221 protein-coding genes, 2 tRNA genes, 4 rRNA genes, 1 pseudogene and 1 riboswitch (1 of these 229 cut by a window edge) are annotated in these 227,762 nt (G+C 55.4%); of the genes and pseudogenes, 149 read left to right on the forward strand and 79 right to left on the reverse strand.

Annotated features, from left to right (window positions below):
* Window positions 1-105: 105 nt before the first annotated feature.
* On the reverse strand, window positions 106-1,467 hold the full coding sequence (gene envZ, locus ACE3MN_RS01285; RefSeq protein ID WP_024359787.1) for a two-component system sensor histidine kinase EnvZ: 1,362 nt from the start codon (window positions 1,465-1,467) through the stop codon (window positions 106-108).
* Window positions 1,464-2,183 (reverse strand): two-component system response regulator OmpR, encoded by a 720-nt coding sequence (gene ompR, locus ACE3MN_RS01290; protein ID WP_001157751.1) that lies wholly within the window; start codon window positions 2,181-2,183, stop codon window positions 1,464-1,466. The genes envZ and ompR overlap by 4 nt, the downstream gene beginning before the upstream one ends.
* Window positions 2,184-2,420: 237 nt before the next feature.
* On the opposite strand from ompR, the gene greB reads away from it, so the two are divergent.
* The 5 genes from greB (at window position 2,421) to feoC (ending at window position 8,557) form a co-directional block, all read left to right on the forward strand.
* Window positions 2,421-2,894 (forward strand): transcription elongation factor GreB, encoded by a 474-nt coding sequence (gene greB / locus ACE3MN_RS01295; RefSeq protein WP_004134279.1) that lies wholly within the window; start codon window positions 2,421-2,423, stop codon window positions 2,892-2,894.
* Window positions 2,895-2,995: 101 nt separating this feature from the next.
* Window positions 2,996-5,326 carry a Tex family protein gene (locus ACE3MN_RS01300; RefSeq protein ID WP_024359788.1) on the forward strand — a complete coding sequence of 777 codons (2,331 nt, stop codon included), beginning with the start codon at window positions 2,996-2,998 and terminating at the stop codon, window positions 5,324-5,326.
* Window positions 5,327-5,737: 411 nt separating this feature from the next.
* Window positions 5,738-5,965 (forward strand): ferrous iron transporter A, encoded by a 228-nt coding sequence (feoA, locus tag ACE3MN_RS01305; protein ID WP_004126281.1) that lies wholly within the window; start codon window positions 5,738-5,740, stop codon window positions 5,963-5,965.
* A gap of 27 nt (window positions 5,966-5,992) precedes the next feature.
* A complete protein-coding gene (gene feoB, locus ACE3MN_RS01310) occupies window positions 5,993-8,311 on the forward strand; it encodes a Fe(2+) transporter permease subunit FeoB (protein ID WP_082238015.1) in 2,319 nt (772 codons plus the stop codon).
* Window positions 8,312-8,320: 9 nt separating this feature from the next.
* A complete protein-coding gene (gene feoC, locus ACE3MN_RS01315) occupies window positions 8,321-8,557 on the forward strand; it encodes a [Fe-S]-dependent transcriptional repressor FeoC (protein ID WP_004134286.1) in 237 nt (78 codons plus the stop codon).
* A 221-nt stretch (window positions 8,558-8,778) separates the two neighbouring features.
* Here feoC and ACE3MN_RS01320 read toward each other — a convergent pair whose 3' ends face one another.
* Window positions 8,779-9,048 carry a YdgH/BhsA/McbA-like domain containing protein gene (locus tag ACE3MN_RS01320; RefSeq protein WP_004134288.1) on the reverse strand — a complete coding sequence of 90 codons (270 nt, stop codon included), beginning with the start codon at window positions 9,046-9,048 and terminating at the stop codon, window positions 8,779-8,781.
* Between the two features lie 110 nt (window positions 9,049-9,158).
* The gene (bioH, locus tag ACE3MN_RS01325; RefSeq protein ID WP_082237872.1) at window positions 9,159-9,941 is read right to left on the reverse strand and encodes a pimeloyl-ACP methyl ester esterase BioH; all 783 of its coding nucleotides are present in this window, start codon (window positions 9,939-9,941) and stop codon (window positions 9,159-9,161) included.
* A 37-nt stretch (window positions 9,942-9,978) separates the two neighbouring features.
* On the opposite strand from bioH, the gene gntX reads away from it, so the two are divergent.
* The 6 genes and pseudogenes from gntX to ACE3MN_RS01355 form a co-directional block, all read left to right on the forward strand.
* Window positions 9,979-10,653 (forward strand): DNA utilization protein GntX, encoded by a 675-nt coding sequence (gene gntX, locus ACE3MN_RS01330; protein WP_004134293.1) that lies wholly within the window; start codon window positions 9,979-9,981, stop codon window positions 10,651-10,653.
* Between the two features lie 58 nt (window positions 10,654-10,711).
* Window positions 10,712-11,287: a Fe-S biogenesis protein NfuA gene (gene nfuA, locus ACE3MN_RS01335; protein ID WP_004126273.1), complete on the forward strand. Its 576-nt coding sequence runs from the start codon at window positions 10,712-10,714 to the stop codon at window positions 11,285-11,287.
* A 331-nt stretch (window positions 11,288-11,618) separates the two neighbouring features.
* Window positions 11,619-12,935 (forward strand): gluconate transporter, encoded by a 1,317-nt coding sequence (gene gntT, locus ACE3MN_RS01340; protein WP_004134706.1) that lies wholly within the window; start codon window positions 11,619-11,621, stop codon window positions 12,933-12,935.
* Window positions 12,936-13,144: 209 nt separating this feature from the next.
* Window positions 13,145-15,187: an oligopeptidase A gene (gene prlC / locus ACE3MN_RS01345; protein WP_024359790.1), complete on the forward strand. Its 2,043-nt coding sequence runs from the start codon at window positions 13,145-13,147 to the stop codon at window positions 15,185-15,187.
* 7 nt (window positions 15,188-15,194) lie between these two features.
* Window positions 15,195-15,974: a 16S rRNA (guanine(1516)-N(2))-methyltransferase RsmJ gene (rsmJ, locus tag ACE3MN_RS01350; RefSeq protein WP_049130629.1), complete on the forward strand. Its 780-nt coding sequence runs from the start codon at window positions 15,195-15,197 to the stop codon at window positions 15,972-15,974.
* A gap of 206 nt (window positions 15,975-16,180) precedes the next feature.
* A pseudogene (locus tag ACE3MN_RS01355) lies at window positions 16,181-16,489 on the forward strand (hypothetical protein); the annotation flags it as partial.
* A 35-nt stretch (window positions 16,490-16,524) separates the two neighbouring features.
* On the opposite strand, the gene ACE3MN_RS01360 reads toward ACE3MN_RS01355, so the two are convergent.
* Complete coding sequence (locus ACE3MN_RS01360) at window positions 16,525-17,724, reverse strand: NAD(P)/FAD-dependent oxidoreductase (protein WP_375364237.1); 1,200 nt, start codon at window positions 17,722-17,724, stop codon at window positions 16,525-16,527.
* 231 nt (window positions 17,725-17,955) lie between these two features.
* On the opposite strand from ACE3MN_RS01360, the gene ACE3MN_RS01365 reads away from it, so the two are divergent.
* Window positions 17,956-18,459, forward strand: a complete 504-nt coding sequence (locus ACE3MN_RS01365) for an RrF2 family transcriptional regulator (RefSeq protein WP_004134715.1) — start codon at window positions 17,956-17,958, stop codon at window positions 18,457-18,459.
* Between the two features lie 87 nt (window positions 18,460-18,546).
* On the opposite strand, the gene dtpB is transcribed toward ACE3MN_RS01365, so the two are convergent.
* Together dtpB and uspA are read right to left on the reverse strand one after the other, a co-directional pair.
* The gene (gene dtpB / locus ACE3MN_RS01370; protein ID WP_236039641.1) at window positions 18,547-19,995 is read right to left on the reverse strand and encodes a dipeptide/tripeptide permease DtpB; all 1,449 of its coding nucleotides are present in this window, start codon (window positions 19,993-19,995) and stop codon (window positions 18,547-18,549) included.
* Between the two features lie 286 nt (window positions 19,996-20,281).
* Entirely contained in the window at window positions 20,282-20,719 is a 438-nt protein-coding gene (gene uspA, locus ACE3MN_RS01375; RefSeq protein WP_004106650.1) for a universal stress protein UspA, read from the reverse strand.
* A gap of 380 nt (window positions 20,720-21,099) precedes the next feature.
* Between uspA and uspB the strand changes: the two genes are divergently transcribed.
* Complete coding sequence (gene uspB / locus ACE3MN_RS01380) at window positions 21,100-21,435, forward strand: universal stress protein UspB (protein ID WP_004126267.1); 336 nt, start codon at window positions 21,100-21,102, stop codon at window positions 21,433-21,435.
* A gap of 68 nt (window positions 21,436-21,503) precedes the next feature.
* Here the strand turns inward: uspB and pitA are convergent, their stop codons facing one another.
* Entirely contained in the window at window positions 21,504-23,000 is a 1,497-nt protein-coding gene (gene pitA / locus ACE3MN_RS01385; protein WP_224232926.1) for an inorganic phosphate transporter PitA, read from the reverse strand.
* A gap of 229 nt (window positions 23,001-23,229) precedes the next feature.
* Here pitA and ACE3MN_RS01390 point away from each other — a divergent pair, with 229 nt between their 5' ends.
* A complete protein-coding gene (locus tag ACE3MN_RS01390; RefSeq protein ID WP_154975483.1) occupies window positions 23,230-24,426 on the forward strand; it encodes an NAD(P)/FAD-dependent oxidoreductase in 1,197 nt (398 codons plus the stop codon).
* Between the two features lie 33 nt (window positions 24,427-24,459).
* Here ACE3MN_RS01390 and ACE3MN_RS01395 read toward each other — a convergent pair whose 3' ends face one another.
* The 5 genes from ACE3MN_RS01395 to ACE3MN_RS01415 form a co-directional block, all read right to left on the reverse strand.
* Window positions 24,460-26,343: a sigma 54-interacting transcriptional regulator gene (locus tag ACE3MN_RS01395; protein ID WP_375364238.1), complete on the reverse strand. Its 1,884-nt coding sequence runs from the start codon at window positions 26,341-26,343 to the stop codon at window positions 24,460-24,462.
* Between the two features lie 140 nt (window positions 26,344-26,483).
* Window positions 26,484-27,647 carry a metallo-dependent hydrolase gene (locus tag ACE3MN_RS01400; protein WP_004134742.1) on the reverse strand — a complete coding sequence of 388 codons (1,164 nt, stop codon included), beginning with the start codon at window positions 27,645-27,647 and terminating at the stop codon, window positions 26,484-26,486.
* A 12-nt stretch (window positions 27,648-27,659) separates the two neighbouring features.
* Window positions 27,660-29,054 carry a DASS family sodium-coupled anion symporter gene (locus tag ACE3MN_RS01405; RefSeq protein WP_024359797.1) on the reverse strand — a complete coding sequence of 465 codons (1,395 nt, stop codon included), beginning with the start codon at window positions 29,052-29,054 and terminating at the stop codon, window positions 27,660-27,662.
* Window positions 29,055-29,120: 66 nt separating this feature from the next.
* Window positions 29,121-29,819, reverse strand: a complete 699-nt coding sequence (locus ACE3MN_RS01410) for an RraA family protein (RefSeq protein ID WP_004106638.1) — start codon at window positions 29,817-29,819, stop codon at window positions 29,121-29,123.
* A 10-nt stretch (window positions 29,820-29,829) separates the two neighbouring features.
* The gene (locus tag ACE3MN_RS01415; protein ID WP_004134748.1) at window positions 29,830-30,783 is read right to left on the reverse strand and encodes a hydroxyacid dehydrogenase; all 954 of its coding nucleotides are present in this window, start codon (window positions 30,781-30,783) and stop codon (window positions 29,830-29,832) included.
* A gap of 331 nt (window positions 30,784-31,114) precedes the next feature.
* On the opposite strand from ACE3MN_RS01415, the gene ACE3MN_RS01420 reads away from it, so the two are divergent.
* Window positions 31,115-31,447, forward strand: a complete 333-nt coding sequence (locus tag ACE3MN_RS01420; RefSeq protein WP_071830703.1) for a LysR family transcriptional regulator — start codon at window positions 31,115-31,117, stop codon at window positions 31,445-31,447.
* Here the strand turns inward: ACE3MN_RS01420 and ACE3MN_RS01425 are convergent.
* The 8 genes from ACE3MN_RS01425 to ACE3MN_RS01460 all read right to left on the reverse strand — a co-directional run bounded on the left by ACE3MN_RS01425 (window position 31,413) and on the right by ACE3MN_RS01460 (window position 39,444).
* A complete protein-coding gene (locus tag ACE3MN_RS01425; RefSeq protein WP_024359800.1) occupies window positions 31,413-32,426 on the reverse strand; it encodes a magnesium transporter in 1,014 nt (337 codons plus the stop codon). The genes ACE3MN_RS01420 and ACE3MN_RS01425 overlap by 35 nt on opposite strands.
* Before the next feature lie 56 nt (window positions 32,427-32,482).
* Window positions 32,483-32,666: riboswitch (M-box (ykoK) riboswitch) on the reverse strand.
* A gap of 164 nt (window positions 32,667-32,830) precedes the next feature.
* Window positions 32,831-33,247 carry a nickel-responsive transcriptional regulator NikR gene (gene nikR, locus ACE3MN_RS01430; RefSeq protein WP_004134751.1) on the reverse strand — a complete coding sequence of 139 codons (417 nt, stop codon included), beginning with the start codon at window positions 33,245-33,247 and terminating at the stop codon, window positions 32,831-32,833.
* A gap of 5 nt (window positions 33,248-33,252) precedes the next feature.
* Complete coding sequence (gene nikE, locus ACE3MN_RS01435; RefSeq protein WP_004134753.1) at window positions 33,253-34,023, reverse strand: nickel import ATP-binding protein NikE; 771 nt, start codon at window positions 34,021-34,023, stop codon at window positions 33,253-33,255.
* Complete coding sequence (gene nikD, locus ACE3MN_RS01440) at window positions 34,023-34,784, reverse strand: nickel import ATP-binding protein NikD (RefSeq protein WP_024359803.1); 762 nt, start codon at window positions 34,782-34,784, stop codon at window positions 34,023-34,025. Before nikD ends, nikE begins: the two co-directional genes overlap by 1 nt.
* Window positions 34,784-35,617, reverse strand: a complete 834-nt coding sequence (gene nikC / locus ACE3MN_RS01445; RefSeq protein WP_004134761.1) for a nickel ABC transporter permease subunit NikC — start codon at window positions 35,615-35,617, stop codon at window positions 34,784-34,786. Before nikC ends, nikD begins: the two co-directional genes overlap by 1 nt.
* Window positions 35,614-36,558, reverse strand: a complete 945-nt coding sequence (gene nikB, locus ACE3MN_RS01450; RefSeq protein ID WP_004134764.1) for a nickel ABC transporter permease subunit NikB — start codon at window positions 36,556-36,558, stop codon at window positions 35,614-35,616. The genes nikC and nikB overlap by 4 nt, the downstream gene beginning before the upstream one ends.
* The gene (gene nikA / locus ACE3MN_RS01455) at window positions 36,558-38,126 is read right to left on the reverse strand and encodes a nickel ABC transporter substrate-binding protein (protein WP_082237869.1); all 1,569 of its coding nucleotides are present in this window, start codon (window positions 38,124-38,126) and stop codon (window positions 36,558-36,560) included. The genes nikB and nikA overlap by 1 nt, the downstream gene beginning before the upstream one ends.
* Before the next feature lie 457 nt (window positions 38,127-38,583).
* On the reverse strand, window positions 38,584-39,444 hold the full coding sequence (locus ACE3MN_RS01460) for a LysR family transcriptional regulator (protein ID WP_024359805.1): 861 nt from the start codon (window positions 39,442-39,444) through the stop codon (window positions 38,584-38,586).
* Window positions 39,445-39,541: 97 nt separating this feature from the next.
* Here ACE3MN_RS01460 and ACE3MN_RS01465 point away from each other — a divergent pair, with 97 nt between their 5' ends.
* The 8 genes from ACE3MN_RS01465 to arnF all read left to right on the forward strand — a co-directional run bounded on the left by ACE3MN_RS01465 (window position 39,542) and on the right by arnF (window position 47,828).
* Window positions 39,542-40,048 carry a phenolic acid decarboxylase gene (locus ACE3MN_RS01465; RefSeq protein WP_024359806.1) on the forward strand — a complete coding sequence of 169 codons (507 nt, stop codon included), beginning with the start codon at window positions 39,542-39,544 and terminating at the stop codon, window positions 40,046-40,048.
* A 401-nt stretch (window positions 40,049-40,449) separates the two neighbouring features.
* Window positions 40,450-41,589 (forward strand): UDP-4-amino-4-deoxy-L-arabinose aminotransferase, encoded by a 1,140-nt coding sequence (gene arnB, locus ACE3MN_RS01470; RefSeq protein ID WP_131930662.1) that lies wholly within the window; start codon window positions 40,450-40,452, stop codon window positions 41,587-41,589.
* A gap of 1 nt (window position 41,590) precedes the next feature.
* Window positions 41,591-42,574 carry an undecaprenyl-phosphate 4-deoxy-4-formamido-L-arabinose transferase gene (gene arnC, locus ACE3MN_RS01475; protein ID WP_375364239.1) on the forward strand — a complete coding sequence of 328 codons (984 nt, stop codon included), beginning with the start codon at window positions 41,591-41,593 and terminating at the stop codon, window positions 42,572-42,574.
* A complete protein-coding gene (gene arnA / locus ACE3MN_RS01480) occupies window positions 42,571-44,556 on the forward strand; it encodes a bifunctional UDP-4-amino-4-deoxy-L-arabinose formyltransferase/UDP-glucuronic acid oxidase ArnA (protein WP_004134775.1) in 1,986 nt (661 codons plus the stop codon). Before arnC ends, arnA begins: the two co-directional genes overlap by 4 nt.
* Window positions 44,553-45,455 (forward strand): 4-deoxy-4-formamido-L-arabinose-phosphoundecaprenol deformylase, encoded by a 903-nt coding sequence (arnD, locus tag ACE3MN_RS01485; RefSeq protein WP_064410550.1) that lies wholly within the window; start codon window positions 44,553-44,555, stop codon window positions 45,453-45,455. The genes arnA and arnD overlap by 4 nt, the downstream gene beginning before the upstream one ends.
* On the forward strand, window positions 45,455-47,110 hold the full coding sequence (gene arnT / locus ACE3MN_RS01490; RefSeq protein ID WP_375364240.1) for a lipid IV(A) 4-amino-4-deoxy-L-arabinosyltransferase: 1,656 nt from the start codon (window positions 45,455-45,457) through the stop codon (window positions 47,108-47,110). The genes arnD and arnT overlap by 1 nt, the downstream gene beginning before the upstream one ends.
* The gene (gene arnE, locus ACE3MN_RS01495) at window positions 47,107-47,445 is read left to right on the forward strand and encodes a 4-amino-4-deoxy-L-arabinose-phosphoundecaprenol flippase subunit ArnE (RefSeq protein WP_004134781.1); all 339 of its coding nucleotides are present in this window, start codon (window positions 47,107-47,109) and stop codon (window positions 47,443-47,445) included. Before arnT ends, arnE begins: the two co-directional genes overlap by 4 nt.
* Window positions 47,445-47,828 (forward strand): 4-amino-4-deoxy-L-arabinose-phosphoundecaprenol flippase subunit ArnF, encoded by a 384-nt coding sequence (gene arnF, locus ACE3MN_RS01500; protein ID WP_004134783.1) that lies wholly within the window; start codon window positions 47,445-47,447, stop codon window positions 47,826-47,828. Before arnE ends, arnF begins: the two co-directional genes overlap by 1 nt.
* Here arnF and ACE3MN_RS01505 read toward each other — a convergent pair.
* Window positions 47,825-48,874 carry an AI-2E family transporter gene (locus tag ACE3MN_RS01505; RefSeq protein ID WP_004134785.1) on the reverse strand — a complete coding sequence of 350 codons (1,050 nt, stop codon included), beginning with the start codon at window positions 48,872-48,874 and terminating at the stop codon, window positions 47,825-47,827. The two genes, arnF and ACE3MN_RS01505, sit on opposite strands and share 4 nt — an antisense overlap.
* Window positions 48,875-49,006: 132 nt before the next feature.
* On the opposite strand from ACE3MN_RS01505, the gene ACE3MN_RS01510 reads away from it, so the two are divergent.
* Window positions 49,007-50,227 carry an MFS transporter gene (locus ACE3MN_RS01510; protein WP_224232929.1) on the forward strand — a complete coding sequence of 407 codons (1,221 nt, stop codon included), beginning with the start codon at window positions 49,007-49,009 and terminating at the stop codon, window positions 50,225-50,227.
* On the opposite strand, the gene ACE3MN_RS01515 is transcribed toward ACE3MN_RS01510, so the two are convergent.
* Window positions 50,228-50,785: a DcrB family lipoprotein gene (locus ACE3MN_RS01515; protein WP_004126200.1), complete on the reverse strand. Its 558-nt coding sequence runs from the start codon at window positions 50,783-50,785 to the stop codon at window positions 50,228-50,230.
* Between the two features lie 73 nt (window positions 50,786-50,858).
* On the reverse strand, window positions 50,859-51,524 hold the full coding sequence (locus ACE3MN_RS01520; protein WP_004126198.1) for a 7-cyano-7-deazaguanine/7-aminomethyl-7-deazaguanine transporter: 666 nt from the start codon (window positions 51,522-51,524) through the stop codon (window positions 50,859-50,861).
* 166 nt (window positions 51,525-51,690) lie between these two features.
* Here ACE3MN_RS01520 and tusA point away from each other — a divergent pair, with 166 nt between their 5' ends.
* Complete coding sequence (gene tusA / locus ACE3MN_RS01525; RefSeq protein WP_064410702.1) at window positions 51,691-51,936, forward strand: sulfurtransferase TusA; 246 nt, start codon at window positions 51,691-51,693, stop codon at window positions 51,934-51,936.
* Between the two features lie 211 nt (window positions 51,937-52,147).
* On the opposite strand, the gene zntA is transcribed toward tusA, so the two are convergent.
* Both zntA and ACE3MN_RS01535 read right to left on the reverse strand, forming a co-directional pair.
* Window positions 52,148-54,352 (reverse strand): Zn(II)/Cd(II)/Pb(II) translocating P-type ATPase ZntA, encoded by a 2,205-nt coding sequence (zntA, locus tag ACE3MN_RS01530; protein WP_102650207.1) that lies wholly within the window; start codon window positions 54,350-54,352, stop codon window positions 52,148-52,150.
* Between the two features lie 78 nt (window positions 54,353-54,430).
* Window positions 54,431-55,057: a lysoplasmalogenase gene (locus tag ACE3MN_RS01535; RefSeq protein WP_004126194.1), complete on the reverse strand. Its 627-nt coding sequence runs from the start codon at window positions 55,055-55,057 to the stop codon at window positions 54,431-54,433.
* Between the two features lie 142 nt (window positions 55,058-55,199).
* Between ACE3MN_RS01535 and ACE3MN_RS01540 the strand changes: the two genes are divergently transcribed.
* On the forward strand, window positions 55,200-55,559 hold the full coding sequence (locus tag ACE3MN_RS01540) for a DUF2500 domain-containing protein (protein WP_004133016.1): 360 nt from the start codon (window positions 55,200-55,202) through the stop codon (window positions 55,557-55,559).
* A 14-nt stretch (window positions 55,560-55,573) separates the two neighbouring features.
* Here the strand turns inward: ACE3MN_RS01540 and ACE3MN_RS01545 are convergent, their stop codons facing one another.
* Together ACE3MN_RS01545 and rsmD are read right to left on the reverse strand one after the other, a co-directional pair.
* On the reverse strand, window positions 55,574-55,852 hold the full coding sequence (locus ACE3MN_RS01545) for a DUF1145 family protein (protein WP_004126191.1): 279 nt from the start codon (window positions 55,850-55,852) through the stop codon (window positions 55,574-55,576).
* The gene (rsmD, locus tag ACE3MN_RS01550) at window positions 55,842-56,438 is read right to left on the reverse strand and encodes a 16S rRNA (guanine(966)-N(2))-methyltransferase (protein WP_004133018.1); all 597 of its coding nucleotides are present in this window, start codon (window positions 56,436-56,438) and stop codon (window positions 55,842-55,844) included. The genes ACE3MN_RS01545 and rsmD overlap by 11 nt, the downstream gene beginning before the upstream one ends.
* A gap of 192 nt (window positions 56,439-56,630) precedes the next feature.
* On the opposite strand from rsmD, the gene ftsY reads away from it, so the two are divergent.
* The 4 genes from ftsY (at window position 56,631) to rpoH (ending at window position 60,978) form a co-directional block, all read left to right on the forward strand.
* Window positions 56,631-58,145 carry a signal recognition particle-docking protein FtsY gene (ftsY, locus tag ACE3MN_RS01555; protein ID WP_049087063.1) on the forward strand — a complete coding sequence of 505 codons (1,515 nt, stop codon included), beginning with the start codon at window positions 56,631-56,633 and terminating at the stop codon, window positions 58,143-58,145.
* A 2-nt stretch (window positions 58,146-58,147) separates the two neighbouring features.
* Window positions 58,148-58,816, forward strand: coding sequence for a cell division ATP-binding protein FtsE (gene ftsE / locus ACE3MN_RS01560; RefSeq protein WP_004106557.1), 669 nt, complete (start codon window positions 58,148-58,150; stop codon window positions 58,814-58,816).
* A complete protein-coding gene (gene ftsX, locus ACE3MN_RS01565; protein ID WP_024359812.1) occupies window positions 58,809-59,867 on the forward strand; it encodes a permease-like cell division protein FtsX in 1,059 nt (352 codons plus the stop codon). Before ftsE ends, ftsX begins: the two co-directional genes overlap by 8 nt.
* 256 nt (window positions 59,868-60,123) lie before the next feature.
* Window positions 60,124-60,978, forward strand: a complete 855-nt coding sequence (gene rpoH / locus ACE3MN_RS01570; RefSeq protein WP_004133023.1) for an RNA polymerase sigma factor RpoH — start codon at window positions 60,124-60,126, stop codon at window positions 60,976-60,978.
* Between the two features lie 31 nt (window positions 60,979-61,009).
* Here rpoH and ACE3MN_RS01575 read toward each other — a convergent pair whose 3' ends face one another.
* Window positions 61,010-62,524, reverse strand: a complete 1,515-nt coding sequence (locus ACE3MN_RS01575; protein ID WP_064343292.1) for a PLP-dependent aminotransferase family protein — start codon at window positions 62,522-62,524, stop codon at window positions 61,010-61,012.
* A gap of 117 nt (window positions 62,525-62,641) precedes the next feature.
* On the opposite strand from ACE3MN_RS01575, the gene ACE3MN_RS01580 reads away from it, so the two are divergent.
* From ACE3MN_RS01580 to livJ, 3 genes are all read left to right on the forward strand, one after another.
* Window positions 62,642-63,907 carry a 4-aminobutyrate--2-oxoglutarate transaminase gene (locus ACE3MN_RS01580; RefSeq protein ID WP_224231370.1) on the forward strand — a complete coding sequence of 422 codons (1,266 nt, stop codon included), beginning with the start codon at window positions 62,642-62,644 and terminating at the stop codon, window positions 63,905-63,907.
* 150 nt (window positions 63,908-64,057) lie between these two features.
* Entirely contained in the window at window positions 64,058-65,302 is a 1,245-nt protein-coding gene (locus ACE3MN_RS01585; protein ID WP_224232932.1) for an aromatic amino acid transport family protein, read from the forward strand.
* A 256-nt stretch (window positions 65,303-65,558) separates the two neighbouring features.
* Complete coding sequence (gene livJ / locus ACE3MN_RS01590) at window positions 65,559-66,662, forward strand: branched chain amino acid ABC transporter substrate-binding protein LivJ (RefSeq protein ID WP_004133032.1); 1,104 nt, start codon at window positions 65,559-65,561, stop codon at window positions 66,660-66,662.
* 248 nt (window positions 66,663-66,910) lie between these two features.
* Here livJ and panM read toward each other — a convergent pair whose 3' ends face one another.
* Window positions 66,911-67,297: an aspartate 1-decarboxylase autocleavage activator PanM gene (panM, locus tag ACE3MN_RS01595; protein WP_024359815.1), complete on the reverse strand. Its 387-nt coding sequence runs from the start codon at window positions 67,295-67,297 to the stop codon at window positions 66,911-66,913.
* A gap of 420 nt (window positions 67,298-67,717) precedes the next feature.
* On the opposite strand from panM, the gene livK reads away from it, so the two are divergent.
* Genes livK through livF form a run of 5 tightly spaced genes read left to right on the forward strand, consistent with a single transcriptional unit; the run spans window position 67,718 to window position 72,570 of the window.
* On the forward strand, window positions 67,718-68,827 hold the full coding sequence (gene livK / locus ACE3MN_RS01600) for a high-affinity branched-chain amino acid ABC transporter substrate-binding protein LivK (RefSeq protein WP_004133035.1): 1,110 nt from the start codon (window positions 67,718-67,720) through the stop codon (window positions 68,825-68,827).
* A 60-nt stretch (window positions 68,828-68,887) separates the two neighbouring features.
* Window positions 68,888-69,814: a high-affinity branched-chain amino acid ABC transporter permease LivH gene (gene livH / locus ACE3MN_RS01605; protein ID WP_004106541.1), complete on the forward strand. Its 927-nt coding sequence runs from the start codon at window positions 68,888-68,890 to the stop codon at window positions 69,812-69,814.
* Window positions 69,811-71,091, forward strand: coding sequence for a branched chain amino acid ABC transporter permease LivM (livM, locus tag ACE3MN_RS01610; protein ID WP_004126168.1), 1,281 nt, complete (start codon window positions 69,811-69,813; stop codon window positions 71,089-71,091). The genes livH and livM overlap by 4 nt, the downstream gene beginning before the upstream one ends.
* The gene (gene livG / locus ACE3MN_RS01615; RefSeq protein WP_004126165.1) at window positions 71,088-71,855 is read left to right on the forward strand and encodes a high-affinity branched-chain amino acid ABC transporter ATP-binding protein LivG; all 768 of its coding nucleotides are present in this window, start codon (window positions 71,088-71,090) and stop codon (window positions 71,853-71,855) included. The genes livM and livG overlap by 4 nt, the downstream gene beginning before the upstream one ends.
* Window position 71,856: 1 nt before the next feature.
* Window positions 71,857-72,570 (forward strand): high-affinity branched-chain amino acid ABC transporter ATP-binding protein LivF, encoded by a 714-nt coding sequence (gene livF / locus ACE3MN_RS01620; protein WP_004126158.1) that lies wholly within the window; start codon window positions 71,857-71,859, stop codon window positions 72,568-72,570.
* Between the two features lie 44 nt (window positions 72,571-72,614).
* Here the strand turns inward: livF and ACE3MN_RS01625 are convergent, their stop codons facing one another.
* The 4 genes from ACE3MN_RS01625 to ACE3MN_RS01640 all read right to left on the reverse strand — a co-directional run bounded on the left by ACE3MN_RS01625 (window position 72,615) and on the right by ACE3MN_RS01640 (window position 77,469).
* Entirely contained in the window at window positions 72,615-74,210 is a 1,596-nt protein-coding gene (locus tag ACE3MN_RS01625) for a UxaA family hydrolase (RefSeq protein ID WP_024359816.1), read from the reverse strand.
* A gap of 33 nt (window positions 74,211-74,243) precedes the next feature.
* The gene (locus ACE3MN_RS01630) at window positions 74,244-75,554 is read right to left on the reverse strand and encodes an MFS transporter (RefSeq protein ID WP_024359817.1); all 1,311 of its coding nucleotides are present in this window, start codon (window positions 75,552-75,554) and stop codon (window positions 74,244-74,246) included.
* 18 nt (window positions 75,555-75,572) lie between these two features.
* Window positions 75,573-76,472 (reverse strand): dihydrodipicolinate synthase family protein, encoded by a 900-nt coding sequence (locus ACE3MN_RS01635; RefSeq protein ID WP_004870189.1) that lies wholly within the window; start codon window positions 76,470-76,472, stop codon window positions 75,573-75,575.
* Between the two features lie 229 nt (window positions 76,473-76,701).
* Entirely contained in the window at window positions 76,702-77,469 is a 768-nt protein-coding gene (locus tag ACE3MN_RS01640) for an IclR family transcriptional regulator (RefSeq protein ID WP_004870191.1), read from the reverse strand.
* A 271-nt stretch (window positions 77,470-77,740) separates the two neighbouring features.
* On the opposite strand from ACE3MN_RS01640, the gene ugpB reads away from it, so the two are divergent.
* The 5 genes from ugpB (at window position 77,741) to ugpQ (ending at window position 82,718) form a co-directional block, all read left to right on the forward strand.
* A complete protein-coding gene (gene ugpB, locus ACE3MN_RS01645) occupies window positions 77,741-79,057 on the forward strand; it encodes a sn-glycerol-3-phosphate ABC transporter substrate-binding protein UgpB (protein ID WP_004870193.1) in 1,317 nt (438 codons plus the stop codon).
* Between the two features lie 122 nt (window positions 79,058-79,179).
* On the forward strand, window positions 79,180-80,067 hold the full coding sequence (ugpA, locus tag ACE3MN_RS01650) for a sn-glycerol-3-phosphate ABC transporter permease UgpA (protein WP_004870196.1): 888 nt from the start codon (window positions 79,180-79,182) through the stop codon (window positions 80,065-80,067).
* Window positions 80,064-80,909 (forward strand): sn-glycerol-3-phosphate ABC transporter permease UgpE, encoded by an 846-nt coding sequence (gene ugpE, locus ACE3MN_RS01655; protein WP_004116045.1) that lies wholly within the window; start codon window positions 80,064-80,066, stop codon window positions 80,907-80,909. The genes ugpA and ugpE overlap by 4 nt, the downstream gene beginning before the upstream one ends.
* Window position 80,910: 1 nt before the next feature.
* Entirely contained in the window at window positions 80,911-81,981 is a 1,071-nt protein-coding gene (locus ACE3MN_RS01660; RefSeq protein ID WP_004126131.1) for a sn-glycerol-3-phosphate import ATP-binding protein UgpC, read from the forward strand.
* On the forward strand, window positions 81,978-82,718 hold the full coding sequence (gene ugpQ, locus ACE3MN_RS01665; RefSeq protein ID WP_375364241.1) for a glycerophosphodiester phosphodiesterase: 741 nt from the start codon (window positions 81,978-81,980) through the stop codon (window positions 82,716-82,718). Before ACE3MN_RS01660 ends, ugpQ begins: the two co-directional genes overlap by 4 nt.
* Window positions 82,719-82,741: 23 nt before the next feature.
* Here the strand turns inward: ugpQ and ACE3MN_RS01670 are convergent, their stop codons facing one another.
* Window positions 82,742-83,062 carry a DUF2756 family protein gene (locus ACE3MN_RS01670; protein ID WP_004870201.1) on the reverse strand — a complete coding sequence of 107 codons (321 nt, stop codon included), beginning with the start codon at window positions 83,060-83,062 and terminating at the stop codon, window positions 82,742-82,744.
* Window positions 83,063-83,183: 121 nt separating this feature from the next.
* On the opposite strand from ACE3MN_RS01670, the gene ggt reads away from it, so the two are divergent.
* Window positions 83,184-84,926 carry a gamma-glutamyltransferase gene (ggt, locus tag ACE3MN_RS01675; protein WP_004870203.1) on the forward strand — a complete coding sequence of 581 codons (1,743 nt, stop codon included), beginning with the start codon at window positions 83,184-83,186 and terminating at the stop codon, window positions 84,924-84,926.
* A 50-nt stretch (window positions 84,927-84,976) separates the two neighbouring features.
* On the opposite strand, the gene yhhY is transcribed toward ggt, so the two are convergent.
* Together yhhY and ACE3MN_RS01685 are read right to left on the reverse strand one after the other, a co-directional pair.
* Entirely contained in the window at window positions 84,977-85,468 is a 492-nt protein-coding gene (gene yhhY, locus ACE3MN_RS01680) for an N-acetyltransferase (protein WP_004870206.1), read from the reverse strand.
* Window positions 85,469-85,717: 249 nt separating this feature from the next.
* Window positions 85,718-86,356 carry a polymer-forming cytoskeletal protein gene (locus ACE3MN_RS01685; protein ID WP_004870209.1) on the reverse strand — a complete coding sequence of 213 codons (639 nt, stop codon included), beginning with the start codon at window positions 86,354-86,356 and terminating at the stop codon, window positions 85,718-85,720.
* A gap of 232 nt (window positions 86,357-86,588) precedes the next feature.
* On the opposite strand from ACE3MN_RS01685, the gene ACE3MN_RS01690 reads away from it, so the two are divergent.
* From ACE3MN_RS01690 to glgP, 11 genes are all read left to right on the forward strand, one after another.
* A complete protein-coding gene (locus ACE3MN_RS01690) occupies window positions 86,589-87,626 on the forward strand; it encodes an oxidoreductase (RefSeq protein ID WP_004870212.1) in 1,038 nt (345 codons plus the stop codon).
* A gap of 121 nt (window positions 87,627-87,747) precedes the next feature.
* The gene (locus ACE3MN_RS01695; protein ID WP_024359821.1) at window positions 87,748-88,443 is read left to right on the forward strand and encodes a pirin family protein; all 696 of its coding nucleotides are present in this window, start codon (window positions 87,748-87,750) and stop codon (window positions 88,441-88,443) included.
* A 114-nt stretch (window positions 88,444-88,557) separates the two neighbouring features.
* On the forward strand, window positions 88,558-89,553 hold the full coding sequence (gene gntR / locus ACE3MN_RS01700; protein ID WP_004106498.1) for a gluconate operon transcriptional repressor GntR: 996 nt from the start codon (window positions 88,558-88,560) through the stop codon (window positions 89,551-89,553).
* A gap of 180 nt (window positions 89,554-89,733) precedes the next feature.
* On the forward strand, window positions 89,734-90,264 hold the full coding sequence (gntK, locus tag ACE3MN_RS01705) for a gluconokinase (protein ID WP_004126110.1): 531 nt from the start codon (window positions 89,734-89,736) through the stop codon (window positions 90,262-90,264).
* On the forward strand, window positions 90,264-91,604 hold the full coding sequence (gene gntU / locus ACE3MN_RS01710) for a gluconate transporter (protein WP_004126107.1): 1,341 nt from the start codon (window positions 90,264-90,266) through the stop codon (window positions 91,602-91,604). The genes gntK and gntU overlap by 1 nt, the downstream gene beginning before the upstream one ends.
* A 449-nt stretch (window positions 91,605-92,053) precedes the next feature.
* Window positions 92,054-93,160: an aspartate-semialdehyde dehydrogenase gene (asd, locus tag ACE3MN_RS01715; RefSeq protein ID WP_004126104.1), complete on the forward strand. Its 1,107-nt coding sequence runs from the start codon at window positions 92,054-92,056 to the stop codon at window positions 93,158-93,160.
* Between the two features lie 247 nt (window positions 93,161-93,407).
* The gene (gene glgB, locus ACE3MN_RS01720) at window positions 93,408-95,594 is read left to right on the forward strand and encodes a 1,4-alpha-glucan branching enzyme (RefSeq protein ID WP_375364242.1); all 2,187 of its coding nucleotides are present in this window, start codon (window positions 93,408-93,410) and stop codon (window positions 95,592-95,594) included.
* Entirely contained in the window at window positions 95,591-97,567 is a 1,977-nt protein-coding gene (glgX, locus tag ACE3MN_RS01725) for a glycogen debranching protein GlgX (protein ID WP_375364243.1), read from the forward strand. Before glgB ends, glgX begins: the two co-directional genes overlap by 4 nt.
* A gap of 80 nt (window positions 97,568-97,647) precedes the next feature.
* Window positions 97,648-98,943: a glucose-1-phosphate adenylyltransferase gene (glgC, locus tag ACE3MN_RS01730; protein ID WP_004126094.1), complete on the forward strand. Its 1,296-nt coding sequence runs from the start codon at window positions 97,648-97,650 to the stop codon at window positions 98,941-98,943.
* Window positions 98,943-100,376: a glycogen synthase GlgA gene (glgA, locus tag ACE3MN_RS01735; protein ID WP_375364244.1), complete on the forward strand. Its 1,434-nt coding sequence runs from the start codon at window positions 98,943-98,945 to the stop codon at window positions 100,374-100,376. The genes glgC and glgA overlap by 1 nt, the downstream gene beginning before the upstream one ends.
* Window positions 100,377-100,391: 15 nt before the next feature.
* A complete protein-coding gene (gene glgP, locus ACE3MN_RS01740) occupies window positions 100,392-102,839 on the forward strand; it encodes a glycogen phosphorylase (RefSeq protein WP_049087561.1) in 2,448 nt (815 codons plus the stop codon).
* A 52-nt stretch (window positions 102,840-102,891) separates the two neighbouring features.
* Here glgP and glpD read toward each other — a convergent pair whose 3' ends face one another.
* Window positions 102,892-104,400: a glycerol-3-phosphate dehydrogenase gene (gene glpD, locus ACE3MN_RS01745; RefSeq protein ID WP_024359826.1), complete on the reverse strand. Its 1,509-nt coding sequence runs from the start codon at window positions 104,398-104,400 to the stop codon at window positions 102,892-102,894.
* 212 nt (window positions 104,401-104,612) lie between these two features.
* Here glpD and glpE point away from each other — a divergent pair, with 212 nt between their 5' ends.
* Genes glpE through ACE3MN_RS01760 form a run of 3 tightly spaced genes read left to right on the forward strand, consistent with a single transcriptional unit; the run spans window position 104,613 to window position 106,610 of the window.
* Complete coding sequence (gene glpE, locus ACE3MN_RS01750; RefSeq protein WP_004126086.1) at window positions 104,613-104,942, forward strand: thiosulfate sulfurtransferase GlpE; 330 nt, start codon at window positions 104,613-104,615, stop codon at window positions 104,940-104,942.
* A gap of 59 nt (window positions 104,943-105,001) precedes the next feature.
* A complete protein-coding gene (gene glpG / locus ACE3MN_RS01755; RefSeq protein ID WP_049100366.1) occupies window positions 105,002-105,832 on the forward strand; it encodes a rhomboid family intramembrane serine protease GlpG in 831 nt (276 codons plus the stop codon).
* A gap of 19 nt (window positions 105,833-105,851) precedes the next feature.
* Entirely contained in the window at window positions 105,852-106,610 is a 759-nt protein-coding gene (locus tag ACE3MN_RS01760) for a DeoR/GlpR family transcriptional regulator (protein ID WP_024359827.1), read from the forward strand.
* Between the two features lie 168 nt (window positions 106,611-106,778).
* On the opposite strand, the gene malT is transcribed toward ACE3MN_RS01760, so the two are convergent.
* Window positions 106,779-109,484, reverse strand: coding sequence for an HTH-type transcriptional regulator MalT (gene malT, locus ACE3MN_RS01765; protein WP_004870255.1), 2,706 nt, complete (start codon window positions 109,482-109,484; stop codon window positions 106,779-106,781).
* Between the two features lie 619 nt (window positions 109,485-110,103).
* Here malT and malP point away from each other — a divergent pair.
* Complete coding sequence (gene malP, locus ACE3MN_RS01770; protein WP_375364245.1) at window positions 110,104-112,494, forward strand: maltodextrin phosphorylase; 2,391 nt, start codon at window positions 110,104-110,106, stop codon at window positions 112,492-112,494.
* Between the two features lie 10 nt (window positions 112,495-112,504).
* Complete coding sequence (gene malQ, locus ACE3MN_RS01775; RefSeq protein ID WP_049087559.1) at window positions 112,505-114,598, forward strand: 4-alpha-glucanotransferase; 2,094 nt, start codon at window positions 112,505-112,507, stop codon at window positions 114,596-114,598.
* Between the two features lie 58 nt (window positions 114,599-114,656).
* Here the strand turns inward: malQ and pckA are convergent, their stop codons facing one another.
* The 5 genes from pckA to ACE3MN_RS01800 all read right to left on the reverse strand — a co-directional run bounded on the left by pckA (window position 114,657) and on the right by ACE3MN_RS01800 (window position 120,804).
* The gene (gene pckA / locus ACE3MN_RS01780) at window positions 114,657-116,279 is read right to left on the reverse strand and encodes a phosphoenolpyruvate carboxykinase (ATP) (protein ID WP_004870264.1); all 1,623 of its coding nucleotides are present in this window, start codon (window positions 116,277-116,279) and stop codon (window positions 114,657-114,659) included.
* A gap of 348 nt (window positions 116,280-116,627) precedes the next feature.
* A complete protein-coding gene (hslO, locus tag ACE3MN_RS01785) occupies window positions 116,628-117,512 on the reverse strand; it encodes an Hsp33 family molecular chaperone HslO (protein ID WP_187389372.1) in 885 nt (294 codons plus the stop codon).
* A gap of 18 nt (window positions 117,513-117,530) precedes the next feature.
* The gene (gene hslR / locus ACE3MN_RS01790; RefSeq protein ID WP_004126060.1) at window positions 117,531-117,932 is read right to left on the reverse strand and encodes a ribosome-associated heat shock protein Hsp15; all 402 of its coding nucleotides are present in this window, start codon (window positions 117,930-117,932) and stop codon (window positions 117,531-117,533) included.
* Window positions 117,929-118,612, reverse strand: a complete 684-nt coding sequence (gene yrfG / locus ACE3MN_RS01795) for a GMP/IMP nucleotidase (RefSeq protein ID WP_148855654.1) — start codon at window positions 118,610-118,612, stop codon at window positions 117,929-117,931. Before yrfG ends, hslR begins: the two co-directional genes overlap by 4 nt.
* A gap of 62 nt (window positions 118,613-118,674) precedes the next feature.
* Window positions 118,675-120,804: an intracellular growth attenuator family protein gene (locus tag ACE3MN_RS01800; RefSeq protein WP_029669896.1), complete on the reverse strand. Its 2,130-nt coding sequence runs from the start codon at window positions 120,802-120,804 to the stop codon at window positions 118,675-118,677.
* Window positions 120,805-121,135: 331 nt separating this feature from the next.
* Between ACE3MN_RS01800 and nudE the strand changes: the two genes are divergently transcribed.
* A complete protein-coding gene (nudE, locus tag ACE3MN_RS01805; RefSeq protein ID WP_004854946.1) occupies window positions 121,136-121,696 on the forward strand; it encodes an ADP compounds hydrolase NudE in 561 nt (186 codons plus the stop codon).
* A gap of 43 nt (window positions 121,697-121,739) precedes the next feature.
* Here the strand turns inward: nudE and mrcA are convergent, their stop codons facing one another.
* Window positions 121,740-124,298 carry a peptidoglycan glycosyltransferase/peptidoglycan DD-transpeptidase MrcA gene (mrcA, locus tag ACE3MN_RS01810; protein ID WP_131930652.1) on the reverse strand — a complete coding sequence of 853 codons (2,559 nt, stop codon included), beginning with the start codon at window positions 124,296-124,298 and terminating at the stop codon, window positions 121,740-121,742.
* Window positions 124,299-124,415: 117 nt separating this feature from the next.
* Here mrcA and ACE3MN_RS01815 point away from each other — a divergent pair, with 117 nt between their 5' ends.
* From ACE3MN_RS01815 to trpS, 12 genes are all read left to right on the forward strand, one after another.
* Window positions 124,416-125,207, forward strand: a complete 792-nt coding sequence (locus ACE3MN_RS01815) for a hypothetical protein (RefSeq protein ID WP_024359833.1) — start codon at window positions 124,416-124,418, stop codon at window positions 125,205-125,207.
* Complete coding sequence (locus ACE3MN_RS01820; protein ID WP_024359834.1) at window positions 125,204-125,737, forward strand: PilN domain-containing protein; 534 nt, start codon at window positions 125,204-125,206, stop codon at window positions 125,735-125,737. Before ACE3MN_RS01815 ends, ACE3MN_RS01820 begins: the two co-directional genes overlap by 4 nt.
* Entirely contained in the window at window positions 125,727-126,167 is a 441-nt protein-coding gene (locus tag ACE3MN_RS01825) for a hypothetical protein (protein WP_024359835.1), read from the forward strand. The genes ACE3MN_RS01820 and ACE3MN_RS01825 overlap by 11 nt, the downstream gene beginning before the upstream one ends.
* Window positions 126,157-126,564 carry a HofP DNA utilization family protein gene (locus ACE3MN_RS01830; protein ID WP_049286832.1) on the forward strand — a complete coding sequence of 136 codons (408 nt, stop codon included), beginning with the start codon at window positions 126,157-126,159 and terminating at the stop codon, window positions 126,562-126,564. Before ACE3MN_RS01825 ends, ACE3MN_RS01830 begins: the two co-directional genes overlap by 11 nt.
* Window positions 126,473-127,714 carry a DNA uptake porin HofQ gene (hofQ, locus tag ACE3MN_RS01835; protein ID WP_024359836.1) on the forward strand — a complete coding sequence of 414 codons (1,242 nt, stop codon included), beginning with the start codon at window positions 126,473-126,475 and terminating at the stop codon, window positions 127,712-127,714. The genes ACE3MN_RS01830 and hofQ overlap by 92 nt, the downstream gene beginning before the upstream one ends.
* Window positions 127,715-127,982: 268 nt before the next feature.
* Window positions 127,983-128,504 carry a shikimate kinase AroK gene (aroK, locus tag ACE3MN_RS01840; protein ID WP_004106441.1) on the forward strand — a complete coding sequence of 174 codons (522 nt, stop codon included), beginning with the start codon at window positions 127,983-127,985 and terminating at the stop codon, window positions 128,502-128,504.
* Between the two features lie 54 nt (window positions 128,505-128,558).
* Window positions 128,559-129,653: a 3-dehydroquinate synthase gene (aroB, locus tag ACE3MN_RS01845; protein WP_004132253.1), complete on the forward strand. Its 1,095-nt coding sequence runs from the start codon at window positions 128,559-128,561 to the stop codon at window positions 129,651-129,653.
* Between the two features lie 84 nt (window positions 129,654-129,737).
* Complete coding sequence (gene damX, locus ACE3MN_RS01850; protein ID WP_064343281.1) at window positions 129,738-131,051, forward strand: cell division protein DamX; 1,314 nt, start codon at window positions 129,738-129,740, stop codon at window positions 131,049-131,051.
* Window positions 131,052-131,129: 78 nt separating this feature from the next.
* Entirely contained in the window at window positions 131,130-131,957 is an 828-nt protein-coding gene (gene dam, locus ACE3MN_RS01855) for an adenine-specific DNA-methyltransferase (RefSeq protein ID WP_004132251.1), read from the forward strand.
* A gap of 17 nt (window positions 131,958-131,974) precedes the next feature.
* Complete coding sequence (gene rpe, locus ACE3MN_RS01860; RefSeq protein WP_064410534.1) at window positions 131,975-132,652, forward strand: ribulose-phosphate 3-epimerase; 678 nt, start codon at window positions 131,975-131,977, stop codon at window positions 132,650-132,652.
* Window positions 132,645-133,394, forward strand: coding sequence for a phosphoglycolate phosphatase (gene gph / locus ACE3MN_RS01865; protein WP_064410533.1), 750 nt, complete (start codon window positions 132,645-132,647; stop codon window positions 133,392-133,394). The genes rpe and gph overlap by 8 nt, the downstream gene beginning before the upstream one ends.
* 3 nt (window positions 133,395-133,397) lie before the next feature.
* Window positions 133,398-134,402: a tryptophan--tRNA ligase gene (gene trpS / locus ACE3MN_RS01870; protein WP_004132248.1), complete on the forward strand. Its 1,005-nt coding sequence runs from the start codon at window positions 133,398-133,400 to the stop codon at window positions 134,400-134,402.
* 89 nt (window positions 134,403-134,491) lie between these two features.
* On the opposite strand, the gene cysG is transcribed toward trpS, so the two are convergent.
* The 4 genes from cysG to nirB form a co-directional block, all read right to left on the reverse strand.
* Window positions 134,492-135,865 carry a siroheme synthase CysG gene (gene cysG, locus ACE3MN_RS01875; RefSeq protein ID WP_024359838.1) on the reverse strand — a complete coding sequence of 458 codons (1,374 nt, stop codon included), beginning with the start codon at window positions 135,863-135,865 and terminating at the stop codon, window positions 134,492-134,494.
* A gap of 11 nt (window positions 135,866-135,876) precedes the next feature.
* Window positions 135,877-136,686 (reverse strand): nitrite transporter NirC, encoded by an 810-nt coding sequence (nirC, locus tag ACE3MN_RS01880; protein WP_004132246.1) that lies wholly within the window; start codon window positions 136,684-136,686, stop codon window positions 135,877-135,879.
* Between the two features lie 67 nt (window positions 136,687-136,753).
* Window positions 136,754-137,080, reverse strand: coding sequence for a nitrite reductase small subunit NirD (gene nirD / locus ACE3MN_RS01885; RefSeq protein ID WP_004132244.1), 327 nt, complete (start codon window positions 137,078-137,080; stop codon window positions 136,754-136,756).
* Window positions 137,077-139,620, reverse strand: coding sequence for an NADPH-nitrite reductase large subunit (gene nirB, locus ACE3MN_RS01890; RefSeq protein ID WP_064343280.1), 2,544 nt, complete (start codon window positions 139,618-139,620; stop codon window positions 137,077-137,079). The genes nirD and nirB overlap by 4 nt, the downstream gene beginning before the upstream one ends.
* 240 nt (window positions 139,621-139,860) lie before the next feature.
* Here nirB and ACE3MN_RS01895 point away from each other — a divergent pair, with 240 nt between their 5' ends.
* Window positions 139,861-141,183: a cytosine deaminase gene (locus tag ACE3MN_RS01895; protein WP_049090176.1), complete on the forward strand. Its 1,323-nt coding sequence runs from the start codon at window positions 139,861-139,863 to the stop codon at window positions 141,181-141,183.
* Here the strand turns inward: ACE3MN_RS01895 and tsgA are convergent.
* Window positions 141,180-142,364 carry an MFS transporter TsgA gene (gene tsgA / locus ACE3MN_RS01900; RefSeq protein ID WP_024359841.1) on the reverse strand — a complete coding sequence of 395 codons (1,185 nt, stop codon included), beginning with the start codon at window positions 142,362-142,364 and terminating at the stop codon, window positions 141,180-141,182. The genes ACE3MN_RS01895 and tsgA overlap by 4 nt on opposite strands.
* A gap of 277 nt (window positions 142,365-142,641) precedes the next feature.
* On the opposite strand from tsgA, the gene ppiA reads away from it, so the two are divergent.
* From ppiA to ACE3MN_RS01925, 5 genes are all read left to right on the forward strand, one after another.
* Entirely contained in the window at window positions 142,642-143,211 is a 570-nt protein-coding gene (gene ppiA / locus ACE3MN_RS01905; RefSeq protein ID WP_004854889.1) for a peptidylprolyl isomerase A, read from the forward strand.
* A gap of 108 nt (window positions 143,212-143,319) precedes the next feature.
* Window positions 143,320-143,487, forward strand: a complete 168-nt coding sequence (locus tag ACE3MN_RS01910; protein ID WP_004138384.1) for a YhfG family protein — start codon at window positions 143,320-143,322, stop codon at window positions 143,485-143,487.
* Window positions 143,477-144,079: a putative adenosine monophosphate-protein transferase Fic gene (locus tag ACE3MN_RS01915; protein WP_024359842.1), complete on the forward strand. Its 603-nt coding sequence runs from the start codon at window positions 143,477-143,479 to the stop codon at window positions 144,077-144,079. The genes ACE3MN_RS01910 and ACE3MN_RS01915 overlap by 11 nt, the downstream gene beginning before the upstream one ends.
* Before the next feature lie 31 nt (window positions 144,080-144,110).
* Complete coding sequence (pabA, locus tag ACE3MN_RS01920) at window positions 144,111-144,674, forward strand: aminodeoxychorismate synthase component 2 (RefSeq protein ID WP_024359843.1); 564 nt, start codon at window positions 144,111-144,113, stop codon at window positions 144,672-144,674.
* Window positions 144,675-144,763: 89 nt separating this feature from the next.
* The gene (locus ACE3MN_RS01925; RefSeq protein WP_004138387.1) at window positions 144,764-145,984 is read left to right on the forward strand and encodes an aspartate aminotransferase family protein; all 1,221 of its coding nucleotides are present in this window, start codon (window positions 144,764-144,766) and stop codon (window positions 145,982-145,984) included.
* Here ACE3MN_RS01925 and ACE3MN_RS01930 read toward each other — a convergent pair.
* Complete coding sequence (locus ACE3MN_RS01930) at window positions 145,974-148,052, reverse strand: YccS/YhfK family putative transporter (protein ID WP_024359844.1); 2,079 nt, start codon at window positions 148,050-148,052, stop codon at window positions 145,974-145,976. The two genes, ACE3MN_RS01925 and ACE3MN_RS01930, sit on opposite strands and share 11 nt — an antisense overlap.
* Before the next feature lie 51 nt (window positions 148,053-148,103).
* A complete protein-coding gene (gene crp, locus ACE3MN_RS01935) occupies window positions 148,104-148,736 on the reverse strand; it encodes a cAMP-activated global transcriptional regulator CRP (protein ID WP_000242758.1) in 633 nt (210 codons plus the stop codon).
* 304 nt (window positions 148,737-149,040) lie between these two features.
* On the opposite strand from crp, the gene ACE3MN_RS01940 reads away from it, so the two are divergent.
* Window positions 149,041-149,445 (forward strand): OsmC family protein, encoded by a 405-nt coding sequence (locus tag ACE3MN_RS01940; protein WP_004106401.1) that lies wholly within the window; start codon window positions 149,041-149,043, stop codon window positions 149,443-149,445.
* Window positions 149,446-149,491: 46 nt separating this feature from the next.
* Here the strand turns inward: ACE3MN_RS01940 and ACE3MN_RS01945 are convergent, their stop codons facing one another.
* From ACE3MN_RS01945 to ACE3MN_RS01960, 4 genes are all read right to left on the reverse strand, one after another.
* Entirely contained in the window at window positions 149,492-150,361 is an 870-nt protein-coding gene (locus ACE3MN_RS01945) for a phosphoribulokinase (RefSeq protein ID WP_004138395.1), read from the reverse strand.
* A gap of 35 nt (window positions 150,362-150,396) precedes the next feature.
* Entirely contained in the window at window positions 150,397-150,615 is a 219-nt protein-coding gene (locus tag ACE3MN_RS01950) for a YheU family protein (RefSeq protein WP_004125965.1), read from the reverse strand.
* The gene (locus ACE3MN_RS01955; RefSeq protein ID WP_229295910.1) at window positions 150,612-151,571 is read right to left on the reverse strand and encodes a hydrolase; all 960 of its coding nucleotides are present in this window, start codon (window positions 151,569-151,571) and stop codon (window positions 150,612-150,614) included. Before ACE3MN_RS01955 ends, ACE3MN_RS01950 begins: the two co-directional genes overlap by 4 nt.
* A gap of 144 nt (window positions 151,572-151,715) precedes the next feature.
* On the reverse strand, window positions 151,716-152,435 hold the full coding sequence (locus tag ACE3MN_RS01960; RefSeq protein ID WP_102650210.1) for an NUDIX hydrolase: 720 nt from the start codon (window positions 152,433-152,435) through the stop codon (window positions 151,716-151,718).
* Between the two features lie 196 nt (window positions 152,436-152,631).
* Between ACE3MN_RS01960 and prs the strand changes: the two genes are divergently transcribed.
* A complete protein-coding gene (gene prs / locus ACE3MN_RS01965) occupies window positions 152,632-153,501 on the forward strand; it encodes a ribose-phosphate diphosphokinase (RefSeq protein WP_049087549.1) in 870 nt (289 codons plus the stop codon).
* A gap of 4 nt (window positions 153,502-153,505) precedes the next feature.
* Window positions 153,506-154,996, forward strand: coding sequence for a nicotinate phosphoribosyltransferase (locus tag ACE3MN_RS01970; RefSeq protein ID WP_004138401.1), 1,491 nt, complete (start codon window positions 153,506-153,508; stop codon window positions 154,994-154,996).
* Between the two features lie 61 nt (window positions 154,997-155,057).
* Here ACE3MN_RS01970 and ACE3MN_RS01975 read toward each other — a convergent pair whose 3' ends face one another.
* On the reverse strand, window positions 155,058-156,962 hold the full coding sequence (locus ACE3MN_RS01975) for an ABC transporter ATP-binding protein (protein WP_049087548.1): 1,905 nt from the start codon (window positions 156,960-156,962) through the stop codon (window positions 155,058-155,060).
* A gap of 175 nt (window positions 156,963-157,137) precedes the next feature.
* Between ACE3MN_RS01975 and kefG the strand changes: the two genes are divergently transcribed.
* The 4 genes from kefG (at window position 157,138) to slyD (ending at window position 160,384) form a co-directional block, all read left to right on the forward strand.
* The gene (kefG, locus tag ACE3MN_RS01980; RefSeq protein WP_004138406.1) at window positions 157,138-157,698 is read left to right on the forward strand and encodes a glutathione-regulated potassium-efflux system ancillary protein KefG; all 561 of its coding nucleotides are present in this window, start codon (window positions 157,138-157,140) and stop codon (window positions 157,696-157,698) included.
* Window positions 157,685-159,490 (forward strand): glutathione-regulated potassium-efflux system protein KefB, encoded by a 1,806-nt coding sequence (gene kefB, locus ACE3MN_RS01985; RefSeq protein WP_004125954.1) that lies wholly within the window; start codon window positions 157,685-157,687, stop codon window positions 159,488-159,490. The genes kefG and kefB overlap by 14 nt, the downstream gene beginning before the upstream one ends.
* Before the next feature lie 11 nt (window positions 159,491-159,501).
* Complete coding sequence (locus ACE3MN_RS01990) at window positions 159,502-159,702, forward strand: YheV family putative zinc ribbon protein (protein WP_004106389.1); 201 nt, start codon at window positions 159,502-159,504, stop codon at window positions 159,700-159,702.
* A gap of 94 nt (window positions 159,703-159,796) precedes the next feature.
* Entirely contained in the window at window positions 159,797-160,384 is a 588-nt protein-coding gene (slyD, locus tag ACE3MN_RS01995; RefSeq protein WP_004125951.1) for a peptidylprolyl isomerase, read from the forward strand.
* Window positions 160,385-160,443: 59 nt separating this feature from the next.
* Here the strand turns inward: slyD and ACE3MN_RS02000 are convergent, their stop codons facing one another.
* Window positions 160,444-160,662 carry a protein SlyX gene (locus ACE3MN_RS02000; protein WP_004106384.1) on the reverse strand — a complete coding sequence of 73 codons (219 nt, stop codon included), beginning with the start codon at window positions 160,660-160,662 and terminating at the stop codon, window positions 160,444-160,446.
* 222 nt (window positions 160,663-160,884) lie between these two features.
* Here ACE3MN_RS02000 and fkpA point away from each other — a divergent pair, with 222 nt between their 5' ends.
* The 11 genes from fkpA (at window position 160,885) to bfr (ending at window position 169,081) form a co-directional block, all read left to right on the forward strand.
* A complete protein-coding gene (fkpA, locus tag ACE3MN_RS02005) occupies window positions 160,885-161,703 on the forward strand; it encodes an FKBP-type peptidyl-prolyl cis-trans isomerase (protein ID WP_004125943.1) in 819 nt (272 codons plus the stop codon).
* A 166-nt stretch (window positions 161,704-161,869) separates the two neighbouring features.
* A complete protein-coding gene (locus tag ACE3MN_RS02010; RefSeq protein ID WP_004106380.1) occupies window positions 161,870-162,592 on the forward strand; it encodes a transcriptional regulator in 723 nt (240 codons plus the stop codon).
* On the forward strand, window positions 162,592-162,978 hold the full coding sequence (tusD, locus tag ACE3MN_RS02015) for a sulfurtransferase complex subunit TusD (RefSeq protein WP_004138410.1): 387 nt from the start codon (window positions 162,592-162,594) through the stop codon (window positions 162,976-162,978). Before ACE3MN_RS02010 ends, tusD begins: the two co-directional genes overlap by 1 nt.
* Window positions 162,978-163,337, forward strand: a complete 360-nt coding sequence (gene tusC / locus ACE3MN_RS02020) for a sulfurtransferase complex subunit TusC (RefSeq protein WP_049087547.1) — start codon at window positions 162,978-162,980, stop codon at window positions 163,335-163,337. The genes tusD and tusC overlap by 1 nt, the downstream gene beginning before the upstream one ends.
* 7 nt (window positions 163,338-163,344) lie before the next feature.
* The gene (tusB, locus tag ACE3MN_RS02025) at window positions 163,345-163,632 is read left to right on the forward strand and encodes a sulfurtransferase complex subunit TusB (protein ID WP_024359852.1); all 288 of its coding nucleotides are present in this window, start codon (window positions 163,345-163,347) and stop codon (window positions 163,630-163,632) included.
* 124 nt (window positions 163,633-163,756) lie between these two features.
* Entirely contained in the window at window positions 163,757-164,131 is a 375-nt protein-coding gene (rpsL, locus tag ACE3MN_RS02030; RefSeq protein ID WP_002920115.1) for a 30S ribosomal protein S12, read from the forward strand.
* A gap of 95 nt (window positions 164,132-164,226) precedes the next feature.
* On the forward strand, window positions 164,227-164,697 hold the full coding sequence (gene rpsG, locus ACE3MN_RS02035) for a 30S ribosomal protein S7 (RefSeq protein WP_004106370.1): 471 nt from the start codon (window positions 164,227-164,229) through the stop codon (window positions 164,695-164,697).
* Window positions 164,698-164,792: 95 nt separating this feature from the next.
* On the forward strand, window positions 164,793-166,907 hold the full coding sequence (gene fusA, locus ACE3MN_RS02040) for an elongation factor G (RefSeq protein ID WP_004115957.1): 2,115 nt from the start codon (window positions 164,793-164,795) through the stop codon (window positions 166,905-166,907).
* Between the two features lie 70 nt (window positions 166,908-166,977).
* The gene (gene tuf / locus ACE3MN_RS02045; RefSeq protein ID WP_004097636.1) at window positions 166,978-168,162 is read left to right on the forward strand and encodes an elongation factor Tu; all 1,185 of its coding nucleotides are present in this window, start codon (window positions 166,978-166,980) and stop codon (window positions 168,160-168,162) included.
* 173 nt (window positions 168,163-168,335) lie between these two features.
* Complete coding sequence (bfd, locus tag ACE3MN_RS02050; protein ID WP_004125913.1) at window positions 168,336-168,530, forward strand: bacterioferritin-associated ferredoxin; 195 nt, start codon at window positions 168,336-168,338, stop codon at window positions 168,528-168,530.
* A gap of 74 nt (window positions 168,531-168,604) precedes the next feature.
* Complete coding sequence (gene bfr / locus ACE3MN_RS02055; RefSeq protein WP_004125910.1) at window positions 168,605-169,081, forward strand: bacterioferritin; 477 nt, start codon at window positions 168,605-168,607, stop codon at window positions 169,079-169,081.
* Here bfr and ACE3MN_RS02060 read toward each other — a convergent pair.
* Window positions 169,065-169,541 (reverse strand): prepilin peptidase, encoded by a 477-nt coding sequence (locus ACE3MN_RS02060; protein WP_049131930.1) that lies wholly within the window; start codon window positions 169,539-169,541, stop codon window positions 169,065-169,067. The two genes, bfr and ACE3MN_RS02060, sit on opposite strands and share 17 nt — an antisense overlap.
* A gap of 380 nt (window positions 169,542-169,921) precedes the next feature.
* On the opposite strand from ACE3MN_RS02060, the gene rpsJ reads away from it, so the two are divergent.
* From rpsJ to ACE3MN_RS02215, 31 genes are all read left to right on the forward strand, one after another.
* The gene (gene rpsJ, locus ACE3MN_RS02065; RefSeq protein ID WP_001181005.1) at window positions 169,922-170,233 is read left to right on the forward strand and encodes a 30S ribosomal protein S10; all 312 of its coding nucleotides are present in this window, start codon (window positions 169,922-169,924) and stop codon (window positions 170,231-170,233) included.
* Between the two features lie 32 nt (window positions 170,234-170,265).
* The gene (rplC, locus tag ACE3MN_RS02070) at window positions 170,266-170,895 is read left to right on the forward strand and encodes a 50S ribosomal protein L3 (RefSeq protein WP_004106354.1); all 630 of its coding nucleotides are present in this window, start codon (window positions 170,266-170,268) and stop codon (window positions 170,893-170,895) included.
* A gap of 10 nt (window positions 170,896-170,905) precedes the next feature.
* The gene (gene rplD, locus ACE3MN_RS02075; RefSeq protein ID WP_003031119.1) at window positions 170,906-171,511 is read left to right on the forward strand and encodes a 50S ribosomal protein L4; all 606 of its coding nucleotides are present in this window, start codon (window positions 170,906-170,908) and stop codon (window positions 171,509-171,511) included.
* Window positions 171,508-171,810: a 50S ribosomal protein L23 gene (gene rplW, locus ACE3MN_RS02080; RefSeq protein WP_000617546.1), complete on the forward strand. Its 303-nt coding sequence runs from the start codon at window positions 171,508-171,510 to the stop codon at window positions 171,808-171,810. The genes rplD and rplW overlap by 4 nt, the downstream gene beginning before the upstream one ends.
* Window positions 171,811-171,827: 17 nt before the next feature.
* Window positions 171,828-172,649 carry a 50S ribosomal protein L2 gene (gene rplB / locus ACE3MN_RS02085; RefSeq protein ID WP_000301869.1) on the forward strand — a complete coding sequence of 274 codons (822 nt, stop codon included), beginning with the start codon at window positions 171,828-171,830 and terminating at the stop codon, window positions 172,647-172,649.
* A gap of 16 nt (window positions 172,650-172,665) precedes the next feature.
* Window positions 172,666-172,944, forward strand: coding sequence for a 30S ribosomal protein S19 (gene rpsS, locus ACE3MN_RS02090; protein WP_001138115.1), 279 nt, complete (start codon window positions 172,666-172,668; stop codon window positions 172,942-172,944).
* Window positions 172,945-172,958: 14 nt separating this feature from the next.
* Complete coding sequence (gene rplV / locus ACE3MN_RS02095; protein ID WP_002919773.1) at window positions 172,959-173,291, forward strand: 50S ribosomal protein L22; 333 nt, start codon at window positions 172,959-172,961, stop codon at window positions 173,289-173,291.
* A gap of 17 nt (window positions 173,292-173,308) precedes the next feature.
* Entirely contained in the window at window positions 173,309-174,007 is a 699-nt protein-coding gene (rpsC, locus tag ACE3MN_RS02100; RefSeq protein ID WP_004106350.1) for a 30S ribosomal protein S3, read from the forward strand.
* A gap of 12 nt (window positions 174,008-174,019) precedes the next feature.
* Entirely contained in the window at window positions 174,020-174,430 is a 411-nt protein-coding gene (gene rplP / locus ACE3MN_RS02105; protein WP_002919759.1) for a 50S ribosomal protein L16, read from the forward strand.
* Window positions 174,430-174,621, forward strand: coding sequence for a 50S ribosomal protein L29 (rpmC, locus tag ACE3MN_RS02110; protein WP_002919754.1), 192 nt, complete (start codon window positions 174,430-174,432; stop codon window positions 174,619-174,621). The genes rplP and rpmC overlap by 1 nt, the downstream gene beginning before the upstream one ends.
* Window positions 174,621-174,875, forward strand: coding sequence for a 30S ribosomal protein S17 (rpsQ, locus tag ACE3MN_RS02115; RefSeq protein ID WP_004106347.1), 255 nt, complete (start codon window positions 174,621-174,623; stop codon window positions 174,873-174,875). Before rpmC ends, rpsQ begins: the two co-directional genes overlap by 1 nt.
* A gap of 165 nt (window positions 174,876-175,040) precedes the next feature.
* Window positions 175,041-175,412: a 50S ribosomal protein L14 gene (gene rplN, locus ACE3MN_RS02120; RefSeq protein ID WP_000613954.1), complete on the forward strand. Its 372-nt coding sequence runs from the start codon at window positions 175,041-175,043 to the stop codon at window positions 175,410-175,412.
* Window positions 175,413-175,422: 10 nt separating this feature from the next.
* On the forward strand, window positions 175,423-175,737 hold the full coding sequence (gene rplX / locus ACE3MN_RS02125) for a 50S ribosomal protein L24 (protein ID WP_004106345.1): 315 nt from the start codon (window positions 175,423-175,425) through the stop codon (window positions 175,735-175,737).
* Between the two features lie 14 nt (window positions 175,738-175,751).
* Window positions 175,752-176,291 carry a 50S ribosomal protein L5 gene (rplE, locus tag ACE3MN_RS02130; protein WP_001096202.1) on the forward strand — a complete coding sequence of 180 codons (540 nt, stop codon included), beginning with the start codon at window positions 175,752-175,754 and terminating at the stop codon, window positions 176,289-176,291.
* 14 nt (window positions 176,292-176,305) lie between these two features.
* On the forward strand, window positions 176,306-176,611 hold the full coding sequence (gene rpsN / locus ACE3MN_RS02135; RefSeq protein WP_002919667.1) for a 30S ribosomal protein S14: 306 nt from the start codon (window positions 176,306-176,308) through the stop codon (window positions 176,609-176,611).
* A gap of 33 nt (window positions 176,612-176,644) precedes the next feature.
* Window positions 176,645-177,037: a 30S ribosomal protein S8 gene (rpsH, locus tag ACE3MN_RS02140; RefSeq protein WP_004106343.1), complete on the forward strand. Its 393-nt coding sequence runs from the start codon at window positions 176,645-176,647 to the stop codon at window positions 177,035-177,037.
* Window positions 177,038-177,049: 12 nt separating this feature from the next.
* Window positions 177,050-177,583 carry a 50S ribosomal protein L6 gene (gene rplF, locus ACE3MN_RS02145; protein ID WP_004106341.1) on the forward strand — a complete coding sequence of 178 codons (534 nt, stop codon included), beginning with the start codon at window positions 177,050-177,052 and terminating at the stop codon, window positions 177,581-177,583.
* A 9-nt stretch (window positions 177,584-177,592) separates the two neighbouring features.
* Window positions 177,593-177,946, forward strand: coding sequence for a 50S ribosomal protein L18 (gene rplR / locus ACE3MN_RS02150; protein ID WP_000358960.1), 354 nt, complete (start codon window positions 177,593-177,595; stop codon window positions 177,944-177,946).
* A 14-nt stretch (window positions 177,947-177,960) separates the two neighbouring features.
* Window positions 177,961-178,464, forward strand: coding sequence for a 30S ribosomal protein S5 (rpsE, locus tag ACE3MN_RS02155; RefSeq protein ID WP_004106339.1), 504 nt, complete (start codon window positions 177,961-177,963; stop codon window positions 178,462-178,464).
* 3 nt (window positions 178,465-178,467) lie between these two features.
* Window positions 178,468-178,647 (forward strand): 50S ribosomal protein L30, encoded by a 180-nt coding sequence (gene rpmD, locus ACE3MN_RS02160; RefSeq protein ID WP_001140434.1) that lies wholly within the window; start codon window positions 178,468-178,470, stop codon window positions 178,645-178,647.
* Window positions 178,648-178,650: 3 nt separating this feature from the next.
* Window positions 178,651-179,085: a 50S ribosomal protein L15 gene (gene rplO, locus ACE3MN_RS02165; RefSeq protein ID WP_004106336.1), complete on the forward strand. Its 435-nt coding sequence runs from the start codon at window positions 178,651-178,653 to the stop codon at window positions 179,083-179,085.
* Window positions 179,086-179,092: 7 nt separating this feature from the next.
* Window positions 179,093-180,424, forward strand: a complete 1,332-nt coding sequence (gene secY, locus ACE3MN_RS02170) for a preprotein translocase subunit SecY (RefSeq protein WP_004106334.1) — start codon at window positions 179,093-179,095, stop codon at window positions 180,422-180,424.
* Between the two features lie 31 nt (window positions 180,425-180,455).
* The gene (rpmJ, locus tag ACE3MN_RS02175; protein WP_000868187.1) at window positions 180,456-180,572 is read left to right on the forward strand and encodes a 50S ribosomal protein L36; all 117 of its coding nucleotides are present in this window, start codon (window positions 180,456-180,458) and stop codon (window positions 180,570-180,572) included.
* A gap of 146 nt (window positions 180,573-180,718) precedes the next feature.
* Window positions 180,719-181,075, forward strand: coding sequence for a 30S ribosomal protein S13 (rpsM, locus tag ACE3MN_RS02180; RefSeq protein WP_004106333.1), 357 nt, complete (start codon window positions 180,719-180,721; stop codon window positions 181,073-181,075).
* A 16-nt stretch (window positions 181,076-181,091) separates the two neighbouring features.
* On the forward strand, window positions 181,092-181,481 hold the full coding sequence (gene rpsK, locus ACE3MN_RS02185) for a 30S ribosomal protein S11 (RefSeq protein ID WP_004138423.1): 390 nt from the start codon (window positions 181,092-181,094) through the stop codon (window positions 181,479-181,481).
* A gap of 33 nt (window positions 181,482-181,514) precedes the next feature.
* The gene (gene rpsD / locus ACE3MN_RS02190; RefSeq protein ID WP_004125897.1) at window positions 181,515-182,135 is read left to right on the forward strand and encodes a 30S ribosomal protein S4; all 621 of its coding nucleotides are present in this window, start codon (window positions 181,515-181,517) and stop codon (window positions 182,133-182,135) included.
* Window positions 182,136-182,160: 25 nt separating this feature from the next.
* Window positions 182,161-183,150, forward strand: coding sequence for a DNA-directed RNA polymerase subunit alpha (locus ACE3MN_RS02195; RefSeq protein WP_002919219.1), 990 nt, complete (start codon window positions 182,161-182,163; stop codon window positions 183,148-183,150).
* 40 nt (window positions 183,151-183,190) lie between these two features.
* Complete coding sequence (rplQ, locus tag ACE3MN_RS02200) at window positions 183,191-183,577, forward strand: 50S ribosomal protein L17 (protein WP_001216372.1); 387 nt, start codon at window positions 183,191-183,193, stop codon at window positions 183,575-183,577.
* Window positions 183,578-183,684: 107 nt separating this feature from the next.
* Window positions 183,685-184,053 carry a DUF1992 domain-containing protein gene (locus ACE3MN_RS02205; protein WP_004138424.1) on the forward strand — a complete coding sequence of 123 codons (369 nt, stop codon included), beginning with the start codon at window positions 183,685-183,687 and terminating at the stop codon, window positions 184,051-184,053.
* A gap of 2 nt (window positions 184,054-184,055) precedes the next feature.
* On the forward strand, window positions 184,056-184,481 hold the full coding sequence (gene zntR, locus ACE3MN_RS02210) for a Zn(2+)-responsive transcriptional regulator (protein ID WP_004125893.1): 426 nt from the start codon (window positions 184,056-184,058) through the stop codon (window positions 184,479-184,481).
* A 58-nt stretch (window positions 184,482-184,539) separates the two neighbouring features.
* On the forward strand, window positions 184,540-184,800 hold the full coding sequence (locus tag ACE3MN_RS02215; protein WP_024360701.1) for an alternative ribosome-rescue factor A: 261 nt from the start codon (window positions 184,540-184,542) through the stop codon (window positions 184,798-184,800).
* Here the strand turns inward: ACE3MN_RS02215 and mscL are convergent.
* The 5 genes from mscL to def all read right to left on the reverse strand — a co-directional run bounded on the left by mscL (window position 184,754) and on the right by def (window position 189,519).
* Window positions 184,754-185,167, reverse strand: coding sequence for a large-conductance mechanosensitive channel protein MscL (gene mscL, locus ACE3MN_RS02220; protein ID WP_004138427.1), 414 nt, complete (start codon window positions 185,165-185,167; stop codon window positions 184,754-184,756). The two genes, ACE3MN_RS02215 and mscL, sit on opposite strands and share 47 nt — an antisense overlap.
* Window positions 185,168-185,307: 140 nt before the next feature.
* Window positions 185,308-186,684 carry a Trk system potassium transporter TrkA gene (gene trkA / locus ACE3MN_RS02225; protein ID WP_004125888.1) on the reverse strand — a complete coding sequence of 459 codons (1,377 nt, stop codon included), beginning with the start codon at window positions 186,682-186,684 and terminating at the stop codon, window positions 185,308-185,310.
* 21 nt (window positions 186,685-186,705) lie between these two features.
* Window positions 186,706-187,995, reverse strand: a complete 1,290-nt coding sequence (gene rsmB / locus ACE3MN_RS02230) for a 16S rRNA (cytosine(967)-C(5))-methyltransferase RsmB (protein ID WP_004138428.1) — start codon at window positions 187,993-187,995, stop codon at window positions 186,706-186,708.
* A gap of 52 nt (window positions 187,996-188,047) precedes the next feature.
* Window positions 188,048-188,995 carry a methionyl-tRNA formyltransferase gene (gene fmt / locus ACE3MN_RS02235; protein WP_049131931.1) on the reverse strand — a complete coding sequence of 316 codons (948 nt, stop codon included), beginning with the start codon at window positions 188,993-188,995 and terminating at the stop codon, window positions 188,048-188,050.
* Window positions 188,996-189,009: 14 nt separating this feature from the next.
* The gene (gene def, locus ACE3MN_RS02240) at window positions 189,010-189,519 is read right to left on the reverse strand and encodes a peptide deformylase (protein ID WP_004138433.1); all 510 of its coding nucleotides are present in this window, start codon (window positions 189,517-189,519) and stop codon (window positions 189,010-189,012) included.
* Window positions 189,520-189,648: 129 nt separating this feature from the next.
* On the opposite strand from def, the gene dprA reads away from it, so the two are divergent.
* Genes dprA through ACE3MN_RS02270 form a run of 6 tightly spaced genes read left to right on the forward strand, consistent with a single transcriptional unit; the run spans window position 189,649 to window position 193,441 of the window.
* A complete protein-coding gene (gene dprA, locus ACE3MN_RS02245; RefSeq protein WP_024360700.1) occupies window positions 189,649-190,773 on the forward strand; it encodes a DNA-protecting protein DprA in 1,125 nt (374 codons plus the stop codon).
* Window positions 190,745-191,218, forward strand: a complete 474-nt coding sequence (smg, locus tag ACE3MN_RS02250; RefSeq protein ID WP_024360699.1) for a DUF494 family protein Smg — start codon at window positions 190,745-190,747, stop codon at window positions 191,216-191,218. Before dprA ends, smg begins: the two co-directional genes overlap by 29 nt.
* 27 nt (window positions 191,219-191,245) lie before the next feature.
* Window positions 191,246-191,788, forward strand: coding sequence for a type I DNA topoisomerase (locus ACE3MN_RS02255; RefSeq protein ID WP_004138439.1), 543 nt, complete (start codon window positions 191,246-191,248; stop codon window positions 191,786-191,788).
* A gap of 4 nt (window positions 191,789-191,792) precedes the next feature.
* Window positions 191,793-192,365, forward strand: a complete 573-nt coding sequence (tsaC, locus tag ACE3MN_RS02260; RefSeq protein ID WP_049100355.1) for an L-threonylcarbamoyladenylate synthase type 1 TsaC — start codon at window positions 191,793-191,795, stop codon at window positions 192,363-192,365.
* A 3-nt stretch (window positions 192,366-192,368) separates the two neighbouring features.
* Window positions 192,369-193,187, forward strand: a complete 819-nt coding sequence (aroE, locus tag ACE3MN_RS02265) for a shikimate dehydrogenase (protein ID WP_004138442.1) — start codon at window positions 192,369-192,371, stop codon at window positions 193,185-193,187.
* On the forward strand, window positions 193,184-193,441 hold the full coding sequence (locus ACE3MN_RS02270) for a DUF1488 domain-containing protein (RefSeq protein ID WP_004138448.1): 258 nt from the start codon (window positions 193,184-193,186) through the stop codon (window positions 193,439-193,441). Before aroE ends, ACE3MN_RS02270 begins: the two co-directional genes overlap by 4 nt.
* Here the strand turns inward: ACE3MN_RS02270 and ACE3MN_RS02275 are convergent.
* Window positions 193,417-193,971, reverse strand: a complete 555-nt coding sequence (locus ACE3MN_RS02275) for a gamma carbonic anhydrase family protein (protein WP_024360698.1) — start codon at window positions 193,969-193,971, stop codon at window positions 193,417-193,419. The genes ACE3MN_RS02270 and ACE3MN_RS02275 overlap by 25 nt on opposite strands.
* A gap of 471 nt (window positions 193,972-194,442) precedes the next feature.
* On the opposite strand from ACE3MN_RS02275, the gene ACE3MN_RS02280 reads away from it, so the two are divergent.
* The 6 genes from ACE3MN_RS02280 to rrf (ACE3MN_RS02305) all read left to right on the forward strand — a co-directional run bounded on the left by ACE3MN_RS02280 (window position 194,443) and on the right by rrf (ACE3MN_RS02305) (window position 199,669).
* Window positions 194,443-195,982 (forward strand): 16S ribosomal RNA (locus ACE3MN_RS02280).
* Between the two features lie 87 nt (window positions 195,983-196,069).
* A tRNA-Glu gene (locus tag ACE3MN_RS02285) sits at window positions 196,070-196,144 on the forward strand.
* A 190-nt stretch (window positions 196,145-196,334) separates the two neighbouring features.
* Window positions 196,335-199,241, forward strand: a 23S ribosomal RNA gene (locus ACE3MN_RS02290).
* A 67-nt stretch (window positions 199,242-199,308) separates the two neighbouring features.
* Window positions 199,309-199,424: ribosomal RNA gene (gene rrf / locus ACE3MN_RS02295) — 5S ribosomal RNA — on the forward strand.
* 14 nt (window positions 199,425-199,438) lie between these two features.
* Window positions 199,439-199,514: transfer RNA gene (locus ACE3MN_RS02300), tRNA-Thr, on the forward strand.
* A 39-nt stretch (window positions 199,515-199,553) separates the two neighbouring features.
* A 5S ribosomal RNA gene (rrf, locus tag ACE3MN_RS02305) occupies window positions 199,554-199,669 on the forward strand.
* Together the 16S, 23S and 5S rRNA genes with 2 tRNA genes alongside form the textbook arrangement of a ribosomal RNA operon.
* Before the next feature lie 226 nt (window positions 199,670-199,895).
* Here rrf (ACE3MN_RS02305) and ACE3MN_RS02310 read toward each other — a convergent pair.
* From ACE3MN_RS02310 to ACE3MN_RS02320, 3 genes are all read right to left on the reverse strand, one after another.
* A complete protein-coding gene (locus ACE3MN_RS02310; RefSeq protein WP_004125860.1) occupies window positions 199,896-200,117 on the reverse strand; it encodes a membrane protein in 222 nt (73 codons plus the stop codon).
* Window positions 200,118-200,399: 282 nt separating this feature from the next.
* Window positions 200,400-203,510, reverse strand: coding sequence for an efflux RND transporter permease subunit (locus tag ACE3MN_RS02315; protein ID WP_049130440.1), 3,111 nt, complete (start codon window positions 203,508-203,510; stop codon window positions 200,400-200,402).
* Window positions 203,511-203,523: 13 nt separating this feature from the next.
* A complete protein-coding gene (locus ACE3MN_RS02320; protein WP_004139667.1) occupies window positions 203,524-204,663 on the reverse strand; it encodes an efflux RND transporter periplasmic adaptor subunit in 1,140 nt (379 codons plus the stop codon).
* Window positions 204,664-205,041: 378 nt separating this feature from the next.
* On the opposite strand from ACE3MN_RS02320, the gene envR reads away from it, so the two are divergent.
* On the forward strand, window positions 205,042-205,692 hold the full coding sequence (envR, locus tag ACE3MN_RS02325) for an acrEF/envCD operon transcriptional regulator (protein WP_049130441.1): 651 nt from the start codon (window positions 205,042-205,044) through the stop codon (window positions 205,690-205,692).
* A 64-nt stretch (window positions 205,693-205,756) separates the two neighbouring features.
* On the opposite strand, the gene fis is transcribed toward envR, so the two are convergent.
* The 11 genes from fis to ACE3MN_RS02380 form a co-directional block, all read right to left on the reverse strand.
* Window positions 205,757-206,053, reverse strand: a complete 297-nt coding sequence (gene fis / locus ACE3MN_RS02330; protein ID WP_000462905.1) for a DNA-binding transcriptional regulator Fis — start codon at window positions 206,051-206,053, stop codon at window positions 205,757-205,759.
* A 24-nt stretch (window positions 206,054-206,077) separates the two neighbouring features.
* On the reverse strand, window positions 206,078-207,043 hold the full coding sequence (gene dusB, locus ACE3MN_RS02335) for a tRNA dihydrouridine synthase DusB (RefSeq protein WP_024360647.1): 966 nt from the start codon (window positions 207,041-207,043) through the stop codon (window positions 206,078-206,080).
* 328 nt (window positions 207,044-207,371) lie between these two features.
* Window positions 207,372-208,112, reverse strand: coding sequence for a carbonic anhydrase (locus tag ACE3MN_RS02340; RefSeq protein ID WP_049086302.1), 741 nt, complete (start codon window positions 208,110-208,112; stop codon window positions 207,372-207,374).
* Between the two features lie 138 nt (window positions 208,113-208,250).
* Complete coding sequence (gene prmA, locus ACE3MN_RS02345) at window positions 208,251-209,132, reverse strand: 50S ribosomal protein L11 methyltransferase (protein ID WP_049086303.1); 882 nt, start codon at window positions 209,130-209,132, stop codon at window positions 208,251-208,253.
* Window positions 209,133-209,143: 11 nt separating this feature from the next.
* A complete protein-coding gene (gene panF, locus ACE3MN_RS02350) occupies window positions 209,144-210,595 on the reverse strand; it encodes a sodium/pantothenate symporter (protein ID WP_004139683.1) in 1,452 nt (483 codons plus the stop codon).
* On the reverse strand, window positions 210,585-210,827 hold the full coding sequence (locus tag ACE3MN_RS02355; protein ID WP_004139687.1) for a YhdT family protein: 243 nt from the start codon (window positions 210,825-210,827) through the stop codon (window positions 210,585-210,587). The genes panF and ACE3MN_RS02355 overlap by 11 nt, the downstream gene beginning before the upstream one ends.
* 110 nt (window positions 210,828-210,937) lie before the next feature.
* Window positions 210,938-212,287: an acetyl-CoA carboxylase biotin carboxylase subunit gene (gene accC / locus ACE3MN_RS02360; RefSeq protein ID WP_004125846.1), complete on the reverse strand. Its 1,350-nt coding sequence runs from the start codon at window positions 212,285-212,287 to the stop codon at window positions 210,938-210,940.
* Window positions 212,288-212,297: 10 nt separating this feature from the next.
* Window positions 212,298-212,771 (reverse strand): acetyl-CoA carboxylase biotin carboxyl carrier protein, encoded by a 474-nt coding sequence (gene accB / locus ACE3MN_RS02365; protein ID WP_004125844.1) that lies wholly within the window; start codon window positions 212,769-212,771, stop codon window positions 212,298-212,300.
* A gap of 393 nt (window positions 212,772-213,164) precedes the next feature.
* Window positions 213,165-213,764, reverse strand: a complete 600-nt coding sequence (gene msrQ / locus ACE3MN_RS02370) for a protein-methionine-sulfoxide reductase heme-binding subunit MsrQ (RefSeq protein ID WP_004139694.1) — start codon at window positions 213,762-213,764, stop codon at window positions 213,165-213,167.
* Window positions 213,764-214,765: a protein-methionine-sulfoxide reductase catalytic subunit MsrP gene (gene msrP / locus ACE3MN_RS02375; RefSeq protein WP_049090443.1), complete on the reverse strand. Its 1,002-nt coding sequence runs from the start codon at window positions 214,763-214,765 to the stop codon at window positions 213,764-213,766. Before msrP ends, msrQ begins: the two co-directional genes overlap by 1 nt.
* A gap of 77 nt (window positions 214,766-214,842) precedes the next feature.
* The gene (locus ACE3MN_RS02380) at window positions 214,843-215,817 is read right to left on the reverse strand and encodes an MDR family oxidoreductase (protein ID WP_004139700.1); all 975 of its coding nucleotides are present in this window, start codon (window positions 215,815-215,817) and stop codon (window positions 214,843-214,845) included.
* Between the two features lie 219 nt (window positions 215,818-216,036).
* Between ACE3MN_RS02380 and csrD the strand changes: the two genes are divergently transcribed.
* The 8 genes from csrD to tldD form a co-directional block, all read left to right on the forward strand.
* Complete coding sequence (gene csrD / locus ACE3MN_RS02385; RefSeq protein ID WP_004139703.1) at window positions 216,037-217,977, forward strand: RNase E specificity factor CsrD; 1,941 nt, start codon at window positions 216,037-216,039, stop codon at window positions 217,975-217,977.
* 305 nt (window positions 217,978-218,282) lie between these two features.
* A complete protein-coding gene (mreB, locus tag ACE3MN_RS02390; protein ID WP_002918653.1) occupies window positions 218,283-219,326 on the forward strand; it encodes a rod shape-determining protein MreB in 1,044 nt (347 codons plus the stop codon).
* A 70-nt stretch (window positions 219,327-219,396) separates the two neighbouring features.
* Window positions 219,397-220,383, forward strand: a complete 987-nt coding sequence (gene mreC / locus ACE3MN_RS02395; protein ID WP_004125831.1) for a rod shape-determining protein MreC — start codon at window positions 219,397-219,399, stop codon at window positions 220,381-220,383.
* The gene (gene mreD / locus ACE3MN_RS02400) at window positions 220,383-220,871 is read left to right on the forward strand and encodes a rod shape-determining protein MreD (protein WP_004125830.1); all 489 of its coding nucleotides are present in this window, start codon (window positions 220,383-220,385) and stop codon (window positions 220,869-220,871) included. Before mreC ends, mreD begins: the two co-directional genes overlap by 1 nt.
* 7 nt (window positions 220,872-220,878) lie before the next feature.
* Complete coding sequence (locus ACE3MN_RS02405) at window positions 220,879-221,460, forward strand: nucleoside triphosphate pyrophosphatase (protein WP_024360653.1); 582 nt, start codon at window positions 220,879-220,881, stop codon at window positions 221,458-221,460.
* A gap of 2 nt (window positions 221,461-221,462) precedes the next feature.
* A complete protein-coding gene (rng, locus tag ACE3MN_RS02410) occupies window positions 221,463-222,932 on the forward strand; it encodes a ribonuclease G (RefSeq protein ID WP_004125826.1) in 1,470 nt (489 codons plus the stop codon).
* Window positions 222,933-223,010: 78 nt separating this feature from the next.
* Window positions 223,011-226,808 carry an AsmA2 domain-containing protein YhdP gene (gene yhdP / locus ACE3MN_RS02415; RefSeq protein WP_049130444.1) on the forward strand — a complete coding sequence of 1,266 codons (3,798 nt, stop codon included), beginning with the start codon at window positions 223,011-223,013 and terminating at the stop codon, window positions 226,806-226,808.
* 88 nt (window positions 226,809-226,896) lie between these two features.
* Window positions 226,897-227,762 carry the 5' portion of a metalloprotease TldD gene (tldD, locus tag ACE3MN_RS02420; protein ID WP_024360655.1) on the forward strand. It continues 580 nt past the right edge of the window, so only the first 866 of its 1,446 coding nucleotides appear in the window; its start codon is at window positions 226,897-226,899; its stop codon lies beyond the right edge, outside the window.

The following is a 227,762-nucleotide window of genomic DNA, read 5'->3' on the forward strand; positions in this document are numbered from 1 at the left end:
GCTACTGGTCCGCAGACGGTGGTGAGCTCGTAGCCCCGGTAAGGCGCGAGCCGCCGCCGGGCGGTTTTATGCGGGCGTACCGGATGAGGTTGGTTTAAGGCCGATCTAGCTCTCTTTGGTGGATTTTACCGCTGGCAGAGCGCGATTCATCGGCACCGGCAGCCAGGCGCGAATTAATAATCCGCCGCGTTCGCTGGAACCAAGTTCCAGCTTGCCGTTATGGTTATCGATGATGCGCTGAACGATAGCCAGGCCGAGGCCGGTTCCGCTAATCGTACGGGCGCTATCGCCGCGCACGAACGGCTGAAACAGATGCTCGCGCTGCTCTGGTTTAATCCCCGGACCGTCATCTTCCACCTGGAACCAGGCCCGGTTTCCCTCGCTGCCGCTGCTGACTTTAATCCAGCCGTTGCCGTAGCGGGCGGCGTTAACCACCATATTCGCCAGCGCGCGCTTGATGGAGAGCGGATGCACGCGCAGCGGGATCTCGCCCGGCTGCAGATCGGTGGCGATTTCTCGCTCGTAGCCGCTCTCCGCCGCAATCACTTCCCCCAGCACCGCGTTAAGGTCCGTCAGCTCCATCGGCATCTCCTGACCGGTGCGCAGGTAGTCGATAAACTGCTCAATAATGGCGTTACACTCTTCGATATCTTTATTAATCGATTCGGCGAGATAGCCGTCCTCTTCGCCCATCATCTCCGTCGCCAGACGAATACGCGTGAGAGGGGTGCGTAAATCATGGCTGACTCCGGCCATCAGCAGCGTACGGTCGTCCGCCAATTGCTTCACGCCAGCCGCCATATGGTTAAAAGCGCGGGTTACCGACCGCACTTCCGATGCGCCGTATTCGCGCAGCGGCGGGGGAATAATGCCTCGCCCGACCTGCAGCGCCGCGTGCTCCAGGTCGACCAGCGGTCGGTTCTGAATACGAATAAAGAGCCAGGCGCCGCCAATCGCCAGCAGCATGATGGCCAGGGTGTAGCGGAACAGCGGCGAGAAGTCGCCCTGGTGGATTTCGGTCAGCGGTACGCGCACCCAGATATTGGGGGAGAGCCAGGTTTTCAGCCACACCACGGGCGAGCTTTTATTCACTTCCACCCGCACTTCGGTCGGCCCGCCGAGCTGGTGCGCCATCTGCTGACTTAAGAATTCATAATGCTGCGCCCAGCGCAGGCCTGCGTCTTCCGCCGCTTCGTTGGAATAGAGCGAAATGCCCAGCTCGCGATAAATCTCGCGGCGAAACGCCGGGGGCACCACCAGTTGGGTGCCGTCTTCCAGCTGCAGTTTATCGGTCATCAGCATACGCACTTCGTAGGCCAGAACCTTATTAAACTGCTGGAGACTGGGCAGGATCGCGAAATTCAGCACCACTAAATAGGTCGTCACCAGGCTGGCGAACAGCAGGGTGACGATCAGTAACAGGGTGCGGGCAAACGAGCTTCGCGGCGAAAAGCGCACGCGTTTCATGCCTTAGAACCGTCCGGGACGAAAACGTAGCCCAGGCCCCAAACGGTCTGGATATAGCGTGGATGCGCCGGGTCTTCTTCCACCATGCGGCGCAGACGGGAGATTTGTACGTCGATGGAACGTTCCATGGCCGAATATTCACGGCCGCGGGCGAGGTTCATCAGCTTATCGCGGGATAATGGTTCGCGCGGATGGCTCACCAGCGCTTTCAGTACCGCGAATTCACCGCTGGTCAGCGGCATGGGTTCATCTTCACGGAACATCTCGCGGGTGCCGAGGTTCAGCTTGAACTTACCAAAGGCGATCACCGCCTCTTCCTGCGAAGGCGCGCCCGGCAGTTCGTTAGCCTGGCGGCGCAGCACGGCGCGGATACGGGCCAGCAGCTCGCGCGGGTTGAACGGTTTTGGGATGTAGTCGTCGGCGCCGATTTCCAGGCCCACGATACGGTCAACTTCTTCCCCTTTCGCCGTGACCATGATGATCGGCATCGGGTTGCTCTGGCTGCGCAGGCGGCGGCAAATGGACAGGCCATCTTCGCCCGGCAGCATGAGATCCAGCACCATCAGGTGGAAGGATTCACGAGTCAGCAGGCGATCCATCTGTTCAGCGTTCGCCACGCTACGAACCTGGAAGCCCTGCTCGGTCAGATAACGTTCGAGTAGCGCGCGCAGGCGCATGTCGTCATCGACAACCAGAATCTTATAATTCTCTTGCATTGTTTATACTCCCAAAGGTTCACTGCAATTGTCAGTACGTATTCTCAAAAAAGCCCGGGTCGCCCACCAGCGAAATCTGGTATATATTCCAGGCTAAATTGTTACAAAGCATATTTAACAGCAGCTTAAGTATACATTTAAGCATAAGACACATTATTTATCCTGTTGCTATGATGACGTGCGACGAATTGTGCGCAGCATTGCACAAAGATTTGTAATCAGGAGCCGGAACCTTCGATGAAAACGCCGCTGATCACCCGTGAAGGGTATGAAAAACTGAAGAAAGAGATGGACACCCTGTGGCGCGAAGAACGTCCGGAAGTTACCAAAAAAGTGACCTGGGCGGCGAGCCTTGGCGACCGCAGCGAAAACGCCGACTATCAGTACAATAAAAAGCGCCTGCGTGAAATCGACCGCCGGGTGCGCTATCTGACCAAATGCCTTGAGCAGCTGAAAATCGTCGATTATTCGCCGCAGCAGGAGGGGAAGGTTTTTTTCGGCGCGTGGGTGGAAATTGAAAACGATGCGGGCGAGACGAAGCGCTTTCGGATTGTCGGCTACGATGAAATCTTTGGCCGCAATGACTACATCTCCATTGATTCGCCAATGGCGCGCGCGCTGCTGAAAAAAGAGGTCGGCGATTTAGCTATCGTTAACACGCCCGCGGGCGAGGCGGCCTGGTATGTTAATGAAATTGAATACGTCAAATAAGCCCGGAACATTCCGAGAGGCTTGGGTCGTGGCTGGCATTTTACCGTGTCAGTCCGTATAACTATCCCCCTGATTTTTGATCCTAAAGATGAATTAAACCGATGATGAATGATTCGCTCTGCCGCATTATTGCGGGTGAACTTCAGGCCAGGGCTGAACAGGTAGAAGCTGCCGTTCGCCTGCTTGATGAAGGGAACACCGTGCCGTTTATCGCACGCTATCGTAAAGAAGTCACCGGCGGTCTGGATGACACGCAGCTGCGTAATCTGGAAACCCGCCTGGGTTATCTGCGTGAACTCGAAGATCGCCGTCAGGCAATCCTGAAGTCCATCGGTGAACAGGGCAAACTGACCGAGGCGCTGGAAAAAGCCATCAACGGGACCTTGAGTAAGACCGAACTCGAAGACCTCTACCTGCCGTACAAACCGAAGCGCCGCACCCGCGGGCAGATCGCCATTGAGGCCGGACTGGAGCCGCTGGCCGAGCTGCTGTGGAACGAACCGTCCCACGACCCGGAAACCGAAGCCGCCAAATATATCGACGCGGATAAAGGCGTCGCGGACAGCAAGGCCGCCCTCGACGGCGCGCGCTATATCCTGATGGAGCGCTTTGCGGAAGACGCCGCCCTGCTGGCGAAAGTGCGCGACTATCTGTGGAAGAACGCCCACCTGGTGGCGACCGTCGTCAGCGGTAAGGAAGAGGAAGGGGCGAAATTTCGCGACTACTTCGATCATCACGAACCGATCGCCACCGTGCCGTCGCACCGCGCGCTGGCGATGTTCCGCGGCCGCAATGAAGGCGTGCTGCAGCTCTCTTTAAACGCCGACCCGCAGTTCGACGAGCCGCCGAAAGAGAGTCACGGCGAGCAAATCATTATCGACCATCTCGGCCTGCGCCTGAACAACGCCCCGGCGGACAGCTGGCGTAAGGGCGTGGTGAGCTGGACGTGGCGCATCAAGGTGCTGATGCACCTCGAAACCGAACTGATGGGCACCGTGCGCGAGCGGGCGGAAGACGAAGCGATTAACGTCTTTGCCCGCAACCTGCACGACCTGCTGATGGCCGCTCCGGCCGGGCTGCGCGCCACCATGGGCCTCGATCCGGGTCTGCGCACCGGCGTGAAAGTCGCCGTCGTTGACGGCACCGGCAAGCTGGTGGCTACCGATACCATCTACCCGCATACCGGGCAGGCCGCTAAAGCGGCGGTGGCGGTTGCCGCGCTGTGTGAAAAGTACAACGTTGAGCTGGTGGCGATCGGCAACGGTACCGCTTCGCGTGAAACCGAGCGTTTCTTCCTCGACGTGCAGAAGCAGTTCCCGAAAGTGACCGCGCAAAAGGTTATCGTCAGCGAAGCGGGCGCGTCCGTGTATTCCGCCTCCGAACTGGCGGCGCTGGAGTTCCCGGATCTCGATGTTTCCCTGCGCGGCGCGGTCTCTATCGCCCGTCGTCTGCAGGACCCGCTGGCCGAGCTGGTGAAGATCGATCCGAAATCCATCGGCGTCGGCCAGTATCAGCACGATGTCAGCCAGACCCAGTTGGCGCGTAAGCTGGACGCGGTGGTGGAAGACTGCGTGAACGCCGTCGGCGTCGACCTGAATACCGCTTCCGTCCCGCTGCTTACCCGCGTCGCCGGTCTGACCCGCATGATGGCGCAGAATATCGTCTCCTGGCGCGATGAGAACGGTCAGTTCCAGAACCGCCAGCAACTGCTGAAGGTGAGCCGTCTGGGGCCGAAAGCGTTTGAGCAGTGCGCGGGCTTCCTGCGCATCAACCACGGCGACAACCCGCTGGACGCCTCAACCGTGCACCCGGAAGCGTATCCGGTGGTGGAGCGCATTCTGGCGGCGACTCAGCAGGCGCTGAAAGATTTGATGGGCAACAGCAGCGAGCTGCGTAATCTGAAAGCCGTTGATTTCACTGATGATAAATTCGGCGTGCCGACGGTAACCGACATTATCAAAGAGCTGGAAAAACCGGGCCGCGACCCGCGTCCGGAGTTTAAAACCGCCCAGTTCGCCGATGGCGTAGAGACCATGAACGACCTGCTGCCGGGAATGATCCTCGAAGGCGCGGTGACCAACGTCACCAACTTCGGCGCGTTTGTCGATATCGGCGTTCACCAGGACGGCCTGGTGCATATCTCTTCCCTGTCGAATAAGTTCGTTGAAGATCCGCACACGGTGGTCAAAGCGGGCGATATCGTGAAGGTCAAAGTGATGGAAGTTGACCTGCCGAGGAAGCGTATCGCGCTGACGATGCGTCTGGACGAACAGCCTGGCGACAGCAACGCGCGCCGCGGCGGCGGAAACGATCGTCCTCAGGGCAACCGCCCGGCGGCGAAGGCCGCTAAACCTCGCGGTCGCGAGGCGCAGCCAGCGGGCAACAGCGCGATGATGGACGCGCTGGCGGCGGCAATGGGTAAAAAACGCTAATCTCTTTCCGGCCCCTTTTCTGAGGGGCCGTTTCTTCTCTGCTCTTCGCCATATTGCGCAAACAAGCATCAGTATTTTCTTATAACCTCTTAATAAGCGCGAATTACGGATAATGAGATTATTATTTTCATTTCGTTAACCAATGACACCTTTATTAAACATTCGCTAAGCAGAAATAATGATTCTCTCTACGGTCGTGACAAAATAGAGTTTGCTCAATATCAACAAATGCTCAATTTCCTGTTTAAAAAAAGAATCGAGCGCATTATATGTATTGATGATAAAAACTATTCTCATTATCATTATTTCCATTGAGTGTTTTTTATTCTTCGTTGGCTATGGTCCCTGGCACCGCGTCTGCGGCGCATAGGGGAAAACTCTCTTTCGGTTGGCGATACACAAGTAGGTCCTATGCAATTCACACCTGATAGTGCGTGGAAAATCACCGGCTTCTCCCGCGATATTAGTCCGGCATATCGGCAGAAGCTGCTGTCCCTCGGGATGCTGCCGGGTTCGTCTTTTAACGTGGTTCGCGTGGCGCCGCTCGGCGACCCTATTCATATTGAAACCCGACGCGTTAGCCTGGTATTACGTAAAAAGGATCTTGCGTTAATTGAGCTGGAAGCGGTTGCACAATAATGCCTGACCGGCACTAAGAGTATGAATATGAAAAAATTAACCCTTGGTTTAATTGGTAATCCAAATTCCGGGAAAACAACGCTGTTTAACCAGCTCACCGGCGCGCGCCAGCGTGTCGGTAACTGGGCGGGGGTGACCGTTGAGCGCAAAGAGGGCGGCTTCAACACCACCGATCATCAGGTCACGCTGGTAGACCTTCCGGGCACCTATTCCCTGACCACCATCTCCTCGCAAACCTCGCTGGATGAGCAGATTGCCTGCCACTATATTCTCAGCGGCGACGCCGACATGCTGATAAACGTGGTCGATGCGTCCAATCTGGAGCGTAACCTCTATCTGACGCTGCAGCTGCTGGAGCTCGGCATCCCCTGCGTGGTCGCGCTGAATATGCTCGATATCGCGGAAAAACAGAACATCCGCATCGATGTCGACGCGCTGGCCGCCCGCCTTGGATGCCCGGTAATCCCGCTGGTTTCCACCCGCGGGCGCGGTATCGAAGCCTTGAAAATGGCTATCGACCGCCATCAGCAAAATCAGGATATTGAACTGGTGCACTATCCGCGGCCGCTGCTGCGGGAGGCGGACAAGCTGGCGGAGATGATGGCCACGGACATTCCGCCGCGCCAGCGCCGCTGGCTGGGTTTACAGATGCTTGAAGGCGATATTTACAGCCGCGCCTTCGCCGGAGACGCCGCCCACAAGCTGGACGTAGCCCTGGCGCACCTGAGCGAAGAGCTGGATGACCCGGCGCTGCACATCGCCGATGCCCGCTACCAAAGCATTGCCGCCATTTGCGATGCGGTCAGTAATACCCTCACCGCCGAACCCAGCCGCTTTACCGCGGCGATGGATAAAGTGATCCTCAACCGCTTCCTCGGCCTGCCGGTCTTCCTGTTCGTCATGTATCTGATGTTCTTACTGGCGATTAATATTGGCGGCGCGCTGCAGCCTATTTTTGATGCCGGTTCCGTGGCTATCTTTATTCACGGTATACAGTGGATTGGCTATACCCTGCATTTCCCGGACTGGCTGACGGTATTCCTCGCCCAGGGGATTGGCGGGGGGATCAATACCGTGCTGCCGCTGGTGCCGCAGATCGGCATGATGTACCTGTTCCTCTCTTTCCTTGAAGACTCTGGCTATATGGCGCGGGCGGCGTTTGTGATGGACCGCCTGATGCAGGCGCTGGGTCTGCCGGGGAAATCCTTCGTGCCGCTCATCGTAGGTTTTGGCTGTAACGTCCCGTCGGTGATGGGCGCGCGTACGCTTGATGCGCCGCGCGAGCGTCTGATGACCATTATGATGGCGCCGTTTATGTCCTGCGGCGCGCGGCTGGCGATTTTCGCCGTCTTCGCCGCCGCCTTTTTCGGCCAGAACGGCGCGCTGGCGGTCTTCTCCCTGTACGTGCTGGGGATCGTGATGGCGATTGCGACCGGACTGATGCTGAAGCATACCATTATGCGCGGCGAAGCTTCGCCGTTCGTGATGGAGCTGCCGGTGTATCACGTTCCGCACGTGAAGAGCTTGCTTATCCAGACCTGGCAGCGCCTGAAAGGCTTCGTCCTGCGGGCGGGTAAAGTGATCGTTATCGTCAGTATCTTCCTCAGCGCGCTGAACAGCTTCTCGCTGAACGGTAAGATCGTCGATAATATCAACGACTCGGCGCTGGCGTCGGTCAGCCGGGTGATTACCCCGGTGTTTAAGCCGATTGGCGTACATGAGGATAACTGGCAGGCGACCGTCGGCCTGTTTACCGGCGCGATGGCGAAAGAAGTGGTGGTGGGGACGCTGAACACCCTCTACACCGCCGAAGATATCCAGAACGAAGCGTTTAATCCGCAGGCGTTTAGCCTCGGCGATGAGCTACTGGCCGCGGTGGATGAGACCTGGCAGAGCCTGAAAGACACGTTTAGCCTGAGCGTGCTGGCGAACCCCATCGAAGCCAGCAAGGGCGACGGCGAAATGGCAACCGGCGCGATGGGCGTCATGGGCAGCAAATTCGGCAGCGCCGCCGCGGCGTACAGCTACCTGATATTCGTTCTGCTCTATATTCCCTGCATCTCGGTGATGGGGGCGATTGCCCGCGAGTCAAGCCGCGGCTGGATGATGTTCTCGGTCCTGTGGGGGCTGAATATCGCCTATTCGCTCTCTACGCTGTACTACCAGACCGTCAGCTTTAGCCAGCATCCGCGCTATAGTCTGGTGTGCATTCTGGCGGTAGTGCTGTTCAATATCGTGGTCTTTGGCCTGCTGCGCAGAGCGCGTAGCCGGGTGGACATCTCGCTGCTGGCGACGCGCAAAACGCCGTCGTCCTGCTGCCAGAGTCCGGCTGGCGATTGTCACTAAGGAGCGATAATGGCGTCGTTAATTGATGTGCGCGATATGCTGGCCCTGCAGGGGAGGATGGACGCAAAGCAGCTCAGCGCCCGCCTGCAAGCGCCGCAGCCGTTGATCGACGCGATGCTGGGTCGTCTGGAAGCGATGGGTAAAGCGGTCAAAGTAACCGAAGATGCCGATGGCTGCCTCTCCGGCAGCTGTAAAAGCTGCCCGGAAGGCAAAGCCTGCCTGCGGGAGTGGTGGTCGCTGCGCTGATGGGTATGTAAAGGCTGGTTTCCCCGGATTGCGGCTAACGCCTTATCCGGGCTACGAGAGACAGTCTGGTAGCCCGGGTAAGGCGTTTACGCTGCGACCCCGGAGATTCGACCACAGATTGGTACGGTTTGGGGTGGGTAGCCCGGACAGGCGCAACGCGCCGTCTCCGGGAACTTGCTGCGGCATATACCGCAAGCGGGTCCCGGGACCCGCTTTCTGGCTTACTTGTAGACGTCCGCGTTAGCGTGAACCGTTTTCTCGTTCTTCTCGCCTGCAATCACCACGAAATAGGTGCCGCCCAGCTCATCCGCTTTTTTCGACAGATCGCGCTTTGCATCCATCGGAGAGGTCGTTCTTGAGGTGGTAATCGAACCGATTTTGGTCAGGTTCATCTTAGCCACTTCGTCTTTTTGAATTTCCTTGGCGGCGAACGCGCCGAAGGACAGGGAGCCAATCACCAGAGATGCAACAATTCCTGTAACAAATTTCATAGCCTCTACTCTCCATTAGGTTGTTTTTTTAGGTCACGGGTCCGGCGTGAAATAGTCAACCCCCGCAACAACCTAAGTATTGCTGCACCCTGCGTTTTTACCACGTCCCGCTATAAAAATTTATCGAACTCACGCTTCAGCTCAATCAGAGGAGCGCAAAACGCCTGCGGATGTGAAATGAACGGCGCGTGGGCGGCCTTATCGAAAATCATCGACGTGCTTTTTGGCCACAGCGCATCGAGAATCGGGATGATTTTACGCGGCACCAGGCCATCCAGGCGACCGTACAGGCGCAAAAACGGCACGTCGAGGGTGGTCAACGCCTGACGTAAATCGGCGGTCTTAAGGATCTCCAGCCCGCCGTTTAAAACCTCCGGCGACGGCATCGGTAGCGACAGCACCGTGCTCTTCAGCGCTCTCGCGTCCTGGCGCGCGCTTTCGGTACCCATGGTTTGCAGCGCCAGAAAGCGCTCGACGGTGCGCTGAAAATCTTCGCTCAGCTGCTGTTGAAATCCGCTTAGCACCTCGGGCTTGATGCCGGGCCAGCTGTCGTGAGCGCTAAAGCAGGGGGAAGAGGCGACGGTGACCAGCGCCTGCACGCGCTCGGGATGCGTTATTGCCGCCTGGCTGGCTACCAGCCCGCCGAGGCTCCAGCCAAGCCAGATCGCGCGGTCCGGCGCTTGCGCCAGCACCCGTTGCGTCATCTCCTCCAGCGACATTGCGCCAAAACCGCCGCTGCGGCCATAGCCCGGAAGGTCGACGAGGTGCAGCGTAAAATGCGAGGACAGCTGCGGCGTAATGCAATCCCACACCCCGGCATTCAGCCCCCATCCGTGCAGCAGCACAAGATGACAATTTCCTTCGCCCGTAGTCTGCCACGCCAACTCTTTCATCAGTTACTGTTCTCTTTCCACCACAATGAGGGGAAATATGCTAACAGCACACAGCTTATGCTGGCTATGCCAAATGCCGCTGGCCATTGCCCGCTGGGGGATCTGCTCGCGTTGCGCGTCTGCGCTGCTGGATTCTGAACCGCTTTGCCCGCAGTGCGGCCTGCCGGCTCGGTCAGACGCGCTGCCCTGCGGGCGCTGCCTGCAAAAACCGCCGCCGTGGCAGCGGCTGGTGGCGGTCAATGACTATCGTCCGCCGCTGAGCGGCCTGATTCACCAGCTGAAATTTACTCAGCGGCCCGAGCTGGCCCCGGCGCTGGCGCGTCTGCTGCTGCTGCGTATACGCCAACGTCGGGATCTTCCCCGACCGGACCGGATCATTAGCGTACCGCTCTGGCAGCGGCGCCAGTGGAAGCGGGGGTTTAATCAGAGCGATCTGCTGTGTCGGCCGCTATCCCGCTGGCTGGGCTGCGCCTGGCGTAGCGATGCGCTGACCCGTCGGCGCCGTACCGCCACCCAGCATCAGCTCAGCGCCAGATTGCGTAAACAGAACCTGAAAAACGCCTTTCAGCTTGAATTGTCGCTACAGGGCCACCATATCGCCATTGTGGATGATGTCGTCACCACCGGAAGCACCGTCGCCGAGATATCCCGCCTGCTTTTGCGAAACGGCGCCGCGACGGTTCAGGTATGGTGTATATGCCGTACCTTGTAGACCCCTGCTGATGGGCGTATTATAACCCAGTAAAATAGTCAACTATTAGGCCAACGCTATGATCCGTATTTCCGATGCTGCACAAGCGCACTTTGCCAAACTGCTGGCAAATCAGGAAGAAGGGACACAAATTCGCGTATTTGTGATCAATCCCGGCACCCCTAACGCCGAGTGCGGCGTGTCCTACTGCCCACCGGATGCGGTGGAAGATTCCGATACTGCGCTGAAGTTTGAACAGCTCACCGCGTATGTCGATGAACTTAGCGCGCCGTATCTGGAAGACGCTGAAATCGATTTTGTTACCGACCAACTGGGCTCCCAGCTGACGCTGAAAGCGCCAAACGCCAAGATGCGCAAAGTGTCCGACGATGCCCCGCTGATGGAGCGCGTCGAGTACCTGCTGCAGTCGCAGATTAACCCGCAGCTGGCCGGGCACGGCGGGCGCGTCACGTTGATGGAAATCACCGAAGATGGCCTGGCGATCCTGCAGTTCGGCGGCGGCTGCAACGGCTGTTCGATGGTTGACGTGACGCTGAAAGAAGGGATCGAGAAGCAGATGCTGAACGAGTTCCCGGAACTGAAAGGCGTACGCGATCTGACTGAACACCAGCGCGGCGAGCACTCCTACTACTAATTATCCGCCCGGCTGCCTTTGCGCGGCCGGGCGGCTCCCCCTATGTTACCGCGCAACATTCCCCGCTAAGCGACCCGGCAAAAACCCGGGAAAGAGTATGACTTAAGTCTCATATTTGAAATTTTCACCGCCCAGGTGATTCTCAAACTTCATATGTTACCCGTATCATTCACTTCAGGCGCCACAGATAAAAAAATAGCCAGCTATCCTTTCTCTGGGTAAGGATAAAGCCAGCTTCTACGGCGTCAGACATTTTTTGTTCCGCTCGGAACGGATGAAGTCAATGTTGAAACTATGACGTTACCCATAACAAATTAAGGCCAGGTAAATCATGCCATTAGTCATCGTTGCTATCGGGGTTGCCCTGTTATTGTTGCTGATGATCCGTTTCAAGCTGAACGGGTTTATCGCTCTGGTTCTGGTGGCACTTGCCGTCGGGCTCATGCAGGGCATGCCTCTGGATAAAGTGATCGTATCCATCAAAAACGGCGTTGGGGGAACCCTCGGCAGCCTCGCGCTGATCATGGGCTTCGGCGCGATGCTCGGTAAAATGCTGGCGGACTGCGGCGGTGCGCAGCGAATCGCCACCACGCTGATTGCCAAATTTGGTAAACAACATATTCAGTGGGCGGTTGTGCTCACCGGCTTTACCGTCGGCTTCGCCCTGTTCTATGAAGTGGGCTTCGTGCTGATGCTGCCGCTGGTCTTTACCATCGCGGCATCCGCCGGTATCCCGCTGCTCTATATCGGCGTCCCGATGGCGGCCGCGCTCTCCGTGACCCACGGCTTCCTGCCTCCGCACCCGGGCCCGACGGCGATTGCCACTATTTTCCATGCCGACATGGGCAAGACCCTGCTGTTCGGTACGATTCTGGCGATCCCGACGGTTATCCTCGCGGGCCCGGTTTATGCGCGCTTCCTGAAAGGTATCGATAAGCCGATTCCGGAAGGGCTGCATAACCCGAAAACCTTCACTGAAGAAGAGATGCCGGGCTTTGGCGTCAGCGTCTGGACCTCGCTGGTCCCGGTTATCCTGATGGCGATGCGCGCCGTGGCCGAGATGGTTCTGCCGAAAGGCCATGCCTTCCTGCCGATTGCTGAATTCTTCGGCGACCCGGTGATGGCGACGCTGATCGCGGTACTGATCGCGATGTTCACCTTCGGTCTCAACCGTGGTCGTTCAATGGAGCAGATTAACGATACGCTGACCTCCTCGATTAAAATCATCGCCATGATGCTGCTGATCATCGGCGGCGGCGGCGCCTTCAAGCAGGTGCTGGTCGATAGCGGCATGGATAAATACATTGCTTCTATCATGCATGAATCCAATATGTCCCCGCTGTTTATGGCGTGGTCGATTGCCGCGGTACTGCGTATCGCCCTGGGTTCCGCCACCGTTGCGGCTATCACCGCGGGCGGTATCGCCGCGCCGCTGATCGCCACCACCGGCGTGAGCCCGGAACTGATGGTTATCGCCGTGGGCTCCGGCAGCGTTATCTTCTCCCACGTTAACGATCCGGGCTTCTGGCTGTTTAAGGAATACTTCAACCTGACCATCGGCGAGACCATTAAGTCGTGGTCGGTACTGGAAACCATTATCTCCGTGTGCGGCCTGGTAGGCTGTCTGCTACTGGGGATGGTGGTATAAGCTGCTTGTCAGCCTAAAACGGGCCGGGTCGCCGCGATGCGAACCCGGCTTTTTTATGCGCGATGGCCACCACGGCCAGACTTATCGCAGTAATACCCGCCTGCGCGCGGCGCCTGACATTGAAATTCACCCAACTATCCCCCATTCTAGATCTCATGCTACAGCGCGGGACGCGCGCTTCATTCACCCTATTCAACAGGACTGCGCATATGACCAATCCATTACTGACGCCTTTTTCATTACCGCCATTTTCTGCAATCAAACCCGAGCACGTGGTCCCCGCGGTTACTAAAGCGCTGGATGACTGCCGGGCGGCGGTAGAGCGCGCGGTGGCGCAAGGGGCGCCGTATACCTGGGAAAATCTTTGCCAGCCGCTGGCGGAAGTGGACGATGTGCTGGGGCGTCTTTTTTCTCCGGTCAGCCACCTGAACTCGGTTAAAAACAGCCCGGAGCTGCGCGAAGCCTACGAACAAACCCTGCCGCTGCTCTCCGAGTACAGCACCTGGGTTGGGCAACATGAAGGTCTGTACAAAGCGTACCGCGACCTGCGCGACGGCGATCATTACGCCACCCTGAATACCGCGCAGAAAAAAGCGGTCGATAACGCGCTGCGTGATTTTGAACTCTCCGGTATTGGCCTGGCGAAAGAGCAGCAGAAACGCTACGGCGAAATCGCCGCCCGCCTGTCCGAGCTGGGCAATCAGTACAGCAACAACGTGCTCGACGCGACCATGGGCTGGACCAAGCTGATCGCCGATGAATCCGAGCTCTCCGGGATGCCGGAAAGCGCGCTGGCCGCCGCGAAAGCCCAGGCTGAAGCTAAAGAGCAGCAGGGGTATCTGCTGACCCTCGATATTCCGAGCTATCTGCCGGTGATGACCTACTGCGACAATCAGGCGCTGCGTGAAGAGTTGTATCGCGCGTATTCCACCCGTGCCTCCGACCAGGGGCCAAACGCTGGAAAATGGGATAACGGCCCGGTGATGGCGGAAATCCTCGCCCTGCGCCACGAACTGGCGCAGCTGCTGGGCTTTGACAGCTATGCCGATAAGTCGCTGGCGACCAAAATGGCGGAAAATCCGCAGCAGGTGCTCGACTTCCTGACCGACCTGGCCAAACGCGCCCGTCCGCAGGGTGAGAAAGAGCTGGCCCAGCTGCGCGCTTTCGCCAAAGCCGAATGCGGCGTTGATGAGCTGCAGCCGTGGGATATCGCTTACTACAGCGAAAAACAGAAGCAGCATCTTTACAGCATCAGCGATGAACAGCTGCGCCCGTACTTCCCTGAAAACAAAGCCGTTAACGGCCTGTTCGAAGTGGTTAAGCGTATTTACGGCATTACCGCGAAAGAGCGTACCGATGTTGATGTCTGGCATCCGGAAGTGCGCTTCTTCGAACTTTATGATGATAAAAATGAGCTGCGCGGCAGCTTCTACCTCGACCTCTACGCCCGCGAACATAAACGCGGCGGGGCATGGATGGATGACTGCGTCGGCCAGATGCGCAAGCTTGACGGTACGCTGCAAAAGCCGGTCGCTTATCTGACCTGCAACTTTAACCGTCCCGTCAGCGGTAAGCCGGCGCTGTTCACCCATGATGAAGTGATCACCCTGTTCCACGAATTTGGCCACGGTCTGCACCATATGCTGACCCGTATCGATACCGCCGGCGTATCCGGCATCAGCGGGGTACCGTGGGATGCGGTCGAGCTGCCGAGCCAGTTTATGGAAAACTGGTGCTGGGAGCCGGAAGCGCTGGCGTTTATCTCCGGCCACTATGAAACCGGCGAGCCGCTGCCGCAGGAGCTGTTGGAGAAGATGCTGGCAGCGAAAAACTACCAGGCGGCGATGTTTATTCTGCGCCAGCTGGAGTTTGGTCTGTTCGACTTCCGCCTGCATGCGGAGTTCAGCCCGCAGCAGGGCGCGAAAATCCTCGAAACGCTGGCGGAAATTAAGCAGCAGGTCGCGTTGATTCCCGGGCCGTCGTGGGGCCGTTTCCCGCACGCCTTCAGCCATATCTTCGCCGGAGGTTATGCGGCGGGCTACTACAGCTATCTGTGGGCCGACGTGCTGGCGGCGGATGCCTTCTCACGCTTCGAAGAGGAGGGGATCTTCAATCGCGAAACCGGCCAGTCGTTCCTCGACAACATCCTTAGCCGCGGCGGGTCGGAAGAGCCAATGGTGCTGTTCAAACGCTTCCGCGGACGTGAGCCGCAGCTGGATGCGATGCTTGAGCATTACGGTATTAAGAGTTAATCCTGTTGTGAAAATTTGTTTAATTGATGAAACGGGCGCCGGAGACGGCGCCTTATCCGTTCTGGCCGCCCGCTGGGGGCTGGAGCAGGACGAAGACAACCTGATGGCGCTGGTGATGACGCCCGAGCATCTGGAGCTTCGCAAGCGCGATGAGCCGAAGCTTGGCGGCATCTTCGTCGATTTTGTCGGCGGGGCGATGGCCCACCGTCGCAGGTTCGGCGGCGGCCGCGGCGAGGCGGTGGCGAAAGCGGTGGGTATTAAAGGCGACTACCTGCCGGATGTGGTCGATGCGACCGCCGGCCTGGGAAGGGATGCCTTTGTTCTTGCTTCCGTGGGCTGTCGCGTGCGGATGCTGGAGCGTAACCCGGTGGTCGCCGCGCTGCTCGACGATGGCCTGGCGCGCGGCTATGCCGATGCGGAAATCGGCCCGTGGTTGCAGGAGCGGTTGCAGCTGATCCACGCTTCCAGCCTGACGGCGCTGACCGATATTACCCCGCGCCCGCAGGTGGTCTATCTCGACCCGATGTTTCCGCATAAGCAGAAAAGCGCGCTGGTGAAGAAAGAGATGCGGGTCTTTCAGTCGCTGGTGGGACCGGATTTAGACGCGGACGGTCTGCTGGAACCTGCGCGTCAGTTGGCAACCAAACGCGTGGTGGTCAAGCGCCCGGACTACGCGCCGCCGCTGGCGAATGTTGCGACGCCTAACGCGGTGGTGACCAAAGGCCACCGGTTTGATATCTACGCCGGAACGGTGATTGAGCCGCAATCCGGGCATGTTTCTGACTGAAATAGCGTGCGCGCTTTCCCCGGGGGCGGCGCTCGGCGCGCCTTGCCCGGGCTACGGGTTCGTGCGGTCAGGGGGTTTTGTAGCCCGGACAGGTGCGTAGCTCCGCCTCCGGGTAAGGTTTAATACACCGCCGCGGGCCGTACAGCACGTTTGCCGCACTCCAGGAATCATTCGAGCGCGTATTGCGCTAGCTCTGTCCTTCGTTAATCACCCGCACCGCCTCTGGTGCCGACAATCTGACGCGTCTGAACGGCGGCGAGCTGATGCTGATGTCCGCCTGGGAAGAGCATCTGGCCGGGCTGCAAAAAACCGGGGCCATCACCTCCCGGCTGTTCCTTAACTGGCCGATCCTCCTCGAAACGCAACAGGCGCTGAGTAAAGCCTCCGGTTCCACGCCGAGGAACAGGCAGGTCAGCCCGGACGTGAAGCGCCCCGACACCGATGTACAGTTTTACGGTAAGGTCTACAGCGCGCAGCTCAGGAAAGAGTTCGTGCGTGAAGTGATGATGCAGTGAAAAATTCCCCTGCCGTGCTGGCAGGGGATGTTTATTTATACAAACGGGGCAAGCGGGTCGGCAGTCTCGAACGCCACCGCTTTATCGGCTTGTGGCGGATAAATCAGCTCGCTGACGATCGACATCTTGAGTTTTTTCGCTTCGGCGCGCGTCAGTTTCACCTGCTGATCCCAGCCCTCGGTGTAAACCGCGCCCCATTCGCCCAGATCCAGACAGGTGACGTACATCTCCTGACGATACGGCAACGGTTCAACGTTCAGCAGGCTTGCAGCCGCGTTATTCCCGGCAAACTTGCCCAGCAGAATCGCGTGCTGGCAGGTCATTAACGCGTGATTACCCTTATCATCGATGGCGGCATAAGCCACGTCGCCGGTGGCATAAATGTCTTCATGCCCCACAACCTGAAGATTAGCATTCACGTGCAGACGACCCTGACGGTCGCGCGGGGTGTCGATCTGTGCCGTTAAGCCGTTAGCCTGAACGCCAACGGTCCATATGACCGTCTGTGATGCAATCGTCCGACCCTCTTTCAGCGTCACACCAGAGCTATCAACGTTCTCCACTTCGGCATTGACCAGCCACTCGACGCCCAGCTCTTCTGAAGCCTGAATAATCACCTCGCGTAGCTCATCGCTGAAGCGTGAGCCTGGCTGCGGGCCTCGCTCAACTACGACAATTCTGGTCTTAGCATCGGCGCCGAGAATTGCCCGCAGACGACCCGGTAGCTCCAGCGCCATCTCAATACCGGTGAAGCCGCCGCCGCAGACCACCACGGTATTACGTGCCGTGCTCTCTGGCTGCCGGGCCAGATCTTGCAGATGCTGCTCCAGTACGGTAGCGCTTTCCAGTTGATCGAGGTCGAATGCGTACTCTGCGGCTCCGGCGACCGTACTGCGATTGACCTGGCTGCCGCTGGCCAGCACCAGGCGGTCGTAGCGATGCTGGCGCATTTCACCGTTGGCATCTTTCCAGCTTACCTCTTTGGAGGCCGTAAGGATTTTCTCAACCGTGCCGCGCAGGAAAGTCACCCCGGTGACGTCGAACAGCGGTTGCAGTGGCGCAACCAGCGTTTGAACGGCGCTTTCATAAAAACGCGGGCGCACACGCAGTTCAGGCTGTGGCGCAATCACCGTAATATCAATGTCCTGCTGATTTTTATCCGCCAGACGTGCGGCGCTCAGCGCTGCCCACATACCGGCAAAGCCAGCGCCCACGATCAGAATTTGTTTACGCATTGGAGTTTCTCACTGGTAACGATGAAATATTTACTCGGATTTTATTGGTCGTAGTTTAGAAATGCAATGTGATTTCAGCTGAACGGATTGCTTTGTGCGTTGTTTTATAATTATCTATTTGATATTTAATTAATTATATATCCAATAATCGTGGCTTGGCTCTGACTGTCTGGAATCTGTATTTTTAAAAAGCTACAATGAACTCAGATTAATTTTGGCTGAGATAAGAGTATGGCATTCTACAGTTCCGGGGTTGAATACGGCATCCATAGCCTGATGTGTATGGTGGACAGCAAGGGCGATGCCCGCGACATGAGCGTACGTGAGATTGCTGACTTGCAAAGTGTGCCCTACGATTACCTGGCCAAAATTTTCACCCGTCTGTCAAAGGCCGGTTTGGTACGCAGCATCGAGGGTAAGGGCGGCGGTTTTCAGCTGGCGAAAGCGGCTGAACACATTACGGTTCTCGACGTGGCGAACGCCATTGATGGTGATAAACGGATTTTTGAATGCCGTGAAATTCGCCAGCGTCTGGCGGTATTTGAGGAGCAGCCTCCGCAGTGGGCTTGTGAAGGCATTTGCGGCGTGCGCTCGGTGATGGATATGGCGCAGCAGCGGATGGAGGAGGCTTTAGGCCAGCACACCATCCTCGATCTGGCGCGTAAAATGTACCGCAAAGCGCCGGATACTTTTGTGGTTGAAGTGCAGGACTGGATTGCCGCGCGAAAAGCGTAGTCGCCGGAACCGCCCGATAGCGCAAGGCTCATCGGGCGCGCGCAAAGAAGGCCGGATAAGGCATTAGCCGCCATCCGGCAATGATAATTACTGTTTGGTATCCGGTGTATTAATCATCCGGTTTAGCCACGGCACCATGATCGCCATGACCACCGTTACGCCCAGGGTCACCAGACCGATTTTGCTGAAGACATCGGTATAAATCGGCAGCGTCTGTAGCGGGTCGGTAATAGTGTCCGGTACGGCGGTGAAGGTCGCGACGTAGCCGCCCAGCAGAAACGCGGCGGCCTGCGTCAGGAACCACATCCCAAGAATAAAGCCCATCAGATGCTGCGGTACCAGCGCGGCGACCATCGCCAGCCCCAGAGCGCTAATCAGCAGTTCCCCCAGGCTCTGGAACAGATAGACCAGCACGATAAACCACGGCGAGGTCAGCCCCTGGGCATCGGCAAACCACATTCCCGCCGCGGCGGCCGTCAAAAAACCCAGCGCGCACAGGAACATCCCGAGGGTGAACTTCATCGGCATGGTCAGATCTTTGCCCTTATTGCCCAAACGCGTATAGATAGCGGCGAGGATCGGGCTGGCCACCACCACCCAGAACGGGTTTAGCGCCTGGAAACTCACCGGATTAATCGCGAAGCCGAGAATTTCATGGTGGACGTTGTTGATAGCAAAGAAGTTGAGCGAGGTGGGCATCTGCGCGTACAGAATATAAAACAGCACCGCCTCCAGCATCAGGATAAAGGCGACGAACATTTTGTTGCGCCCGGTCTTATCAAGCTTGAAGGCCTCGCGGAAGAAGAAAATCGTCACCACCACCGAGAGGATAATCAGCACCAGGTTGGCAATTTTGACGTTATGCATCAGCCAGGCGCAGACAAAAATCATGACCACCGTTCCGGCCAGCACGTACAGCAGGTTGCGCAGGCTTAGCGGCCTGCGGTCCGGCTCAGAACCGATATCCTTCACCATCCCTCGACAGGCGAAGTAAACCAGCAGGGCGACGATCAGCCCCGCGCCGCACAGGTTGTAGGTCACCGCGTAGCCGAACTTATCGGCAATTACCGGCGCCAGCGAGAGCGACAGCAGCGAACCGATATTGATCGACATATAAAACAGCGTGAAGGCGCCATCCAGGCGGGCATCTTTTGGCGGATAGCACTTGGAGAGCAGGCTCGCCGGGTTGGCTTTAAATAGCCCGTTTCCCACCGCAATGGTCCCCAGTGCGATGAAAATCAGATTGGGTTGGTGCAGCGACAGACCGGTCATAAAGTAGCCTGCGGCCAGCACAATCGCGCCAAGTACCAGCGTGCGTTTAGTGCCGAGCAGGTGATCGCCGACATAGCCGCCGATGGAGATAAGGCCGTAGACCAGCGCGGCAAACGCGCCAAAGGTAATAAACGCCTGCTCCTGAGAAAAGCCAAGCTGTTTAACAAAGAATACGGCCAGGATGCCCTGAACGCCGTAATAGCCAAATCGCTCCCATAGTTCCACAAAAAAGATCATGAAGAATGGGCGAGGTTGCTGCAGCAAGCCTGTCGGTGCGGTTGAATTCATCTTTCTTCGCCTTTAAGTCCTGTCCGGAAAAGTATGAACGCGTATGCCAAAACGCGCTGAAAAAGCTTTATTTTGCGTAATGATATGATGTTTATGGCTGTTAACAAATTATTATATGGGTAAATTGCCTGTGAAATGGTTGATCAATCTGGCATTGTGGCAATTATTTGGACGTATGTGCTTTTTATGCGGCGGGTGAGGCGAGAAACAAAAACGCCCGCGTTAGCGGGCGTTGGTCATCAGCGGATTAAATAACGTCCTGTTATTCCTCTTCTTCGTCGCGCAGTGGGACAATCAGCATATCAACGTGAACGGTGTTGATAAGCTGACGCGCTGAGGACATCAGCTTGCTCCAGAAGTCCTGATGGTGACCACAAACCACCAGGTCCATATCATATTTTTTAATCGCATCAACCAGAACCTGGCCGAGATCGCCGCTGCCGCTGAGGGTTTCAGTGATCGGGTAGCCCGCGTTCGTCGACAGCTCGCTTAACGCGTGGTGAGTTTCTTCAGAGATGCGTTTCTGCATGTCGCCCAGATTGACGTCAATAAGGCCGGTGTAGAGATCGGAGTAATTCACATCCACGTGGATCAGGGAAACTTTTGCATTGTAGGGACGGGCCATAGAAACGGCTTTTTCTACCAGTACTTTGCTTTCCGGGGACAGGTCTACTGCAATAAGAATATGTTTGTAAGCCATAGTGTTACTCCTTCCATAAGTTGTCGATGACCGTTGGACCTGACAGCCAGCGCTGCCGCTTCGCCCGCGTCCTGCGTGCTACATTCGCGGGGGCTAGTCCTTAAGGACCTAATTGTAGAAGATATTTCTACCTTATAGCGCCCCTCGCGATCCGTCAATCCACCTTGTTCAGCGAATAGTTAAACAAATATATCCGACTTATGCATTGATAATGATTAACGTTGTGGTAAAAAAATTAACTGATCTCCTACACTATTTAATGAGCCGGTCGGATAAATAAACGTGATCGGAATCGCACTCTTTTACTGTACAGTCGGTTTGCTATTGGGGAGCGGTAGTCCCGGAGGGAGCCTCCGAGGACGGGTCGCCGGGGAGGAGGTATGATCAGCACTATTGCGCTGTTTTGGGCCCTGTGTATCGTATGTGTAGTGAATATGGCACGCTACTTCTCGTCGCTGCGTGCATTGCTTGTTGTGCTACGTGGTTGTGACCCTTTGCTCTATCAATATGTCGACGGCGGCGGTTTTTTTACGTCGCACGGGCAGCCCAGCAAACAGATGCGCCTGGTGTGGTATATCTACGCTCAGCGCTACCGCGATCACCATGACGATGAGTTTATCCGCCGCTGCGAGCGGGTTCGTCGGCAGTTTATCCTCACCAGCGCGCTATGCGGCTTGGTGGTGGTCAGCATGATTGCCCTGGCTATCTGGCACTAGCTTTACGGCAGGCAAAAAAAACGGGCCAGTTTCCTGACCCGTTTGTCTCTCTTCTGACTGATACCCGCTTAGATAAACTGTAGCGAGAGCCAGTACAGCGCACCGGACAGCAGAATCGCTGCGGGCAGGGTGAGCACCCAGGCCATCAGGATGCTGGTGACGGTTTTCTTCTGCAGGCCGCCGCCATCAACGAGCATCGTCCCCGCTACCGAGGAGGAGAGCACGTGGGTGGTGGAAACCGGCATCCCGGTATAGCTCGCCAGACCAATCGATACGGCTGCGGTCATCTGCGCTGACATACCCTGCGCATAGGTCATCCCTTTCTTACCGATTTTCTCGCCGATAGTGGTCGCCACGCGACGCCAGCCGATCATGGTGCCGATTCCCAGCGCCAGAGCAACCGCCATAATAATCCAGATTGGCGCATACTCGATGGTGCTCAGCATATCGGTTTTCAGCTTCTTCAGTAGACGCTTATCGTCAGCATTCACTTCCGGCAGTTTAGCCACTTTATCGGTGGTGTCGGAGATGCAGAGCATAATACGGCGCAGATGGCTACGCTGCTCAACGGAGAGCGTGTCGTAGCTTTCGGTACCGGCCAGCATCGTCTTCACGCGGTCAAGCGCGTTGATGGTGTTTGCCGGGTGGCAGTGAAACTCGCCGTTAGCGGCGGCCCCTGCGTCCGGAGACGGAACGAGCTGCTCGGCGCCGGTCGCTTTCTTCAACAGCTCAGGGCGCTGCTGGAAGAAGGTTTCCACGTTGTTGACCGCATCGCGGGTACGGGTGATTTCGTAGCCGGAAGCGTTCATATTGACCACGAAGCCCGCCGGGGCAACGCCAATCAGCACCAGCATCACCAGGCCAATGCCTTTCTGGCCATCGTTCGCGCCGTGGGAGAACGCGACGCCAATGGCGGACAGAATTAGCGCAATACGCGTCCAGAACGGCGGCTTTTTCTTGCCGTCTTTCTTTTCACGCTCGGCGGGGGTCAGGTGGATACGGGCGCGTTTTTTGGTTCCGCTCCAGTAGCGACGCAGAATGAAAATCAGGCCGCCCGCCACCACCAGACCTACGATTGGCGAGATGATCAGCGAGCCAAAAATACCCATGACTTTCGGGATGTTCAGCGCATCCACCACCGACGTGCCGGTCATCAGCGCATTGGTTAAACCAATACCGATGATCGCGCCGATCAGGGTGTGCGAGCTGGAAGCCGGAAGGCCGAAGTACCAGGTGCCGAGGTTCCAGATGATTGCCGCCAGCAGCATGGAAAAGACCATGGCGAGGCCATGCGCTGAACCCATGTTAAGCAGCAGGTCGGTCGGCAACATATGCACGATGGCATAGGCTACGCTGAGACCGCCCAACAGAACGCCGAAGAAGTTAAAAAGAGCCGCCATCGCCACAGCAAGCTGCGACCGCATTGCGCGTGTGTAGATCACCGTTGCAACAGCGTTTGCGGTATCATGAAAACCATTGATCGCTTCGTAAAAAAGCACGAAAGCCAGAGCAAGCAATAATAATAGCCCGGTATGTAAATCCAGACCGGCAAATAAATGTAGCATAGGACGTTACGCCATTTTGAGGACATGAACGCGGCGCATTATCAGTGACTTTCGCGGCGCGGGCAAAGTGAAATATAGACTTTTTTTGATTTTCTTCCTGTTTAAGTTTTACCTTGTTGGGAGTATTCCTATATCTTTCAATGAGGTACAGAAATCTGTTTTTTTCAGGCTGGTGCGACCAGAGTGAAAAATTTACAATTCCCGACAATCGGGATATGAGGAATGTTGTGTGGAAAGGTTTGATGCCATCGTAATCGGCGCCGGAGCGGCGGGAATGTTTTGTGCGGCGCAGGCGGGGCAGGCAGGTTGCCGGGTGCTGTTACTCGATAACGGCAAAAAGCCCGGGCGTAAAATCCTGATGTCTGGCGGTGGCCGTTGCAACTTTACTAACATGTATATCGAACCCGCGGCATATCTCAGTCAAAACCCGCATTTTTGCAAATCTGCGCTGGCGCGCTACACCCAGTGGGACTTTATCGATCTGGTGGGCAAATACGGTATTGCCTGGCATGAGAAAACCCTGGGCCAGCTTTTCTGCGATGATTCCGCCGAGCAAATCGTTAACCTGCTGCTGGCCGAGTGTGAAAAAGGCGGCGTGGAAATTCGCCTGCGCAGCGAAATTGTCAGCGTTGAGCGGGATGATGAGGGCTACACGCTGCAGCTTAACGGCGAGACGGTGGCGGCGAAAAAGCTGGTGGTCGCCTCCGGCGGGTTATCCATGCCCGGTCTGGGCGCTTCGCCGTTCGGCTATAAGCTTGCCGAGCAGTTTGGCCTGAAGGTGCTGCCGACCCGAGCGGGCCTGGTGCCGTTTACCTTGCATAAGCCGCTGCTTGAACAGCTGCAGGTGCTTTCCGGGGTGTCGGTACCGTCGACCATCACGGCGGAAAACGGTACCGTCTTCCGGGAAAATCTGCTCTTTACCCACCGTGGGCTGTCCGGACCGGCGGTATTGCAAATTTCCAGCTACTGGCAGCCGGGAGAATTCGTCAGCATCAATCTGCTGCCGGATTGCCATCTTGATGACTTCCTCGACGAGCAGCGCGCGGCGCATCCCAATCAAAGCCTGAAAAACACCCTCGCGATGCAGCTGCCGAAGCGGCTGGTTGAGTGCTTACAGCAGCTGGGCCAGCTTCCGGATATCACCCTGAAACAGCTTAACGTTCGTGAGCAGCAGGCGCTGGTGGAGACGTTGACCGCATGGCGCGTCCAGCCGAATGGCACCGAAGGCTATCGCACGGCGGAGGTGACCCTCGGCGGCGTCGATACGAATGAGCTCTCTTCGCGCACCATGGAAGCCCGCAGGGTGCCCGGTCTGTACTTTATCGGCGAAGTGATGGACGTTACCGGCTGGCTGGGCGGCTATAACTTCCAGTGGGCGTGGGCATCAGCCTGGGCTTGCGCGCAGGCTTTAGCGGAACAGAAATAATTCCTGCTCTGTATCAGCAGACCCGGCTCCGCCTTATCCGCTGATATTGTGCTGCTTTAATTTGCGCCATAGGGTCGTGGGGCTGATGCCGAGCATCACCGAGGCTTTGGTCCTGTCCCCGTCGGTTTTTTCTATGACATGGGTAATCAGCCGTTTCTCTTGTTTCTTTAATAAATCGGTTTCATCTGATGTCACGCCCGTGGCCGGGAGGTGAGAGCCCTCATTGTCGTCATCCGGCGATATTTGACTGACCTGCAGCAAAATCTCTTTGCTCACTCGATCAATATCCACCAGGACGATGAGTCGGTAGATCACCGCCTGGAGTTCACGAATGTTGCCAGGCCAGCGATAACCATGCAAAAAATCCACCGCATCGGGGGTAAAGGTGATTTGCTTACCCTGTTGATGAAGCAGGTGCTGAATCAACGGCATGATATCGCCCGGTCGCTGGCATAAGGCCGGTAGACTCAACTCAAGAATATTGATTCGATAGTACAGATCCTGCCTGAACTCACCGCTGGCGACGAGCGGGCGTAGATCCTTATTGCTGGCGGTGATCAGGCGAAAATCGGCGGTAATAAGCGTATCGCCGCCGAGACGAGAAAACTGCTTCTCCTGCAATACGCGCAGCAGTTTGACCTGTACCGATAGCGGCGCTTCGCTGATTTCATCGATAAACACCGTGCCGTTCATCGCCATTTCAAACACCCCCGGTTTTCCGCCCTTACGCGCGCTGGTAAATGCGCCGTCGGCATAGCCAAAGAGTTCGCTTTCCAGAATACCCTCAGGGATGGCCGCGCAGTTAATCGCGATAAAAGGGCTATGGCTTCTGGCGCTATGGTTATGAATACTCTGGGCGAAAAGCTCTTTGCCCGTGCCGGTATCGCCCAAAATATGGATGGGAAGTTCATGGCGGGCGCACAGTTTGGCTTTTTTTATGACATCGAGTATTGCTGGAGACTGACCAATAATATCATCGAAAGACCAGGTGGTGGAAAAACCGCGGAGCTTACTTTTTTTGTTGACGCTGTTTTGCCAAAGCGTACTCTCCTGGCTTAACCCCGTAATAACGGCATAAGATATTTTTCGGTTAGAAAAGTGGCGCACGGAAATATGAATCGTTACGCCGTTGATGTCTATAGCCTGCTCTTTGATGTTTAATTCATTAATAATGCTGGCGTAGATCTCTTTAAAAGCTTCTTTTTTGAATATTTTATCTCCAGCTTGACATTGGAATAATGCCACGCCGGTGGCGTTGATATTGATAATTTCACCAAGCTGATCGATGCACATAATACCTTCACGCGCCTGATTCAATGCTGAGTGGCTCATGATCAGTTTGCTGTGTTCTCGATTAATGTATTTCAATAAACTGTGAGCTTCATTGATGGCCTGCTCAATGGAAATATTATCGGTATCACCCATAATAGCATTGAGGTGATATTTTTGCGCCATTTCAGCAACGGTCAGCCCGCCGATTACGGTATGATAATTATTCTCCGAAAGATTTTTTATAACATTTTCAATATCGTGATGGTTGTAAACCTGGCAAATTTTAAACTCTTCATTAGTCATGTTTTGGTAATGGCGTAAGGCGCTACAAAACTGCGGGAAACCAACGGCGGCAATTTTTTGCGATTTGCTGTTGGCTTCCTGTAAGATGCGATAAACGCCATGGAAATCATGGGCGATTTCAATGACAGGGATAGTAATGTTGCTACGCAAAAGTGCGGCGGTACCGCCCCGGCTAATAATTATCTTAGTGCCGGATTGAATCATCTCATGGGCTTTATCGAGAACATCTGAATAACGAAATTCAAATACGGGGATATCGAGTTTCCTTTCAATAAGGACATTCATAATTCGTTGGGTTATTGTCCTGGAAACTGAAAAGATAACAATTTCATTATTATTCATGCATTATTCTCACAGACATCAGGGTAGGCAAGTCTTAGTATATGATGAGAGCGAGGAGAATCAATGAGGGAAGTCATATTATGCGTGATTCAGAATAAAAGCCTTACGCCGATGTAGACGTAAGGCTTAATAATTAGCGATTAGAAGCGCAGGCGGCGGTAGACAATTTGACCATTACACAGGGTAGCGCAGTTATCAATGTAACGGTCGCCTTCAATTTTAACGCCCTGAGTATCTTCAAAAACAATCTTCTCTTTTTGCAGTTTAACAATCGAAACGTCAGCAAAAGCGCCGGGCGCCAGGGTACCAATTTGCCCCTGCATCTTCATCAGGCGAGCGGGCGTAGCGGTTACCGCGCGAACAACATCGAAGAAGGACATTCCCATGTTGAGATATTTCGACATGACGTGGAGTAGGCTGTAAACCTTATCCGTCCGTAAGCTATTTCGCAAAGTGAGATCGGTACTGATGATATCCGGATAAAATCCTTGCTCCATGGCGGTTCTGGCAACGTGAAAATCAAAGTGGGCCACGCCGTTTGAACAGTCAAAGATAACGCCCCGGGACTGCGCCTCTTTTATCGCCGCATAGACCTCGCCCTGTTCATTAAGAATCGAGTGGCCGGTGCCGTGGAAGCAGTGCGCATAAATATCATCGGCATTAAAATAGCGGATCAGTTCATCGGCGCAGAGAAGAGAATCCGTGACGTGAACGCAAATCGTGGTATCGAGTTTACGCGCCAGGGAGACGGTAGAGAGAAGCGGGTCGCTGGCGTACTGTTTCCCTTTGGCGATATCCTGGCTGTAGCGTAGTTTCAAGCCGAGAATATTGTCTCTGTTGCCATTCAGCGTTTGCGCTATCTTCTCCTCGTTGTAATTTGCCGGATTGGTATTTTCCAGATAACCGGTCGGCCCGCCGCCGAGGGTAGAAAGCCCAACGTTGACCACGTTCAAATAGCTTTTGATTTTCACCATGGCAGGATGAATCACGCTATTGCGAAAAAGCTGATAATTTACCCAGCCGCTGCTGCCGGCATCGACCATACTGGTGACCCCATTAGGCAAGCATACGATATCAGGGTTAACGCTGATGGCGGTTCCGCCATGAAAAACATGGCCATGGAAGTCGATTAAGCCAGGCAGCACGATACAACCCGCGGCATCAATCACCGTTTCGGCCTGCAAATCATCAACGGCATTCAAGTCAACGATACGATCGCCGATGATGCCAATATTGCGATTAATATAATCGCGGCTATCAAGATCGGCGACCAGACCATTTTTAATCAGAATATCCAGTTTCATTTTATGCTCCTGTTAAATGCCAATAAACTTCCAGTAGGGTATGCCGATCAGGAAAAAGATTAATACGTTGACCACCACCATGATGGTGCCCAGCATCCAGAACGTTTTTTGTGGGACGTAGCCGCTGGAGAACGTAAATACGCCGGCGCCATTGCCATAATGCGTAAGCAATGCGCCATAGCCTGCGGAGAAGGCCAGAGATAGCGCCACGTACATAGGATGCGCCTGAGTCGTCATTCCCAGGGTAAAAAGTACCGGGTAGAATGAGACGACGAACGCGCTATTAGAGACAAAGAAATAGCGGACGGCAAGGCTGATAAAGACCAGCACGGCAATCGCGCTGATTTCATTCAGGTGTGACAGGTCGAGATAGTTTTTGATGACGTCGACCAGGAAGACATAGAACCCGCCTTTTGATAGCGCAACCGCGCACCCATAAAACGCGCCGTACCAGACGAAGGTCTGCCAGGCCGATTTTTCGCTCACCACGTCATTCCAGCTCAGTACGCCGAAAAGCAGCAGGCAGGCGAGGAAAGCCAGGCCGACGGGAATAAAGGCGATACCGGTGATGGAACCCGTCATCCAGCCGAGTACGCCCAGAATAAAGAATACGATCAGCAGCTTCTCTTCTCGTTTTACCGGACCGAGCTCACGCAGACCCTTCTCGGCAATTTCATTGACGTTATCGATAACTTTCAGTTCTGGCGCGTAGATTTTATACAGTATCCACGGCGCGAGCAGCAGCACCAGTCCGGCTGGCACTACGGCGGCTTTAAACCAGGTCATCCATTCGAGATTCACTTTCATGATCTCGTTGGCCAGCGAGACGGTAATTGAGTTGGTCGCCATCCCCGTCAGAAACAGGCTGGAGGTTCCCATTGAGACGACGTACATCAGGATGGTCAGATAGGCGCCGATTTTCCGGCTACCGTCGTCGGGCTTCGAGCCCAGCGCTTCGGCGATATTCCTGAAGATGGGATAGGTAATGCCTCCGGAACGGGACATATTTGAACCCGTTGCCGGGGCCAGTACGGTATCCGTCACCATCATCAGATAACCCAGGGTGAGGGTATTTTTACCGTAGCGTTTTAGCAACAGATAGGCGATACGTTTACCCAGACCGGTAATGACAAACGCTTTGCAAATAATAAAGGCGCTGATGATAAACCAGACCATCGGGCTACCAAAACCCGCAAACAGAGGAGCAGGGTCGAGAACCAGAGAGGCAAACCCGAGAATAATCAGCATAATGACCGCATCGGTAAACGGACGTAAAACCAGTCCGCACAGCATCGCCAGATAGATGCCAACCATGTGCCAGGTCGGTGCGGCGACGCCTTCCGGGTGCGGTATTATCCAAAATAAAACGGGAAAAAAGATAATGGGCAAGAGTTTTAAATAAAGCATTTTTATTACCTTTGCTTTAAAGCCACGGCCCGTCAGGGCACCGCGGCCTGATATTATTTAATCAAATTAACGATACATGTCGTCGATAAACTCAACGCCTGTCTCATCCAGTGATTTTTTGACCCAAAGGCGATTCGCGGTGCCGTTTTTCGCGGCCTCTACTTTGCTGGCATCGAATTTTGCATAATCTTTGGCTTTATTTAGTACGGCTTCTGCGTCACCGAGGGGGATAACAATCACGCCATCCGCATCGCCGACGATCAGGTCGCCCGGACAAACCGCGACGCCGCCAACGGCGATCGGCGTGTTCACCTCGCCCGGACCTTGTTTAAACGGGCCTGCGGGGTTGGAGCCGGTGGCGAACAGCGGAAAATCGAGAACCGACAGCGCATCGATGTCACGGATTGGCCCGTCCAGCACGATACCGGCGACTTTCTTCATGCAGTGGGCGTAGGCCACCATGATCTCGCCCATTAGCGCTCGCGAACGGTCGCCTTCGTTGGAGACCACAATCACATCGTTCTCACCCGCCATATCCAGCGCGGCGTGCAGCATCAGGTTATCGCCCGCGCGAACTTTTACGGTGATGGCGAAGCCCGCCATAATCGGTTTTTTCGGCGAAGAAATACGTTTAATCCCGTTACCCAGTACGGCAATACGATTCATGGTGTCAGCAATATTCGCCGCCGGGAGCTGTTCAAATTCTTTAAGAAGATCGACGCTGCAGGCCGGACGTTTTAAAAAAATACGGTTACCAATAGTCATGTTTTTCTCCTTAAAAACCCGGGACCGGCCAGGACGGTTTCTTACCGGATAAGACTTCATCAATGCCAATTGCGGAATGGAGCGAGGCTCTGTCGGTCGCTTCGATAGTGGCGGCGCCAATGTGCGGGGCAATCACGATATTGCTTAGCGAGAAAATCGGATCGTTGGCATCAAACGGCTCTTTCTTTAAGACGTCCACGCCCGCTCCGGCGATAGCGTGGGTGCTCAAGGCGTGATACAGCGCTTTTTCATCAACCAGCTTTCCGCGTGCGGTATTAATGAAGTAGGCGCTGGGCTTCATCATGGAAAACTGTTTCTCACCAACAAAATCGGTGGTTTCCGCGGTCGTCGGGCAGTGCAGAGAAACGAAGTCGCTCTCTGTGAAAATACGGTCAAAATCGTCGGTAAGCTCTACGCCTTCGGGGATCTGCTGCTGGGTTTTATACGGATCGTAGGCGATAACTTTCATATTAAAGCCATGCAGCGCTTTGATTGCCACGCGTGAACCGATATTTCCCACGCCAATCAGGCCCAGCGTTTTACCATCCAGTTCCACTTTTGGCGTGCGCAATTTTGCCCAGTAATAATCTTCAAGCATCTTTTCCTGTACCAGCTTGAAATTACGCGAGCAGTGCAGCATATAAAATATGGCCAGTTCGGCAACGGACATGCTATTAGCAATTGGCGCATTTAATACGACTACGCCGTGACGTTTCGCTGACTCCAGATCGACCGTATCGTAACCGGCACCGTGTCGTGCAACGACTTTCAGCTTTTTAGCCGCCTCAAATACGCGATCGGACATTTTTGAAAGGCGTACGATAATACCGTCGCAATCTCCGATGTCGCGAATGATATCTTCTTCTTCCATCCCTGAGCCGTTAATCAGTTGATAACCTCGGCTTTCCAGATATTCTCTTCCTTCCGCCATAATTTCCTGCGGGAGTAAAATTTTGTACGTCATTTAACTATCTCCAGTGTTGATTACGTGGAGGTAATTGCATGGCGTGTGCCATAAATTAATTCAGGCAGGATGTTTTTCATAATTGCCTGATAAATATGATTATTTTGTTTTTTGCTTCGCTGGCTTTTGGTGATGTCCTTCACATCCTCGCACACCGCCTCGAGGTCGTGTATTTAATAATGAAATGGCTGAAATGCATAATTAAATGCACGATCGGTCAGCTTCACACTTTATTTTATTTGTATGGCGGAGGGACCGTTTGTACCGATTGACATTGCGTGCCGGACAACTTAAAACGTAACCAAAGGTTTGATCAGGAGGAATTTTGGCAATGAATAAATCACAGGTGGAGATATTCATGCTGATGGTTCGGGAGGGGAGTATTCATATTGCATCGCAGCGGTTGGGTATTGTGCCTTCGTTGATAACAACCAGCGTATGTGCGCTTGAAAATGAACTGGGTTTTAACCTGATTACGCGCGGCAGGAATATCAGAAAAGTTACTCTAACGGAGAAAGGGCACGCTTTTTACCGGCTTGCTCCAGAATTACTGAGATTACTCAATGCGATTGCGGATATTCGCGCGGGAATAAAACGGCCCGGCGAGTCTTCACCGCCGGGCAAAATAATCAGTTCAGCCCGAGAAAATACTGGGCGATTTTAAAATAGATAATTAATCCGGTACCGTCGATGAGGGTGGCGATAAAAGGCGCTGAGACCACCGCCGGGTCGATGCCGAGGCGCTTAAGCGTCAGGGGGATCACCGACGACACCACCGCGCTCCACAGAGTGATGCATACCAGCGTCAGGCTGACAATCAGGGTGATCTCCATGCCGATACCCATCATCCAGGCGCGAAGGCAGCCCGCCAGGCCGAGCGTAATTGCGATCAGCAGCGAGGTTGAAACTTCTTTACGGATCACGCGTCCCATATCGCGCAGCCGCACTTCCCCGAGCGCCATCGAACGCACAAGCGTAGAGGTTATCTGCGTTCCGCTGTTGCCGCCGGTACCAATCAGCAGTGGAATGAAAAAGGCCAGCGCGATAGCCGATTCCAGCGCCTCTTCAAAATGCTGTAACACGCTGCTGGTGTAGGCTTCGGCGACAAAGAGCAGCAGCAGCCATACCGAACGTTTTTTCCATAGCGCCCACGGGCTGGTTTCCAGATAGGGCTTTTCCAGCGGCAGCGTCGCCCCCTGGCGCTGAGCATCCTCGGTTACGTCATCTTCCAGCAGATGCGCAATCTCTTTTTCCATCAGGCAGCCGACCAGCTCGCCCTTTTCGACTACCGGCACCAGATCGAGCCCGCGCTCGCCGAGTTCGGCGACAACCTGCGGGCGCGGATCGTCGGGCCTGACGCGAAACAGGCAGCTATCCATTAAATAACGAATGGATTGCGCGGTATCGCTCTCCTGCAGCAGCTTTTTTATCGATAAACTGCCGCGCAGTTTTTTTCCGGCGACGACAAAAACCTGGCCGGGGATCTCATCGCTGGCCAGCTGAGAAACGAACAGCTCACGGGCTTCATGCACGCTGAGATGTTCCGGCAGGGTGATGAAATCGGTACGCATGTACTGGGCGATCGCGTCGCCGTCGAAAGCTGAGGTGGCGTGGCGTGCGGCGCACAGTTGAATGGAAGACATGGTTTAATTCCCTATAAAAAATCACTCATAGGGGCGAACAAGACAGGATGAGCACAGGCAGATCCCTACGTCCTGGTTTTAGCACTGCACAACGTATCTGTCCGGCATGAACGCCGTCAGAAGTTACCTTGGCAACACCTTGATTCGATGGAAGCCTGTATTTCCCTGAGTGGTCTCTCTCGATACCAACAGGGCGGTAACTTATGTTTATGCAGGAGCCTCGCCATAACGAGATCGTTAAATGAGGCGTGATTATTAGCGAAGAGAGATAATTCACCAAGCGTATAATTCATATGGTTTATTAATGGTTGAGAAAAACCGCTACGAGGCGCATGGGCCAACGAGCCAGCATGATCGCATTAGCCCGCTCGCGAGTTAAAAAGCCGTTTATCGCCGCGCACAGTTTATGAGTGGGGGGATTCCTTCTCCGTCGGCAGGCATTGCAAATGGCCGTGGCGCACGCCGCGCTGGGCGATAACATCATCGGCAAAATGCTGAACGTCGCCCATGTCCCCCTTCAGCACGGCAATTTCCAGACAATCGTCATGATTAATATGCACATGCAGAGTGGCGACGGAGAGATCGTGATGGTGATGCTGGGTGGAGACTAAACGGCTGGCGAGATCGCGCTTTTCATGCTCGTAAACATAGGAGAGCACTGCGAAGCCCTGGATACCGTGCTCCTGAGTGGTTTCCTGGACCAGCGCGCCGCGCAGAATATCGCGGATCGCTTCGGAACGGTTGTTGTAGCCGCGGCGCTGGCTGAGGTTATCCAGCGTGTCGAGTAAATCGTCGTCGAGAGTAATGGTAATACGTTGCATCTGGCTTAAACCTTATTTCTGCGCACGGGAAAGGCGGGAAGTACCGCATTTTGTAACACGCGACCGGCGTCAGAGGAAAAAGTTAATGCGTCGCCCACGGCCTGTGTCTCAACGATTTGCCCCTCATCCATCACCATCACCCGCTGACAAAAGCGCTCTACCAGGCGTAAATCGTGGGTGATAAACAGGCAGGCGGTGCCGAATTGTTGCTGGAGATTTTTGAGCAGACGAATAACGCCCGCCTGGATCACCAGGTCGAGGTTAGAAACCGCCTCATCAAGGATCAGTAACTTCGGTTCTACCGCCAGCGCCCGCGCCAGGCAGACGCGCTGCAGCTGTCCGCCGCTCAGCTGCGGGGGGCGCTTATCCAGCACGCTATCGTCGAGATCCACCGCCTTGAGCATTGCGCTGGCACGGGCCAGCTGCTCCGCTTTGGTCAACGACAGCAGATGACGCATAGGTTCACGCAAAATCTCGCGTACGGTTTTACGCGGATTGACCGCGCTGATGGCGTCCTGAAACACCATCTGAATATCCCGCCGGAACGCCTTTTGCTTAGCGCGATTGAGCCGGCAGAGCGGTTCTCCCCGCCAGCAGACGCTGCCCTGAGTGGGCGATTCCAGGCCAACGAGCAGGCGCGCCAGGGTGCTTTTCCCGCAGCCGCTGCGTCCCAGCAGAGCCACGGTTTCGCCGCTTTTCAGCGCCAAAGAGACCTCTTTTAGTACCTTTAAATCGGTATATTGATGGCTAATCGCGGATACGCTCAGTAATGTCATCAGGCCAGCTCCAGACCATAGAGGGCGAGATGCGCCGCCACCAGACCGCGGGTGACGCTGTGCTGCGGGGCGCGAAACAGAGAGTCAACATCGCCCTGTTCTACAATGCAGCCGTTATCCATCACCGCCACATCGTCCGCCAGCCGCGCCACGACGCCCATATCATGCGTCACCAGCAGCATCCCGGGTCCGCGGTTTTGCATAATATTAACCAGCAGATCGAGAATGCGCGCCTGGGCCACCGCGTCGAGATCGGTGGTGGGTTCGTCGGCAACGATAAACGGCGCATCGCACAGCAGCGCCATGGCAATCATCATCCGCTGCAGCATGCCGCCGCTCATCTCAAATGGGTATAACTTCAGCACGCGCGGCGCGTTCTCCAGCCCGACGGCCTCCAGCGCCGCAATAAGCGTGGCGTCGTCTGCTGCTTTACCCAATGCCCGGCAGGTTTCCCGCGCGTGATCGGCCATTGTCCGCAGCGGATTAAAAGCGCTGCGCGGGTTCTGCATAATGGTGGCGATTTTGCTGCCGCGCAGCGCGCAGGGAGAAACCGGCTTGCCGTCGGCAAGAATGGTTCCCGCTGTTTGCCGCACGCCGGGAGGCAAAATGCCCAGCGCTGCGGCACAGGTCAGCGATTTGCCACTGCCGCTGCCGCCAACCAGCGCCAGCACGCGCCCACGTTTGATCGTCAATGAAACGCCGTGCACCAGCGCACGCTCAGCCTGTAAGACGATGTTTTGCAGTTCAATGTGTTGCGGCATCAGTGGGCGTGCTCCGCGATCAGGTGGGGATCCAGGCGATCGCGCAGCGCGTCGCCCACCATGTTGAAGGCCATGACGGTGATAAACAGCGCCAGCCCCGGCCAGAACATTTGCAGCGGCTGGGTCCAGATATACTGGCGGGCGTCATTAATCATCACTCCCCATTCGGCGGTGGGCGCGGTGACGCCGAGGCCGAGAAACGACATCCCGGCGACGTGCAGCATCATATGCCCGATATCCAGGGTCGCCAGCACCAGCAGCGAGGGGAGCACCGCACCGGCAAGATGGTCGATAAATACCCGAATATGGCCCGCGCCGGAAAGCCGCGCGGCGAGCACAAACTCGCGCTGGCGCAGGGAGATCGTCAGGCTGCGCACCATCCGCGCATACCACGCCCAGTGCGACAGGGCGATGGCGATAATCACGTTGGTCAGCCCGGTTCCCAGTACCCCTACCATAAAGAAAGAGAGGATTGAGGTCGGGAAGGTCATAAACATATCCGCGACGCGCATGGTGGCCTGATCGACGCGGCCGCCGATAAGCCCGGCGCTGCCGCCGACGATGAGCCCCAGCGCCAGCACCAGCAGTAGGCAGGCCATTACCGAGCCAAGCGATACGCGGGTCGCCGCCAGCAGGCGCGAGAAGATATCGCGCCCCAGATGATCGGTGCCGAGCCAATGCTGGCCGCCGGGCGGCAGCAGGCGCGAAGGCAGATCGATGGCCTGCGGATCGTACGGCAACCACCACTGACTGGTGAGGGCAACGATCGCCAGCAGGGCGATGATGAGCAAAGATATGCGGACTGACCCGCGTGAAGAGAAGAAAAAGTTCACGAGCGCGCTCCTTCATGGCGGCGAATGCGCGGGTCCAGCGCGGCGTTCAGTAGATCAACCATCAGGTTACAGACCACAAAAACGATCACCATCATCAGGGTAAAACACTGAATGACCGGGTAGTCGCGGTTAAAAATCGCCGAGACGGCGTAGCGACCCACGCCGGGCCAGGCAAAGATATTCTCGATAATCATCGTGCCGCCAATCAGCTCGCCGATATGCATTCCCACGGCGGTAATCATCGGCAGCGAGGCGTTGCGCAGAATATGGCGACGCTCGGTTTGCTTAGCGTTCAGGCCGCGCAGTCTGGCCCAGGTTACGTGACGCTGCCCGGCGACTTCCAGCATGCTGGCGCGCAGCAGACGGGCGTTGATCGCCAGCGACATAAAGGCAATCGACACCGCCGGCAGAATGATGTGCCGCCAGCCGCCATAGCCCATCGCCGGTAGCCATTGCAGGTAAACCGAAAAGAACATTACCAGCAGGAAAGCCAGCCAGAAGTTGGGCATCGACACGCCGAGAAAGGCGATGATCCGCACAATAAAATCCGGCAGGCGGTCGCGGTGGCGCGCCGCCCAGATGCCGAGCGGCACGGAGGTAAGGAGGATCAGCACCAGCGCGGCACCGGCTAGCTGCAGGGTGGCGGGCAGAAAGCTCAGCATGTCATCCAGCACCGGACGCTGGGTGGCGAACGAAACGCCAAAATCCAGCTGCAGCGCCCGCCACAGCCAGCTGCCGTACTGGATGATAAGCGGTTGATCCAGCCCCAGCATCGCGCGGGTCGAGGCTACCATCTCCGGCGTCGGCGGCAGGTTCGACAGGCGCAAATAGTCGAGCGCCGGGTCGCCGGTGCCCAGGCGGAGCATCAAAAAAATAATCACCGAAGCGGCGAAGATCATCGGTATCAGCAGCGCGACCCGCCGCAGCGCGTAGCGTAACATCAGGGTTTCACCGGCTTAATCTGTTCAAACGGAATTTCAGACGCGATCGGCGCATAGGGGATCGCGCCCAGCTCCGGCCTGGCGACCACCATCATCGAGACGTAGCTGATGGGCAGGTAGACGGCATCGTTGTGCAGACGCGTCAGAATGTCGCGATACAGCGCCTGACGCTGCGTTTCATCGCGGGTTTCCAGCACCTCGCCAATCTCTTTATCAATAACCGGTTTGTCGGCTAAACCCTGCTGCGCCTGAAAATCGGCGTGCGACGGCACGCGCATTGAACTCATAAAGGCGTGCGGATCGTACGGCGCGCCCCAGGTGCGGTTGAAAATCATGCCGAAGCGACCATCGCGCTGACGGGCATAAATACTGCTTTCTTCCTCGCCGGCCAGCGCCACGTCGACGCCAACCTGGCGCATATCGGCCTGAATGATTTCGGCCATCGATTTGCTCAGCGCGTCGGTGCCGATAAACGACAGCTCAACGCGCAGCGGCTGGCCGTTTTTCTCGCGAATATCTTTCCCTGCAGGCAGTACCCAGCCCGCTTTTTCCAGCAACGTCTTCGCCTGCTGCGGATCGTAGCGACGCGGCTTCAGGCCAATATCGGCATAGGGCACGGTGGGGGCGAACAGCGTATCGGCAACCTGCTGGGTGCCGTACAGGGCGTTATCAATCAGCGATTTTTTATTCACCGCGTAGTTCAGCGCTTCACGCACCGAGAGCTCGTTGGTGGGGGCTTTGGCGGAGTTCAGCGCCAGCATCACCGTTTCTATCGGCTGGGAAAGCTGGGTGCGGTAGGCCGGGTTGTGGCTGAAGCGGGCAAAGGTGTCGAGCGGCAGCAGCCCTTCGTTGCCGTAGAGCAGATCAATATCGCCGGTTTCAAACGCCACCGCGCGGGTGGTCGGGTCCGGGATCACCTTGACGGTAATCTTTTGAATGTGCGGCTTTTCACCCCAGTAGCGGTCGTTACGCACCAGCACGTCATACTGATTGAGTTTTGATTCCTTCAGTACCCACGGACCGGTGCCAATCGGCGCTTTAATGCCGCGCAGGGTCTCATTGTCTTTGAACTGCGACGGAGCGATAAAGCGGAAAGGACGCGGCAGCGACAGCTCCTGTAAGAACGGGTAATAGGCGCTTTTCAGGGTGATTTGCAGATGGCTTTTGTCGAGCGCTTTGACATCGACGATCTGATTGACCAGCTCCAGCCAGGCGTGGCGCTGGCGGTTATCGAGCACCACGCGAAAGTTCTCCGCCGCCGCAACGGCGTCAAACGCTTCGCCGTTGGAGAATGTTACGTCATCGCGCAGGGTGAAGGTCCAGACTTTGCCGTCCTCCGAGTGCCTCCAGCTTGTGGCCAGCCAGGGCTTCACCGAGCCATCCGCCTGATACTTCACCAGCGGTTCATACACCATGCTTTGGGCGTACATCTGATTGGGCGTGTAGAGGTGCGGGTTGAGCGGCCCCACGTTGACCGGCCATGCGGTGGTGATGTCATTCGGCGCGGCGCGGGCCAGCAAAGGAACGCAGGCGAGTAGCGCCAGCAGCGTGGTGCGGATAATAGACAAGGCTTTTTCTCAGCGACAGGAAAGTATGACGATTTTAATGATTCATCATACTTTCGGCGTAAGCTGGATCAATATAGCGCCTGAAAGTATAAGAAAACGATATCGCTCTTTTGGCTGTATGGGATGGCGAACCAGCCTGCAGCCCGGCTAAACGCAGCGCAAGCCGGGAAGCATCAGCTTCGGCACATTTCCCGGAGGCGATGCTGCGCATCTGTCCGGGCTACCGGCCCGCAGATGGCGGTGAACCTGTAGCCCGGGCAAGGCGCGCCAAGCGCCGCCCCCGAGAGCAGAGCGCAGAGAGGCAGAATGTCCCGCAGACGGCGGTGAACCTGTAGCCCGGGCAAGGCGCGCCAAGCGCCGCCCCCGGGAGCAGAGCGCAGAGAGGCAGAATGTCCCGCAGACGGCTGGGACTCTGTAGCCCGGCTAAGCGCAGCGCGAGCCGGGTAAAACAGGCCCATCAGGGCGTTCTGAACAGATCCAACAGCGTGGCGACCTGCTCATCAATAGGCGTTAAATCACGCTTCACGATCAGGTGCAGCGGCGTTGCCCGCCGCGCGCCGTGTCCCAGCGGCAGCGCTTTCAGCACCCCTTGTTGAAGCTGTGGGCGAATACGCTCTTCCGGCAGCCAGCCAAACCCAACCTGATACAGCACCGCATCGATGGCGGCATCAATAGTGGAAAACGTCCACGCGTCGCGGGCGGACTGCGGGTCGTTGCCGCGATCGGCGATGCGCACCAGCGGCCAGGGAGCCAGCGCGTTATCATCCAGCGGCCCTTCGAGGGCGGATAGCGGGTGATCGCGATGGGCGACGGCGACAAAATCAATATTCATCAGCCATTCGCCGCGGCCGGTAATATCCTGACGACGGGTCAGCACCATCACATCCGCCTCGCTGCGGGCCGGAAGCTCTTCCTCAACGTTTTCCAGCACTTCGGTCAGCCTGACCTGAGTTTGCGGGTAGCGCTGCTGAAACTGGCGCAGAATGGCGAACAGCCGTTCGCGTGGGAAAATGCTGTCGACCACCAGATCCAGCCGGGTCCGGGCGCCGTCACGCAGGGTAGCGGCATGGGTTTCGACGTAAGCGAAGGCCTGCAGCAGCGGCTTAACCTGACCGAGCAGCAGCTCGCCTGCCGGGGTCAGCACCGCGCGGCGTCCCGATGGCGTGAGCAGCGTGACGCCGAGGCGCTCCTGCAATAGGGCGAGATTATAGCTCACCGACGACTGGCTGCGGTGGGTCTCGTCCGCCGCCTTCGCGAAGCTACCCAGCTCGACCACTTTCTCCAGCAGCGCCCATTGTTCCAGCGTAGTCTTGTGCATAATCTATCTAAAAAATGAATGAGTTTAATCCAAACATAGCGTTATTCATCCATTTTTTAAAGCAGTATGCTTGTTCTCAACAAATAGAGGAGAACAGATTATGAGCACATTCGACAAACATGACCTGAGCGGTTTTATCGGCAAACATCTGGTTTATACCTACGATAATGGCTGGAACTACGAAATTTACGTTAAAAATGGCACCACCCTGGATTATCGCATTCACAGCGGTATCGTCGCGAATCGTTGGGTGAAAGATCAGCACGCTTACATCGTTCGCGTCGGCGAAAGCATCTACAAAATTTCCTGGACCGAACCGACCGGCACCGACGTGAGCCTGATCGTTAACCTCGGCGACAAACTGTTTCACGGCACCATCTTTTTCCCGCGTTGGGTAATGAATAATCCGGAGAAAACAGTCTGCTTCCAGAACGATCATATCCCGCTGATGGTCTCTTATCGTGAAGCTGGCCCGGCGTATCCGACAGAAGTGATTGATGAGTTCGCCACCATCACTTTTGTGCGCGATTGCGGCGCGGATAACGACGAAGTGATTAATTGCCCGGCTAACGAATTACCTGACAATTTTCCTGGCAACCTGTAATCATTTTGAAATAGTTTCGTGATTCGCCTGGATTTTTTATATTCCCTGAACGATGTTTAAAGATAGATTTATTAGAATCTGGTTGAGCATCCGTTTACTTTTCGCCAATGCGTTCCCGCTATTTCTCCGTCCGGCGGGAACGCTACAGCACCTTTTTTTACGATAAATTCCACTCTATCTAAATGATTTTTAACAAAATCATTATGCATATCTAATTAATATTAATTTCTTAATATTATCCTAAGCAAAGCTGACTAAATTTAATAACATCTGAATACAAAATAATGAAATGCGCCATCGGGCTGATTTCGCGTTCATTTTCATTTTGTTTAGGTCAGCAGGTGCAGGATATTTCTTATCGACCCCGTTTTTCGGCGGGTCATTGACAGAACAGGAACATGATGAGCGATTTTTTGCCGTTTTCGCGCCCGTCGATGGGCGACGCAGAGCTGGCTGCGCTGCGTGAAGTTTTGCAATCGGGCTGGATCACTACCGGACCGAAAAATCAGGCGCTGGAAGAGGCGTTCTGCACGTTAACCGGCAACCGCCACGCCATCGCCGTCAGTTCGGCGACCGGCGGCATGCACGTCACGCTGATGGCGCTGGGTATCGGTGCGGGCGATGAAGTGATCACCCCTTCCCAGACCTGGGTCTCCACGCTGAACATGATCTGCCTGCTCGGCGCGACCCCGGTGATGATCGATGTCGATCCCGACAATCTGATGATTACCCCCGAAGCGGTTGAAGCGGCAATCACCGCGCGAACCAAAGCAATTATCCCTGTGCACTATGCGGGCGCGCCGGCGGATATCGACGCCATTCGCGCGATTGGCGAGCGTCACGCTATTCCGGTGATTGAAGATGCCGCCCACGCGGCCGGGACGTACTACAAAGGCCGCCACGTCGGCTGGCGCGGTACCGCCATTTTCTCATTCCATGCGATCAAAAATATGACCTGCGCCGAAGGCGGGCTGGTGGTGACCGACGATGACGAGCTGGCCGCGCGTATTCGCAGCCTGAAGTTCCACGGCCTCGGCGTCGATGCTTATGACCGCCAGACCCTGGGCCGCGCTCCGCAGGCGGAGGTGATTTCGCCGGGCTTTAAATACAATCTCGCGGATATCAACGCCGCGCTGGCGCTGGTGCAGCTGGACAAGCTCGCCCACGCCAATCAGCGTCGCGCCGCCATCGCGCAACGCTATCTGCGAGAGCTAGCGGATACGCCCTTCAGGCCGCTGGTGGCGCCGTCGTGGGAGCATCAGCACGCCTGGCACCTGTTTATTATCCGCGTTGACGAAGCCGCCTGCGGCATCAGCCGCGATGCCCTGATGGAAAAACTGAAGGCCATGGGCATTGGCACCGGCCTGCACTTCCGCGCGGCGCATACGCAAAAGTATTACCGCGAGCGTTTCCCTGAAGTTTCATTACCGCATACGGAATGGAACAGCGCGCGCATTTGTTCCATCCCGTTGTTCCCGGATATGACCGACGACGATGTCACTCGGGTCATTTCCGCACTGCACCAGCTGTCAGGACGTTGATATGTTTAGCTATCCTCCCGTGAAAAAGGTCTCGGTCGTCATTCCTGTCTATAACGAGCAGGAGAGCCTGCCGGAGCTTATCCGCCGTACCGATACCGCCTGCGCGACGCTCGGTCGGCAGTATGAAATTCTGCTGGTCGACGATGGCAGCAGCGATGACTCGGCGCGGATGCTCACCGAAGCCGCCGAGGCCGAAGGCAGCCACGTGGTGGCGGTACTGTTGAACCGCAACTACGGCCAGCACTCGGCGATTATGGCGGGCTTCAGCCACGTTACCGGCGACCTGATCATTACCCTTGACGCCGACCTGCAAAACCCGCCGGAAGAGATCCCGCGCTTGGTCGAGAAGGCCGACGAGGGCTACGACGTGGTCGGTACCGTGCGCCAGAACCGTCAGGACTCCTTCTTCCGTAAAAGCGCCTCGAAGATGATCAACCGCCTGATCCAGCGCACCACCGGTAAAGCGATGGGCGACTATGGCTGCATGCTGCGCGCCTATCGCCGCCATATCATCGACGCGATGCTTAACTGCCATGAGCGCAGTACCTTTATCCCGATTCTGGCAAACACCTTTGCCCGCCGGGCGGTTGAGATCCCGGTGATGCACGCCGAGCGCGAATTCGGCGACTCCAAATACAGCTTTATGCGCCTGATTAACCTGATGTACGACCTGGTGACCTGCCTGACCACCACGCCGCTGCGCCTGCTGAGCCTGTTCGGCAGCGCTATCGCCCTGCTGGGCTTTGCCTTCGGCCTGATGCTGGTGGTGCTGCGTCTGGTGTTTGGTCCCCAGTGGGCGGCAGAAGGGGTGTTCATGCTGTTCGCGGTGCTGTTCATGTTTATCGGCGCCCAGTTCGTCGGGATGGGCCTGCTCGGGGAGTATATCGGCCGCATCTATAACGATGTCCGCGCCCGCCCCCGCTACTTTATTCAACGTGTTGTTCGCCAGCCGGAAACGGCATCTCAAGAGGAAGATCGTTCATGAAAGCCGTAGTCTTCGCTTATCACGATATGGGTTGTGCAGGTATTCAGTCTCTGCTGGACGCCGGTTATGACATCGCCGCTATTTTTACCCATCCGGATAACCCTGGCGAAAACCATTTCTTTGGCTCCGTGGCGCGTATCGCCGCTGAGCAAGGCATCCCGGTATGGGCGCCGGAAGATGTGAATCATCCGCTGTGGATCGAACGTATCCGCGAGATAAAACCGGACGTGCTGTTCTCGTTCTATTATCGCAACCTGCTGTGCGATGACATTTTGAATATTGCGCCGCAGGGGGCTTTTAACCTGCATGGTTCACTGCTGCCGAAATATCGCGGCCGCGCGCCGCTGAACTGGGTGCTGGTGAACGGCGAAAGCGAAACAGGCGTGACGCTGCACCGTATGGTTAACCGCGCCGATGCCGGCAATATCGTGGCGCAGAAAAGCGTAGCGATCGGCGCGGATGACGCGGCGCTGGCGCTGCACCGTAAACTCTGCGCCGCAGCGTCGGATCTGCTGGCTCAGGCGCTGCCCGCCATCCGCGACGGTAAAACCGAAGAGCGCGTCCAGGATGAAAGCCAGGCGACTTACGTCGGTCGCCGTACGCCGGAAGACGGTCGCCTCGACTGGGAACGTTCGGCCCAGACGCTGCACAACCTCGTCCGCGCGGTTTCCGATCCGTGGCCGGGCGCGTTCGGCTACGCCGGCGCAAACAAGTTTATCGTCTGGAAATCACGCGTGCGCCACGATCTGGCCGCCGCCAAAGCGGGGACGGTGCTCTCCGTTGCGCCGCTGGTCGTCGCCTGTCAGGAAGGGGCGTTAGAAATCGTTACCGGGCAGACCGAGCGCGGCGTTTATATGCAGGGTACCCAGCTGGCGCAGGCGCTGGGCCTGGTTGCCGGCGCGGTGCTGAGCAGCAAACCGGTGGTGGCGATTAAGCGCCGCACCCGCGTGTTGATCCTCGGGGTGAATGGCTTTATCGGTAACCACCTGACCGAGCGTCTGTTGCAGGACGACAACTACGAGATTTACGGCCTGGATATTGGCTCCGACGCCATCAGCCGCTTCCTCGACAACCCGCGCTTCCACTTTGTTGAAGGCGATATCAGCATCCACTCCGAGTGGATCGAGTACCACATTAAGAAGTGCGACGTGGTCCTGCCGCTGGTGGCGATTGCCACGCCAATCGAATATACCCGCAACCCGCTGCGCGTGTTTGAGCTGGATTTTGAAGAGAACCTGAAGATTATCCGCGACTGCGTGAAATACGATAAGCGCATCATCTTCCCGTCGACGTCGGAAGTGTACGGCATGTGTACCGACAACAACTTCGATGAAGACACCTCCAACCTGGTGGTCGGGCCGATTAACAAACAGCGCTGGATCTACTCGGTCTCCAAGCAGCTGCTGGACCGCGTGATCTGGGCCTACGGCGATAAGAACGGCCTGAAGTTTACCCTGTTCCGGCCGTTTAACTGGATGGGGCCGCGCCTCGATAACCTCAACGCCGCGCGCATCGGCAGCTCTCGCGCCATCACCCAGCTGATCCTCAACCTGGTCGAAGGTTCGCCGATCAAGCTGATTGAGGGCGGTAAGCAGAAGCGCTGCTTTACCGATATCAGCGACGGTATCGAAGCGCTGTTCCGCATCATTGAGAACAAGGACGGCCGCTGCGACGGGCAAATCATCAACATCGGCAACCCGGATAACGAAGCGAGTATCAAAGAGCTGGCGGAAATGCTGCTGGCCTGCTTTGAACGCCATCCGCTGCGCGACCGCTTCCCGCCTTTCGCCGGATTCCGCGAAGTGGAAAGTAGTGATTACTACGGTAAAGGCTACCAGGATGTTGAACACCGTAAGCCGAGCATTCGCAACGCGAAGCGCTGCCTGAACTGGGTGCCGACGGTGGAAATGGAAGAGACCGTGGAACATACCCTGGACTTCTTCCTGCGCACGGTTGAACTGACGGACAGCGGCAAATCATGAAACAGGTCGGCTTACGCATCGATGTCGATACCTTTCGCGGTACGCGGGACGGGGTCCCGCGACTGCTGGCTCTGCTAAGCCAGCACGGGATTCAGGCAAGCTTCTTTTTCAGCGTCGGGCCGGACAACATGGGGCGTCATATCTGGCGCCTGGTAAAGCCGAAGTTTCTGTGGAAGATGCTGCGCTCAAAGGCCGCGTCGCTGTACGGCTGGGATATCCTGCTGGCCGGCACCGCCTGGCCAGGGCGCAGGATCGGCGCGGGGAATGAAGAGGTTATCCGCGCCGCCGCGCAGGAGCATGAAGTTGGCCTGCACGCCTGGGATCACTATAGCTGGCAGGCGTGGAGTGGCGTCTGGCCGCAGGAAAGGCTGACGCTGGAGGTTGAACGCGGGCTGCTGGAGCTGGAGCGGATTATCGGTCGCCCGGTAACCTGTTCCGCCGTTGCCGGCTGGCGCGCCGATCAGCGGGTGATCAAAGCCAAAGAGGCTTTCGATTTCCTCTATAACAGCGACTGCCGGGGGACCGGGCCTTTTCTGCCGCAGCTGGGGAACAGCGCGCCGGGGACCGTGCAGATCCCGGTGACCTTACCGACCTGGGATGAAGCGGTGGGAAACGCGGTGGATATTGCAGGCTTCAACCGCTATCTGCTGGACTGCATCCACCGCGACGCGGGGACGCCGGTCTATACCATCCATGCTGAAGTGGAGGGCATTGCCTTCGCGGATCAGTTTGATGAACTGCTGACCATGGCCGCACAGGAAGAGATCCAGTTTTGCCCGCTAAGCCAGCTGCTGCCCGCCGATTTTAGCGCGCTGCCGCGAGGGAAGGTGGTTCGTGGTGAACTGGCCGGCCGGGAAGGCTGGCTTGGACGTGAACAATTACTCAATTCGGGTGTTTGATGAAAAGCATTCGCTACGGCGCCTCTCTGGTCGCCCTTTTTGTCCTCTATTATATACTGCCGCTCAACTTCCGCCTGCTCTGGCAGCCTGATGAAACCCGCTACGCGGAGATCAGCCGCGAAATGCTGGCGACCGGCGACTGGGTGGTGCCGCATTTCCTCGGGCTGCGCTACTTTGAAAAACCGATTGCCGGCTACTGGATCAACAGCATCGGCCAGTGGCTATTCGGCCACAATAATTTCGCCGTCCGCTTTGGGGTGGTATTTTCGATTACCGTTACCGCGCTGCTGGTTGCCTGGCTGGCGTGGCGTCTTTTCCGCGATAAACGCGTCGCGATTCTGTCGCCGGTTATCTTCCTGACCGCGCTGCTGGTCTACGGTATCGGCACCTACGCGGTGCTCGACCCGATGATCACCATGTGGATGGCGCTGGCGATGTGCAGCTTCTGGGGCGCGACGCAGGCTCAAAGCCACGGCGGTAAAATTTTCGGCTATGTTTTACTCGGCGTGGCCTGCGGGATGGGAGTGATGACCAAAGGCTTCCTTGCGCTGGCGGTGCCGGTGGTCGGAGTGCTGCCGTGGGTGATTGCGCGTAAGCGCTGGCGCGAAGTGCTGACTTACGGCTGGCTGGCGGTGGGCGTCTGCGCGCTGGTGGTGCTGCCGTGGGGGCTCGCCATCGCCAAACGCGAGCCGGATTTCTGGCGCTACTTCTTCTGGGTGGAGCATATCCAGCGTTTCGCGGAAAAAGATGCCCAGCATAAAGCGCCGTTCTGGTACTACATTCCGTTCCTGATTGCCGGCAGCCTGCCGTGGCTGGCGCTGCTGCCGGGGGCGCTCAAGCGCGGCTGGACCGAGCGCGATGAGGCGCGCGGTGCGCTCTATTTGCTCGGATGGGTGGCGATGCCGTTGCTGTTCTTCAGCATTGCTAAGGGTAAGCTCCCGACCTACATCCTGCCCTGTTTTGCTCCTCTGTCGATTCTGATGGCGCGCTACGCGCTGGATGCGGCGAAGGCGGGGGCGAAAGCGCTGAAAATTAACGGCGCGATCAACCTGGCCTTTGGCCTGATTGGCCTGGTCGCCGTGCTGGTGGTTTCGCCGTGGGGCTTTATGCACAAGCCGGTATGGAGCCACATTGAGCTGTATAAGTGCCTGCTGGCGGCGCTGATATTTGGCTGGTGGGCGCTGATGGGCTGGCTGGCGATGAAGGATAACGGCCGCCGCTGGATCCTCGCCGCCTGCTGCCCGCTCGGGCTGGCGCTGCTGGTGGGCTTCGCTATCCCGGATCGGGTGATCGACAGCAAGCAGCCGCAGTTTCTGGTGGATATCGTCAGCGAATCGCTGACGCCGAGCCGCTACGTGTTGACCAATAACGTCGGTATCGCCGGCGGGCTGTCGTGGGAGCTCAAGCGCAGCGATATCATTCTGTTCGACAAGCAGGGCGAGCTGAAGTACGGTCTCTCCTGGCCGGACGCGCAGCACCAGTTTGTCGATCAGGCGCATTTTGCTGACTGGCTGGCGACGCACCGCCAGCAGGGACCCGTCTCGCTGGTTCTGCTGATGGACAAAGGAGAAAGTATGGCTGATTTAGCGCTACCGAAACCGGACAGCTTCTACGAGCTGGGGCGCGTGGTGTTTATCCAGTACCTGCCGCAATGAGCGTGTGGATCTGTCTGGTTTTCGCCAGCCTGCTGAGCTGCGCCGGACAGCTGTGCCAGAAACAGGCCACCCGCCCGTCCAAATCCGGGCGGCGCGGGCGCCATATCCTCGGCTGGCTGGGTTTAGCGCTGCTCGCTCTCGGCTGCAGTATGCTGCTGTGGCTTAGCGTGCTGCAGTCAATCCCGGTCAGTATCGCCTACCCTATGCTGAGCCTGAACTTTGTCTGGGTGACGCTGGCGGCGTGGGGGATCTGGCGCGAGCCGGTCGCGCGCCGCCACTGGCTTGGCGTGGGGCTGATCGTCGTCGGGATTGTTATTCTGGGGAGCCGTATCTGATGGGCTTAATCTGGGCGTTATTCAGCGTCGGCCTGGCGAGCGGCGCGCAGCTGCTGCTGCGCAGCGCGATGGTCGAACTCCCGCCGCTGACAGAGATATTCACCTTCCTCAACCATCTGCTGCATCTGCGGGCGGGCACGTTTGGCCTGACGTTCGGGCTTATGGGTTACCTGCTATCGATGGTCTGCTGGTACTTCGCCCTGCATCAACTGCCGCTGGCGAAAGCCTACGCGCTGCTGAGCCTGAGCTATATCCTGGTCTGGGCCGCCGCCATCTGGCTCCCCGGCTGGCATGAGCCTTTCCACTGGCAATCGCTGCTGGGCGTGCTGCTGATTGTCGCCGGGGTGCTGACGATCTTCTGGCCGGTGAAGCGGCAGGGCTAGCCCGGTAGCCTGCTTTTGGGGCGTCCGGGCCCGAGCAGGATGGCTAATTTACTGCCGCCCTTGGTGGTCTCCATCCATATTTTACATACGCTGGTTAACGGTACCGACAGCAGCATTCCCACTGGGCCAAGCAGCCATCCCCAGACCAGCAACGAGAGGAAAACCACCAGCGTAGACATGCCCAGCCGATGGCCCATCATGCGGGGTTCGAGAATATTGCCGATGATCATGTGCACGACTAAAAAGAGCGCGCCGACCATCAGACACTCATAATAACCGTTAAAAAGTAACGCCTGGACCATAGGCGGAACGGCGGAAATCACCGAGCCAATGTTAGGCACATAGTTCAGCAGAAAAGCCAGCACGCCCCACATCAGCGCAAACTGAACCCCCATCAGCATCAGCCCTAACCAGACAATCACCCCAGTCCACAGGCTAAGCAGCGTTTTCAGCGCCAGATAATGCGAAACGCCTTTTAAGGCCCGGTGCAGACCGGCGATGTGGATCTGCGGGTTGTTGAGGGCAAAGCGGAGTTTATAAGGCACATGACGGACTTCAAAAAGCATAAACACCACCGTCATCACCAGCAGAACGACGCTGGCCATAGCGCCAGAGAGCCCGGTCATCAGGGTGGTCGTGAACGTCATCAGCTTGTCAGAGTCTATGCGTTGCAGCATACGCTCCGGGGACATGTGAATATGCAAAAACGGCAGCGCCTCCTGCAGCCGCAGGACTTTTGCCGTCAGCTCTTTATTATATTTTGGCAGCATGGCGACAAATTCGTTAACCGATGCGGCCAGTACGCCAATTAACGCGGTGAGCACGATCAGCATCACCACCACCACGATAGTAATGGCTGCCGGGCGACGCACGCCGCGGCGAATAAACCAGGTGACCAGCGGATTGAGGACAATGGCGAAGAACAGCGCCAGTAATAGCTGCACGATGATATCTGCCGCGGCATGGATCCCGGCGAGGATCACCACCAGTGACGCCAGTTTAAGCAGAATATGCATACCCGTTTTATCGGGCTGAGGGGTTGTCATTCACGGTTCCTTTCTATGATTTTCATTAAGTGTAGCGGCTGGCTTGCTGCCAGGAATCCTAATCTGGCTGCTGATTTATAACGTGTGGCGTGGTAGAAATGAAACACAGTAGTAAAAATCTGGTGGAACCCGATGCCCGAAACCGTCGCCGAACCGGCGCTCAATGGATTGCGCCTCAATCTGCGGATTGTCTCTGTCGTGATGTTTAACTTTGCCAGCTATCTGACCATTGGCCTGCCGCTGGCGGTGTTGCCCGGCTATGTGCATGATGTGATGGGGTTTAGCGCCTTCTGGGCCGGACTGGTGATTAGCCTCCAGTACTTCGCTACGCTGCTCAGCCGCCCGCACGCCGGGCGTTACGCCGACCTGCTGGGGCCAAAAAAGATCGTCGTTTTCGGCCTGTGCGGCTGCTTTCTGAGCGGACTCGGCTATCTGCTGGCGGCGCTCTTCGGCGACTTGCCCGCTGTGAGCCTGGCGCTGCTATGCCTTGGGCGCATAATTCTCGGCATTGGGCAGAGCTTCGCGGGAACCGGCTCCACGCTGTGGGGCGTCGGGGTAGTCGGTTCGCTGCATATCGGGCGGGTTATCTCCTGGAACGGCATTGTCACCTACGGAGCGATGGCGATGGGCGCACCGCTCGGCGTGCTCTGTTACTCGCTGATTGGCCTGCACGGGCTGGCGTTGACCATTATGGCGGTGGCGCTGGTGGCGGTATTGTGCGCGTTGCCGCGGGCGGCGGTGAAAGCGGGCAGGGGTAAAGCGATGTCGTTTCGCGCGGTGCTGGGGCGCGTCTGGCTCTACGGTATGGCGCTGGCCCTGGCTTCGGCGGGGTTTGGCGTTATCGCCACCTTTATCACCCTGTTTTATGATGCCAAAGGCTGGGACGGCGCGGCCTTCGCCCTGACGCTGTTTAGCTGCGCCTTTGTCGGCACTCGTCTGCTGTTCCCCAACGGAATTAACCGCCTTGGCGGGCTGAACGTGGCGATGCTCTGTTTTGTCGTCGAAATTATTGGGCTGCTGTTAGTGGGCCTGGCGGAGACGCCGCTGATGGCGAAAATAGGCACTTTCTTTGCCGGAGCCGGTTTTTCGCTGGTGTTCCCGGCGCTTGGGGTGGTGGCGGTGAAGGCCGTGCCGCAGCAAAATCAGGGGTCGGCGCTGGCGACCTATACGGTATTTATGGATCTCTCGCTGGGGATCACCGGTCCGCTTGCCGGGCTGCTGATGGCGTGGGCGGGCATTTCATCGATCTATCTCGCGACGGTGGGGCTGGTCGCGGTGGCGCTGCTGCTGGGATGGCGGTTAAAAAAACGGCCCCCGGTCGGTGAACCGGAGGCCGCGGCGTCAGGCCAGTAGTTACTGGATGACGAGGGTGTTGATAATGTTTTCCGCTTCGGTCTGCGCCTGCTGCTGATTATCCGCTGGCAGCGTGATCTGCAGCGTCAGCAGTTTGTCATCAACCTTACCGAGCAGGACGGAAGACCAGGCGGTCTGGCCCTTGGCGGAGATGATGCTGTCCAGCTGTTGCAGGGTGTGGCCTTTGATCTCAATGGATTTATTGCTCACGACCTGCAGCTGCGGGTCGCGGCTGCGCTGCTGCTCTTCCAGACGCTGGCTCATGACGGCCAGATCTTCATTGGTGCTGTCGCCAACAATCACGATCACCGCTTTCTGGCCGGTGGCGTCAGAATAGACGTGCATATTGTTGGCCTGGGTGCCCAGCTTGCCGCTCTGGTCGGTCATACCGGCAGGCAGGGAGAAGCTCAGTTTGCCATCCAGCAGACTAATAGGTTGCCCGCTGGCGTTGCTTTCCGCAGCCGCCCCGGCAGTCGGCGTTTTTGTATCGCTGTTATCACAGGCCGCAAGACCCACAACCAGCAGGCCAATACCGACATATTTAACCAAATTGCGCATTGACATCTTCCTTTCGATAAACGGCCATTAACGGCTCATTCGCTTATCTTATCACATCGTTTCGTGAGTACTCTTAACCTGGCTGCAATGCGGATAAATCAGATTTATCTGCCAGCTTTTTCAGCAGCATATTCAACAACATGCCGTACATCGGCAGGAAGAATACGATGCTAATCAGCACCTTGAAGCAGTAGTCGACGATGGCGATTTCACCCCAGTGCGCCGCCATAAACGGATCCGGGCTGCGCCAGAAGGCGATAAAGAAGAAGGCCAGCGTATCGCTGACGTTACCGAAAAGGGTGGATGCCGTGGGCGCCAGCCACCAGCGGCGGTTCTGACGCAGGCGGTTGAAGACGTGGACGTCGAGGATCTGCCCCAGCGCGTAGGCCATAAAGCTGGCGGCGGCGATACGGGCGACAAACAGATTAAAGCTGGTTAATGCGGCAAAGCCCTGCCACTCGCCCATATAAAACAGCGCGGAAACCCCGTAGGAGATGAGCAGCGCCGGGATCATCACCGCGAGGATAATGCGTCGCGCCAGCGGAGCGCCAAAAATCCGCACCGTCAGATCGGTGGCGAGGAAAATAAACGGAAAGCTGAACGCGCCCCAGGTGGTATGAAAACCAAAGATGGAGATCGGCAACTGTACCAGGTAGTTACTGGAAGTGATGACCAGCAGATGGAATAGCGATAGCCAGATCAGCGCTTTTTTACGCTGTACGGTAGTAAACGGACTCATATTGTGACCTTTTTAGTGGTTGGGGTGAGGGAACCCAATAAAAACGGCTGCATGATACTGCGTTGCGAGCGTATTGCAATGCTTGTTTTTCGCGCAAACGTTAACCTGGCTTGCGTACTGGCGAACTGGGGGTAAACTAGGGCCGTTTTGTTAATGTGAGATGAAAATGAGCGAACTTTTCTCCAGCCCTGACCATACGCTTGATGCGCAGGGGCTTCGTTGCCCGGAACCGGTGATGATGGTGCGCAAGACCGTGCGTACGATGCCGGTGGGCGAGACGCTGCTAATCGTGGCCGACGATCCGGCGACGACCCGCGATATTCCCGGTTTCTGCCGCTTTATGGAGCATGAGCTGCTGGCGCAGCAAACCGAGGCGCTGCCGTACCGCTACCTGATCCGTAAAAGCCACTGAGTCTGGGTACGTCTTCCCGGAGGCGGTGCTGCGCACCTGTCCGGGCTACAAAAACCAGACCGCACGAACCTGTAGCCCGGGCAAGGCGCGTCAAGCGCCGCCCCCGGGGAAAGAATGCAGCGCTCGCCGCCAGAGATATCCCGGATTGCGGCTGATGCCTTATCCGGGCGACAAAAAACCAGACGGCACGAACCTGTAGCCCGGGTAGATACTATTTCTTACGCAACAGCCGCAGCGCGTTAGCGGTGACCAGCACCGTCGCCCCGGTATCCGCCAGCACCGCCAGCCACAGGCCGGTCAGGCCAAGCAGGGTGGTGACCAGAAAAATGCCCTTCAGACCCAGCGCGATGGCGATGTTCTGCCGGATATTGGCGTGGGTGGCGCGCGCCAGCGAAATCATCTGCGCCAGCCCGGTCAGACGGTTATGGGTCAATGCCGCATCGGCGGTCTCCAGAGCGACGTCGGTGCCGCTGCCCATGGCGATGCCAATCGTCGCCGCTTTCATCGCCGGCGCGTCGTTGATTCCGTCGCCGACCATCGCCAGCGGCGACTCGGCGTTGAGCGCCATCACCGCCTGCACTTTATCCGCGGGCAGCAGCCCGGCGCGGAACGCCAGCCCCAGCTCGCTGGCGATGGCCGCCGCCGCGCGCGGATTGTCGCCGGTTAGTATCACTCCCTGAACGCCTAACTGATGGAGTTCATCCACCGCCTGGCGGGCATCGTCGCGCAGCGTATCGCGCAGCGCCAGAATCCCCAGCAGCGTCTCATCGCGCATCACCAGCACCACGGTTTGCCCGGCGCTCTCCAGCTGCTGAATACGTGCATCGTACTGCGGATCGTTATTTTTCCCGGCGGCGCAAATCAGCACCTGACGACCTTCGACCTGCGCCTCAATGCCGGAGCCAGCCAGCGCGCGCTGGCCGCTGGCCGGCGGAATCACCAGCTGACGCTGCTCCGCCTCACGTACGACGGCCTGGGCTAACGGGTGGCTGGAGCCTTGCTCTACGGCGGCCGCCAGCGCCAGCAGATCGTTTTCGCCGATGTCCGTGGTCGCCATCACCGCGGTGACGCGCGGCTGGCCGATGGTCAGGGTACCGGTTTTATCAAACGCCACCTGGCGCACGCGGCCCAGTTGCTCCAGCGCCGCGCCGCCTTTAATCAGCGCGCCGCGACGCGCCGCCACCGCCAGGCCGGAGGTAATCGCCGCCGGGGTGGAGATCACCAGCGCGCACGGACAGCCAATCAGCAGCAGCGTTAAACCTTTATAGATCCACGGCAGCCATGCGCTGGCAAACAGCAGCGGCGGAACAATGGCTACCAGCAGCGCGACGACCATAATCGCCGGGGTATAGATGCGGCTGAAGCGATCGATAAAGCGCTCAATCGGCGCGCGGCGCTCCTCCGCTTCTTCAATCAGCTTAAGAATGCGATCGATGGCGCTGTCGCCCGGTTCGGAGATCACCGTCAGCTGTACCAGACGATCGACGCTGGTGGCGCCGGCCGCCACGCGTTCCCCGGCGTTACGCTCCACCGGTACGGATTCACCGGTTAGCGCGCTCTCATCGAAGCTGGCGAAGGGCGAGAGCAGCTGGCCATCGGCGGGCAGACGGCCCCCGGCGGCCACTTCAATCACGTCGCCGGGGCGCAGGTCGCGCTGGGCTACGGTTTCGCGTACGCCGTCGCGCACGCGGATTGCGGTATCGGGTTTCAGCGCCATCAACGCGCTGACGCCTTGACGCGCGCGGCTGGCGGCCCAACCCTCAAGGCGTTCGCCGATTAAGAACAGCAGCAGCACCATCGCCGCTTCGGCGGTGGCGCCGATAAACAGCGCGCCGATGGCTGCGACGCTCATCAGAGTTTCGATGGCGAACCAGCTTCCGCTTTTGATCAGGCGTATTGCTTGCCGGGCGACCGGCCACAGGCCGACAAGGGTGGTTGTGATGAAGGCGATTTCGCCCAGAGGAGGGTTAAACTGCTCCAGCCCCCAGCTGAGCGCCATCATGGCGACGAGGGTGATGAGCGGCAGATTCTCGCGCAGCCACGAGGTGGCGTCCTCTGTCCGGGGGGCGTTTTCATCCCGCAGCTGGTAGCCCGCGGCGCGCACGGCGCTTTCGATCTGCGGACCAACGTCGCCCTCGGCGTTGACCAGCAGCTTTTCGGTGGCGAACAGCACCTGAACCTGGCTCACTCCCGGCACCTGGCGAACGGCGGTTTCGACCTTGCGGGCGCAGGCCGCGCAATCCATGCCTTCTACCAGCCAGCTAAAGCGTGCATGACTCAGCGCGTCGTTTTCAGCGGCGGTTTCGCTGCTGCAGGCGTGGTCCGCACAGCAGCTTTCCGCAGGCTGCGCGGCAGGGGTAAATTTTAACGATGAGAAGTGTGGGACTTTTTTATCCTGCGATTCTGGAGCCGACATAGGACCCTCCGGGTAATGATAATTTTCTCATTACCCGCAGGATACACTCTGGAGTCGACTCCAGAGTCAAGCGCTTAATTACAAATAGAGCGCGCGGACGATCAGGAAGTGCCCGGCGAAGTAAAACGCCGAGGAGATCGCGTTGTCAGCGCGGAAGCGGCGGCGATAATGGCTGATGAGCCAGACCGCGTTGCCGAGCAGCAGGAACGCGGCGCCAACGAAGCCGGACAGCGCGGTGTCCGTCGGGCGAGCGAACCACAGCTCGCCGGCCAGCCAGACCATCACCAGCGTCATCGCGATAAAGGTAAACACCGGCATTCGCATCTCTTCCAGCCGCGTCCAGATGATGGCCAGCAGCAGCGCGCCGAGGATCAGCAGCACCAGCGGCAGCGGCCAGAAGAACGACAGCGTCAGCTGGCTGGCAAACCAGATGGTGTAGAGCAGGTGGGAGAGAAAGAACGCCCCCACGGCGTACATCACCCGCTGCCGGGGCAGTAGGGTCAAGGCGTCGCCGACCAGCGAGGCGCAAAGCCCGGCCAGCACCAGGTAGCTGATGGCGTTAAACATCGGCGCTTGCCAGGCCAGTAACAGAAGCAGGATCAGCGTGACGGGTTTAAACACCCAGCGACGCCAGGCAGGCCCACGATAGGACGCATCGACGTAAAGCCATGCGGAGAAACAGACAGCAATAAATGACCAAAGCATAGTAAGTCCCTGTATCTGTTATCATTAAGTAAGTGATTGTACTTACAGTACTGAATCTCAGTGTAGTGGTTTGCAGAGGAAGATGACAATGATAATCAAGCCACAGTATGCTTATTCCTGATAATTCCTGGGGGCAAGGTGAATGAGTAAAGTTCCGCTGTTTTTTATGGTTGCCGTTGCCATCATTGCGGTTGCCGCATCGTATCGTTATGCGCAGCAGCGCCGGGAAAAAATGGAGAACGACGCCGCGCCGCTGTTGCAAAAACGGGTGGTGGTGAGCAATAAGCGGGAGAAGGTGATTAACGATCGCCGTTCACGCCAGCAGACGGTGACGCCTGCCGGCAGCGAGATGCGTTACGAAGCCAGCTTCAGGCCGGTAAGCGGCGGGATGGAAATGGTTTTTCGTCTGCAGGCGCCGCAGTATCATGCGTTAAGCGTCGGCGATAAAGGCGTCCTGAGCTATAAAGGTTCGCGGTTTATGGGCTTTGCGCCAGATCCCTGAACCTTTTCCGGGCATTACTTCTTCTTCAGGGTCGCCTTGAGCTTTTTCTGCCAGGCGACCAGTTCGAACACGCCGAAGATGAAAATACGGACCTGCTCGAAGCGCCCCAGCGGCGGCATCTCTTTCGTCTGCGTCGCCTTGAGCAGCGTCAGCTGCAGGCCGTGCATCAGAATCATAAAGATTAGCGCCACGTTAACGAAGATATTCAGCGGCTTTGGGAACGGTTGAAACAGATTCAGCAATAAAAACGCCCACACGCACAGCATCAGCAAGCGGCCAAAATTAATCAGCATAGTTTTCTCCTTGGGCCTCACGTTGATAGAGACGGTAGGCGACCTGTCCGGCCACTTTTTCACGATAGACGTGCCAGTTCATCGGCACCGGCGGTAAACCGTTTTCGACTTCACTCTCGATGTAGATGAGCGCTTCATCGCTAAGCCAGCCGTTGTTTTCCAGCAGTTTCAGCGTTTCTTCAAGCAGCCCTTTACGAAACGGGGGATCGACAAACACGATATCGTGCGGCGCGCCCGCCTGAGCGAGAAACGCTAAAGTATTGGTGTTCACGACCTTAGCGTTGCTGGCTTTGAGGGTCGCCAGGTTTTTTTGCAGCTGCTGCGCGACGCCGCGTTCCATTTCCAGCAGCGTGGCGTTGGCCGCGTAGCGGGAGAGGGCTTCAAGGCCCAGCGCGCCGCTGCCGGCGAAGCAGTCGAGGCAGCTCGCGTCAACGATCGATGGCGCCAGCCAGTTAAATAGCGTTTCGCGTACCCGGTCGGTGGTCGGGCGCAGACCCGGGCTCTCCGGCACCGGTAATTTACGGCCCCGCCATTGCCCGCCGATAATACGGATCTGGCCGCTGCCTGCGTGGTTTGGTTTCTTCATCTCTTTGCTCAAGTCTCAACTTCCGGGCTGCTATTCTAACGATCGGCAGCGGTTGACGAAACCTTAATCCGGGGGCGGTGATGCGAGTTAAGTTAAGTGGTAGACTATCCGACTAATTTCATCATTTTTCAGCTTCCGCTACCAACTGGCCGAAGCTGTGCCATGAATTAACAGCGAGGAGTGTAGTCGCAAATGGCGAAAGACAAAAAACGTGGCTTCTTTTCCTGGCTGGGCTTTGGCCAAAAAGAACAGGCGCAGGAAAGCGAAACAGAACAAAAAGTAGAAGCCCAGCAAGAGGTTGCAGAACCGTCCGCGGAAAGCGAAGCGCCTGCCGCTGCGCCGCAAACGGTCGACGCGCCTGCGACGGAGAAACCGGACGCCGAAGCCTTTGCCGCCGAGGTGGTTGAGGTGACCGAGCAGGTCGTTGATAGCGAACAACCGCAGGCGGTTGTCGAATCTCCGGTCGTTGAAGAGGTTGCGGAGCAGCCTGCGGTTGAAGAAATTGTCGCTGAGCCGCTGGTTGAAGAGGTCATTGCCGAGCCGGTCGCGGCTGAAGCCGTCGCTGAGCAGACGCCGGAAGCGGTGATTGCCGAACCGGAAGCGGTGATTGAAGAAGCCGTTGTCGAAGATGCCGAAGCAGGCGAACCGTTAGCGGATGCGCAAGCCGATATCAGCGATGAAGAGCTGGAAGCGCAGGCTCTGGCGGCAGCCGATGCGGCGGAAAACGCCGTGGAGGTGGTGCCGGACGAAACCGTCGTGACGCCGTTAGAGCAGGAAAAACCGACCAAAGAAGGTTTCTTCGCCCGCCTCAAACGCAGCCTGGTGAAAACCAAACAAAACCTCGGTTCCGGATTTATCAGTCTGTTCCGCGGTAAGAAAATCGACGATGATCTGTTTGAAGAGCTGGAAGAGCAGCTGCTGATTGCCGACGTCGGTGTGGAGACCACGCGTAAGATCATCACTAATCTGACCAACGACGCCAGCCGTAAGCAGCTGCGCGACGCCGAGGCGCTGTACGGCCTGCTGAAAGAAGAGATGGGCGATATCCTGGCGAAAGTGGATGAGCCGCTGAACGTAGAAGGCAAAACGCCGTTTGTGATTCTGATGGTCGGCGTCAACGGCGTCGGTAAAACCACCACCATCGGTAAGCTGGCGCGTCAGTTCGAGCAGCAGGGCAAGTCGGTGATGCTGGCGGCGGGCGATACCTTCCGTGCGGCGGCGGTTGAGCAGCTCCAGGTTTGGGGGCAGCGTAATAATATTCCGGTGATTGCCCAGCATACCGGCGCGGACTCGGCATCGGTCATTTTCGATGCCATCCAGGCGGCGAAGGCGCGCAATATTGACGTCCTGATTGCCGATACCGCGGGCCGTCTGCAGAATAAATCGCACCTGATGGAAGAACTGAAGAAGATTGTCCGCGTCATGAAAAAACTCGATGTCGATGCGCCGCATGAAGTTATGCTGACCATTGACGCCAGCACAGGGCAGAACGCGATTAGCCAGGCCAAACTGTTCCACGAAGCGGTTGGACTGACCGGTATCACCTTGACTAAGCTGGATGGTACCGCCAAGGGCGGGGTTATCTTCTCGGTTGCCGATCAGTTCGGTATTCCGATTCGCTACATCGGTGTTGGCGAACGTATTGAAGATCTGCGTCCGTTTAATGCGGGCGACTTTATTGAGGCACTTTTTGCCCGAGAGGATTAAAAATGATTCGCTTTGAACAAGTCAGCAAAGCCTATCTCGGTGGGAGACAAGCGCTGCAGGGGGTGACTTTCCACCTGCAGGCGGGCGAGATGGCGTTTCTGACCGGCCATTCCGGCGCGGGGAAAAGTACCCTGCTGAAGCTTATCTGCGGTATCGAACGGCCCAGCGCCGGCAAAATCCTCTTCGGCGGCCATGATATCAGCCGCCTGAAGAGCCGCGAGGTGCCGTTTTTGCGCCGTCAGATTGGCATGATTTTCCAGGACCACCATCTGCTGATGGACCGTACCGTTTACGATAATGTGGCGATCCCGCTGATTATCGCCGGCGCCAGCGGCGATGATATCCGTCGTCGCGTCTCGGCGGCGCTGGATAAAGTCGGGCTGTTGGACAAAGCGAAAAACCTGCCGATTCAGCTTTCAGGCGGTGAACAACAGCGCGTGGGCATCGCCCGCGCGGTGGTGAACAAACCCGCGGTCCTGCTGGCGGATGAACCGACCGGTAACCTCGACGAAGCGCTGTCGGAAGGGATCTTACGTCTGTTTGAAGAGTTTAACCGCGTTGGGGTGACGGTACTGATGGCGACGCATGACCTGGGGCTTATCTCCAGTCGTCCGTACCGCGTCCTGTCCCTCAGCGAGGGGCATATGCATGGAGGCCATATCGGTGAATAAGCGCGAGGCAATGAACCACATTCGCCGATTCGGCAATCGATTCGACCGTTTCCGCAATGCGGGCGGGGCGGGCGGTAGCGGCGGACGCAATGCGTCGAAACGGCCAAAAGCGGCGCCGAATCCGGCTTCCCGCAAGAGCAACGTATTCAATGAGCAGGTGCGCTACGCCTGGCACGGCGCGATACAGGATCTGAAAAGTACGCCGCTGGCGACGTTCCTGACGGTGATGGTGATCGCCATTTCGTTGACCCTGCCGAGCGTATGCTACATGGTTTACAAAAACGTCAGCACCGCGGCGTCGCAGTATTACCCTACGCCGCAAATCACCGTCTATCTGGAGAAAACGCTGGATGACGATGCCGCTGCGCGGGTAGTCGGCCAGCTGCAGGCGGAGCAGGGCGTCGAGAAGGTCAACTATCTGTCGCGTGATGAAGCCCTTGGCGAATTCCGCAACTGGTCTGGCTTTGGCGGCGCGCTGGATATGCTGGAAGAGAACCCGCTGCCGGCGGTAGCGATCGTGGTGCCTAAGATTGATTTCCAGAGCGTTGAGGCGCTGAACACGCTGCGCGACCGCGTGAGCCACGTTCAGGGCGTTGATGAAGTGCGTATGGATGACAGCTGGTTTGCGCGCCTCTCGTCGCTAACCGGGCTGGTCGGACGCGTGTCGGCGATGATCGGCGTACTGATGGTGGCGGCGGTCTTCCTGGTCATCGGCAACAGCGTGCGTCTGAGCATCTTCGCCCGTCGCGATACCATTAACGTGCAGAAACTGATTGGCGCGACGGATGGTTTTATTCTGCGTCCATTCCTTTACGGCGGGGCGCTGCTGGGGTTCTCCGGCGCGTTTCTGTCGCTGATCCTGTCGGAGATTATGGTCATGCGCCTGTCGTCGGCGGTCACCGAAGTGGCGAAAGTGTTCGGCACGCAGTTTGAACTCAGCGGCTTAGGCTTTGACGAGTGTCTCCTGATGCTGATTGTTTGCTCAATGATTGGCTGGGTCGCCGCCTGGCTGGCAACCGTTCAACATTTACGTCACTTTACTCCCGAGTAATAAAAATCTGGTATAATCTTTCCCTGCACTGAATATCTCTCTGCAGGGAAAGAGTCCCTGTTGACGCTTCCCTAAACTTCATAACCATGTCACATTTTGTGCGTAATCTATTCACATCATTGCATGGAACTTGTGGATAAAATCACTGTCTGATACTAATGTGAGTGATATTCTCGTTGCTCATCAATGCTGGCATGTTTGTTGCTCCGTTGTGAGGACAGAATGATGCCAGAAGATATCGATTGAGAGGATTTGAATGACCAAAGATATGCAAACTTTAGCCTTAGCCCCCGTTGGTAACCTGGAATCGTACATCCGGGCTGCTAACACTTGGCCGATGTTATCGGCTGATGAAGAGCGGGAGCTTGCTGAAAAGCTGCATTACCAGGGCGATCTGGAAGCAGCGAAAAAGCTGATCCTGTCTCACCTGCGCTTTGTTGTTCATATTGCTCGTAACTACTCGGGCTATGGCCTGCCGCAGGCGGATCTGATTCAGGAAGGCAACATTGGCCTGATGAAAGCCGTGCGCCGTTTTAACCCGGAAGTGGGCGTGCGTCTGGTTTCCTTCGCCGTGCACTGGATCAAAGCGGAAATTCATGAATACGTGCTGCGTAACTGGCGTATCGTGAAGGTCGCGACCACGAAAGCGCAGCGTAAGCTGTTCTTTAACCTGCGTAAAACCAAGCAGCGTCTGGGCTGGTTCAACCAGGACGAAGTCGAAATGGTCGCCCGCGAGCTGGGCGTGTCGAGCAAAGACGTGCGTGAGATGGAGTCACGTATGGCGGCGCAGGACATGACCTTCGACATGTCTTCGGATGATGAGTCCGATAGCCAGCCGATGGCGCCGGTGCTCTATCTGCAGGATAAATCGTCTAACTTTGCCGACGGCATCGAAGACGATAACTGGGAAGAGCAGGCGGCGAACAAGCTGACCGACGCGATGCAGGGTCTTGACGAACGTAGCCAGGACATCATCCGCGCCCGCTGGCTGGACGAAGACAACAAGTCCACGCTGCAGGAGCTGGCGGACCGCTACGGCGTGTCGGCTGAACGTGTACGTCAGCTTGAAAAGAACGCCATGAAAAAACTGCGCGCCGCTATCGAAGCCTAATCTGAGCGCCAGTCCCCGATAACGCCCCACATTACGTTGGGGCGTTTTGTTTTTCTGCCTCCGCCAGCGCCTGCGGGCAGTGCATTTTCAGGCACGCAAGCAGGATGTTGAACGCCGGCTCCATCTGCGTTTCCGGCTGCGAAGCAAAACCCATCAACAGCCCTTTCTTGCGTTGCGTTGTCAGGTAATAGCGCGACAGCGGACGCACTAAAATATTGCGTGCGTTGGCATCGCGGGCAATCGCCACGTCATCCGCCTCATCCGGCAAATTCAGGATCAGATGCAGTCCGGCATTATCGCTGAAGTCCGACAGCGCGTGCGGCCCGCAGTGCCGCTCAATCAGCTCGGTCAAAAAGACGCGACGGCGGCTGTAGAGCAGGCGCATGCGGCGAATATGCGCCGAGTAATGACCGGCGTTGATAAATTCCGCCAGCGCCAGCTGGATAAGCGAATGGCCGCCGCGATAGAGCTCGGCATGGGCGTTTTTGAGTTCGGCCGCCAGCGGACGAGGCAGCACGACATAGCCCAGCCGCAGCCCCGGGTAGAGCGTCTTACTGAACGTCCCGACGTAGACCACCGGCGCTTCGGCGACTAAGCCCTGTAGCGCCGGGATCGGCTGGCCGGAAAAGCGAAACTCGCTGTCGTAATCATCCTCCACAATCCAGCTGCCGTGCTGATGGGCCAGCGTGAGCAGGCGCTGTCGGCGCTCAAGGCTCATTACCGCGCCGAGGGGATACTGATGGGACGGCGTCACGAAGATCAGCCGCGGCGCTTCGGCTATGCTTTCGGGCGGACACAGGCCGCTGGCATCAACCACCACGGGCTCGGCCCGCACTTCATTCATCGCCAGCACATGGCGAATGCCCCAGTAGGACGGCTCCTCCACCCAGGCGAGATCGCCGCGGTCGCACAGCATGCGGGTGATCAGGTCGATAGCCTGGTGGATCCCTTCGGTGATAAGAATTTGATCTGCCTGACACTGAACGCCGCGCGCTACTCTCAGATAGTCCACCAACGCGTGCTGTAGCTCGGCCGTTCCGCCGTTACAGCTGTAGCTGAGCTGTTCCGGTTTTGGACGGCGGCTGATACGCGCCTGGATTTTACTGAACAGCGGATGGGGAAACGCGTTGACGTCCGGTACACCGGGGATAAATGCCCCCCACTGACGCGGGCTGGCGCTGACCTGTCCCAGCAGATGCTGGCCGCGCCGGGAGATAGGCGCGCTGGTTGCCGGCGCCGGGCTGCTTTCACTGGCGCTACAGACGGGAAGGAACATATCGGGCAGCGTTTTCGCGACGAATGTTCCGCTGCCGCGACGGGACACGACGTACCCCTCGGCCAGTAGTTGTTCATAAACTGTTAAAATTGTGTTGCGTGACATTCTCAGCTCCCCCGCCAGATCCCGCGACGGCGGCAGGCGGCTATGGGGCGGCAGAGAACCATCCAGAATGGCATGGCGAATCGCCTTGTAAAGGCGCTTGTGCAGGAGCGGATCGGTTTCTTTCTGCAATCTGACCAGCACCAGGTCTGCGATGAGCGAACGCAATTGGATCCCTCAGATAATCTGAATTGGTACTCGATTATAGGGCCAAATCCTGTGTAAATAAACGACATAGTTTCGGATTTGTTGCGATAACGTGACACACATGACAGGAGATTCCCGGTGAAAAGTTCAGAACTGAATCAGCGTCGCCAGCAGGCGACTCCGCGCGGCGTAGGGGTAATGTGCAGCTACTTTGTTGAGAAAGCAGAGAACGCTACGCTGTGGGATATTGAAGGGAATGAGGTGATTGATTTCGCCGCCGGCATCGCGGTGCTGAATACCGGCCATCGGCACCCTAAAATCATTGCCGCCGTTGAACAACAGCTGCAGGCCTTTACCCATACTGCTTATCAGATTGTCCCGTACGAAAGCTACGTCACGCTGGCCGAGCGGATTAACGCGCTGGCGCCGATTGACGGTCCGGCAAAAACGGCGTTCTTTACCACCGGGGCGGAAGCGGTTGAAAACGCAGTGAAAATTGCGCGCGCTTATACCGGTCGTCCGGGGTTGATTACCTTCGGCGGCGGATTCCACGGCCGCACGTTTATGACCATGGCGCTGACCGGTAAAGTGGCGCCTTATAAGATTGGTTTCGGTCCGTTCCCGGGATCGGTGTATCACGCAGTCTACCCTAATGCCGCCCATGGCATTACCACCGCTGACGCGATGAAAAGCCTGGATCGTATTTTTAAAGCCGATATCGCGGCCGACCAGGTGGCGGCGATTGTGCTGGAGCCGATTCAGGGGGAAGGCGGCTTTAACGTCGCCCCGCCTGAGTTTATGCAGGCGCTGCGCGCGCTGTGCGATACCCACGGCATTCTGCTGATTGCCGATGAAGTACAAACCGGCTTTGCGCGCACCGGCAAGCTGTTTGCGATGCAGCACTATGATGTGAAGCCTGACCTGATGACGATGGCTAAAAGCCTGGCCGGCGGTTTCCCGCTCTCCGGCGTGGTCGGTCGCGCCGAGGTGATGGATGCGCCTGCGCCGGGCGGTCTGGGCGGTACCTATGCCGGTAACCCGCTGGCGGTCGTGGCTGCGCACGCGGTGCTGGACGTGATTGAAGAAGAGCAACTGTGCCAGCGCGCTGAGCGCTTAGGCAGCCATCTGAAAGAAGTGCTGAATCAGGCGCGTCAAAGCTGCCCGGCCATTGCGGACGTACGCGGCCAGGGGTCGATGGTGGCGGTGGAGTTTAACGATCCGCAAACCGGCGAGCCGTCGGCGGAGATCACTCGTCAAATCCAGCAAAAAGCCCAGGAGAACGGTCTGCTGCTGCTGAGCTGCGGCGTCTACGGCAACGTCATTCGCTTCCTCTATCCGTTAACGATTCCGGATGCGCAGTTTACGAAGGCGCTGGATATTCTGGCCCGCGTGCTGAAGCCCTAACTTTTCGCCCGGTCAGACTGCGGCGGCAGGGAAGCCGAAGAGAAACAGGATGCCGCGTTCTGGCCAGTCATGCTCAGCGTGAGTGGTTTATCACCCTGATATCACCTTTTTTCCGGCAGCGGATGTTGCCGGAATAAAACGGAAAATATTATGTCTGACAACTCCACCTTTTCTCCGGTTCTGACGAGCCGGGAGCGTACCGCTGTACCTGCAAAATCTCTGAGTTTCATTGAAGGCGTGTCGATGATCGTCGGCACCAATATCGGCGCTGGGGTGCTATCCATCGCCTATGCCTCCAGCAAAGCGGGCTTTCTGCCGCTGCTGTTTTGGCTGATCGTTGTCGGTAGCCTGACAACCGTTACGATGCTCTACGTCGCGGAGTCGACGCTGCGCACGCGTAAGCATCTGCAGCTTAGCGGCCTGTCGCAGCGCTACGTCGGCCGCTTTGGCGCGCTGATGATGTTCCTCTCCGTTTGCGTCAACAGCGTCGGCGCGCTGACGGCTTATATGACCGGCAGCGGTAAACTCCTGCATTCGTTATTCGGCATCTCGCCGGCCCTCGGTAGCGCGCTGTTTTTTATTCCCGCGGCCGGAGTGCTTTATCTTGGCCTGAAGGCGATTGGCCGGGGTGAGAAATTCATTAGTATCGGCATGGTCGTCATGATCGCCATTCTTGTCGCCGCCACGTTGCTGCAAGAGACCGCCAGCGTGGGGTATTTACTCGACGGTAACTGGCTGTATATGGTGCCGGTATTTAACGTCGTCGCCTTCTGCTTCTCCGCGCAGTATATCGTGCCGGAAATGGCGCGCGGTTTCGCTGATAAACCGGAGAGACTGCCGAAGGCCATTATGGTAGGGATGCTGTTAACCTTTTGCCTGCTGGCGCTGGTCCCGCTTTCGGTGATTGCGTTAAGCGGGTTGGATAATATTTCTGATGTGGCGACCATTTCCTGGGGCAGGGCGCTCGGCGAGTGGGCTTTCTTCTCGGCAAATCTCTTTGCGCTCTGCGCGATGCTGACTTCCTATTGGGGACTGGGCGGAAGTTTCCTGACCAATATTTTCGATCAGTTTCGCCTGGGCAACGACGAGCAGCCGTTCAAACGCTTTAAGGTGCTGCTGGTGGTCGCCGTGCCGCCATTTATTCTGGCCTACAGCGGGATGGTGTCCTTCGTGAACGCGCTCTATTTTGCCGGGGTATTTAGCGGGGTGATTTTGTCCATCATGCCGATCCTTATCCTGAAAGGTTCGCGGCGGCAGGGGGATATCACTCCCGGCTGGACCTGCCCGGCGCTGATAACGCACCCGTTCATCCAGATCTTCATCGTATTGCTCTATCTTTGCAGCGCCGTCTACGCCATCGCTTCTGCCTTTGGCTATCTGCCCGCGGGCTGGTAGTCGCGTTGCTCATGCCACCGCGTTCGGTTTATTCCGGCGCGGGTTTTTATTTGTCACTTATCTGTTACATACTCCGCAATTTTATCGTTTCCAATTCTCCTGAATGACGGTATGTTTAGCATAGTGTGCTGCAAAAGCGCAGGCGGCAGACCCTAATCTAACTATCATATGCTTTTCTTATGTGTCTAATTAGAATAATGCGCTAATAAACAACATCACAACAAATGCAAAAACCATAATAATGGGGAGCCTCAGGATGAATATGAAGGGTAAAGCGTTACTGGCAGGATGTATTGCCTTAATCATGAGCGGTACGGCAATGGCCGAAGATATCAAAGTCGCCGTCGTTGGCGCGATGTCCGGTCCGGTAGCGCAGTACGGCGACCAGGAGTTTACTGGCGCTGAGCAGGCCATTGCCGATATCAACGCTAAAGGCGGCATCAAAGGCAATAAGCTGCAGATGGTAAAATACGACGACGCCTGTGACCCGAAACAAGCGGTTGCCGTCGCTAACAAAGTAATTAACGACGGTATCAAATACGTTATCGGCCACCTGTGCTCTTCTTCCACTCAGCCAGCGTCTGATATCTATGAAGATGAAGGCGTGCTGATGATCACCCCGGCCGCCACCGCGCCGGAGCTGACGGCCCGCGGCTATCACCTGATTCTGCGCACTACCGGTCTGGACTCCGATCAGGGGCCAACCGCTGCCAAATACATCCTGGAAAAAGTGAAGCCGCAGCGCATCGCGATTGTCCACGACAAGCAGCAGTACGGCGAGGGTCTGGCCCGCGCGGTGCAGGACAACCTGAAGAAGGGCGGCGCCAACGTGGTGTTCTTTGACGGCATCACCGCCGGTGAGAAAGACTTCTCTACCCTGGTGGCGCGTCTGAAGAAAGAGAACATCGACTTCGTCTACTACGGCGGCTACCACCCGGAGATGGGGCAGATCCTGCGTCAGTCTCGCGCCGCTGGCCTGAAAACGCAGTTTATGGGGCCGGAAGGGGTAGCGAACGTGTCCCTGTCTAATATCGCGGGCGCTTCTGCGGAAGGTATGCTGGTGACTAAGCCGAAGAACTACGACCAGGTGCCGGCGAACAAACCGATTGTGGATGCGATCAAAGCGAAGAAACAGGATCCGAGCGGCGCGTTCGTGTGGACCACCTATGCCGCGCTGCAGTCGCTGCAGGCAGGTCTGAATCAGTCAGAAGATCCGGCTGAAATCGCCAAATATCTGAAAGGGGCTACGGTCGATACCGTAATGGGGCCGCTCACCTGGAACGAGAAGGGCGACCTGAAGGGCTTCGAGTTCGGCGTGTTTACCTGGCATGCTAATGGTACGGCGACCGACGCCAAATAATTTAACCTGCGCCTTTCACGCCGCAGAGGCGTTGTCTGCGCCCCTCAACCCCGGTCACTTACTGATGTAAGCTTCCGGGGTTGAGGGGCTTGACGCCTTTCTGCATCGCGGAATGCTGGGTTAAATAGACGAACACGCCCTGCTGACGCTTAGCTGAGTGGGCTACAGATTTGCAAACATCTGCGAGTCGGTAGCCAGGATAAGGCGTTCAGCCGCAATCCGGGAATATTCGGCCTTATTTCGCCGATTTAGTGATTTTTTACCCAACCGCCGGTTTGCGCGCTAAAGCCCAGCGCCTGCATAAACGCCGCCATCACGCCGCGGTCTTCCACGCCGACATCCGCGATCCGCCAGCTGGTGATTTCTGGATTATCCTTTAGCGCTTGTTCCACTAAATATTGTCCGACGCCGCGACGGCGGGTCACTTCACGCACGCACAGCGCGCCGAGCTCGCCCTCAACGCCGTTCAGCGTTACGCGAACCGCTGCCAGCAGGCGCTCATTGAAGCGGGCGGCATAAATACGATGGCTCTCATCTAACGGCAGCGCCGCGAGATCCTGCGACGGCCAGATTTTACCTAAGTCGATGCGATCCTGATCGCTGAAGTGCTGTAAACGAATAATGGTCAGTTTCATACGCGAGGGTCCAGTCAAAACGGATGCGTTAGTGTATCCAAATTCCCCGCCGGGCGGAGCGCCCTTTTTTGCCTGTTCATCAGGGGATTCGTTTTCCTGGAAGGAGCAGGGTAGTGCAATTCATCATGGATCGAAAAATAAGCAGAATTTTAACCTGATATGTAGCGTTTTATTCCGCCTTATGTATCGTTATTTTATGCTGTTTACTGGACTTTTTTTGTTTATCTTCCAGCAAATACAGAATATTATCTTTGCTTAATCGCCTGAAAAATAGAGATTTTACTCTGGATTCAGGCAAAAAACATCGCTAAACCATTAAAGATAATGGTAAAAGTAGCGTTGTTTAATAAAAGCACAGAATGCTTTTTAACCATAAAAATACAAAATATTTACACCACATCACGAACGGGGTTCTGCAGCATGAAAAGGAACGCGAAAACGGTTATCGCGGGGTTAGTCGCACTGGCGATGTCCCAGGCGGCTTTTGCCAAAGATATTAAGGTCGCCGTTGTTGGCGCAATGTCTGGCCCGGTAGCCCAGTGGGGCGATATGGAATTCAACGGCGCGCGCCAGGCGATCAAAGATATTAACGCCCAGGGCGGCATCAAGGGCGATAAGCTGGTTGCCGTGGAGTACGATGACGCCTGCGACCCGAAACAGGCCGTTGCGGTGGCGAATAAAATCGTCAATGACGGTATTCAGTACGTTATCGGCCACCTGTGTTCTTCTTCCACTCAGCCGGCATCCGATATCTATGAAGATGAAGGCATTCTGATGATCTCCCCGGGAGCAACCAACCCGGAGCTGACCCAGCGCGGCTATCAGTACATCATGCGTACCGCCGGTCTGGACTCTTCGCAGGGGCCGACCGCCGCAAAATACATCATGGAAACCGTCAAACCGCAGCGTATTGCTATCATTCATGATAAGCAGCAGTACGGTGAAGGCCTGGCGCGTTCTGTCCAGGAGAGCCTGAAAAAAGGCGGCGCGAATATCGTCTTCTTCGACGGCATTACCGCCGGTGAAAAAGACTTCTCCGCGCTGCTGGCGCGCCTGAAAAAAGAGAATATCGACTTCGTTTACTACGGCGGTTACTACCCGGAAATGGGCCAGATGCTGCGCCAGGCGCGCTCCGTGGGCCTGAAAACCGTGTTTATGGGCCCGGAAGGCGTGGGTAACGCGTCGCTGTCCAACATCGCGGGCGATGCGGCGGAAGGGATGCTGGTCACGATGCCGAAACGCTATGACCAGGACCCGGCCAACAGCGCTATCGTTGACGCGCTCAAAGCAGAGAAGAAAGACCCGAGCGGTCCGTATGTCTGGATCACCTATGCCGCCGTGCAGTCTCTGGCGCAGGCGATGGACCGGGCCGCAAGCCAGGAGCCGCTGGATTTAATCAAAGATCTGAAAGCTCACGGCGCGAAAACCGTGATTGGGCCGCTGAATTGGGACGAAAAAGGCGATTTGAAGGGATTTGAGTTTGGTGTCTTCCAGTGGCACGCGGATGGGTCATCAACCCTCGCGAAATAAGCCATAAGACAAGTTATCCCACCGCCCGCGCAAAGCGGGCGGGTAGAAAAAGGTTACCTTATGTCCGAGCAGTTTCTCTATTTTCTGCAGCAGATGTTTAACGGCGTCACGCTGGGAAGCACCTACGCGCTGATTGCCATCGGCTATACCATGGTGTACGGCATTATCGGCATGATCAACTTCGCCCACGGCGAGGTCTATATGATTGGCAGCTACGTCTCCTTCATGATCATTGCCGCCCTGATGATGATGGGCATTGATACCAGCTGGCTGCTGGTTGCCGCCGGATTCGTCGGCGCTATCGTCATTGCCAGCGCCTACGGCTGGAGTATCGAACGCGTGGCCTACCGGCCCGTGCGCAGCTCCAAACGCCTGATTGCGCTGATCTCCGCCATCGGGATGTCCATCTTCCTGCAAAACTACGTCAGCCTGACGGAAGGTTCGCGCGATGTCGCGCTGCCAAGCCTGTTTAACGGCCAGTGGACGGTGGGCAGCAGCGACAACTTCTCCGCGACCATTACCACCATGCAGCTGGTTATCTGGGTGGTGACATTTATCGCGATGCTGGCGCTGACGCTGTTTATCCGCTATTCCCGCATGGGGCGCGCCTGCCGCGCCTGCGCGGAAGATCTGAAAATGGCCAGCCTGCTCGGGATTAACACCGACCGCGTGATTGCGCTGACGTTTGTTATCGGTGCGGCAATGGCGGCGGTTGCCGGGGTTCTGCTCGGTCAGTTTTACGGCGTTATCAACCCGTACATCGGCTTTATGGCCGGGATGAAGGCCTTCACCGCGGCGGTTCTTGGCGGTATCGGCAGCATTCCTGGGGCGATGATCGGCGGGCTGATCCTCGGTATCGCCGAAGCGCTCTCTTCTGCCTATCTCAGCACGGAATATAAAGACGTGGTCTCCTTCGCGCTGCTGATCCTGGTTCTGCTGGTGATGCCTACCGGTATCCTGGGTCGTCCGGAGGTAGAAAAAGTATGAAACCGATGCATTTTGCGATGGCGCTGCTGTCCGCGGTGATGTTCTTTATTCTGGCGGGCGTCTTTATGGGCGTGCAGTTGGAGCTGGATGGCACCAAACTGGTGGTGGATACCGCCGCCGATATCCGCTGGCAGTGGATCTATATCGGTACCGCAGTGGTCTTCTTCTTCCAGCTGCTGCGTCCTGTTTTCCAGAAAACCATTAAGAACGTCTCAGGGCCGAAGTTTATTCTGCCGGCTATCGACGGTTCGACGGTAAAACAGAAGCTGTTCCTGATCGCCCTGCTGGTTATCGCCGTGGCGTGGCCGTTTATGGTGTCGCGCGGGACGGTGGATATCGCTACCCTGACGATGATCTATATCATCCTCGGCCTGGGACTTAACGTGGTGGTGGGGCTTTCCGGCCTGTTAGTGCTGGGCTACGGCGGCTTTTATGCCATCGGCGCCTATACCTTTGCGCTACTGAACCACTATTACGGCCTGGGGTTCTGGACCTGTCTGCCGCTGGCGGGGCTGGTGTCGGCGGCAGCGGGCTTCCTGCTTGGCTTCCCGGTCCTGCGTCTGCGCGGCGACTATCTGGCGATTGTCACGCTCGGCTTCGGCGAAATCGTGCGCATCCTGCTGCTTAACAACACCGAAATAACCGGCGGCCCGAACGGCATTAGCCAGATCCCAAAACCGACGCTCTTCGGCCTTGAATTTAGCCGCAGCGCCCGTGAAGGCGGCTGGGATACGTTCAGCAACTTCTTTGGCGTGAAGTACGACCCCTCCGATCGCGTCATTTTCCTCTACCTGGTCGCTCTGCTGCTGGTGGTGTTAAGTCTGTTCGTGATTAACCGTCTGCTGCGGATGCCGCTGGGCCGCGCGTGGGAAGCGCTGCGCGAAGATGAAATCGCCTGTCGCTCGCTGGGCCTCAGCCCGACGCGCATCAAGCTGACCGCTTTTACCATCAGCGCCGCGTTTGCCGGTTTTGCCGGCACCTTGTTCGCCGCCCGTCAGGGCTTCGTCAGCCCGGAATCCTTTACCTTCGCCGAGTCGGCCTTTGTGCTGGCGATTGTGGTTCTCGGCGGTATGGGTTCGCAGTTCGCGGTGATCCTGGCGGCGGTTCTGCTGGTAGTTTCGCGCGAGCTGATGCGTGATTTCAATGAATACAGCATGCTGATGCTGGGTGCGCTGATGGTACTGATGATGATCTGGCGTCCGCAGGGGCTTCTGCCGATGACCCGTCCACAGCTGAAGCTGAAAAATGGGCAGGCCAAAGAAGGAGAGCAGGCATGAGTCAGCCATTATTATCCGTAAACGGTCTGATGATGCGTTTTGGCGGCCTGCTGGCGGTCAACAATGTGTCGCTGGAGCTGCGCGAGCGGGAAATCGTTTCGCTTATCGGCCCTAACGGCGCGGGCAAAACCACCGTCTTCAACTGCCTGACCGGTTTCTATAAGCCAACCGGCGGCACCATTATGCTGCGCGACCAGCACCTGGAAGGGCTGCCGGGCCAGCAGATCGCCCGCATGGGCGTAGTGCGAACTTTCCAGCACGTGCGTCTGTTCCGCGAAATGACGGTGATTGAAAACCTGCTGGTGGCGCAGCATCAGCAGCTGAAAACCGGGGTTTTCTCCGGCCTGCTGAAGACGCCATCCTTCCGCCGCGCCCAGAGCGAAGCGCTCGATCGCGCCGCGACCTGGCTTGAGCGTATCGGCCTGCTTGAACACGCCAACCGTCAGGCCAGTAACCTGGCCTACGGCGATCAGCGTCGTCTGGAGATTGCCCGCTGTATGGTGACTCAGCCGGAAATCCTGATGCTGGATGAACCGGCGGCGGGGCTGAACCCGAAAGAGACCAAAGAGCTGGACGAACTGATCGCCGAGCTGCGCAGCCATCACAACACCACTATCCTGCTGATTGAGCACGATATGAAGCTGGTGATGGGCATTTCCGACCGTATTTACGTGGTAAACCAGGGTACGCCGCTGGCCAACGGTACGCCGGAAGAGATCCGCAACAACCCGGACGTGATCCGCGCATACCTTGGTGAGGCATAAGATGGAAAAAGTGATGTTATCTTTTGACAACGTCAGCGCGCACTACGGCAAGATCCAGGCGCTGCACAACGTCAGCCTGCATATCAATCAGGGAGAGATTGTCACCCTGATTGGCGCGAACGGCGCGGGGAAAACCACCCTGCTGGGCACCCTGTGCGGCGACCCGCGCGCCTCCAGCGGACGCGTGGTGTTCGACGGTAAAGATATTACCGACTGGCAGACGGCGAAAATCATGCGCGAAGCGGTGGCGATTGTACCGGAAGGGCGTCGCGTCTTCTCGCGGATGACGGTGGAAGAGAACCTGGCGATGGGCGGTTTCTTTGCCGACCGCGACCAGTTCCAGACCCGCATCAAGTGGGTCTATGAGCTGTTTCCGCGCCTGCATGAGCGTCGGGTTCAGCGGGCGGGCACCATGTCCGGCGGCGAGCAGCAGATGCTGGCCATCGGTCGCGCGCTAATGAGCCAGCCGCGCCTGCTGCTGTTGGATGAGCCTTCGCTCGGTCTGGCGCCGATCATCATTCAGCAAATCTTCGACACCATTGAACAGCTGCGCGAGCAGGGGATGACCATCTTCCTCGTCGAGCAGAACGCCAACCAGGCGCTGAAGCTGGCCGACCGCGGCTACGTGCTGGAAAACGGCCACGTGGTGCTGGAGGATACCGGCGACGCGCTGCTGGCGAATGAAGCGGTACGTAGCGCCTATCTGGGCGGCTAGTGAAGTCAAAACGCCCGGCGTCTGCCGGGCGTTTTGCTGGATTCCTACAGCTCCAGAGAGCGCTTCCACAACATAAAATCATACTGTTCGAGCGCATCCGCTTTGGTGCGCCAGGTTCCGCTGGCGGTGGCGATGATTTTCTCAAACAGGCCGTCGGCGATGTCCGCCAGCGGCGTACCTTCGATAATCGGCCCGCAGTCATAATCGATAATGTCCGGCATCTTTTTCGCCAGCGCGGAGTTGGTTGAAACCTTAAGCACCGGCACGATGGGGTTTCCCGTCGGCGTACCTAACCCGGTTGAGAAGATCACCACGTTGCACCCCGCCGCGACCAGGCCCGTTACCGCATCCACATCGTTGCCCGGCGTACAGACCAGCGAAAGGCCGCTTTCTCCCATCGGTTCGGCATAGTCGCATACCGCGCTTACCGGCGCCCTGCCGCCTTTTTTCGCCGCGCCGGCGGATTTGATAGCGTCAGTGATCAGCCCATCGGCAATGTTTCCCGGGCTGGGATTATCGGCGATGGTGGTGCCGAAGAAGTTCGCGACATGCTCATAGTTTTTCATCAGCGACAGAAACTTCTCTTTCAGCTCGCGGGTCGTGCAGCGCTGAACGATATCCCCTTCCGCGCCGCACAGCTCGGGGAATTCCGCCAGCCCCGACGCGCCGCCGAGGGCGACAAGACGATCTGAAACCTCACCCATCGCCGGGTTTGCGCTGATCCCCGAGAAACCGTCGGAGGCGCCGCACTTCACGCCGATTTTGAGCCGGGAGAGTGGGACGTTCTGCCGCTCGGCGACGGGGGCTTCGCGGATCGCGTTATAGGTTTCGGTCAACGCATCCTGCATCATTTTTTCTTCGCTACTCCAGTCCTGCTGCCTGAAATAAATAATCGGTTTGCTGAAGTTCGGGTTGCGCTTCGCCAGCGCGGCCTTGAAATCGACAATTCGCGCTTTTTCACAGCCGAGGGCAAAGACCGTCACCCCAAGAACGTTGGGATGATCGGAATAGGCGGCCAGCACGTCGCACATGGTCATGCTGTCCGAGGTGGCGCCGCCGCAGCCGGAGTTGACGGTAATACAGCGGATACCGTCAAGATGCGGGAAGGGCAGATGCCGGGTATCGTTTAAGGCCCCCGCCGAGGTCACCTGGCGAGCAAAATTTTTCAGGCCGTTATTGGCGTAGCCGAGAGCGTCGTTTAATGCGTCGGTGACGCGCTGAACGTTGCGGTTTTCACAGAATACCAGCGGAATGACCAGCCAGTAGTTCGCGGTGGCGACCCGGCCATCTTCACGAACGATCCCCTTAAACGTCCGCTGCTGCCAGGCGAACACATCGGGCTGCTGCCAGTCATAAGGCGCGACGTCGTTAAGCGAAACCGGGGCCGCGTAGTGTTTGATATTGTCGGTAGTGATGGCTTCGCCGCGGGCAATGGGCCGCGTCGCTTTGCCGACCGGTACGCCGTACAGCGAAACGATATCGCCGGGCGCAATATCCTCGGTGGCGAATTTATGCTTGGCTTTGACATCGCTACGCAGAACGTAGGCTTCATCGTTCCAGTTTACCTGCTGCTCTTTGCGTAAGTCCTGCAGCGCAACGATCAGGTTATCGGTAGGGTCAATTTTTAAGATGGTCTGCATGTTATTTATCCTTTGTTATACGCGCGTCAGGACTTAGTGATGGGGGACCGCGACGCCGTTTGTCGCTTTTCTTCCCGCGAGGGCGGCAATCAGCAGCGCACAGCAGACGGTGATAAGCGACAAGGCGACCAGCCCCGCCGAATCGTTGCCGAAGAAGGCATCGACCTCAACGCGAATCAGCGGCGCGAGGAAGCTGCAAAATGCGCCCATGGTGGTGCAAAAGCCGATACTGGCGGCCAGCGCTGAGCCTGACACAATCTGCGCCGGGAAAGTCCAGAAGATAGGTTGCACGGAGAGGAAGCCGATGGCCGACAGCGAGAGCGCGGCAATGGCGAGTACCGGGCCGGACCAGGCGGAAACAAACAGCCCCAGCGCCGCAGCCAGCATACAGATGACCGAAATCAGTACCCGGCGGGCCGGCATTTTGTCCGCCAGACGCGGAATGTAATAGACGCCGACGGCGGAGCAGGCCCAGGGAATGGCGGCGACCAGCGACTCCTTAAAGCCGAGCGTGGAGCCCATTAGCGAGGCGACTTGCGAAGGCAGGAAGAACATCAGCCCGTAAACGCTGATCTGGATGGTGCCGTAGATCAGCGCCAGGTGCCAGACTTTCAGGCTTTTCAGCGCGGTGCCGACGCTGCTGGTTTCCGTCTGCCGCTGCTCCTGCTGAAGCTGGGCAATCAGCGCCTTTTTCTCTTCGTCGTTGAGGAAGCGCGCTTTGGCTGGCGTATCGTCAAGCCAGAACCAGGCGAAGATCCCCATGATGACCGCCGGAATGCCTTCGATAAAGAACATCCAGAACCAGCCGGGCCTGCCGAGGAAGCCGTGCATTTCCAGAAGCGCCCCGGAGATAGGCGAGCCTAAGGTTAACGCCAGCGGTACGCCGAGTACGAAAATACCGACGACGGAGGCGCGAACTTTATTGGGAAAGTAGATGGAGGCCAGCAGCAGGATACCGGGATAAAAACCGGCTTCGCCTAATCCCAGTAAAAAGCGCAGAACGATAAACTGGGTTTCCGTCTGCACCAGCCCGGTAAGGGCAGAGAGGACGCCCCACAGCACGGTGGTGATACTTAACCATTTCTGTGCACCAATTTTATTCAAAATCAGGTTGGCAGGAATGCCAAACAGCGCATAGGCGGCGAAAAAGATCCCCGCGCCGAGAGCAAAAGCGGAATTGGAGAGCCCAATATCCACCTGCATCGCCTCTTTGGCGAATCCCACGTTCACCCTGTCGATAAAGGCGATGAAGTACAAAATAAACATCAGCGGCACCAGACGCTTCCATGATTTGGTAATCGCTGAATTGAGGGCCGGATTATCGTAAGCTGTGATGGTTTTCATAATACCTCCACGTAGGGGTCAGGCATTAATTTCAATACCCGCACGGGAAAGTATCCGCTGAATACTTTCGGTCTGGCAGGTGGCGAGCGAGCTAAACGGTGGCGTGCAGCGGTCGGACTGAATAATTCCGCGCAGCTGTAATGCTTTTTTAAATGTTGGAATGAACGGATCGTTAACCGCGTAAATATCCATTAACCCATCCACTTTTTGTTGATACCGCCTAATTTGCGGTAAATCGTTATCGCTAAATGCCTGCATCCAGTCGCGGAATAGCTCAGGGCAAATATTGGATAACCCGCCGATACATCCATTGCCTCCTGACAGGACATTGTGCGCGAAGTTATTGTCATAACCGGCGTAGACTTCAAAATACGGCAGCTCAGATTTTACCTGGCGAATCACCTGCGACGTATGATTGGTGTCCGGAATAGTATCTTTAAGACCGATAATGTTTGGGAACTCTCTGGCGAGTCGTAAACAGACCTCCGGCGAGACGGAATAGCCGGTGCGCTCCGGAAAGTTATAGATGAATATTTTGGCGGCGGTGCGGCGAGCAATCTGGCTATAAAAGGTATAAATGCCTTCATCCGTCAGGCGGAAGTACCACGGGCTGATAATCATGACGCCATCCAGCCCGCACTCATCAGCGTAGTTTGCCAGCTCTACGCATTCGTCAATATCCATGCGGCTGGCTCCCGCATAGGCCTTTATTCCCTGACGGGGGAATTCTGCCGCCATTTGAATTATCTGACGGGATGTTTTCATATCCAGCGAGAAAAACTCGCCGGTACTGCCCATGACGACAAATCCCGATACGCTGTTTTTAATGAAATCGTACAGGCGAAAGTTTCCGTCAGGATCCAGTCTGCCCTGCTCATCAAAAACCGTTATTGCCGGGGTGATATAACGACTTTGCATATTTAACCTCTTTGTTTGTTCGTATATACAAACTGTGTTTGTATTTGCGATTAGGCATAAGTAAACATGCCCTCGACGTGAAGTCAAATGACGCAAAAGACGTATGGATGATTGGTTAAATCAATGAATAGACGGGGAATTATGCAGAAGAATCGGGCGCCGCGGTGGATCATTAAATATCGGTATTGTGTGGGTAATCACAATTACGCTGGCGCCGTTGGCGAATAAATCAGTAATTTTTGATATCCGGCAGCTTGTTGAGCACGCTCTCAATACGACCCTTTGCCTCTTTTAACGCGCGAATGACCTGCTGCGTTTTCTCATCGCTGGCGCGGAAAGAGGGCAAGGAGACGCTGATCGCCGCCAGAATGACGCCTTTCTGCAGCAGCGGCACCGCGAAGCAAATAGTGTCATCGTTGATTTCCCGATCGTCCATGGCATAACCGCTGGCGGCGACCCGTTCCAGCTGCTGGCGAAGCTGAGCCATATTGGTCACGCTGCGGGCGGTAACGGAGGGAAAACCCTGCGGATAGAGCTCGAGAATCTCTTCGTCGCGGTGCTTATGCAGCAGCGCTTTGCCCAGCGCAGAGCAGATCGCCGGAAGGCGAGTCCCTACCTTAGAGACCAGCTGCACGGTTTGGTCGCCCTGGACTTTATCAACATAGAGCACCCAGGCGTCATCCAGAATGCCGAGCTGACAAACTTCATTGCATTCGTTGACCACCGCGTGCATTTCGCTATTGATCGTTTTCAGCCAGAACTCTTTTTCCACCGTTGAGCTGGCCAGCACCGCGCATGAGATACCCAGCGTGTAAATACCGTTGCGATCGTCGTGGCTGATATATTTCCGGTACTGCAGTGATTTGAGGATCGGGAAAATGGTTCCCTTTGAAATATCCGTCTTGAGCGATAGCTCGGAAAGCGTCATTCCGTCCGCGTTGGCTAAGGTTTCCAGAATGAGTAAAACGCGCTCGGTAGGTTTATGCAGCGTCTTCATATTTTTCCTTGTGACGGCTCGCCGGAGAGTGCTCTTTAACGAACCCTATTTAACTACAGATCCCTGATTATCTGTAGTCTGCGCGGGCGCTCTTTTTCGCTTTGCCATTTCCCTGCCACTTTTTTTTCACCGTTTCATCATGTTTTTGCCAATTTATTGTAATATTTTTGTAATGCAATAGTTATTTTTCTGTCATTCGAGCATGTCATGTTACCCCCGCGAACATAAAACGCGTGAAATCGCGCATCCGGAACAACAAGAGAGATAACCGATGATATCGTTACGACATACAGCTTTAGGACTGGCGCTCAGCCTGGCATTTGCCGGACAAGCCCTGGCGGTAACCACTATCCCGTTCTGGCATTCCATGGAAGGGGAGTTGGGGAAAGAAGTTGATTCACTGGCGCAACGTTTCAACGCAGCCAACCCGGACTACAAAATTGTTCCGGTATACAAAGGCAACTACGAACAGAGCCTGAGCGCCGGCATCGCCGCCTTCCGTACCGGCAACGCGCCGGCTATTCTGCAGGTTTATGAGGTCGGCACCGCGACGATGATGGCCTCTAAGGCGATAAAGCCGGTCTATCAGGTGTTCAGCGATGCGGGCATTCAGTTTGATGAAACGCAGTTCGTGCCTACCGTCTCCGGTTATTACACCGACTCCAAAACCGGCCATCTGCTCTCCCAGCCGTTTAACAGCTCCACGCCGGTGCTGTACTACAACAAAGACGCCTTTAAAAAAGCCGGTTTAGACCCGGAACAGCCGCCGAAAACCTGGCAGGATCTGGCGGCGTATACCGCGAAGCTGAAGGCCGCCGGGATGAAGTGCGGCTACGCCAGCGGCTGGCAGGGCTGGATCCAGATTGAAAACTTCAGCGCCTGGCACGGCCTGCCGGTCGCCACTAAAAACAACGGCTTCGACGGTACCGATGCGGTACTGGAGTTCAACAAGCCAGAGCAGGTGAAGCATATCGCCCTGCTCGCAGAGCTGAACAAGAAAGGCGACTTCAGCTACTTTGGGCGCAAAGACGAGTCAACCGAGAAGTTCTATAACGGCGACTGCGCCATCACCACCGCTTCCTCCGGCTCGCTGGCGGATATCCGTCAGTATGCGAAGTTCAACTATGGCGTAGGCATGATGCCGTACGACGCCGACGTGAAGGGTGCGCCGCAAAACGCCATTATCGGCGGGGCCAGCCTGTGGGTGATGCAGGGTAAAGACAAAGAAACCTATACCGGGGTCGCCAAATTCCTCGATTTCCTGACTAAGCCGGAAAATGCCGCCGAATGGCATCAGAAAACCGGCTATCTGCCGATTACCACCGCCGCTTACAACCTGACCCGCGAACAGGGTTTCTATGATAAGAACCCCGGCGCCGATATCGCGACGCGCCAGATGCTGAACAAGCCGCCGCTGCCGTTCACCAAAGGTCTGCGCCTGGGCAATATGCCGCAGATCCGCACCATCGTTGATGAAGAACTGGAAAGCGTATGGACCGGTAAGAAAACGCCTCAGCAGGCGCTGGACGCGGCCGTTGAGCGCGGTAATCAGCTGCTGCGCCGTTTCGAGCAGTCAACGAAGTCGTAATCTTATAGCCAGCCCCTCACCCTCTCCCCGCCGGGGAGAGGGGATCGCCCGGAGCCGTCTTTTCACCCTCATCCGTTTAGGGAGAGGGCCGGGATGAGGGGAAACCAACTCAGAGTTTAACTATGTCATCATCCCGTCCGGTGTTCCGCTCGCGTTGGCTGCCCTATCTGCTGGTCGCGCCGCAGCTGGTCATCACCGTCATCTTTTTTATCTGGCCCGCGGGCGAAGCGCTGTGGTATTCGCTGCAGAGCGTCGATCCGTTTGGGCTCTCCAGCCAGTTTGTCGGCCTGGATAACTTTTTAGCCCTCTTCCAGGACCCGTACTACCTGGACTCCTTCTGGACCACCATTAAGTTCAGCACGATGGTTACCGTCAGCGGCCTGCTAATCTCGCTATTTTTCGCCGCGCTGGTGGATTACGTGGTGCGCGGCAGCCGTTTCTATCAGACGCTGATGCTGCTGCCCTATGCCGTTGCGCCCGCGGTGGCGGCGGTGCTGTGGATCTTCTTGTTCAACCCCGGCCGCGGGCTAATTACCCATCTCCTCGGTGAGATGGGCTACGACTGGAACCACGCGCAGAACAGCGGCCAGGCGATGTTCCTCGTGGTTTTCGCCTCGGTGTGGAAGCAGATTAGTTACAACTTCCTGTTCTTCTTCGCCGCGCTGCAATCGATTCCTCGCTCGCTGGTAGAAGCCGCCGCCATTGACGGCGCCGGCCCGGTTCGCCGCTTCTTCAGGCTGGCGTTGCCGCTGATCGCCCCGGTGAGCTTTTTTCTGCTGGTGGTCAATCTGGTGTACGCCTTCTTTGATACCTTCCCGGTTATCGATGCCGCAACCGGCGGCGGGCCGGTTCAGGCGACGACGACGCTGATTTATAAGATCTATCGTGAAGGTTTTGCCGGGCTCGACCTTTCCGCTTCCGCCGCCCAGTCGGTGGTGCTGATGTTCCTCGTCATTATTCTGACGGTGGTGCAGTTCCGCTACGTTGAAAGAAAGGTGCGCTACCAATGATTGAGAACCGTCGCGGGCTGACGATTTTCAGCCACACCATGCTGATTTTAGGGATTGCGGTCATTCTGTTCCCGCTGTACGTCGCCTTTGTCGCGGCGACGCTGGACAGTAAAGCGGTCTTTGACACGCCGATGACGCTGATCCCCGGCGGGCATCTGCTCGAAAACATGAAATTTATCTGGGTGAACGGCGTAGGAGCCAACAGTGCGCCGTTCTGGCTGATGATGCTCAACAGCTTCATCATGGCCTTCGGCATTACGGTGGGTAAAATTACGGTCTCGATGCTCTCCGCTTTCGCCATCGTCTGGTTTCGTTTTCCGCTGCGCAATCTGTTCTTCTGGATGATCTTTATCACGCTGATGCTGCCGGTTGAGGTGCGTATTTTCCCGACGGTGGAAGTGATCGCCAACCTGAAAATGCTCGACAGCTATGCCGGGCTTACGTTGCCGCTGATGGCCTCGGCCACTGCGACCTTCCTGTTTCGCCAGTTCTTTATGACCCTGCCGGACGAGCTGATTGAAGCGGCGCGTATCGATGGCGCGTCGCCGATGCGCTTCTTCCGCGACATCGTGCTGCCGCTGTCGAAAACCAACCTGGCGGCGCTGTTCGTCATCACCTTTATCTACGGCTGGAACCAGTATCTGTGGCCGCTGCTGATCATTACCGACGTGAATCTCGGCACGGCGGTCGCGGGCATCAAAGGGATGATCGCCATCGGCCAGGGCACCACGCAGTGGAATCAGGTGATGGCGGCGATGCTGCTCACGCTGATTCCTCCAGTTGTCATCGTTTTAGCCATGCAGCGCGCGTTTGTGCGTGGTTTAGTGGATAGTGAGAAATAAAATGGCAGGACTTAAGCTACAGGCAGTAACCAAAAGCTGGGATGGCAAAACCCAGGTGATCCAACCGTTGACGCTGGACGTCGCGGACGGCGAATTTATTGTGATGGTGGGCCCCTCGGGCTGCGGAAAATCAACTCTGCTGCGCATGGTGGCGGGTCTGGAGCGGGTCACCAGCGGCGATATCTGGATCGACCGCAAGCGCGTCACCGAAATGGAGCCGAAAGATCGCGGCATTGCGATGGTGTTCCAGAACTACGCCCTCTATCCGCATATGAGCGTGGAAGAGAATATGGCGTGGGGCCTGAAAATTCGCGGTTTGGGTAAAGGATTAATTGCTGAGCGCGTCCAGGAGGCGGCGCGCATTCTGGAGCTGGATGGCCTGCTGAAGCGCCGTCCGCGCGAGCTTTCCGGCGGGCAGCGCCAGCGCGTGGCGATGGGGCGGGCTATCGTACGCGACCCGGCGGTATTTCTGTTTGATGAGCCGCTCTCCAACCTTGATGCGAAACTGCGCGTGCAGATGCGTCTTGAACTGCAGCACCTGCATCGTCGACTGAAAACCACCTCGCTGTACGTGACCCACGATCAGGTGGAGGCGATGACCCTCGCGCAGCGGGTGATGGTGATGAATAAAGGCGTTGCCGAGCAGATTGGCACACCGGTTGAGGTCTACGAAAAACCGGCCAGCCGCTTTGTGGCGAGCTTTATCGGCAGCCCGGCAATGAACCTGCTGGAAGGCCGGGTCAGCGACGACGGTAGCCGCTTCGAGCTTGCGGGCGGGATGCTTTTACCGATCAACAGCGAACATCGCCGCTACGCCGGGCGTAAGATGACGCTGGGTATCCGTCCGGAACATTTTGCATTAAGCTCCCAGGCGGAAGGTGGCGTACCGCTAGTGATGGATACGCTGGAAATTTTAGGCGCTGATAACCTCGCCCACGGGCGCTGGGGTGAGCAGAAGCTGGTGGTCCGGCTGCCGCACCAGCAGCGACCGCAGGCGGGCAGTACCCTGTGGCTGCATCTGCCGCAGGAAAGTCTGCACCTTTTTGATAGTGAAACAGGACAACGCGCATGAGTCACTGGCCTTATCCCCCTATCGTCGCCCACCGCGGCGGCGGTAAACTGGCCCCGGAAAATACCCTGGCGGCTATCGATACCGGCGCTCGTTACGGCCATACGATGATTGAGTTTGATGCGAAGTTATCGAAAGACGGGCAGATTTTTTTACTGCACGACGACAATCTCGAACGCACCAGCAACGGCTGGGGCGTGGCGGGCGATCTGACGTGGAACGATCTGCTGAAAGTGGATGCCGGCAGCTGGTACAGCGGCGAGTTCAAAGGCGAGCCGCTGCCGCTGCTGAGCGAGGTCGCGGACCGCTGCCGTCTGCACGGCATGATGGCGAATATCGAAATTAAACCGACCTCTGGTACCGGTCCGCTGACCGGTAAAGCGGTAGCGCTGGCGGCGCGTGAGCTCTGGCAGGGCATGACCCCGCCGCTACTCTCGTCGTTTGAAATCGATGCCCTGGAAGCCGCGCGGGAAGCCGCCCCCGAGCTGCCGCGCGGGCTGCTGCTGGATGAGTGGCGGAACGACTGGCGCGAACTGACCGCGCGCCTCGGCTGCGTCTCTCTTCATCTCAACCATAAGCTGCTGGATGAAGCGCGCGTGGCGAGCCTGAAGGCCACGGGCCTGCATATTCTGGTGTATACCGTTAACAAACCGCAGCGCGCCGCCGAGCTACTGCGTTGGGGCGTGGACAGCATCTGCACCGATGCGATTGACGTCATCGGCCCCAACTTCCCGGCGTAATCTGCGCCTGCGTCAGGCGGCCCTTACGGGGTCGTCTGGCGCTGCAGCATCCCACCGTTGGTGTTTGGCAGAGGCTGCTGCCGGTTCAGGTTGTCATTCTGCTGTACCCGCTGCCGGTCGTTATTCAACTGCGTCTGCAGATGCTGCTGCTGCGCGCGCGACTGGTTCTGAATACTCTGTTTCAGATTGTTTTGCTGCTGCATTTGCTGGGTTTGCATCTGATTTTGCATCCGCTGCTGGCTGGGCACCACGTACCCCGGCTGATTGGGGTTATTGTCGATATTGATCGGCTGCGCCAGGACGCTCAGCGGCAGCAGCGCCGCCAGATATAACATAGCTTTCATTGTTCTCTCCTCCCTTTCATGGGATCTCTTAAGTTTACCCTCTTTCCGGCACAACAATGATTTTTTAAGACTTATCATCCAGGATTATGGGTAAATAAAAACATCATTCAGGAGTATGACAATGATAAAAACAACGTTCTGGCGTCAGGTGGTTATCGCTGCGTTGCTGGCGGGCGGCAGTTTTACCGTCGCGGCAAATCCCGCTCCTCCGCCGGTGTCTTATGGTGTAGAGGAAGATGTTTTTCATCCGGTCCGCGCTCAGCAGGGGATGGTGGCCTCGGTGGACGCGCTGGCAACGAAGGTCGGCGTGGATATTCTGCGTCAGGGCGGCAACGCGGTGGATGCCGCCGTGGCGGTGGGCTACGCGCTGGCGGTTACCCATCCGCAGGCCGGTAATATCGGCGGCGGCGGCTTTATGATGCTGCGTACCAAAGACGGTAATACCACGGCGATCGACTTCCGCGAGATGGCGCCGGAACAGGCTACCCGCGATATGTTTCTCGACGACCAGGGCAACCCGGACAGTAAGAAATCGCTGACCTCGCATCTGGCTTCCGGTACGCCGGGTACCGTGGCCGGCTTCTCCCTGGCGCTGGAGAAATACGGCACGATGCCGCTCAACAAAGTGATTCGCCCGGCGATTAAGCTGGCCGAAGAGGGCTTCACGGTCAACGATGCGCTGGCCGATGACTTGAAAACCTACGGTAGCGAAGTGATCCCCGACCATGCCAACAGCCGGGCTATCTTCTGGAAAAACGGCGAGCCGCTGAAAAAGGGCGATAAGCTGGTGCAAAAACAACTGGGGAAAAGCCTGGAACTGATTGCCGAGCTGGGACCGGACGCGTTCTATAAAGGCGTGATTGCCGACCAGATTGCCGCTGAGATGAAGAATCACGGCGGGCTTATCACCAAAGCGGACCTGGCGAATTACAAAGCGGTCGAACGTATGCCGGTGAGCGGCGAATATCGCGGCTACCAGGTGTTCTCAATGCCGCCGCCTTCATCCGGCGGCATTCATATCGTGCAGATCCTGAATATCCTGGAAAACTTCGATATGCATAAGTACGGCTTCGGCAGCGCCGATGCCATGCAGGTGATGGCGGAAGCTGAAAAACACGCCTATGCCGACCGTTCGGAATACCTTGGCGATCCGGACTTCGTCAAAGTGCCGTGGCAGGCGCTGACCAGCAAAGCGTACGCCAAATCGATTGCTGAACAGATTGATATCAATAAAGCGAAGCCGTCGAGCCAGATCCGTCCCGGCAAGCTGGCGCCGTACGAAAGCAATCAGACCACCCATTTCTCGGTGGTGGATAAAGACGGTAACGCCGTTGCGGTGACCTATACGCTGAATACGACCTTTGGCACCGGCATCGTGGCGGGGAACTCCGGCATTCTGCTGAATAATCAGATGGATGATTTCTCGGCTAAACCCGGCGTGCCGAACGTCTACGGGCTGGTGGGCGGTGACGCCAACGCCGTCGAGCCGAAAAAGCGCCCGCTGTCGTCGATGTCGCCAACGATTGTGGTGAAAGATGGCAAAACCTGGCTGGTAACCGGTAGTCCCGGAGGCAGCCGCATAATCACTACCGTACTGCAGATGGTGGTGAATACCATCGATTTTGGAATGAACGTCGCGGAAGCCACTAACGCTCCGCGCTTCCATCATCAATGGCTGCCGGATGAACTGCGGGTGGAGAAGGGATTCAGCCCGGATACGCTGAAGCTGCTGGAGAGCAAGGGGCAGAAAGTGGCGGTGAAAGAGGCGATGGGCAGCACCCAGAGTATTATGGTTGGCCCGGATGGCACGCTGTACGGCGCATCCGATCCGCGTTCCCCGGATGATTTAACGGCAGGGTATTAGGTTTACCCTCACTCCGACCCTCTCCCTGCCGGGAGAGGGTTAGTTGAGCGTCACCCCTTCAGCCGCGCCATAAAGTAGGCATCGACATATTCGCCGTTGCGCAGGGCGTATTTCTTGCCGGTCCCTTCGACAATAAAGCCAAATTTGCGGTAAAGCGCTACCGCGGAGGGGTTATCCGTAAACACGGTTAACTCAATGCGATCGACGCGCAGCCAGTTATCACAGAGATTAATCATCTCGCGCATCAGCGCGCTGCCTACCCCACGACCGTGCGCCTGCGCGGCAACGCTAACGCCGAAGGTCGCGACGTGACTGCGGCGAGGATTGGGCTCCACGCTGAGCTTAAGATGGCCCACCACCTGTTCGTCGATTGTCGCGACCAGATGACGGCTACCGGGTTTCGGTTGCAGGCGTTCCTGCCACATTTCCATAGAAGGATGAGGAAGCTGTAGCGTGTCGTGATAGACCTCCGGAAGCGCAGTCATCTGGCGTAAAGGTTCCGCATCTCGTGGCTCGGCGTGGCGTATCACTATGTCGCTCATTCTTCATTTTCCTTTTTGGGTTAATCGTCCCTTTAAACATCACTGACTTTAAAAAAGGGATCAACGACTATTTTTTGCAAAAAGGAGTAGACAAGTGCGAATGAGAATGATTATTATTGCTCTGCATTCAGGGAGACCCTTGCGGAAAGCCTGAAAGCACGACATTGCTCACATTGCTTCCAGTATTACTTTAGCCAGCCGGGTGCTGGCTTTTTTTTTTGCTTTTTTTCCGCCGCGCCCGGATGGCTGCTACTGCGCCTCAATCTTATCTTTAGTTTCAATAGCGGTATCCGCGATAAACCCCACGACGTTGCTCTTATCTGCCGCCGGCAGCAGTTCTGCCTGGCCGGAAAAAACACCGCCCTTTTTGATGGTCAGCGTGCGGTAGGCCAACGTGCCGGTAACGTTGCCGTTCTTATCGATTTCAATCGTCTCGCTGCGGCACTGGCCGATGACGCAGCCGTCGATAACCAGCTCGCGGCAAGTGATATTCCCCTCTACCAGACCGCCGGTCATGATCTTAATTTGACTCTCGCGCGCGTCGATATTGCCGCTTACGGTGCCGTAAATATCGACGTCTCCCTCGGCGATAATGTTTCCGTCAAAGCGGATACCGCTGGCGATAACCGTGGTGGCCGGTTTTCGGGCCACGGCGGATGGAGATTCACCGTTGAGTACCGCCGTATTCACCGCCGGTGGCGTAGCTTCAATGATTTTGTTTTTTTTAAACATATGGTTAATCCGCTGATATTGAAAATGAAAAACGAAGGAGGATAAGGAGAAAGAGCCCGATAGCCAGGCCAGATACGTGGATTCGAAGCACCAGGCCATCAGGCCAAGCAGCCAAAAGAGAAGGGCGCTATTTAAGGCGATATATTTGCTTTCCATGCGAACGAGATGGCTACTCCTTTAGTCATCGTATTTTGGGAAACGGTGGGCGCGCTGGATAAAAAACGTTCTTTTCCCGAGGGGTCCTCTTATCCAGAATTTAGCCCGCAGGGTCAATAAATTTGCGCGCTAAATTTAACATTTAAGAATTTGTCACACTCATTGAAGGGGTTAAGTTTGCAGCCAGCTTGCGCTATGGTTAACAGCAGAGACCTTAAATAAGGATAGCGTTATGACTTTGCACTGCGCATTTATTGGATTTGGCAAAAGCACCACCCGCTACCATCTTCCCTATGTCCTGCATCGAAAAGACCGCTGGCACGTGGCGCATATCTATCGCCGCAGCGCAAAGCCGGAAGAACAGGCACCGCAGTATTCGCACATCCACTTCACCAGCGACCTCGACGAAGTGCTTAACGACCCGCAGGTCAAACTGGTGATTGTCTGCACCCACGCGGACAGCCATTTTGCCTATGCGAAACGAGCGCTGGAGGCGGGCAAAAATGTGCTGGTTGAAAAGCCCTTTACCCCGACGCTTGAGGAGGCAAAAACGCTATTCGCCCTGGCGAAAAGCAAGGGACTGACGGTCACGCCGTACCAGAATCGTCGTTTCGACTCCTGCTTCCTGACCACTAAGAAAGTGATTGAGAGCGGAAAGCTTGGCGAGATCGTCGAGATTGAAAACCATTTCGACAACTATCGTCCGGTAGATGGAGGGAAGCCCGGGCTGCCTCAGGACGGCACGTTTTACGGCCTGGGCGTCCATACCCTGGACCAAATTATCTCCCTGTTCGGTCGCCCGCACCATGTCTCTTACGACATCCGTAGCCTGCGCAACAAAGCCAACCCGGACGATACCTTTGAGGCCCAGCTGTTCTACGGCAACCTGAAGGCGATTGTCAAAACCAGCCATCTGGTGAAGCTGCCCTACCCAAAATTCATCGTCCATGGCCATAAAGGTTCGTTTATTAAATACGGTATCGACCAGCAGGAGACCAGCCTGAAGGCCAATATTATGCCGGGCGAGCCGGGATTCGGCGCGGATGAGACGGTTGGCCTGCTGGAGTACGTCAATGAGGCGGGTGAAACCGTACGGGAAGAGATCCCGCTTGAAAGCGGCGACTATGGGCGGGTCTATGATTCGCTGTATGAAACCCTGGTTAACGGTCAGCCAAATTTCGTCAAGGAATCTGAAGTTCTCACAAACCTGGAGATCCTCGAACGCGGCTTTGAACAGCCATCACCTGCCACAATTACCCTTAGCCGATAAGCCATCATGGCTCCTCTGTACTCATTCATATTTTTTGAACAGAGGAGTCAATTTTCACCCTCTATGATCGTTTGGCGATTGGGTCCACACTGAGTCCATCGAAAACATACGGGGGTGCAACATGATCTATTTACGCAAAGCTAACGAACGCGGCCACGCTAACCACGGCTGGCTGGATTCCTGGCATACTTTCTCTTTCGCGAACTATTACGACCCTAACTTTATGGGCTTCTCGGCGCTGCGGGTAATCAATGACGACGTGATTGATGCCGGCCAGGGCTTCGGTACCCATCCGCACAAGGACATGGAAATCCTGACCTACGTGCTGGAAGGCGCCGTTGAGCACCAGGACAGCATGGGGAATAAAGAGCAGGTGCCGGCGGGCGAGTTCCAGATCATGAGCGCGGGTACCGGAGTTCGTCACTCTGAGTACAACCCAAGCGCCACGGAAAAACTGCATCTGTACCAGATCTGGATTATGCCGGAAAAAAATGGCATCACGCCGCGCTACGAACAGCGCCGCTTTGACGCCGCGCAGGGCAAACAGCTGGTACTGTCGCCGGATGCTCGTGAAGGTTCGCTGAAGGTGTACCAGGATATGGAGCTGTACCGCTGGGCGCTGCTGAAAGATGAGCAGTCGGTGCACCAGATTGCCGCTGAACGTCGGGTGTGGATCCAGGTGGTGAAAGGTGAAGTCACCATCAACGGAACGAAAGCCACCACCAGCGATGGCCTGGCAATTTGGGACGAGCAGGCGATTTCCGTACACGCCGACAGCGATAGCGAAATTCTGCTGTTCGATCTGCCGCCCGTCTGATCGTTCTCCGATCGGGTCTAAATAAATTGCGCAACCTTTCCGGATGTTAGGGAAGGTTGCGCTTTGTCCGTGATAAACTGGGAAAATGTTTCCCCGTTGATCGCAGTCAGGACGATGAAAAAGAAAAGACCCGTACTTCAGGATGTAGCCGATCTTGTCGGCGTGACCAAAATGACGGTCAGTCGCTATTTACGTAACCCGGAACAGGTTTCCGAAGCGCTGCGTGGCAAGATAGCCGTTGCTCTCGATGAACTGGGTTATATTCCTAATCGCGCCCCTGACATCCTCTCTAATGCCACCAGCCGCGCCATTGGCGTGTTGTTGCCCTCGTTAACCAACCAGGTTTTCTCAGAAGTGCTGCGCGGTATTGAAAGCGTGACTGACTCTTTCGGTTACCAGACGATGCTGGCGCACTACGGCTATAAGCCGGAAATGGAAGAAAAACGTCTGGAATCCATGCTCTCCTGGAACATTGACGGCCTGATCCTCACCGAACGAACCCACACGCCGCGCACCCTGAAGATGATCGAGGTCGCAGGGATCCCGGTCGTGGAACTGATGGACAGCCAGTCGCCGTGTCTCGATATCGCCGTCGGCTTTGATAACTTTGAAGCGGCCCGGCAGATGACCGCGGCGATTATCAATCATGGCCACCGTCACGTAGCCTATCTTGGCGCACGTCTTGATGAACGTACTATCATCAAACAGAAGGGGTACGAGCAGGCGATGCTTGATGCCGGGATGACGCCCTACAGCGTGATGGTTGAGCAGTCTTCCTCTTATTCCTCGGGGATTGAGCTGATGCGCCAGGCGCGTCGTGAATATCCGCAGCTTGACGGCATATTCTGTACCAACGATGACCTTGCGGTCGGCGCGGCGTTTGAGTGCCAGCGCCTGGGGCTGAAAATCCCTGACGATATGGCGATTGCCGGTTTCCACGGCCACGATATCGGCCAGGTGATGGAGCCGCGTCTGGCCAGCGTGCTGACGCCGCGCGAGCGGATGGGGCGGATTGGCGCAGAACGTCTGCTGGCGCGGATACGCGGTGAAGCGGTGACGCCTAAGATGTTAGATTTAGGTTTCACATTGTCACCGGGCGGATCTATTTAAACTGACAAATTTGAAGTAGATCACACATATTCACATCTGGCACGAATGGTTATTGCTTCTCCACAACTCCGGCATGACAATGTTACCGATAACAGTTACCCGTAACAATCAATCTGTACGCCAGTATTTCACGCCGTTAAACGCTGCCAGCTGCGCGTATGTGTCCAGTGGGAGGAAGCTTTGAGCACGACTAACCATGATCACCACATCTATGTCCTGATGGGCGTTTCCGGCAGCGGCAAATCCGCTGTCGCCAGCGAAGTGGCGCATCAACTGCACGCCGCGTTTCTCGACGGCGACTTTCTGCATCCGCGCAGCAACATCAACAAGATGGCTTCCGGCGAACCGTTAAATGACGATGACCGCACCCCGTGGCTGCAGGCGCTGAACGATGCCGCGTTTGCCATGCAGCGTACCAATAAAGTGTCGCTGATTGTCTGCTCCGCCCTGAAAAAGAGCTATCGCGACATCCTGCGTAAAGGCAACCCGAACCTCTCTTTTATCTACCTGAAAGGCGATTTCGAGGTTATCGAACAACGTCTGAAGGCGCGTAAAGGCCACTTCTTTAAAACCCAGATGTTGGTTACGCAGTTTGAAACGCTGCAAGAGCCGGGCACGGATGAAAACGATGTTTTAATCGTCGATATCGACCAGTCATTGGAAGGCGTGGTCGCCAGCACCATTGAGGTGATCAACAAAGGCAGTAAATAGTGAGTACATTAACGCTTGTTTTAACAGCAGTCGGCTCCGTTTTGCTGCTGCTGTTTTTAGTGATGAAGGCGCGTATGCATGCCTTCGTGGCTTTGATGGTGGTTTCTATTGGAGCAGGGCTTTTTTCCGGAATGCCGTTGGACAAGATCGCGGCGACGATGGAAAAAGGCATGGGCGGCACGCTGGGCTTTCTGGCTATCGTCGTCGCGCTAGGGGCAATGTTCGGGAAGATCCTGCATGAAACCGGCGCGGTCGACCAGATTGCCGTCAAGATGTTGAAATCTTTCGGCCATAGTCGCGCCCACTATGCAATAGGCCTGGCCGGCCTTATCTGCGCGCTGCCGTTGTTTTTCGAAGTGGCGATCGTGCTGCTGATCAGCGTGGCGTTCTCAATGGCGCGTCATACCGGTACCAACCTTGTGAAGCTGGTGATCCCGCTGTTTGCCGGGGTGGCCGCCGCGGCGGCGTTCCTGCTGCCGGGGCCTGCGCCGATGCTGCTGGCATCGCAGATGCACGCCGACTTTGGCTGGATGATCCTGATTGGCCTGTGCGCCGCGATCCCGGGGATGATTATTGCCGGGCCGCTGTGGGGTAATTTTATCAGCCGCTACGTTGAGCTGCATACGCCTGACGATATTAGCGAGCCGCACCTCGGCGAAGGCAAAATGCCGTCCTTCGGCTTCAGCCTGGCCTTAATTTTGCTCCCGCTGGTGCTGGTTGGCCTGAAAACCATTGCCGCGCGCTTTGTGCCGGAAGGCTCTACCGCCTATGAATGGTTTGAGTTTATCGGTCATCCGTTTACCGCGATTCTGGTTGCCTGCCTGGTGGCTATCTATGGCCTGGCGGTGCGTCAGGGGATGGCGAAAGACCGGGTGATGGAGATTTGCGGTCATGCGCTCCAGCCAGCGGGCATTATTCTGCTGGTGATCGGTGCGGGCGGCGTGTTCAAACAGGTGCTGGTCGACTCCGGCGTGGGGCCGGCGCTCGGCGAAGCGCTGACCGGGATGGGCCTGCCGATTGCGATCACCTGCTTCGTGCTGGCGGCGGCGGTACGTATTATTCAGGGCTCCGCGACTGTTGCCTGCCTGACGGCCGTCGGTCTGGTCATGCCGGTTATTGAACAGCTGCACTACAGCGGCGCGCAGATGGCGGCGCTCTCCATCTGCATCGCCGGCGGCTCTATCGTCGTCAGCCACGTTAACGACGCGGGCTTCTGGCTGTTCGGTAAGTTTACCGGCGCGACCGAAGCGCAAACGCTGAAGACATGGACGATGATGGAAACTATCCTCGGCACCGTCGGGGCGATAGTCGGTATGATTGCGTTTACGCTGTTGAGCTAAACGCCAAAGTGATAACCCGGCGGAGCGAAGCGATGCCGGGTTAATTTCATGCTCGACTTATATCGAAAACCTTTAGCTTTAACCCTCTCCCGATCTGCCACTATCAGAAATACGATAAACGTCATACGGCTCACAAACCCACGCCACGCCTGGTTTTATCGGTCTTCTCCGCAAGAATAAAACAACCCAATTTCTGCTGTAATCCATAATCTTGATCAATAAAATAGTGGCGGAAAATATTCCCTTCTCAATCTAAATTCCCTGATAATTATTCGGGTATTCCGGGGTGCCAGTGACGGCGGCCGCCAGGCAAAATTAGCTGCGTTACTGATTGCCTGGCAATCATTGATTAATTTCACTTGCGACTTTAGCTGCATTTTGTAATGTGAAGGACTAACCAGTAGGAAACTGGCCTGGAACAAACAGCACACACCTCGCAGGAATACGTTATGAAAAATGTTGGTTTTATCGGCTGGCGCGGAATGGTCGGCTCTGTCCTCATGCAACGCATGGTTGAAGAGCGCGATTTTGACGCCATTCGCCCTGTTTTTTTCTCCACCTCTCAGCTGGGGCAGCCTGCTCCATCCTTTGGTGGCAGTACCGGTGGCACGCTTCAGGATGCATTTGATCTGGAAGCGCTGAAGGCGCTGGACATTATTGTCACGTGTCAGGGCGGCGATTACACCAACGATATTTATCCGAAGCTGCGTGAAAGCGGCTGGCAGGGCTACTGGATTGACGCGGCCTCTTCGCTGCGCATGAAGGACGACGCCATTATCATTCTTGACCCGGTGAACCAGGATGTCATTACCGCAGGTCTGAACAACGGCGTGAAAACCTTTGTCGGCGGCAACTGTACCGTCAGCCTGATGCTGATGTCCCTCGGCGGCCTGTTTGCGCAGGATCTGGTCGAGTGGGTGAGCGTGGCGACTTATCAGGCGGCTTCCGGCGGCGGCGCGCGTCATATGCGCGAGCTGCTGACCCAGATGGGCCAGCTGCACAGCCACGTTGCGGCTGAGCTGGCGGATCCGGCCTCCGCGATCCTGGAGATTGAACGCAAAGTCACCTCGTTGACCCGCAGCGGCGAACTGGCGGTGGACAACTTTGGCGTTCCTCTGGCGGGCAGCCTGATCCCATGGATCGACAAGCAGCTGGATAACGGCCAGAGCCGTGAAGAGTGGAAAGGCCAGGCGGAGACCAACAAAATTCTCGCGACCGCCTCACCGATTCCGGTAGACGGCCTGTGCGTTCGCGTTGGCGCGCTGCGTTGCCATAGCCAGGCGTTCACCATCAAGCTGAAAAAAGAGGTTTCTATTCCGACCGTTGAGGAACTGCTGGCCGCGCACAACCCGTGGGCCAAAGTGGTGCCGAACGATCGTGATATCACGATGCGTGAGCTGACCCCGGCTGCCGTCACCGGCACCCTGACTACCCCGGTGGGCCGCCTGCGTAAACTGAACATGGGGCCGGAGTATCTGTCGGCCTTCACCGTGGGCGACCAGCTGCTGTGGGGGGCCGCCGAGCCGCTCCGCCGCATGCTAAAACAGCTGGCGTAGCCGTCACAAGATGGGAAAAGGGGTGTTGAAACACCCCTTTTTTTTGCGTAATACAAGGAGTAAACGCGAATGTTAGATTTTTCCCAACGGAGGTAACTCAGCCTTGGCTATGCTTTAAGTAAGGAGTCACGCTGTCTCCTTACCTGAAGGTGGGACGGAGCAGGGGGACGCATAACGTGCTGCGCCGTTCAGGTCAAAAAAAGTCGCCGGATACAGGAAAGGGCGACACCTACAACAGGATGAAACCATGTCTAATCGTATTGATAAGGACGTGATTAATGCGCTTATCGCCGGCCATTTTGCGGATCCTTTTTCCGTGCTTGGCATGCATTACGCCGACGCCGGGCTGGAAGTTCGCGCATTATTACCCGATGCCACCGATGTGTGGGTCATTGAACCAAAAACCGGACGCAAAGTCGGCAAGCTAGAATGCCTCGACTCGCGCGGTTTCTTCTGCGGCGTTCTGCCGCGCCGCAAAAATCCTTTTCGCTATCAGCTGGCCGTCACCTGGCACGGGCAGCAGAACCTGATTGATGACCCGTATCGTTTTGGCCCGCTGTTGCAGGATCTCGATGTCTGGCTGCTGTCGGAAGGCACGCATCTGCGTCCTTATGAAACGCTGGGCGCGCATGCCGACACTATGGACGGCGTGGTCGGCACACGCTTCTCGGTTTGGGCGCCTAACGCCCGCCGGGTGTCAGTTGTCGGCCAGTTCAACTACTGGGACGGTCGCCGTCATCCGATGCGCCTGCGCAAAGAGTCCGGCATCTGGGAGCTGTTTGTTCCCGGCGCGCTGAACGGCCAGCTGTATAAATTCGAGCTTATCGATGCTCACGGCAACCTGCGGGTGAAATCCGACCCTTACGCTTTTGAAGCGCAAATGCGTCCGGAGAGCGCCTCGCTTATCTGCGGGCTGCCGGAAAAGGTCGAGCAGCCGCCGGCGCGCAAGCAGGCGAATCAGTTTGATGCGCCGATCTCGATTTATGAAGTGCACCTCGGATCCTGGCGTCGCCACACCGATAATAACTTCTGGCTAAGCTACCGCGAGCTTGCCGACCAGCTGGTCCCGTATGCCAAATGGATGGGCTTTACCCACCTCGAACTGCTGCCGGTTAACGAGCATCCTTTTGACGGCAGCTGGGGCTATCAGCCAACCGGGCTGTACGCGCCCACCCGTCGCTTCGGCACCCGGGAGGATTTCCGCTACTTTATCAACGCCGCGCACGCCGTGGGGCTTAACGTCATTCTGGACTGGGTTCCCGGTCATTTCCCGGCGGATGATTTTGCCCTCGCCTCGTTTGACGGCACCTCGCTGTATGAACACAGCGACCCGCGCGAAGGCTATCACCAGGACTGGAATACCCTGATCTACAACTATGGCCGTCGCGAGGTCAGCAACTACCTGGTCGGCAATGCGCTGTACTGGATCGAGCGCTTTGGCATTGACGCGCTGCGGGTCGATGCGGTGGCGTCGATGATTTATCGCGACTACAGCCGCAAACAGGGCGAGTGGGTGCCGAACGAGTTCGGCGGTCGGGAAAACCTTGAAGCGATTGAGTTTCTGCGTAATACCAACCGCGTGCTGGGCGAACAGACGCCGGGCGCGGTGACGATGGCGGAAGAGTCGACCGATTTTCCCGGCGTTTCCCGTCCTTCCTCCACCGGGGGGCTGGGTTTCTGGTTCAAGTGGAACCTCGGCTGGATGCACGACACCCTCGACTACATGAAGCTGGACCCGGTGCATCGCCGACATCATCACGACAAGATGACCTTCGGTATGCTCTACAACTACACCGAAAACTTTGTCCTGCCGCTCTCGCATGATGAAGTGGTGCACGGCAAAAAATCGATACTCGACCGCATGCCGGGCGACGCCTGGCAGAAGTTCGCCAACCTGCGCGCCTACTACGGCTGGCTGTTTGCCTTCCCGGGTAAAAAGCTGCTGTTTATGGGCAATGAGTTTGCTCAGGGGCGCGAGTGGAACCACGATGCGAGCCTCGACTGGCATCTGCTGGAGGGCGGCGACAACTGGCACCACGGGGTCCAGCGGCTGGTGCGCGACCTCAACCATACCTATCGTCACCACAAAGCGCTGCATGAGCTGGATTTCGACCCTTACGGTTTCGAATGGCTGGTGGTGGACGATCACGAGCGCTCGGTGTTTATCTTTGTTCGTCGCGACAGGGCGGGCAATGAAATCATCGTCGCCAGCAACTTCACTCCGGTGCCGCGTCATGAGTACCGCTTTGGCATCAACCAGCCCGGCCGCTGGCGTGAAGAGCTGAACACCGACTCCATGCACTACCACGGCAGCAATACCGGCAACGGCGGGGTCGTTGAAAGCGAAGCGATCGCCAGCCACGGTCGTGAGCACTCCCTCTCCATTACCCTGCCGCCGCTGGCGACGGTGTGGCTGGTGCGGGAGGCGCAATGATCGCACTCACGGCAGGAAAGCCCGCGCCTTTAGGGGCCAGCTACGACGGTAAAGGCGTGAATTTCGCGCTCTTTTCCGCCCATGCGGAGCGGGTGGAACTCTGCGTGTTTGACGACCAGGGCAATGAGCGGCGCGTCGATATGCCCGCGCGCAGCGGCGATATCTGGCACGGCTGGCTCGCCGATGCCGGGCCTGGCTTGCGCTACGGCTATCGCGTCCACGGGCCCTGGGACCCGGCGCAGGGACACCGCTTCAACCCGGCCAAGCTGCTGCTCGACCCCTGCTGCCATCAGGTGGCGGGCGGGCTGCCTGACGATGAGCGTCTGCACGGCGGCGACTTCGCTCCCGACAACCGCGACAGCGCGGCGATAGCGCCGAAGTCGCGGGTGATCGACCTGCATTACGACTGGCGCGGCGATAAGCCGCCGCGCACGCCGTGGGGCCAGACGGTGATTTATGAAGCCCACGTCAAGGGGCTGACGTATCTGCACCCCGATCTACCGCAGAATATCCGCGGCACCTACAAAGCGCTCGGTCACCCGGTGATGATCGATTACTTCCGCATGCTTGGCATTACTGCACTAGAGTTAATGCCGGTGGCGCAGTTCGCCAGCGAACCGCGCCTTCAGCGGATGGGGTTAAGCAACTACTGGGGCTACAACCCGCTGGCGATTTTCGCCCTCGACACTCGCTACGCCAGCGCGCCGGAACAGGCGTTAAATGAGTTTCGCGATGCGGTTAAAGCGCTGCATGCGGCGGGCATTGAAGTGATCCTTGATGTGGTGCTCAACCATAGCGCGGAGATAGACCTGGAAGGGCCGACCTTCTCCCTGCGCGGAATCGATAACCGTAGCTATTATTGGATCAGGGAAGACGGTGATTACCACAATTGGACCGGCTGCGGGAACACCATCAACCTCAGCCACCCCGGCGTGGTGGAGTATGCCCGCCAGTGCCTGCGCTTTTGGGTCGATGAGTGTCACGTCGACGGCTTTCGTTTCGACCTGGCCTCGGTGATGGGGCGGACGCCGGCGTTTCGTCAGGATGCGCCGCTGTTTGAGGCCATCCGTAACGATCCGCGCCTGGCGGAGGTGAAGCTGATCGCGGAACCCTGGGATATCGGCCCCGGCGGCTACCAGGTGGGGAATTTTCCGCCGCTGTTCGCTGAGTGGAACGACCATTTCCGCGATACCGCGCGTCGTTTTTGGCTGCAGCAGAGTGTCTCGCTGGGCGACTTCGCTCAGCGTTTTGCCGCCTCCAGCGACGTCTTTCAGCGTCACGGACGAGCACCTGCGGCGGCGGTGAATCTGGTCACCGCCCATGACGGTTTTACCCTGCGCGACTGCGTTTGTTTCAATCAGAAACACAATGAGGCGAACGGGGAGGAGAATCGCGATGGGACTAACAATAACTACAGCAACAATCATGGTATAGAAGGATTAGAAGGGAGTCTTGCCGTGATTGAACGGCGTCGTGCCAGCGTTCACGCGCTCCTTGCGACGCTGCTGCTGGCGCAGGGAACGCCGATGCTGCTGGCGGGTGACGAACACGGTCACAGCCAGCATGGCAACAATAATGCTTACTGTCAGGACAATGCGTTGACCTGGCTGGACTGGAACCATACTAACCGCGGGCTGACCGCGTTCACCGCCGCGTTAATTCATCTGCGCCAGCGTATTCCGGCTTTAACCGAGAATCGCTGGTGGCAGGAGGGAGACGGCCGCGTTCGCTGGTTAAACCAACAAGCGCAGCCGCTGTCCGCCGATGAATGGCAGCACGGTGCGCCGCGTATGCAGATCATATTGTCCGATCGCTGGCTGATGGCGCTCAACGCCACCGCCGAGGTGGCGGAGATGGTTTTACCTGCGGGGGAATGGCGCGCCATTCCACCTTTCGCCGGAGAGGATAATCCGGTCACTATGGCTGTCTGGCATGGGCCCGCGCACGGAGTGTGCGTATTTCAAAGGTCGTAACCTCGAGGCTTCCGGTTGGTCTCGAAGCGACGGCGCGGCGAGAAGGGCAGGCAAGCTGGGGAGTAAAAAAGGAGTTAATTATGGTTGGGGTAGAAAAGAACGATCCGTTGATGCTGGCGCGTCAGTTGCCGATCAAATCCGTTGCGCTGATCCTTGCCGGGGGACGTGGTACCCGTCTGAAGGATCTGACCAATAAACGCGCGAAACCTGCTGTCCATTTTGGCGGCAAGTTCCGCATTATCGATTTTGCGTTATCTAACTGTATTAACTCAGGCATTCGCCGTATCGGCGTCATCACCCAGTATCAATCGCATACGCTGGTGCAGCATATCCAGCGCGGCTGGTCGTTCTTCAATGAAGAGATGAACGAGTTTGTTGACCTGCTGCCCGCCCAGCAAAGGATGCAGGGCGAAAACTGGTATCGCGGCACGGCGGACGCGGTGACGCAGAACCTCGACATCATTCGTCGCTACAAGGCGGAGTACGTCGTTATCCTCGCGGGCGACCATATTTACAAACAAGACTACTCGCGGATGCTTATCGACCACGTCGAAAAAGGCGCGCGTTGCACCGTCGCCTGTATGCCGGTGCCTATTGAAGAAGCACGGGCGTTCGGGGTGATGGCGGTGGACGAGAGCGATAAGATTATCGATTTCGTCGAAAAGCCGGCTAACCCTCCGGCGATGCCGGGCGATGCCAGCAAATCGTTGGCGAGTATGGGTATCTATGTCTTTGATGCGGATTACCTTTATGAGCTGCTGGAAGACGACGATAACGACGAAAGCTCCAGCCACGATTTTGGTAAAGACATCATCCCGAAAATCACTAAAGCTGGCATGGCTTATGCACATCCTTTCCCGCTCTCCTGCGTACAGTCCGATCCGCAGTCTGAACCCTACTGGCGCGATGTTGGGACCCTGGAAGCGTACTGGAAAGCCAACCTCGATCTGGCTTCGGTGACCCCGGAGCTGGATATGTACGACCAGAACTGGCCGATTCGCACCCATATGGAGCCTTTGCCACCGGCAAAATTCGTTCAGGACCGCTCGGGTAGCCACGGGATGACCCTGAACTCGCTGGTCTCCGGGGGCTGTATTATCTCTGGTTCGGTGGTCGTGCAGTCGGTGCTGTTCCCGCGCGTGCGGGTGAATTCATTCTGTAACATTGATTCGGCAGTTTTGTTGCCAGAGGTTTGGGTTGGCCGTTCGTGCCGCCTGCGTCGCTGCATTATTGACCGCGCCTGCGTGATCCCGGAAGGTATGGTTGTTGGGGAGAACGCGGAAGAGGATGCACGCCGTTTCTACCGCTCGGAGGAAGGTATCGTGCTGGTCACCCGCGACATGCTGCGGAAATTGGGGTACCCACAGGAGCGCTAATGCAGGTATTACATGTATGTTCAGAGATGTTCCCGCTGTTAAAAACCGGTGGACTGGCGGATGTGATCGGCGCGCTGCCTGCAGCGCAAATCGCAGGGGGCGTCGACACGCGCGTGCTGCTGCCCGCGTTTCCCGATCTTCGTCGTGGCGTAACGGATGCGCAGGTGGTGACGCGCCGGGAGACCTTTGCCGGGCGCATCACTCTGCTGTTCGGGCACTTTAACGGCGTGGGCATCTATTTGATTGATGCCCCGCATCTCTACGATCGGCCAGGGAGCCCTTACCACGATACCAATCAGCACGCCTATACCGACAATGTGCTGCGCTTTGCGCTGCTGGGATGGGTAGGCAGCGAGATGGCCTGCGGCCTGGATCCTTTCTGGCGCCCTGATGTTGTTCACGCCCACGACTGGCATGCGGGCCTGACGGCGGCCTATCTGGCGGCGCGCGGTCACCCGGCTAAGTCGGTCTTTACGGTGCATAACCTGGCCTACCAGGGGATGTTCTATTCGTGGCATATGAACGACATTGAACTGCCGTGGTCGTTCTATAACGTTCATGGCCTGGAGTTTAACGGCCAAATCTCTTTTCTGAAGGCTGGCCTCTATTACGCCGACCATATTACGGCGGTCAGTCCAACCTATGCCCGTGAAATCACCGAGCCGCAGTTCGCTTATGGGATGGAAGGGCTGCTGCGTCAGCGTCAGCACGAGGGCCGCCTCTCCGGGATCCTCAACGGGGTGGATGATCATATCTGGAATCCGGAAAGCGACCTGCTGCTGGCCGCGCGCTATGACCGCGATCGGCTGGAAGAAAAAGCGGAGAATAAACGCCAGCTGCAAATCGCCATGGGGCTGAAGGTGGACGACAAAGCGCCGCTGTTTGCCGTTGTCAGCCGTCTGACCAGCCAGAAAGGGCTGGATCTGGTGCTTGAAGCGCTGCCGGGCCTGCTTGAACAGGGCGGCCAGCTGGCGCTGCTGGGGGCGGGCGATCCGGTGCTGCAGGAGGGGTTCCTTGCCGCCGCGGCTGAACATCCGGGCAAAGTTGGCGTACAGATTGGCTACCATGAAGCCTTCTCGCACCGCATTATGGGCGGCGCCGATGTGATTCTGGTGCCGAGCCGTTTTGAACCGTGCGGCTTAACCCAGCTGTACGGCCTGAAGTACGGCACGCTACCGCTGGTGCGGCGTACCGGCGGCCTGGCGGACACCGTTTCCGACTGCTCGCTGGAGAACCTCGCCGATGGCCTGGCTACCGGCTTTGTGTTTGAAGATAGCAACGCCTTGTCGCTGCTGCGGGCGATTCGACGCACGTTCGTTCTGTGGTCGCGCCCATCGCTCTGGCGCTACGTCCAGCGTCAGGCGATGAATATGGATTTTAGCTGGCAGGTTGCCGCGAATTCTTACCGCGAACTTTATCAACGCTTGCTGTAACCAGGAGCCAAAGCTATGAATGTACCTTTTAGCTACTCGTCACCCACCCTGAGCGTTGAGGCGTTAAAGCACTCTATTGCTTATAAGCTGATGTTTATCATCGGCAAAGACCCGGCTATCGCTAACAAGCATGAATGGCTCAACGCCACGCTGTTCGCCGTTCGCGATCGTATGGTTGAGCGCTGGCTGCGCTCAAACCGCGCGCAGCTCTCTCAGGAAGTTCGCCAGGTTTACTACCTGTCGATGGAATTTTTGATTGGCCGTACGTTGTCCAACGCGCTGTTATCGCTCGGCATTTATGAGGATGTGAACAGCGCGCTGGAAGAGATGGGGCTGAACCTTGAAGAATTAATTGATGAAGAAAACGACCCGGGCTTAGGCAACGGCGGTCTTGGTCGCCTGGCGGCCTGCTTCCTCGATTCGCTTGCGGCGCTGGGGTTACCGGGCCGCGGCTACGGTATTCGCTACGACTACGGGATGTTTAAGCAGAATATCGTCGATGGGCGGCAGAAAGAATCCCCGGATTACTGGCTGGAATACGGTAACCCGTGGGAGTTCGAGCGCCATAATACGCGCTACAAAGTGCGCTTCGGCGGACGCATTCAGCAGGAAGGTAAATACTCCCGCTGGGTGGAGACCGAAGAGATTATTGCCGAAGCCTATGACCAGATTATCCCTGGCTTCGACACCGACGCCACCAACACGCTGCGCCTGTGGAGCGCCCAGGCCAGCAGCGAGATCAACCTCGGTAAATTCAACCAGGGCGACTACTTCGCGGCGGTGGAAGATAAAAACCATTCCGAGAACGTGTCGCGGGTACTCTATCCGGATGACTCGACCTATTCAGGACGCGAGCTGCGCCTGCGGCAGGAGTACTTCCTCGTTTCAGCGACGGTGCAGGACATCCTCAGCCGCCACTACCAGTTGCATAAAACCTACGCCAACCTGGCGGACAAAATCGCGATTCACCTCAACGACACGCATCCGGTGCTGTCGATTCCGGAGCTGATGCGCCTGCTGATTGACGAGCATAAGTTTAGCTGGGATGAGGCGTTTGAGGTGACCTGCCAGGTCTTCTCCTATACCAACCATACCCTGATGAGCGAAGCGCTGGAGACCTGGCCTGTCGATATGCTGGGTAAAATCCTGCCGCGTCATTTGCAGATTATCTTCGAGATCAACGACTATTTCCTGAAAACCCTCCAGGAGCAATACCCCAACGATACGGCGATGCTGGGCCGGACGTCGATTATCGACGAGTCTAACGGTCGTCGCGTACGCATGGCGTGGCTGGCGGTGGTGGTGAGCCACAAGGTCAACGGCGTGTCGGAGCTGCACTCCCGGCTGATGGTCGAGTCGCTGTTCGCCGAATTTGCCAAAATCTTCCCGATGCGCTTTACCAACGTCACGAACGGCGTGACTCCGCGCCGCTGGCTGGCGCTGGCGAATCCGCCGCTATCGAAAGTGCTGGATGAAAATATCGGCCATACCTGGCGCACGGATTTGAGCCAGCTGAAGGAGCTGGAGCAGCATATTGACTATCCGAAGGTCAACCAGGCGGTGCGTCAGGCTAAGCTGGAAAACAAGCAGCGGCTGGCGAACTACATTGGTCAGCAGCTTAATGTGGTAGTGAATCCGAAGGCGCTGTTTGATGTGCAGATCAAGCGTATTCACGAGTACAAACGTCAGCTGATGAACGTGCTGCACGTGATTACTCGCTACAATCGCATTAAGGCCAACCCCGACGCCGAGTGGGTGCCGCGGGTGAATATCTTCGCCGGAAAAGCGGCGTCGGCTTACTACATGGCCAAACATATTATTCATTTAATTAACGACGTCGCGGCGGTGGTGAATAACGATCCGCAGATTGGCGATAAGCTGAAAGTGGTGTTTATCCCTAACTACAGCGTCAGCCTTGCGCAGCTGATCATTCCGGCGGCGGATCTCTCCGAGCAGATTTCGCTGGCGGGAACGGAGGCCTCCGGGACCAGTAATATGAAGTTCGCGCTTAACGGCGCGTTAACCATCGGTACTCTGGACGGCGCTAACGTTGAGATGCAGGAGCACGTAGGGGCGGATAATTTCTTTATCTTCGGTAATACGGCGGAAGAGGTGGAGGCCCTGCGTGCCGACGGCTACAAACCGCGTGATTACTATGAGCAGGATGAAGAGCTGCACCAGGCGCTGACGCAGATCGGCACCGGCCTGTTCAGCCCATCGGAGCCGGGCCGCTATCGCGATCTGCTGGATTCGCTGATCAACTTCGGCGACCACTATCAGGTGCTGGCGGATTTCCGTAGCTACGTGGATTGTCAGGATAAGGTGGATGAGCTGTATCTTCACCCGGAAGAGTGGGCCAACAAAGCAATGCTCAATATCGCCAATATGGGCTACTTCTCTTCTGACCGTACGATCAAGGAGTATGCCGACCATATCTGGCATATCGATCCGGTACGCTTGTAACGGGTTAGCCATAACAAAACGGGGCCACCAGGCCCCGTTGCTATTTACGGTTTTACGACGCTAACGACAGTTCAGACTTTCCCGCGTGCTGCGCCAGCCACTCGCTGATACGCGCCTGCTGCTCGGCATTCAGCCACATACCTTGTTTGGTCCGGCGCCAGATAGCGTCGTCCAGACGGCGTACCCACTCGTGTTCTACCAGATAGCGCAGCTCGGCTTCATAAAACTCGTGGCCGAAATCTTCGCCCAGATCGGCAAGTGAAGTCGCTTCGCCGAGGATCCACTCGCTATTGCTGCCGTAAGTCCGCGCATAGTGGCGGGCCATCGATTCGCTAATGAACGCGAAGCGCCGGCGCAGCTTCGCCGCGTAGTCGTCACGATCGCCGCCGATATCGCCGCCGGGCAGTACCGCGGTTTTGGTCCATGCCGGGCCGATGCCTTTGTAGTAAGGCGTCAGTTTTTCCAGCGCATGCTCGGCCAGCTTACGATAGGTCGTGAGCTTGCCGCCAAAGACCGACAGCAGCGGAGCCTGTCCGTTTTCATCGTGAATATCGAGAGTATAATCACGGGTGATCGCCTGCGGTGAGTCGGATTCATCGTCGCACAGCGGGCGCACGCCGGAGTAGGTCCAGACAATATCGTCCCGCGTGAGCGTCTTTTTAAAGTGGGCGTTATAGACGTTCAGCAGATAGTTAATCTCTTTACCGTCGATCGCCACGGCTTTTGGGTCGCCTTTATATTCAACGTCAGTGGTGCCGATGATGGAGAATTCATCCATCCACGGGATCACAAAAACAATACGCTTATCTTCATTTTGCAGGATATAGGCCTGCTTCTGCGCATGCACGCGCGGTACGACGATATGGCTGCCCTTAATCAAACGGATACCGTAAGGTGAGCGCAGGTGCATCCCTTCGTCGAAGAACTGTTTAACCCACGGGCCGGTGGCGTTAACCAGACCGCGCGCCTGCCAGGTAAACCTCTCGCCGCTATCAATATCTTCCGCTTCAACAATCCACAAACCGTTTTCACGTTTTGCCGAGATGGCGCGGGTACGGGTACGCACTTCCCCGCCTTTACGCACAACCATCTGGGCGTTGGCCAGCACCATGCGTGCATCGTCGACCCAGCAGTCGGAATATTCGAAACCGCGCACGATTTCAGGTTTAAGTACCGATTCTGTGCCAAAACGCAACCCGGTTGAGCTGGGTAAACTGGTGCGCTTGCCCAGATGATCGTACATAAACAGGCCAATGCGGATCATCCACGCCGGGCGCAGGTGCGGACGATGCGGTAAACGAAAGCGCATCGGAAAGGCGATGTGCGGGGCCATTTTTAACAATACTTCACGTTCGGCCAGCGCTTCGCTCACCAGGCGGAACTCATAGTGTTCAAGGTAGCGCAGCCCGCCGTGAATCAGCTTTGAGCTGGCGCTGGATGTGGCGCAGGCCAGATCGTTCGCCTCCAGCATCAGCACGGATAAACCACGCCCTGCGGCGTCTGCCGCGATACCGGCACCGTTGATGCCTCCCCCTATCACAATCAGATCTTTGGTTTCCACGCTCGCCACCTCTTACACTTTCGTTTAAGCTCATAAATGTTCGATATCGCTCAATATAGCAAACAATCGCGCTATTGGTAACATCAAAAAAACATTTCAGAGTGATGCGTGTAACATATTGGCGTTTATTTAGCGCCAGGCTGTACACTAGACGCTAAAATCCAGGGCGTTTCGCCGCCTGCCTGTATATCCGTATATAAAGAAGAGAGCTTATGGATCGCTTTGAATGTATTAACGTAGAAGAAGCCCACCAGAAAATGCACCAGCAGACGGCGGTGCTGGTCGATATTCGCGACCCGCAAAGCTATGCGATGGGCCACACGCCGGGCGCATTTCATCTGACTAACGATACGCTGGGCGCGTTTATGCGCGACAACGATTTTGATACGGCGGTCATGGTGATGTGCTATCACGGCAACAGCAGCAAAGGCGCCGCGCAGTATCTGCTTCAGCAGGGCTACGACAAGGTTTATAGCGTGGATGGCGGGTTTGATGCCTGGCATCGGCATTTCCCGGCGGAAGTCGCGCATGGCGCACTTTAGGCGTTAGCGTCGGTTGTGGCTATAATATCTCCCTTTGTGTGGAATAAGCGATCCGCTGCATGTTAATGATTACCTCTTTTGCCAACCCGCGCGTGGCCCAGGCGTTTGTCGACTATATGGCGACGCAGGGGATTATTCTGACTATTCAGCAGCATACGCAGAGCGATATCTGGCTGGCCGATGAGTCCCAGGCCGGACGCGTGCAGGCCGAGCTGGCCCGTTTTCTGGAAAATCCCGCCGATCCGCGTTACCTCGCCGCCAGCTGGCAGTCGGGGCACACCAACAGCGGGCTGCACTACCAGCGCTTCCCCTTTTTAGCGACGCTTCGCCAAAACGCCGGGCCGTTTACCTGGAGCGTGCTTATCGCCTGCATCGCCGTCTTTGTCCTGCAAACGGTCATTGGCGATCGGCCGGTCATGCTGCTGCTGGCCTGGCCCTACGATCCTTCGCTGAAATTTGAAGTCTGGCGCTACTTTAGCCATGCGCTCATGCACTTCTCGCTGATGCATATTCTGTTCAACCTGCTATGGTGGTGGTACCTCGGCGGAGCGGTAGAAAAGCGCATTGGCAGCGGCAAGCTGGTGGTGATTACCGTAATCAGCGCCTTGCTGAGCGGCTTTGTTCAGCATCAGTTTAGCGGACCGTGGTTTGGCGGACTGTCCGGCGTGGTCTATGCGCTAATGGGCTATGTCTGGCTGCGAGGCGAGCGCGATCCGCAGAGCGGCGTTTATTTACAGCGCGGCTTGATACTCTTCTCTTTAGTGTGGTTAATTGCTGGCTGGTTTGATGTTTTCGGCATGTCGATTGCGAACGGCGCGCACGTGGCCGGTCTGGTGACCGGGCTGGCGATGGCGTTTGTTGATACGCAGAATGTGCGAAAACGAACGTAGAGATTCCCAGGGATATTTCATGAAACAAACACAACGTCATGACGCGATTATCGAGCTGGTAAAAAAACAGGGATACGTCAGTACCGAAGAGCTTGTCGAGCAGTTTGCCGTCAGCCCGCAGACCATTCGCCGCGATCTGAATGACTTAGCCGATCAGAAAATGATCCTGCGTCATCACGGCGGCGCCGCGCTTCCTTCCAGCTCGGTGAATACTTCCTGGCACGACAGGAAATCGACCCAGACCCAGGAAAAAGAGCGCATCGCCCGCAAGGTGGCGAGTGAAATCCCCGACGGCGCGACGCTGTTTATCGATATCGGTACCACGCCGGAAGCGGTAGCCCATGCGCTGCTTAACCATAACGATCTGCGTATCGTCACCAATAACCTCAACGTCGCCAATACGTTGATGGTGAAAGAGGACTTCCGCATTATCCTTGCCGGCGGCGAGCTGCGCAGCCGGGATGGCGGTATCATCGGTGAAGCCACCCTGGACTTTATCTCCCAGTTTCGTCTTGATTACGGCATTCTCGGCATCAGCGGTATCGACACCGATGGCTCACTGCTGGAGTTCGACTACCATGAAGTGCGCACCAAGCGGGCGATTATTGAAAACTCCCGTCACGTGATGCTGGTCGTTGACCATTCTAAGTTTGGCCGTAACGCGATGGTCAATATGGGCAGCATCAGTATGGTTGATGCGGTCTACACCGATGTAATGCCGCCGGCCGGCGTGCTGAAGGTGATTACCGACAATAATCTTCAGCTGGAGCTGTGCTGATTCATTAACATTTCCCGCGGCAGACCAACGCGCGCCGCACGGCGTGATGCCGCGGGTGATACGTCACACGCTTATCTTCGGTGATGGAGAGGGAGAACGCCAGGCGGAGGGACATTTTCCGCCGGCGATGAATCAGGGTGGCGATGCATAAGGCCAGCCGATAGCGGCTTATACGCCGTATCCCATCATTTTCAACAGCTGCTGGGCATGCTGAACGGCATCCTGGCGGTGCGCCACGCCCAGCTTCTGATACAAATTGCGAATATGCGTTTTGATGGTGGTGGCGGCCACGTCCAGCTCACCGGCGATCTGCTCGTTGCTGTAGCCGGAATAGATGAGCCCCAGCACCTGCCATTCGCGCTGGGTCAGCGGGCTGGTACGGATAAGTTCCGGCACTTCCGGATGGTTCAGCAGCCGCTCGACGAAGCTCTCGTCAAAGTGGGCGAACTTATGGCGATGATGCTGGTTGATATCGCGCAGAATACGCTGGGCGCGGTGCTGCTCCAGCTCCGGCAGCGTATTGAGCTGAATCAGCTGGCGCAGCTGCTGCGCCATCGCTTCGCCTTCAATGACAAAATGATTGATAAACCCGGTGCGGTTGGCGAGGGTGAGCGCTTCCAGCAGCGCTTTCTGCGCTTCGCTCTTACGCCCGGCCTGCCAGTAGAGCTGGTTGAGCAGCAGCAGGTTGCGGTTCAGATCGCTCATCAAACGCAGCGAGCGGGCGTTATCGTTTAACTCATCCAGCACCATTTCGGCGGAATCAAAATCGCCGAGCAGAATTTGCGCGCGGGCGATATTGCGCCACTGGCTCTGCAGGAAGTGGTTATTGGCGAACTCCGGTTTTGGCGTCTGGCGCAGCCAGTTCGCCGCGGCGGCCTTGTCGCCGATCATCTGCCAGTAGATCACCCGCACTTTATCGGCATTGGATACCCAGTCGCTATGGTAATGACCGTTGCCCAACAGGTTTTCCAGGCGATTCAAATGGCTGCGGGCGTTATCCAGATCGCCGCGCGCCAGCGAGCATTGCACCATCAGCGTCAGGCACTGCAGCTGCTGCTGCGGTTGATAGGAGGAGAGTACGTTCATGCCGCTGCGCGCGGAGGTTTCCGCTTCATCCAGCCGCGCCCAGGCCCACAGCAGCTGGGAACGAATACGCAGCAGGAACTCATGCATCGGCAGCTGTTCCAGATGCTGTTCGCGAATGAGCTGGAACGCTTTTTCCTGAATTTCCCAGGCGGCCTGCAGGAAGCCCTGCGCGAAGAGAATTTCGCTTTGCTGGATCATGCTCCATAACGCGTAGTGCCAGACGTCATGACGGCGGGCCATCTGTTCCGTCTGCTGCATGACCGCCAGCGATTTGCTCAGCTGGCCTTTGCAGTGCAGAACTTCGCCGTGTACGGATGTGGCAACGATGCGGCTGTAGTAGCTGGCCAGCGGCAGTTCATCAAGGGCCACCATCGCCAGGCGCTCGGCTTCGTCCTGATCGCCGGCGTTGATCGCCACCTGGGCACGCAGGGCGTTGAAATCACCGTGCATGGCGGTGTCCATTTCTGTATCCATCTCCTGCTCGGCGCGCGCCAGCAGGGTATTGACTTCGCTATAGCGGTGCTGGCTCTGCATCAGCCAGGCCTGCAAAAGAATCAAACGCGGGTTTTCCAGCAGGTTTGACCACGGCAGCGCGGCGAGGGACTGTTCCAGCAAACTCAGCTCGCTGTGGTTAAACATGCCCCACGCGTGGTTGAGCAGAATATCGCGCAGCATTTTGGCGTCGCCCGCGGCCAGGGCGTGATGAATCGCTTCGCTCGGGAAGCCTTGGGCCATCCAGCTCTCAGCGGCCGCACGGTGAATTTCCGGCAGTTCGACCGCCAGCTCCCACTGGCAGCGCTGGCGCAGGAAGTTGCCGAATAGCGGATGGTAGCGGAACCATTCGCCGGAGTCGTCCATCCGTTGCAGGAATAATCCCTGACGCTCAATTTCTTCCAGCTGCATCTGGCCATTCTCTTCGCCGGTGACGCGGACGATGAGCGCATCGTTCATTGAGCGCAGCAGCGAGCTTTTCAGCAGGAAGTTACGCGTCCGCGGGTCAACGTTATCCAACACCTCATCGACCAGATAGTCAGAAAGATGGCTGGCGTTTATACCGGCAAGACGGCGGGCGGAGTGATGGGCGGAAGTATTGTTCTGACGCGCCGAGAGGGCAATCAGCTGCAGCGCGGTGGCCCAGCCGGCAACATCGTCGCACAGCCTTTTGCTATCGTCGGCCTCAATAGGCGAACTGAGACGACAGTCGAAAAACTGTTTCGCTTCCTGATGGGTAAAAGCCAGCTGTTGGCTGCCGATTTCCAGCAGCTGATCGCGCACGCGCAGGTTGGCGATGCCCAGCTGCGGCAGATTACGCGACAGCACCACCAGCGTCATATTTTCCGGCTGATGGCGGAGGAAGAAACGCATCGCATCATGAATAACCGGATTGGTGATCAGATGATAATCATCAATCACCAGGAATAACGGGCGCTGCCAGTCGGCCAGCTCAATAAACAGTTGCGCAAAGAGAGAGGGCAGGCTGGCGTACTGGCGCTTTTGCACCATCGCTTCGCTGGCCGCACAGTGGCCGCCGGTGGCCTGCTGAACGGCGGCGATAAGATAGCTGGCAAAACGCTCCTGTTGGTTATCGCCTTCATCCAGCGAGAACCAGCCGAGATCGTTTTTCCCCGCAGCCCATTGAGAAACGAGCGTGGTTTTACCGTATCCAGCCGGACTGGTCACCAACGCGAGACGATAATTGTTCGCGCCGGAAAGTTTCGCCAGCAATCGCTCACGAACCACAGTGTGTTCAAGGCGGACCGGGCGACTTAATTTAGACGGAATCAACATAGTTCTTCATTTCGCTGTGCAAGGGAGGAATTGCGAATTTTTTTGCGCTTCGTAATTAATATCCAATAAGGTCGGCCATAATGAATTTTATTGCAAGTTATGTCCGAGTTTTATGCTCTTGAATTTGCTCTATGTCACAAATTTGCATAGTGAGAGAAATTCATATAAATGCGCGTCAGCGGGCGCGGTTATTGGGATTGCGGAAGTTTTAGGCACGATAAGCTAATCTTTTATTACAAAATTAGTAGCTGTTTGTTTTTAATAAAATATTATCAGTGAAATCTTATAAGTCATCTTTTTGAGCTATTTCTGCATTACAGTCCGTTTATTCTGCGGATATTTACTTTTATTTGGCAATATTTACAAAACGGCGTTTTGCCCGCTTTTATCGTCCTGGCTTGTAACAAAATTGTGCGCGCCAGACAGGCCGATTTGTGGTTCCAGCGTGGCGAATTTTGCAGCATAATTTTTGCCGGTAAGCTAACGTAATAGTGGCCACGATCACACTTTTCGCTCATCCCTGCTACTCCTCCCCGGCTAATCCCTGGCGGGATGAGGACGTGACTCCGGGAGGTCGGCACACTAACGCTAACGTTTTAGTAAAGGACCCGGATTACTTATGTCACAGACTTCTTTTAACAAAGCTCAGTTTCAGGCTGCACTGACGCGTCAGTGGCAGCATTTTGGTTTACAGTCCGCTTCCGAGATGACCCAGCGTCAATGGTGGCGCGCCGTAAGCGGCGCGCTGTCCGAGCTGTTGTCGGCTCAGCCGGTAGCAAAAGCGACCGAAGGACAGCGCCACGTAAACTATATCTCAATGGAGTTTTTGATTGGTCGCCTGACCGGCAACAACCTGCTCAACCTCGGCTGGTATCAGCAGGTCAGCGATGAGCTTCAGGCGCATGACGTTAACCTGACCGACCTGCTGGAAGAGGAAATCGACCCGGGCCTGGGCAACGGCGGCCTCGGTCGTCTGGCGGCATGTTTCCTTGATTCAATGGCCACCGTGGGACAATCGGCGACCGGCTACGGCCTGAACTACCAGTACGGCCTGTTCCGCCAGTCTTTCGCTGACGGTCAGCAGATGGAAGCGCCGGATGACTGGGGGCGTAATAGCTACCCGTGGTTCCGCCACAACGAAGCGCTGGACGTGCAGGTTGGCCTCGGCGGTAAAGTGACCAAAGGCGGTGAGTGGTTTCCGGCATTCGTCATTACCGGGGAAGCCTGGGATCTGCCGGTGCTGGGCTACCGCAACAACGTGGCTCAGCCGCTGCGCCTGTGGCAGGCTAAACACGCGCATCCGTTTAACCTGACCAAATTCAACGACGGTGATTTCCTGCGTGCTGAACAGCAGGGCATTGACGCCGAAAAACTGACGAAAGTTCTCTATCCGAACGATAACCATCAGGCGGGTAAAAAACTGCGTCTGATGCAGCAGTACTTCCAGTGCGCCTGTTCGGTCGCCGATATTCTGCGTCGCCATCACCTGGCGGGCCGTAAGCTGGCGGAGCTGGCGGATTATGAAGTTATCCAGCTTAACGATACTCACCCGACGATTGCGATTCCGGAACTGCTGCGCGTACTGATTGATGAGCATCAGCTGAGCTGGGACGAGGCCTGGGCGATTACCAGCAAAACCTTCGCGTATACCAACCACACCCTGATGCCGGAAGCGCTCGAGTGCTGGGATGAGAAGCTGGTAAAAGCGCTGCTGCCGCGCCACATGCAGATCATCAAAGAGATTAACGATCGCTTTAAAACGCTGGTCGATAAAACCTGGCCCGGCGATAAGCAGGTATGGGCGAAACTGGCGGTGGTGCACGATAAACAGGTTCGCATGGCGAACATGTGCGTGGTCAGCGGCTTTGCGGTTAACGGCGTGGCCGCGCTGCACTCCGACCTGGTGGTGAAAGATCTGTTCCCGGAATATCACCAGCTGTGGCCGAATAAATTCCATAACGTCACCAACGGCATTACCCCGCGCCGCTGGATCAAACAGTGCAACCCGGCTCTGGCCGCGCTGCTGGATAAAACGCTGAAGAAAGAGTGGGCCAACGATCTCGACCAACTGATCAACCTCGAAAAATATGCCGATGACGCGAAGTTCCGTCAGACGTATCGCGACATTAAGCTGGCCAACAAGGTTCGTCTGGCGGAGTTTGTGAAGCGGCGTACCGGTATCGAGATCAACCCGCAGGCGATTTTCGATATCCAGATCAAGCGTCTGCACGAGTACAAACGTCAGCACCTGAACCTGCTGAACATTCTTGCGCAGTACAAAGAAATTCGTGAGAACCCGCAGGCGGAGCGCGTACCGCGCGTGTTCCTGTTCGGTGCGAAAGCGGCGCCGGGCTACTACCTGGCGAAGAATATTATCTGGGCGATCAACAAGGTTGCCGCCGCGATCAACAACGATCCGCTGGTCGGCGATAAGCTGAAAGTGGTGTTCCTGCCGGACTACTGCGTCTCGGCGGCGGAAATGCTGATCCCGGCGGCGGATGTCTCCGAGCAGATTTCAACGGCGGGTAAAGAGGCCTCCGGTACCGGCAACATGAAGCTGGCGCTGAACGGCGCGCTGACCGTGGGAACCCTTGACGGGGCGAACGTGGAAATCGCTGAGCAGGTAGGCGAAGAAAACATCTTTATCTTCGGTCATACCGTGGAAGAAGTGAAAGCGCTGAAGGCCAAAGGCTACGATCCGCTGAAATGGCGTAAGAAAGACAAGCTGCTGGACGCTGTGCTGAAAGAGCTGGAGAGCGGTAAATACAGCGATGGCGATAAGCATGCTTTCGACCAGATGCTGCACAGTCTGCTGAAAGGCGGCGACCCGTACCTGGTGCTGGCGGATTTTGAAGCCTACGTGGCGGCGCAGAAGCAGGTTGATGAGCTGTATCGCGACCAGGAAGCCTGGACGCGCGCGACGATTCTGAACACCGCGCGCTGCGGCATGTTCAGCTCCGACCGCTCGATTCGCGATTATCAGCAACGTATCTGGCAGGCAAAACGCTAAGGACAGGCCTATGGAGACTAAACGCCTTGATAACGCAGCCCTGGCGGCGGGAATAAGCCCAAGCTATATCAACGCGCACGGTAAGCCGCAGTCCATTGCTGCGGCCACTAAGCAGCGGCTGCTTGATGCGATGCATCGTACCACTGTCACCCCGAAGGTGGCGGTTAACCCGCTGCCAGCGGTGCAGGTATTCACCCACGGCAAAAAGATGTCTCTGCCGGTAGCGGGCCAGGGGGAGTTCCACTGGATCCTCACCACCGAAGAAGGGAAACAGTATCAGGGCCAGGCGCGCGGCGGTGAAACGCTGCCGCTGCCGGCAAGATTACCGGAAGGGTACCATACGCTGACGCTGACTCAGGACGGCGATCGCTGGCACTGCCGGGCGATCGTCGCGCCCGCGCGCTGCTACGAACCGCAGGCGCTGAAGGATGGCCAGAAGCTGTGGGGAACCTGCGTGCAGCTGTATACGCTGCGCTCGGAGAAGAACTGGGGGATTGGCGACTTCGGCGATTTACGCGCGATGCTACCGGAAATCGCCCGCCGGGGCGGCTCGTTTATCGGACTTAACCCGATTCACGCCCTCTATCCGGCTAACCCGGAGAGCGCCAGTCCGTACAGCCCCTCTTCGCGCCGCTGGCTCAACGTTATCTATATTGACGTCAATGCGGTAGAGGATTTCCGTCACAGCAAAGAGGCGCAGAAATGGTGGCATTCACCGGCTACGCAGCAGACTTTACAGGCGGCGCGTCAGACCGATGATGTTGACTATACCGCCGTGACCACCCTCAAGCTCACCGCGCTGCGCATGGCCTGGAAAGGTTTTTCCGCGCGCAACGATGAGGCGATGGCGGAGTTCCGCCAGTTTGTCACGCGCGAGGGCGACAGCCTGTACTGGCAGGCGGCGTTTGACGCGCTGCACGCCTGGCAGGTTAAGCAGGATCCGATGCGCTGGGGCTGGCCCGCGTGGCCGAAGGCTTATCAGGATACCGATAGCCCGGAGGTTAAAGCGTTCTGCGCCGAACATGCCGACGAGGTGAATTTTTACCTGTGGCTGCAATGGCTCGCTTACACCCAGTTCGCCGAGTGCTGGCATACCAGCCAGAACGATTCCATGCCGATCGGCCTGTATCGTGACCTGGCGGTGGGCGTTGCGGAAGGCGGGGCTGAGACCTGGTGCGATCGCGAACTGTACTGCCTGAAGGCTTCCGTCGGCGCGCCGCCGGATATCCTCGGCCCGCTGGGGCAAAACTGGGGCCTGCCGCCGATGGATCCGCATATCATGGTGGCGCGCGCCTATGAGCCCTTCGTCGAGCTGCTGCGCGCGAATATGCAAAACTGCGGGGCGCTCCGCATCGATCACGTGATGTCGGTACTGCGTCTGTGGTGGATCCCTTACGGCGAGACGGCCGATCATGGCGCCTATGTGCAGTATCCGGTAGACGATCTGTTGTCGATTCTGGCGCTGGAGAGTAAGCGTCATCGCTGTATGGTGATCGGCGAGGATCTGGGAACCGTACCGGTTGAAATCGTCGGCAAGCTGCGTAAAAGCGGCGTTTACTCCTACAAAGTGCTCTATTTCGAAAATGACCACGAAAAGACTTTCCGTGCGCCGAAGGCGTATCCGGAGCAATCAATGGCTGTGGCTACGACGCATGACCTGCCAACGCTGCGCGGCTACTGGGAAAGCGGCGACCTGACGCTGGGTAAATCGCTCGGCCTGTATCCGGATGAGGTGGTACTGCGCGGACTGTATCAGGATCGCGAGCTGGCGAAGCAGGGGCTGCTGGATGCTCTGCACCGCTACGGCTGTCTGCCGAAGCGTACCGGGCATAAAGCGTCGCTGATGGCGATGACGCCGACCCTGAATCGTGGGATGCAGCGCTATATCGCCGACAGCAACAGCGCGCTGCTGGGCCTGCAGCCGGAGGATTGGCTGGTGATGGCCGAGCCGGTCAATATTCCCGGGACCAGCACCGAGTATCCAAACTGGCGTCGTAAGCTTTCCACCACGCTTGAGGCGATGTTTGCCGATGAGCAGGTGAATAAGCTGATTAAGGATCTGGATAAGCGGCGTAAGGCGGCAAGTAAGAAGAAGCCTGCCTGATGTAAGCCTAAAAAAAGCCGGGAAGCGATTCCCGGCTTTTTCATATCTGCGGACCTGATTAGCGTTTCGGCCCTGCGGCCACCAGCGCAGCGCCCGCTGGCGTATCGGTGTACTTCTCGAAGTTCTCAATAAACAGCTTCGCCAGCTGCTCCGCTTTCTCCTGCCACTGCTCTGGCGAGCCGTAGGTGTTGCGCGGGTCGAGGATATGGGTATCCACCCCCGGCAGCTCGGTCGGGATCTGCAGCTCAAACATCGGCAGAGTGAAAGTTTCGGCATTGTCCAGCGAACCATCAAGAATCGCATCGATTATGGCGCGGGTATCTTTGATCGAGATACGTTTGCCGGTGCCGTTCCAGCCGGTGTTGACCAGATAGGCCTGGGCGCCGGAAGCCTGCATACGTTTCACCAGCACTTCTGCGTACTGCGTCGGGTGCAGCGACAGGAAGGCGGCGCCAAAGCAGGCGGAGAAGGTTGGCGTCGGCTCCGTGACGCCGCGCTCGGTACCGGCCAGCTTGGCGGTGAAGCCAGACAGGAAGTGGTACTGGGTCTGGTCGGCGGTCAGACGAGAAACCGGCGGCAGAACGCCAAACGCGTCGGCGGTCAGGAAGATAACCTTGGTGGCATGACCGGCTTTGGAGATGGGCTTAACGATGTTCTCGATATGATTGATCGGATAAGAGACGCGGGTGTTTTCGGTCTTTGAACCGTCGTTAAAATCGATGGTGCCATCGGCCAGCACGACCACGTTCTCCAGCAGCGCATCGCGGCGAATCGCATGATAAATATCCGGCTCCGCGGCTTCGGAAAGCTTAATGGTCTTAGCGTAGCAGCCGCCTTCGAAGTTGAATACCCCGTCGTCATCCCAGCCGTGTTCATCATCGCCAATCAGGCGGCGTTTCGGATCGGTAGAGAGGGTGGTCTTGCCGGTACCGGAAAGGCCGAAGAAGATAGCGACATCCTCTTTTTCCCCGACGTTGGCGGAGCAGTGCATGGAAGCGATGCCCTTCAGCGGCAGCAGGTAGTTCATGATCGAGAACATCCCTTTTTTCATTTCGCCGCCGTACCAGGTTCCGCCGATAAGCTGGATGCGCTCGGTCAGATTGAACGCGACGAAGTTTTCGGAGTTCAGACCCTGTTCTTTCCACTGCGGGTTGGTGCACTTAGCGCCGTTCATCACGATGAAATCCGGCTTGAAGTTCGCCAGCTCTTCATCGCTTGGGCGAATAAACATGTTCTTCACGAAATGCGCCTGCCAGGCGACTTCGGTAATAAAGCGGACGCTCAGGCGGGTGTCGGCGTTGGCGCCGCAGAAGGCGTCAACGATAAACAGGCGCTTGCCGGAGAGCTGGCGGGTCACCAGCCCCTTCAGGTGCTGCCACGTTTCCTCAGAAAGCGGCTTGTTGTCGTTCTTACCTTTGCCTTTATCGGCCCACCACACGGTATCGCGGGTGGTGTCGTCACGAACGATATACTTATCTTTTGGAGAACGGCCGGTAAAAATACCGGTATCTACGGCGATTGCACCAAGATTTGTTAATACGCCACGTTCATAACCTTGAAGATTGGGGGCGAGCTCTTCCTGATACAAAGTATCGTAGCTGGGGTTATGGACGATATCCTGGACGTCATTGATACCATAAGCCTTGAGATCCTGCGGGGTTAAACCATTATTAACGCGCATGTCACTGCTCCTTAGCCAATATGTACTGCTTTAAATTGTAGGGTTTATTACGGGGTATAGACCGCGACCAGGCTCATAGATTTACGTATCTCGACAAACGGCGGACTTACGAAAAACGTTGTGACTCCTGTCACGAGGCGCAGGGGATTATCTCAGGAATTAGGGCTACAGTGGGGGTAGATGTTTCTTAATGGTTAAAAAGTAATTAAAAAAACTGTTGAAATGTGAATGTAATCGCTTACCTGAAAGAAAATTACGTAACTCTTTCATGGGGAATCGATTCACCACGCGAAGAAAAATTGTTGACGCCAGGCGCGAGGAGGAAAACCGCGCCTGACAAAGTGAGGATTAGTGGATTTGCGGGTCGGCCGGGGAGGCGTTGTTACGAATTTCGGCAATATCCATCGCATTAAAGATGTAATGATTACCGCAATAGTCGCAGTGCATATCGATTTCTCCTTCGTCGGCCAGGATGCTATCGATCTCCTCATCCGGCAGCGTTTTCAGCGCGCCGGCGCAGCGCTCGCGGGAGCAGGTGCATTTAAACTCAACGCCCTGCGGCTCGTATACGGTAACTTCTTCTTCGTGATACAGGCGCCAGAGCACATCGTTTGCGGGCAGGGTAAACAGCTCTTCAGCTTTGATGGTTTCGGTCAGCGTGCTCAGATGTTCGAAATCAACCGCCTGCGCGTCCTGCGCCGGCAGAACCTGCAGCAGCATGCCGCCGGCCATCGGTTTACCTTCGTGTTCACCGCTACGGATAATCAGTCGGGTTGGCAGCTGTTCGGAGCGCTGGAAGTAATCTTCGAGGCAGGCCGCCAGCGTATCGCCTTCAAGACCGACCACCCCCTGATAGCGCTCGCCCTCTTCCGGAGAGATGGTAATGACCAGATATCCGTTGCCGACCATGGTTTTCAGGTCCGCCCCTTCCGGGATCTCACCCTGGGTGCGGGCGACACCGCGCATCTGCTGCTGGTTGTTGCCGTTGATCACCGCCAGCGACAGCGGGCCATCGCCCTGCAGCTGAACGGTAATATCGCCCGCGAACTTCAGCGTGGCGGTCAGCAGGCTGGTGGCGACCAGCAGTTCCGCCAGCACGGTTTTCACCGGCTGCGGGTAGCTATGGTTGGTCAGAATCTGTTCTAAAGTTTCTGAAACTGTTACCAGCTCACCGCGTACGGCATAGTTTTCAAACAGATAGCGGTGTAATTGATCGTGTTGAGTCATAATCATCTCTCTTGCGGGCCACAGTTATTCACTATCGCCGTGTTTAAATCTCATCAGGTCGCGCCGCTCTTTCTTATCCGGTCGCCTGTCGGGATGCGGCATGGTTAAGGCGTTCATTTTGCGCGCCAGCGCCACTTTCTCGCGTTTCTCGATGCTCTCAGCCGTCTCTTCATAAAGCGCGACGGCTTCACTGGCGGGTCTGCGCTGTTCGGTAATGCCTTTTACCACGATGGTGCGTTCGTCATTGCCCTGGCGGAGCATCAGGGTCGCATTCAGCTCGACTACCTTTCCCGGCTTACTGCGCTGTCCGTTATAGTGCACCTTGCCGCCTTCAATCATCTCGCGCGCCAGCGCACGGGTTTTATAAATGCGGGCTGCCCACAACCATTTGTCCAGCCTGACGGCTTCGACGGGTTTTTCTTTCATGGCCTCTCCTGTGGGGTCAGCGAGGGGATCAGACGCCGGTAGTCACTCAACCCAGGATGGCGAGCGTAGCTTTTTTCCGCCAGCCCGGAATCGGGGTTGGTGATACCGAGGCAATAGCGGATGCCGTATTCCGCCGCCGCGTCCAGAATTGCCTCGTTATCATCGACGAACAGCGTATTGCGCGCGTCGAAGCCGGTTTCTTCAGCTACCGCGTGCCACAGCCGCTGATCCTCTTTCGGATAACCAAATGTGTGGGTGGAAAGCAATAAATCAAGGTGCGCGTCCAGCCCGGTATGCTTTAGCTTCACCGCCAGATTATGCGGATGGGCGTTGGTCAGCAAAATCCGCCGTTTACCGCTGGTTTTAAGCGCCTCAAGGAACGGCACGGTATCTTCACGCAGCGCGGCCCTTGGCCCCTGCTCGCTGGTCATCGCACAAATATCCAAACCCAGTCGCTCGCTCCAGTAGTCCAGGCAGTACCAGTTTAGCGTATGTTGTACCGCATGATACTCCTGGCGCATCGCGTCTCTGGCTTCCTGCAGGTTGAGCCCCCGCGCGGCGCCCCAGGTTTCCGGAACCAGTTTTTGCCAGAAGTAGTTGTCGAAGGCGAGGTCGAGTAGCGTGCCGTCCATATCCAGCAGAACGGTATCAACCTCTTGCCAGGCGATATCAAAATGCATGGTCAGTCTCCAGCGAGGGGGAAAATTGCGCGACAGGTTATCACACCCCGTCGCGCAGAGAATTATTCTTGCGGGTCGGGTGAGGAAAGCAGAACCGGATTCAGGCAGCTTTCATAGTATTTCTGGATCTCTTCCTGTCGCTGGCGATGGCGCTGATAGCGACGAAAAGCCTGGATACCGTGATACGCCGAACAGCCCAGCATGGCCAGCAGCAGCAGCGTTGTGCCGAGGTAACGCCACAGACCGGAGCGGTCAGGAATACGATGCAGATTGATATGCTGCGTGCCGTTGGCGTCGGTGTAAAGATTGGTGACGATGCCTTCTGCCTGGAACGGCGTGTGCATTAGCATACCCGCCAGACGCTGCAGTTCGCTCCATTGCTGGTGGGCAGGGAAGTCGTATAAGCCGGTGCCTGGCCACGGCTGGTTCACCAGGTCGCTGCCTTCATCGCTGGCAATCAGGAAACCGCCGGGCGCCGGGCTATTCAGCGCCTGCGCCGCGCGCGAGGTTTCACGGCTGATGAACGGCGCGGTGGAGGTGGTGACCAGATTCTCCAGCGACTCCGCGCTTACCGGGCGTAACAGGACGTTGACGCCGTCCAGTTTGCCCGCGCTGGCGCGTTTGGTCAGGGCTTCCCAGTTGCGGGTGTTGCCGAGGTTAACCAGCGCATTCTTCAAACGAACGCAATCGTCTTTCGCTGAGCACAAGTCGTTGGTTTTTGTGACGATATCGCCAAAGTCATCCAGCAGCACCATGCCTGACTTCTGAATGGCGGAACGCAGCGCCGGGCTGACGCGCGAATCGTCATCGGATTCGGGATGGAGCTGGCGCTGGACGGTCTGCATCAGGGCGGTGGCCTTACTGACGATATCTGATTCCGGCAGCGGCAGGGGAGGGGCATCATTCCAGACGATTTGCGAACAATCGAACGGCATAAACGGCGAGTTTTCTTTTGCCGTCCAGGCGCCCGGCGAGTGGATGTTGCACATTCCTGTGCCTTTCAGGCGCAGCGTGTCGCCGATGCGAATCTTTGACTTCTCCAACTGGGCAACCGTCGTGGCTTCGATAGTTTGCGCGCCCTTGAGCCATGAAAGGGTGAATTTAAAAGGCATATTCAGCGGTACGCTGGCCCACAGCATCACGACGATCAGCAGCGCGCCGAGGGCGATAATCGCGCTGCGGAGCCAGTACTGAAGCGGGAAGTTTTTGACCTCATCATGCAGCGACAGGAAGCGCCCCTGGCGGACAACGTGGCGGCTGAGGTAGATATCGATATCCGTTTGCTGGCCGAGGTCCTGCGCAATCCATGGTTGCCAGTGGCGCGGGTAGATAAGGTCGATAATGCCGAGGGAAATATTATTGATATGTTCCTGGTTATTTTCGCCAAACAATCCCCAGCGTTTCGGCATGCCGCGCAGGCAGTGAATTTCCCGCAGCGATGTTTTGCGCGGGGGAGCGTAGATCCCCCATACGCCTGCCAGCAGCAGGAGTAACCCGCCGCCCAGCAGCCAGGGCGAAAAAACGTTCGGGGTTATCAGGCTGCAATAAAACAGCAGGAAAGCGGCAACCACCAGAATGGCTTCGCGCAGACTCTCAGGGCGGCTGAGCGCATGCTCTTCCGGTGTTTCCTGGCGGATGTTCAGCAGCTCAATTTGCTCGCTCTCTTCCCCGCGGATGGATGCCTGAGGCACCGCGGCTTTTTCAAGCGCAAACCCCCGAGATTCCTGCGGATAGTCGCTGAGCGTTTGCCCATTGAGAGCAATCACCAGCGGAAGGCTATCGGTGGAGATTAACTCGACGCTGTTTTCATCATTGATATGTTGCTCCCAGAAGGGAGGTAGATGAATTTCAACTGAATCAAGGAAGTAGCGCCATTTATTGAGGTCATCGGTGGTGATGCCATAGCGCGTAATGGCGCGGGTGACGCTATAAACGGTGCCGCTCTGTTCGTTCAGCGTCAGGTTGACCGGCGCGGTGCTGGCGCCAGACGCCGGCAACTGCTGGTTGCGGCTGAGGCTTTCGAGGTATTTTTCAACGGCGCTGCGCTCTTCATCGGAAAGCTTGCGCGTCGCGGCATCGCTAAAGGCGTGCAGCAGCGGCAGGCGACGACGTCTTGTATGCGTGCGATACCACCAGCCGATAAGCAATGCGCAGATTAGCAGAGCTAACAAAAATATCAGAAAGGTGCCCATGCCCATCCCATCATAGTTATTCTTTTCTTACTGGTATCGTCGGTTGCCATGCATCAATGGAGGTAAAACAGCCGTCGAAATCGGCACTTATTACGTCAACGGGAGAAAATCTATTATGCAATGCAGCAGCATACAACCTTATCAAAAGCGTTAAAATCCAGGAATCAGTATATTCTCAAATACCGTTCAACCTATTGACTTTTTAGTCTTTGTGATACCTGTGGTCAAGACGAAAAAGTTGCAACTATGTAAATTAGTGGCGATTAGGATTGCCGAAACCGTGCTGCGTATCGCACAATGACCGCTGTAATCACAGCATAGACCGATGACAATGAGCAAATCATTACAAAAACCCACCATTCTCAATGTTGAAACAGTCGCGCGCTCGCGCCTTTTTAATGTTGAAAGCGTGGACCTTGAGTTCAGCAACGGCGTGCGCCGGGTGTATGAACGGATGCGGCCTTCTACCCGTGAAGCCGTGATGATTGTGCCGATTGTCGATGACCATATAATCCTGATTCGCGAATATGCAGTTGGTACGGAGTCCTATGAGCTGGGCTTTTCAAAAGGCCTGATCGATCCGGGCGAAAGCGTACTGGAAGCCGCCAACCGTGAGCTGAAAGAAGAGGTTGGGTTTGGCGCGCAAAAGCTGACGTTTTTGAAAAAGCTGAGCATGGCCCCGTCCTACTTCTCCAGCAAGATGAATATCCTGGTGGCGGAAGACCTTTATCCGGAGTCGTTGCCCGGCGATGAGCCCGAGCCGCTGCCGCAGGTGCGCTGGCCGCTGTCGCAGCTGATGACGCTGCTTGATGAAGAAGATTTCAACGAAGCGCGTAACGTTAGCGCGCTTTTCCTGCTGCGCGAATGGCTGCAGGCGCAAGGGCGGCTGTAGCGCCTCTCTCAGATAAAAAAAGCGCCCGCAGGCGCTTTTTTTGTCAGAACAGTTCGTGGGTCTCGCCCCCGCCATCGGTAATGGTGGTGCCGACTTCATGAACCGCCTGTTGGGTCGGCTGGGTGCCGTCAATAAAGTACTCGGCGCGGCTGTTACCGCCGCTGGCCAACTGGCCGGTGCTGCGATCGATGTTCACCGTAATAATACCCGGCGGCGGCGTTAGCGGCTCTTCCGGTACGCCTTCCAGCACCCTTTTCATAAAGTCATCCCAGGCCGGCTGGGCGCTTTTAGCGCCGCCTTCATAGCCGGATATCTGATCTTTGATTGCTCCGGAGGCGGTGGTGCGGCCCAGATCGCGGCGGTGGTCATCAAAGCCAATCCATACCGACGTTACGACGCCAGGACCATAGCCTGAGAACCACGCATCTTTTGAACTGTTGGTGGTCCCGGTTTTGCCGCCGATATCGTGACGCTGCAGGTCGCGGCCCGCCCGCCAGCCGGTACCCATCCAGCCCGGTTCGCCGAAGATGTTGGTGTTCAGGGCGCTTTTAATCAGGAACGCCAGCGGCGTGTTGATCACGTGCGGCGCGTACTCCGGAGCGCCACTTTGCGCCACCAGAGACTGGTTCGCCTGCGCAAGCTGCGGCTGTGGAGGAACGCCGGGGTTTTGCGGGTCCTGTGAGGTCGCGACGTCCTCAACATCTTTATTATCCAGTACATCAGACTTCGGCGTATCGCCGTAAATCACCGGAATATCGCACTGTGGGCAGGCAACTTTTGGCCGCTCTTCAAAAATGACGCCGCCCTGATCGTTCTCGATTTTGCTGATGAAATAAGGGCTCACCAGGAAACCGCCGTTAGCCATCACCGAATAACCGCGAGCAACCTGAAGCGGGGTGAAAGAGGCTGAACCCAGCGCCAGCGATTCGGTCCGAACGATGTTCTGTGCCGGGAAGCCAAAGCGCTGGAGATACTCAGCCGCGTAGTCCACGCCCATGGCCCGCATCGCGCGAACCATCACCACGTTCTTTGATTGACCCAGCCCCTGACGCAGGCGGATAGGGCCCGCATACTGCGGCGGTGAGTTTTTGGGGCGCCAGTCGGAGCCGGAGCCGGCATCCCAACGTGAAATTGGCACATCGTTGAGCATGCTCGCCAGCGTTAAGCCTTTATCCATTGCTGCAGTGTAGAGGAACGGCTTAATGTTAGAACCGACCTGGCGCAACGCCTGTGTCGCACGGTTGAACTTGCTCTGGTTGAAATCGAAGCCGCCAACTAGCGCAATGATCGCCCCGTTTTGCGGGTTGATCGAGACCAGCGCTGAGTTGACATCCGGCACCTGCGACAACCACCAGCTGCTACCCACCTGACGTACCCAGATCTGTTGCCCGGTCTGCACCACATCGTTTACTTTACGCGGCGTGGCGCCCTGCTGGGTATCAGAAATAAACCGACGCGCCCAGCGGACGCCTTCCATATTCAGCGACACCGAGGTTCCGTTACTCATTAGCGCGACGGCTTCCTGCGGATTTGCCGACGTGATGACCGCCGGCGAGAGCGGTCCGGTATTCGGGGTTTTTTTCAGCGTATCGAGGATTTTCTGGTTATCCCACGGCGTTTCACCCACCTTCCACAGCACCTTGTCCGGGCCGCGATAGCCGTGGCGCATGTCGTAATCCAGCACGTTTTTACGCACGGCCTCCTGGGCCGACTGCTGATTTTTACGGGTAATGGTGGTGTAGACGCGATAACCGTCTTCATAAGCCTGCTCGCCGTAGCGGCTGACCATTTCCTGACGCACCATTTCGCTGAGATACGGGGAGGAGAAGGCGATTTCCGGCGTATGGTAGCTGGCGTCAATCATCTGGCTACGCGCCTGATCGTACTGCGACTGCGTGATGTAGCCTTCGCTCAGCATCCGTGAGAGAACAACGTTGCGGCGGGTGGTTGCACGATCCATGGAGTAGAGCGGGTTAAACGTCGAAGGCGCTTTAGGCAGGCCCGCAATGACCGCCATCTCGCTCAGCGTCAACTGGTCGACGGATTTACCGAAATAGACCTGCGCGGCCGCGCCGACGCCGTAGGCGCGGTAGCCAAGATAGATTTTGTTCAGGTACAGCTCAAGGATTTCATCTTTATTGAGCAACTGCTCGATGCGGATCGCGAGGAAGGCTTCTTTTACCTTACGCATCAACGTCTTTTCAGGGCTCAGGAAGAAGTTGCGCGCCAGCTGTTGAGTAATTGTACTGGCCCCCTGAGAGGCGTGACCGGAGAACATCGCGACGCTGGCGGCGCGGAAAATCCCGACCGGGTCAACGCCATGATGCTCATAAAAACGGCTGTCTTCGGTGGCGATAAACGCTTTTATCAGCTCTGGCGGCATTTGCTGTAGCGTGACGGGAATACGGCGTTTCTCGCCATATTGCGCAATCAGCTCACCATCCGCGCTATAGACCTGCATCGGGATCTGCAGGCGCACATCCTTCAGGGTTGCGACGTCGGGGAGCTGGGGCTCTATATATTTATAGAGACCAAAAATCGAGCCTGCTCCCAGCAGTACGCAACATACTGCAAGGATAAAAAGATACTTTACGAACTTCACCGGAGATTTCTCATTTAGTTTTCATTGGGCAGTTTATAAACAAACGCGCAGTAGTATAAAGGCAAGCCTGGAGCATTGATATAGCGAAGCATATCGGCGGATAAGGAGATCGTAAGCATGGCGTTTAGAAACTGGCGCATAGGAATGCATATCCAGCAGGACCATATTGCTATTGTCGCGTTATTACATGAGCGCTCACGCTGGGCGCTACGCCGCTGGTGGAGTATCCCGCTCATGCCCGGTAGCGTGCGGCAGGGAATGGTGGTGGACGTTGAATCGCTGGCCCGCCAGCTGCAAAGCTGGCGGCGGGAGCTGCCTTTGCAGCATCAGGTCTGTATCGCCTTCCCGGCGGCGCGAACCCTGCAAAAGCAGCTCCCGCGCCCGCAGATTTCATTAAGAGAAAGCGAACAGGCGACCTGGATTGCCAGCGCGATGGCGCAGCAGCTGGAAATGCCCGCATCTTCGCTATGCGTTGATTATGCGCAAACCGGAGCGGTTGATGGCTGGCGGGTTACCGCCGCGCAGCGGTTGGACGTTAACCTTCTGTGCCGCCTGGCAAGTCGACTCAAGCTGAGGGTGGTGGGGATTGTGCCGGATGCCAGCGCGCTTAGCGCCTTTCTCCCCTGGCAACCTGATGACGTTCAGGGGCTGGCCTGGCGTGACGAAGCGAGCTGGCTTTGGGCCACCGCCGATAGCTGGGGATGCTGTCCGTGCAGCGACGCTCCCTCTTTTCCAGACCTGGTATCCCGGGTGAATGGCGGTACGTTTCGCCTCTGCGCCTCCGCATCGCCCGACGGGCGGAATTTTGACGCCTGGAGCGCTATCCATCGCCTGCAGCCCCCGCTCCCGGCACGTGGCGATAGCTTTACCGTTGCCCTCGGCCTGGCGCTGGGAGCGCGTCAGTCATGAGCCATATAGTCAACTTCCTTCCCTGGCGCGAAACGCGTCGACGGCAACGTCTGCAGATGGCGGGGCTGCTGATTCTTGGTTTGCTGCTTATTCTGCTGGCGGCGCTCCTCACTTCACGGCTCAACCAGCGGGTCAGCCACTCGCTTGAAACCGCGAAGATTAGCGCTGAAGAGCAGCTGTATACCGCCTTTCAGCAGCGTGAGCGCGCCATGCGCCAACGGTTACAGCAGCAGGAACAACGACGCCTGCGCGCTCTGCGGCGGGAGAAAACCGCCGCGTGGCAGTCGAGGTTGCAGGCGATAGCGGCGCTTATGCCGGAACACGCCTGGTTAACCCAACTGGAATACCGCCAGAATACCCTGGTACTGAGCGGACTCACGTTGCATCTAAAGGGGCTGGCTGAGCTTGAAAAAGCGCTGGGGAGTGTTGCCGGCTTGCGTCCGCCAAAGGCGGGAGAAACGCACCGCGACGGTGAAGGGCGCTGGTTATTTCACTTTTCCATGGCCGGAGAGGACGACAATGCGGGTTGAGATTGAACGCTGGCTGACGGGGCGCAAAAGCCTGTTAACAATACCTGTCGTCCTGGTTCTCATTGCCGGAGTCTGGGGATGGCTACTGCAGCCCCCCCAACCAGACATTAACGCGGGCGGCACGCCGCGCATACAAGCACAGTGGCGCAAATTGTTGCCGCTGCGGGCTGCGCTACAAAACGTTGGTATTGATGAGCAACAAACCCAGGCTTTCTCTCCCATTGACCTCCCGGTGACGGGCGCTGCGCTTATGGACTGGCGGCCGATAGGGCGCGGTGGCGAGATGCAGCTGGCGGTTGACTGGCAAGCGGTACCGGCGCTTTTTTCCTGGCTGGCCCGCTGCGGGATGCGCGCCACGGCTTTCTCAATGCAGCCGGAAAATCAGGCTCTACGGCTGATCCTGCAACTGGAGGCGGAAGATGCGCCGTAAAGGCTGGTGTTTACTGCTGTTTCCTCTGCCGCTGCTGGCTGCGGAACGCGATCCCTTTCAGCCTCCGGTCGATAGTTGCCGGACTGCGCAGCTTAATCAATGGCGCTACGGTGGGGCGATAGGCGATCCGCGAGAGTTGATTGGCATCCTGCAGGATAGCGCCGGGAAATGGCGCCGCGTGAGGGATGCGGAGACGCTGCCTACAGGCTGGCGGGTGACGCTTCTGACATCTGAAAAAATGGCTATATCAACCGGCGCCGGGTGTGAACCCGCGCAGTGGGTCTGGCTGCGAAAGGGAATAAAGAATGATGCGATGGATAAGCCTGCTGTTTCTACTCCTGCCGATGATGGTCGACGCGGTAAAAAAGGATCTTCCCGTGTCGCTGGTCGTCGATGATGCGCCGGTGGCCCAGGTACTCCAGTCGTTGGCGGAGCTAAAGCAAAAAAATCTCGTGGTGGCGCCGGACGTCAGCGGAACGGTATCTCTCCAACTGAAGGAAGTGCCGTGGCAGCAGGCGCTGCGATCGGTTATCGATAGCGCCGGTCTGACTCTGACCCAACAAGGCTCGGTACTGTACGTGCATACTCTGGTCTGGCAAAAGGCGCAGCAGGCACAGCTTGAGGCGGAGAGAGCAAAGCGTCTACAGAATCTCCCTCTACAGGGGCATAGCATGAGCCTGCGTTATGCTGATGTAGAGGATCTGGCCAAAGCGGGCGAAAAACTGCTGAGCGCTCGCGGGCATCTGACGGTCGATAAACGAACCAACCGCCTGTTGATTCGCGATGACGCCCAACACCTCCCGGCGTTAATAGCATGGGTTCAGGAGATGGATGTGCCTGTCGGCCAGGTTGAGCTGGCGGCGCATATTGTCTCAATGAGCGAAACCAGCCTGCGTGAACTGGGCGTGAAGTGGAGCCTGGCGGACGCCAGCAGCCCACCAGGCTCCGGTAAACTGACGACCCTGATCAGCAACCTGGCGGTAGGGGATGCCAGTACGAGGGCCGGGTTTAACATCGGCCGCATCGGTGGGCGGCTCCTGGAGCTGGAGCTTTCCGCACTTGAGCAGAAACAGAAGGTGGACATTATCGCCAGCCCCCGTCTGCTGGCTTCACATATGCAGCCCGCCAGCATTAAGCAGGGCAGCGAGATACCCTATCAGGTCTCCAGCGGCGAAAGCGGCGCGACCTCCGTTGAGTTTAAAGAGGCGGTGCTGGGGATGGAGGTGACGCCGACGGTGCTACATCACGATCGCGTGCGGTTAAAACTGAGGATCAGTGAAAATACGCCGGGCCAGGTGCTCAAACAGGAAAATGGCGAAGTGCTGGCTATCGATAAACAAGAAATAGAAACGCAGGTGGAGGTGAAAAGCGGAGAGACCCTGGCGTTAGGCGGTATCTTTGCGCAAAAAAATAAAACGTCTCGCGATGGTATTCCTCTACTTGGCGATATCCCCTGGCTTGGCCAGCTGTTTCGCCGTGACGGTAAGGATAACGAACGACGTGAACTGGTTGTCTTCATTACTCCACGTATTCTGGCAGTGCATTAAGCGGTTTTTCTTGCTAAACACGTTTCAGGTGTTTGACGTGAGGACGGATTTAGCATACAAGGGGTACCGATTTGAGAGTCGGGTACGACATCAATCCTCCCTTTCTTGTCCGGTGATTTATTCTGTTGCCAAACCAGCCGGAGTATTGAGATAATTTTTAGTCTGACTCTCGCTCTATTGCATATGAGGTTTCAGTTCATGTCCTGCTGCGCTGGGTGTCTGCGAAGCGGGTTTACCATTAACGAATAGTCTTAGTAGTACCGAAAAAATGGCAGAGAAACGCAATATCTTTCTGGTTGGGCCTATGGGTGCCGGCAAAAGCACTATTGGGCGCCAGTTAGCCCAACAGCTCAACATGGAATTTTACGATTCCGATCAAGAAATTGAGAAACGCACTGGCGCAGATGTGGGTTGGGTCTTTGATGTAGAAGGCGAAGACGGCTTCCGCGACCGTGAAGAAAAAATTATCAATGAGTTGACGGAAAAACAGGGAATCGTGCTGGCAACCGGCGGTGGCTCTGTAAAATCCCGTGAAACGCGTAACCGTCTCTCCGCCCGCGGCGTGGTGGTCTACCTGGAAACAACTATCGAAAAGCAGCTTGCCCGTACGCAGCGCGATAAAAAGCGTCCTTTGCTACAAGTTGATGCGCCGCCTCGCGAAGTACTGGAAGCGTTGGCGGATGAGCGTAATCCGCTGTACGAAGAGATTGCTGACGTCACTATCCGTACTGACGATCAAAGCGCGAAAGTGGTAGCAAACCAGATTATTCATATGCTGGAAAGCAACTGATTCTGGCTTAATAAAGTGCGTCAGAGTAAAAGCAACTGAGGTGGACGTCGCGTTATGGAGAGGCTTACTGTAACCCTCGGGGAACGTAGTTACCCGATTACCATCGCGGCTGGTTTGTTTAACGATCCAGCTTCCTTCCTGCCACTGAAATCAGGCGACCAGGTTATGCTGGTCACCAATGAGACGCTGGCGCCGCTTTATCTGGATACCGTACGCTCCGCACTTGAGCAAGCGGGAGTAAAAGTCGATAGCGTGATCCTTCCCGACGGCGAGCAGTTTAAAAGCCTGGCGGTGATGGATACCGTTTTTACCGCGCTATTGCAAAAACCACACGGCCGCGACACCACATTAGTGGCGCTCGGCGGTGGGGTAATTGGTGATTTAACGGGATTTGCAGCGGCCAGCTACCAGCGTGGCGTACGCTTTATTCAGGTTCCGACCACTCTGCTGTCGCAGGTGGATTCTTCGGTCGGCGGCAAAACGGCCGTCAACCATCCTCTCGGCAAAAACATGATTGGCGCCTTCTGGCAGCCGGTTTCTGTTGTTGTCGATCTCAACTGTCTCAAAACGCTGCCGAAGCGTGAGCTCTCTTCCGGCCTGGCTGAAGTGATCAAGTACGGCGTTATTCTTGACGGCGAATTCTTCGACTGGCTGGAAAATAACATTGATGCATTGATGGCGCTGGATGAAACCGCAATGGCGTACTGTATCCGTCGCTGTTGTGAGCTGAAAGCCGAAGTTGTCGCCGCCGACGAGCGCGAAACCGGGTTACGTGCTTTACTCAATCTTGGCCATACTTTTGGTCATGCTATCGAAGCTGAAATGGGCTACGGTAACTGGTTGCATGGTGAAGCGGTCGCGGCCGGTATGGTGATGGCGGCGCATGCGTCCGAGCGTTTGGGGCGCTTTGATCCGCAGGATACGCAGCGAATTATTCATCTGTTGCAGCGTGCTGGTTTGCCGGTATGCGGGCCGCAGGAGATGGCGGCAGAGGCGTATTTGCCCCACATGATGCGTGATAAAAAGGTGCTGGCAGGCGAGATGCGGCTGGTGCTACCCCTCGCGATAGGGAAGAGCGAGATACGCGGCGGAGTACCGCACGATGTTGTTCTTGGCGCGATTGCTGATACTCAGCAGGCGCAACAATAAGAAGGTCTGGCCGCGTTCGCGCGGCGTTATCATTTCGGGTGATGTGCAATAGTCGTGAGCATAAGCCTTTTAGTGGGGTGTTAAATGGATGAATTAAAACCAGAAGACGATATGAAAGCCGATCGCAGCGATCGTCGTACTGGTCGTTCTCGTCAGTCTTCAGAGCGTGATGCCGATCCGCAAATCAATTTTGATGATGTCGATCTTGATGATGCTGACGATGGTCGCCCGACACGCGGCAGCAAAGCACGCCGTGAGCGCGACGAAGAACAGTATGAAGAGTACGAAGAAGAGGTAGAGTCTGACGAAGGCGATGACGAAGAGCGTCAGGTTGAGCGTCGTCCTCGCAAGCGTAAGAAGGCGCCTGCGAAACCCGCTTCTCGTCAGTACATCATGATGGGCGTGGGGATCCTCGTTCTGCTGCTGCTGATTGTTGGCGTGGGTTCCGCGCTGAAATCACCATCCTCATCCAACGAGCAAACGGCTTCCGGTGAGAAGAGCATCAACCTCTCCGGCGAGCAGGACAATAATAATACTCAGCCTGCTGCTCAGGATTCATCAGCGGCTAGCAGCTCGCAGCCGCAGGATGTTTCTCTGCCGCCTATCGCCTCTAACCCGACTCAAGGTCAGGCTACGGCTGAACCGCAAGGGCAGCAGCGCGTTGAGGTTCAGGGCGATCTGAACAATGCGCTGACCCAGCAGCAGGGTCAGATTGATAGCGCGGTAGCGAACTCTACTCTGCCAACTGAGCCTGCTACCGTTGCGCCAGTGCGCAATGGCGCCACTGCCCCGCGTCAGGCGACGACAGAGCGTCAGACGGCGGCGACACCGCGCCCGGCTGAGCGTAAGCATACGGTTATCGAACCGAAACCGCAGGCCACGGCGAAAGCGCCGACCCAGCCGAAACCGGCTCCGGTCCAGCCTAAGCGTACAGAAAGCGTCGCGACTACGGCTCCGGCAAAAGCTCAGCCGACCACTAATCCTACCGCTACTGCACAGGCTAAACCGGCTGCGACTACCGCTCCTGCGGCAACGGCCGCAACTGCATCTACTGCTCCGACTGCGACTGCAACTGCCGCTCCGGCAGCAACGGCTGCTGCGGGTAAAAGTGCCGGCGACGTCAGCTCGATGAAGTCTGCGCCGTCCGGTCACTACACGCTGCAGCTCAGCAGCTCTTCTAACTACAACAACCTCAACAGTTGGGCGAAGAAAGAGAAGCTGGAAAAATATGTTGTCTATGAGACTACGCGTAACGGTCAGCCCTGGTATGTTCTGGTGAGCGGCATTTACGCTTCGAAAGATGAAGCGAAACGTGCTGTTGCTACGCTGCCAGCAGATGTACAGGCGAAAAACCCGTGGGCAAAACCGCTGCATCAGGTTCAGTCTGACCTGAAATAATGCCGCAGAGTAGTCTGAAGCGCAGGATGCTGTCGGAGCTTTCTCCACAGCCGGAGAATGTGTAATTAGTTAGGCAGCATGAAAAAGAATCGCGCTTTTCTGAAATGGGCAGGGGGTAAATACCCCCTGCTTGACGATATTAAAAAGCATTTGCCGCAGGGCGACTGCTTGATTGAGCCTTTTGTGGGCGCCGGGTCGGTATTTCTTAATACCGACTTTTCTCGTTATATCCTCGCTGATATCAATAGTGATTTGATCAGTCTGTATAACATCGTCAAGCTGCGTACCGATGACTATGTTGCGGCGGCGCGTGAGATGTTTACGCCAGAGAACAACGTCGCAGAGCAGTATTATCGGTTCCGGGATGAGTTCAACCAGAGCCAGGAGCCGCTGCGTCGCGCGGTGTTGTTCCTGTATTTGAACCGTCATGGCTACAATGGCCTGTGTCGCTACAATCTGCGCGGTGAGTTTAACGTGCCGTTTGGTCGCTATAAAAAGCCCTATTTTCCCGAAGCTGAGCTGTATCATTTTGCGGAGAAGGCGCAGCATGCAGAGTTTCATTGTGAATCTTATGAAGAGTGCATGAAGCGGGCAGATAACCGCTCCGTTGTTTACTGCGATCCGCCCTATGCGCCGCTGTCGTCTACGGCGAATTTTACGGCTTATCATACGAATAGCTTTAGCCAGGAGCAGCAGGAGCTGCTGGCTAAAAAAGCGGAATCGCTGATGAAAAAGCGTATTCCTGTGCTTATTTCAAACCATCGCACGCCGCTCACTCAGGAGTGGTACAAAAACGCCGCTGAGACGCATATTGTGAAGGTTCGACGCAGCATCAGCAGCAACGGTGGTACACGTAAGAAGGTGGACGAGCTTCTGGCTCTGTACCGTCCGCCCAAGACCAAATAAATTTCAAGGAGATGCGGATGAAGCAGTATTTGATTGCCCCTTCGATTCTGTCGGCTGATTTTGCCCGTCTGGGCGAGGATACCGCCAATGCGTTGGCTGCGGGTGCCGATGTTGTGCACTTTGACGTGATGGACAACCACTACGTGCCGAATCTGACCATTGGTCCGATGGTGCTGAAATCACTGCGAAATTACGGTATCACCGCGCCGATTGACGTGCATTTGATGGTCAAGCCGGTTGACCGCATCGTCCCTGATTTTGCCGCCGCGGGCGCCAGCATCATTACTTTCCATCCGGAAGCTTCCGAACACGTTGACCGCACGCTGCAGCTTATCAAAGAGCACGGCTGTAAAGCCGGTCTGGTGTTTAACCCGGCCACCTCCCTGAGCTACCTCGACTACGTGATGGATAAGCTGGATGTCATCCTGCTGATGTCCGTCAATCCGGGCTTTGGCGGTCAGTCTTTTATTCCACACACTCTGGAAAAACTGCGTGAAGTTCGTCGTCGCATTGACGAATCCGGCTACGACATCCGTCTGGAAGTCGATGGCGGCGTAAAAGTCAGCAATATCGCTGAGATTGCTGCAGCCGGTGCGGATATGTTTGTTGCCGGATCGGCCATTTTCGATCAGCCTGACTATAAAAAAGTGGTCGATCAAATGCGTAGCGAATTAGCAAAGGTTAGCCATGTATAAGTTACAAAACATTCGCGGCGTGGCGTTCGATCTCGACGGGACGCTGGTCGATAGCGCGCCGGGCTTGACCGCAGCCGTTGATAACGCCCTGTATGCGCTGGAGCTCCCGATGGCGGGAGAAGAGCGAGTCGTGACCTGGATTGGCAACGGCGCGGACGTCTTGATCCAGCGAGCCCTGACCTGGGCTCGTCAGGAGCGCGCGGCGTTAAGAGCCTCTCAGGGCAAACCTTCCGTCGATCATGACGATATTCCGCAGGCTGAACAGCAGACCATTTTGCGCAAGCTGTTCGATCGCTACTATGGTGAAGTGGCGGAAGAGGGGAGCTTTTTATTTCCAGCCGTTGCCGATACGCTGGGCGCGCTGCACGCAAAAGGCCTGCCGCTGGCGCTGGTGACCAATAAACCGACGCCGTTTGTCGCGCCGATTCTGGCGTCGCTGGATATCGCCAAATATTTTACCGTTGTTATCGGCGGCGATGATGTAAAAAACAAAAAACCGCATCCGGAACCGCTGCTTATGGTCGCGGAGAAACTGGGGCTGGCACCCACGGAGCTGCTGTTCGTTGGCGACTCGCGCAATGATATTCAGGCCGCGAAGGCCGCAGGCTGCCGCTCAATCGGTCTGACCTACGGCTACAACTACGGCGAGCCGATTTCGCAGAGCGAGCCGGATTATATCTTTGACCAATTTAATGAACTCTTGCCCGCTTTCGGGCTACCGTACAGTGAAACTCAGGAATAAAAAATGACTAAGCCCATCGTTTTTAGTGGCGCACAGCCCTCAGGTGAATTGACCATTGGCAACTACATGGGTGCGCTGCGTCAGTGGGTAAACATGCAGGACGATTACCACTGCATTTACTGCATCGTTGACCAGCACGCGATTACCGTCCGTCAGGACCCGCAGCAGCTGCGTAAGGCCACGCTGGACACGCTGGCGCTGTATCTGGCGTGTGGTATCGACCCGCAAAAAAGCACCATCTTCGTTCAGTCCCACGTGCCGGAGCACGCGCAGCTCGGCTGGGCGCTGAACTGCTACACCTATTTCGGCGAACTGAGCCGTATGACCCAGTTTAAAGACAAGTCATCGCGCTATGCGGAAAACATTAACGCCGGTCTGTTTGACTATCCGGTGCTGATGGCTGCCGACATCCTGCTGTATCAGACTAACCAGGTCCCGGTCGGCGAAGATCAGAAACAACATCTGGAGCTGAGCCGCGATATCGCCCAGCGTTTTAACGCGATCTATGGCGATGTGTTTAAAGTCCCTGAGCCGTTTATTCCAAAATCCGGCGCGCGCGTGATGTCGCTGCTGGAGCCGACCAAAAAGATGTCCAAGTCAGATGATAACCGCAACAACGTTATCGGCCTGCTGGAAGACCCGAAATCGGTGGTGAAGAAGATCAAACGCGCGGTCACTGACTCCGACGAGCCGCCGGTTGTTCGCTACGACATTCAGAATAAAGCGGGTGTCTCCAACCTGCTGGACATCCTCTCTGCCGTTACCGGTCAGAGTATTCCAGAGCTGGAGCAGCATTTTGAAGGCAAAATGTACGGTCACCTGAAGGGCGAAGTGGCGGAAGCCGTTTCCGGCATGCTGACCGAACTGCAGGAGCGCTATCACCGATTCCGCGGTGATGAAGCCTTCCTGAATCAGGTCATGAAAGAGGGCGCGGAGAAAGCCAGCGCTCGCGCTTCTGTTACCCTGAAAGCGGTCTATGAAGCGATTGGTTTCGTCGCTAAGCCCTGAGTAATCTGCTGGCCGCAGCGCAATAAAAAGCCGGGTGCAATGCATCCGGCTTTTTTATATGTGAGCCGTTTTGAGCTCAATCTTCGCCATTAATGGTTTGAGAACCAGTTCAGCTTGTCGCGCAGGCCAACCACGCGGCCGACAATGATCAACGCCGGGCTGGCCATTTGCTTCGCCAGAATATCCAGCTGCTCTAAGGTTCCGGTGACAACCTTCTGAGTGATTGCCGTTCCGTTTTCAACGATGGCGGCGGGCATATCCGCCGCCATGCCGTGGGCAATCAGTTTTTCCCGGATCGCCGGGGCCTGGTTCAGGCCCATATAGAACACCAGGGTTTGCTTTTCTACCGCCAGGTTTTCCCAGTCCAGCTCGCCGCCGGTCTTGAGGTGGCCGGTGACCAGACGCACGCCCTGGGCGAAATCCCGATGGGTCAGCGGGATGCCCGAGTAGGCCGAACAGCCGGAGGCCGCGGTAATCCCCGGTACGACGGAGAATGGAATACCGGCATGGCACAAGGTTTCCAGCTCTTCGCCGCCGCGGCCAAAGATAAACGGATCGCCGCCCTTCAGGCGTACAACGCGTTTTCCACCCTGGGCTTCGCGCAGCAGAATCTGGTTAATCTCCTCCTGCGGTACGCAGTGGTAGCCCGAGCGTTTACCCACGAAGACCCGATCGGCATCGCGGCGCACCAGATTCATAATGTCGTCGGAGACCAGGCGGTCATAAACCACGACATCGGCCTGCTGTATTTGCTGCAGGCCTTTGAGGGTCAGCAGTCCGGCATCGCCGGGGCCGGCGCCTACCAGCACTACTTCGCCGCGATGATCCAGCGGCTCGGTCAGCAGCTGCTCCGTCGCGTCCGCGACGGCCTGGCGGTCCTCATTGGCCAGCGACTGCGCCAGCCTGTCGTTAACAAACAGTTTCTCCCAAAAGCGGCGGCGTTCGCCAACGGTGGCAAACTGTTTCTTCACCCGGGAGCGCAGCTGACCTGCGTAGTGGGCTAATTGACCTAAATGTAGCGGCAGAACCGACTCCAGCTTTTCACGCAGCAGGCGCGCCAGCACCGGCGAGGTGCCGCCAGAAGAGACGGCAACCATCAGCGGCGAGCGGTCGATAATCGACGGCATAATAAAGCTGGCTTGCTGAGGAGCGTCGACCACGTTGCAAAATATTCGCCTTTCTTCCGCGGATTTGCTGACCTGCTGATTAACCGCTTCGTTGTCGGTGGCAGCAATCGCCAGCCAGCAGTTATCCAGCAGCACAGGATTAAACTCACCTTGTACCAAAGTCAGCATGTTCGAATCGGCCCAGACCTGGAACTGCGGTACGAAATCCAGGGCATTGACCGTTAATCTGGCTCCCGCATCCAGTAACAGGCGAGCTTTACGCTCAGCCACATCGCCACCGCCGACTAACAGGCAGTCGCGATCGCGTAGTTGGCAAAATATAGGCAAATGGTCCACGACATTACCTCTTAATTATTGGCAGCAGCCTCTGATTGTTTGATTTTTTCCGGAGCAGGGCGCTCCGATTGCGGCGTAGCATACCAATAACCCAACCCCATAAATACGACACCGGACAAAGTATTGCCGAGTGTTACCCATAACAGATTGTGACCGATACCCGCAAGGGTATAGGCATCGCTGTGATGGCCGAACCAGGAGAGGGCAAACAGCGTCATGTTGGCGACCGAGTGTTCGTAACCGGAGGCGATAAACGCCAGCAGACACCACCAGATAGCGATAAATTTTGCCGCGCCCTCGGTGCGGATTGCCATCCAGATTGCCAGACACACCAGCCAGTTACACAGCGCGCCTTTGAAAAAGAGCGCCATCGCCGACTGGCTGGTTTTTGCCAACGCGACGGTATGGACGAGGCTGGTATCGACCGGCAGCAGGCCGCCGCCGCCCCAGCTATACAGCAGCGCCACGAAAACAGAACCTAAAAGGTTACCTACCCAGGTTTGCGGCAAAATCGCCCACATTTGGCCCTGGCTGATGGTGCCCGCTTTTACGCCCAGGGTCAGGAACATCGTATGGCCGGTAAATAGTTCAGAACCGGCGATAATCACCAGGGTTAACGCAATGCCAAAGGTTGCTCCCATCACCAGCGGGCGAACGGAAGGGTCGAGTAGATTGCCGAGGGTGAAAATAAGGATGATGCCAAGTCCAACATAGGCCCCCGCCATCATCGAACTTACCCAGAAGCTCAGCGGATTGTTTGCCGAGAGGCGTGCGATGCGCGCAGCGTTAGCCGCGCACTTGTTGATAGTGTCCGTAAACATAGGTTTCCTTGAGAGATAAAGATAAAAAATGCAAAAAAAAGGAGGCATTGCGCCTCCCATAAATTGATTAACCGCGTAGCTGCACGACGCCGTCTTTCACTCTGGCCTCATAGTGCGCCACCGAATGGCTTTCATCTTCCATACACAGGCCGTCGCGCAGGCGGAAGCGCTGCTTTTTCAGCGGACTGGCAACCCACAGCTCGCCCTGATGCTCGGCGATCAGGCCGCGAGACAGGACGCTGGACTCAAAGAACGGGTCGATATTGCTAATCGCAAACACCTGGTCGCCGTGATACGGGCGGAAAATCGCCACTTGTTTATCGCCTAACAGCGCGCAGACGCCGGTTTCCGGCAGGATGTCATCGATTTTACAGATGTTTTTCCACTGGCTCATGCGTTTTCCTCCACCAGAGTTACCGGGATACGTTCGTCGGGCGCGGCCGGGCGATGCTGTTCACGCTCAGGGACCACCTGGACGTTCGGGTCGCGCTTATCGCTGTTGATGAAGTGTTTAAAGCGAACCTGGGCCGCTGGGGTGTTGACGGTTTCCGTCCACTCGCAGACTACCGCTTCACGCAGGCGGGCCATCTCTTCTTCCAGATGCGCGTTCAGGCCCAGCTTGTCATCAATGATGACCGACTTCAGGTAATCGATGCCGCCTTCCAGGTTATCCAGCCACGGCGCGGTACGGGTCAGTTTGTCGGCGGTGCGGATGTAGAACATCATGAAGCGGTCGAGGTATTGCATCAGCGTTTCGCGGTCAAGATCCGCCGCCAGCAGATCCGCGTGGCGTGGCTTCATGCCGCCGTTGCCGCAGACGTAAAGGTTCCAGCCTTTCTCCGTGGCGATGATGCCGACGTCTTTACCCTGGGCTTCCGCACATTCGCGGGTACAGCCGGAGACGCCAAACTTCATTTTGTGCGGCGTACGAATGCCTTTGTAGCGGTTTTCCAGCTCGACGCCGAAGCCGACGCTGTCGCCTACCCCGTAGCGGCACCAGGTGCTGCCGACGCAGGTTTTCGCCATCCGCAGCGCTTTGGCGTAGGCATGACCGGTTTCGAATCCGGCTTCGATCAGCTGACGCCAGATTTCCGGCAGGTCGTCTTTTTGCGCGCCGAACAGGCCAATACGCTGAGAGCCGGTGATCTTGGTGTACAGATTAAATTCACGGGCGATGCGGCCCACCGCCACCAGGCCTTCCGGGGTGATTTCGCCGCCCGCAGAGCGCGGGATAACGGAGTAGGTGCCGTCTTTCTGAATATTCGCCAGGAAGTTGTCGTTAGTATCCTGCAGCGGGGTGTGCTGCGGCTTGAGGATATATTCGTTCCAGCAGGAAGCCAGCAGGGAACCAACGGTCGGTTTACACACTTCGCAGCCGTAGCCTTTACCGTGTTTCGCCAGCAGCTCTTCGAAGGTTTTGATGCCTTCCACACGGATGAGGTGGAACAGTTCCTGGCGGGAGTACGCGAAGTGCTCGCACAGGTTATTGTTGACTTCTATGCCCTGTTTCGCCAGTTCGGCGTTGAGCACCTGAGTTACTAGCGGGATGCAGCCGCCGCAGCCGGTACCGGCTTTGGTTTCCGCCTTCAGCGCCGCCACCGTGTGGCAGCCTTTATTAATGGCGGCAATCAGTGCGCCTTTGGTGACATCGAAGCAGGAACAAATTTGCGCGCTGTCCGGCAGCTTATCCACGCCGATGGACGGCTTACCGCTGCCCGCGTGCGCCGGCAGGATCAGCGAGTCCGGGTTTTCCGGCAGTTCGATGGCGTTCAGCACCAGCTGCAGCAGGTTGCCGTAATCGCTGGTATCGCCCACCAGCACCGCCCCGAGCAGGGTCTTGTTGTCAGGGCTGACGATAAGGCGTTTGTAGACCTCTTTGCTTTCGTCGAGATAAACATAGCTGCGCGCGCCCGGCGTACGGCCGTGGGCGTCGCCAATCCCACCGACATCAACGCCCAGCAGCTTCAGCTTGGCGCTGAGATCCGCGCCTTCAAAGGCGTTTTCGGTCTGGAGGATATGGTCAACGGTAACCTGGGCCATTTTGTAGCCTGGCGCGACCAGGCCAAAAACGCGGTTGTTCCAGCTGGCGCATTCACCGATGGCGTAGATATCCGGGTCAGAGGTCTGGCAGGCGTCGTTGATCACAATACCGCCGCGGGGAGCGACTTCCAGACCGCACTGGGTGGCCAGCTTATCGCGCGGGCGGATACCGGTAGAGAAGACGATAAAGTCGACTTCCAGCTCGCTGCCGTCGGCAAAACGCATGGTTTTACGCGCTTGCGTCCCTTCCTGAACGATCTCTTTGGTGTTTTTGCTAGTGTGAACGCGTACGCCCATGCTTTCGATTTTACGGCGCAGCTGTTCGCCGCCCATCTGATCCAGCTGTTCAGCCATCAGCATGGGAGCGAATTCAATCACGTGGGTCTCAACGCCGAGGTTTTTCAGCGCGCCCGCGGCTTCCAGCCCTAGCAGACCGCCGCCGACGACCGCGCCGCGTTTGCTGCGACGGGCACAGGCTTCAATAGCGTTAAGGTCTTCAATGGTGCGATAAACAAAGCAGTCCTGAGTTTCAGAACCTTTAATCGGCGGGATCCACGGATAGGAGCCGGTCGCCATAATCAGCTTGTCATAGAATACGGTACGGCCCGCGCTGGAGTGGATAACCTTCTCCTGGCGGTTGATGGTGATGGCGCGTTCGCCGACCAGCACCTTAACGCCGTGCTTCTCGTAGAAACCTTCCCGTACCAAAGAGAGCTCTTCGGCGGTATGGTGAGAGAAGTAAGAGGAGAGGTGCACGCGGTCGTAGGCGATACGGGGTTCTTCACAGAACACGGTAATATCGAATAGGTTGGCGTCGGATTTATCAAGAAGGTCCTCAATAAAGCGGTGGCCGACCATACCATTACCAATGATAGCGAGTCTGACTTTGCTCATTTTTGCCTCGATTTCTTTTATATTACCGCCTACCTTAACGATTCAGCCGCGACACTTATTGATGCAAATCAATTACACCTTTACCTACTACTTAAGTGGTATGTTTATGATTTGTCAGTATTTTTATAAGTGCTGGAAAACGCTGGCTTTTCCTTTTTGCTTTTTTTATGTACAAAATTGGCAACGGAGACCCACGGCGGGTTGACTAAATATTCAGCAACAATTACGGGAGTCAGCAATATGACAGCAGCGCCGCTTTGGTTAATTGAGAACGTTCGTCTGCCCGATCGCGAAGGACTATGGCAGATAGCGATAGACAAGGGGCGCTTCGGGGATATCACCCCCATGGGTGAGGCGCGCAATGAGAGTTATGAAGTGCTGAATGCGCGCGGCGGGCTGGCGATCCCTCCGTTTATTGAGCCGCATATCCATCTTGATACTACGCAAACCGCCGGTGAGCCGAACTGGAATCAGTCCGGAACCCTGTTTGAAGGGATTGAGCGTTGGGCGGAGCGGAAGGCGTTATTGAGCCATGAGGACGTTAAAGCTCGCGCGTGGAAGACGCTAAAATGGCAAATCGCCAACGGCATCCAGTTTGTTCGTACCCACGTTGATGTTTCCGACCCTACGCTGACCGCGCTCAAAGCCATGCTGGAGGTCAAAAAGGAGGTCGCGCCGTGGGTAGAGCTGCAGATTGTCGCCTTCCCACAAGAGGGTATTTTATCCTATCCCAATGGTGAGGTTCTGCTGGAAGAGGCGCTGCGTCTGGGCGCCGATGTGGTCGGCGCGATTCCGCATTTTGAATTCACGCGCGAATATGGCGTGGAATCCCTGCACATTGCTTTCCGGCTGGCGAAAAAGTATCAGCGGCCTCTGGATATCCACTGCGATGAAATCGATGATGAACAGTCGCGGTTCGTTGAAACCGTGGCGGCCCTGGCGTTAAAAGAGGGTATTGGGCCGCGAGTGACCGCCAGCCATACCACCGCAATGCACTCCTACAATGGCGCGTATACGTCACGTCTTTTTCGTTTACTGAAGCTGTCGGGCATTAACTTCGTGGCCAATCCTCTGGTCAATATTCATCTTCAGGGACGCTTTGACGACTATCCGAAGCGCCGCGGCATTACGCGCGTGAAGGAGCTGATGGCGGCGGGAATTAACGTCTGCTTTGGCCATGACGATGTATTTGACCCGTGGTATCCGCTGGGTACCGGCAATATGCTGCAGGTGCTGCATATGGGGCTGCACGTTTGTCAGATAATGGGCTATCAGCAGATTAATGATGGACTGAAGCTGGTGACGGAAAACAGCGCGCGAACGTTTGGCCTCAGCGATTACGGTATTACAACGGGGAACCCGGCGAATCTGGTGATTCTGCCCGCTGAAAACGGGTTTGAGGCCGTGCGCTGTCAGGTGCCGGTGCGCTGGTCAATTCGTCAGGGGAGAGTGATTGCCACCACGCAGCTGGCGCAGACCTGGGTACAGACTGACAGGGGCGGGGAGGAGCTGTTCTTTACCCGAAATAGCCCCTTTGCCGGAACAAAGGGGCCTGAGGCTTAGTGCGATTCCGCAGCCGCGTTGTTCTGACGGTGGCGGGAGACGAAGCCGAGGATCAGACACATCACAAATACCACCGCGTAGAGAACGTTAGCGGTATGCAGCGCCGCCAGCGGGCCGCTGGCGGCAACGATAGGACCGGTGACCACGAAGGTCAGCATGGTGCCTACGGTGCCGCAGGTGAGAATGAAGTTCACCAGCTTCGGCGATGACACTTTGGTCTGCAGCGAGCCCAGGGTGATGATCGACGTATAGATAGCGCTGGAGAAGAAGCCGAGGGTCAGGATAAACCACGGCATATGCTCCGGCGAACCGTTGATAAACAGATACATCAGTACCGTCGCCACGCCCGCCAGCACCGTCAGAATACGCTGCAGGTCGAAGAAGCGCAGAATAAAGCTGAATGACCACATGCCGATCATGTACGACATCCAGAAATCACTCACCAGTTTACCTGCGTCGCCAAGACTCATACCGAGGCCTTTGGCGTATTCCGGCACCCAGGAGATAAAGCCCAGTTGGCCGAGGATATAGCACAGCGCGGCGATAGAGAGAAACAGTACGCCGATGCCCCATTTCTCTTTCGCTACCGGCTGGCTTTCCTGCAGGGCTTTTTTACCCAATACCGGGAATTCACAGCCGAAGGTCAGCACGAAAATCGCGACGTAGACTAGGCCGATGCAGGCATACACCCAGTACCACTCGATGCTGCGCGCCAGCAGATAAGCGGCCAGCATCGGGAAGATCATCCCCGCCATGCTGAAGAAGGAGTCGGTGAACAGCAGACGCGCCCCGCGCTGACGACCTTCATACATATGGGTGATCAGGAAGGTACCAATCGACATGGTGATCCCGCTGACCAGGCCAAGCACGAACATTGAAGCGGAAAACAGCGCCAGGCTGTGGCTGAACATTAAACCCGCGACGGCCAGAACCATCAGGATAAAGCCAAAACGCAGCTGGGTTTTCAGCGGAACAATTTCCATCAGCCAGGCGTTCAGGAAGATAGAGATCAGGATACCGGCGTTAAGGAAGGTAAAGGTGTTGCTCATACTGGAAACGGGCAGATGAAAATAATCTGCGATGTTTCCCATCACCATCCCGGTGACAATCACCAACGCGCCGGTCAGGGCGTAGGAGAAAAAGCTGATCCATGTGAGCTTGATACGGTTGCTGTTAGTCATGACTGGCCTGTGAATAGAAATGTAAAGCGCGTTGACTCTGCGCCGGGCGGACAGATTTTATGCGTTAGCGTGATTCAAGCAAACGTTTATTCTGAAAATTAGATCTTTTTGCAATTATTAATGTGATTGGCTTCACATTTATTTATTTGGCGAATCAATAGACGCATCGTTACAAGTGTTTCAGCTAAGTAAAATTAGGTAAAAGGCTGGCCCAGGATGCAAAGGCTCTTTAGAATCAAAGCACTCGGTTTTTATTCTGCTCCGTTAAGGAATTTCCATGCTCAAATCCACTCTCGCGGCGGTGGCTGCCGTTTTCGCCATTTCAGCATTCTCCCCGGCCATGGCGGCAAAGGGCGATCCCCATGTGTTGCTGACCACGTCTGCGGGCAATATTGAGCTTGAGCTGAATAGCCAGAAAGCGCCAATTTCGGTTGATAACTTCCTCAAGTACGTGAACAGCGGTTTTTATAACAACACCACGTTTCACCGCGTGATCCCAGGTTTTATGGTGCAGGGTGGCGGCTTTAACGAACAGATGCAGCAGAAGCAGCCTAATCCGCCGATTAAAAACGAAGCCGACAACGGCCTGCGCAACACGCGTGGCACCATCGCCATGGCGCGTACCGCCGATCAGGACAGCGCCACCAGCCAGTTCTTTATCAATATTGCGGATAACGCCTTCCTCGATCATGGCCAGCGCGATTTCGGCTATGCGGTGTTTGGTAAAGTCGTCAAAGGCATGGACGTAGCGGATAAGATTTCTCAGGTGCCGACCCATAACGTTGGGCCGTATCAGAATGTACCGTCGAAACCTATCGTGATTCTTTCCGCAAAAGTGCTGCCGTAAACCTATTTGCGCGGGTAACTCATGCCCGCGCATTCCCCCGCTTCCCTGCGAAATCGTTTTTTGCCGCTTATACTTGTGGCAACCGCGGAATCGTCAGGGAGGTGTTAAATGAAAAAACTCACCGAAAAACAGAAATCCCGTCTCTGGGAGGCTCGACGTAACGTTAATTTCCAGGCCAGCCGACGGCTGGAGGGCGTCGATATTCCGCTGATAACCCTTACCCCCGAAGAAGCTCTGGCGCGTATTGAGGCGTTAAGGAGTCACTATGAGCGATAAATTCGGCGAGGGGCGGGATCCTTATCTCTACTCGGGCCTGAAGGTCATGCGCAACCGCCTGGGCATCCGCCAGGCTCAGCGCCTTGAGCAGGCGGCATGGGATCTGACCGCATTACGCGCGGCAACCATTGAACTCGGGCCGTTGGTGCGGGGATTACCTCATCTGTGCGCGATTCATCGCCAGCTCTATCAGGATGTTTTCGACTGGGCGGGGCAACTGCGTGAAGTAGATATCTATCAGGGCGACACCCGCTTCTGCCATTTCGCCTATATCGAAAAAGAGGGAAACGCGCTGCTTCAGGATCTTGAAGAGGAAGGTTATCTGGTGGGGCTCGCGCAGGATAAATTCATTGAACGTCTTGCTCATTACTACTGCGAAATAAATGTCCTGCATCCTTTCCGTCTCGGTAACGGCATGGCGCAACGCATTTTCTTTGAGCAGCTGGCTATCCATGCGGGTTATACGCTGGATTGGCGCGATATTGCGGTCGATGCGTGGAACCAGGCCAACCAGAGCGGAGCGATGGGCGACCTTTCTCCGCTGCAGACGATATTTCGCAAAGTGGTAAGCGAAGCCGTGGAAACTGAGTAGAATAGCGCGGTTCTTTGTTCCCGGAGCCGCTATGATCCTGCTTATCGATAACTACGATTCTTTCACCTGGAATTTGTATCAGTATTTCTGCGAGCTTGGCGCGGAAGTTCTGGTCAGACGTAATGACGAGCTGACGTTAGCGGATATCATTGCTCTGGCGCCAGCGAAAATCGTTATCTCGCCGGGCCCCTGCACGCCCGATGAGTCAGGGATTTCGCTGGCGGTGATTCGCCACTTTTCCGGTAAGACGCCGATCTTAGGCGTTTGCCTGGGCCATCAGGCGATTGCCCAGGTTTTCGGCGCCGCGATCGTACGAGCCGCGAAAGTGATGCACGGGAAAACGTCCCCGGTCAGCCATACCGGTCAAGGGGTGTTCCTTGGACTGAATAACCCGCTTACGGTGACCCGCTACCACTCCCTGCTGATTGATCCGCTAACGCTGCCTGAATGCTTTGAGGTGACCGCCCGCAGCGAAAAGGGGGAGATTATGGGCATTCGCCACCGCATCTTCGATCTCGAGGGCGTGCAGTTTCATCCAGAGAGTATTCTCAGCGAGCAGGGACATCAGCTGCTGGCAAACTTCCTCAATCGGTGATTTGTAGTTGCCATTGGTTGATTTTTTATGCATATTTTGTGATTAGATTATCATAATCATTGCTGCATAACGTAAAGGATGGGCACCACATGGCAACTGAACAACCGGCAATCACCCGCGCTACATTCGATGAAGTCATTTTGCCGATTTATGCACCGGCAGAATTTATTCCGGTGAAGGGCAAGGGGAGCCGAGTATGGGATCAGCAGGGTAAAGAGTACGTTGATTTCGCCGGTGGGATTGCCGTGACCGCGCTCGGTCATTGCCATCCGGCGCTGGTGGCGGCACTCCATGAGCAGGGTGAAAAGCTGTGGCATACCAGTAACGTTTTTACCAACGAACCGGCCCTGCGCCTCGGGCGTAAGCTGGTGGATGCGACTTTTGCCGATCGCGTGGTGTTTATGAACTCCGGGACGGAAGCCAACGAAACGGCATTCAAGCTGGCGCGCCATTACACCGTGACGCGCCATAGTCCGTACAAAACCAAAATCATCGCTTTCCATAACGCCTTTCACGGTCGGTCGCTGTTTACCGTCTCCGTCGGCGGCCAGCCCAAATATTCTGATGGTTTCGGGCCGAAACCGGCCGATATCGTTCACGTACCGTTTAACGATTTACACGCGGTGAAAGCGGTGATGGACGATCATACCTGCGCGGTGGTGGTCGAGCCGATTCAGGGTGAAGGTGGAGTGACGGCGGCGACGCCGGAATTCCTGCAAGGATTGCGCGATCTCTGCGACCAGCACCAGGCACTGCTGGTGTTTGATGAAGTCCAGTGCGGTATGGGGCGCACCGGCTCGCTGTTTGCCTATATGCACTACGGCGTGACGCCGGATATTCTGACCAGCGCCAAGGCGCTTGGCGGCGGCTTCCCTATCAGCGCGATGCTGACCACCCATGATATCGCCAGCGCTTTCCACGCCGGTTCCCATGGTTCGACCTACGGCGGTAACCCGCTGGCCTGCGCGGTCGGCGGGGCGGCCTTCGATCTGATTAACACGCCGGAAGTGCTGGACGGCGTCACCGCGAAGCGCGAGCTGTTTGTTCAGCACCTTCAGCAAATTGACGCGCGGTTCGATCTGTTTAGCGATATTCGCGGCATGGGTCTGCTGATCGGCGCCGAGCTGAAGCCGCAGTATCACGGGAAGGCGCGCGATTTCTTGTATGCAGCCGCAGAGGCGGGCGTCATGGTGCTCAATGCCGGACCAGACGTGATGCGCTTCGTACCGTCGCTGGTGATTGATGATAGCGATATTGCTGAAGGCATGGCGCGCTTTGCCCAGGCGGTTGAGCGGGTGCTTAGCGCTTAGTGGCGCGCAGCCAGATGCCATGATGCGGACGCTGACGCCATGCCACCGATGAAATGGTGTGCATGGTGTTCAGATGCCCGAGGATGCGCTGCAAGTGCTGCTCCATCGTACTGAGCGGTCCGCGAGGGACCTCCGCATCCTGCGCCTCCATAATATTCACATCCCCCGCGCTGCCGGGCCCGTCGGAATCCAGCCGCTGCTGGCAGCGCTGGAGCGCAATCTCGCAGGACTCCAGATAACGCTGGGCTAAATCCGGCGTCAGCATATTGTGCTCGCGCGCCAGGGTAGTCATGGCATTGATGTGCTCGACAATAAACTGGCTGTGGGTCACCCACAGCTTCATGTCTTCGAGATAGTGGGAATTAAAACCGGGTTCCTGCATCGCCTGATTTAGCGAGTTAAACAGCGCGTTATGCGTCTGATTAACGCGCATGCGCTGATAGGCCAGCGCCGGGGCCTGATGGTCGTCGCTGAGGATCAGCCTGATGGCTTCCTGATCGGCTTCCAGCGCGTCGTGGGCATTTTTGCGCAGCAGACCGCTTTGCCACTGCGGCCATAGCCAGACCATGCCGCCGAAAGCAATCAGGCAGCCAATCAGCGTATCAATCAGTCTGGCGACGATAAACTGCTCGCCGTTCAGGGTGAGCAGTTGCAGGGTGTACACCGCCGTCACGGTAAATCCGACCATCGCCCAGCCGTAATGCTGGCGAATAATCAGGTAGCTCAATAGCGTAATGAACAGCATCGCGGTCAGCGTATAGCCTTCAGGAACGTGAAAGTGCAGCGTGAGCCCGGCAATGACCAGCCCCGCAATGGTTCCGGCAGCCCGATGGACGATACGAACCCGCGTCGCGCCGTAGCCGTTTTGCGTCACGAACAGCACGGTCATCAGGATCCAGTAGGGCTTAGGCAGATGCAGCGCGCTGCCCATCAGGCTGGCGGCGCTCAGCATTACGCTGATACGCGCGGCGTTACGTAACGCCGGCGACTTAAGCGACAGATAGTTTTTCAACGCGGGCAGCAGCGGCAGGCGGCGGGTTTTATCCGCCATCAGGTTACGCGCGTACAGCGGGCGCTGGGTGCGCAGAACTCTGGCAATGCGGCTGAAGTGCCAGGCGCAGAACTGGCCGACAGGATTATCCGGATGCTGCCAGGCGATTTTTTCCAGCGCGCCGATCTGTTTGTCCATCTGAAAGCGCCGGGGATAACGGTGGTAGAGCAGATCGTCCGCCAGCTCCCGCAGGCGGGCGGCAACGGTTTGCGCGTTCCAGCGAATCACCGCTTCCGCGTGACTGCGTTCCACCAGCTTCTGCACCTCTTCTGGCTGATGAAGGCTGACGGAAATATGCTCCTGAAGGTCCAGTCCAACCTGGAAAGCGCGCAGCAGGCGTTTGTGATCGCTGCGCTGGTTAGCCGCCAGCATATGCATCTGCTGATAGCACTGGGTAATCAGATCCACCACCTTTTGCTGGCGGTTGAGCAGCGGCGGCAGCGATGTGGCGGGGTCCGTATGCTGGGTAAGCAGGCTGTATTTGGCCTCGCAGTAGTTGGCGAGCTCACGGTAGAGCAGGCTTAAGGATTCGCGCAGCGGCTGCTCGCGCCAGAGCCAAAACCAGAACCAGTTGAACACCCCATACCATAAGGTGCCGAGGGCGTAGATTAACAGCGGCTCCCACACCGGCATGTTGCCCGCGAGACTGAGGGTAAAAATAGCCGCGATAAGCGAGGCAGGCAGCAGCCGCGCGTGCAGGGAGCTGATTTCAGCCGTGACGCCGAGGATCAGCGCCAGACCGGTGAGGATTAGCGGCAAAGGGATTTCGCGTTGCAGAAGAAGCTGGACGATCAGGCTACAGCCGGCAAACAGGCTGCCGCCGATAATCAGACGCTTAAAGAAACGCTTATGCGGCGTATCCAGCCCGGCAATGTTGCAGCAGGCGGGAACCAGAGAGAACAGAAGCCCCTGCTGTAAGTGGCCAAACAGAAGCCCAATCGCGACCGGCAGACACAACACCAGCGTTTGCCGCAGTGCATAGTTGACTTCAGGGTGGTAAATCAGCCTGCGCCACATGAGGAGAAAACAAAAACGGCGTATCGTCAGGCAATACGCCGTTTTACCGACTTAACGGGTACCGTAGACGACGATAGTTTTACCGTGCGCGGAGATCAGGTTTTGATCTTCCAGCATTTTCAGGATGCGGCCAACGGTCTCGCGGGAGCAGCCGACGATCTGGCCGATTTCCTGACGTGTAATTTTAATTTGCATACCGTCCGGATGGGTCATCGCATCCGGCTGTTTAGCCAGGTTCAGCAGCGTCTGAGCGATACGACCGGTAACGTCAAGGAAGGCGAGGTTGCCCACTTTCTCAGACGTGACCTGCAGACGACGAGCCATCTGCGAAGAGAGACGCATCAGGATGTCCGGGTTAACCTGGATCAGCTGACGGAATTTTTTGTAGGAGATTTCGGCCACTTCACATGCGGTTTTCGCACGTACCCAAGCGCTACGCTCCTGGCCTTCTTCAAACAAGCCTAATTCACCGATGAAATCGCCCTGATTAAGGTAAGAGAGGATCATCTCTTTACCTTCTTCATCCTTGATGAGTACAGCCACGGAGCCTTTAACGATGTAGTACAACGTTTCTGCTTTCTCACCCTGGTGGATCAGCGTGCTCTTTGATGGGTACTTATGAATGTGGCAATGAGACAAGAACCATTCAAGGGTAGGGTCTGTTTGCGGTTTGCCAAGCACCATGCGCGGTTATCCTCTGTTATAAGCTATCTCCGGGTGCCGACACTACACGGCATCCGGGCATGCAATCGTATTGAATCCCTATACCTGGGAATCCGGCTGAAAGTTTTCTGCAGCCTGTAATGTGAACTCCTCTGCATACATGCAGTACATCAATGTATTACTGTAGCATCCAGATTGTTTTAGCATAGCTTTCGCCGCATGTCTCCTGGTGTCTCGCTTCAGCATGACCCAGGTCGCCTTCCGTTGCGAGAATTGTTATGTACGCGTAATCTGTCGGGAAAATTACAGCCCTGGAGTTAAATTTATGCAAGCGCGAGTGAAGTGGGTTGAAGGGTTAACCTTCATCGGTGAGTCGGCTTCTGGTCACCAGATTCTGATGGACGGCAATTCCGGGGATAAAGCGCCCAGCCCAATGGAAATGGTTCTGATGGCGGCAGGCGGATGCAGCGCGATCGATGTGGTTTCCATATTGCAGAAGGGCCGTCATAACGTTACCAACTGCGAAGTTAAGCTGACTTCTGAGCGTCGCGAAGAGGCTCCGCGTCTGTTTACCCATATCAATCTGCATTTTATCGTGACCGGTAAAGAACTGAAGGACGCTGCCGTGTCTCGCGCGGTCGACCTGTCGGCGGAAAAGTATTGTTCCGTCGCGCTGATGCTTGAGAAAGCGGTAAACATTACCCACTCTTATGAAGTGATCGAAGGGTAAGCCGAACGGGCCCCGGCCGGCAAACGCGTCACCGGGGTTTTGACCGTTAGCTTATTTTCCTGCCTTCCATCAGGCGCTCAACCAGCGGCGCCATGATCAGTTCCATCGCCAGCCCCATTTTCCCGCCCGGTACCACCAGCGTATTCATATGCGAGATAAACGAGCCCTGCAGCATCGCCAGAAGCCAGGGGAAATCGATATTTTTTAGATTACGGAAATGGATAACGACAAAGCTTTCATCCAGCGAAGGGATGGCTTTGGCCGCAAACGGGTTGGACGTATCCACCGTCGGTACGCGCTGGAAGTTGAGGTGGGTGCGCGAAAACTGCGGGGTGATAAAGTTGATGTAGTCTTCCATCGAACGGACCACGGAATCCATCACCGCCTCACGAGAGTGGCCGCGTTCGCTGGTGTCGCGAATAAGCTTCTGGATCCACTCAAGATTGACGATGGGCACCACGCCAACCAGCAGGTCGACATGGTTTGCTACGTTATGCTGCGGCGTCACCACGCCGCCGTGCAGGCCTTCATAAAACAGGACGTCAGTCGGTTCGGGCAGCGGCTGCCAGGGCGTGAAGGTCCCCGGAACCTGATTCCACGGCACGGCCTCGTCATAGGTATGTAAATACTTGCGCGACTGGCCTTTGCCGCTTTGCCCATATTCGGCGAACGTGTGTTCCAGCAGGCCGAAGTCGTTAGCCTCGGGGCCAAAGTAGCTGATATGTTTGCCCTGATCGCGCGCTTTACGGATCGCCATGTCCATTTCCGGACGGGTATAGCGGTGAAAGCTATCGCCTTCAACTTCGGCGGCGTGCAGATTAAGCTGGGCGAAGATTTTGCGAAAGGCGAGGCTGGTGGTCGTGGTTCCCGCGCCGCTGGAGCCCGTGACGGCAATCACCGGATGTTTGGCAGACATAACAACTCCCAGAGTAAACGATAGTGTGTGCCGCCTTAGCCGTGAAACTGCTTGCGGGGCATAATGTTCACCGTCTCGTGCAGTTCTGACCACACCAGCACGGCTTCTCCGCTTTTCAACTGCTGTTTAACATCAGCGACTTTATCCGTCAGCGAACGTTCATGTTCACCATAATCGGTGCCTTCACGTAATACAAAACTTTCGATCAGGTTATCCAGCGTTTCGGGATCGAGATCTTGCCAGGGAATGATCATATTTGCGCTCCTAACCAACGGGTTAGCCAATCCGGAATTCTTTTTTCAAGCCACATTTCCGGCTTACGCAGCGTGCCGCCGACGAAACCCACGTGCCCGCCGTGCTCCGTGAGCTGATATTCGACATTCGCCGGCAGCTGTTCCTGCGGGGGAATCGAGTGGTGATCCATAAAGGGATCGTCCTTCGCGTGAATAATCAGCGTGGGCTTAGTGATATCGCTTAAGCGCGGCATGGCGCTACATTGGCGATAATAGTCCAGCGCATCGGCAAAGCCGTGGATCCTGGCCGTTATGCTATCGTCAAATTCGCGAATACGGCGCATGCTTTTTAGCTGGCGTAAATCGACGGGCAGAGAGCCGGGATAGGCTTTTAGCTTACGCGCGGCGTTGGCTTTCAGCAGGTTGAGCAGATAGCGCTGATAAACGCGGGAGAAACCTTTGTCCATATGATAGCTACAGGCCTCCAGCATAAACGGCGCCGAGACGATAACCGCGGCATCAACGGGAATTGCGTCGCCCTCTTTTGCCAGCAGGCAGCCCAGCATATTGCCCCCGAGCGAATATCCCACCGCGGCGGTGGGGGCCGTGCCGTACTCGCGCTGGAGCCAGCGCAGAAACCAGGAGCCATCTTCCGTTTCGCCCGAGTGGTAGATGCGGTTATTCCGGTTGGGTTCGCCGCTACAGCCGCGAAAGTGCATCACCACGCCCAGCCAGCCGCGCTGCATGGCCGCATGGATAAGTCCGTGGGCGTAAGGGCTGTGCAGGCTGCCCTCCAGGCCATGAAACACCACCAGGCGTGGTTTATGACGCGCCTGCGAAGGGTCTTCGCTCCACGCCAGATCGATAAAGTCGCCGTCCGGCAATTCCAGACGCTGCCAGTGGGGAGTAAAGCGGAGTTTGCGACGGATTAGCCGCGGCAACATGGTTTGCAAATGACGATTGCCTACGCCGCGCATCGGATGAAACTGATGCGAGTCGTCTTCAGGGGGCGTCATTTCTGTAGGAGTGATATCAACCATAGCACCAGAGCAATAAATAATCTTTATAACATACTATACCGCGCATGAAGTACGCAGGTTAGCCCATATGTGGCCTTGCGGCTAATCGGTCAGCAGGTTACGTGAAAAGAGATGAAAATCGACGCCGGGTTTACGCCGCCATAGCCGCGCTTTGCGCGCGCCGGTTGCCGCTGTTTCCCCGGTCTCTTCAAACATTCCGGAGGCTTCGAAGCGGCGAATCAGGCTTTTGCGTTGAATCGGCTGACCAAGGATGATTTCCGTGGCTTCCAGCAGCTGACCATGGGTAAAGGTCTCCGGCAGACAGTAAACCGGCAGTAAAGAGTACATCGTTTTTTGGCGTAAGCGGTGCAGACCGGCGTCGATGATCTTTTGATGATCGAAAGCCAGCGAATAGCTATCCAACTGCGCCACCGGCACCCAGCGGGCATCGCTGACGCTGGCGATATGCGGCTGACAATCTACCCATGAGATTAACGCAAACCAGGCGATAGTCAGGCTCCAGCCGCGCGGATCGCGATCCGGCCCGGAAAAGGTGTCGAGCTGCTCCAGCCATGACGGTGAAATCCCGGTTTTTTCCGTGAGCTTACGTAGCGCCGTGGCGCGGGTTGAATCATCGTGCGCCAGATCGATAAAGCCGCCGGGTAGCCCCCACGCCCCCTGCTGCGGCGGATGAGCGCGCTCAACCAGCAGAACGCATAGCGCCCCTTCATACAGGGTAAACAGGACGCTATCGACGGTCACCAGCGGCGAGGGAAAGCGGCTGGCATCGTATTGGCTGAGGTATTCGGCATCGGTGGTCATAGAGCGCTCGCAGCGGAAAAGAACGCTGACAAGTGTACCAGCCCCTTCCTGAGCAGCAAGTCTCTATTTTTGTTATTATTTTTCAATAGCCTAATCCATTTTTCCGCTTAAATGACATTTAACACTTGCATCATATGTGTCTTAGGGACATTATTGATTGTGTCTTAGAGACACAATTTAATGAGCGGAGGTCACCATGAGCGAAAAATTTACCCTGGAACTGGATGATGAGGCGTTTACGCTTGCCAGCGGCGTCTTTCCCGATGGCGCTGTGTGGCTGAAGGTGACCGATCAATTACCGCCTTCCGCCCGTTTGATGCGCATCCGGGCGGTTACTCTGCGCGATATGAACGATTTTATGCTGCTGGCGCAGCTGGTGGAGGCCGTGCGTCATGTTACCGACGTGGCGTTTAGCCATCTGGAACTGCCGTGGCTGCCGTGGGCGCGTCAGGATCGCCATATGGTGCCGGGAGACAGCTTTGCTCTGAAGGTCTTCGCTCGGCAGCTTAATACCCTTGGCTTTGACAAAGTCGTGGTGCTTGACCCGCATAGCGATGCCGCGGCGGCGGCAGTCAATAATATGGTTGCGGTTGCCCAGCAGCACTGTCTTCTGCAGAGCGCCGTTCTGCGTCAGGCTATTGCTACCGGGGAGCTGATGCTGGTGGCGCCGGATGCCGGCGCGCTCAAGAAGATTCACCCTGTGGCTAAAGCCTGCGGCGCCGGAGAGTTCGCGATCCTCGGTAAAGAGCGTGACCTTGCCAGCGGCGCGTTAACCAGTTTTTCCCTGCTGGCCGGTGATGTCGCGGGGAAAGCGGTGCTTATTGTTGACGACCTGTGCGACGCTGGCGGCACCTTTATCGGCTCGGCGCAGGTGCTGCGCGAGGCGGGCGCCCGCAGCGTGAGTCTGTACGTCACCCACGGTATTTTTTCCAAAGGCGTAGAGCATCTGTTGAATAACGGCATCGATGCCGTTTACGCCACCACCTCTTTGACTTCTCCTGCCCTGGCTCACCCGCAGCTGGAGCTTATCGATATAGACGCTATCTACCGCGCACATTGGGGATAATATGATGAAAATAAATCCGATTCTGGCTATTGATGGTTATAAAGTTTCCCATCGCGTGCAGTATCCGCAGGGGACTACGAAGGTCTACTCAAACTTTACTCCGCGCAGCGATCGTTTTTTCCAGTCGCCGCAGGCCGACGGCAAGCTGGTATTTTTCGGCCTGCAGGGGTTTCTGCAGTGGTTCCTGGTCGATCTGTTTAACGAGGCGTTTTTCGCCCGCCCGGAAGAGGAGGTCGTCAACGAGTATAAGCAGGTGATGGACGGCTATCTGGGGCGCGATACGGTTGGGGTGGAGCCTGTTCGTGCTCTGCATCGGCTTGGCTATTTACCGCTGCATATCAAAGCGCTCGATGAAGGTACCAAGGTGCCGATGAAAGTACCGGTGCTGACCATCACCAATACGCAACCTGAGTTCTTCTGGCTGGTGAACTATCTGGAGACGGTGCTTTCGGCGGAGCTGTGGAAAGCGTCAACCAACGCGACCATTGCCCACCACTATCGCCTGATTTGCGAACGCTGGGCGGAGAAAACCTGTAGCGATCTGACGCACCTTGATTTCCAATGTCACGACTTTTCGTTTCGGGGGATGTCCGGGCTGCACGACACTGCGCAGTCGGGCTGCGGACATCTGGCCAGTTTCAAAGGTACCGATAGCCTGCCTTCGCTGCTGTATGCCCGGGATTATTACACTCGCGGTGAAGATGAGCTTATCGGCGCCAGCATTCCGGCCACGGAACACAGCGTGATGTGTATGGGCGAGCGCGAGCGGGAAATTGAAACCTTTCGCCGGCTGATTACCGAAGTCCACCCGCAGGGTTTCGTCTCTATCGTCTCGGATACCTGGGATTACTGGCAGGTGCTGACCGAATACACCCGCGAGCTGAAGGCGATAATTATGCGGCGCCAGGGGCGAGTCGTATTCCGTCCGGACAGCGGCGATCCGGTGGCTATTCTGTGCGGAACGGCGGCTGACGACGACACCCGCAGCGAGCGCAGCGCCGAGGAGAAAGGCTCCGTTGAAGTACTGTGGGAAATCTTCGGCGGTACGATTAACGAAAAAGGATACAAGGTACTGGATCCGCATGTCGGCCTGATTTACGGCGATTCCATTACTCTCGCCAGAGCGGATGAGATCCTGCGTCGCCTGGAAGCGAAAGGCTTTGCCAGCGCTAACGTGGTGTTCGGCGTGGGTTCCTTTACCTACCAGTACAACACCCGCGATACCTTCGGCTTCGCGATGAAGGCGACCTGGGGGGAGGTGAACGGCGAGGGAAGAGCCCTCTTTAAGGAGCCGAAAACCGATAATGGCCTCAAACGTTCGGCGCGTGGTCTGCTGCGCGTGGAACGCGACGCCGTGGGGGAACTGCAGCTGTACGATGGGCAAACGCTGGAGCAGGAGCAGCAGGGCGAGTTAAAAACGCGCTTTCTGGATGGCAAGCTGTACGGCTATGCCTCGCTGTCGCAGATCCGCGCCCGGCTGGCGGCGCAGCGTTAAGCGGCGGGGAGTGGGATTAAAAAAGGCGGGCGTTCCCGCCTTTTGGTACTGCATCATGCCGTTAGCCTTCCTGGAGCATCTGCTCCAGCTGTTCCTGGGCATCCAGCCAGGCCATCTCACACTCTTCCAGCCCGGACTTCGCGCTAGCCTGCTGCTGTAAACACGCGGTGAGTTCCGCTTTGCGGCTTTGATCGTATAATTCGCTGTCGCCCAGCTTCTCTTCCGCCTGCGCCAGCTGCGCGTTGAACTTCTCCATCTCTTTTTCCAGGCGGGCAATCTCTTTGCGCAGCGGTTGGGTTTGCGTACGCAGCTCGGCTTCCCGGCGTTTCTGATCTTTACGCGCCTGGGCGCTGTTGCCGTTTTCCTTCGGCTCTTCTGAGGCCTGGTTTTCCTGTTTTTGCGTGTCGCTCAGCCACTGCTGGTAGTCTTCAAGATCGCCGTCGAAAGGTTCGACTTTGCTATCGTGCACCAGATAAAGGTCGTCGGTGGTGGAGCGAATCAGATGGCGGTCGTGCGAAACCACCACCAGCGCGCCTTCAAAATCGATTAACGCTTCGGTTAGCGCCTGACGCATATCGAGATCGAGGTGGTTGGTGGGTTCATCAAGCAGCAGCAGATTTGGCCGTTGCCAGACGATTAACGCCAGCACCAGGCGCGCTTTCTCGCCGCCGGAGAAACGCTGCGTCTGTTCGTTGACCTTATCGCTCTGGAAGCCGAAACCGCCCAGATAGTCGCGCAGTTTCTGCTCTAACTCCTGCGGCGCGAGGCGGGCAAGATGCTGCAGCGGGGATTCATCCGCGCGCAGGAATTCCAGCTGATGCTGAGCGAAGTAACCAAGCTTGATGCCTTTCGCCAGACCAATCTCACCGTGCAGCGGCTGTAGCTCACCGGCCAGCAGTTTAATCAGCGTCGATTTACCGGCGCCGTTGCGCCCCAGCAGACCAATGCGCGAACCGGGAACCAGATTCAGCTTGATTGAGTCGAGAATCACCCGCTCTCCATAGCCGGCGCTAACCTTTTCCATCTTCAGCAGCGGATTGGGCAGGCTTTCCGGCGCGCGGAAGCTAAAGTGGAACGGGTTATCCACGTGGGCAGGCGCGATGAGCTCCATGCGCTCAAGCATTTTGATACGGCTTTGCGCCTGTTTAGCTTTGGTGGCTTTAGCGCGAAAACGGTCGATGTAGCTCTGCAAATGCGCGACGCGCAGCTGCTGGCTTTCGTACATCGACTGTTGCTGCGAAAGACGGGTCGCGCGCTGCACTTCAAATGAGCTGTAGTTGCCGGTGTACTCGAACATCGTTTGCTGTTCGATATGGATAATTTTGTCGACGATCGGATCGAGAAAGTCGCGATCGTGGGAGATCAGAATCAGGGTCCCCGGGTAGCCTTTGAGCCACTTCTCCAGCCAGATGACCGCGTCGAGATCGAGGTGGTTCGTCGGTTCATCAAGCAGCAGCAGATCGGAACGGCAAATCAGCGCCTGAGCGAGGTTAAGGCGCATACGCCAGCCGCCGGAAAAGTCGCTCACCGGTCTTTCAAGCTGTTCGTTGCTGAAACCGAGTCCGTGGAGCAGGCTGGCCGCGCGTGAGCGGATGGTCCAGGCGTCGATGGCGTCCAGCTTACCGTGTACCGTCGCGATGGCGTGACCGTCATTGCGTTCGTTGGCCGCGTGCAGATCCGCCTCCAGCTTGCGGAATTCGCGATCGCCATCAATAACATAGTCAATAGCCGGCTGCGCAAGCGCAGGTGTTTCCTGGTTAACCCAGGCCAGCTGCCAGCTGCCGGGGAAGGTCATCGAGCCGCCGTCGGCGCTAATCTCGTTTTTCAAAAGCGAAAGCAGCGTGGATTTACCGCAGCCGTTTTTACCCACCAGGCCGACTTTTTGCCCTGGGTTGATGGTAGCGGTGGCGTTGTCCAGCAGGACGCGTACGCCGCGACGAATTTGTAAGGAGGAGAAAACAATCATAAGGCGCCGTATGTTCTGACTATGTTAATTTGTCATTATGATAATGTAGTGTGGAGCGAATCGCTCAACCGGGCCGCAATGGTAGCCCAAAATGAAGATGATACACAAAGTCATTCTGGTTGCGTCGGGACGCAGCCGCTGCACAGGCCGCCAGAAGACGTTCGGGAGGGGAAAGATGTCTCAGACAGCGAAAGTTTTGCTGCTGTATGCCCACCCAGAATCTCAGGATTCCGTGGCCAACCGGGTTTTGCTTGAACCGGCCTTACAGTTGTCGAATGTGACCGTGCACGATCTCTACGCGCACTATCCGGATTTTTTTATTGATATCGCCTGGGAGCAGGATCTCCTGCGCCAGCATGAGGTGATTGTTTTCCAGCATCCGCTCTATACCTGGAGCTGCCCGGCGCTGATGAAAGAGTGGCTGGACAGGGTGCTCAGCCGCGGCTTCGCCAGCGGGGCGGGAGGGAATCAGCTGGCGGGAAAGTACTGGCGTAGCGTCATTACTACCGGCGAGCCGGAGAGCGCCTACCGGCGCGATGCCCATCGTTATCCGATGAATGACATTCTCCGCCCTTTTGAATTGACTGCCGGCATGTGCCGTATGCACTGGATGAGCCCGATTATCGTCTACTGGGCGCGTCGGCAATCTCCCGAAGACCTGAAAAGCCGCGCTCGCGCCTACCGCGATTGGCTGGCTAATCCTGTAACGGCTGGAGGTCCAAATGGCGGGAGCTGATTTACTGCTGGCCGGGGTGTTATTTCTGTTTGCCGCCGTGGTGGCGGTACCGCTGGCGGCGAGGCTGGGTATTGGCGCCGTACTGGGGTATCTGCTGGCCGGTATCGCCATCGGCCCCTGGGGATTAGGGTTCATCAGCGATGTGGATGAAATTCTTCACTTCTCAGAATTAGGCGTCGTCTTTCTGATGTTTATCATCGGACTGGAGCTGAATCCGTCCAAACTGTGGCGGCTGAGAAGCTCCATTTTCGGCGTCGGGGCCGCTCAGGTCGCCTTCAGCGCGCTCATTCTTGGCGGTTTGCTTATGTTGAGCGACTTCTCATGGCGCGCTGCGGTGGTCGGCGGGATTGGGCTGGCGATGTCTTCCACCGCGATGGCGCTGCAGCTGATGCGTGAGAAGGGCATGAGCCGCAGCGAATCCGGACAGCTGGGTTTCTCCGTATTGCTGTTTCAGGATCTGGCCGTGATCCCGGCCCTGGCGCTGGTTCCATTGCTTGCGGGTTCTGGTGACGACCATTTTAACTGGCTCACCATAGGGATGAAGGTATTGGCTTTCGGCGGAATGCTGGTCGGCGGGCGTTATCTGCTGAGGCCGGTATTTCGTTTTATCGCCGGATCCGGCGTGCGGGAAGTCTTCACCGCCGCGACGCTACTGCTGGTGCTCGGATCGGCTTTGTTTATGGATGCGCTCGGTTTGTCGATGGCGCTGGGGACCTTTATCGCCGGCGTTCTGCTGGCAGAGAGTGAGTATCGCCACGAGCTGGAAATCGCCATCGATCCGTTTAAAGGGCTTCTCCTCGGTCTGTTCTTTATTTCCGTTGGCATGGCGCTGAATCTTGGAGTGCTTTATACCCATTTGCTGTGGGTAGTGGTCAGCGTCGCAGTGCTGGTGACGGTAAAAGGTCTCGTCCTGTATCTTCTGGCGCGGGTATACGGCCTGCGCAGTTCGGAACGGGTGCAGTTTGCCGGCGTGCTGAGCCAGGGAGGGGAATTCGCCTTTGTGCTGTTTTCACTCCCCGCTTCGCTTCGTCTGTTTCAAAACGATCAGATGGCCCTGTTGCTGGTGACGGTGACGTTGTCGATGATGACCACGCCGCTGCTGATGACGCTCATCGATAAAGTGCTTTCGCGGCGATTGAATCAACCCGAAGAAGAGGGTGAGGCGCCGTGGGTTGAAGATGACAAACCGCAGGTCATTATCGTGGGTTTTGGTCGTTTCGGTCAGGTGATCGGCCGTCTGCTGATGGCGAACAAAATGCGTATCACGGTACTGGAGCGCGATATCAGCGCGGTCAATCTGATGCGTAAATATGGCTATAAAGTCTATTTTGGCGATGCGACGCAGCTGGAGCTCCTGCGCTCAGCGGGAGCCGAAGACGCGCAGTCGATCGTAATTACCTGTAACGAGCCGGAAGATACCATGAAGCTGGTGGAGATGTGTCAACAACACTTTCCACATCTGCATATTCTGGCGCGAGCGCGGGGACGCGTTGAGGCCCATGAGCTGCTGCAGGCGGGAGTGGCGCAATTTTCTCGCGAAACCTTCTCCAGCGCGCTGGAGCTGGGACGAAAAGCGCTGATCTCGCTGGGTATGCATCCCCATCAGGCGCAGCGCGCTCAACTGCACTTTCGGCGCCTTGATATGCGGATGCTGCGCGAGTTAATGCCGGTGCATAGTGATACCCTGCAGATATCCCGCGTGCGGGAAGCCAGACGCGAGCTGGAGGAGATCTTTCAGCGTGAGATGCAAAAAGAGAGCAGGCAGTTAGACGGCTGGGATGAATTTGAATAAAGGTAAATGATATGGCTGTGCGTAAACGTTTTATTGCCGGTGCGAAATGTCCGGCGTGCCAGGCTCAGGATTCACTGGCGATGTGGCGTGAGAATAATGTCGATATTGTTGAGTGCGTTAAGTGCGGGCACCAGATGCGTGAGGCGGATAAAGAGGTTCGCGAGCATGTTCGCAAAGAAGAGCAAGTGATAGGCATTTTTCATCCGGACTAGCGTTATCTATCGGCTTTTTTTAAGCTAGAGGGTACACGGCTGCAGAATTCCGCTACAATCTGCGCCACTATTCTTCCCATGCTCAGGAGATATCATGAAAGTAGCAAAAGACCTGGTGGTCAGCCTGGCCTATCAGGTACGTACAGAAGACGGTGTGTTGGTTGATGAGTCTCCGGTAAGCGCGCCGCTTGACTACCTGCATGGTCACGGTTCCCTGATTTCCGGCCTGGAAAACGCGCTGGACGGCCACGACGTAGGCGACAAATTTGACGTCGAAGTCGGCGCTAACGACGCGTACGGTCAGTACGACGAAAACCTGGTTCAGCGCGTACCTAAAGATGTATTTATGGGCGTTGATGAGCTGCAGGTGGGCATGCGCTTCCTGGCGGAAACCGATCAGGGTCCGGTACCGGTAGAAATCACCGAAGTGGGTGACGAACACGTTGTTGTTGACGGTAACCACATGCTGGCTGGTCAGAATCTGAAGTTCAACGTTGAAGTCGTCGCGATTCGCGAAGCAACGGCGGAAGAGCTGGAGCATGGTCATGTACACGGTGCTCACGGCCACGATCATGGCCACGACCACGATCACGACGGTTGCTGCGGCGGTCACGGCCATGACCATGGCCACGAACACGGCAAAGGCGGTTGCGGCGGTAACGGCGGCTGCGGTTGTCATTAATTCCGCTACGCTCGCGTTGCGGAATAGAAAAAAGCGGGGAGACCCGCTTTTTTTACGTCTTAATAATGCGGAGGAGGCGTTTCTTCCGCCTGTGAAGCCATGTGGGATGGCTGAGTCGCTTTCAATTTTTCCACCATCAGGCGCATATGTTCGCGCATCCTTGCCATTTCTATCTCGTGGGCGGTGACGGTTTTGTTGAGGTCTTCAATAGTGATTTCCTGAAACGCCAGTCTGCTCTCCAGCTCCGCAAGGCGAGTCTCTAAAGTGCTATCGTGCATGAGTAACCTCTTCTGTCTTATCCTGCGGGCGGATTCTACTGAAGTTTCAGCATCCGCGCAGCATCGTTACGTCTGACGGGAAACTAATTCATACAAAAATAGTCTGAAATGAGGCGATATTCAGGTACGTCTGTATGTTGATTTGTTCTGCAACGTTCTATAGTACGTTTTTTGTTTTTTACGATAACCCTGGGGTGAGATGCCCCGGCCCTGGAGAAATGGATGAAATCACTGTTTAAAGTAACGCTGCTGGCGACCACAATGGCCGTCGCCCTGAATGCACCGCTGAGCTTCGCTGCTGAGACGACAGCGAAAGCGGCACCCGCAACGGACAGCAAATCGGCATTCAAAAATGACGATCAGAAATCTGCTTATGCGCTGGGTGCATCGCTGGGACGTTACATGGAAAACTCCCTGAAAGAACAAGAAAAACTGGGCATCAAATTAGATAAAGATCAGCTGATCGCCGGTGTTCAGGACGCTTTTGCTGATAAGAGCAAACTGTCCGATCAGGAGATCGAACAGACTCTGCAGACGTTTGAAACCCGCGTAAAAACGGCTGCTCAGCAGAAAATGGAAAAAGACGCATCTGAGAATGAAGCGAAAGGCAAAGCTTACCGTGACGCCTTTGCGAAAGAGAAAGGCGTGAAAACCTCTAAATCTGGCCTGCTCTACAAAGTCGAAAAAGCGGGTACCGGTGAAGCGCCGAAAGACAGCGATACCGTTGTGGTTAACTACAAAGGTACGCTTATCGACGGTAAAGAGTTTGATAACTCCTACACCCGCGGCGAGCCGCTTTCCTTCCGCCTGGACGGCGTGATCCCAGGCTGGACCGAAGGCCTGAAGAACATCAAGAAAGGCGGTAAAATCCAGCTGGTCATTCCACCGGATCTGGCTTACGGCAAAACCGGCGTACCGGGCATCCCGGCGAACTCTACTCTGGTATTTGATGTAGAGCTGCTGGATATTAAACCGGCCCCGAAAGCGGATGCCAAGCCTGAAGCAGCCGCTGAAGCCCCTGCCGCTGACGCTAAGAAGTAATCGGTTTTAAGCCGCCGCCTCCAGGGGCGGCGGCTTTTTTATTGCGGGCAGATATAATTAAAACTGGAAAGAACCTCAGGCGCTGTATTACTTTAGATAGATTAATAATGATGATGAGCCTGCCCTGACGATAACGACAGGCTCCTGAAAAGGAGTGCTTTTTTTCATGTCCAGGTCGCTTTTAACCAACGAGACCAGTGAGCTTGATTTACTGGATCAACGTCCTTTTGACCAGACCGACTTCGATATCCTCAAATCCTATGAAGCGGTAGTGGACGGGTTAGCGATGCTCATCGGTTCCCACTGTGAAATCGTATTGCACTCATTGCAGGACTTAAAATGTTCCGCTATTCGTATCGCCAACGGTGAACACACCGGCCGACAAATCGGCTCGCCAATTACCGACCTTGCGCTGCGCATGCTGCACGATATGACTGGAGCCGATAGCAGCGTTTCCAAATGCTATTTTACCCGCGCAAAAAGCGGTGTGCTGATGAAATCGGTCACAATCGCCATCCGCAACCGTGACCATCGGGTTATCGGCCTGCTGTGCATCAACATGAATCTTGATGTGCCGTTCTCACAAATAATGAGCACCTTTATTCCGCCGGAAACGACGGAGGTAAACTCGCAGGTCAACTTTGCTTCATCGGTTGACGATCTGGTTGCCCAGACGCTTGAGTTCACAATTGAAGAGGTGAACGCTGACCGTAACGTTTCTAACAACGCCAAAAATCGGCAGATCGTCCTGAACCTCTATGAGAAAGGGATCTTTGATATCAAGGATGCCATTAACCAGGTAGCCGATCGGCTGAACATCTCTAAGCACACGGTTTATCTCTACATTCGTCAGTTCAAAAGCGGAGATTTCCAGGGGCTGGATAAATAATGCGCTTTGCCATTACGGTGACGGGCCCCGCTTACGGTACCCAGCAGGCCAGCAGCGCATTACAGTTTGCCCGCGCCGTTTTGCAGGAGGGGCACGAGCTGCTTAGCATTTTTTTCTATCGTGAAGGCGTCTACAACGCGAATCAGCTTACGGCACCCGCCAGCGACGAGTTTGATCTGGTTCGGGCCTGGCAGGCGCTGCATGAGGAACACGCTGTTTCCTTGCATATCTGTGTAGCCGCAGCTTTACGCCGTGGAATCACTGATGAACAAGAGGCCCGGCAGCTGAGTTTGCCTGCGCATAATTTGCAGCCGGGTTTTACCTTGAGTGGCTTGGGCGCGCTGGCGGAAGCCGCGTTAACCTGCGATCGCATGGTGCAGTTCTGATGAAACGCGTAGCCTTTATTTTTTCGTCTGCGCCCCATGGTTCAGCATCGGGCAGGGAAGGGCTGGATGCCCTGCTGGCAACCTCAGCCCTGACGGAAGAGATCGGCGTATTCTTCGTGGGCGATGGCGTATTTCAGCTGCTTTCAGAGCAGCGCCCTGCCGCGGTGCTGGCGCGCGACTATATCTCTACCTTCAAACTCTTATCGCTATACGATATCGAACAGTGCTGGATTTGCGCTGCTTCAGCACGGGAGCGCGGCCTGAATTCTGCTACGCCGTGGGTCGTTGACGGTGAATGGCTGGAGCCAGAGGCTCTGCGCGCCCGGCTTGATGATTTTAACGTGATACTGCGTTTCTGAGGCCTGAATGCTCCATACGCTAAGCACTTCCCCCTGGCACGCTGATATGGCGACGATGCGCCGTTTGATAAAAGAGGGTGACGATCTTCTCCTGCTGTCGGACGGCGTTATCGCCGCCATCGCGGAAGGGCGTTTCCTTGAAATCCTGCAATCTGCCCCCATTTCTATCTACGCTCTGCAAGAAGATATCGAAGCCCGCGGGCTGGCTGGTCAAATTGCGGACAGCGTCATCAGGGTTAGCTATACTGAGTTCGTCAGACTGACCGTCAAACATGCGGGTCAGTTGGCCTGGTAATGGCGGGATTGTTGTATATTTCTTGACACCTTTTCGGCACCGCCCTAAAATTCTGCGTCCTCATATTATATGAGGCGATTTATTACGTGTTTACGAAGCAAAAGCTAAAACCAGGAGCTATTTAATGGCAACAATTAACCAGCTGGTACGCAAACCACGCGCGCGCAAAGTTGCAAAGAGCAACGTGCCGGCGCTGGAAGCCTGCCCGCAGAAACGTGGCGTATGTACTCGTGTATATACCACCACTCCTAAGAAACCTAACTCCGCACTGCGTAAAGTTTGCCGTGTGCGTCTGACTAACGGTTTCGAAGTCACCTCCTACATCGGTGGTGAAGGTCACAACCTGCAGGAGCACTCCGTGATCCTGATCCGTGGCGGTCGTGTTAAAGACCTTCCGGGTGTTCGTTACCACACCGTTCGTGGTGCGCTTGACTGCTCCGGCGTTAAAGACCGTAAGCAAGCTCGCTCCAAGTATGGCGTGAAGCGTCCTAAGGCTTAATGGTTCTCCGTTAAGTAAGGCCAAACGTTTTATATTAATGTCAAACTAAACTCTTAGAGTTTTGGACAATCCTGAATTAACAACGGAGTATTTCCATGCCACGTCGTCGCGTCATTGGTCAGCGTAAAATCCTGCCGGATCCTAAGTTCGGATCAGAACTGCTGGCTAAATTTGTAAATATCCTGATGGTAGATGGTAAAAAATCTACTGCAGAAGCAATCGTATACAGCGCGCTGGAGACCCTGGCTCAGCGCTCTGGTAAAAATGAACTGGAAGCTTTCGAAGTCGCTCTCGACAACGTGCGCCCGACTGTAGAAGTTAAGTCTCGCCGCGTTGGTGGTTCTACTTATCAGGTTCCAGTTGAAGTCCGTCCGGTTCGTCGTAATGCTCTGGCAATGCGTTGGATCGTTGAAGCTGCTCGTAAACGTGGTGATAAATCCATGGCTCTGCGTCTGGCGAACGAACTCTCTGATGCTGCAGACAACAAAGGTACTGCAGTTAAGAAACGTGAAGACGTTCACCGTATGGCAGAAGCCAACAAGGCGTTCGCACACTACCGTTGGTAATCCCTTCGGAGTCATAGTCACCAGACGGGCGCTTCAGGTAAGTCGCCCGTTTTGGATAACTTAACTGAACGCCTAAAGAAATAACGAGGAATCAAATGGCTCGTACAACACCCATCGCACGCTACCGTAACATCGGTATCAGTGCGCACATCGACGCCGGTAAAACTACTACTACCGAACGTATTCTGTTCTACACCGGTGTAAACCACAAAATCGGTGAAGTTCATGACGGCGCTGCCACCATGGACTGGATGGAACAGGAGCAGGAGCGTGGTATTACTATCACCTCCGCAGCGACTACTGCATTCTGGTCAGGTATGGCTAAGCAGTATGAACCGCATCGCGTAAACATCATCGACACCCCGGGGCACGTTGACTTCACTATCGAAGTAGAACGTTCCATGCGTGTGCTTGATGGTGCAGTAATGGTTTACTGCGCAGTTGGTGGTGTTCAGCCTCAGTCTGAAACCGTATGGCGTCAGGCAAACAAATATAAAGTTCCGCGCATTGCGTTCGTTAACAAAATGGACCGTATGGGTGCGAACTTCCTGAAAGTTGTTGGTCAGATCAAAACCCGTCTGGGCGCGAACCCTGTTCCGCTGCAGCTGGCGATTGGCGCTGAAGAAGCGTTCACCGGTGTTGTTGACCTGGTGAAAATGAAAGCCATCAACTGGAACGAAGAAGATGCAGGTGTAACCTTCACTTACGAAGATATCCCGGCAGACATGCAGGAACTGGCCGAAGAATGGCACCAGAACCTGATCGAGTCCGCTGCTGAAGCTTCTGAAGAGCTGATGGAGAAATACCTGGGTGGTGAAGAACTGACTGAAGAAGAGATTAAAACTGCTCTGCGTCAGCGCGTTCTGAACAACGAAATCATCCTGGTAACCTGTGGTTCTGCGTTCAAGAACAAAGGTGTTCAGGCGATGCTGGATGCGGTAGTTGACTACCTGCCATCCCCGGTTGACGTACCTGCGATCAACGGTATCCTGGACGACGGTAAAGATACTCCGGCTGAGCGTCACGCTAGCGATGATGAGCCGTTTGCTGCTCTGGCATTCAAAATCGCTACCGACCCGTTCGTGGGTAACCTGACCTTCTTCCGCGTGTACTCCGGTGTGGTTAACTCTGGTGATACCATCCTGAACTCCGTGAAAGCTGCACGTGAGCGTTTCGGTCGTATCGTACAGATGCACGCTAACAAACGTGAAGAGATCAAAGAAGTTCGCGCGGGCGATATCGCTGCTGCTATCGGTCTGAAAGACGTAACTACGGGTGACACTCTGTGCGATCCTAATGCGCCGATCATTCTGGAGCGTATGGAATTCCCTGAGCCGGTAATCTCTATCGCTGTTGAACCGAAAACCAAAGCTGACCAGGAAAAAATGGGTCTGGCTCTGGGCCGTCTGGCTAAAGAAGACCCGTCTTTCCGCGTATGGACTGACGAAGAATCTAACCAGACTATCATCGCCGGTATGGGTGAGCTGCACCTCGACATCATCGTTGACCGTATGAAGCGTGAATTCAACGTTGAAGCGAACGTCGGTAAACCTCAGGTTGCTTACCGTGAAGCGATTCGCGCGAAAGTTACCGATATCGAAGGTAAACACGCTAAACAGTCTGGTGGTCGCGGTCAGTATGGTCACGTCGTTATCGACATGTACCCGCTGGAGCCGGGCTCTAACCCGAAAGGTTATGAGTTCATCAACGACATCAAAGGTGGTGTAATTCCTGGCGAATACATCCCGGCCGTTGATAAAGGCATCCAGGAGCAGCTGAAAGCGGGTCCTCTGGCTGGTTACCCGGTAGTTGATCTGGGCGTGCGTCTGCACTTCGGTTCTTACCACGACGTTGACTCCTCTGAACTGGCGTTTAAACTGGCCGCTTCTATTGCCTTTAAAGATGGCTTTAAGAAAGCGAAACCAGTTCTGCTTGAGCCGATCATGAAGGTTGAAGTAGAAACTCCGGAAGAGAACACTGGTGACGTTATCGGTGACCTTAGCCGTCGTCGCGGTATGCTGCGCGGTCAGGAATCCAACGTGACTGGCGTTGTGATCCACGCTGAAGTTCCGCTGTCTGAAATGTTCGGATATGCAACTCAGCTGCGTTCTCTGACCAAAGGTCGTGCTTCTTACTCCATGGAGTTCCTGAAGTATGATGATGCGCCGAACAACGTTGCTCAGGCCGTAATCGAAGCCCGTGGTAAATAAGCCGCAGGGTTAAAACCAAAGTCCCGTGCTCTCTCCAGAAGGGGAGAGCACTATAGTAAGGAATATAGCCGTGTCTAAAGAAAAATTTGAACGTACAAAACCGCACGTCAACGTCGGTACTATCGGCCACGTTGACCATGGTAAAACTACTCTGACCGCTGCAATCACTACCGTTCTGGCTAAAACCTACGGTGGTTCTGCTCGTGCATTCGACCAGATCGATAACGCGCCGGAAGAAAAAGCTCGTGGTATCACCATCAACACCTCTCACGTTGAATATGACACCCCGACTCGCCACTACGCGCACGTAGACTGCCCGGGCCACGCCGACTATGTTAAAAACATGATCACCGGTGCTGCGCAGATGGACGGCGCGATCCTGGTTGTTGCTGCGACTGACGGCCCGATGCCGCAGACTCGTGAGCACATCCTGCTGGGTCGTCAGGTAGGCGTTCCGTACATCATCGTGTTCCTGAACAAATGCGACATGGTTGATGACGAAGAGCTGCTGGAACTGGTTGAAATGGAAGTTCGTGAACTTCTGTCTCAGTACGATTTCCCGGGCGACGACACCCCGATCGTTCGTGGTTCCGCTCTGAAAGCGCTGGAAGGCGACGCAGACTGGGAAGCGAAAATCATCGAACTGGCTGGCTACCTGGATTCTTACATCCCGGAACCAGAGCGTGCGATTGACAAGCCGTTCCTGCTGCCGATCGAAGACGTATTCTCCATCTCCGGTCGTGGTACCGTTGTTACCGGTCGTGTAGAGCGCGGTATCATCAAAGTTGGCGAAGAAGTTGAAATCGTTGGTATCAAAGAGACTGCGAAGTCTACCTGTACTGGCGTTGAAATGTTCCGCAAACTGCTGGACGAAGGCCGTGCTGGTGAGAACGTTGGTGTTCTGCTGCGTGGTATCAAACGTGAAGAAATCGAACGTGGTCAGGTACTGGCTAAGCCGGGTTCCATCAAGCCGCACACCAAGTTCGAATCTGAAGTGTACATTCTGTCCAAAGACGAAGGCGGCCGTCATACTCCGTTCTTCAAAGGCTACCGTCCGCAGTTCTACTTCCGTACAACTGACGTGACTGGCACCATCGAACTGCCGGAAGGCGTAGAGATGGTCATGCCGGGCGACAACATCAAAATGGTTGTTACCCTGATCCACCCGATCGCGATGGACGACGGTCTGCGTTTCGCAATCCGTGAAGGCGGCCGTACCGTTGGCGCGGGCGTTGTTGCTAAAGTTCTGGGCTAATAATTAGTTCTGAATTAAAAAGGGCGCTAAGGCGCCCTTTTTGCTGTCTGCTATATGTGAGCTGCAGCACGATGACCGGCAGCAAATAGAGTAAATGTTTATTTAATAGACAGGCTATTGTAATCATAACTATTCTCATTTACACTTTGTTTGTAAGTTGAACGGGAGTATATATGTACGTTTGTCTGTGTAATGGTGTGAACGATAAAAAAATTCGTCAGGCTGTGCGCCAATTCAATCCTCAGTCTTTTCAACAACTGCGAAAATTTATTCCCGTTGGAAATCAATGCGGTAAGTGCGTCCGTGCGGCGCGCGAGATTATGGAAGATGAATTAACCCGCATGCCGGAATATCAAGAGATCGCCTGAAGCCCCTCAGCTTTACTTTGACATCCCTATAGCTCGAACTACGCTTCAATAAGTGGAAGCGGAGGGACTATATAATGAAAGGTGATGTCAAAATCATAAGTTATCTCAATAAATTATTGGGAAATGAGCTTGTCGCAATTAATCAATACTTTCTCCATGCGAGAATGTTCAAGAACTGGGGCCTGATGCGCCTCAATGATGTCGAATACCACGAATCTATCGATGAAATGAAGCATGCCGATAAGTATATTGAGCGCATTTTGTTTCTCGAAGGGATCCCGAACCTGCAGGATCTCGGCAAACTCCGCATCGGAGAAGACGTCGAGGAGATGCTGCAATCTGACCTAAGGCTGGAGCTGGAAGGGGCGAAGGATCTACGCGAGGCCATTGCCTATGCCGACAGCGTCCATGACTACGTCAGCCGTGATATGTTAATCACTATCCTCGCAGATGAAGAAGGCCATATCGATTGGCTGGAAACCGAATTGGACCTGATAGGCAAAATTGGTTTGCAGAATTATCTTCAGTCGCAGATTAAAGTGGCTGACTGATAAACGTCTGCCATCCACAGAACACACCCGCTGTGGCCAGGAAAGGGCCAAAAGGCAGCGGGTGGTGTAGCATCTGCCTTGTTCTCGTGCACAAAATCAGCGCCGTTACGGCCGCGCAGGCCAGAATAGCTGCGATGAGAACCAGCTGCGGTAAAACTTCCCACCCATGCCATGCCCCAAGCGCGGCGAGAAATTTAATATCGCCGTAGCCGATGCCTTCCCGCCTGCGTATTCCCCTGTAGAGCCAATAGATCAAGCCAAAGGCCAGATAGCCGCCTATCGCGCCCCAGACGGCATGTACCAGATTGGCCGGCGACAGACAGAGATAATAAAGCAACCCACTCCACAGCAGAGGGCAGGTAAATTTATCGGGTAGCAAGCCATAGCGCAGATCGTGCCAACAAAGCGTGAGTAATAGCCCGCCATGGATAATAAAGAATGCAAAGGTCGCTATTGTCATCGATTGTTCCCGCGTTTTGGCCTTAGTGACCGAGTGTGGTGCTGGAACGGGGTTTCTGGCAAAAGGCAATAAACAGGAGTGGACTTCCTAATCCAGAGTATTTGCTGGCCTTTCATGGTATTGCAGTAAACGTGGGTGCGTGCTCCCGGAAACAGGTGATGATTTTGTACGCAGCCCTTGCGTTGTATCTGAATTTGCGTATAATGCGCGGGCCTGTCAAAGTTGACGGCCGGTTCGATATGAACCCCGGTAGTAGCAACACGCTACCAAACAATGTTCCCAATTGGGGAACTATGTAAGAACGGTTACACTCTCCCATCAATCGTAATGGGTATGAGGAGTAACCATTTCGTCTATAAAATAATTGGAGCTCTGGTCTCATGCAGAACCAAAGAATCCGTATCCGCCTTAAAGCGTTTGATCATCGTCTGATCGATCAATCAACCGCGGAAATCGTCGAGACTGCTAAGCGCACTGGTGCGCAAGTCCGTGGTCCGATCCCGCTGCCGACCCGCAAAGAGCGCTTTACCGTTCTGATTTCTCCGCACGTCAACAAAGATGCGCGCGATCAGTACGAAATCCGCACTCATAAGCGTCTGGTTGACATCGTTGAGCCAACTGAAAAAACCGTTGATGCTCTGATGCGTCTGGATCTGGCTGCCGGTGTAGACGTGCAGATCAGCCTGGGTTAATCAGGTCATCGAGCGATTGAGAGGTTGAAACAATGATTGGTTTAGTCGGTAAAAAAGTGGGCATGACCCGCATCTTCACTGAAGATGGCGTATCTATCCCAGTAACCGTAATCGAAGTTGAAGCAAACCGCGTTACTCAGGTTAAAGATCTGGCTAACGATGGCTACCGTGCCGTTCAGGTTACCACTGGTGCTAAAAAAGCTAACCGTGTAACTAAACCGGAAGCGGGTCACTTCGCTAAAGCTGGCGTTGAAGCTGGCCGTGGTCTGTGGGAATTCCGTCTGGCTGACGGCGAAGAATTCACCGTAGGTCAGGACATTAGCGTTGAACTGTTTGCTGACGTTAAAAAAGTTGACGTAACCGGTACCTCTAAAGGTAAAGGTTTTGCTGGTACCGTTAAGCGCTGGAACTTCCGTACCCAGGACGCTACTCACGGTAACTCCTTGTCCCACCGCGTACCGGGTTCTATCGGTCAGAACCAGACTCCGGGCAAAGTGTTCAAAGGCAAGAAAATGGCAGGTCAGCTGGGTAACGAACGTGTCACCGTTCAGAGCCTGGACGTAGTACGTGTTGACGCTGAGCGCAACCTGCTGCTGGTTAAAGGCGCGGTCCCGGGTGCAACCGGTAGCGACCTGATCGTTAAACCAGCTGTGAAGGCGTAAGGGGATAGCAATGGAATTAGTATTGAAAGACGCGCAGAGCGCGCTGACTGTTTCCGAAACTACCTTCGGTCGTGATTTCAACGAAGCGCTGGTTCACCAGGTTGTAGTTGCTTATGCAGCTGGTGCTCGTCAGGGTACTCGTGCTCAGAAGACTCGTGCTGAAGTAACTGGTTCAGGCAAAAAGCCGTGGCGCCAGAAAGGTACCGGCCGTGCGCGTTCAGGTTCTATCAAGAGCCCGATCTGGCGTTCAGGTGGCGTGACCTTCGCTGCGCGTCCGCAGGACCACAGTCAAAAAGTTAACAAAAAGATGTACCGCGGCGCGCTGAAAAGCATTCTGTCCGAACTGGTACGTCAGGATCGTCTGATCGTTGTCGAATCATTCTCTGTTGAAGCGCCTAAAACTAAGCTGCTGGCACAGAAACTGAAAGACATGGCTCTGGAAGATGTGCTGATCATCACCGGTGAGCTGGACGAGAACCTGTTCCTTGCTGCGCGCAACCTGCATAAGGTTGACGTACGTGATGCAACTGGTATCGACCCGGTTAGCCTGATCGCCTTCGACAAAGTCGTAATGACTGCTGATGCTGTTAAGCAAGTTGAGGAGATGCTGGCATGATTCGTGAAGAACGTCTGCTGAAGGTGCTGCGTGCACCGCACGTTTCTGAAAAAGCGTCTACTGCGATGGAAAAAACCAATACCATCGTTCTCAAAGTTGCTAAAGACGCGACCAAAGCAGAAATCAAAGCTGCTGTGCAGAAACTGTTTGAAGTCGAAGTCGAAGTCGTTAACACCCTGGTTGTTAAAGGGAAAGTTAAACGTCACGGACAGCGTATCGGTCGTCGTAGCGACTGGAAAAAAGCTTACGTCACCCTGAAGGAAGGCCAGAATCTGGACTTCGTCGGCGGCGCTGAGTAAGTCGGAGGAGTAATACAATGGCAGTTGTTAAATGTAAACCGACATCTCCGGGTCGTCGCCACGTTGTTAAAGTGGTCAACCCAGAGCTGCACAAGGGCAAACCTTTTGCTCCGCTGGTTGAAAAAAACAGCAAATCCGGTGGTCGTAACAACAATGGCCGTATCACCACCCGTCATATCGGTGGTGGTCACAAACAGGCCTACCGTATTGTTGACTTCAAACGCAACAAAGATGGTATCCCGGCAGTTGTTGAACGTCTTGAGTACGATCCGAACCGCTCCGCGAACATCGCGCTGGTTCTGTACAAAGACGGTGAGCGCCGTTACATCCTGGCCCCTAAAGGCCTGAAAGCTGGCGACCAGATTCAGTCTGGCGTTGATGCTGCAATCAAAGCAGGCAACACCCTGCCGATGCGCAATATCCCGGTTGGTTCTACCGTTCATAACGTAGAAATGAAACCAGGTAAAGGCGGTCAGCTGGCGCGTTCCGCTGGTACTTACGTTCAGATCGTTGCTCGCGATGGTGCTTATGTCACCCTGCGTCTGCGTTCTGGTGAAATGCGTAAAGTCGAAGCAGATTGCCGCGCTACTCTGGGCGAAGTTGGCAATGCTGAGCATATGCTGCGCGTTCTGGGTAAAGCAGGTGCTGCACGCTGGCGTGGTGTTCGTCCTACCGTTCGCGGTACTGCGATGAACCCAGTCGACCACCCACATGGTGGTGGTGAAGGTCGTAACTTTGGTAAGCACCCGGTAACTCCGTGGGGCGTTCAGACCAAAGGTAAGAAGACCCGCAGCAACAAGCGTACTGATAAATTCATCGTACGTCGCCGTAGCAAATAATTTTAGAGGATAAGCCATGCCACGTTCTCTCAAGAAAGGTCCTTTTATTGACCTGCACTTGCTGAAGAAGGTAGAGAAAGCGGTGGAAAGCGGAGACAAGAAGCCCCTGCGCACTTGGTCCCGTCGTTCAACGATCTTTCCTAACATGATCGGTTTGACCATCGCTGTCCATAATGGTCGTCAGCACGTTCCAGTTTTTGTTTCCGACGAAATGGTTGGTCACAAACTGGGTGAATTCGCACCGACTCGTACTTATCGCGGCCATGCTGCTGATAAAAAAGCGAAGAAGAAATAAGGTAGGAGGAAGAGATGGAAACTTTAGCTCAACATCGCCATGCTCGTTCTTCTGCTCAGAAGGTTCGCCTTGTTGCTGACCTGATTCGCGGTAAGAAAGTGTCGCAGGCCCTGGATATTCTGACCTACACCAATAAGAAAGCTGCTGTACTGGTCAAGAAGGTACTGGAATCTGCCATTGCTAACGCTGAACACAACGATGGCGCTGACATTGATGATCTGAAAGTTGCGAAAATTTTCGTAGACGAAGGCCCGAGCATGAAGCGCATTATGCCGCGTGCTAAAGGTCGTGCAGATCGCATCCTGAAGCGCACCAGCCACATTACTGTGGTTGTGTCCGATCGCTGAGACTCTGGAGACTAGCAATGGGTCAGAAAGTACATCCTAATGGTATTCGCCTGGGTATTGTAAAACCATGGAACTCAACCTGGTTTGCGAACACCAAAGAATTCGCTGACAACCTGGACAGCGATTTTAAAGTACGTCAGTACCTGACTAAGGAACTGGCGAAAGCGTCTGTATCTCGTATCGTTATCGAGCGTCCGGCTAAAAGCATTCGTGTGACCATTCACACTGCTCGCCCGGGTATCGTTATCGGTAAGAAAGGCGAAGACGTAGAAAAACTGCGCAAGGTCGTCGCGGATCTCGCTGGCGTGCCTGCACAGATCAATATTGCCGAAGTTCGTAAGCCTGAACTGGACGCTAAATTGGTTGCTGACAGCATCACTTCTCAGCTGGAACGTCGCGTTATGTTCCGTCGTGCTATGAAGCGTGCTGTACAGAACGCAATGCGTCTGGGCGCTAAAGGTATCAAAGTTGAAGTTAGCGGCCGTCTGGGCGGCGCGGAAATCGCACGTACCGAATGGTACCGTGAAGGTCGCGTACCGCTGCACACTCTGCGTGCTGACATCGACTACAACACCTCTGAAGCGCACACCACTTACGGTGTAATCGGCGTTAAGGTATGGATCTTCAAAGGTGAGATCCTGGGTGGTATGGCTGCTGTTGAACAACCGGAACCGGCTGCTCAACCTAAAAAGCAGCAGCGTAAAGGCCGTAAATAAGGAGCGTCGCTGATGTTACAACCAAAGCGTACAAAATTCCGTAAAGTGCATAAAGGCCGCAACCGTGGTCTGGCGCAGGGTACGGATGTTAGCTTCGGCACTTTCGGTCTGAAAGCTGTTGGCCGTGGTCGTCTGACTGCACGTCAGATCGAAGCAGCACGTCGTGCTATGACCCGTGCAGTTAAGCGTCAAGGTAAGATCTGGATCCGTGTATTCCCGGACAAACCGATCACCGAGAAGCCGCTGGAAGTTCGTATGGGTAAAGGTAAAGGTAACGTGGAGTACTGGGTTGCCTTGATTCAGCCGGGTAAAGTCCTTTATGAAATGGACGGCGTACCGGAAGAGCTGGCCCGTGAAGCATTCGGCCTGGCAGCAGCGAAACTGCCGATCAAAACCACCTTTGTAACTAAGACGGTGATGTAATGAAAGCAAAAGAGCTGCGTGAAAAAAGCGTTGAAGAGCTGAACGCTGAGCTGCTGAACCTGCTGCGTGAGCAGTTCAACCTGCGTATGCAGGCTGCAAGTGGCCAGCTGCAACAGACTCATCTGCTGAAGCAAGTGCGTCGTGATGTTGCACGCGTTAAGACTTTACTGACTCAGAAGGCGGGTGCGTAATGACCGATAAAATCCGTACTCTGCAAGGTCGCGTGGTTAGCGACAAAATGGAGAAATCCATTGTTGTTGCTATCGAACGTATGGTGAAACACCCGGTATACGGCAAATTCATCAAGCGTACGACCAAACTGCACGTACATGACGAGAACAACGAATGCGGTATCGGTGACGTGGTTGAAATCCGCGAATGCCGTCCGCTGTCCAAGACTAAGTCCTGGACGCTGGTTCGCGTTGTAGAGAAAGCGGTTCTGTAATACAGTACGCATTCTCGATACGGATAAACGGCTCAGCGATGAGCCGTTTATTTTTTCTACCCATATCTGATTTGCGGTGTTATAATGCCGCGCCCTCGATATGGGGCTTTTTTAACGACCCTATTTTTGGGTCTCAGTAGTAGTTGACATTAGCGGAGCACTAAAATGATCCAAGAACAGACTATGCTGAACGTCGCCGACAACTCCGGTGCACGTCGCGTAATGTGTATCAAGGTTCTGGGTGGCTCGCACCGTCGCTACGCAGGCGTAGGCGACATCATCAAGATCACCATCAAGGAAGCAATTCCGCGTGGTAAGGTCAAAAAAGGTGATGTGCTGAAGGCGGTAGTGGTGCGCACCAAGAAGGGTGTTCGTCGCCCGGACGGTTCTGTCATTCGCTTCGATGGTAATGCATGCGTTATTTTAAACAATAACAGCGAGCAGCCCATCGGTACGCGTATTTTTGGGCCGGTAACTCGTGAACTTCGTAACGAGAAGTTCATGAAAATTATCTCTCTGGCCCCAGAAGTACTCTAAGGAGCGAATCATGGCAGCGAAAATCCGTCGTGATGACGAAGTTATCGTGTTAACCGGTAAAGATAAAGGTAAACGCGGTAAAGTTAAGAATGTCTTGTCTTCCGGCAAGCTCATTGTTGAAGGTATCAACCTGGTTAAGAAACACCAGAAGCCGGTTCCGGCTCTGAACCAACCAGGCGGCATCGTTGAAAAAGAAGCTGCTATTCAGGTTTCTAACGTTGCGATCTTCAATGCGGCAACCGGCAAGGCTGACCGTGTAGGCTTTAGATTCGAAGACGGCAAAAAAGTCCGTTTCTTCAAATCTAATAGCGAAACTATCAAGTAATTTGGAGTAGTACGATGGCGAAACTGCATGATTACTACAAAGACGAAGTAGTTAAAAAACTCATGACTGAGTTTAACTACAATTCTGTCATGCAAGTCCCTCGGGTCGAGAAGATCACCCTGAACATGGGTGTTGGTGAAGCGATCGCTGACAAGAAACTGCTGGATAACGCAGCAGCCGATCTGACAGCAATCTCCGGTCAAAAACCGCTGATCACCAAAGCACGCAAATCAGTTGCAGGCTTCAAAATCCGTCAGGGCTATCCGATCGGCTGTAAAGTAACTCTGCGTGGCGAACGCATGTGGGAGTTCTTTGAGCGCCTGATCACTATTGCTGTACCGCGTATCCGTGACTTCCGTGGCTTGTCCGCTAAGTCTTTCGACGGTCGTGGCAACTACAGCATGGGTGTCCGTGAGCAGATCATCTTCCCAGAAATCGACTACGATAAAGTCGACCGCGTTCGTGGTTTGGATATTACCATTACCACTACTGCGAAATCTGATGAAGAAGGCCGCGCTCTGCTGGCTGCCTTTGACTTCCCGTTCCGCAAGTAAGGTAGGGTTACTTAATGGCTAAGCAATCAATGAAAGCACGCGAAGTAAAGCGCGTGGCTTTAGCTGATAAATTCTTCGCTAAACGCGCTGAACTGAAAGCTATCATCTCTGATGTGAACGCAACCGACGAAGATCGTTGGAACGCTGTTCTCAAGCTGCAGACTCTGCCGCGTGATTCCAGCCCGTCTCGTCAGCGTAATCGCTGCCGTCAAACAGGTCGTCCGCATGGTTTCCTGCGGAAGTTCGGGTTGAGCCGTATCAAGGTCCGTGAAGCCGCAATGCGCGGTGAAATCCCGGGTCTGAAAAAGGCTAGCTGGTAATTGTCACCAATTGAATCACGGGAGTAAAGACAGATGAGCATGCAAGATCCGATCGCGGATATGCTGACCCGTATCCGTAACGGTCAGGCCGCGAATAAAGCTGCGGTCACCATGCCTTCCTCCAAGCTGAAAGTGGCAATTGCCAACGTGCTGAAGGAAGAAGGCTTTATTGAAGATTTTAAAGTTGAAGGCGACATCAAGCCGGAACTGGAACTGACTCTTAAGTATTTCCAGGGTAAAGCTGTTGTAGAAAGCATTCAGCGTGTCAGCCGCCCAGGTCTGCGCATCTACAAACGTAAAGATGAGCTGCCGAAAGTTATGGCGGGTCTGGGTATCGCGGTTATTTCTACCTCTAAAGGTGTTATGACCGATCGTGCAGCGCGCCAGGCTGGTCTTGGTGGCGAAATTATCTGCTACGTAGCCTAATCGGAGGAAAAAATGTCTCGTGTTGCTAAAGCACCGGTCGTTGTTCCTGCCGGCGTTGATGTAAAAATCAACGGTCAGGTTATTACGATCAAAGGTAAAAACGGCGAGCTGACTCGTACCCTCAACAATGCTGTTGAAGTTAAACATGCAGATAATGCTCTGACCTTCGGTCCGCGTGATGGTTTCGTGGATGGATGGGCTCAGGCTGGTACCGCGCGTGCCCTGCTGAACTCAATGGTTGTTGGTGTTACCGAAGGCTTCACTAAAAAGCTTCAGCTGGTTGGTGTAGGTTATCGTGCAGCGGTCAAAGGGGATGTAGTAAACCTGGCTTTAGGTTTCTCTCATCCTGTTGAGCATAAACTGCCGGCCGGTATCACTGCAGAATGTCCGACTCAAACTGAAATCGTGCTGAAAGGCGCTGATAAGCAGGTGATCGGTCAGGTTGCAGCAGATCTGCGCGCCTACCGTCGTCCTGAGCCTTATAAAGGCAAGGGTGTTCGTTACGCCGACGAAGTCGTGCGTACCAAAGAGGCTAAGAAGAAGTAAGGTAACACTATGGATAAGAAATCTGCTCGTATCCGTCGTGCGACCCGCGCACGCCGCAAGCTCCAGGAGCTGGGTGCAACTCGCCTGGTGGTACATCGTACCCCGCGTCATATTTACGCACAGGTAATTGCACCGAACGGTTCTGAAGTTCTGGTAGCTGCTTCTACTGTAGAAAAAGCTATCGCTGAACAACTGAAGTACACCGGTAACAAAGACGCGGCAGCAGCTGTGGGTAAAGCTGTTGCTGAACGCGCTCTGGAAAAAGGCATCAAAGATGTTTCCTTTGACCGTTCCGGGTTCCAATATCATGGTCGTGTCCAGGCACTGGCAGATGCTGCCCGTGAAGCTGGCCTTCAGTTCTAAGGTAGAGGTGTAAGATGGCTCACATCGAAAAACAAGCTGGCGAACTGCAGGAAAAGCTGATCGCGGTTAACCGCGTATCTAAAACCGTTAAAGGTGGTCGTATTTTCTCCTTCACAGCTCTGACTGTAGTTGGTGACGGTAACGGTCGCGTTGGTTTTGGTTACGGTAAAGCGCGTGAAGTTCCAGCAGCGATCCAGAAAGCGATGGAAAAAGCCCGTCGCAATATGATTAATGTCGCGCTGAACCACGGCACCCTGCAACACCCGGTTAAAGGTGTTCACACGGGTTCTCGTGTATTCATGCAGCCAGCTTCCGAAGGTACCGGTATCATTGCCGGTGGTGCAATGCGCGCCGTTCTGGAAGTTGCTGGAGTTCATAACGTTCTGGCCAAAGCATATGGTTCCACCAACCCGATCAACGTGGTTCGTGCAACTATTGATGGCCTGGAAAATATGAATTCTCCAGAAATGGTCGCTGCCAAGCGTGGTAAATCCGTTGAAGAAATTCTGGGGAAATAAACCATGGCAAAGACTATTAAAATTACTCAAACCCGCAGTGCAATCGGTCGTTTGCCGAAACACAAGGCAACGCTGCTTGGCCTGGGTCTGCGTCGTATTGGTCACACCGTAGAGCGCGAGGATACTCCTGCTGTTCGTGGTATGGTCAACGCGGTTTCCTTCATGGTTAAAGTTGAGGAGTAAGAGATGCGTTTAAATACTCTGTCTCCGGCCGAAGGCTCCAAAAAGGCGGGTAAACGCCTGGGTCGTGGTATCGGTTCTGGCCTCGGTAAAACCGGTGGTCGTGGTCACAAAGGTCAGAACTCTCGTTCTGGCGGTGGCGTACGTCGCGGTTTCGAAGGTGGTCAGATGCCTCTGTACCGTCGTCTGCCGAAATTCGGCTTCACTTCTCGTAAAGCGATGATCACGGCAGAAGTTCGTCTGTCTGATCTGGCTCACGTAGAAGGCGATGTTATCGACCTGAACACGCTGAAAGCGGCTAACATTATCGGTATCCAGATCGAATTCGCGAAAGTGATCCTGTCTGGTGAAGTATCTCGTCCGGTAACTGTTCGTGGCCTGCGCGTGACTAAAGGTGCTCGTGCTGCTATCGAAGCTGCTGGCGGTAAAATTGAGGAATAAGTAGCAGATGGCTAAGCAACCGGGATTAGATTTTCAAAGTGCCAAAGGTGGGATTGGCGAACTGAAGCGCAGACTGTTGTTTGTAATCGGTGCGTTGATTGTGTTCCGTATTGGCTCTTTTATTCCGATCCCTGGTATTGATGCCGCTGTACTTGCCAAACTGCTTGAGCAACAGCGAGGCACCATCATTGAAATGTTCAACATGTTCTCTGGTGGTGCTCTCAGCCGTGCTTCTATCTTTGCGTTGGGTATCATGCCGTATATTTCGGCATCGATCATTGTCCAGCTGTTGACGGTTGTTTATCAGCCGTTAGCAGAGCTGAAGAAAGAAGGGGAGTCTGGTCGTCGTAAGATCAGCCAGTACACCCGCTACGGTACTCTGGTGCTGGCGATATTCCAGTCGATCGGTATTGCTACCGGTCTGCCGAATATGCCTGGTATGCAGGGCCTGGTGATTAATCCAGGCTTTGCATTCTATTTCACCGCTGTTGTTAGTCTGGTTTCAGGAACAATGTTCCTGATGTGGCTCGGCGAACAGATTACTGAACGTGGTATCGGAAACGGTATCTCGATCATTATCTTTGCCGGTATCGTTGCGGGTCTCCCGCCAGCCATCGCCCATACTATCGAGCAAGCGCGTCAAGGCGACCTGCACTTCCTCCTGTTGCTGTTGGTTGCAGTATTAGTATTTGCAGTGACCTTCTTTGTTGTCTTTGTTGAGCGTGGCCAACGCCGCATTGTGGTAAACTACGCTAAGCGTCAACAGGGTCGTCGTGTCTATGCTGCACAGAGCACACATTTACCGCTGAAAGTGAATATGGCAGGGGTCATCCCGGCAATCTTCGCTTCCAGTATTATTCTGTTCCCGGCAACCATTACATCATGGTTCGGGGGCGGTACTGGTTGGAACTGGCTGACAACAATTTCGCTGTATTTGCAGCCTGGGCAACCGCTTTATGTGTTACTCTATGCGTCTGCAATCATCTTCTTCTGTTTCTTCTATACGGCGTTGGTTTTCAACCCGCGTGAAACAGCAGATAACCTGAAGAAGTCCGGTGCATTTGTACCAGGAATTCGTCCGGGAGAGCAAACGGCGAAGTATATCGATAAAGTAATGACTCGCCTGACTTTGGTCGGTGCGTTATACATCACTTTTATCTGCCTGATCCCGGAGTTCATGCGTGATGCAATGAAAGTACCGTTCTACTTCGGTGGGACCTCACTGCTTATCGTTGTTGTCGTGATTATGGACTTTATGGCTCAAGTGCAAACTCTGATGATGTCGAGTCAGTACGAGTCTGCATTGAAGAAGGCGAACCTGAAAGGCTACGGCCGCTAACAGGTCGCTCGAGAAGTTACGGAGAGTAAAAATGAAAGTTCGTGCTTCCGTCAAGAAATTATGCCGTAACTGCAAAATCGTTAAGCGTGATGGCGTCATCCGCGTGATTTGCAGTGCCGAGCCGAAGCATAAACAGCGCCAAGGCTGATTTATTCGCATATTTTTCTTGCAAAGTTGGGTTGAGCTGGCTAGATTAGCCAGCCAATCTTTTGTATGTCTGTACGTTTCCATTTGAGTATCCTGAAAACGGGCTTTTCAGCATGGTGCGTACATATTAAATAGTAGGAGTGCATAGTGGCCCGTATAGCAGGCATTAACATTCCTGATCACAAACATACCGTAATCGCATTAACTGCCATTTTCGGTATCGGCAAGACCCGCTCTAAAGCCATCTGTGCTGACACGGGTATCGCTGAAAATGTTAAGATCAGTGAGCTGTCTGAAGAACAAATTGAATCCCTGCGTGAAGCGGTTGGTAAATTTGTCGTTGAAGGTGATCTGCGCCGTGAAATCACCCTGAGCATCAAGCGTCTGATGGACCTTGGTTGCTATCGTGGTTTACGCCATCGTCGTGGTCTTCCGGTTCGCGGTCAGCGTACTAAGACCAACGCACGTACCCGTAAGGGTCCGCGTAAACCGATCAAGAAATAGTCGGGGTGATTGAATAATGGCAAAGGCACCAGTTCGTGCACGTAAGCGTGTAAGAAAACAAGTCTCTGATGGCGTGGCTCATGTCCATGCTTCTTTTAACAACACCATCGTTACCATTACCGATCGTCAGGGTAACGCGCTGGGTTGGGCAACAGCCGGTGGTTCCGGTTTCCGTGGTTCTCGCAAATCCACTCCGTTTGCAGCTCAGGTTGCAGCAGAGCGTTGCGCTGAAGCCGTAAAAGAATACGGCATCAAGAATCTGGAAGTTATGGTCAAAGGTCCGGGTCCAGGTCGCGAATCTACTATTCGTGCACTGAACGCCGCTGGTTTCCGCATCACGAATATTACTGATGTGACTCCGATCCCTCATAACGGTTGTCGTCCGCCGAAAAAACGTCGCGTATAACGCGTTCGTTTCTAGGATTGTTGGAGAAAGAAAATGGCAAGATATTTGGGTCCTAAGCTCAAGCTGAGCCGTCGTGAGGGCACAGACCTGTTCCTTAAGTCTGGCGTTCGCGCGATCGATACCAAGTGTAAAATTGAACAAGCTCCTGGCCAGCACGGTGCGCGTAAACCGCGTCTGTCTGACTATGGTGTGCAGTTGCGTGAAAAGCAAAAAGTTCGCCGTATGTACGGTGTGCTGGAGCGTCAGTTCCGTAACTACTATAAAGAAGCAGCGCGTCTGAAAGGCAACACCGGTGAAAACCTGTTGACTCTGCTGGAAGGTCGTCTGGACAACGTTGTATACCGTATGGGCTTCGGCGCGACTCGTGCTGAATCACGTCAGCTGGTTAGCCACAAAGCTATCATGGTAAACGGTCGTGTTGTTAACATCGCTTCTTATCAGGTTAAAGCGAATGACGTTGTCAGCATTCGTGAGAAAGCGAAAAAGCAATCTCGCGTGAAAGCCGCTCTGGAGCTGGCTGAGCAGCGTGAAAAGCCAACCTGGCTGGAAGTTGATGCTGGCAAGATGGAAGGTACGTTCAAGCGTCAGCCGGAACGTTCTGATCTGTCTGCGGACATTAACGAACACCTGATCGTCGAGCTTTACTCCAAGTAAAGCTTAGTACCAAAGAGAGGACACAATGCAGGGTTCTGTGACAGAGTTTCTAAAACCGCGCCTGGTCGATATCGAGCAAGTGAGTTCGACGCACGCCAAGGTGACCCTTGAACCTTTAGAGCGTGGCTTTGGCCATACTCTGGGTAACGCACTGCGCCGTATTCTGCTCTCATCGATGCCGGGTTGCGCGGTGACCGAGGTTGAGATTGATGGTGTACTTCATGAGTACAGCACCAAAGAAGGCGTTCAGGAAGATATCCTTGAAATCCTGCTCAACCTGAAAGGGCTGGCGGTGAGAGTTCAGGGTAAAGATGAAGTTATCCTTACTTTGAACAAATCTGGCATTGGCCCTGTGACCGCAGCCGACATTACCCATGACGGTGATGTCGAAATCGTCAAGCCGCAACATGTGATCTGCCACCTGACCGATGAGAACGCAGCTATTAGCATGCGTATCAAAGTTCAGCGCGGTCGCGGTTATGTGCCGGCTTCTGCCCGAATTCATTCGGAAGAAGATGAGCGCCCAATCGGCCGTCTGCTGGTCGACGCATGCTACAGCCCGGTAGAGCGTATTGCCTACAATGTTGAAGCAGCGCGTGTAGAACAGCGTACCGACCTGGACAAGCTGGTCATCGAAATGGAAACCAACGGCACAATCGATCCTGAAGAGGCGATTCGTCGTGCGGCAACCATCCTGGCAGAACAACTGGAAGCTTTCGTTGATTTACGTGATGTACGTCAGCCGGAAGTGAAAGAAGAGAAACCAGAATTCGATCCGATCCTGCTGCGCCCTGTTGACGATCTCGAATTGACTGTCCGCTCTGCTAACTGCCTTAAGGCAGAAGCTATCCACTATATCGGTGATCTGGTACAGCGTACCGAGGTTGAGTTGCTGAAAACGCCGAACCTGGGTAAAAAATCTCTTACTGAGATTAAAGACGTGCTGGCTTCACGTGGTCTGTCTCTGGGCATGCGCCTGGAAAACTGGCCACCGGCAAGCATTGCTGACGAGTAACCGGATCACAGGTTAAGGTTTTACTGAGAAGGATAAGGTCATGCGCCATCGTAAGAGTGGTCGTCAACTGAACCGCAACAGCAGCCATCGCCAGGCTATGTTCCGTAACATGGCTGGTTCGCTGGTTCGTCATGAAATCATCAAGACGACCCTGCCGAAAGCGAAAGAACTGCGTCGCGTAGTTGAGCCGCTGATTACTCTTGCCAAGACTGATAGCGTTGCTAATCGTCGTCTGGCATTCGCCCGCACTCGTGATAACGAGATCGTGGCAAAACTGTTTAACGAGCTGGGCCCGCGTTTCGCGAGCCGCGCCGGTGGTTACACTCGTATTCTGAAGTGTGGCTTCCGTGCAGGCGACAACGCGCCGATGGCATACATCGAGCTGGTTGATCGCTCTGAATCGAAAGCAGAAGCTGCTGCAGAGTAATCTGTAGTAACGTAAAAAAACCCGCTCCGGCGGGTTTTTTTATATCCACCCTATTCCTGCTTGTTTACAATATCTGCATTATTTTTGTTCATCGCCGGAGCCTTATGATGTGGTTACTGGATCAGTGGGCAGAGCGCCATATTCTTGATGCACAGCGCAAAGGTGAGTTAGATAATCTTCCGGGAAGTGGGGAACCTCTTTCTCTGGATGACGACTCGCATGTGCCAGCTGAGCTGCGCGCAGGTTACCGATTACTCAAAAATGCAGGTTGTTTACCTCCCGAACTCGAACATCGTAAAGAAGCGGTAATGCTCACTGACCTACTGAAAGGTGTACAGGAGAGCGATCCGCGCTATGCGGAACTGAGCCGTCGTTTGGCGCTACTCGAGTTAAAGCTGCGACAGGCGGGCCTGAACACGGACTTCCTGCGCGGAGATTACGCTGATAAGTTGCTACATAAAATTAATGAGGAGTAATCATGTACCGTATTGGTGAACTGGCAAAATTGGCTGACGTTACTCCCGACACCATCCGCTACTACGAAAAGCAGCAGATGATGGATCACAATGTGCGTACGGAAGGTGGATTTCGCCTCTATACGGACAACGACTTACAGAGGCTGCGTTTTATTCGCTATGCCAGACAGCTCGGTTTCACGCTAGAATCGATCCGCGAACTTCTCTCGATCCGCATCGATCCAGAGCATCACACCTGCCAGGAATCTAAAGGTATTGTGCAGGCCCGTTTGAGCGAAGTGGAATCCCGGATTAAAGAGCTACAAACCATGCGTCGCTCTTTGCAGCGCCTCAATGATGCTTGCTGCGGCACAGCGCACAGCAGCGTCTATTGTTCAATTCTTGAAGCGCTTGAGCAGGGGGCCAGCAACCAAAATACAGCACGTTGATTTTTGCATCAGTCGCGTCTACACTCAGGCCGATTTCTTTTACTAATCTGGAGAGTTTATGAGCCGCTATCAGCATACGAAAGGGCAAATAAAAGATAACGCCATTGAGGCATTACTTCATGACCCATTATTCAGGCAGAGAGTTGAGAAGAACAGGAAAGGGAAAGGCAGCTACCAAAGAAAAGAAAAACATGCAGGACGGAATGGTCGGGAGGCCAGTGGCAAGAAAGTAATTAACTTTCTTACCACTGGCCTTCTGCTTTTGACGCTTCTTAAGAACGATTGTTTTGTTCTTTCAACAGGTCACGAATTTCGCTAAGCAGGACTTCTTCTTTGGTCGGGGCCGGTGGTGCTGCCGGGGTTTCTTCTTTTTTTCTGTTCAATTTATTCATCAGTTTGATTGCCATAAAAATGGCAAACGCCACGATAATAAAATCGAAGACGTTCTGGATGAATACGCCATAATGCATTACGACCGCTGGGATGTCTCCCTGGGCGTCCCGTAGCGTGACAGCAAACTGTTTAAAGTCGATTCCGCCAATGAGTAAACCTAGCGGTGGCATAATAATATCGGCAACTAACGACGATACGATTTTACCAAAGGCTGCACCAATGATGACACCGACTGCCAAATCAACCACGTTCCCGCGCATCGCAAATTCGCGAAATTCTTTTAAAAAACTCATTTTATTCTCCTTGAGCCAGCTAACACTGATAAGTTTAACAAATGTATTCCTATTTTCCATTACTGGGGAATAATTGCAGAAAAATATTATCCTTTGATATATAAGGGATAAAAGAAAGGCGTCTCGTCGACGCCTGCGAACTACAGGAAGAAAGGACTTGGCTGGAATAGTCTCTCAACATCAGAGATGAATTTTTTGTCCGTCAGGAACATAACGACATGATCCCCTTGCTCAATACGCAGATTATTATTCGCGATCATGACATCATTACCGCGTACTACTGCGCCAATAATTGTTCCGGGGGGAAGCTTAATCTCATCGATAGCGCGACCAACGACCCGCGAAGTGCTTTCATCTCCGTGCGCTACAGCTTCAATGGCCTCCGCGACACCGCGGCGCAGAGAGGAAACGCCGACAATATCAGCTTTCCGCACATGGCTGAGCAGAGCTGAAATAGTTGCCTGCTGCGGTGATATTGCAATGTCGATCACGCTCCCCTGAACAAGATCAACGTAGGCGCGGCGTTGGATCAGTACCATCACTTTTTTGGCGCCCATGCGTTTTGCGAGCATGGCAGACATAATATTGGCTTCATCATCGTTGGTGACGGCAATGAAAAGATCGACCTGATCGATATGTTCTTCCGCCAGCAATTCTTGATCTGATGCATCACCGTAAAAGACAATTGTATTTTGCAGCTTTTCTGCGAGCTCTGCGGCACGCTGTTGATTACGTTCAATAAGCTTGACGCTGTAATCTTTCTCCAGCTTATGGGCGAGTCCGGCCCCGATGTTTCCCCCGCCAACCAGCATGATGCGCTTGTACGGTTTTTCAAGGCGCTGAAGTTCGCTCATCACTGCACGGATATGCTGTGATGCGGCGATGAAAAACACCTCATCACCGGCCTCTACGATTGTTGATCCTTGTGGCCTGATAGGACGATCGTGGCGGAAAATAGCCGCTACGCGTGTATCAATATGCGGCATATGCTCACGCATAGTTGAAAGCGCGTTTCCCACCAAAGGGCCGCCATAATAAGCTTTAACGACTGCAAGGCTGACTTTTCCTTCAGCAAAATTAACCACCTGCAGCGCGCCTGGGTACTCGATCAGACGGTGAATACTGTCAATTACCAACTGCTCTGGAGCGATGAGGTGGTCAATAGGAACCGCTTCTGAATGGAAAAGTTTATCGGCATCGCGTACATAATCCGGGGAACGGATGCGGGCAATACGATTTGGTGTATTAAACAGCGAATAGGCGACCTGGCAGGCCACCATGTTCGTTTCATCTGAGCTGGTCACTGCAACCAACATGTCGGCATCATCCGCACCGGCCTCGCGCAGCACGCGCGGGTGCGAGCCGTGGCCCTGAACCACTCTGAGATCAAATTTGTCCTGAAGACTGCGAAGGCGGTCGCCATTCGTGTCTACCAGCGTAATATCGTTGTTCTCACCGACAAGGTTTTCTGCCAGAGTTCCGCCGACCTGCCCTGCGCCCAATATGATAATTTTCATCAGTCGCGACTCGTTATCTCATTACTTTTTGATTAGCTTAGCGTAAAAGAAGCCGTCACCTTGCTCGGCGCCTGGCAAATTTTGCTGGCCCGGTAAATCTGCATCGCCGGTTTCGTTAAGAACCGCATCAGCTGTACGTTGCAGGAAGGCTTTTATTTGCTGGCTGTTCTCTTCTGGCAATACGGAACATGTCGCGTAAACCAGAGTGCCGCCGGATTTCAGGTGCGGCCATACGGCATCCAGAATTTCAGCCTGGAGCTGGGCCAGTTCCGCGATATCACGATCCCGGCGCAGCCATTTGATATCCGGGTGACGGCGAATAACACCGGTGGCGGAACAAGGGGCATCCAACAGAATACGATCGAACTGCTGCTCGCCACACCATTGGGCTGGATAACGGCCATCGCCTTGTTTGACGGTCGCTTTCATGCCCAGACGCTTCAGGTTGTCATAGACGCGGGAGAGTCGCTGCTCATCAACATCGACAGCCAGAACCTGTGCTTCGGGCGCCGCTTCGAGAATATGGGTGGTTTTACCACCCGGGGCAGCGCATAGATCTAAAATATACTCGTCGTTTTGCGGATCAAGGAATGTCATGCAGCCTTGGGCAGAGGCATCCTGCACGGTCACCCAACCTGCCTCAAACCCGGGCAATGCGTGGACCGGTACCGGTGTTTCCAGGCGCACGGCGTCAGGGTAAGCAGGATGAGTAAACCCTTTCATTCCCGCCTCTTCCAGTAAAGCCAGCCAGCTGTCGCGCGAATGATGGACGCGGTTTACCCGCAACCACATCGGCGGGCGCTGGTTGTTCGCTTCCACAATGGCTTCCCACTGTGCTGGATAGGCTTTTTGCAGACGTTTCAATAACCAGGAAGGATGTAAAAAGCGGATCTCGCTACGAGAAAATTCAGCTAACAGCTCTTCCTGCTGACGTTGAAACTGGCGCAAGACCCCATTGATCAACCCTTTGAGCTGCGGACGTTTAATAGCAACGGCGCCTTCAACGGTTTCCGCCAAAGCTGCATGAGGCGGAATGCGTGTGTATAACAGTTGATAAAAGCCCACCATAATCAGGTAGTGCACAACACGCTGCTTACCCGTCATCGGCCGGGACATGAGCTTGCCGATCAGCCAATCTAACTGTGAAAGCGTACGTAGCACGCCAAAGCATAGCTCCTGAAGCAGCGCTTTATCTTTATCAGAGACTTTCTGTTGCAGCGGCGGCAGAACGTTGCTTAAGGATTGCCCTTGTTCGAGAACCTGTTCAACGGCCTGCGCTGCCAGACTGCGTAAATTGAGTTGTTTTTTCATAAGTACAAAAATAAAAATGCCCGGTAACACCGGGCGTATTAAGAAAGGAGCATCAGACCAGACGGCTGCCAGGTACAAACCATTCCCGGCGCGAGTTTAATAGATCCTGAGCACTCATGGCTTTTTTCCCGGCTGGCTGTAGCGAGAGTAAATTCAGAACCCCGTCCCCGGTTGCGACCTGAATTCCCCGTTTTGTCGCTTCAAGAATGGTCCCCGGCTCGGCTTTTGTTGCCGTGTCGATCGCCGATGCCTGCCAGACTTTCACCGGCTGACCATCAATTTCTATCCAACTCATTGGCCATGGGTTAAAGGCGCGAATGCAGCGTTCTAGCTGTGCAGCGGAAAGAGACCAGTCGATACGCGCTTCTTCTTTGCTGAGTTTTTGCGCATGGGTAACCAGCGCTTCATCCTGTACAACCGGTTTTGCGGTGCCTGCGGCAAGCTGCTTAAGGGTTTCGATAAGCCCCTGGGGGCCCAGGTTCGCCAGCTTGTCGTACAGCGTCCCGCTGGTGTCTTCTGCGGTGATCGGGCACGCAAGCTTATACAGCATATCACCCGTATCGAGACCAACATCCATCTGCATGATGGTTACACCCGTCTCGGCATCGCCAGCCCAAAGCGAACGTTGAATCGGGGCCGCACCGCGCCAGCGCGGAAGCAGCGAGCCGTGAACGTTAATGCAGCCCAGGCGTGGAATATCAAGTACGGATTTTGGCAGAAGGAGGCCATAGGCCACAACGACCATAACATCTGCGCGCAGGTCAGAGACGAGTTGCTGGTTTTCCTGCGGACGTAACGAAGCTGGCTGGAATACCGGTATGCCTTGCTCTTCCGCCAGAACTTTTACCGGGCTGGGCATGAGTTTTTTACCACGACCAGCCGGACGGTCCGGTTGGGTGAACACGCCAACGACGTTATGTCCAGAGGAGAGCAGCGCGTCGAGATGACGCGCTGCAAAGTCAGGTGTGCCCGCAAAAATAATACGTAGTGAATCTGACACGTTAATTCTCGTCCTTAAGCTCGGGCATTCAGGCGATCAAGTTTCTCAACTTTCTGACGAATGCGTTGTTGCTTGAGCGGCGACAGGTAGTCGATGAACAGCTTACCGACGAGGTGATCCATCTCATGCTGAATACAGATTGCCAGCAGACCATCAGCTTCAAGCTCATAAGGTTTACCTTCACGATCGAGCGCGCGGATTTTCACCTTTTCTGCACGTGGTACTAAAGCACGCTGTTCAGGAATAGAGAGACAACCCTCTTCAATACCTGTTTCTCCGCTCTTTTCCAGCAGCTCAGGGTTAATTAATACCAGCTGCTCTTCACGATTTTCTGATACGTCAATAACGATAATGCGCTGATGAATATCTACCTGCGTTGCGGCCAGACCGATACCTTCTTCAGCGTACATCGTCTCGAACATATCATCGACGATACGCTGAATTTCTGCATTTACTTCTTCTACCGGTTTTGCGACTTTGCGAAGGCGCTCGTCCGGAATATGTAACACTTGCAAAACTGACATAGTTATCCAGAGTTGTGTTCAGGAGTTGGAAAGATTATTACCTCTATTCTAGACAAAACCCCCTGCAATTGACAGTCTCACTGACCAATCGCAAAGATTGTTAAAGTCGCTTGTGGCAGGGGAATAGGGATGACGCCGAGGGAAATTTGGTTACGTTTGATGAGAGTGAGCAGCCTGTATGGAGAAGGTGCTATCAGTGCTGCACGCCAGCTATGTTCATCTCCGACGCTAGAGCGAGAAGAGTTGCGTGCCCGTGGTTTGAATCTGGCGCAATCGAAGCATTTCCTCGGTGTTAACCAATGCGAAATCGATGCCACGCTGCAATGGCTGGAGCGGCCCAATTGCTATTTACTGACTGCCGAAGATCCGCTTTACCCACCCCAACTGCGGGCGATTGTCGACTTTCCTTGCGCTCTTTTAGTATGTGGAGATCCTGCGCTACTCAGTAGCCGGCAGTTGTCCGTCATCGGGAGTCGGTCGCACTCGTGGTATGGCGCTCGTTGGGGAAAACTATTTAGCGAAGCTTTAGCGCGTTATGGCATTACGATCACGAGCGGTCTGGCCCTTGGCATTGATGGTATTGCTCATCGTGGTGCGCTGGAAGGGAAAGGTAAAACGGTGGCAGTTTTAGGGAATGGCTTAGGAGAGATCTATCCTCGTCGCCATCAGGCGTTAGCGGAACAGATAATTAACGGTGGCGGAGCCGTCATTTCTGAGTTCCCGCTGTTTACTCCGCCCCTGCCGGGCAATTTTCCCCGTCGTAACCGAATTATCAGTGGCCTAAGCGCCGGTGTGTTGGTTATTGAAGCTGCGCTGAAAAGTGGCTCATTAGTGACGGTTCGGTATGCGCTGGAGCAGGGAAGGGATGTATTTGCTCTGCCAGGGCCGATTGGCAGCCCGGGTTCAGAAGGTCCTCATTGGCTCATCAAGCAGGGCGCGATTCCCGTAACAGCCCCTGAAGATATCGTCGAATACTGGCGAGATGAGCTACCGTATATTCTTCCTGAGCCAGATGAGGTAAATAATTGCGGTAATCGGCCTTCTGTAGCATTGCCATTTCCAGAGCTCCTGGCTAACGTAGGAGATGAGGTAACACCTGTTGACGTTGTCGCTGAACGTGCCGGCCAATCTGTGCCAGTAACCGTAGCCCAGCTACTAGAACTGGAGTTAGCAGGCTGGATCGCAGCTGTACCCGGCGGCTATGTCCGATTAAGGAGGGCAAGCCATGTTCGACGTACTGATGTATCTGTTTGAAACTTACATCCATAACGAAGCAGAAATGCGCGTGGATCAGGACAAGCTGACTCGGGATCTGACCGATGCCGGTTTTGAACGAGAAGATATCTATAACGCCCTAATGTGGCTCGAAAAACTGGCTGATTACCAGGAGGGGCTTGTTGCACCCATGCAGCTAGCTTCTGACCCACTCTCGTTACGAGTCTATACTGACGAGGAGTGTCAGCGTCTTGATGCGAGTTGCCGGGGATTCTTACTATTCCTTGAGCAAATTCAGGTGTTGAACCTCGAAACACGGGAAATGGTGATAGAGCGCGTGCTGGCGCTGGATACGGCAGAATTCGAGCTGGAGGATCTCAAATGGGTGATTCTGATGGTGCTGTTCAATATTCCCGGTTGCGAAAATGCCTACCAGCAAATGGAAGAATTACTCTTTGAAGTAAATGAAGGTATGCTGCACTAACTTTTTTGCTGCGACATTAGAATTGTTATGACCAAAACAGCGCTGTTTTCGGTGCGTAAAAACGAACCCTGCCCGCAGTGTGGGGCTGAACTGGTAATACGCTCCGGGAAGCACGGGCCTTTTCTCGGCTGCTCGCATTATCCTGACTGTGACTATGTCCGCCCCCTGAAAAGCCAGGCGGACGGACATATTGTCAAAGTTCTGGAGGGGCAAACGTGTCCGTCCTGCGGCGCGGTGCTGGTACTCCGCCAGGGGCGTTTTGGTATGTTTATCGGTTGCAGCAGCTATCCTGATTGCGAACATACTGAACTTATCGATAAGCCGGATGAAACTGCAATAGCCTGCCCACAATGCGGACAAGGGCATCTGGTTCAGCGCCGTTCACGGTTTGGAAAAAACTTCCATTCCTGCGATCGTTACCCCGATTGTCAGTTCGTCATTAACTTCAGGCCAGTGGCGGGCGAGTGTCCTGAGTGTCATTACCCGTTGCTAATCGAAAAGAAAACGGCGCAGGGCGTTAAGCGCTTCTGCGCCAGCAAACAATGTGGAAAGCCGATATCGGCGGAATAAATCTGTGAATAATAACCTGCCCTCAGAAGCCATCGTACGCGCTGTGGCGCTTCTGAATAATGAACATGTCATCGCCTATCCAACAGAAGCCGTTTTTGGCGTCGGTTGCGATCCCGATAGCGAAAAAGCCGTCATGAGTCTGCTCGCACTGAAGCAGCGTCCCGTTGAAAAGGGGCTGATTCTGATTGCTGCGAACTTTGAGCAACTCAAGCCGTATATTGACGATACGCAGCTGAGTGATGCGCAGCTAGCGGCTATTTTTTCGTGTTGGCCTGGGCCGGTAACATTTGTCTTCCCTGCCTGCGCTTCAACGCCGCGTTGGTTGACCGGGCGCTTCAATTCATTGGCGGTACGAGTCACGGATCATCCGCTGGTGGTCGAACTGTGTAAGGCTTACGGGAAACCGCTTGTTTCTACCAGCGCAAATTTATCGGGCCAGCCTCCTTGTCGCACGACGGCTGAGGTTTTTACGCAGTTTGGCGCTGATTTCCCGGTAGTCGATGGGGCAACGGGCGGGCGTCAAAACCCATCTGAAATACGTGACGCCTTGACGGGCAAACTCTTCCGCCAGGGGTAACTCATGGAAACTTATGCCGTCTTCGGAAACCCGATTGCCCATAGCAAGTCGCCATCTATTCATCGGCTTTTTGCGCAGCAGCTGCAAATTACGCATCCCTATGGCCGTATCCTGGCTCCGCTCGATGATTTTGTTACCACGCTCGATGCTTTCTTTAATGAAGGTGGTAAGGGAGCGAACGTCACCGTGCCTTTTAAAGAAGAGGCCTTCGCGCGAGCTGATGAGTTAACTGAACGCGCAGCGCTGGCTGGTGCGGTCAATACGCTTAAACGGTTGGAGGATGGCCGCCTGCTTGGGGACAATACCGATGGTATTGGACTACTGAGCGATCTGGAACGGCTTGGTTTTATTAAACCTGGATTCCGGGTGTTGCTTATTGGCGCAGGTGGGGCTTCACGCGGCGTATTGCTTCCTCTCCTGTCGCTGGATTGCGCCGTGACTATTGTTAATCGTACCTATTCTCGCGCCCATGAACTGGCTACGCTTTTTTCTCATACCGGCAGCGTCCGCGCTTTAGATATAGAAGCATTGGGCGGTCAGGAATTTGATCTGATTGTTAATGCGACGTCCAGCGGTATTGACGGCGATGTTCCCTCGATCCCTGTTACCTTAATAAATCCTCATGTCTGTTGTTATGACATGTTTTACCAGAAAGGCTGTACGCCATTTTTAGCCCTCTGCCAGCAACACGGTGCGACAAAATGCGCTGATGGGTTGGGAATGCTGGTGGCGCAGGCTGCCCATGCGGTGCTGTTATGGCATGGCGTACTGCCAGAAATTAGGCCAGTCATTGCAGCGTTGCAGAAGGAACTGAATGCGTGAACCAGGCTATTCAGTTTCCAGACAGAGAGATATGGGATGAAGCGCATCAATGTATCGCTTTTCCGGCATTAGTTAACGGCATGCAGCTTACCTGCGCCTTAACGTTAACGGTGCTCAAGAAGCGTTTTGGCGGTGAAGAACCCGCACAATGGCTGGCCGCTTTTCGTGAACATCGCTGGGATCTGGAAGATGAAGCCCAGGATCTCATTCTCGACCAGCGGGAAGATGCTCAGGGTTGGGTCTGGCTTTCCTGATCGAGATAATCACCTTTCCACTTTACATAGTTATTCGCTGAATATATGAGCCCCGCGATTTCCGCCTCCGTCAGGGGGCGTATCTGTTTTACCGGGTTACCAAAGTAAAGGTAGCCACTCTTGAGGCGTTTGTTCTGAGGCACCAGACTACCTGCGCCAATCATTATGTCGTCTTCAACAATCACGCCATCCAACAAAATCGAACCCATCCCGACCAGTACCCGATTACCAATAGTGCAGCCGTGTAGCATCACCTTATGCCCGACGGTGACATCATCGCCAATGATCAGTGGATTGCCTTGCGGATTAGATGGTGATTTATGCGTGACATGTAAGACGCTACCGTCCTGAATGTTGGTGCGAGCGCCTATTTCGACGTAATTCACATCGCCGCGAATCGCGACCAGAGGCCAGATACTGACGTCATCAGCCATTCTGACATCACCGATCACCACGCTGCTGCTGTCGATCATCACGCGCAGGCCCGTTTTAGGGAATAAATCTTTATAACGACGTAAACTGGTGGTCATGGTTACCTCAATAAACGAAGGGAGTGCAGAGACTTTGGTTGCTTTTTTGGCCGTCTGCAACCCTTTATTGTGGTAAAAATTGAGCGAATTGAGCAAGAACGCCGCGAAGCGGCTGAAAAACCATCATTTGGAAAAAAAGATCGAAAAAAGGCTTGTGCAAAAAAATGGGATCCCTATAATGCGCTCCCACTGACACGGCAGATGTGAATCACTTCACAAACAACCCGGTCGGTTGAAGAGAAAAAATCCTGAAATAACGGGTTGACTCTGAAAGAGGAAAGCGTAATATACGCCACCTCGCAACGGTGAGCGAAAGCCGCGTTGCACTGCTCTTTAACAATTTATCAGACAATCTGTGTGGGCACTCAAAGTGACATGGATTCTTAACGTCTTCGGACGAAAAATGAATACCAAGTCTCTGAGTGAACATACGTAATTCATTACGAAGTTTAATTCACGAGCATCAAACTTAAATTGAAGAGTTTGATCATGGCTCAGATTGAACGCTGGCGGCAGGCCTAACACATGCAAGTCGAACGGTAGCACAGAGAGCTTGCTCTCGGGTGACGAGTGGCGGACGGGTGAGTAATGTCTGGGAAACTGCCTGATGGAGGGGGATAACTACTGGAAACGGTAGCTAATACCGCATAACGTCGCAAGACCAAAGAGGGGGACCTTCGGGCCTCTTGCCATCAGATGTGCCCAGATGGGATTAGCTAGTAGGTGGGGTAACGGCTCACCTAGGCGACGATCCCTAGCTGGTCTGAGAGGATGACCAGCCACACTGGAACTGAGACACGGTCCAGACTCCTACGGGAGGCAGCAGTGGGGAATATTGCACAATGGGCGCAAGCCTGATGCAGCCATGCCGCGTGTATGAAGAAGGCCTTCGGGTTGTAAAGTACTTTCAGCGGGGAGGAAGGCGATAAGGTTAATAACCTTGTCGATTGACGTTACCCGCAGAAGAAGCACCGGCTAACTCCGTGCCAGCAGCCGCGGTAATACGGAGGGTGCAAGCGTTAATCGGAATTACTGGGCGTAAAGCGCACGCAGGCGGTCTGTCAAGTCGGATGTGAAATCCCCGGGCTCAACCTGGGAACTGCATTCGAAACTGGCAGGCTGGAGTCTTGTAGAGGGGGGTAGAATTCCAGGTGTAGCGGTGAAATGCGTAGAGATCTGGAGGAATACCGGTGGCGAAGGCGGCCCCCTGGACAAAGACTGACGCTCAGGTGCGAAAGCGTGGGGAGCAAACAGGATTAGATACCCTGGTAGTCCACGCTGTAAACGATGTCGACTTGGAGGTTGTTCCCTTGAGGAGTGGCTTCCGGAGCTAACGCGTTAAGTCGACCGCCTGGGGAGTACGGCCGCAAGGTTAAAACTCAAATGAATTGACGGGGGCCCGCACAAGCGGTGGAGCATGTGGTTTAATTCGATGCAACGCGAAGAACCTTACCTACTCTTGACATCCAGAGAACTTAGCAGAGATGCTTTGGTGCCTTCGGGAACTCTGAGACAGGTGCTGCATGGCTGTCGTCAGCTCGTGTTGTGAAATGTTGGGTTAAGTCCCGCAACGAGCGCAACCCTTATCCTTTGTTGCCAGCGATTCGGTCGGGAACTCAAAGGAGACTGCCAGTGATAAACTGGAGGAAGGTGGGGATGACGTCAAGTCATCATGGCCCTTACGAGTAGGGCTACACACGTGCTACAATGGCATATACAAAGAGAAGCGACCTCGCGAGAGCAAGCGGACCTCATAAAGTATGTCGTAGTCCGGATTGGAGTCTGCAACTCGACTCCATGAAGTCGGAATCGCTAGTAATCGTGGATCAGAATGCCACGGTGAATACGTTCCCGGGCCTTGTACACACCGCCCGTCACACCATGGGAGTGGGTTGCAAAAGAAGTAGGTAGCTTAACCTTCGGGAGGGCGCTTACCACTTTGTGATTCATGACTGGGGTGAAGTCGTAACAAGGTAACCGTAGGGGAACCTGCGGTTGGATCACCTCCTTACCTGAAAGAACCTGCCTTTGTAGTGTCCACACAGATTGTCTGATAGATGTAAAGAAGCAAGACGGCTGCGAAGTCGCGACACCTCGTGTCCCCTTCGTCTAGCGGTTAGGACTCCGCCCTTTCACGGCGGCAACAGGGGTTCGAATCCCCTAGGGGACGCCACTTGCTGGCTGTGAGTGAAAGGCACAACCAACCGATATCTCAAAACTCATCTTCGGGTGACGTTTGAGATATTTGCTCTTTAAAAATCTGGATCAAGCTGAAAATTGAAACGACACACAGCTAATGTGTGTTCGAGTCTCTCAAATTTTCGCGACACGATGATGTTTTACGAAACATCTTCGGGTTGTGAGGTTAAGCGACTAAGCGTACACGGTGGATGCCCTGGCAGTCAGAGGCGATGAAGGACGTGCTAATCTGCGAAAAGCGTCGGTAAGGTGATATGAACCGTTATAGCCGGCGATGTCCGAATGGGGAAACCCAGTGCAATTCGTTGCACTATCGTTTGATGAATACATAGTCAAACGAGGCGAACCGGGGGAACTGAAACATCTAAGTACCCCGAGGAAAAGAAATCAACCGAGATTCCCCCAGTAGCGGCGAGCGAACGGGGAGCAGCCCGGAGTCTGAATCAGCTTGTGTGTTAGTGGAAGCGTCTGGAAAGTCGCAGGGTACAGGGTGATACTCCCGTACACTAAAACGCACAGGCTGTGAACTCGAAGAGTAGGGCGGGACACGTGGTATCCTGTCTGAATATGGGGGGACCATCCTCCAAGGCTAAATACTCCTGACTGACCGATAGTGAACCAGTACCGTGAGGGAAAGGCGAAAAGAACCCCGGCGAGGGGAGTGAAAAAGAACCTGAAACCGTGTACGTACAAGCAGTAGGAGCCTCTTTATGGGGTGACTGCGTACCTTTTGTATAATGGGTCAGCGACTTATATTCTGTAGCAAGGTTAACCGTATAGGGGAGCCGCAGGGAAACCGAGTCTTAACTGGGCGTTAAGTTGCAGGGTATAGACCCGAAACCCGGTGATCTAGCCATGGGCAGGTTGAAGGTTGGGTAACACTAACTGGAGGACCGAACCGACTAATGTTGAAAAATTAGCGGATGACTTGTGGCTGGGGGTGAAAGGCCAATCAAACCGGGAGATAGCTGGTTCTCCCCGAAAGCTATTTAGGTAGCGCCTCGTGAACTCATCTTCGGGGGTAGAGCACTGTTTCGGCTAGGGGGTCATCCCGACTTACCAACCCGATGCAAACTACGAATACCGAAGAATGTTATCACGGGAGACACACGGCGGGTGCTAACGTCCGTCGTGAAGAGGGAAACAACCCAGACCGCCAGCTAAGGTCCCAAAGTCATGGTTAAGTGGGAAACGATGTGGGAAGGCCCAGACAGCCAGGATGTTGGCTTAGAAGCAGCCATCATTTAAAGAAAGCGTAATAGCTCACTGGTCGAGTCGGCCTGCGCGGAAGATGTAACGGGGCTAAACCATGCACCGAAGCTGCGGCAGCGACACTATGTGTTGTTGGGTAGGGGAGCGTTCTGTAAGCCGTTGAAGGTGGCCTGTGAGGGTTGCTGGAGGTATCAGAAGTGCGAATGCTGACATAAGTAACGATAATGCGGGTGAAAAACCCGCACGCCGGAAGACCAAGGGTTCCTGTCCAACGTTAATCGGGGCAGGGTGAGTCGACCCCTAAGGCGAGGCCGAAAGGCGTAGTCGATGGGAAACAGGTTAATATTCCTGTACTCGGTGTTACTGCGAAGGGGGGACGGAGAAGGCTATGTTGGCCGGGCGACGGTTGTCCCGGTTTAAGCATGTAGGCGGATGTTCCAGGTAAATCCGGAACGTTATCAACGCTGAGGTGTGATGACGAGGCACTACGGTGCTGAAGTGACAAATGCCCTGCTTCCAGGAAAAGCCTCTAAGCATCAGGTAACATCAAATCGTACCCCAAACCGACACAGGTGGTCAGGTAGAGAATACCAAGGCGCTTGAGAGAACTCGGGTGAAGGAACTAGGCAAAATGGTGCCGTAACTTCGGGAGAAGGCACGCTGATATGTAGGTGAAGTGGTTTACCCATGGAGCTGAAATCAGTCGAAGATACCAGCTGGCTGCAACTGTTTATTAAAAACACAGCACTGTGCAAACACGAAAGTGGACGTATACGGTGTGACGCCTGCCCGGTGCCGGAAGGTTAATTGATGGGGTTATCCGTAAGGAGAAGCTCTTGATCGAAGCCCCGGTAAACGGCGGCCGTAACTATAACGGTCCTAAGGTAGCGAAATTCCTTGTCGGGTAAGTTCCGACCTGCACGAATGGCGTAATGATGGCCAGGCTGTCTCCACCCGAGACTCAGTGAAATTGAACTCGCTGTGAAGATGCAGTGTACCCGCGGCAAGACGGAAAGACCCCGTGAACCTTTACTATAGCTTGACACTGAACACTGGTCCTTGATGTGTAGGATAGGTGGGAGGCTTTGAAGTGTGGACGCCAGTCTGCATGGAGCCATCCTTGAAATACCACCCTTTAATGGCTGGTGTTCTAACGTGGGCCCCTAATCGGGGTTGCGGACAGTGTCTGGTGGGTAGTTTGACTGGGGCGGTCTCCTCCTAAAGAGTAACGGAGGAGCACGAAGGTCAGCTAATCCTGGTCGGACATCAGGAGGTTAGTGCAATGGCATAAGCTGGCTTGACTGCGAGCGTGACGGCGCGAGCAGGTGCGAAAGCAGGTCATAGTGATCCGGTGGTTCTGAATGGAAGGGCCATCGCTCAACGGATAAAAGGTACTCCGGGGATAACAGGCTGATACCGCCCAAGAGTTCATATCGACGGCGGTGTTTGGCACCTCGATGTCGGCTCATCACATCCTGGGGCTGAAGTAGGTCCCAAGGGTATGGCTGTTCGCCATTTAAAGTGGTACGCGAGCTGGGTTTAGAACGTCGTGAGACAGTTCGGTCCCTATCTGCCGTGGGCGCTGGAGAATTGAGGGGGGCTGCTCCTAGTACGAGAGGACCGGAGTGGACGCATCACTGGTGTTCGGGTTGTCATGCCAATGGCATTGCCCGGTAGCTAAATGCGGAAGAGATAAGTGCTGAAAGCATCTAAGCACGAAACTTGCCCCGAGATGAGTTCTCCCTGACTCCTTGAGAGTCCTGAAGGAACGTTGAAGACGACGACGTTGATAGGCCGGGTGTGTAAGCGCAGCGATGCGTTGAGCTAACCGGTACTAATGAACCGTGAGGCTTAACCTTACAACGCCGAAGATGTTTTGGCGGATTTGAGAGAAGATTTTCAGCCTGATACAGATAACAGAATTTGCCTGGCGGCACTAGCGCGGTGGTCCCACCTGACCCCATGCCGAACTCAGAAGTGAAACGCCGTAGCGCCGATGGTAGTGTGGGGTCTCCCCATGTGAGAGTAGGGAACTGCCAGGCATCAAATTAAGTGTGCTGATATGGCTCAGTTGGTAGAGCGCACCCTTGGTAAGGGTGAGGTCCCCAGTTCGACTCTGGGTATCAGCACCAGTTTTTTAGGTTAAAGTTCGGCGATTTGAAAAGAATTTGCCTGGCAACGATAGCGCGGTGGTCCCACCTGACCCCATGCCGAACTCAGAAGTGAAACGCCGTAGCGCCGATGGTAGTGTGGGGTCTCCCCATGTGAGAGTAGGGCATTGCCAGGCATCAAATAAGTGAAAAGCCCATCCTGACGGATGGGCTTTTTGCGTTTTTGCGTCCACGAAAAAATCATATCCGGCAATGACGTTTCATCCGCTCGCTGTTATCCGAGGGAGCTTTGTCCGGGCTTCAGCAGCGGGCAATACAGTTTAAGCATCGTGGGGCTTACCTTCGGGGAAAGCGGTACCGGATATGACTCCGGTACCTGTCATGTCAGAGAAGAGAAAGGAATTAACGCGTCAATGCCACGATACCGAGCGTCAGACCAGCTATCGCGGCTGCGCCTCCGGCAATCGCGCCAGCAGTTTCCCAGTTATCCTGGGTCGTTCCTTTCATACAGGTATTGGTGTGGACTAATCTACCTTCAGAATCATAAACCGGCACACACGGAGAGTCGTGCGCACAGCCGGCGAGCAGCGTTGCCAGCAATGCCACTATAATAAATTTATTCATGATGTTACCTCTAAATAATCCGCTTCGCTGTATTGGAGAACCCATACACCTACGGAACGGTTTATTTTATCATCAGCAATACAGGGCGCCGCTAGAGTAAATAATCTCAATTTATGAGTAACGTAAATATCGTGAAGAAAGTCAGAAGACGATAGATAAATAATGTGTATGGGAAACCGCGGCAATTATTAAAAATTAATAAATACATTTAATATCATCAGGATAGTTACCGATACGCAGACGAAAAAAAAGCACCAGAAAGGTGCCTTTAGATAAGAGTATTTACTCTGCGTGTTTCGTAAAACGGCGTCTTACCACCACGAAGAAGACGGGGACGAAGAAGATAGCCAGCAATGTCGCCATCAGCATTCCGCCCATAACGCCGGTACCGACCGCGTTTTGGGCGCCGCTGCCGGCTCCGTGGCTAATTACCAGAGGCAGAACCCCCAGGATAAAGGCCAGCGAAGTCATCAGGATAGGGCGTAAACGCATACGAGATGCTTCAAGTGTGGCTTCGATAATTCCTTTGCCTTCCTTATCCATCAGGTCTTTCGCAAACTCAACGATAAGAATAGCGTTTTTCGCAGACAGGCCGATAGTTGTTAATAAACCCACCTGGAAATAAACGTCATTATTAAGCCCACGTAACGACGCTGCCAGCAGTGCTCCAACCACCCCTAATGGAACGACGAGCATGACGGAGAAGGGAATAGACCAGCTTTCATAAAGCGCCGCAAGACACAAAAAGACAACGATAAGTGAAATGGCATATAAAGCTGGCGCCTGATTACCGGATAAACGTTCTTGATAAGACATCCCCGTCCAGTCGTAGCCGATCCCAGTAGGAAGCTTGCTGGCCAATTGCTCCATTAAAATCATCGCATCACCGGTACTTTTCCCGGGCGCCGCTTCGCCAAGCATTTCCATAGAGGGCAAACCATTGTAGCGCTCCAGTCGCGGGGAGCCATAAACCCAGCGCGAAGTCACAAAAGCGGAGAACGGGACCATTTCGCCATTCGCGCTGCGGACGTACATATTATTGATATCGCTCGGCAGCATACGGAATTTTGCATCGGCCTGAACGTAGACTTTTTTCACTCGCCCATGGTCAATAAAGTCGTTGACGTAATATCCCCCCAGCGCCGCGGAAATGGTCTCATTGATATCGGATAGCGAAATACCCAGAGCCTGAGCTTTCTCCTGATCGACATCCAGCTTGAATTGCGGCGTGTCTTCGAGCCCATTCGGGCGAACGCGTACCAGCTGATCCGGATGCTCTCTCACCATACCAAGGAGCTGATTACGGGCCTGGGTTAGCGCGCTATGGCCGAGGTTGCCCTGATCGATAAGCTCAAAGTCAAAACCCGTGGCCGTACCCAGCTCGATAATAGCCGGCAGGTTGAAAGGGAAGACCATGGCATCTTTAATCTGGCTGAAGGCGGCGGTTGCTCGTTTGATGATGGCCTCAACGCCATTTTCGGAACCACTGCGTTCTTCCCATGGCTTCAGGCTGACAAACGCCATACCGGAGTTTTGGCCCTGACCGCTAAAGCTAAAGCCGTTAACGGTAAAGACGCTTTCAACGTTCGCCTTCTCTTTATGCAGGTAGTAATCGGTAACCGTATCGAGCACTTTTTGCGTGCGCTCCTGCGTTGCGCCTGAAGGCAGTTGGATCATGGTCATAAATACCCCCTGATCCTCATCCGGCAAGAAGGAGGTGGGCAGGCGCACAAAGAGCACGGCCATACCCACAACGATCAGCAAATAGATGATGAGATAGCGTCCGGTACAGCCCAGGATCCCACTAACGCTGTTAGTGTAGTGGCTCACGCTACGATCGAATTTCGCGTTAAACCAACCAAAAAATCCTTTTTTCTCATGATGATCGGCTGATGCGGGTTTCAATAATGTAGCGCAAAGCGCGGGGGTCAGGATCAGCGCCACCAGTACGGACAGCGCCATGGCGGAGACGATGGTGATAGAGAATTGCCGATAAATCGCTCCCGTAGAACCGCCAAAGAAGGCCATCGGGACAAACACCGCCGAGAGCACCATGGCAATGCCAACCAGCGCCCCCTGTATTTGCGCCATCGATTTTTCCGTCGCCTCTTTTGGCGGAAGCTTCTCTTCAACCATGACGCGTTCGACGTTTTCCACCACCACGATAGCATCGTCGACCAGAAGGCCTATTGCCAGCACCATGCCAAACATGGTTAGCGTATTGATGGAGTAACCGAACGTTGCCAGGACGGCAAAGGTGCCGAGCAGGACGACCGGAACCGCAATAGTGGGGATCAGCGTGGCCCGGATATTCTGTAAAAACAGGTACATTACCAGGAAGACGAGGATAATCGCCTCAAACAGCGTCTTCACGACCTCATGAATTGAGATTTTCACAAACGGCGTGGTGTCGTAAGGATAGACGACCTTCATCCCCTGGGGGAAGTATGGCTGCAGTTCGGCAAGCTTCGCTTTAATCGCAGCGGCGGTATCGAGGGCATTGGCGCCGGTAGCGAGTTTAATTCCCAGGCCTGAAGCCGGTTTTCCATTGATTTTAGCGACAACGTTGTAGTTCTCACCACCCAGCTCAATACGCGCCACATCTTTCAGATGCACCACTGAGCCATCCGCGTTCACGCGCAGCGTCACTTTGCCAAACTCTGCCGGGTCTTTCAGCCGTGTCTGAGCAATGATGGAGGCGTTTAGCTGCTGGCCTTTAAGGGCTGGCGTACCGCCAAGCTGGCCTGCTGCAATCTGATCGTTCTGTATCTGTAGCTGGTTAATGACGTCGACAGGCGTGAGGTTGTACTTATTCAGGAGATTGCCGTCCAGCCAGACGCGCATTGCATACTGCGCCCCGAAGAGCTGTACATCGCCAACGCCGTTAAGGCGGCTGATGGTATCTTTGACGTTCGATGCGACATAGTCAGAGATATCATCCTGAGTGGTGCTGGCGTTATCGGAGATGAATCCAGCAACCATCAAGAAGCTACTGCTTGATTTCTCGACGCTAATCCCCTGCTGCTGTACTTCCTGAGGCAGAAGCGGCGTCGCCAGCTGGAGTTTATTCTGCACCTGAACTTGCGCAATATCCGGATCCGTACCCGACGTAAAGGTCAGAGTGATGGTCACGCCGCCTGCAGAATCGCTGGTTGAGGACATGTACATCAGGTTATCGATACCGTTCATGTTCTGTTCGATAACCTGAGTCACCGTATCCTGAACGGTTTGCGCGTCCGCACCCGGATAGGTTGCGGAGATCGCCACCGCTGGCGGCGCGATAGTCGGGTATTGTGCAATCGGTAGCTGCATAATCGCGAGGCCACCAGCAATCATCATGATGATCGCCAGCACCCAGGCGAAGACCGGTCGATGAATAAAAAACTTAGACATAGGGATTTGTACCTTATTGCGCGACGGACGTCGCGGTATCCTCTTCGGCCTTCACGGTGACGCCGGGACGTACTTTCTGCAGACCGCTGACGATAACTTTTTCACCGGCTTTCAGACCGCTGGTGACTAACCACTTATCGCCAATCGCCTGCGCAGCGGTGACAGCCCGCGTTTCCACCTGGTTTTTGTCATTAACGAGCATCACGCTGGCCTCGCCGCGCGGCGTGCGGGTGACTCCCTGCTGGGGAACGAGAATGGCATTCGGCGACACGCCTTCATCAATGCGGGCGCGAACAAACATTCCTGGCAGCAAAGCGTGCTGTGGGTTAGGGAAGATCGCGCGTAGCGTAATTGAGCCGGTGCTCTCATCCACGGTGACATCAGAGAACTGTAAAGCGCCCTGAAGCGTATAAGGCTGACCGTTTTCCATAATCAACTGCACGTTTTTGGTGTCATTGCCGTGCTGCAGACTTTCCTGTTTCAGGCGCATGAAATCATTACTGGATTCGGTAACGTCCACATAAATGGGGTCGAGCTGCTGTACCGTCGCCATCGCGTCGGCCTGACCGTTCGTCACCAGGGCGCCTTCGGTCACGCTCGATTTGCCGATACGGCCGCTGATGGGAGAGGTCACTTTGGTGTAGGCCAGATTAATACGCGCGCTTTCCACGGCTGCTTTTGCAGCGATAACATCGGCATCAGCCTGGCGTGCGGTCGCCACCGCCTGATCGTACTCTTGCTGGCTGATATATTTTGTGCCGAGAAGAGGCGCGTAGCGTTTTACCGTTAAATGGGCGATGGCGGCTGCGGCCTCCGCTTTCGCTTCATCGCCCTTTGTGCTGTTGTAAGCTGCCTGATAAGTCGCCGGATCGATTTGATAAAGCGACTGTCCTGCGCTGACATCGCTACCTTCGACAAAGTTACGCTGCAGGATTATTCCATTCACCTGCGGGCGGACTTCCGCGACGCGGTAGGCTGATGTGCGGCCGGGTAGCTCCGTGGTGACGGATAGCGGCGCGCTGTGTACCACATAAACGGAAACCTGGGGTATCTGTGCATGTGGTTGCCCATCGCCTGAATTATCGCAACCGCTGAGCAAGATAGCCGAGATGATAAGGCTGGATAAAAGTGTAACCCTGACATGAGGTGTCATTGCTGTTCCTTATAGATTATGAGCCTGATTTGGCCACGAATCTGTGCAAGAAATAATGAATTAAAATGCGGTTTGTTATCCTACAAATAAAAAACGGTGGATGTAAGACATAGTTATTTTTTATCCATCAGCAAGGCACGTAAAAACAAAATATCAGGGATTATGTTTTTAGAATGATCTCAAATTAAAATTTGCTTACATTGATATTTAATTTATGAATGAATTGGAATTAATTATTTGTTGTGTGTATTTATTTTATTTTAGTTTGAGATTTAACTTATCTGTATTTTTGCTAAACAATATTGATTGTCAGATGCTAGGTTTATACCTATTCAGCTATTTCCCACACTCTCAATCTGGCGTTGAGTGGAGCACCGTATGCCTAGAAGAACGAAAGAAGATGCGCTAAAGACCCGGCAGCTTCTGATTGAGTCCGCCATTCAGCAGTTTGCCCTACGCGGCGTGACCAGCACCACCTTAGCCGATATTGCTGATGCTGCTGGCGTCACGCGCGGAGCGGTGTACTGGCACTTTGCGAGCAAAGCGGAGCTATTTAATGAAATATGGCAACAGCAGCTGCCGCTACGCGACCTGCTTCAGCATGAATTTCCCCAAAAAGAGAGCAAGGATCCGCTCAGCACGCTACGAGAGAAATTTATTATTGGCTTACAATATATCGCCAATAATCCCCGTCAGCGTGCGTTGATGCAAATTCTGTATCAGAAATGTGAGTTTTCCAGCGACATGATGCCGGAAGCTGAGATTCGTAAGAGAATTGGATTTAGTTACCCGATTATTGGCGGGATTTTGCAGCTCTGTATTCGTAACGGATTATTACCAGCGGAAACGAATGTTGAAGTTTCATTAATTGTTTTACACAGCGCGTTTACCGGTATTATTAAAAACTGGCTGGTGGAGCCGGGACAATTTGATCTGTATCGCCAGGCGCCCGCTTTGGTTGATAATATTATGTCGATCCTTTGTGGGACTACACGACAGCTGGCGACAGTGAGCCATTACAATCAATGAAATAAAAAAGGCGCTTCCCCATGCCGAAGAGCGCCTTTTATATCAAACATTTAACTGATTAGTATCAGTTCATGCCGTATTTTTTCAATTTTTTACGCAGAGTACCACGGTTGATGCCCATCATCAGGGCAGCACGGGTCTGGTTACCGCGGGTGTATTGCATCACCATGTCCAACAGGGGCTGTTCTACTTCAGCCAGTACCAGCTCATACAGGTCATTAACATCCTGACCGTTCAGTTGAGCAAAATAGTTCTTCAGTGCCTGTTTAACCGAGTCACGCAGGGGCTTTTGAGTCACCTGATCCTGAGAGTTAACGGTAGAAACGGTCAGTACGTCAGAATTTACGCGTTGTTCGAACATAGTTCTGTCAGCTCTTTATTTCTATTACGCAAAATTTTCGAAGTATGCCTCCAACGCCTCCAGCTGTTCGCTGGAATCTTCTATGGCGTTGAATGTGCGCCGAAACTGGTCATCTGGAGCGTGTTCCTGCAGATACCAGGATACGTGTTTGCGTGCGATTCGGTACCCTTTTGCCTGGCCATAAAAGCCATGCAGTTCCCGAACGTGTGCACAAAGCAAGCGCTTAACCTCTGCCAACGGCAGCGGGGGCAGCAGCTCTCCAGTGTCCAGATAGTGCTGGATTTCCCGAAAGATCCAGGGTCTTCCCTGAGCGGCACGGCCTATCATAAGGGCATCTGCCCCCGTATAGTCGAGCACAGCTCTGGCTTTAAGCGGGTCAGTAATGTCGCCATTCGCGATAACCGGAATGGAAACTTTCTGCTTAACTGCCCGAATACTGTCGTACTCAGCATCTCCGTTAAACAAGCAGGCGCGCGTGCGTCCGTGAATAGTCAGAGCCTGAATGCCACATTCTTCAGCCAGTTGGGCAATTTCTACACAGTTACGGTGTTCCGGTTCCCAACCGGTGCGAATCTTGAGAGTTACGGGAACGTCCACTGCTTTGACGACCGCCGTCAGGATGGACTTCACCTGGTCGGGGTACTGCAAGAGGGCTGAACCTGCAAGCTTACGATTCACCTTTTTAGCCGGACACCCCATATTGATATCAATAATCTGGGCGCCGCTTTCCACGTTAATACGGGCGGCTGCAGCCATCTCTTCCGGCACGCTGCCGGCGATTTGCACGGTACGAATACCGGGCTCATCAACGTGCACCATCCGTAAGCGGGACTTGTCGCTCTCCCAAACCTGCGGGTTGGAGGACATCATCTCGGATACGGTCAATCCTGCTCCCATCTCGTAACACAACGTCCGGAATGGTCTGTCAGTAATGCCAGCCATAGGCGCTGCGATGAGTCGATTCCTGAGCTGGTAGTGTCCGATGCGCATGAGTTAAGAAATGACCATACTGTGACTGCAAGGCGGCGTATATTACGCATTTTTTGCACGAGATGAAAGGCCAAACTTTGAGCAATCCTCTGCGGTGGATCAAAGAATCGCCGTGAAGATTAGCGTCCATGAATAATTAGCTTTATAAATCATTGCATTAAAAATATGTGATGAATTTATCTACACATATAATTTTGTCTAACTTCTCATTTTTTCTTCCCGGAGCCGGCTGCGGGCAAGATAATCTGCTGAAGAAATCAGCAAATTACCTTGGCTTTATGTGAGTTAGCTCTCATTTCAGAACATGATCGTGAAGCATCTCTGATGTTTACTCTATGACCACGCGACCGTTCAGCGGCTGTACCGGACGATTGTTATCGTGATGCATAGCGTGGCTGAATTTTGCCAGCTGCGCTGAAGAAAGGGTCAGGGGATGCTTAAGCACAATCCAGGTTACCCCTTCTGAACAAGGCGGAGTGGTCAGAGAGCCGCTAAAGCGCCAGTAGGTTTTATCTACGGGAAGCAGGACGTTGAGATCCATTTGCGTGACAATTTTAGCCGTCTGCTCAGCCTGCTCGGGCATGGTGGCCCACAGCTTGTTCAGTTCTGTATTTTCCGCGCCCTGCTCGAACATCACCGCCACCACGGCGACGGCGCCTTTAGCGTTCTTATGTACCAGATGCATCTCCATCGCATAGTGCTTGCCGTGGACCGTGTTTTCGCTCGGGGCATGGAAATGGAACTGCTGGAGGATAAATGGCGTACCGTCAATCGTAATGGTGTCCGCTGTCGTGGTCTTTAGCGCCGCCTGGATGGTATGGCCATTATTAATGAGCGTGATTGGGCCATCGATGTAGTGCGTATCCAGCGGTGAAAGGTGGGTTTTGAACGTGGCATCGATGTTGATGGGGGATTGGTTCATGCCGTTCTGGCAGGTTTTATACTCCTCATTGAGCGCCCCCCAGTGTTCCGGCGAACCTTCGCCTTCATAGCTCCAGTGGGAAGCGAAAACCGTAACGGGCATCATGCTTAACGCCAACAATGCCGCCTTGCCTAAAGATGTTTTCATATAATTCGTCCGATGAATAGAATGATGATTTTATTGGTAACTACAATACGTTACCTCATCATCTTATTCTTATTGAGCGCAAGATTATGTACAGAAAACGCGAAAAGTTGTGGCCTGCGATGAGGCCACAAGGAGAGATTACTTTTTATAACCGGTAATCCGGCACCACTCCTCTTTTTCCACGACGGGATCGAGCTCAAAGAGCTCGGCGTAGGCTTCACAAACGCTTTCCGCCTGGCTGGCAAGGATACCGGAAAGCCCCAGCAGACCGCCTGTAACCGGCAGCACGCTGATAAGAGGGGCCAGCTCGCGTAATGGGCCAGCCAGAATGTTGGCGACCACCACATCGGCTTTCATCGCCTCTGGCTGATCCTTGGGCAGATAAAGTTCCAGGCGTTCAGAGACCCCGTTACGTTCGGCATTATCGCGGCTGGCCTGAATGGCCTGCGGATCGATATCAATACCGATAGCTTTCGCCGCGCCCAGCTTTAATGCCGCGATAGCCAGAATGCCTGAGCCGCAGCCAAAATCGATAATCGTTTTACCCGCGAGATCGAGTCCATCCAGCCACTGCAGGCACATCGCGGTGGTGGGATGCGTACCGGTACCAAACGCCAGGCCCGGGTCGAGCATCACGTTCACGGCGTTTTCATCCGGAACATCGCGCCAGCTCGGGCAAATCCACAGTCGTTGACCAAAGCACATAGGGTGGAAGTTATCCATCCACTCGCGCTCCCAGTCTTTATCTTCCAGTTGTTCGATTTTATGCACGAAACCGACGCCCAACAGCGGATGCTGCTGCAGAATGGCGACCACCTCTGCCATATCGGTTTCGGCGTCAAACAGACCGATAACGTCCGTATCGCCCCACAGACGGGTTTCACCCGGTAGAGGTTCGAATACCGGCGTATCGTGAGTATCCTGGAAAGTAATGGAAACGGAACCCGCTTCCATCAGCGCATCACTCAGCTCTTCCGCGTTCGCGCCGGTAGTATTCAATTTCAGTTGGATCCATGGCATGGCAAAACTCTTTATTTATCAGTAGTCAATACGGCGGCTTGCGGGGCGGAGGTACCGAACCGGTTTCCGACCAGGAAAGCCAATAAGCTTAACAGCAACGAGGGCACTATCGGATGGAAGCCCAGGTACTGAAGATTAAAAGTGGCGAGTATGGCATAGAGTACGCCGCCGACGATCATCGCGCTCAATGCGCCTGTTGCATTCGCCCGTTCCCAGTACAGACCCAGAACCAGCGGCCATAAGAACACGGCCTCAAGGCCGCCGAACGCCAGCAGGTTGAGCCAGATGATCATCTCAGGCGGACGCCAGGCGGCCAGCATCATCAGGATCCCCAGCACCAGCGTGGCGATCGTTGAGATCCGCTTTAGCTTCTGTTCATTATGTTTTTTCGTCGGCTGAGCGCTGAGCCAAAGATCTTTAATGATCGTAGCTGAAGCCTGCAATAAATGGGCATTGACGTTCGACATGATCGCGGCCATCGGGGCCGCCAGAAACAGACCCGCAGCCCAGGGGGGGAGAACCTGCACCATCAGGGTCGGGATAACCTGATCCGGGACGGTCAGGTGGGGCAAAACGGCTCTACCCAGCGCGCCGGCCAGATGCATACCAAACATCAGGATCGCGACAACGATGGTACCGATGATGATGCCGCGGTGCACCGCTTTACTATCTTTATAAGAGATGCAGCGCACGGCGGTGTGCGGCAGGCCGATAACCCCGAAGCACACCAGAACCCAGAAGGAGGTCATAAATGCCGGAGTGAGGATATCGTTCGCTCCGTGCGGCGATACCAGCTTCGGGTCGATATGCTGCAGCGTATCCACGGCGTTATGCAATCCGCCTGCCGCGTGTACGACGCCAACCAGCAAGACGATGGTGCCGATCAGCATGACCATACCTTGCATCGTGTCGTTGAGGACGCTGGCGCGGAAGCCGCCGAAGGCGGTGTACAGCGCGATAGTGATGCCGAAGATCAGCAGGCCCGTTTCATATTTGATGCCGGCGGCGGTTTCCAGCAGGCGGGCGCCGCCGATAAACTGCACGGCAATCGCCCCGACAAAGGCGACCAGTAGGCTTACGCTCGCTATCCAGACGACCGCGCGGCTTTGGTAGCGCGCCTGTAGCATATCGTTAAGGGTAATCGCGTTATAGCGCCGCGCCAGAATGGCGAACTTTTTGCCGAGTATCCCTAATGACAGCCAGATTGTTGGCACCTGAATCATCGCCAGCAGCACCCAGCCAAGTCCATATTTATAGGCGGCTCCCGGCCCGCCGATAAAAGAACTGGCGCTGATATAGGTGGCGGTTAGCGTCATTGCGAGAACGAAGCCGCCCATCGAACGGCTACCGAGAAAGTATTCGCTGAGAAAGCTGCCGCTGCTGCGTTTGCGCATCGCGTAAATCGACAGACCAAACACGACCAACAGGTAAACGAGCAGTACAACGATGATTTCAAACTGCATCGTTATCCTCCAGGGAAATATCGCGGAAGATGAAACGCACCATCGCCCAGCACAGCAGAATAAACACCAGCGGTACCAGCAGGCAGGCCATTTCAAACCAGTGCGGCAGACCGGTGATACCAATACCGACGCCCGGCAGATAGGCGGCAGCCAGCCAGGCCGCAAGGTAGAGAAGGGTTAGCCACAGCGCCCAGCGCGCCTCTTTATGGGCCTGAACAAAACGCTTGTCCATTTTTTGTCCCCTGAGGATGAAGAAAGCGGGGATTGTACCGCATGGCAAAGAGGAGGGGAGAGAAAAAGAAAAAAGGCCGGGTTATCCGGCCTTTTGCAACGATGGCAGAATTACTTCTCCTGCAATCCGAGTTTTTTCTCCAGATAGTGGATATTGGTGCCACCATTCTGGAAATGCTCGTCGTTCATGATGCGAATCTGCAGATCAACGTTGGTTTTGATGCCGTCGATAATCAGCTCCTGCAGCGCATTCTTCATGCGGGCAATCGCGACATCACGGTTTTCGCCATAGCAGATCAGCTTCCCGATCATGGAGTCATAGTACGGAGGCACGGTGTAGCCTGCGTAGATATGAGACTCCCAGCGCACGCCAAAACCGCCCGGCGCGTGGAAGCGGGTAATTTTACCCGGGCTCGGCAGGAAGGTATTCGGGTCTTCGGCGTTGATACGGCATTCCACCGCATGGCCTTTAACCACAACTTCTTCCTGCTTGATGGACAGCGGCTGCCCTGCAGCGATACGCAGCTGTTCTTTAATCAGGTCGACGCCGGTGATCATTTCGGTTACCGGATGTTCAACCTGAATACGGGTGTTCATTTCGATGAAATAGAACTCGCCGTTTTCGAACAGGAACTCAAAAGTACCCGCGCCGCGATAGCCGATATCGACGCACGCTTTGGAGCAACGCTCGCCGATATAGCGACGCAGTTCCGGCGTAATGCCCGGTGCTGGCGCCTCTTCGACCACTTTCTGGTGACGACGCTGCATGGAGCAGTCGCGCTCAGCCAGATAGATAGCGTTACCCTGGCCGTCAGCCAGTACCTGGATCTCGATGTGACGAGGATTCTCCAGGTATTTCTCCATATACACCATGTCGTTGTTGAAAGCGGCTTTCGCTTCCGCTTTGGTCATGGAGATGGATTGCGCCAGCTCAGCATCGCTGCGCACGACGCGCATACCGCGACCGCCGCCGCCGCCGGAGGCTTTGATAATCACCGGGTAGCCAATGCGTTTTGCATGAGCGCGGTTAACGTCCATATCTTCGCCCAGCGGGCCGTCAGAGCCCGGTACGGTCGGAACGCCGGCTTTCTTCATCGCGGTGATAGCCGACACTTTATCGCCCATCAGGCGGATGGTGTCAGCTTTCGGACCGATAAAGATAAAGCCGGAACGCTCAACCTGCTCAGCGAAGTTTGCGTTTTCGGACAAAAATCCGTAACCCGGGTGAATAGCCACCGCGCCGGTGATTTCAGCAGCGCTGATAATCGCCGGGATATTAAGGTAGCTTTTTACGGACGGCGCCGGGCCGATACAGACCGTCTCATCCGCTAACAATACGTGTTTTAAATCGCGATCCGCCGTTGAGTGCACAGCAACGGTCTTGATGCCCAGTTCTTTACAGGCACGCAGGATACGCAATGCAATCTCGCCGCGGTTGGCGATAACAATTTTATCCAGCATGTTCGCCTCGTTATTCGATGACGACCAGTGGCTCGTCAAATTCTACCGGTTGACCACTTTCGACCAGAATGGCTTTCACCACGCCGGATTTATCGGCTTCGATCTGGTTCATCATTTTCATGGCTTCAACGATGCACAGGGTATCGCCCGCGTTAACTTTCTGACCGATTTCGATGAAGGCTTTCGCGTCCGGGCTCGGGGTGCGGTAGAAAGTACCAACCATTGGGGAACGTACGATGTGGCCACTGATTTCCGCTGCCGCAGGGGCTTCCATTGCTGGCGTTGCCGCAGAGGCGACTGCGTTAGACAGCGCTGGCTGTTGCTGCATCATCGGTGCGGCATAAGCCTGTTGCATCACCGGGAAACCTGCGTTTGGCGCGGCACGGCTGATGCGTACAGACTCTTCGCCTTCAGAAATTTCCAGTTCGGAGATGCCTGATTCTTCAACCAGCTCGATCAGTTTTTTAATCTTACGAATATCCATGAGTGGGTTCCGTACTCTTTGTTTAGTGTGATTGTGACAGGCGTGTTAGCACCGTCTGTAAAGCATATGAATTACTGCTGTTGCAAGATGCCGCGCTTCTTCAGAAGCCGACAGGTTAAGCCTCCGATGCTCGAAAGCAAAAAGCGAAACTTATCGGCCAATATGCGGCTATCTTCTGCCATTCTCGGGTAAAAAACAAAATATACCTTCGATGCGCGATTGTCACCTTTTCGGGACTCAAAAAGCCCGTCAGGAAAACCAAAGTCGCACATTATAACGATTTCGTAGCAATTGGCAGCTAAATACTGGTCTTATCAGGGAAGATTATCAACCGCTATCGTGAAAAGAGTGGCGGTTGATAAAAGAACTGCGGGAAACTGCACATATCCGGAATTAGCGCCACCACTGGCGGAACTTCTTGTATCGCCATGCCAGAAGCAGGACCGCCAGCAGCGCATAAATTATCGGTTGCGGGGATAAAATCTTCACCGACCACAGGTAGTGGATGGGGGCGAGGATCGCGACAACATAGACGAAGTTATGCAATGTTTGCCAGCGACGCCCCAATTTTCGCTGCATCGCTTGCGTTGACGTCGCCGCCAGCGCCAGCAGAATCAGCCAGCTGATTAACCCCAGCGTCAGGTAGGGGCGGGTGAACACTTCTGTACCCAATAGCGTCAGATTGTTAATCCCAAGTTCGAGCAGCGTATAGCTGGTCAAATGCAGCGTTGCCCAGGCAAAGCACCATAAACCGAGTAAACGCCGGGTGCGTATCAATAACGGCTGTTTAGCGTAGCGCGCCAGCGGCGAAACAAGCAAGGTAGCCAGCAGGAATTTAAGAGCCATCCTACCGGTGAAGTGCTGGATATCCTTTGCCGGATCGGCGCTGAAATACCCTTGATGCCCGGCCCAAAACAGCCAGACAAAAGGCAAAAAGCCGGCAAGATGGAGAAGCGCTTTCAGCCAGGTTATCTGCTTTACAGTCAGGCGCACTAGTAATTCTCCCGCAGGTTCAGGCCCCGGTAGAGCGAGGCCACTTCCTCGGCATAGCCGTTGAAGAGCAACGTTGGCTGGCGTTTGACGTCGAGTACGCCGCCTGCGCCGATAAAGCGCTCGGTTGCCTGCGACCAGCGGGGATGATCGACATGCGGGTTGACGTTGGCGTAGAAGCCATATTCCTCAGGCCCGGCGAGGTTCCAGGTGGTGGGGGGACGTTCACGAGTCAGTTCGATACTGACGATCGACTTTATCCCTTTGAAACCGTACTTCCAGGGAACGGTGAGTCGAACCGGCGCGCCGTTTTGCGGGGGCAGCGCTTTGCCATACACGCCGACGCTGAGCAGCGTCAGAGGATGCATGGCTTCATCGAGCCGCAGCCCTTCGACATAGGGATACGCCAGCCCGCCGCCGATAAAACGATCCTTCTGGCCCGGCATCTGCTCAGGCGCATAAAGCGTTTTAAACGCGACGTAGCGTGCATTGCTGGTGGGTTCGACCAGCGACAGCAGTTTATGTAGCGGGAAGCCGACCCACGGAATCACCATCGACCAGGCTTCGACGCAGCGCATGCGGTAAATTCTCTCCTCCAGCGGGAAACGGCTGGTCAGGTCGTCATGATCGAGCGTGAGGGGTTTTGCCACTTCACCGCCGATCGTTAGCGTCCAGGGGTCAGTGCGCAGGCTTCCGGCATTTGCCGCCGGATCGGCTTTATCCAGGCCGAACTCATAAAAGTTGTTGTAGCCTGATACCTTATCTTCCGGCGTTAACGTGAGATTGTTTTGCCATTGCGCCGGTTTATCGAACGTCAGCGCTTTACCCGCCGGTGCCGGCGGGCGGTCGTTGCCTTTAAACCAATCCAGCAGGTCAGCTTGCGCGGAGGGGGAGAGGGAAAGGGCGGTCGCGCTAATCCCCAGCATTTTCAGGACCTGGCGACGTTGCAACATAAAAACGGATTCTGCCGTCACGTCGGCTTCCGTCAGTTTTTTGGGTTTCATGGCATCCTCCGTCATGCGTTTTTCTTAGCATGGCGGAGGCGCAGCGTTATTGCGAATATGTCACGAAAAATTGCAGATTAGGCGATTTTGACCAGCGTGCGGCCCTGAATTTTATTGCTCATGATCTTATCGGCAAACGCAGGGGCTTCCGCGAGGGTGATTTCCGTTGCGCTTTGCGCGTAGAAAGATTCCGGGAGATCGCGAACCAGCCGCTGCCAGGCCTCGGCCCGGCGCGCGGGAGGGGTCATCACCGAGTCAACGCCCTGCAGGCGCACGTTACGCAGAATAAAGGGCATCACGGTAGTGGGCAGAGCAAAGCCGCCTGCCAGACCGCAGGCGGCGACGCAGCCGCCGTAGTTCATCTGCGCCAGTACTTTTGCCAGTACTTTATCGCCAACGGTGTCAACGGCACCGGCCCACAGCTGTTTTTCCAGCGGCCGGGTTTCGGCGAACTCATCGCGGCTAAGAATGCGCTGAGCGCCGAGGTTTTTAAGATATTCATGCGTGCTTTCGCGCCCGGAAACCGCCGCCACCTTGTACCCGAGATGATGCAGCAAAGCGACCGCGGTGCTGCCGACGCCGCCGCTGGCCCCGGTGACCACCACTTCGCCGTCTTCAGGACGGATCCCGGCGTCTTCCAGCGCCATCACGCACAGCATCGCGGTGAAACCCGCGGTACCAATCACCATGGCTTTACGTCCATCCAGGCCTTGAGGCATCGCCACCAGCCAGTCGCCTTTAACGCGAGCGCGCTCCGCCAGACCGCCCCAGTGGTTTTCCCCCACGCCCCATCCGGTCAGCAGCACCTGCTGGCCGGCGTGGAAGCGAGGATCTTCGCTGCTGTGGACAAAACCGGCAAAATCGATGCCAGGAATCATCGGAAAGTTGCGGATAATTTTTCCTTTCCCGGTGATAGCCAGCGCATCTTTATAGTTGAGGCTGGACCATTGGACATCCACTGTCACATCGCCCTGTGGCAGCTGGCTGGCGTCAATGGTTTGCACCGAAGAGAGAGTTTTGCCATCCTGCTGTTCTAAGATTAAAGCCTGCATGCGCCGGTCCTCATAGGTTGGATGATTGGAAAATTTTTTCTGCAGACTATACTCGCTAACGGCATTATTACACCGACGTAACGCAATAAATTGCCAGATGCGCCAGCTTTGATAGTATGCGTCGCTCTTTAGAAAGTTAGTGCTTACTTTAGTTTAGGCGCCAGCACAGGAGCCCGGATGTTTATCGGGTAGTCATTCACACGCGGAGTTAACACAGGGATGCGATTAACGACGAAATTCTCAGCTTTTGTCACGTTGCTCACCGGCCTGACGATCTTTGTCACGCTGATTGGCGCTTCGCTGAGTTTTTATAACGGCATTCAGCTAAAAATGACTAACCGCGTTCAGGCGGTGGCGACGATGCTGGATAACCGTCTGGTCTCTATGTCCTTTGACCAGATTGAACCGCAGATGGATGAACTGATGACGCCGGTCGAAGCGGTGCGCGTTGATTTTCAGCTCAATGGCAAGTCGGTCTATAGCCATTCTCGCACCGATAACTATCGCCCTTTAGGCAGCAGCAAGCAGTTTCGCGCTATCACGGTCCCGTCGCTCAAACACCCAGGTATGGCTATCCATCTGGTATACCTGGATCCCATGGCCAATTACTTCCGTTCACTGCACGTCACCGCGCCGCTTTCCATCGCCATTGGTTTTATGGTGCTGATTATCTTTTTCTCCGTGCGCTGGATCCGTCGCCAGCTGGCGGGCCAGGAGCTACTGGAGCTTCGCACTGCGCGTATTCTTAATGGCGAACGTGGACCGCAGGTGCGCGGATCGGTACACGAGTGGCCAGCGAACACCAGTAGCGCGCTGGATATGCTGCTATCCGAACTTCAGTTCGCCAGCGATCAGCGAAGCCGCATGGATACCCTGATTCGTTCCTATGTCGCGCAGGATTCAAAAACCGGGCTGAGTAACCGATTATTTTTTGATAACCAGCTATCGACGCTGCTTGAAGATCAGGAGAAGGTGGGGTCATACGGCATCGTTATGATGATCCGCCTGCCGGATTTCGACCTGCTTCGCGATAACTGGGGGCGCGCGGCGACCGAAGAGCATTACTTTACGCTGATCAACATGCTTTCCACTTTCATCATGCGTTACCCTGGCGCGCTGCTGGCTCGCTACCATCGCAGTGATTTTGCCGTCTTGCTTCCGCATCGTACGTTAAAAGAGGCGGACAGCATTGCCGGGTTGCTATTGAAAGCCATGGACGCTCTGCCGCCGACGCGCATTCTCGATCGTGACGATATGATGCATATCGGGATCTGTGCTTTCCGTAGCGGGCAAACGGCGGCTCAGGTGATGGAACATGCGGAAGCGGCTACGCGCAATGCGGTGCTGCAGGGCAGCAATAGCTGGGCTGTCTATGATGACTCTCTGCCGGAGAAAGGGCGTGGCAACGTGCGCTGGCGTACCCTTATCGAGCAGATGCTCAGCCGAGGCGGGCCGCGACTTTACCAGAAACCGGCGGTGACTCGCGACGGTCGCGTACATCATCGCGAGCTAATGTGCCGTCTGTATGATGGCAAGGAAGAGGTGATTGCGGCGGAATATATGCCGATGGTGCTGCAGTTTGGCCTGGCGGAAGAGTATGACCGCCTGCAAATTACGCGACTGCTGCCGTTTTTAGGCTTCTGGCCGGAAGAAAACCTCGCGCTGCAGGTGACGGTTGAGTCTTTAATCCGCCCCCGATTCCAGCGCTGGCTGCGCGATACTTTGATGCAATGCGAAAAATCGCACCGTCGACGTATTATTTTTGAACTTGCAGAGGCGGATGTTTGTCAATATATCGGCCGCCTGCAGCCGGTTATGCGGTTGGTTAACGCTTTAGGTATTCGGATCGCCGTTGTTCAGGCCGGTCTGACGCTGGTTGGAACTAGCTGGATCAAGCAGCTCGACGTTGAAGTGATTAAGCTGCATTCGGGGTTATCGCGCAATATAGAAAAACGCAGTGAAAATCAGCTGCTGGTCCAGAGCCTGGTTGAGGCCTGTAAAGGAATGCCGGTTCAGGTTTTCGCAACCGGCGTGCTCAGCCGAAGCGAGTGGCAGGTGCTGTCTCAATGCGGTGTTACCGGCGGTCAGGGGGAATTTTTTGCCGCCTCACAGCCACTTGACACAAATGTGAAAAAATATTCGCAAAGATACTCTGTTTGATCTGCCGTTTAGCGTGATTTCACGTAGAATAATGCGCGCCATAGTGATGGGGGTGTGCTTGTCTACCTGCCGGATTGTCGCAATGTAAATGCCAGTGAATGACCTTTGACAGGTTGCAGATTCAAGCGCGGAGCGCTGCTGAAGATTTCTGCGTCGGACGGACTCAGTCAAATTTGTAACAAAGGTAACGAACTGCACTAATTTTCACCGCAGCAGATGATTTTTGCGCCTTGTCGCTGCTGCGCGTGGTTGGTAAAGTAAGCGGATTTTGTTTTCCGCCCCAGCTTTCAGGATTATCCCTTAGTATGTTAAAAAAATTTCGTGGCATGTTTTCCAATGACCTGTCCATTGACCTGGGTACCGCGAATACCCTGATTTATGTAAAAGGACAAGGCATCGTATTGAATGAGCCTTCCGTTGTGGCCATTCGTCAGGATCGTGCCGGATCGCCGAAAAGCGTCGCCGCTGTGGGTCATGAAGCGAAGCAGATGCTTGGGCGTACACCGGGCAACATTGCAGCTATTCGCCCAATGAAAGACGGCGTTATCGCCGACTTCTTCGTTACCGAAAAAATGCTCCAGCACTTTATTAAACAGGTGCACAGCAACAGCTTTATGCGTCCGAGCCCGCGCGTGCTGGTCTGCGTACCGGTTGGCGCGACCCAGGTTGAACGTCGCGCGATTCGCGAATCCGCACAGGGCGCTGGCGCCCGTGAAGTCTTCCTGATTGAAGAGCCGATGGCGGCTGCGATCGGCGCCGGTCTGCCGGTCTCCGAAGCGACGGGTTCGATGGTTGTGGATATCGGCGGCGGTACCACTGAAGTGGCGGTTATCTCTCTGAACGGTGTGGTTTACTCCTCCTCCGTCCGTATCGGCGGCGACCGTTTTGACGAAGCCGTCATTAATTATGTCCGTCGTAACTATGGTTCCCTGATCGGCGAAGCGACCGCAGAACGTATTAAACACGAGATCGGTTCCGCTTATCCGGGTGATGAAGTTCGCGAAATCGAAGTTCGCGGGCGTAACCTTGCTGAAGGCGTGCCGCGCGGCTTTACGCTGAACTCTAACGAAATCCTCGAAGCGCTGCAGGAGCCGTTGACCGGCATCGTCAGCGCGGTGATGGTCGCGCTGGAACAGTGCCCGCCGGAATTGGCTTCCGATATCTCCGAACGCGGAATGGTTCTGACCGGCGGTGGCGCACTGTTGCGCAACCTTGACCGTCTGTTAATGGAAGAGACAGGAATACCTGTCGTAGTTGCAGAAGATCCACTGACCTGCGTCGCTCGTGGCGGCGGCAAGGCACTGGAAATGATCGATATGCACGGCGGCGACTTGTTCAGCGAAGAGTAGTCAGCCTGAGATCCGGGTAGCTGGCTTACGGCTGCCCCGATCTTAACTGACACGAGAATACGCATAGCCTATGAAGCCAATTTTTAGCCGTGGCCCGTCGCTACAGATTCGCCTTATTCTGGCGGTTTTGGTGGCGCTTGGCGTGATAATCGCCGACAGCCGCCTGGGTACGTTCAGCCAAATTCGAACGTACATGGATACTGCCGTCAGCCCTTTCTACTTTGTTTCTAATGGTCCACGGGAATTGCTGGATAGCGTTTCGCAAACGCTGGCCACCCGCGACCAGCTCGAACTGGAAAACCGCGCGTTGCGCCAGGAACTGTTGCTGAAGAACAGCGATCTGCTGATGCTGGGCCAGTACAAGCAGGAGAACGCGCGTCTGCGGGAACTGCTGGGCTCTCCGCTGCGTCAGGACGAGCAAAAAATGGTGACCCAGGTCATCTCAACGGTTAACGACCCCTATAGCGATCAGGTCGTTATCGATAAAGGCAGCGTTAACGGCGTTTATGAAGGCCAGCCGGTGATCAGCGATAAAGGCGTTGTGGGTCAGGTGGTGGCGGTGGCGAAACTGACCAGCCGCGTGCTGCTGATTTGCGATGCCACGCATGCGTTACCGATTCAGGTACTGCGTAACGATATTCGCGTGATTGCCGCAGGCAACGGCTGTACCGACGATTTGCAGCTGGAACATCTGCCGGCCAATACCGATATTCGCGTCGGCGACGTCCTGGTGACTTCGGGCCTCGGCGGCCGCTTCCCTGAAGGGTATCCGGTAGGGGTGGTTTCGTCCGTTAAGCTGGATACGCAGCGCGCGTATACGGTGATTCAGGCGCGTCCGACAGCCGGTCTGCAGCGCCTGCGTTACCTGCTGCTGCTATGGGGAGCCGATCGCAACGGCGCGAATCCGATGACGCCGGAAGAGGTTCATCGCGTAGCGAATGAACGCCTGATGCAGATGATGCCGCAGGTTCTGCCTGCGCCGGATGCGATGGGGCCGCAGATGCCGGCTCCGGCAACCGGTATGCCACAGCAGTCTCAGCCAGCGGGGGGGCAATAGTGGCAAGTTACCGTAGCCAGGGACGCTGGGTTATCTGGCTCTCGTTTCTTATCGCACTATTGCTGCAAATAATGCCCTGGCCGGCGGACATTAGCGTTTACCGGCCAAACTGGGTATTGCTTATCCTGTTGTACTGGATCCTCGCGCTGCCCCACCGGGTTAATGTCGGCACAGGCTTTGTGATGGGGGCGATCCTCGATCTCATCAGCGGCTCGACGCTTGGCGTTCGCGCACTATCATTAAGTATTGTGGCTTATCTGGTCGCGCTGAAATATCAGCTGTTCCGCAATCTGGCGCTCTGGCAACAGGCTCTGGTAGTCGTCATGTTATCCCTCTCCGTGGATATCATTGTTTTCTGGGCAGAGTTTTTAGTGATCAACGTCTCTTTCCGTCCGGAAGTGTTCTGGAGTAGTGTAGTAAACGGTGTGCTCTGGCCATGGATTTTCCTGCTGATGCGTAAAGTGCGCCAGCAGTTTGCGGTGCAATAAGGTTGATATGACGACTCTGTATCTTGCTTCAGGTTCTCCGCGTCGGCAGGAACTGCTGACTCAGCTTGGCCTCGCTTTTGAGCGCGTGGTTCCCGGTATTGAGGAACTGCGCCGCCCGCAGGAGAGCGCTCAGCAGTATGTGGTCCGTCTGGCGCGCGAAAAGGCGCAGGCTGGCGTCGCGCTGGCACCGCGCGATCTGCCCGTTTTGGGCGCGGATACCATTGTCATCCTGAACGGTGACGTGCTGGAAAAACCGCGCGATGCCGGGCACGCCGCAGAAATGTTGCGCATGCTTTCCGGGAAAACCCATCAGGTGATGACCGCCGTGGCGCTGGCCGATAAGCAGCAGACGCTGGATTGCCTGGTGGTCACGGAGGTTACTTTCCGCGTGCTCTCAGTACAGGATATCGCCGATTATGTCGCCAGCGGCGAACCGTTAGATAAAGCAGGTGCATACGGTATTCAGGGGTTGGGTGGCTGTTTCGTCAGGAAGATAAATGGCAGCTATCACGCCGTAGTTGGCTTACCGCTAGTGGAAACGTATGAGTTGCTAAGTAACTTTAACTCACTGCGTGAAGAAAAGGGATAAAGATGACTGCTGAACTATTAGTTAACGTAACGCCATCAGAAACGCGCGTCGCTTACATTGATGGCGGTATTCTTCAGGAAATTCATATTGAGCGTGAAGCGCGACGCGGAATAGTAGGCAATATCTACAAGGGTCGTGTCAGTCGGGTGCTGCCGGGAATGCAGGCGGCTTTTGTAGATATTGGCCTGGATAAGGCCGCGTTTCTGCACGCTTCCGATATTATGCCGCATACCGAGTGCGTGGCGGGCGAAGAGCAAAAGCAGTTCGCCGTCCGCGATATCTCCGAGCTGGTGCGTCAGGGGCAGGATTTAATGGTGCAGGTGGTGAAAGATCCTCTCGGCACCAAAGGCGCCCGCCTGACCACCGATATCACCATTCCTTCTCGCTATCTGGTCTTTATGCCCGGGGCTTCGCACGTCGGCGTCTCTCAGCGTATTGAAAGCGAAGCGGAACGCGAACGCCTGAAAAAAGTGGTCTCTGAATACTGTGACGAACAGGGCGGATTCATTATCCGTACCGCGGCGGAAGGCGTTCATGAGCAGGAGATGGCCGCAGATGCCGCCTATCTCAAGCGCGTCTGGACAAAAGTGATGGAGCGCAAAAAGCGCCAGCAGACGCGTTATCAAATGTATGGTGAGCTGGCGCTGGCGCAGCGCGTGCTGCGTGATTTCGCCGATGCGCATCTTGACCGTATTCGCGTGGACTCCCGTCTGACCTACGAATCGCTGCTTGAGTTTACCGCCGAATATATTCCGGAGATGACCAGCAAGCTGGAGCATTACAGCGGCCGCCAGCCGATTTTCGATCTTTTCGACGTGGAAAACGAAATTCAGCGCGCGCTGGAGCGTAAAGTTGAGCTGAAATCAGGCGGTTATCTGATCATTGATCAAACGGAAGCGATGACCACCGTTGATATCAACACCGGCGCATTCGTCGGTCACCGTAATCTTGACGATACTATCTTTAATACCAATATTGAGGCGACCCAGGCGATTGCTCGTCAGCTACGGCTGCGCAATCTCGGTGGGATTATCATCATTGATTTCATTGATATGAACAATGAAGATCACCGTCGCCGGGTGCTGCACTCTCTTGAGCAGGCGCTGAGCAAAGACCGGGTTAAAACCAGCATTAACGGCTTCTCCCAGCTTGGACTGGTAGAGATGACCCGCAAGCGCACTCGTGAAAGCGTGGAGCACGTGCTGTGTAATGAGTGTCCTACCTGCCACGGGCGCGGTACGGTGAAAACGGTGGAAACGGTGTGCTATGAAATCATGCGCGAAATCGTGCGCGTGCATCACGCCTACGATTCCGACCGATTCCTGGTCTATGCTTCTCCTGCGGTAGCGGAAACGCTGAAAGGGGAAGAGTCGCACGCGCTGGCAGAAGTCGAGATCTTTGTCGGTAAGCAGGTCAAAGTACAAATTGAACCGCTCTATAATCAAGAGCAGTTTGATGTCGTAATGATGTAATCATCCGTTTGCTTGCTGATGTCGGGATAAAGAGGCGGGCGAAAGGATGACGCGTAACAGGCTGACAAGGAGAGATGCGTGAGGCGACTGCCCGGGATATTACTGCTCACCGCGGCAACATTGATTGTTGTCGTCGCACTGCTGGTGAGCGGTCTGCGTCTCGTTCTGCCGCAGTTGAACAGCTGGCGTCCACAGGTGCTGGAAAAAGTCTCCGCGATGGCCGGCGTGCCGGTCGATGCCTCAAACATTGTCGCCAGCTGGCAGACGTTTGGCCCGACGCTTGATGTCCGTGATGTTAAGGCCGGCCTGAATGACGGCGGTGAGCTTTCCGTCAAACGCGTCACTCTGGCACTCGACGTCTGGCAAAGCCTGCTGCATATGCGCTGGCAGTTTCGCGATCTAACCTTCTGGCAGCTGCAGATTCATACCAATACTCCTATTCAAACCAATAACGGCGGTGAAGGGCTGAAAACCGACCGTATCAGCGATCTTTTTCTCCGCCAGTTCGACCACTTTATCCTTCGCGATAGCCATCTGAGCTTCCTGACGATCTCGGGTCAGCGGGCAGAACTCTCGATCCCGCAGCTTACCTGGCTGAACGGTAAAAATCGCCATCGCGCTGAGGGGCAGCTTAGTCTTAGCAGCCTGACCGGCCAGCATGGCGTGATGCAGGTGCGCATGGACCTGCGCGATGAAGACGGCTTGCTCAATAAGGGGCGCGTCTGGCTTCAGGCCGATGATATCGACGTTAAGCCATGGCTTGGTCGCTGGATGCAGGACAACATCGCCCTGCAAAGCGCGCGGTTTAGCCTCGAAGGCTGGATGACTATCGATAAAGGCGACGTCGCCAGCGGGGATGTATGGCTGAAAAAAGGCGGCGCCAGCTGGCAGGGCGACAAAGATAAGCATCATCTCTCGGTTGATAATCTGACGGCGCACATCTATCGCGATAATCAAAGCTGGGGCTTTGACATCCCTGATACGCGCATTTCGATGGATAATAAACCCTGGCCGCGCGGCGCGCTGTCGATGGCGTGGATCCCGGCTCAGGATGTGGGTGGAAAAAATGGTCAACGCAGCGATGAGCTGCGCATTCGCGCCAGCAATCTTAACCTTAGCGGCCTGACCGGGCTGCAGCCGATGGCGGATAAACTGGCGCCGTCGCTGGGCGAAATCTGGCGTACGACGCAGCCGGACGGCAAAATTAACCTTCTGGCGCTGGATATTCCGCTGCAGATGGCGGAAAAAACGCGCTTCCAGGCGGACTGGAGCGACATGTCCTGGAAGCAGTGGAAGCTGCTGCCAGGGGCTGAGCATTTCTCCGGCAACATTGCCGGCAGCGTGGAAAACGGTACCCTGCATGCCCGCATGACGCAGGCGAGAATGCCCTATGAAACGGTCTTTCGCGCGCCGCTGGAGATCGCCCGGGGCGATGCGACCCTCAACTGGGTGAAGAATGACAAAGGTTTTATGCTCGATGGTCGCGACATCGACGTACAGGCAACCGGCGTTCGCGCCCGCGGCGGGTTCCGCTATCTACAGCCGCAGGGTGATGAACCCTGGCTCGGTATTCTGGCCGGTATCAGTACCAACGACGGCGGTCAGGCATGGCGCTACTTCCCGGAAAATCTGATGGGCAAAGCGCTGGTGGATTACCTCAGCGGAGCGATTAAAGGCGGCCAGGCCACCGATGCCACGCTGGCTTATGGCGGCAACCCGCACCTTTTCCCGTATAAGCATAATGAGGGGCAATTCCAGGTTACGGTGCCGCTCAAGAACGCCACCTTTGCCTTTCAGCCTGACTGGCCTGCGCTAACCGGCCTGAATATCGACCTTAACTTTATCAATGACGGACTATGGATGAAGGCCGATAAGGCGATGCTCGGCAAAGTGACCGCCAGCAATCTCGACGCGGTAATTCCCGACTATTCGCGTGAAAAGTTATTAATTGATGCCGATGTTAACGGTCCGGGTAAAGAAGTTGGCCCTTATTTTAACGAGACGCCGCTGAAAGAGACGCTGGGGGCGGCGCTGGGTGAGCTTCAGTTGGACGGTGGTGTGAGCGCTCGCTTACATCTTGATATCCCCCTGGATGGCGAGATGACCACCGCTAAGGGTGATGTCCGGCTGAACAATAACAGCTTATTTATCAAGCCTATTGATACTACATTGCAGAACCTGAGCGGTAAATTCAGCTTCGTAAACGGCGACCTGAAAAGCGAACCGATGAGCGCGACCTGGTTTAATCAGCCGCTGAATATCGATTTCTCGACCACCGAAGGCGCGAAAGCATTCCTGGTAGACGTCGGGATGAACGCCAGCTGGCAGCCCGCGCGTACCGGTTTACTGCCGAAAGCCCTGGAAGGCGCCCTGAGCGGCAGCGTGCCCTGGGACGGTAAAGTCGCGATTGAGCTTCCGTATCGCGGTAGCGCGAGCTATAAGGTGGATGTTAACGCTGACCTGAAGAATGTAAGTAGTCACTTACCTGCGCCGGTCGATAAACAGGCCGGTGAGCCTTTGCCGGTAAACATTAAGGTTGATGGCGGCCTAAGCAGCTTTACACTGGCTGGCTCCGTGGGGGCGAAAAATCATATCAATAGCCGCTGGCTGCTGGGTCATAAGCTGACTCTGGACCGCGCTATTTTAACCACTGACAGTAAAGCCGTGTCGCCGCTTCCCGAGCAGCCTGGCGTGGAGCTGAATATGCCGCCGATGGATGGCGCGCAGTGGCTTGCGCTGTTCCAGGGCGGCGCGGCCAATGACGTCAGCAGCAATATGGTTTTCCCCGAGCAGGTCACGCTGCGTACGCCGGTGTTAACGATGGCGGGCCAGAGCTGGAATAACGTCAGCCTTGTTTCCCAACCCGGCGCCGGAGGGACGAAGATTGAAGCCCAGGGGCGTGAAGTTAACGCCACCCTGACGATGCGCAAAAACGCGCCGTGGCTGGCAGCCATTCGCTATCTCTACTACAACCCCACTGCAGCGAAAAGCGGCGGGACGGAAAAAAGCAGCGGCCCTCTGGCTGACGCCAAAATTGATTTCCACGGCTGGCCGGACCTTCAGCTTCGCTGCGCCGAGTGCTGGCTGTGGGGGCAAAAATATGGTCGCATCGAAGGCGATTTTGATATCCGCGGCGATACCCTGACGCTGGCAAATGGCCTGGTGGATACCGGGTTTGGCCGCCTGACGACCGATGGCGTATGGGTAAGCGCGCCGACGGGCGTACGAACCTCTTTAAAAGGTAAACTGCACGGTAATAAAACCGATGATTTCGTCAACTTCTTCGGCGTGTCCACGCCGGTAAAAGGTTCTTCGTTTGATATTGATTATGACCTTCACTGGCGTGCGCCGCCGTGGCAGCCCGATGTTGCCTCGCTGAACGGGATCCTGAAAAGCCGTCTTGGGAAAGGCGAGTTTACCGATCTCAGCACCGGCCACGCCGGCCAGCTGCTGCGTTTGTTGAGCGTTGACGCGCTGCTTCGCAAGCTGCGTTTCGACTTTAGCGATACCTTCAGCGAAGGTTTCTACTTCGATTCCATTCGCAGTACGGCGTGGATTAAAGACGGCGTTCTGCATACCGACGATACGCTGGTTGATGGTCTGGAAGCGGATATCGCCATGAAGGGGTCGGTGGATCTTGTCCGCCGTCAGTTGGATATGCAGGCCGTGGTCGCGCCGGAAATTTCCGCGACCGTGGGCGTCGCCGCGGCCTTTGCCGTTAACCCGATAATCGGCGCCGCGGTCTTTGCCGCCAGTAAGGTGCTGGGGCCGCTGTGGAATAAGGTTTCAATTCTGCGCTATCGCATCACCGGTCCTATCGATCAGCCGCAAATTAACGAAGTGCTGCGCCAGGCGCGGAGCGACAAAAAGCAATGATTTGACGATTGTGCGTAATTACCGCACTCTCATTAGAGAGCCTATTTTATTTCCGCCCGAGAGGCGGCAACAAACGAGTAGCAAAACGATGAGTCTGAACCTGGTAAGTGAACAATTACTGTCGGCAAACGGCCTGAATCATCAGGATCTGTTTACCATTCTTGGCCAGCTGGCCGAGCGCCGTCTGGATTACGGCGATCTCTATTTTCAGTCGAGCTATCACGAGTCCTGGGTTCTTGAAGACAGCATCATTAAAGATGGTTCGTACAATATCGACCAGGGCGTCGGCGTCCGTGCGGTGAGCGGGGAAAAAACCGGCTTTGCCTATGCGGACCAGATTAGCCGACTGGCGCTGGAACAGAGCGCGCAGGCGGCGCGTACCATTGTACGCGACCACGGCGATGGTAAAGTTCATACCCTCGGCGGAGTGGAGTACAGCTCCCTCTATACCAGCATCGACCCGCTGCAAAGCATGAGTCGGGAAGAGAAGCTGGATATTCTGCGCCGGGTAGATAAAACTGCTCGCGCGGCCGATAAACGGGTGCAGGAAGTTTCCGCCAGCCTGACCGGCGTCTACGAGTTAATTCTTGTGGCCGCCACCGACGGCACGCTGGCGGCGGACGTGCGCCCGCTGGTTCGTCTTTCCGTCAGCGTGCTGGTGGAAGAGGATGGCAAACGCGAACGCGGCGCCAGCGGCGGCGGCGGTCGCTTTGGCTACGACTATTTCCTGGCCTCCCAGGATGGCGATGTGCGCGCGGATGTTTGGGCGAGAGAAGCCGTGCGCATGGCGCTGGTCAATCTGACCGCCGTCGCCGCGCCCGCCGGAATGCTGCCGGTCGTACTGGGCGCAGGCTGGCCTGGCGTGCTGCTTCATGAAGCCGTCGGTCACGGACTGGAAGGCGATTTTAACCGTCGGGGGACGTCGGTATTCAGCGGCCATATGGGTGAGCTGGT

Origin of the sequence: Klebsiella grimontii, assembly GCF_042137965.1 — a bacterium.
GTDB classification, from domain to species: Bacteria; Pseudomonadota; Gammaproteobacteria; order Enterobacterales; family Enterobacteriaceae; genus Klebsiella; species Klebsiella grimontii.

Bases quoted from the DNA above. Each gene is read 5' to 3' on its own strand.
- envZ (WP_024359787.1), bottom strand. From the start codon at position 1,467: ATGAAACGCGTGCGCTTTTCGCCGCGAAGCTCGTTTGCCCGCACCCTG.
- ompR (WP_001157751.1), bottom strand. From the start codon at position 2,183: ATGCAAGAGAATTATAAGATTCTGGTTGTCGATGACGACATGCGCCTG.
- greB (WP_004134279.1), top strand. From the start codon at position 2,421: ATGAAAACGCCGCTGATCACCCGTGAAGGGTATGAAAAACTGAAGAAA.
- ACE3MN_RS01300 (WP_024359788.1), top strand. From the start codon at position 2,996: ATGATGAATGATTCGCTCTGCCGCATTATTGCGGGTGAACTTCAGGCC.
- feoA (WP_004126281.1), top strand. From the start codon at position 5,738: ATGCAATTCACACCTGATAGTGCGTGGAAAATCACCGGCTTCTCCCGC.
- feoB (WP_082238015.1), top strand. From the start codon at position 5,993: ATGAAAAAATTAACCCTTGGTTTAATTGGTAATCCAAATTCCGGGAAA.
- feoC (WP_004134286.1), top strand. From the start codon at position 8,321: ATGGCGTCGTTAATTGATGTGCGCGATATGCTGGCCCTGCAGGGGAGG.
- ACE3MN_RS01320 (WP_004134288.1), bottom strand. From the start codon at position 9,048: ATGAAATTTGTTACAGGAATTGTTGCATCTCTGGTGATTGGCTCCCTG.
- bioH (WP_082237872.1), bottom strand. From the start codon at position 9,941: ATGAAAGAGTTGGCGTGGCAGACTACGGGCGAAGGAAATTGTCATCTT.
- gntX (WP_004134293.1), top strand. From the start codon at position 9,979: ATGCTAACAGCACACAGCTTATGCTGGCTATGCCAAATGCCGCTGGCC.
- nfuA (WP_004126273.1), top strand. From the start codon at position 10,712: ATGATCCGTATTTCCGATGCTGCACAAGCGCACTTTGCCAAACTGCTG.
- gntT (WP_004134706.1), top strand. From the start codon at position 11,619: ATGCCATTAGTCATCGTTGCTATCGGGGTTGCCCTGTTATTGTTGCTG.
- prlC (WP_024359790.1), top strand. From the start codon at position 13,145: ATGACCAATCCATTACTGACGCCTTTTTCATTACCGCCATTTTCTGCA.
- ACE3MN_RS01360 (WP_375364237.1), bottom strand. From the start codon at position 17,724: ATGCGTAAACAAATTCTGATCGTGGGCGCTGGCTTTGCCGGTATGTGG.
- ACE3MN_RS01365 (WP_004134715.1), top strand. From the start codon at position 17,956: ATGGCATTCTACAGTTCCGGGGTTGAATACGGCATCCATAGCCTGATG.
- uspA (WP_004106650.1), bottom strand. From the start codon at position 20,719: ATGGCTTACAAACATATTCTTATTGCAGTAGACCTGTCCCCGGAAAGC.
- uspB (WP_004126267.1), top strand. From the start codon at position 21,100: ATGATCAGCACTATTGCGCTGTTTTGGGCCCTGTGTATCGTATGTGTA.
- pitA (WP_224232926.1), bottom strand. From the start codon at position 23,000: ATGCTACATTTATTTGCCGGTCTGGATTTACATACCGGGCTATTATTA.
- ACE3MN_RS01395 (WP_375364238.1), bottom strand. From the start codon at position 26,343: ATGAATAATAATGAAATTGTTATCTTTTCAGTTTCCAGGACAATAACC.
- ACE3MN_RS01400 (WP_004134742.1), bottom strand. From the start codon at position 27,647: ATGAAACTGGATATTCTGATTAAAAATGGTCTGGTCGCCGATCTTGAT.
- ACE3MN_RS01405 (WP_024359797.1), bottom strand. From the start codon at position 29,054: ATGCTTTATTTAAAACTCTTGCCCATTATCTTTTTTCCCGTTTTATTT.
- ACE3MN_RS01410 (WP_004106638.1), bottom strand. From the start codon at position 29,819: ATGACTATTGGTAACCGTATTTTTTTAAAACGTCCGGCCTGCAGCGTC.
- ACE3MN_RS01415 (WP_004134748.1), bottom strand. From the start codon at position 30,783: ATGACGTACAAAATTTTACTCCCGCAGGAAATTATGGCGGAAGGAAGA.
- ACE3MN_RS01420 (WP_071830703.1), top strand. From the start codon at position 31,115: ATGAATAAATCACAGGTGGAGATATTCATGCTGATGGTTCGGGAGGGG.
- ACE3MN_RS01425 (WP_024359800.1), bottom strand. From the start codon at position 32,426: ATGTCTTCCATTCAACTGTGCGCCGCACGCCACGCCACCTCAGCTTTC.
- nikR (WP_004134751.1), bottom strand. From the start codon at position 33,247: ATGCAACGTATTACCATTACTCTCGACGACGATTTACTCGACACGCTG.
- nikE (WP_004134753.1), bottom strand. From the start codon at position 34,023: ATGACATTACTGAGCGTATCCGCGATTAGCCATCAATATACCGATTTA.
- nikD (WP_024359803.1), bottom strand. From the start codon at position 34,784: ATGCCGCAACACATTGAACTGCAAAACATCGTCTTACAGGCTGAGCGT.
- nikB (WP_004134764.1), bottom strand. From the start codon at position 36,558: ATGTTACGCTACGCGCTGCGGCGGGTCGCGCTGCTGATACCGATGATC.
- ACE3MN_RS01460 (WP_024359805.1), bottom strand. From the start codon at position 39,444: ATGCACAAGACTACGCTGGAACAATGGGCGCTGCTGGAGAAAGTGGTC.
- arnB (WP_131930662.1), top strand. From the start codon at position 40,450: ATGAGCGATTTTTTGCCGTTTTCGCGCCCGTCGATGGGCGACGCAGAG.
- arnC (WP_375364239.1), top strand. From the start codon at position 41,591: ATGTTTAGCTATCCTCCCGTGAAAAAGGTCTCGGTCGTCATTCCTGTC.
- arnA (WP_004134775.1), top strand. From the start codon at position 42,571: ATGAAAGCCGTAGTCTTCGCTTATCACGATATGGGTTGTGCAGGTATT.
- arnD (WP_064410550.1), top strand. From the start codon at position 44,553: ATGAAACAGGTCGGCTTACGCATCGATGTCGATACCTTTCGCGGTACG.
- arnT (WP_375364240.1), top strand. From the start codon at position 45,455: ATGAAAAGCATTCGCTACGGCGCCTCTCTGGTCGCCCTTTTTGTCCTC.
- arnE (WP_004134781.1), top strand. From the start codon at position 47,107: ATGAGCGTGTGGATCTGTCTGGTTTTCGCCAGCCTGCTGAGCTGCGCC.
- arnF (WP_004134783.1), top strand. From the start codon at position 47,445: ATGGGCTTAATCTGGGCGTTATTCAGCGTCGGCCTGGCGAGCGGCGCG.
- ACE3MN_RS01505 (WP_004134785.1), bottom strand. From the start codon at position 48,874: ATGACAACCCCTCAGCCCGATAAAACGGGTATGCATATTCTGCTTAAA.
- ACE3MN_RS01510 (WP_224232929.1), top strand. From the start codon at position 49,007: ATGCCCGAAACCGTCGCCGAACCGGCGCTCAATGGATTGCGCCTCAAT.
- ACE3MN_RS01515 (WP_004126200.1), bottom strand. From the start codon at position 50,785: ATGCGCAATTTGGTTAAATATGTCGGTATTGGCCTGCTGGTTGTGGGT.
- ACE3MN_RS01520 (WP_004126198.1), bottom strand. From the start codon at position 51,524: ATGAGTCCGTTTACTACCGTACAGCGTAAAAAAGCGCTGATCTGGCTA.
- tusA (WP_064410702.1), top strand. From the start codon at position 51,691: ATGAGCGAACTTTTCTCCAGCCCTGACCATACGCTTGATGCGCAGGGG.
- zntA (WP_102650207.1), bottom strand. From the start codon at position 54,352: ATGTCGGCTCCAGAATCGCAGGATAAAAAAGTCCCACACTTCTCATCG.
- ACE3MN_RS01535 (WP_004126194.1), bottom strand. From the start codon at position 55,057: ATGCTTTGGTCATTTATTGCTGTCTGTTTCTCCGCATGGCTTTACGTC.
- ACE3MN_RS01540 (WP_004133016.1), top strand. From the start codon at position 55,200: ATGAGTAAAGTTCCGCTGTTTTTTATGGTTGCCGTTGCCATCATTGCG.
- ACE3MN_RS01545 (WP_004126191.1), bottom strand. From the start codon at position 55,852: ATGCTGATTAATTTTGGCCGCTTGCTGATGCTGTGCGTGTGGGCGTTT.
- rsmD (WP_004133018.1), bottom strand. From the start codon at position 56,438: ATGAAGAAACCAAACCACGCAGGCAGCGGCCAGATCCGTATTATCGGC.
- ftsY (WP_049087063.1), top strand. From the start codon at position 56,631: ATGGCGAAAGACAAAAAACGTGGCTTCTTTTCCTGGCTGGGCTTTGGC.
- ftsE (WP_004106557.1), top strand. From the start codon at position 58,148: ATGATTCGCTTTGAACAAGTCAGCAAAGCCTATCTCGGTGGGAGACAA.
- rpoH (WP_004133023.1), top strand. From the start codon at position 60,124: ATGACCAAAGATATGCAAACTTTAGCCTTAGCCCCCGTTGGTAACCTG.
- ACE3MN_RS01585 (WP_224232932.1), top strand. From the start codon at position 64,058: ATGTCTGACAACTCCACCTTTTCTCCGGTTCTGACGAGCCGGGAGCGT.
- livJ (WP_004133032.1), top strand. From the start codon at position 65,559: ATGAATATGAAGGGTAAAGCGTTACTGGCAGGATGTATTGCCTTAATC.
- panM (WP_024359815.1), bottom strand. From the start codon at position 67,297: ATGAAACTGACCATTATTCGTTTACAGCACTTCAGCGATCAGGATCGC.
- livK (WP_004133035.1), top strand. From the start codon at position 67,718: ATGAAAAGGAACGCGAAAACGGTTATCGCGGGGTTAGTCGCACTGGCG.
- livH (WP_004106541.1), top strand. From the start codon at position 68,888: ATGTCCGAGCAGTTTCTCTATTTTCTGCAGCAGATGTTTAACGGCGTC.
- livM (WP_004126168.1), top strand. From the start codon at position 69,811: ATGAAACCGATGCATTTTGCGATGGCGCTGCTGTCCGCGGTGATGTTC.
- livG (WP_004126165.1), top strand. From the start codon at position 71,088: ATGAGTCAGCCATTATTATCCGTAAACGGTCTGATGATGCGTTTTGGC.
- livF (WP_004126158.1), top strand. From the start codon at position 71,857: ATGGAAAAAGTGATGTTATCTTTTGACAACGTCAGCGCGCACTACGGC.
- ACE3MN_RS01625 (WP_024359816.1), bottom strand. From the start codon at position 74,210: ATGCAGACCATCTTAAAAATTGACCCTACCGATAACCTGATCGTTGCG.
- ACE3MN_RS01630 (WP_024359817.1), bottom strand. From the start codon at position 75,554: ATGAAAACCATCACAGCTTACGATAATCCGGCCCTCAATTCAGCGATT.
- ACE3MN_RS01635 (WP_004870189.1), bottom strand. From the start codon at position 76,472: ATGCAAAGTCGTTATATCACCCCGGCAATAACGGTTTTTGATGAGCAG.
- ACE3MN_RS01640 (WP_004870191.1), bottom strand. From the start codon at position 77,469: ATGAAGACGCTGCATAAACCTACCGAGCGCGTTTTACTCATTCTGGAA.
- ugpB (WP_004870193.1), top strand. From the start codon at position 77,741: ATGATATCGTTACGACATACAGCTTTAGGACTGGCGCTCAGCCTGGCA.
- ugpA (WP_004870196.1), top strand. From the start codon at position 79,180: ATGTCATCATCCCGTCCGGTGTTCCGCTCGCGTTGGCTGCCCTATCTG.
- ugpE (WP_004116045.1), top strand. From the start codon at position 80,064: ATGATTGAGAACCGTCGCGGGCTGACGATTTTCAGCCACACCATGCTG.
- ACE3MN_RS01660 (WP_004126131.1), top strand. From the start codon at position 80,911: ATGGCAGGACTTAAGCTACAGGCAGTAACCAAAAGCTGGGATGGCAAA.
- ugpQ (WP_375364241.1), top strand. From the start codon at position 81,978: ATGAGTCACTGGCCTTATCCCCCTATCGTCGCCCACCGCGGCGGCGGT.
- ACE3MN_RS01670 (WP_004870201.1), bottom strand. From the start codon at position 83,062: ATGAAAGCTATGTTATATCTGGCGGCGCTGCTGCCGCTGAGCGTCCTG.
- ggt (WP_004870203.1), top strand. From the start codon at position 83,184: ATGATAAAAACAACGTTCTGGCGTCAGGTGGTTATCGCTGCGTTGCTG.
- yhhY (WP_004870206.1), bottom strand. From the start codon at position 85,468: ATGAGCGACATAGTGATACGCCACGCCGAGCCACGAGATGCGGAACCT.
- ACE3MN_RS01685 (WP_004870209.1), bottom strand. From the start codon at position 86,356: ATGGAAAGCAAATATATCGCCTTAAATAGCGCCCTTCTCTTTTGGCTG.
- ACE3MN_RS01690 (WP_004870212.1), top strand. From the start codon at position 86,589: ATGACTTTGCACTGCGCATTTATTGGATTTGGCAAAAGCACCACCCGC.
- ACE3MN_RS01695 (WP_024359821.1), top strand. From the start codon at position 87,748: ATGATCTATTTACGCAAAGCTAACGAACGCGGCCACGCTAACCACGGC.
- gntR (WP_004106498.1), top strand. From the start codon at position 88,558: ATGAAAAAGAAAAGACCCGTACTTCAGGATGTAGCCGATCTTGTCGGC.
- asd (WP_004126104.1), top strand. From the start codon at position 92,054: ATGAAAAATGTTGGTTTTATCGGCTGGCGCGGAATGGTCGGCTCTGTC.
- glgB (WP_375364242.1), top strand. From the start codon at position 93,408: ATGTCTAATCGTATTGATAAGGACGTGATTAATGCGCTTATCGCCGGC.
- glgX (WP_375364243.1), top strand. From the start codon at position 95,591: ATGATCGCACTCACGGCAGGAAAGCCCGCGCCTTTAGGGGCCAGCTAC.
- glgC (WP_004126094.1), top strand. From the start codon at position 97,648: ATGGTTGGGGTAGAAAAGAACGATCCGTTGATGCTGGCGCGTCAGTTG.
- glgA (WP_375364244.1), top strand. From the start codon at position 98,943: ATGCAGGTATTACATGTATGTTCAGAGATGTTCCCGCTGTTAAAAACC.
- glgP (WP_049087561.1), top strand. From the start codon at position 100,392: ATGAATGTACCTTTTAGCTACTCGTCACCCACCCTGAGCGTTGAGGCG.
- glpE (WP_004126086.1), top strand. From the start codon at position 104,613: ATGGATCGCTTTGAATGTATTAACGTAGAAGAAGCCCACCAGAAAATG.
- glpG (WP_049100366.1), top strand. From the start codon at position 105,002: ATGTTAATGATTACCTCTTTTGCCAACCCGCGCGTGGCCCAGGCGTTT.
- ACE3MN_RS01760 (WP_024359827.1), top strand. From the start codon at position 105,852: ATGAAACAAACACAACGTCATGACGCGATTATCGAGCTGGTAAAAAAA.
- malT (WP_004870255.1), bottom strand. From the start codon at position 109,484: ATGTTGATTCCGTCTAAATTAAGTCGCCCGGTCCGCCTTGAACACACT.
- malP (WP_375364245.1), top strand. From the start codon at position 110,104: ATGTCACAGACTTCTTTTAACAAAGCTCAGTTTCAGGCTGCACTGACG.
- malQ (WP_049087559.1), top strand. From the start codon at position 112,505: ATGGAGACTAAACGCCTTGATAACGCAGCCCTGGCGGCGGGAATAAGC.
- pckA (WP_004870264.1), bottom strand. From the start codon at position 116,279: ATGCGCGTTAATAATGGTTTAACCCCGCAGGATCTCAAGGCTTATGGT.
- hslO (WP_187389372.1), bottom strand. From the start codon at position 117,512: ATGATTATGACTCAACACGATCAATTACACCGCTATCTGTTTGAAAAC.
- hslR (WP_004126060.1), bottom strand. From the start codon at position 117,932: ATGAAAGAAAAACCCGTCGAAGCCGTCAGGCTGGACAAATGGTTGTGG.
- yrfG (WP_148855654.1), bottom strand. From the start codon at position 118,612: ATGCATTTTGATATCGCCTGGCAAGAGGTTGATACCGTTCTGCTGGAT.
- ACE3MN_RS01800 (WP_029669896.1), bottom strand. From the start codon at position 120,804: ATGGGCACCTTTCTGATATTTTTGTTAGCTCTGCTAATCTGCGCATTG.
- nudE (WP_004854946.1), top strand. From the start codon at position 121,136: ATGAGCAAATCATTACAAAAACCCACCATTCTCAATGTTGAAACAGTC.
- ACE3MN_RS01815 (WP_024359833.1), top strand. From the start codon at position 124,416: ATGGCGTTTAGAAACTGGCGCATAGGAATGCATATCCAGCAGGACCAT.
- ACE3MN_RS01820 (WP_024359834.1), top strand. From the start codon at position 125,204: ATGAGCCATATAGTCAACTTCCTTCCCTGGCGCGAAACGCGTCGACGG.
- ACE3MN_RS01825 (WP_024359835.1), top strand. From the start codon at position 125,727: ATGCGGGTTGAGATTGAACGCTGGCTGACGGGGCGCAAAAGCCTGTTA.
- ACE3MN_RS01830 (WP_049286832.1), top strand. From the start codon at position 126,157: ATGCGCCGTAAAGGCTGGTGTTTACTGCTGTTTCCTCTGCCGCTGCTG.
- hofQ (WP_024359836.1), top strand. From the start codon at position 126,473: ATGATGCGATGGATAAGCCTGCTGTTTCTACTCCTGCCGATGATGGTC.
- aroK (WP_004106441.1), top strand. From the start codon at position 127,983: ATGGCAGAGAAACGCAATATCTTTCTGGTTGGGCCTATGGGTGCCGGC.
- aroB (WP_004132253.1), top strand. From the start codon at position 128,559: ATGGAGAGGCTTACTGTAACCCTCGGGGAACGTAGTTACCCGATTACC.
- damX (WP_064343281.1), top strand. From the start codon at position 129,738: ATGGATGAATTAAAACCAGAAGACGATATGAAAGCCGATCGCAGCGAT.
- dam (WP_004132251.1), top strand. From the start codon at position 131,130: ATGAAAAAGAATCGCGCTTTTCTGAAATGGGCAGGGGGTAAATACCCC.
- rpe (WP_064410534.1), top strand. From the start codon at position 131,975: ATGAAGCAGTATTTGATTGCCCCTTCGATTCTGTCGGCTGATTTTGCC.
- gph (WP_064410533.1), top strand. From the start codon at position 132,645: ATGTATAAGTTACAAAACATTCGCGGCGTGGCGTTCGATCTCGACGGG.
- trpS (WP_004132248.1), top strand. From the start codon at position 133,398: ATGACTAAGCCCATCGTTTTTAGTGGCGCACAGCCCTCAGGTGAATTG.
- nirC (WP_004132246.1), bottom strand. From the start codon at position 136,686: ATGTTTACGGACACTATCAACAAGTGCGCGGCTAACGCTGCGCGCATC.
- nirD (WP_004132244.1), bottom strand. From the start codon at position 137,080: ATGAGCCAGTGGAAAAACATCTGTAAAATCGATGACATCCTGCCGGAA.
- nirB (WP_064343280.1), bottom strand. From the start codon at position 139,620: ATGAGCAAAGTCAGACTCGCTATCATTGGTAATGGTATGGTCGGCCAC.
- ACE3MN_RS01895 (WP_049090176.1), top strand. From the start codon at position 139,861: ATGACAGCAGCGCCGCTTTGGTTAATTGAGAACGTTCGTCTGCCCGAT.
- tsgA (WP_024359841.1), bottom strand. From the start codon at position 142,364: ATGACTAACAGCAACCGTATCAAGCTCACATGGATCAGCTTTTTCTCC.
- ppiA (WP_004854889.1), top strand. From the start codon at position 142,642: ATGCTCAAATCCACTCTCGCGGCGGTGGCTGCCGTTTTCGCCATTTCA.
- ACE3MN_RS01910 (WP_004138384.1), top strand. From the start codon at position 143,320: ATGAAAAAACTCACCGAAAAACAGAAATCCCGTCTCTGGGAGGCTCGA.
- ACE3MN_RS01915 (WP_024359842.1), top strand. From the start codon at position 143,477: ATGAGCGATAAATTCGGCGAGGGGCGGGATCCTTATCTCTACTCGGGC.
- pabA (WP_024359843.1), top strand. From the start codon at position 144,111: ATGATCCTGCTTATCGATAACTACGATTCTTTCACCTGGAATTTGTAT.
- ACE3MN_RS01925 (WP_004138387.1), top strand. From the start codon at position 144,764: ATGGCAACTGAACAACCGGCAATCACCCGCGCTACATTCGATGAAGTC.
- ACE3MN_RS01930 (WP_024359844.1), bottom strand. From the start codon at position 148,052: ATGTGGCGCAGGCTGATTTACCACCCTGAAGTCAACTATGCACTGCGG.
- crp (WP_000242758.1), bottom strand. From the start codon at position 148,736: ATGGTGCTTGGCAAACCGCAAACAGACCCTACCCTTGAATGGTTCTTG.
- ACE3MN_RS01940 (WP_004106401.1), top strand. From the start codon at position 149,041: ATGCAAGCGCGAGTGAAGTGGGTTGAAGGGTTAACCTTCATCGGTGAG.
- ACE3MN_RS01945 (WP_004138395.1), bottom strand. From the start codon at position 150,361: ATGTCTGCCAAACATCCGGTGATTGCCGTCACGGGCTCCAGCGGCGCG.
- ACE3MN_RS01950 (WP_004125965.1), bottom strand. From the start codon at position 150,615: ATGATCATTCCCTGGCAAGATCTCGATCCCGAAACGCTGGATAACCTG.
- ACE3MN_RS01955 (WP_229295910.1), bottom strand. From the start codon at position 151,571: ATGCGCGGCGTAGGCAATCGTCATTTGCAAACCATGTTGCCGCGGCTA.
- ACE3MN_RS01960 (WP_102650210.1), bottom strand. From the start codon at position 152,435: ATGACCACCGATGCCGAATACCTCAGCCAATACGATGCCAGCCGCTTT.
- prs (WP_049087549.1), top strand. From the start codon at position 152,632: ATGAGCGAAAAATTTACCCTGGAACTGGATGATGAGGCGTTTACGCTT.
- ACE3MN_RS01970 (WP_004138401.1), top strand. From the start codon at position 153,506: ATGAAAATAAATCCGATTCTGGCTATTGATGGTTATAAAGTTTCCCAT.
- ACE3MN_RS01975 (WP_049087548.1), bottom strand. From the start codon at position 156,962: ATGATTGTTTTCTCCTCCTTACAAATTCGTCGCGGCGTACGCGTCCTG.
- kefG (WP_004138406.1), top strand. From the start codon at position 157,138: ATGTCTCAGACAGCGAAAGTTTTGCTGCTGTATGCCCACCCAGAATCT.
- kefB (WP_004125954.1), top strand. From the start codon at position 157,685: ATGGCGGGAGCTGATTTACTGCTGGCCGGGGTGTTATTTCTGTTTGCC.
- ACE3MN_RS01990 (WP_004106389.1), top strand. From the start codon at position 159,502: ATGGCTGTGCGTAAACGTTTTATTGCCGGTGCGAAATGTCCGGCGTGC.
- slyD (WP_004125951.1), top strand. From the start codon at position 159,797: ATGAAAGTAGCAAAAGACCTGGTGGTCAGCCTGGCCTATCAGGTACGT.
- ACE3MN_RS02000 (WP_004106384.1), bottom strand. From the start codon at position 160,662: ATGCACGATAGCACTTTAGAGACTCGCCTTGCGGAGCTGGAGAGCAGA.
- fkpA (WP_004125943.1), top strand. From the start codon at position 160,885: ATGAAATCACTGTTTAAAGTAACGCTGCTGGCGACCACAATGGCCGTC.
- ACE3MN_RS02010 (WP_004106380.1), top strand. From the start codon at position 161,870: ATGTCCAGGTCGCTTTTAACCAACGAGACCAGTGAGCTTGATTTACTG.
- tusD (WP_004138410.1), top strand. From the start codon at position 162,592: ATGCGCTTTGCCATTACGGTGACGGGCCCCGCTTACGGTACCCAGCAG.
- tusC (WP_049087547.1), top strand. From the start codon at position 162,978: ATGAAACGCGTAGCCTTTATTTTTTCGTCTGCGCCCCATGGTTCAGCA.
- tusB (WP_024359852.1), top strand. From the start codon at position 163,345: ATGCTCCATACGCTAAGCACTTCCCCCTGGCACGCTGATATGGCGACG.
- rpsL (WP_002920115.1), top strand. From the start codon at position 163,757: ATGGCAACAATTAACCAGCTGGTACGCAAACCACGCGCGCGCAAAGTT.
- rpsG (WP_004106370.1), top strand. From the start codon at position 164,227: ATGCCACGTCGTCGCGTCATTGGTCAGCGTAAAATCCTGCCGGATCCT.
- fusA (WP_004115957.1), top strand. From the start codon at position 164,793: ATGGCTCGTACAACACCCATCGCACGCTACCGTAACATCGGTATCAGT.
- bfd (WP_004125913.1), top strand. From the start codon at position 168,336: ATGTACGTTTGTCTGTGTAATGGTGTGAACGATAAAAAAATTCGTCAG.
- bfr (WP_004125910.1), top strand. From the start codon at position 168,605: ATGAAAGGTGATGTCAAAATCATAAGTTATCTCAATAAATTATTGGGA.
- ACE3MN_RS02060 (WP_049131930.1), bottom strand. From the start codon at position 169,541: ATGACAATAGCGACCTTTGCATTCTTTATTATCCATGGCGGGCTATTA.
- rpsJ (WP_001181005.1), top strand. From the start codon at position 169,922: ATGCAGAACCAAAGAATCCGTATCCGCCTTAAAGCGTTTGATCATCGT.
- rplC (WP_004106354.1), top strand. From the start codon at position 170,266: ATGATTGGTTTAGTCGGTAAAAAAGTGGGCATGACCCGCATCTTCACT.
- rplD (WP_003031119.1), top strand. From the start codon at position 170,906: ATGGAATTAGTATTGAAAGACGCGCAGAGCGCGCTGACTGTTTCCGAA.
- rplW (WP_000617546.1), top strand. From the start codon at position 171,508: ATGATTCGTGAAGAACGTCTGCTGAAGGTGCTGCGTGCACCGCACGTT.
- rplB (WP_000301869.1), top strand. From the start codon at position 171,828: ATGGCAGTTGTTAAATGTAAACCGACATCTCCGGGTCGTCGCCACGTT.
- rpsS (WP_001138115.1), top strand. From the start codon at position 172,666: ATGCCACGTTCTCTCAAGAAAGGTCCTTTTATTGACCTGCACTTGCTG.
- rplV (WP_002919773.1), top strand. From the start codon at position 172,959: ATGGAAACTTTAGCTCAACATCGCCATGCTCGTTCTTCTGCTCAGAAG.
- rpsC (WP_004106350.1), top strand. From the start codon at position 173,309: ATGGGTCAGAAAGTACATCCTAATGGTATTCGCCTGGGTATTGTAAAA.
- rplP (WP_002919759.1), top strand. From the start codon at position 174,020: ATGTTACAACCAAAGCGTACAAAATTCCGTAAAGTGCATAAAGGCCGC.
- rpmC (WP_002919754.1), top strand. From the start codon at position 174,430: ATGAAAGCAAAAGAGCTGCGTGAAAAAAGCGTTGAAGAGCTGAACGCT.
- rpsQ (WP_004106347.1), top strand. From the start codon at position 174,621: ATGACCGATAAAATCCGTACTCTGCAAGGTCGCGTGGTTAGCGACAAA.
- rplN (WP_000613954.1), top strand. From the start codon at position 175,041: ATGATCCAAGAACAGACTATGCTGAACGTCGCCGACAACTCCGGTGCA.
- rplX (WP_004106345.1), top strand. From the start codon at position 175,423: ATGGCAGCGAAAATCCGTCGTGATGACGAAGTTATCGTGTTAACCGGT.
- rplE (WP_001096202.1), top strand. From the start codon at position 175,752: ATGGCGAAACTGCATGATTACTACAAAGACGAAGTAGTTAAAAAACTC.
- rpsN (WP_002919667.1), top strand. From the start codon at position 176,306: ATGGCTAAGCAATCAATGAAAGCACGCGAAGTAAAGCGCGTGGCTTTA.
- rpsH (WP_004106343.1), top strand. From the start codon at position 176,645: ATGAGCATGCAAGATCCGATCGCGGATATGCTGACCCGTATCCGTAAC.
- rplF (WP_004106341.1), top strand. From the start codon at position 177,050: ATGTCTCGTGTTGCTAAAGCACCGGTCGTTGTTCCTGCCGGCGTTGAT.
- rplR (WP_000358960.1), top strand. From the start codon at position 177,593: ATGGATAAGAAATCTGCTCGTATCCGTCGTGCGACCCGCGCACGCCGC.
- rpsE (WP_004106339.1), top strand. From the start codon at position 177,961: ATGGCTCACATCGAAAAACAAGCTGGCGAACTGCAGGAAAAGCTGATC.
- rpmD (WP_001140434.1), top strand. From the start codon at position 178,468: ATGGCAAAGACTATTAAAATTACTCAAACCCGCAGTGCAATCGGTCGT.
- rplO (WP_004106336.1), top strand. From the start codon at position 178,651: ATGCGTTTAAATACTCTGTCTCCGGCCGAAGGCTCCAAAAAGGCGGGT.
- secY (WP_004106334.1), top strand. From the start codon at position 179,093: ATGGCTAAGCAACCGGGATTAGATTTTCAAAGTGCCAAAGGTGGGATT.
- rpmJ (WP_000868187.1), top strand. From the start codon at position 180,456: ATGAAAGTTCGTGCTTCCGTCAAGAAATTATGCCGTAACTGCAAAATC.
- rpsK (WP_004138423.1), top strand. From the start codon at position 181,092: ATGGCAAAGGCACCAGTTCGTGCACGTAAGCGTGTAAGAAAACAAGTC.
- rpsD (WP_004125897.1), top strand. From the start codon at position 181,515: ATGGCAAGATATTTGGGTCCTAAGCTCAAGCTGAGCCGTCGTGAGGGC.
- ACE3MN_RS02195 (WP_002919219.1), top strand. From the start codon at position 182,161: ATGCAGGGTTCTGTGACAGAGTTTCTAAAACCGCGCCTGGTCGATATC.
- rplQ (WP_001216372.1), top strand. From the start codon at position 183,191: ATGCGCCATCGTAAGAGTGGTCGTCAACTGAACCGCAACAGCAGCCAT.
- ACE3MN_RS02205 (WP_004138424.1), top strand. From the start codon at position 183,685: ATGTGGTTACTGGATCAGTGGGCAGAGCGCCATATTCTTGATGCACAG.
- zntR (WP_004125893.1), top strand. From the start codon at position 184,056: ATGTACCGTATTGGTGAACTGGCAAAATTGGCTGACGTTACTCCCGAC.
- ACE3MN_RS02215 (WP_024360701.1), top strand. From the start codon at position 184,540: ATGAGCCGCTATCAGCATACGAAAGGGCAAATAAAAGATAACGCCATT.
- mscL (WP_004138427.1), bottom strand. From the start codon at position 185,167: ATGAGTTTTTTAAAAGAATTTCGCGAATTTGCGATGCGCGGGAACGTG.
- trkA (WP_004125888.1), bottom strand. From the start codon at position 186,684: ATGAAAATTATCATATTGGGCGCAGGGCAGGTCGGCGGAACTCTGGCA.
- rsmB (WP_004138428.1), bottom strand. From the start codon at position 187,995: ATGAAAAAACAACTCAATTTACGCAGTCTGGCAGCGCAGGCCGTTGAA.
- def (WP_004138433.1), bottom strand. From the start codon at position 189,519: ATGTCAGTTTTGCAAGTGTTACATATTCCGGACGAGCGCCTTCGCAAA.
- dprA (WP_024360700.1), top strand. From the start codon at position 189,649: ATGACGCCGAGGGAAATTTGGTTACGTTTGATGAGAGTGAGCAGCCTG.
- smg (WP_024360699.1), top strand. From the start codon at position 190,745: ATGTTCGACGTACTGATGTATCTGTTTGAAACTTACATCCATAACGAA.
- ACE3MN_RS02255 (WP_004138439.1), top strand. From the start codon at position 191,246: ATGACCAAAACAGCGCTGTTTTCGGTGCGTAAAAACGAACCCTGCCCG.
- aroE (WP_004138442.1), top strand. From the start codon at position 192,369: ATGGAAACTTATGCCGTCTTCGGAAACCCGATTGCCCATAGCAAGTCG.
- ACE3MN_RS02275 (WP_024360698.1), bottom strand. From the start codon at position 193,971: ATGACCACCAGTTTACGTCGTTATAAAGATTTATTCCCTAAAACGGGC.
- ACE3MN_RS02310 (WP_004125860.1), bottom strand. From the start codon at position 200,117: ATGAATAAATTTATTATAGTGGCATTGCTGGCAACGCTGCTCGCCGGC.
- ACE3MN_RS02315 (WP_049130440.1), bottom strand. From the start codon at position 203,510: ATGTCTAAGTTTTTTATTCATCGACCGGTCTTCGCCTGGGTGCTGGCG.
- ACE3MN_RS02320 (WP_004139667.1), bottom strand. From the start codon at position 204,663: ATGACACCTCATGTCAGGGTTACACTTTTATCCAGCCTTATCATCTCG.
- envR (WP_049130441.1), top strand. From the start codon at position 205,042: ATGCCTAGAAGAACGAAAGAAGATGCGCTAAAGACCCGGCAGCTTCTG.
- fis (WP_000462905.1), bottom strand. From the start codon at position 206,053: ATGTTCGAACAACGCGTAAATTCTGACGTACTGACCGTTTCTACCGTT.
- dusB (WP_024360647.1), bottom strand. From the start codon at position 207,043: ATGCGCATCGGACACTACCAGCTCAGGAATCGACTCATCGCAGCGCCT.
- ACE3MN_RS02340 (WP_049086302.1), bottom strand. From the start codon at position 208,112: ATGAAAACATCTTTAGGCAAGGCGGCATTGTTGGCGTTAAGCATGATG.
- prmA (WP_049086303.1), bottom strand. From the start codon at position 209,132: ATGCCATGGATCCAACTGAAATTGAATACTACCGGCGCGAACGCGGAA.
- panF (WP_004139683.1), bottom strand. From the start codon at position 210,595: ATGCAGTTTGAAATCATCGTTGTACTGCTCGTTTACCTGTTGGTCGTG.
- ACE3MN_RS02355 (WP_004139687.1), bottom strand. From the start codon at position 210,827: ATGGACAAGCGTTTTGTTCAGGCCCATAAAGAGGCGCGCTGGGCGCTG.
- accC (WP_004125846.1), bottom strand. From the start codon at position 212,287: ATGCTGGATAAAATTGTTATCGCCAACCGCGGCGAGATTGCATTGCGT.
- accB (WP_004125844.1), bottom strand. From the start codon at position 212,771: ATGGATATTCGTAAGATTAAAAAACTGATCGAGCTGGTTGAAGAATCA.
- msrP (WP_049090443.1), bottom strand. From the start codon at position 214,765: ATGAAACCCAAAAAACTGACGGAAGCCGACGTGACGGCAGAATCCGTT.
- ACE3MN_RS02380 (WP_004139700.1), bottom strand. From the start codon at position 215,817: ATGCAGGCTTTAATCTTAGAACAGCAGGATGGCAAAACTCTCTCTTCG.
- csrD (WP_004139703.1), top strand. From the start codon at position 216,037: ATGCGATTAACGACGAAATTCTCAGCTTTTGTCACGTTGCTCACCGGC.
- mreB (WP_002918653.1), top strand. From the start codon at position 218,283: ATGTTAAAAAAATTTCGTGGCATGTTTTCCAATGACCTGTCCATTGAC.
- mreC (WP_004125831.1), top strand. From the start codon at position 219,397: ATGAAGCCAATTTTTAGCCGTGGCCCGTCGCTACAGATTCGCCTTATT.
- ACE3MN_RS02405 (WP_024360653.1), top strand. From the start codon at position 220,879: ATGACGACTCTGTATCTTGCTTCAGGTTCTCCGCGTCGGCAGGAACTG.
- rng (WP_004125826.1), top strand. From the start codon at position 221,463: ATGACTGCTGAACTATTAGTTAACGTAACGCCATCAGAAACGCGCGTC.